The 229,429-nt window shown below is 39.4% G+C and carries 242 protein-coding genes, 1 tRNA gene, 1 pseudogene, 2 riboswitches and 1 other annotated feature (1 of these 247 cut by a window edge); of the genes and pseudogenes, 160 read left to right on the top strand and 84 right to left on the bottom strand.

Going from position 1 to position 229,429, the window contains the following annotated elements:
* Positions 1-676 carry the 5' portion of an MMPL family transporter gene (locus ACIQCO_RS11125; protein WP_400428471.1) on the bottom strand. It extends 1,499 nt beyond the left edge of the window, so only the first 676 of its 2,175 coding nucleotides appear in the window; its start codon is at positions 674-676; the stop codon falls past the left edge of the window.
* A 278-nt stretch (positions 677-954) separates the two neighbouring features.
* On the opposite strand from ACIQCO_RS11125, the gene ACIQCO_RS11120 reads away from it, so the two are divergent.
* The 5 genes from ACIQCO_RS11120 (at position 955) to proC (ending at position 4,370) form a co-directional block, all read left to right on the top strand.
* On the top strand, positions 955-1,905 hold the full coding sequence (locus ACIQCO_RS11120) for a DNA-binding transcriptional repressor DeoR (RefSeq protein WP_400428469.1): 951 nt from the start codon (positions 955-957) through the stop codon (positions 1,903-1,905).
* A gap of 128 nt (positions 1,906-2,033) precedes the next feature.
* Positions 2,034-2,708, top strand: a complete 675-nt coding sequence (gene deoC / locus ACIQCO_RS11115; RefSeq protein ID WP_400428467.1) for a deoxyribose-phosphate aldolase — start codon at positions 2,034-2,036, stop codon at positions 2,706-2,708.
* Between the two features lie 24 nt (positions 2,709-2,732).
* A complete protein-coding gene (locus ACIQCO_RS11110) occupies positions 2,733-2,903 on the top strand; it encodes a XapX domain-containing protein (RefSeq protein WP_400428465.1) in 171 nt (56 codons plus the stop codon).
* Positions 2,904-3,033: 130 nt separating this feature from the next.
* Positions 3,034-3,546, top strand: a complete 513-nt coding sequence (locus ACIQCO_RS11105; RefSeq protein WP_400428463.1) for a DUF3189 family protein — start codon at positions 3,034-3,036, stop codon at positions 3,544-3,546.
* 20 nt (positions 3,547-3,566) lie between these two features.
* Positions 3,567-4,370, top strand: a complete 804-nt coding sequence (gene proC, locus ACIQCO_RS11100) for a pyrroline-5-carboxylate reductase (protein ID WP_400428461.1) — start codon at positions 3,567-3,569, stop codon at positions 4,368-4,370.
* 65 nt (positions 4,371-4,435) lie between these two features.
* On the opposite strand, the gene ACIQCO_RS11095 is transcribed toward proC, so the two are convergent.
* Both ACIQCO_RS11095 and ACIQCO_RS11090 read right to left on the bottom strand, forming a co-directional pair.
* Positions 4,436-5,452, bottom strand: coding sequence for an inorganic phosphate transporter (locus ACIQCO_RS11095; RefSeq protein ID WP_400428459.1), 1,017 nt, complete (start codon positions 5,450-5,452; stop codon positions 4,436-4,438).
* An 11-nt stretch (positions 5,453-5,463) separates the two neighbouring features.
* Entirely contained in the window at positions 5,464-6,081 is a 618-nt protein-coding gene (locus ACIQCO_RS11090) for a DUF47 domain-containing protein (RefSeq protein ID WP_400428458.1), read from the bottom strand.
* Between the two features lie 363 nt (positions 6,082-6,444).
* Between ACIQCO_RS11090 and ACIQCO_RS11085 the strand changes: the two genes are divergently transcribed.
* Entirely contained in the window at positions 6,445-6,699 is a 255-nt protein-coding gene (locus tag ACIQCO_RS11085; RefSeq protein ID WP_066083990.1) for a GlsB/YeaQ/YmgE family stress response membrane protein, read from the top strand.
* An 86-nt stretch (positions 6,700-6,785) separates the two neighbouring features.
* On the opposite strand, the gene ACIQCO_RS11080 is transcribed toward ACIQCO_RS11085, so the two are convergent.
* Entirely contained in the window at positions 6,786-7,709 is a 924-nt protein-coding gene (locus tag ACIQCO_RS11080) for an RluA family pseudouridine synthase (protein WP_400428456.1), read from the bottom strand.
* Positions 7,710-7,821: 112 nt separating this feature from the next.
* Here ACIQCO_RS11080 and ACIQCO_RS11075 point away from each other — a divergent pair, with 112 nt between their 5' ends.
* Positions 7,822-8,208, top strand: coding sequence for a YhcU family protein (locus ACIQCO_RS11075; RefSeq protein ID WP_400428455.1), 387 nt, complete (start codon positions 7,822-7,824; stop codon positions 8,206-8,208).
* A 194-nt stretch (positions 8,209-8,402) separates the two neighbouring features.
* Positions 8,403-10,148, top strand: coding sequence for a phospho-sugar mutase (locus ACIQCO_RS11070; protein ID WP_400428453.1), 1,746 nt, complete (start codon positions 8,403-8,405; stop codon positions 10,146-10,148).
* Between the two features lie 141 nt (positions 10,149-10,289).
* On the opposite strand, the gene ACIQCO_RS11065 is transcribed toward ACIQCO_RS11070, so the two are convergent.
* Positions 10,290-10,544, bottom strand: a complete 255-nt coding sequence (locus ACIQCO_RS11065; protein WP_400428451.1) for a YhdB family protein — start codon at positions 10,542-10,544, stop codon at positions 10,290-10,292.
* A 140-nt stretch (positions 10,545-10,684) separates the two neighbouring features.
* On the opposite strand from ACIQCO_RS11065, the gene ACIQCO_RS11060 reads away from it, so the two are divergent.
* On the top strand, positions 10,685-11,665 hold the full coding sequence (locus tag ACIQCO_RS11060) for a M14 family zinc carboxypeptidase (protein WP_400428450.1): 981 nt from the start codon (positions 10,685-10,687) through the stop codon (positions 11,663-11,665).
* A gap of 98 nt (positions 11,666-11,763) precedes the next feature.
* Complete coding sequence (locus ACIQCO_RS11055; protein WP_400428449.1) at positions 11,764-13,179, top strand: SpoVR family protein; 1,416 nt, start codon at positions 11,764-11,766, stop codon at positions 13,177-13,179.
* A 57-nt stretch (positions 13,180-13,236) separates the two neighbouring features.
* Here ACIQCO_RS11055 and ald read toward each other — a convergent pair whose 3' ends face one another.
* Positions 13,237-14,370, bottom strand: coding sequence for an alanine dehydrogenase (gene ald, locus ACIQCO_RS11050; protein WP_400428448.1), 1,134 nt, complete (start codon positions 14,368-14,370; stop codon positions 13,237-13,239).
* 180 nt (positions 14,371-14,550) lie between these two features.
* Here ald and ACIQCO_RS11045 point away from each other — a divergent pair, with 180 nt between their 5' ends.
* The 3 genes from ACIQCO_RS11045 to ACIQCO_RS11035 all read left to right on the top strand — a co-directional run bounded on the left by ACIQCO_RS11045 (position 14,551) and on the right by ACIQCO_RS11035 (position 17,259).
* On the top strand, positions 14,551-15,369 hold the full coding sequence (locus ACIQCO_RS11045; protein ID WP_400428446.1) for a 5'-nucleotidase, lipoprotein e(P4) family: 819 nt from the start codon (positions 14,551-14,553) through the stop codon (positions 15,367-15,369).
* Between the two features lie 145 nt (positions 15,370-15,514).
* On the top strand, positions 15,515-16,399 hold the full coding sequence (locus ACIQCO_RS11040; RefSeq protein ID WP_400428444.1) for a permease: 885 nt from the start codon (positions 15,515-15,517) through the stop codon (positions 16,397-16,399).
* Positions 16,400-16,410: 11 nt separating this feature from the next.
* Positions 16,411-17,259 carry a TIGR03943 family putative permease subunit gene (locus tag ACIQCO_RS11035; protein WP_400428442.1) on the top strand — a complete coding sequence of 283 codons (849 nt, stop codon included), beginning with the start codon at positions 16,411-16,413 and terminating at the stop codon, positions 17,257-17,259.
* A gap of 55 nt (positions 17,260-17,314) precedes the next feature.
* Here the strand turns inward: ACIQCO_RS11035 and ACIQCO_RS11030 are convergent, their stop codons facing one another.
* The 5 genes from ACIQCO_RS11030 to atpB all read right to left on the bottom strand — a co-directional run bounded on the left by ACIQCO_RS11030 (position 17,315) and on the right by atpB (position 21,308).
* Positions 17,315-17,680 carry a cytochrome-c oxidase gene (locus tag ACIQCO_RS11030; protein WP_400428441.1) on the bottom strand — a complete coding sequence of 122 codons (366 nt, stop codon included), beginning with the start codon at positions 17,678-17,680 and terminating at the stop codon, positions 17,315-17,317.
* A gap of 161 nt (positions 17,681-17,841) precedes the next feature.
* Entirely contained in the window at positions 17,842-19,098 is a 1,257-nt protein-coding gene (locus ACIQCO_RS11025) for a DUF445 domain-containing protein (RefSeq protein ID WP_400428439.1), read from the bottom strand.
* Positions 19,099-19,205: 107 nt separating this feature from the next.
* A complete protein-coding gene (locus ACIQCO_RS11020; protein ID WP_400428437.1) occupies positions 19,206-20,171 on the bottom strand; it encodes an AtpZ/AtpI family protein in 966 nt (321 codons plus the stop codon).
* Positions 20,172-20,174: 3 nt separating this feature from the next.
* Positions 20,175-20,570: a F0F1 ATP synthase subunit B gene (locus tag ACIQCO_RS11015; protein WP_400428435.1), complete on the bottom strand. Its 396-nt coding sequence runs from the start codon at positions 20,568-20,570 to the stop codon at positions 20,175-20,177.
* Positions 20,571-20,597: 27 nt separating this feature from the next.
* A complete protein-coding gene (gene atpB / locus ACIQCO_RS11010) occupies positions 20,598-21,308 on the bottom strand; it encodes a F0F1 ATP synthase subunit A (RefSeq protein WP_400428434.1) in 711 nt (236 codons plus the stop codon).
* A 368-nt stretch (positions 21,309-21,676) separates the two neighbouring features.
* On the opposite strand from atpB, the gene ACIQCO_RS11005 reads away from it, so the two are divergent.
* Entirely contained in the window at positions 21,677-22,222 is a 546-nt protein-coding gene (locus ACIQCO_RS11005; protein WP_400428432.1) for a hypothetical protein, read from the top strand.
* A gap of 54 nt (positions 22,223-22,276) precedes the next feature.
* On the opposite strand, the gene ACIQCO_RS11000 is transcribed toward ACIQCO_RS11005, so the two are convergent.
* The gene (locus ACIQCO_RS11000; protein WP_400428430.1) at positions 22,277-22,510 is read right to left on the bottom strand and encodes a hypothetical protein; all 234 of its coding nucleotides are present in this window, start codon (positions 22,508-22,510) and stop codon (positions 22,277-22,279) included.
* Positions 22,511-22,883: 373 nt separating this feature from the next.
* Between ACIQCO_RS11000 and ACIQCO_RS10995 the strand changes: the two genes are divergently transcribed.
* Positions 22,884-23,180: a hypothetical protein gene (locus ACIQCO_RS10995; protein WP_400428428.1), complete on the top strand. Its 297-nt coding sequence runs from the start codon at positions 22,884-22,886 to the stop codon at positions 23,178-23,180.
* A gap of 72 nt (positions 23,181-23,252) precedes the next feature.
* Here ACIQCO_RS10995 and ACIQCO_RS10990 read toward each other — a convergent pair whose 3' ends face one another.
* The 5 genes from ACIQCO_RS10990 to ACIQCO_RS10970 all read right to left on the bottom strand — a co-directional run bounded on the left by ACIQCO_RS10990 (position 23,253) and on the right by ACIQCO_RS10970 (position 28,473).
* Complete coding sequence (locus ACIQCO_RS10990) at positions 23,253-23,438, bottom strand: hypothetical protein (protein ID WP_066084042.1); 186 nt, start codon at positions 23,436-23,438, stop codon at positions 23,253-23,255.
* A gap of 125 nt (positions 23,439-23,563) precedes the next feature.
* Positions 23,564-24,916 carry a hemolysin family protein gene (locus tag ACIQCO_RS10985; RefSeq protein WP_400428426.1) on the bottom strand — a complete coding sequence of 451 codons (1,353 nt, stop codon included), beginning with the start codon at positions 24,914-24,916 and terminating at the stop codon, positions 23,564-23,566.
* Between the two features lie 261 nt (positions 24,917-25,177).
* A complete protein-coding gene (locus ACIQCO_RS10980; RefSeq protein WP_400428424.1) occupies positions 25,178-26,485 on the bottom strand; it encodes a hemolysin family protein in 1,308 nt (435 codons plus the stop codon).
* 163 nt (positions 26,486-26,648) lie between these two features.
* The gene (locus ACIQCO_RS10975) at positions 26,649-27,209 is read right to left on the bottom strand and encodes a GNAT family N-acetyltransferase (RefSeq protein ID WP_400428422.1); all 561 of its coding nucleotides are present in this window, start codon (positions 27,207-27,209) and stop codon (positions 26,649-26,651) included.
* A gap of 121 nt (positions 27,210-27,330) precedes the next feature.
* Positions 27,331-28,473 carry a histidine kinase N-terminal domain-containing protein gene (locus tag ACIQCO_RS10970; protein ID WP_400428420.1) on the bottom strand — a complete coding sequence of 381 codons (1,143 nt, stop codon included), beginning with the start codon at positions 28,471-28,473 and terminating at the stop codon, positions 27,331-27,333.
* A gap of 206 nt (positions 28,474-28,679) precedes the next feature.
* Positions 28,680-28,787, top strand: a riboswitch (TPP riboswitch).
* 121 nt (positions 28,788-28,908) lie between these two features.
* Between ACIQCO_RS10970 and thiT the strand changes: the two genes are divergently transcribed.
* From thiT to ACIQCO_RS10940, 6 genes are all read left to right on the top strand, one after another.
* Positions 28,909-29,496 (top strand): energy-coupled thiamine transporter ThiT, encoded by a 588-nt coding sequence (thiT, locus tag ACIQCO_RS10965; RefSeq protein ID WP_400428418.1) that lies wholly within the window; start codon positions 28,909-28,911, stop codon positions 29,494-29,496.
* A gap of 161 nt (positions 29,497-29,657) precedes the next feature.
* Positions 29,658-29,882: a FeoA family protein gene (locus ACIQCO_RS10960; RefSeq protein ID WP_066084067.1), complete on the top strand. Its 225-nt coding sequence runs from the start codon at positions 29,658-29,660 to the stop codon at positions 29,880-29,882.
* A complete protein-coding gene (feoB, locus tag ACIQCO_RS10955) occupies positions 29,882-31,885 on the top strand; it encodes a ferrous iron transport protein B (RefSeq protein ID WP_400428416.1) in 2,004 nt (667 codons plus the stop codon). The genes ACIQCO_RS10960 and feoB overlap by 1 nt, the downstream gene beginning before the upstream one ends.
* 22 nt (positions 31,886-31,907) lie before the next feature.
* The gene (locus ACIQCO_RS10950) at positions 31,908-32,060 is read left to right on the top strand and encodes a FeoB-associated Cys-rich membrane protein (protein ID WP_400428527.1); all 153 of its coding nucleotides are present in this window, start codon (positions 31,908-31,910) and stop codon (positions 32,058-32,060) included.
* Between the two features lie 119 nt (positions 32,061-32,179).
* Entirely contained in the window at positions 32,180-32,635 is a 456-nt protein-coding gene (locus tag ACIQCO_RS10945; protein WP_400428525.1) for a helix-turn-helix transcriptional regulator, read from the top strand.
* Between the two features lie 129 nt (positions 32,636-32,764).
* On the top strand, positions 32,765-34,837 hold the full coding sequence (locus tag ACIQCO_RS10940) for a transglycosylase domain-containing protein (protein ID WP_400428414.1): 2,073 nt from the start codon (positions 32,765-32,767) through the stop codon (positions 34,835-34,837).
* Between the two features lie 573 nt (positions 34,838-35,410).
* On the opposite strand, the gene ACIQCO_RS10935 is transcribed toward ACIQCO_RS10940, so the two are convergent.
* Positions 35,411-36,316: a nuclease-related domain-containing protein gene (locus ACIQCO_RS10935; protein WP_400428413.1), complete on the bottom strand. Its 906-nt coding sequence runs from the start codon at positions 36,314-36,316 to the stop codon at positions 35,411-35,413.
* A 217-nt stretch (positions 36,317-36,533) separates the two neighbouring features.
* On the opposite strand from ACIQCO_RS10935, the gene sigY reads away from it, so the two are divergent.
* The 4 genes and pseudogenes from sigY to ACIQCO_RS10915 form a co-directional block, all read left to right on the top strand.
* On the top strand, positions 36,534-37,091 hold the full coding sequence (gene sigY, locus ACIQCO_RS10930; protein WP_400428411.1) for an RNA polymerase sigma factor SigY: 558 nt from the start codon (positions 36,534-36,536) through the stop codon (positions 37,089-37,091).
* Entirely contained in the window at positions 37,045-37,392 is a 348-nt protein-coding gene (locus tag ACIQCO_RS10925; RefSeq protein ID WP_400428409.1) for a YxlC family protein, read from the top strand. The genes sigY and ACIQCO_RS10925 overlap by 47 nt, the downstream gene beginning before the upstream one ends.
* Positions 37,389-37,616, top strand: a complete 228-nt coding sequence (locus ACIQCO_RS10920; RefSeq protein WP_400428407.1) for a sigma-Y antisigma factor component — start codon at positions 37,389-37,391, stop codon at positions 37,614-37,616. Before ACIQCO_RS10925 ends, ACIQCO_RS10920 begins: the two co-directional genes overlap by 4 nt.
* Positions 37,597-37,704, top strand: a pseudogene (locus ACIQCO_RS10915) (heavy metal-binding domain-containing protein); the annotation flags it as partial. The gene ACIQCO_RS10920 and the pseudogene ACIQCO_RS10915, both read left to right, overlap by 20 nt.
* Positions 37,705-37,749: 45 nt before the next feature.
* On the opposite strand, the gene ACIQCO_RS10910 reads toward ACIQCO_RS10915, so the two are convergent.
* Positions 37,750-38,370, bottom strand: coding sequence for an NAD(P)-dependent oxidoreductase (locus tag ACIQCO_RS10910; protein ID WP_400428406.1), 621 nt, complete (start codon positions 38,368-38,370; stop codon positions 37,750-37,752).
* Positions 38,371-38,658: 288 nt separating this feature from the next.
* Between ACIQCO_RS10910 and fumC the strand changes: the two genes are divergently transcribed.
* A complete protein-coding gene (gene fumC, locus ACIQCO_RS10905) occupies positions 38,659-40,038 on the top strand; it encodes a class II fumarate hydratase (RefSeq protein WP_400428404.1) in 1,380 nt (459 codons plus the stop codon).
* Positions 40,039-40,120: 82 nt separating this feature from the next.
* On the opposite strand, the gene ACIQCO_RS10900 is transcribed toward fumC, so the two are convergent.
* Positions 40,121-40,324: an alpha/beta-type small acid-soluble spore protein gene (locus ACIQCO_RS10900; protein ID WP_400428402.1), complete on the bottom strand. Its 204-nt coding sequence runs from the start codon at positions 40,322-40,324 to the stop codon at positions 40,121-40,123.
* Between the two features lie 299 nt (positions 40,325-40,623).
* Here ACIQCO_RS10900 and ACIQCO_RS10895 point away from each other — a divergent pair, with 299 nt between their 5' ends.
* A complete protein-coding gene (locus tag ACIQCO_RS10895; protein WP_400428400.1) occupies positions 40,624-40,866 on the top strand; it encodes a hypothetical protein in 243 nt (80 codons plus the stop codon).
* 230 nt (positions 40,867-41,096) lie between these two features.
* Here the strand turns inward: ACIQCO_RS10895 and ACIQCO_RS10890 are convergent, their stop codons facing one another.
* The 8 genes from ACIQCO_RS10890 to ACIQCO_RS10855 form a co-directional block, all read right to left on the bottom strand.
* Positions 41,097-42,197 (bottom strand): ABC transporter ATP-binding protein, encoded by a 1,101-nt coding sequence (locus tag ACIQCO_RS10890; RefSeq protein ID WP_400428398.1) that lies wholly within the window; start codon positions 42,195-42,197, stop codon positions 41,097-41,099.
* A 108-nt stretch (positions 42,198-42,305) separates the two neighbouring features.
* The gene (locus ACIQCO_RS10885; protein WP_400428396.1) at positions 42,306-43,214 is read right to left on the bottom strand and encodes a PucR family transcriptional regulator; all 909 of its coding nucleotides are present in this window, start codon (positions 43,212-43,214) and stop codon (positions 42,306-42,308) included.
* Positions 43,215-43,340: 126 nt separating this feature from the next.
* The gene (locus ACIQCO_RS10880; RefSeq protein WP_066084095.1) at positions 43,341-43,532 is read right to left on the bottom strand and encodes a hypothetical protein; all 192 of its coding nucleotides are present in this window, start codon (positions 43,530-43,532) and stop codon (positions 43,341-43,343) included.
* 179 nt (positions 43,533-43,711) lie between these two features.
* On the bottom strand, positions 43,712-43,921 hold the full coding sequence (locus tag ACIQCO_RS10875) for a YheE family protein (RefSeq protein ID WP_400428394.1): 210 nt from the start codon (positions 43,919-43,921) through the stop codon (positions 43,712-43,714).
* Between the two features lie 67 nt (positions 43,922-43,988).
* A complete protein-coding gene (locus tag ACIQCO_RS10870) occupies positions 43,989-45,035 on the bottom strand; it encodes a YheC/YheD family endospore coat-associated protein (protein ID WP_400428393.1) in 1,047 nt (348 codons plus the stop codon).
* Complete coding sequence (locus tag ACIQCO_RS10865; RefSeq protein ID WP_400428391.1) at positions 45,032-46,396, bottom strand: YheC/YheD family endospore coat-associated protein; 1,365 nt, start codon at positions 46,394-46,396, stop codon at positions 45,032-45,034. The genes ACIQCO_RS10870 and ACIQCO_RS10865 overlap by 4 nt, the downstream gene beginning before the upstream one ends.
* Positions 46,374-47,477: a YheC/YheD family endospore coat-associated protein gene (locus ACIQCO_RS10860; RefSeq protein ID WP_400428389.1), complete on the bottom strand. Its 1,104-nt coding sequence runs from the start codon at positions 47,475-47,477 to the stop codon at positions 46,374-46,376. Before ACIQCO_RS10860 ends, ACIQCO_RS10865 begins: the two co-directional genes overlap by 23 nt.
* A gap of 7 nt (positions 47,478-47,484) precedes the next feature.
* Positions 47,485-48,858 (bottom strand): YheC/YheD family endospore coat-associated protein, encoded by a 1,374-nt coding sequence (locus tag ACIQCO_RS10855; RefSeq protein ID WP_400428388.1) that lies wholly within the window; start codon positions 48,856-48,858, stop codon positions 47,485-47,487.
* 143 nt (positions 48,859-49,001) lie between these two features.
* Here ACIQCO_RS10855 and ACIQCO_RS10850 point away from each other — a divergent pair, with 143 nt between their 5' ends.
* From ACIQCO_RS10850 to ACIQCO_RS10830, 5 genes are all read left to right on the top strand, one after another.
* Entirely contained in the window at positions 49,002-49,349 is a 348-nt protein-coding gene (locus ACIQCO_RS10850) for a YlbF/YmcA family competence regulator (protein WP_400428386.1), read from the top strand.
* Positions 49,350-49,481: 132 nt separating this feature from the next.
* Positions 49,482-50,351: a Cof-type HAD-IIB family hydrolase gene (locus tag ACIQCO_RS10845; protein WP_400428384.1), complete on the top strand. Its 870-nt coding sequence runs from the start codon at positions 49,482-49,484 to the stop codon at positions 50,349-50,351.
* A gap of 123 nt (positions 50,352-50,474) precedes the next feature.
* The gene (locus ACIQCO_RS10840; protein WP_400428383.1) at positions 50,475-51,986 is read left to right on the top strand and encodes a coproporphyrinogen III oxidase; all 1,512 of its coding nucleotides are present in this window, start codon (positions 50,475-50,477) and stop codon (positions 51,984-51,986) included.
* Between the two features lie 135 nt (positions 51,987-52,121).
* Complete coding sequence (locus ACIQCO_RS10835) at positions 52,122-53,741, top strand: long-chain fatty acid--CoA ligase (protein ID WP_400428381.1); 1,620 nt, start codon at positions 52,122-52,124, stop codon at positions 53,739-53,741.
* 138 nt (positions 53,742-53,879) lie between these two features.
* Positions 53,880-54,671, top strand: a complete 792-nt coding sequence (locus tag ACIQCO_RS10830; protein WP_400428379.1) for an enoyl-CoA hydratase — start codon at positions 53,880-53,882, stop codon at positions 54,669-54,671.
* 31 nt (positions 54,672-54,702) lie between these two features.
* Here the strand turns inward: ACIQCO_RS10830 and ACIQCO_RS10825 are convergent, their stop codons facing one another.
* The gene (locus tag ACIQCO_RS10825; RefSeq protein ID WP_400428377.1) at positions 54,703-54,888 is read right to left on the bottom strand and encodes a YhzD family protein; all 186 of its coding nucleotides are present in this window, start codon (positions 54,886-54,888) and stop codon (positions 54,703-54,705) included.
* A gap of 121 nt (positions 54,889-55,009) precedes the next feature.
* Between ACIQCO_RS10825 and ACIQCO_RS10820 the strand changes: the two genes are divergently transcribed.
* The 6 genes from ACIQCO_RS10820 (at position 55,010) to ACIQCO_RS10795 (ending at position 62,791) form a co-directional block, all read left to right on the top strand.
* Positions 55,010-55,909, top strand: a complete 900-nt coding sequence (locus tag ACIQCO_RS10820; protein ID WP_400428375.1) for an ABC transporter ATP-binding protein — start codon at positions 55,010-55,012, stop codon at positions 55,907-55,909.
* A complete protein-coding gene (locus ACIQCO_RS10815; RefSeq protein ID WP_400428373.1) occupies positions 55,902-57,155 on the top strand; it encodes an ABC transporter permease in 1,254 nt (417 codons plus the stop codon). Before ACIQCO_RS10820 ends, ACIQCO_RS10815 begins: the two co-directional genes overlap by 8 nt.
* Positions 57,156-57,269: 114 nt before the next feature.
* Positions 57,270-58,490: a metallophosphoesterase family protein gene (locus ACIQCO_RS10810; protein WP_400428372.1), complete on the top strand. Its 1,221-nt coding sequence runs from the start codon at positions 57,270-57,272 to the stop codon at positions 58,488-58,490.
* 20 nt (positions 58,491-58,510) lie between these two features.
* The gene (locus tag ACIQCO_RS10805; protein ID WP_400428370.1) at positions 58,511-61,513 is read left to right on the top strand and encodes an AAA family ATPase; all 3,003 of its coding nucleotides are present in this window, start codon (positions 58,511-58,513) and stop codon (positions 61,511-61,513) included.
* Positions 61,514-61,564: 51 nt separating this feature from the next.
* Entirely contained in the window at positions 61,565-62,509 is a 945-nt protein-coding gene (gene yhaM, locus ACIQCO_RS10800) for a 3'-5' exoribonuclease YhaM (protein WP_400428369.1), read from the top strand.
* A gap of 102 nt (positions 62,510-62,611) precedes the next feature.
* Positions 62,612-62,791 carry a sporulation YhaL family protein gene (locus ACIQCO_RS10795; protein ID WP_066084139.1) on the top strand — a complete coding sequence of 60 codons (180 nt, stop codon included), beginning with the start codon at positions 62,612-62,614 and terminating at the stop codon, positions 62,789-62,791.
* Positions 62,792-62,830: 39 nt separating this feature from the next.
* Here ACIQCO_RS10795 and ACIQCO_RS10790 read toward each other — a convergent pair whose 3' ends face one another.
* Together ACIQCO_RS10790 and ACIQCO_RS10785 are read right to left on the bottom strand one after the other, a co-directional pair.
* A complete protein-coding gene (locus ACIQCO_RS10790; protein WP_400428366.1) occupies positions 62,831-63,691 on the bottom strand; it encodes a peptidylprolyl isomerase in 861 nt (286 codons plus the stop codon).
* A 232-nt stretch (positions 63,692-63,923) separates the two neighbouring features.
* A complete protein-coding gene (locus tag ACIQCO_RS10785) occupies positions 63,924-64,103 on the bottom strand; it encodes a hypothetical protein (protein WP_007084261.1) in 180 nt (59 codons plus the stop codon).
* A 201-nt stretch (positions 64,104-64,304) separates the two neighbouring features.
* Between ACIQCO_RS10785 and ACIQCO_RS10780 the strand changes: the two genes are divergently transcribed.
* Positions 64,305-64,643, top strand: a complete 339-nt coding sequence (locus ACIQCO_RS10780; protein WP_400428364.1) for a DUF1878 family protein — start codon at positions 64,305-64,307, stop codon at positions 64,641-64,643.
* 7 nt (positions 64,644-64,650) lie between these two features.
* Here ACIQCO_RS10780 and ACIQCO_RS10775 read toward each other — a convergent pair whose 3' ends face one another.
* On the bottom strand, positions 64,651-65,226 hold the full coding sequence (locus ACIQCO_RS10775) for an HTH-type transcriptional regulator Hpr (RefSeq protein ID WP_400428362.1): 576 nt from the start codon (positions 65,224-65,226) through the stop codon (positions 64,651-64,653).
* A 258-nt stretch (positions 65,227-65,484) separates the two neighbouring features.
* Here ACIQCO_RS10775 and yhzF point away from each other — a divergent pair, with 258 nt between their 5' ends.
* Positions 65,485-65,676 (top strand): membrane protein YhzF, encoded by a 192-nt coding sequence (yhzF, locus tag ACIQCO_RS10770; RefSeq protein WP_400428360.1) that lies wholly within the window; start codon positions 65,485-65,487, stop codon positions 65,674-65,676.
* A gap of 59 nt (positions 65,677-65,735) precedes the next feature.
* Here the strand turns inward: yhzF and ACIQCO_RS10765 are convergent, their stop codons facing one another.
* Complete coding sequence (locus ACIQCO_RS10765; RefSeq protein WP_400428358.1) at positions 65,736-66,263, bottom strand: tryptophan transporter; 528 nt, start codon at positions 66,261-66,263, stop codon at positions 65,736-65,738.
* A 147-nt stretch (positions 66,264-66,410) separates the two neighbouring features.
* Positions 66,411-66,830: an HIT family protein gene (locus ACIQCO_RS10760; RefSeq protein ID WP_400428357.1), complete on the bottom strand. Its 420-nt coding sequence runs from the start codon at positions 66,828-66,830 to the stop codon at positions 66,411-66,413.
* A gap of 585 nt (positions 66,831-67,415) precedes the next feature.
* Between ACIQCO_RS10760 and ACIQCO_RS10755 the strand changes: the two genes are divergently transcribed.
* The 3 genes from ACIQCO_RS10755 (at position 67,416) to ACIQCO_RS10745 (ending at position 70,184) form a co-directional block, all read left to right on the top strand.
* Positions 67,416-68,156, top strand: coding sequence for an ABC transporter ATP-binding protein (locus ACIQCO_RS10755; protein ID WP_400428354.1), 741 nt, complete (start codon positions 67,416-67,418; stop codon positions 68,154-68,156).
* Positions 68,149-69,360: an ABC transporter permease gene (locus tag ACIQCO_RS10750; RefSeq protein WP_400428351.1), complete on the top strand. Its 1,212-nt coding sequence runs from the start codon at positions 68,149-68,151 to the stop codon at positions 69,358-69,360. Before ACIQCO_RS10755 ends, ACIQCO_RS10750 begins: the two co-directional genes overlap by 8 nt.
* A 101-nt stretch (positions 69,361-69,461) precedes the next feature.
* The gene (locus ACIQCO_RS10745; RefSeq protein ID WP_400428348.1) at positions 69,462-70,184 is read left to right on the top strand and encodes an EcsC family protein; all 723 of its coding nucleotides are present in this window, start codon (positions 69,462-69,464) and stop codon (positions 70,182-70,184) included.
* An 18-nt stretch (positions 70,185-70,202) separates the two neighbouring features.
* Here the strand turns inward: ACIQCO_RS10745 and ACIQCO_RS10740 are convergent, their stop codons facing one another.
* The 3 genes from ACIQCO_RS10740 to ACIQCO_RS10730 all read right to left on the bottom strand — a co-directional run bounded on the left by ACIQCO_RS10740 (position 70,203) and on the right by ACIQCO_RS10730 (position 73,634).
* The gene (locus tag ACIQCO_RS10740; RefSeq protein WP_400428346.1) at positions 70,203-71,381 is read right to left on the bottom strand and encodes an amidohydrolase; all 1,179 of its coding nucleotides are present in this window, start codon (positions 71,379-71,381) and stop codon (positions 70,203-70,205) included.
* Positions 71,382-71,574: 193 nt separating this feature from the next.
* Complete coding sequence (locus tag ACIQCO_RS10735; RefSeq protein WP_400428344.1) at positions 71,575-72,972, bottom strand: hypothetical protein; 1,398 nt, start codon at positions 72,970-72,972, stop codon at positions 71,575-71,577.
* 164 nt (positions 72,973-73,136) lie between these two features.
* Positions 73,137-73,634 carry an antibiotic biosynthesis monooxygenase family protein gene (locus ACIQCO_RS10730; protein WP_400428341.1) on the bottom strand — a complete coding sequence of 166 codons (498 nt, stop codon included), beginning with the start codon at positions 73,632-73,634 and terminating at the stop codon, positions 73,137-73,139.
* A 221-nt stretch (positions 73,635-73,855) separates the two neighbouring features.
* Between ACIQCO_RS10730 and hemE the strand changes: the two genes are divergently transcribed.
* The 9 genes from hemE to ACIQCO_RS10685 all read left to right on the top strand — a co-directional run bounded on the left by hemE (position 73,856) and on the right by ACIQCO_RS10685 (position 85,853).
* Complete coding sequence (hemE, locus tag ACIQCO_RS10725; RefSeq protein WP_400428339.1) at positions 73,856-74,902, top strand: uroporphyrinogen decarboxylase; 1,047 nt, start codon at positions 73,856-73,858, stop codon at positions 74,900-74,902.
* A gap of 351 nt (positions 74,903-75,253) precedes the next feature.
* On the top strand, positions 75,254-76,189 hold the full coding sequence (hemH, locus tag ACIQCO_RS10720; RefSeq protein WP_400428337.1) for a ferrochelatase: 936 nt from the start codon (positions 75,254-75,256) through the stop codon (positions 76,187-76,189).
* A 36-nt stretch (positions 76,190-76,225) separates the two neighbouring features.
* Complete coding sequence (hemY, locus tag ACIQCO_RS10715) at positions 76,226-77,668, top strand: protoporphyrinogen oxidase (RefSeq protein ID WP_400428335.1); 1,443 nt, start codon at positions 76,226-76,228, stop codon at positions 77,666-77,668.
* A 212-nt stretch (positions 77,669-77,880) separates the two neighbouring features.
* Complete coding sequence (locus tag ACIQCO_RS10710; protein WP_400428333.1) at positions 77,881-80,034, top strand: YhgE/Pip family protein; 2,154 nt, start codon at positions 77,881-77,883, stop codon at positions 80,032-80,034.
* 115 nt (positions 80,035-80,149) lie between these two features.
* Positions 80,150-80,884 carry an MBL fold metallo-hydrolase gene (locus tag ACIQCO_RS10705; protein WP_400428331.1) on the top strand — a complete coding sequence of 245 codons (735 nt, stop codon included), beginning with the start codon at positions 80,150-80,152 and terminating at the stop codon, positions 80,882-80,884.
* 16 nt (positions 80,885-80,900) lie between these two features.
* A complete protein-coding gene (gene lplA / locus ACIQCO_RS10700) occupies positions 80,901-81,890 on the top strand; it encodes a lipoate--protein ligase (RefSeq protein WP_400428329.1) in 990 nt (329 codons plus the stop codon).
* Positions 81,891-82,035: 145 nt separating this feature from the next.
* Positions 82,036-83,598, top strand: a complete 1,563-nt coding sequence (locus ACIQCO_RS10695; protein ID WP_400428326.1) for a fatty acid--CoA ligase family protein — start codon at positions 82,036-82,038, stop codon at positions 83,596-83,598.
* A gap of 80 nt (positions 83,599-83,678) precedes the next feature.
* Positions 83,679-84,455 carry an enoyl-CoA hydratase-related protein gene (locus ACIQCO_RS10690; RefSeq protein WP_400428324.1) on the top strand — a complete coding sequence of 259 codons (777 nt, stop codon included), beginning with the start codon at positions 83,679-83,681 and terminating at the stop codon, positions 84,453-84,455.
* Positions 84,456-84,578: 123 nt separating this feature from the next.
* Entirely contained in the window at positions 84,579-85,853 is a 1,275-nt protein-coding gene (locus tag ACIQCO_RS10685) for a M48 family metallopeptidase (RefSeq protein ID WP_400428322.1), read from the top strand.
* 88 nt (positions 85,854-85,941) lie between these two features.
* Here ACIQCO_RS10685 and ACIQCO_RS10680 read toward each other — a convergent pair whose 3' ends face one another.
* A complete protein-coding gene (locus ACIQCO_RS10680) occupies positions 85,942-86,178 on the bottom strand; it encodes an IDEAL domain-containing protein (protein ID WP_400428320.1) in 237 nt (78 codons plus the stop codon).
* A 193-nt stretch (positions 86,179-86,371) separates the two neighbouring features.
* On the opposite strand from ACIQCO_RS10680, the gene ACIQCO_RS10675 reads away from it, so the two are divergent.
* Positions 86,372-86,947, top strand: coding sequence for a competence protein ComK (locus ACIQCO_RS10675; protein WP_400428317.1), 576 nt, complete (start codon positions 86,372-86,374; stop codon positions 86,945-86,947).
* Between the two features lie 20 nt (positions 86,948-86,967).
* Here the strand turns inward: ACIQCO_RS10675 and ACIQCO_RS10670 are convergent, their stop codons facing one another.
* Positions 86,968-87,333: a YhjD family protein gene (locus ACIQCO_RS10670; protein WP_400428315.1), complete on the bottom strand. Its 366-nt coding sequence runs from the start codon at positions 87,331-87,333 to the stop codon at positions 86,968-86,970.
* A 271-nt stretch (positions 87,334-87,604) separates the two neighbouring features.
* On the opposite strand from ACIQCO_RS10670, the gene ACIQCO_RS10665 reads away from it, so the two are divergent.
* From ACIQCO_RS10665 to addA, 5 genes are all read left to right on the top strand, one after another.
* A complete protein-coding gene (locus ACIQCO_RS10665; RefSeq protein ID WP_400428313.1) occupies positions 87,605-88,549 on the top strand; it encodes an LCP family protein in 945 nt (314 codons plus the stop codon).
* A gap of 41 nt (positions 88,550-88,590) precedes the next feature.
* Entirely contained in the window at positions 88,591-89,256 is a 666-nt protein-coding gene (locus ACIQCO_RS10660; protein ID WP_400428311.1) for a TVP38/TMEM64 family protein, read from the top strand.
* Positions 89,246-89,800 carry a signal peptidase I gene (gene lepB / locus ACIQCO_RS10655; protein WP_400428308.1) on the top strand — a complete coding sequence of 185 codons (555 nt, stop codon included), beginning with the start codon at positions 89,246-89,248 and terminating at the stop codon, positions 89,798-89,800. Before ACIQCO_RS10660 ends, lepB begins: the two co-directional genes overlap by 11 nt.
* A 161-nt stretch (positions 89,801-89,961) precedes the next feature.
* Positions 89,962-93,435 (top strand): helicase-exonuclease AddAB subunit AddB, encoded by a 3,474-nt coding sequence (addB, locus tag ACIQCO_RS10650; protein WP_400428306.1) that lies wholly within the window; start codon positions 89,962-89,964, stop codon positions 93,433-93,435.
* On the top strand, positions 93,428-97,210 hold the full coding sequence (gene addA / locus ACIQCO_RS10645) for a helicase-exonuclease AddAB subunit AddA (RefSeq protein ID WP_400428304.1): 3,783 nt from the start codon (positions 93,428-93,430) through the stop codon (positions 97,208-97,210). The genes addB and addA overlap by 8 nt, the downstream gene beginning before the upstream one ends.
* Before the next feature lie 42 nt (positions 97,211-97,252).
* Here addA and ACIQCO_RS10640 read toward each other — a convergent pair whose 3' ends face one another.
* From ACIQCO_RS10640 to ACIQCO_RS10615, 6 genes are all read right to left on the bottom strand, one after another.
* Positions 97,253-97,471 (bottom strand): spore germination protein, encoded by a 219-nt coding sequence (locus tag ACIQCO_RS10640; protein WP_400428303.1) that lies wholly within the window; start codon positions 97,469-97,471, stop codon positions 97,253-97,255.
* A gap of 59 nt (positions 97,472-97,530) precedes the next feature.
* Positions 97,531-97,920: a spore germination protein GerPE gene (locus ACIQCO_RS10635; RefSeq protein WP_400428301.1), complete on the bottom strand. Its 390-nt coding sequence runs from the start codon at positions 97,918-97,920 to the stop codon at positions 97,531-97,533.
* Positions 97,901-98,107, bottom strand: a complete 207-nt coding sequence (locus ACIQCO_RS10630; RefSeq protein WP_400428299.1) for a spore gernimation protein GerPD — start codon at positions 98,105-98,107, stop codon at positions 97,901-97,903. Before ACIQCO_RS10630 ends, ACIQCO_RS10635 begins: the two co-directional genes overlap by 20 nt.
* A complete protein-coding gene (gene gerPC / locus ACIQCO_RS10625; protein WP_400428297.1) occupies positions 98,104-98,721 on the bottom strand; it encodes a spore germination protein GerPC in 618 nt (205 codons plus the stop codon). Before gerPC ends, ACIQCO_RS10630 begins: the two co-directional genes overlap by 4 nt.
* A 158-nt stretch (positions 98,722-98,879) precedes the next feature.
* Complete coding sequence (locus ACIQCO_RS10620) at positions 98,880-99,119, bottom strand: spore germination protein GerPB (protein ID WP_400428295.1); 240 nt, start codon at positions 99,117-99,119, stop codon at positions 98,880-98,882.
* Positions 99,120-99,136: 17 nt separating this feature from the next.
* The gene (locus ACIQCO_RS10615; protein ID WP_066084246.1) at positions 99,137-99,358 is read right to left on the bottom strand and encodes a spore germination protein; all 222 of its coding nucleotides are present in this window, start codon (positions 99,356-99,358) and stop codon (positions 99,137-99,139) included.
* A 285-nt stretch (positions 99,359-99,643) separates the two neighbouring features.
* Positions 99,644-99,730, top strand: a riboswitch (cyclic di-GMP riboswitch).
* A gap of 134 nt (positions 99,731-99,864) precedes the next feature.
* Here ACIQCO_RS10615 and ACIQCO_RS10610 point away from each other — a divergent pair.
* The 14 genes from ACIQCO_RS10610 to ACIQCO_RS10545 all read left to right on the top strand — a co-directional run bounded on the left by ACIQCO_RS10610 (position 99,865) and on the right by ACIQCO_RS10545 (position 109,381).
* Positions 99,865-100,206 carry a DUF192 domain-containing protein gene (locus ACIQCO_RS10610; RefSeq protein WP_400428293.1) on the top strand — a complete coding sequence of 114 codons (342 nt, stop codon included), beginning with the start codon at positions 99,865-99,867 and terminating at the stop codon, positions 100,204-100,206.
* A 16-nt stretch (positions 100,207-100,222) separates the two neighbouring features.
* Positions 100,223-100,399 carry a Flp family type IVb pilin gene (locus ACIQCO_RS10605; RefSeq protein WP_400428290.1) on the top strand — a complete coding sequence of 59 codons (177 nt, stop codon included), beginning with the start codon at positions 100,223-100,225 and terminating at the stop codon, positions 100,397-100,399.
* 89 nt (positions 100,400-100,488) lie between these two features.
* Positions 100,489-100,986, top strand: a complete 498-nt coding sequence (locus tag ACIQCO_RS10600; protein WP_400428287.1) for an A24 family peptidase — start codon at positions 100,489-100,491, stop codon at positions 100,984-100,986.
* Positions 100,983-101,366: a TadE/TadG family type IV pilus assembly protein gene (locus ACIQCO_RS10595; RefSeq protein WP_400428285.1), complete on the top strand. Its 384-nt coding sequence runs from the start codon at positions 100,983-100,985 to the stop codon at positions 101,364-101,366. Before ACIQCO_RS10600 ends, ACIQCO_RS10595 begins: the two co-directional genes overlap by 4 nt.
* 12 nt (positions 101,367-101,378) lie before the next feature.
* Positions 101,379-102,296: a pilus assembly protein TadG-related protein gene (locus ACIQCO_RS10590; protein WP_400428283.1), complete on the top strand. Its 918-nt coding sequence runs from the start codon at positions 101,379-101,381 to the stop codon at positions 102,294-102,296.
* A 10-nt stretch (positions 102,297-102,306) separates the two neighbouring features.
* Positions 102,307-102,984 carry a Flp pilus assembly protein CpaB gene (gene cpaB / locus ACIQCO_RS10585; protein WP_400428281.1) on the top strand — a complete coding sequence of 226 codons (678 nt, stop codon included), beginning with the start codon at positions 102,307-102,309 and terminating at the stop codon, positions 102,982-102,984.
* Between the two features lie 41 nt (positions 102,985-103,025).
* On the top strand, positions 103,026-103,871 hold the full coding sequence (locus ACIQCO_RS10580) for a CpaE/TadZ family protein (protein WP_400428280.1): 846 nt from the start codon (positions 103,026-103,028) through the stop codon (positions 103,869-103,871).
* 14 nt (positions 103,872-103,885) lie between these two features.
* Positions 103,886-105,319, top strand: a complete 1,434-nt coding sequence (locus tag ACIQCO_RS10575) for a TadA family conjugal transfer-associated ATPase (RefSeq protein ID WP_400428278.1) — start codon at positions 103,886-103,888, stop codon at positions 105,317-105,319.
* Positions 105,319-106,281: a type II secretion system F family protein gene (locus ACIQCO_RS10570; protein ID WP_400428277.1), complete on the top strand. Its 963-nt coding sequence runs from the start codon at positions 105,319-105,321 to the stop codon at positions 106,279-106,281. The genes ACIQCO_RS10575 and ACIQCO_RS10570 overlap by 1 nt, the downstream gene beginning before the upstream one ends.
* Before the next feature lie 6 nt (positions 106,282-106,287).
* Complete coding sequence (locus ACIQCO_RS10565; RefSeq protein ID WP_400428276.1) at positions 106,288-107,205, top strand: type II secretion system F family protein; 918 nt, start codon at positions 106,288-106,290, stop codon at positions 107,203-107,205.
* Between the two features lie 107 nt (positions 107,206-107,312).
* Positions 107,313-108,239, top strand: coding sequence for a fumarylacetoacetate hydrolase family protein (locus tag ACIQCO_RS10560; protein ID WP_400428274.1), 927 nt, complete (start codon positions 107,313-107,315; stop codon positions 108,237-108,239).
* 105 nt (positions 108,240-108,344) lie between these two features.
* The gene (locus tag ACIQCO_RS10555; protein WP_400428272.1) at positions 108,345-108,695 is read left to right on the top strand and encodes a YisL family protein; all 351 of its coding nucleotides are present in this window, start codon (positions 108,345-108,347) and stop codon (positions 108,693-108,695) included.
* A gap of 139 nt (positions 108,696-108,834) precedes the next feature.
* Complete coding sequence (locus tag ACIQCO_RS10550; RefSeq protein ID WP_400428270.1) at positions 108,835-109,107, top strand: ubiquitin-like small modifier protein 1; 273 nt, start codon at positions 108,835-108,837, stop codon at positions 109,105-109,107.
* Between the two features lies 1 nt (position 109,108).
* Positions 109,109-109,381 carry a MoaD-like domain-containing protein gene (locus ACIQCO_RS10545; protein WP_400428269.1) on the top strand — a complete coding sequence of 91 codons (273 nt, stop codon included), beginning with the start codon at positions 109,109-109,111 and terminating at the stop codon, positions 109,379-109,381.
* A 37-nt stretch (positions 109,382-109,418) separates the two neighbouring features.
* On the opposite strand, the gene ACIQCO_RS10540 is transcribed toward ACIQCO_RS10545, so the two are convergent.
* On the bottom strand, positions 109,419-111,248 hold the full coding sequence (locus tag ACIQCO_RS10540) for an aldehyde ferredoxin oxidoreductase family protein (RefSeq protein WP_400428267.1): 1,830 nt from the start codon (positions 111,246-111,248) through the stop codon (positions 109,419-109,421).
* A 215-nt stretch (positions 111,249-111,463) separates the two neighbouring features.
* Here ACIQCO_RS10540 and ACIQCO_RS10535 point away from each other — a divergent pair, with 215 nt between their 5' ends.
* Positions 111,464-112,492, top strand: coding sequence for a ThiF family adenylyltransferase (locus ACIQCO_RS10535; RefSeq protein ID WP_400428266.1), 1,029 nt, complete (start codon positions 111,464-111,466; stop codon positions 112,490-112,492).
* A gap of 235 nt (positions 112,493-112,727) precedes the next feature.
* Here the strand turns inward: ACIQCO_RS10535 and ACIQCO_RS10530 are convergent, their stop codons facing one another.
* Positions 112,728-113,291, bottom strand: a complete 564-nt coding sequence (locus ACIQCO_RS10530) for a DUF2777 domain-containing protein (protein ID WP_400428263.1) — start codon at positions 113,289-113,291, stop codon at positions 112,728-112,730.
* Positions 113,292-113,518: 227 nt separating this feature from the next.
* On the opposite strand from ACIQCO_RS10530, the gene asnB reads away from it, so the two are divergent.
* Together asnB and ACIQCO_RS10520 are read left to right on the top strand one after the other, a co-directional pair.
* Positions 113,519-115,366 (top strand): asparagine synthase (glutamine-hydrolyzing), encoded by a 1,848-nt coding sequence (gene asnB, locus ACIQCO_RS10525; protein ID WP_400428261.1) that lies wholly within the window; start codon positions 113,519-113,521, stop codon positions 115,364-115,366.
* Positions 115,367-115,491: 125 nt separating this feature from the next.
* A complete protein-coding gene (locus ACIQCO_RS10520; protein ID WP_400428259.1) occupies positions 115,492-117,015 on the top strand; it encodes an alpha-amylase family glycosyl hydrolase in 1,524 nt (507 codons plus the stop codon).
* A gap of 37 nt (positions 117,016-117,052) precedes the next feature.
* Here ACIQCO_RS10520 and ACIQCO_RS10515 read toward each other — a convergent pair whose 3' ends face one another.
* The gene (locus ACIQCO_RS10515) at positions 117,053-117,925 is read right to left on the bottom strand and encodes an SDR family oxidoreductase (protein WP_400428257.1); all 873 of its coding nucleotides are present in this window, start codon (positions 117,923-117,925) and stop codon (positions 117,053-117,055) included.
* A gap of 104 nt (positions 117,926-118,029) precedes the next feature.
* Positions 118,030-118,521 (bottom strand): YajQ family cyclic di-GMP-binding protein, encoded by a 492-nt coding sequence (locus ACIQCO_RS10510; RefSeq protein ID WP_066084303.1) that lies wholly within the window; start codon positions 118,519-118,521, stop codon positions 118,030-118,032.
* A 136-nt stretch (positions 118,522-118,657) separates the two neighbouring features.
* On the opposite strand from ACIQCO_RS10510, the gene ACIQCO_RS10505 reads away from it, so the two are divergent.
* A complete protein-coding gene (locus tag ACIQCO_RS10505) occupies positions 118,658-119,521 on the top strand; it encodes a CvfB family protein (RefSeq protein ID WP_400428255.1) in 864 nt (287 codons plus the stop codon).
* 71 nt (positions 119,522-119,592) lie between these two features.
* Entirely contained in the window at positions 119,593-119,724 is a 132-nt protein-coding gene (locus tag ACIQCO_RS10500; RefSeq protein WP_400428253.1) for a DUF3941 domain-containing protein, read from the top strand.
* A 356-nt stretch (positions 119,725-120,080) separates the two neighbouring features.
* Here the strand turns inward: ACIQCO_RS10500 and ACIQCO_RS10495 are convergent, their stop codons facing one another.
* A complete protein-coding gene (locus ACIQCO_RS10495) occupies positions 120,081-120,944 on the bottom strand; it encodes a DegV family protein (protein WP_400428251.1) in 864 nt (287 codons plus the stop codon).
* 105 nt (positions 120,945-121,049) lie between these two features.
* On the opposite strand from ACIQCO_RS10495, the gene ACIQCO_RS10490 reads away from it, so the two are divergent.
* On the top strand, positions 121,050-121,892 hold the full coding sequence (locus tag ACIQCO_RS10490) for a YitT family protein (RefSeq protein WP_400428249.1): 843 nt from the start codon (positions 121,050-121,052) through the stop codon (positions 121,890-121,892).
* Positions 121,893-121,987: 95 nt separating this feature from the next.
* Here the strand turns inward: ACIQCO_RS10490 and ACIQCO_RS10485 are convergent, their stop codons facing one another.
* The 3 genes from ACIQCO_RS10485 to ACIQCO_RS10475 all read right to left on the bottom strand — a co-directional run bounded on the left by ACIQCO_RS10485 (position 121,988) and on the right by ACIQCO_RS10475 (position 123,253).
* Positions 121,988-122,173, bottom strand: coding sequence for a DUF3813 domain-containing protein (locus tag ACIQCO_RS10485; protein WP_400428247.1), 186 nt, complete (start codon positions 122,171-122,173; stop codon positions 121,988-121,990).
* Position 122,174: 1 nt separating this feature from the next.
* Positions 122,175-122,327, bottom strand: coding sequence for a hypothetical protein (locus ACIQCO_RS10480; protein ID WP_169802772.1), 153 nt, complete (start codon positions 122,325-122,327; stop codon positions 122,175-122,177).
* A 110-nt stretch (positions 122,328-122,437) separates the two neighbouring features.
* Positions 122,438-123,253, bottom strand: coding sequence for a Cof-type HAD-IIB family hydrolase (locus tag ACIQCO_RS10475; RefSeq protein ID WP_400428245.1), 816 nt, complete (start codon positions 123,251-123,253; stop codon positions 122,438-122,440).
* Positions 123,254-123,489: 236 nt separating this feature from the next.
* Here ACIQCO_RS10475 and ACIQCO_RS10470 point away from each other — a divergent pair, with 236 nt between their 5' ends.
* From ACIQCO_RS10470 to ACIQCO_RS10460, 3 genes are all read left to right on the top strand, one after another.
* A complete protein-coding gene (locus ACIQCO_RS10470; protein ID WP_066084314.1) occupies positions 123,490-123,798 on the top strand; it encodes a metal-sulfur cluster assembly factor in 309 nt (102 codons plus the stop codon).
* 16 nt (positions 123,799-123,814) lie between these two features.
* The gene (locus ACIQCO_RS10465; RefSeq protein ID WP_400428242.1) at positions 123,815-124,153 is read left to right on the top strand and encodes a DsrE family protein; all 339 of its coding nucleotides are present in this window, start codon (positions 123,815-123,817) and stop codon (positions 124,151-124,153) included.
* Positions 124,154-124,317: 164 nt separating this feature from the next.
* Positions 124,318-125,442 (top strand): TIGR04053 family radical SAM/SPASM domain-containing protein, encoded by a 1,125-nt coding sequence (locus ACIQCO_RS10460; protein ID WP_400428239.1) that lies wholly within the window; start codon positions 124,318-124,320, stop codon positions 125,440-125,442.
* 237 nt (positions 125,443-125,679) lie between these two features.
* On the opposite strand, the gene ACIQCO_RS10455 is transcribed toward ACIQCO_RS10460, so the two are convergent.
* Complete coding sequence (locus tag ACIQCO_RS10455) at positions 125,680-126,372, bottom strand: Crp/Fnr family transcriptional regulator (RefSeq protein ID WP_400428522.1); 693 nt, start codon at positions 126,370-126,372, stop codon at positions 125,680-125,682.
* A 367-nt stretch (positions 126,373-126,739) separates the two neighbouring features.
* Here ACIQCO_RS10455 and moaA point away from each other — a divergent pair, with 367 nt between their 5' ends.
* Positions 126,740-127,756, top strand: coding sequence for a GTP 3',8-cyclase MoaA (gene moaA, locus ACIQCO_RS10450; RefSeq protein ID WP_400428237.1), 1,017 nt, complete (start codon positions 126,740-126,742; stop codon positions 127,754-127,756).
* Positions 127,757-127,887: 131 nt separating this feature from the next.
* Here the strand turns inward: moaA and ric are convergent, their stop codons facing one another.
* Positions 127,888-128,586: an iron-sulfur cluster repair di-iron protein gene (gene ric / locus ACIQCO_RS10445; protein ID WP_400428235.1), complete on the bottom strand. Its 699-nt coding sequence runs from the start codon at positions 128,584-128,586 to the stop codon at positions 127,888-127,890.
* Between the two features lie 235 nt (positions 128,587-128,821).
* Here ric and ACIQCO_RS10440 point away from each other — a divergent pair, with 235 nt between their 5' ends.
* Both ACIQCO_RS10440 and mobB read left to right on the top strand, forming a co-directional pair.
* A complete protein-coding gene (locus ACIQCO_RS10440) occupies positions 128,822-130,087 on the top strand; it encodes a molybdopterin molybdotransferase MoeA (RefSeq protein ID WP_400428233.1) in 1,266 nt (421 codons plus the stop codon).
* A 17-nt stretch (positions 130,088-130,104) separates the two neighbouring features.
* Complete coding sequence (mobB, locus tag ACIQCO_RS10435; protein WP_400428231.1) at positions 130,105-130,614, top strand: molybdopterin-guanine dinucleotide biosynthesis protein B; 510 nt, start codon at positions 130,105-130,107, stop codon at positions 130,612-130,614.
* 29 nt (positions 130,615-130,643) lie between these two features.
* Here the strand turns inward: mobB and ACIQCO_RS10430 are convergent, their stop codons facing one another.
* The 4 genes from ACIQCO_RS10430 to ACIQCO_RS10415 are packed head-to-tail and all read right to left on the bottom strand — an operon-like array spanning position 130,644 to position 134,769.
* Positions 130,644-131,735, bottom strand: coding sequence for a GerAB/ArcD/ProY family transporter (locus tag ACIQCO_RS10430; RefSeq protein ID WP_400428228.1), 1,092 nt, complete (start codon positions 131,733-131,735; stop codon positions 130,644-130,646).
* Between the two features lie 24 nt (positions 131,736-131,759).
* Complete coding sequence (locus tag ACIQCO_RS10425) at positions 131,760-131,990, bottom strand: hypothetical protein (RefSeq protein WP_400428226.1); 231 nt, start codon at positions 131,988-131,990, stop codon at positions 131,760-131,762.
* Positions 131,990-133,192: a Ger(x)C family spore germination protein gene (locus ACIQCO_RS10420; protein ID WP_400428224.1), complete on the bottom strand. Its 1,203-nt coding sequence runs from the start codon at positions 133,190-133,192 to the stop codon at positions 131,990-131,992. Before ACIQCO_RS10420 ends, ACIQCO_RS10425 begins: the two co-directional genes overlap by 1 nt.
* Positions 133,193-133,194: 2 nt before the next feature.
* Positions 133,195-134,769 carry a spore germination protein gene (locus ACIQCO_RS10415; protein ID WP_400428222.1) on the bottom strand — a complete coding sequence of 525 codons (1,575 nt, stop codon included), beginning with the start codon at positions 134,767-134,769 and terminating at the stop codon, positions 133,195-133,197.
* 191 nt (positions 134,770-134,960) lie between these two features.
* Between ACIQCO_RS10415 and ACIQCO_RS10410 the strand changes: the two genes are divergently transcribed.
* A complete protein-coding gene (locus tag ACIQCO_RS10410) occupies positions 134,961-135,689 on the top strand; it encodes a YwiC-like family protein (RefSeq protein WP_400428219.1) in 729 nt (242 codons plus the stop codon).
* 35 nt (positions 135,690-135,724) lie between these two features.
* On the opposite strand, the gene ACIQCO_RS10405 is transcribed toward ACIQCO_RS10410, so the two are convergent.
* Positions 135,725-136,417, bottom strand: coding sequence for a Crp/Fnr family transcriptional regulator (locus ACIQCO_RS10405; protein WP_400428217.1), 693 nt, complete (start codon positions 136,415-136,417; stop codon positions 135,725-135,727).
* A 280-nt stretch (positions 136,418-136,697) separates the two neighbouring features.
* Here ACIQCO_RS10405 and ACIQCO_RS10400 point away from each other — a divergent pair, with 280 nt between their 5' ends.
* Both ACIQCO_RS10400 and clpB read left to right on the top strand, forming a co-directional pair.
* Positions 136,698-136,877 carry a YjzC family protein gene (locus ACIQCO_RS10400; protein ID WP_400428215.1) on the top strand — a complete coding sequence of 60 codons (180 nt, stop codon included), beginning with the start codon at positions 136,698-136,700 and terminating at the stop codon, positions 136,875-136,877.
* A 126-nt stretch (positions 136,878-137,003) separates the two neighbouring features.
* A complete protein-coding gene (gene clpB / locus ACIQCO_RS10395; RefSeq protein ID WP_400428212.1) occupies positions 137,004-139,598 on the top strand; it encodes an ATP-dependent chaperone ClpB in 2,595 nt (864 codons plus the stop codon).
* 54 nt (positions 139,599-139,652) lie between these two features.
* On the opposite strand, the gene ACIQCO_RS10390 is transcribed toward clpB, so the two are convergent.
* Positions 139,653-139,838, bottom strand: coding sequence for a DUF2929 family protein (locus ACIQCO_RS10390; RefSeq protein ID WP_024028452.1), 186 nt, complete (start codon positions 139,836-139,838; stop codon positions 139,653-139,655).
* 195 nt (positions 139,839-140,033) lie between these two features.
* Here ACIQCO_RS10390 and ACIQCO_RS10385 point away from each other — a divergent pair, with 195 nt between their 5' ends.
* The 3 genes from ACIQCO_RS10385 (at position 140,034) to ACIQCO_RS10375 (ending at position 142,822) form a co-directional block, all read left to right on the top strand.
* Complete coding sequence (locus ACIQCO_RS10385; protein ID WP_400428208.1) at positions 140,034-140,756, top strand: hydrolase; 723 nt, start codon at positions 140,034-140,036, stop codon at positions 140,754-140,756.
* Positions 140,757-140,840: 84 nt separating this feature from the next.
* A complete protein-coding gene (locus ACIQCO_RS10380) occupies positions 140,841-141,686 on the top strand; it encodes a hypothetical protein (protein ID WP_400428205.1) in 846 nt (281 codons plus the stop codon).
* Between the two features lie 188 nt (positions 141,687-141,874).
* The gene (locus ACIQCO_RS10375; RefSeq protein ID WP_400428202.1) at positions 141,875-142,822 is read left to right on the top strand and encodes a BMP family ABC transporter substrate-binding protein; all 948 of its coding nucleotides are present in this window, start codon (positions 141,875-141,877) and stop codon (positions 142,820-142,822) included.
* A gap of 51 nt (positions 142,823-142,873) precedes the next feature.
* Here the strand turns inward: ACIQCO_RS10375 and ACIQCO_RS10370 are convergent, their stop codons facing one another.
* Positions 142,874-143,185, bottom strand: a complete 312-nt coding sequence (locus ACIQCO_RS10370) for a hypothetical protein (RefSeq protein WP_400428199.1) — start codon at positions 143,183-143,185, stop codon at positions 142,874-142,876.
* Positions 143,186-143,562: 377 nt separating this feature from the next.
* On the opposite strand from ACIQCO_RS10370, the gene ACIQCO_RS10365 reads away from it, so the two are divergent.
* The 9 genes from ACIQCO_RS10365 to ACIQCO_RS10325 all read left to right on the top strand — a co-directional run bounded on the left by ACIQCO_RS10365 (position 143,563) and on the right by ACIQCO_RS10325 (position 153,801).
* Positions 143,563-144,495, top strand: a complete 933-nt coding sequence (locus ACIQCO_RS10365; RefSeq protein ID WP_400428196.1) for a beta-ketoacyl-ACP synthase III — start codon at positions 143,563-143,565, stop codon at positions 144,493-144,495.
* Positions 144,496-144,720: 225 nt separating this feature from the next.
* On the top strand, positions 144,721-145,959 hold the full coding sequence (gene fabF / locus ACIQCO_RS10360) for a beta-ketoacyl-ACP synthase II (RefSeq protein ID WP_400428193.1): 1,239 nt from the start codon (positions 144,721-144,723) through the stop codon (positions 145,957-145,959).
* A gap of 308 nt (positions 145,960-146,267) precedes the next feature.
* The gene (locus tag ACIQCO_RS10355; protein ID WP_400428190.1) at positions 146,268-146,858 is read left to right on the top strand and encodes a DUF2268 domain-containing putative Zn-dependent protease; all 591 of its coding nucleotides are present in this window, start codon (positions 146,268-146,270) and stop codon (positions 146,856-146,858) included.
* Between the two features lie 171 nt (positions 146,859-147,029).
* On the top strand, positions 147,030-148,052 hold the full coding sequence (locus ACIQCO_RS10350) for an ABC transporter ATP-binding protein (RefSeq protein WP_400428188.1): 1,023 nt from the start codon (positions 147,030-147,032) through the stop codon (positions 148,050-148,052).
* Positions 148,052-149,062, top strand: coding sequence for an ABC transporter ATP-binding protein (locus tag ACIQCO_RS10345; protein WP_400428187.1), 1,011 nt, complete (start codon positions 148,052-148,054; stop codon positions 149,060-149,062). Before ACIQCO_RS10350 ends, ACIQCO_RS10345 begins: the two co-directional genes overlap by 1 nt.
* A 37-nt stretch (positions 149,063-149,099) precedes the next feature.
* Complete coding sequence (opp4A, locus tag ACIQCO_RS10340; RefSeq protein WP_400428186.1) at positions 149,100-150,827, top strand: oligopeptide ABC transporter substrate-binding protein; 1,728 nt, start codon at positions 149,100-149,102, stop codon at positions 150,825-150,827.
* Between the two features lie 180 nt (positions 150,828-151,007).
* On the top strand, positions 151,008-151,973 hold the full coding sequence (gene opp4B, locus ACIQCO_RS10335) for an oligopeptide ABC transporter permease (protein WP_400428184.1): 966 nt from the start codon (positions 151,008-151,010) through the stop codon (positions 151,971-151,973).
* Between the two features lie 11 nt (positions 151,974-151,984).
* Positions 151,985-152,896 carry an oligopeptide ABC transporter permease gene (opp4C, locus tag ACIQCO_RS10330; protein WP_400428182.1) on the top strand — a complete coding sequence of 304 codons (912 nt, stop codon included), beginning with the start codon at positions 151,985-151,987 and terminating at the stop codon, positions 152,894-152,896.
* Positions 152,897-153,054: 158 nt separating this feature from the next.
* Complete coding sequence (locus tag ACIQCO_RS10325; protein WP_400428180.1) at positions 153,055-153,801, top strand: YjbA family protein; 747 nt, start codon at positions 153,055-153,057, stop codon at positions 153,799-153,801.
* 64 nt (positions 153,802-153,865) lie between these two features.
* Here the strand turns inward: ACIQCO_RS10325 and trpS are convergent, their stop codons facing one another.
* Positions 153,866-154,855, bottom strand: coding sequence for a tryptophan--tRNA ligase (gene trpS / locus ACIQCO_RS10320; protein ID WP_400428178.1), 990 nt, complete (start codon positions 154,853-154,855; stop codon positions 153,866-153,868).
* Between the two features lie 53 nt (positions 154,856-154,908).
* Positions 154,909-155,163, bottom strand: a binding site (T-box leader).
* A 55-nt stretch (positions 155,164-155,218) separates the two neighbouring features.
* The gene (locus tag ACIQCO_RS10315; protein WP_400428176.1) at positions 155,219-155,575 is read right to left on the bottom strand and encodes a DUF3899 domain-containing protein; all 357 of its coding nucleotides are present in this window, start codon (positions 155,573-155,575) and stop codon (positions 155,219-155,221) included.
* A 222-nt stretch (positions 155,576-155,797) separates the two neighbouring features.
* Between ACIQCO_RS10315 and ACIQCO_RS10310 the strand changes: the two genes are divergently transcribed.
* From ACIQCO_RS10310 to ACIQCO_RS10290, 5 genes are all read left to right on the top strand, one after another.
* Positions 155,798-157,513: a peptide ABC transporter substrate-binding protein gene (locus ACIQCO_RS10310; protein WP_400428175.1), complete on the top strand. Its 1,716-nt coding sequence runs from the start codon at positions 155,798-155,800 to the stop codon at positions 157,511-157,513.
* A gap of 113 nt (positions 157,514-157,626) precedes the next feature.
* Entirely contained in the window at positions 157,627-158,559 is a 933-nt protein-coding gene (gene opp3b, locus ACIQCO_RS10305; protein WP_024031031.1) for an oligopeptide ABC transporter permease, read from the top strand.
* Positions 158,556-159,584 carry an oligopeptide ABC transporter permease gene (gene opp3C / locus ACIQCO_RS10300; protein ID WP_400428173.1) on the top strand — a complete coding sequence of 343 codons (1,029 nt, stop codon included), beginning with the start codon at positions 158,556-158,558 and terminating at the stop codon, positions 159,582-159,584. The genes opp3b and opp3C overlap by 4 nt, the downstream gene beginning before the upstream one ends.
* Positions 159,585-159,601: 17 nt before the next feature.
* Positions 159,602-160,705, top strand: a complete 1,104-nt coding sequence (locus ACIQCO_RS10295) for an ABC transporter ATP-binding protein (RefSeq protein WP_400428172.1) — start codon at positions 159,602-159,604, stop codon at positions 160,703-160,705.
* Positions 160,706-161,647 (top strand): ABC transporter ATP-binding protein, encoded by a 942-nt coding sequence (locus tag ACIQCO_RS10290; protein ID WP_400428169.1) that lies wholly within the window; start codon positions 160,706-160,708, stop codon positions 161,645-161,647.
* Positions 161,648-161,685: 38 nt separating this feature from the next.
* Here the strand turns inward: ACIQCO_RS10290 and ACIQCO_RS10285 are convergent, their stop codons facing one another.
* On the bottom strand, positions 161,686-161,871 hold the full coding sequence (locus tag ACIQCO_RS10285) for a hypothetical protein (protein ID WP_400428166.1): 186 nt from the start codon (positions 161,869-161,871) through the stop codon (positions 161,686-161,688).
* Between the two features lie 577 nt (positions 161,872-162,448).
* Between ACIQCO_RS10285 and spxA the strand changes: the two genes are divergently transcribed.
* Both spxA and mecA read left to right on the top strand, forming a co-directional pair.
* Complete coding sequence (gene spxA / locus ACIQCO_RS10280; RefSeq protein ID WP_400428163.1) at positions 162,449-162,844, top strand: transcriptional regulator SpxA; 396 nt, start codon at positions 162,449-162,451, stop codon at positions 162,842-162,844.
* A gap of 257 nt (positions 162,845-163,101) precedes the next feature.
* Positions 163,102-163,773 carry an adaptor protein MecA gene (mecA, locus tag ACIQCO_RS10275; protein WP_400428160.1) on the top strand — a complete coding sequence of 224 codons (672 nt, stop codon included), beginning with the start codon at positions 163,102-163,104 and terminating at the stop codon, positions 163,771-163,773.
* Here mecA and ACIQCO_RS10270 read toward each other — a convergent pair.
* A complete protein-coding gene (locus ACIQCO_RS10270; RefSeq protein ID WP_400428529.1) occupies positions 163,766-163,963 on the bottom strand; it encodes a hypothetical protein in 198 nt (65 codons plus the stop codon). The two genes, mecA and ACIQCO_RS10270, sit on opposite strands and share 8 nt — an antisense overlap.
* On the opposite strand from ACIQCO_RS10270, the gene cls reads away from it, so the two are divergent.
* The 3 genes from cls to pepF all read left to right on the top strand — a co-directional run bounded on the left by cls (position 163,890) and on the right by pepF (position 168,585).
* On the top strand, positions 163,890-165,350 hold the full coding sequence (gene cls / locus ACIQCO_RS10265; RefSeq protein ID WP_400428520.1) for a cardiolipin synthase: 1,461 nt from the start codon (positions 163,890-163,892) through the stop codon (positions 165,348-165,350). The two genes, ACIQCO_RS10270 and cls, sit on opposite strands and share 74 nt — an antisense overlap.
* A 99-nt stretch (positions 165,351-165,449) precedes the next feature.
* A complete protein-coding gene (locus ACIQCO_RS10260; RefSeq protein WP_400428157.1) occupies positions 165,450-166,646 on the top strand; it encodes a competence protein CoiA in 1,197 nt (398 codons plus the stop codon).
* Between the two features lie 118 nt (positions 166,647-166,764).
* Positions 166,765-168,585 carry an oligoendopeptidase F gene (gene pepF, locus ACIQCO_RS10255; RefSeq protein WP_400428154.1) on the top strand — a complete coding sequence of 607 codons (1,821 nt, stop codon included), beginning with the start codon at positions 166,765-166,767 and terminating at the stop codon, positions 168,583-168,585.
* A 41-nt stretch (positions 168,586-168,626) separates the two neighbouring features.
* Here pepF and ACIQCO_RS10250 read toward each other — a convergent pair whose 3' ends face one another.
* The 4 genes from ACIQCO_RS10250 to ACIQCO_RS10235 form a co-directional block, all read right to left on the bottom strand.
* Complete coding sequence (locus tag ACIQCO_RS10250) at positions 168,627-168,800, bottom strand: hypothetical protein (protein ID WP_400428150.1); 174 nt, start codon at positions 168,798-168,800, stop codon at positions 168,627-168,629.
* Positions 168,801-169,136: 336 nt separating this feature from the next.
* Positions 169,137-170,021 carry a ClpXP adapter SpxH family protein gene (locus tag ACIQCO_RS10245; RefSeq protein WP_400428518.1) on the bottom strand — a complete coding sequence of 295 codons (885 nt, stop codon included), beginning with the start codon at positions 170,019-170,021 and terminating at the stop codon, positions 169,137-169,139.
* On the bottom strand, positions 169,993-170,403 hold the full coding sequence (locus ACIQCO_RS10240; protein WP_400428147.1) for a globin domain-containing protein: 411 nt from the start codon (positions 170,401-170,403) through the stop codon (positions 169,993-169,995). Before ACIQCO_RS10240 ends, ACIQCO_RS10245 begins: the two co-directional genes overlap by 29 nt.
* Before the next feature lie 186 nt (positions 170,404-170,589).
* A complete protein-coding gene (locus ACIQCO_RS10235) occupies positions 170,590-171,186 on the bottom strand; it encodes a CYTH domain-containing protein (RefSeq protein ID WP_400428144.1) in 597 nt (198 codons plus the stop codon).
* Between the two features lie 119 nt (positions 171,187-171,305).
* On the opposite strand from ACIQCO_RS10235, the gene ACIQCO_RS10230 reads away from it, so the two are divergent.
* Genes ACIQCO_RS10230 through ACIQCO_RS10215 form a run of 4 tightly spaced genes read left to right on the top strand, consistent with a single transcriptional unit; the run spans position 171,306 to position 174,090 of the window.
* Positions 171,306-171,665 carry a UPF0738 family protein gene (locus tag ACIQCO_RS10230; protein WP_400428141.1) on the top strand — a complete coding sequence of 120 codons (360 nt, stop codon included), beginning with the start codon at positions 171,306-171,308 and terminating at the stop codon, positions 171,663-171,665.
* A 19-nt stretch (positions 171,666-171,684) separates the two neighbouring features.
* A complete protein-coding gene (gene yjbM, locus ACIQCO_RS10225) occupies positions 171,685-172,323 on the top strand; it encodes a GTP diphosphokinase (protein ID WP_066084488.1) in 639 nt (212 codons plus the stop codon).
* A gap of 49 nt (positions 172,324-172,372) precedes the next feature.
* A complete protein-coding gene (locus tag ACIQCO_RS10220) occupies positions 172,373-173,167 on the top strand; it encodes an NAD kinase (RefSeq protein ID WP_066084493.1) in 795 nt (264 codons plus the stop codon).
* Positions 173,168-173,181: 14 nt separating this feature from the next.
* The gene (locus ACIQCO_RS10215) at positions 173,182-174,090 is read left to right on the top strand and encodes an RluA family pseudouridine synthase (protein WP_400428136.1); all 909 of its coding nucleotides are present in this window, start codon (positions 173,182-173,184) and stop codon (positions 174,088-174,090) included.
* Between the two features lie 21 nt (positions 174,091-174,111).
* On the opposite strand, the gene prpE is transcribed toward ACIQCO_RS10215, so the two are convergent.
* Positions 174,112-174,852, bottom strand: coding sequence for a bis(5'-nucleosyl)-tetraphosphatase PrpE (gene prpE, locus ACIQCO_RS10210; RefSeq protein WP_400428133.1), 741 nt, complete (start codon positions 174,850-174,852; stop codon positions 174,112-174,114).
* A gap of 86 nt (positions 174,853-174,938) precedes the next feature.
* Between prpE and ACIQCO_RS10205 the strand changes: the two genes are divergently transcribed.
* The 3 genes from ACIQCO_RS10205 to ACIQCO_RS10195 all read left to right on the top strand — a co-directional run bounded on the left by ACIQCO_RS10205 (position 174,939) and on the right by ACIQCO_RS10195 (position 178,277).
* On the top strand, positions 174,939-176,795 hold the full coding sequence (locus tag ACIQCO_RS10205) for a monovalent cation:proton antiporter family protein (RefSeq protein ID WP_400428131.1): 1,857 nt from the start codon (positions 174,939-174,941) through the stop codon (positions 176,793-176,795).
* A 103-nt stretch (positions 176,796-176,898) separates the two neighbouring features.
* Positions 176,899-177,669 carry an enoyl-ACP reductase FabI gene (gene fabI / locus ACIQCO_RS10200; RefSeq protein ID WP_400428128.1) on the top strand — a complete coding sequence of 257 codons (771 nt, stop codon included), beginning with the start codon at positions 176,899-176,901 and terminating at the stop codon, positions 177,667-177,669.
* A gap of 122 nt (positions 177,670-177,791) precedes the next feature.
* Positions 177,792-178,277 carry a CotO family spore coat protein gene (locus tag ACIQCO_RS10195; RefSeq protein ID WP_400428125.1) on the top strand — a complete coding sequence of 162 codons (486 nt, stop codon included), beginning with the start codon at positions 177,792-177,794 and terminating at the stop codon, positions 178,275-178,277.
* A 41-nt stretch (positions 178,278-178,318) separates the two neighbouring features.
* On the opposite strand, the gene ACIQCO_RS10190 is transcribed toward ACIQCO_RS10195, so the two are convergent.
* Positions 178,319-178,828, bottom strand: coding sequence for a CotY/CotZ family spore coat protein (locus tag ACIQCO_RS10190; protein WP_400428122.1), 510 nt, complete (start codon positions 178,826-178,828; stop codon positions 178,319-178,321).
* A 143-nt stretch (positions 178,829-178,971) separates the two neighbouring features.
* On the opposite strand from ACIQCO_RS10190, the gene ACIQCO_RS10185 reads away from it, so the two are divergent.
* From ACIQCO_RS10185 to spoVIF, 7 genes are all read left to right on the top strand, one after another.
* Positions 178,972-179,328, top strand: a complete 357-nt coding sequence (locus tag ACIQCO_RS10185; RefSeq protein WP_400428119.1) for a DUF1360 domain-containing protein — start codon at positions 178,972-178,974, stop codon at positions 179,326-179,328.
* 307 nt (positions 179,329-179,635) lie between these two features.
* Positions 179,636-180,103 (top strand): YhcN/YlaJ family sporulation lipoprotein, encoded by a 468-nt coding sequence (locus ACIQCO_RS10180; protein ID WP_400428116.1) that lies wholly within the window; start codon positions 179,636-179,638, stop codon positions 180,101-180,103.
* 16 nt (positions 180,104-180,119) lie between these two features.
* Entirely contained in the window at positions 180,120-180,602 is a 483-nt protein-coding gene (gene spoVAC, locus ACIQCO_RS10175) for a stage V sporulation protein AC (protein ID WP_400428113.1), read from the top strand.
* Positions 180,603-181,628 carry a stage V sporulation protein AD gene (gene spoVAD, locus ACIQCO_RS10170; RefSeq protein WP_400428110.1) on the top strand — a complete coding sequence of 342 codons (1,026 nt, stop codon included), beginning with the start codon at positions 180,603-180,605 and terminating at the stop codon, positions 181,626-181,628.
* 4 nt (positions 181,629-181,632) lie between these two features.
* Positions 181,633-181,989, top strand: coding sequence for a stage V sporulation protein AE (spoVAE, locus tag ACIQCO_RS10165; protein ID WP_400428107.1), 357 nt, complete (start codon positions 181,633-181,635; stop codon positions 181,987-181,989).
* A 107-nt stretch (positions 181,990-182,096) separates the two neighbouring features.
* The gene (locus ACIQCO_RS10160; protein WP_400428104.1) at positions 182,097-182,222 is read left to right on the top strand and encodes a YjcZ family sporulation protein; all 126 of its coding nucleotides are present in this window, start codon (positions 182,097-182,099) and stop codon (positions 182,220-182,222) included.
* 133 nt (positions 182,223-182,355) lie between these two features.
* A complete protein-coding gene (gene spoVIF, locus ACIQCO_RS10155) occupies positions 182,356-182,610 on the top strand; it encodes a sporulation-specific transcription regulator SpoVIF (RefSeq protein WP_066096256.1) in 255 nt (84 codons plus the stop codon).
* A 24-nt stretch (positions 182,611-182,634) separates the two neighbouring features.
* On the opposite strand, the gene ACIQCO_RS10150 is transcribed toward spoVIF, so the two are convergent.
* The 5 genes from ACIQCO_RS10150 to ACIQCO_RS10130 form a co-directional block, all read right to left on the bottom strand.
* Positions 182,635-184,935, bottom strand: coding sequence for a UvrD-helicase domain-containing protein (locus tag ACIQCO_RS10150; protein ID WP_400428101.1), 2,301 nt, complete (start codon positions 184,933-184,935; stop codon positions 182,635-182,637).
* A gap of 123 nt (positions 184,936-185,058) precedes the next feature.
* Positions 185,059-185,487 carry a GNAT family N-acetyltransferase gene (locus tag ACIQCO_RS10145; protein WP_400428098.1) on the bottom strand — a complete coding sequence of 143 codons (429 nt, stop codon included), beginning with the start codon at positions 185,485-185,487 and terminating at the stop codon, positions 185,059-185,061.
* A 6-nt stretch (positions 185,488-185,493) separates the two neighbouring features.
* Complete coding sequence (locus ACIQCO_RS10140; RefSeq protein ID WP_400428095.1) at positions 185,494-186,006, bottom strand: YjcG family protein; 513 nt, start codon at positions 186,004-186,006, stop codon at positions 185,494-185,496.
* 140 nt (positions 186,007-186,146) lie between these two features.
* On the bottom strand, positions 186,147-186,869 hold the full coding sequence (locus tag ACIQCO_RS10135; protein ID WP_400428091.1) for an alpha/beta hydrolase: 723 nt from the start codon (positions 186,867-186,869) through the stop codon (positions 186,147-186,149).
* A 109-nt stretch (positions 186,870-186,978) separates the two neighbouring features.
* Positions 186,979-187,203, bottom strand: coding sequence for a hypothetical protein (locus ACIQCO_RS10130; protein WP_400428089.1), 225 nt, complete (start codon positions 187,201-187,203; stop codon positions 186,979-186,981).
* Between the two features lie 189 nt (positions 187,204-187,392).
* On the opposite strand from ACIQCO_RS10130, the gene ACIQCO_RS10125 reads away from it, so the two are divergent.
* Together ACIQCO_RS10125 and ACIQCO_RS10120 are read left to right on the top strand one after the other, a co-directional pair.
* A tRNA-Val gene (locus tag ACIQCO_RS10125) sits at positions 187,393-187,464 on the top strand.
* Between the two features lie 161 nt (positions 187,465-187,625).
* Entirely contained in the window at positions 187,626-188,234 is a 609-nt protein-coding gene (locus tag ACIQCO_RS10120) for a flavin reductase family protein (protein WP_400428516.1), read from the top strand.
* A 104-nt stretch (positions 188,235-188,338) separates the two neighbouring features.
* On the opposite strand, the gene ACIQCO_RS10115 is transcribed toward ACIQCO_RS10120, so the two are convergent.
* Both ACIQCO_RS10115 and ACIQCO_RS10110 read right to left on the bottom strand, forming a co-directional pair.
* Complete coding sequence (locus ACIQCO_RS10115) at positions 188,339-188,980, bottom strand: endonuclease III domain-containing protein (protein WP_400428086.1); 642 nt, start codon at positions 188,978-188,980, stop codon at positions 188,339-188,341.
* Between the two features lie 485 nt (positions 188,981-189,465).
* Complete coding sequence (locus ACIQCO_RS10110) at positions 189,466-190,383, bottom strand: DNA-3-methyladenine glycosylase family protein (protein ID WP_400428514.1); 918 nt, start codon at positions 190,381-190,383, stop codon at positions 189,466-189,468.
* 153 nt (positions 190,384-190,536) lie between these two features.
* On the opposite strand from ACIQCO_RS10110, the gene ACIQCO_RS10105 reads away from it, so the two are divergent.
* From ACIQCO_RS10105 to ACIQCO_RS10085, 5 genes are all read left to right on the top strand, one after another.
* Positions 190,537-191,250, top strand: a complete 714-nt coding sequence (locus tag ACIQCO_RS10105; protein WP_400428083.1) for a 2OG-Fe(II) oxygenase — start codon at positions 190,537-190,539, stop codon at positions 191,248-191,250.
* Between the two features lie 87 nt (positions 191,251-191,337).
* Complete coding sequence (locus tag ACIQCO_RS10100) at positions 191,338-191,931, top strand: bifunctional transcriptional activator/DNA repair enzyme AdaA (protein ID WP_400428080.1); 594 nt, start codon at positions 191,338-191,340, stop codon at positions 191,929-191,931.
* Positions 191,928-192,449, top strand: coding sequence for a methylated-DNA--[protein]-cysteine S-methyltransferase (locus ACIQCO_RS10095; protein WP_400428078.1), 522 nt, complete (start codon positions 191,928-191,930; stop codon positions 192,447-192,449). The genes ACIQCO_RS10100 and ACIQCO_RS10095 overlap by 4 nt, the downstream gene beginning before the upstream one ends.
* A gap of 70 nt (positions 192,450-192,519) precedes the next feature.
* Positions 192,520-193,446, top strand: a complete 927-nt coding sequence (locus tag ACIQCO_RS10090; protein WP_400428076.1) for an aldo/keto reductase — start codon at positions 192,520-192,522, stop codon at positions 193,444-193,446.
* A 37-nt stretch (positions 193,447-193,483) separates the two neighbouring features.
* Positions 193,484-194,356 carry a GNAT family N-acetyltransferase gene (locus ACIQCO_RS10085; RefSeq protein WP_400428073.1) on the top strand — a complete coding sequence of 291 codons (873 nt, stop codon included), beginning with the start codon at positions 193,484-193,486 and terminating at the stop codon, positions 194,354-194,356.
* A 55-nt stretch (positions 194,357-194,411) separates the two neighbouring features.
* On the opposite strand, the gene ACIQCO_RS10080 is transcribed toward ACIQCO_RS10085, so the two are convergent.
* Positions 194,412-195,986 carry an MDR family MFS transporter gene (locus ACIQCO_RS10080; protein WP_400428070.1) on the bottom strand — a complete coding sequence of 525 codons (1,575 nt, stop codon included), beginning with the start codon at positions 195,984-195,986 and terminating at the stop codon, positions 194,412-194,414.
* Between the two features lie 248 nt (positions 195,987-196,234).
* On the opposite strand from ACIQCO_RS10080, the gene yknW reads away from it, so the two are divergent.
* The 6 genes from yknW (at position 196,235) to ACIQCO_RS10050 (ending at position 202,138) form a co-directional block, all read left to right on the top strand.
* A complete protein-coding gene (yknW, locus tag ACIQCO_RS10075; protein WP_400428067.1) occupies positions 196,235-196,906 on the top strand; it encodes a YknW family membrane protein in 672 nt (223 codons plus the stop codon).
* A complete protein-coding gene (locus ACIQCO_RS10070) occupies positions 196,906-198,033 on the top strand; it encodes an efflux RND transporter periplasmic adaptor subunit (RefSeq protein WP_400428064.1) in 1,128 nt (375 codons plus the stop codon). The genes yknW and ACIQCO_RS10070 overlap by 1 nt, the downstream gene beginning before the upstream one ends.
* On the top strand, positions 198,030-198,722 hold the full coding sequence (locus ACIQCO_RS10065) for an ABC transporter ATP-binding protein (protein WP_400428061.1): 693 nt from the start codon (positions 198,030-198,032) through the stop codon (positions 198,720-198,722). Before ACIQCO_RS10070 ends, ACIQCO_RS10065 begins: the two co-directional genes overlap by 4 nt.
* Positions 198,719-199,912: an ABC transporter permease gene (locus tag ACIQCO_RS10060; RefSeq protein ID WP_400428058.1), complete on the top strand. Its 1,194-nt coding sequence runs from the start codon at positions 198,719-198,721 to the stop codon at positions 199,910-199,912. The genes ACIQCO_RS10065 and ACIQCO_RS10060 overlap by 4 nt, the downstream gene beginning before the upstream one ends.
* A gap of 362 nt (positions 199,913-200,274) precedes the next feature.
* Positions 200,275-201,444 (top strand): tryptophan synthase subunit beta, encoded by a 1,170-nt coding sequence (trpB, locus tag ACIQCO_RS10055; RefSeq protein WP_400428055.1) that lies wholly within the window; start codon positions 200,275-200,277, stop codon positions 201,442-201,444.
* 73 nt (positions 201,445-201,517) lie between these two features.
* Positions 201,518-202,138 carry a YitT family protein gene (locus ACIQCO_RS10050; RefSeq protein WP_400428052.1) on the top strand — a complete coding sequence of 207 codons (621 nt, stop codon included), beginning with the start codon at positions 201,518-201,520 and terminating at the stop codon, positions 202,136-202,138.
* A 302-nt stretch (positions 202,139-202,440) separates the two neighbouring features.
* Here the strand turns inward: ACIQCO_RS10050 and ACIQCO_RS10045 are convergent, their stop codons facing one another.
* Positions 202,441-203,244: an alpha/beta fold hydrolase gene (locus ACIQCO_RS10045; protein ID WP_400428049.1), complete on the bottom strand. Its 804-nt coding sequence runs from the start codon at positions 203,242-203,244 to the stop codon at positions 202,441-202,443.
* Positions 203,245-203,581: 337 nt separating this feature from the next.
* Between ACIQCO_RS10045 and ACIQCO_RS10040 the strand changes: the two genes are divergently transcribed.
* Complete coding sequence (locus ACIQCO_RS10040; protein ID WP_400428046.1) at positions 203,582-204,199, top strand: hypothetical protein; 618 nt, start codon at positions 203,582-203,584, stop codon at positions 204,197-204,199.
* Positions 204,200-204,315: 116 nt separating this feature from the next.
* Here ACIQCO_RS10040 and ACIQCO_RS10035 read toward each other — a convergent pair whose 3' ends face one another.
* On the bottom strand, positions 204,316-205,095 hold the full coding sequence (locus tag ACIQCO_RS10035; RefSeq protein ID WP_400428043.1) for an alpha/beta fold hydrolase: 780 nt from the start codon (positions 205,093-205,095) through the stop codon (positions 204,316-204,318).
* 281 nt (positions 205,096-205,376) lie between these two features.
* Between ACIQCO_RS10035 and ACIQCO_RS10030 the strand changes: the two genes are divergently transcribed.
* Together ACIQCO_RS10030 and ACIQCO_RS10025 are read left to right on the top strand one after the other, a co-directional pair.
* Entirely contained in the window at positions 205,377-206,507 is a 1,131-nt protein-coding gene (locus ACIQCO_RS10030) for a sensor histidine kinase (RefSeq protein ID WP_400428040.1), read from the top strand.
* A 2-nt stretch (positions 206,508-206,509) separates the two neighbouring features.
* Positions 206,510-207,109 (top strand): response regulator, encoded by a 600-nt coding sequence (locus ACIQCO_RS10025; RefSeq protein WP_400428038.1) that lies wholly within the window; start codon positions 206,510-206,512, stop codon positions 207,107-207,109.
* A 125-nt stretch (positions 207,110-207,234) separates the two neighbouring features.
* Here the strand turns inward: ACIQCO_RS10025 and ACIQCO_RS10020 are convergent, their stop codons facing one another.
* Entirely contained in the window at positions 207,235-208,080 is an 846-nt protein-coding gene (locus tag ACIQCO_RS10020; protein WP_400428035.1) for an alpha/beta fold hydrolase, read from the bottom strand.
* A gap of 209 nt (positions 208,081-208,289) precedes the next feature.
* Between ACIQCO_RS10020 and ACIQCO_RS10015 the strand changes: the two genes are divergently transcribed.
* From ACIQCO_RS10015 to ACIQCO_RS09920, 20 genes are all read left to right on the top strand, one after another.
* Positions 208,290-208,484 (top strand): IDEAL domain-containing protein, encoded by a 195-nt coding sequence (locus ACIQCO_RS10015; protein WP_400428032.1) that lies wholly within the window; start codon positions 208,290-208,292, stop codon positions 208,482-208,484.
* 235 nt (positions 208,485-208,719) lie between these two features.
* A complete protein-coding gene (locus ACIQCO_RS10010; RefSeq protein ID WP_400428028.1) occupies positions 208,720-209,694 on the top strand; it encodes an ornithine cyclodeaminase family protein in 975 nt (324 codons plus the stop codon).
* Between the two features lie 13 nt (positions 209,695-209,707).
* Positions 209,708-210,871 (top strand): dipeptidase, encoded by a 1,164-nt coding sequence (locus ACIQCO_RS10005; RefSeq protein WP_400428025.1) that lies wholly within the window; start codon positions 209,708-209,710, stop codon positions 210,869-210,871.
* 28 nt (positions 210,872-210,899) lie between these two features.
* On the top strand, positions 210,900-213,029 hold the full coding sequence (locus tag ACIQCO_RS10000) for a CocE/NonD family hydrolase (RefSeq protein WP_400428023.1): 2,130 nt from the start codon (positions 210,900-210,902) through the stop codon (positions 213,027-213,029).
* A 29-nt stretch (positions 213,030-213,058) separates the two neighbouring features.
* Positions 213,059-213,913: a tryptophan 2,3-dioxygenase gene (kynA, locus tag ACIQCO_RS09995; RefSeq protein WP_400428020.1), complete on the top strand. Its 855-nt coding sequence runs from the start codon at positions 213,059-213,061 to the stop codon at positions 213,911-213,913.
* 198 nt (positions 213,914-214,111) lie between these two features.
* Positions 214,112-215,290, top strand: coding sequence for a TVP38/TMEM64 family protein (locus ACIQCO_RS09990; protein ID WP_400428018.1), 1,179 nt, complete (start codon positions 214,112-214,114; stop codon positions 215,288-215,290).
* Positions 215,290-215,442, top strand: a complete 153-nt coding sequence (locus tag ACIQCO_RS09985; protein WP_400428016.1) for a hypothetical protein — start codon at positions 215,290-215,292, stop codon at positions 215,440-215,442. The genes ACIQCO_RS09990 and ACIQCO_RS09985 overlap by 1 nt, the downstream gene beginning before the upstream one ends.
* The gene (locus ACIQCO_RS09980; protein ID WP_400428013.1) at positions 215,414-216,175 is read left to right on the top strand and encodes a glycine/sarcosine/betaine reductase selenoprotein B family protein; all 762 of its coding nucleotides are present in this window, start codon (positions 215,414-215,416) and stop codon (positions 216,173-216,175) included. The genes ACIQCO_RS09985 and ACIQCO_RS09980 overlap by 29 nt, the downstream gene beginning before the upstream one ends.
* On the top strand, positions 216,165-216,377 hold the full coding sequence (locus tag ACIQCO_RS09975; protein WP_400428010.1) for a hypothetical protein: 213 nt from the start codon (positions 216,165-216,167) through the stop codon (positions 216,375-216,377). Before ACIQCO_RS09980 ends, ACIQCO_RS09975 begins: the two co-directional genes overlap by 11 nt.
* Positions 216,378-216,389: 12 nt before the next feature.
* Positions 216,390-217,628 carry an ABC transporter substrate-binding protein gene (locus ACIQCO_RS09970; protein ID WP_400428007.1) on the top strand — a complete coding sequence of 413 codons (1,239 nt, stop codon included), beginning with the start codon at positions 216,390-216,392 and terminating at the stop codon, positions 217,626-217,628.
* On the top strand, positions 217,612-218,484 hold the full coding sequence (locus ACIQCO_RS09965) for an ABC transporter permease (RefSeq protein WP_400428005.1): 873 nt from the start codon (positions 217,612-217,614) through the stop codon (positions 218,482-218,484). The genes ACIQCO_RS09970 and ACIQCO_RS09965 overlap by 17 nt, the downstream gene beginning before the upstream one ends.
* The gene (locus ACIQCO_RS09960) at positions 218,478-219,335 is read left to right on the top strand and encodes an ABC transporter permease (protein WP_400428002.1); all 858 of its coding nucleotides are present in this window, start codon (positions 218,478-218,480) and stop codon (positions 219,333-219,335) included. Before ACIQCO_RS09965 ends, ACIQCO_RS09960 begins: the two co-directional genes overlap by 7 nt.
* On the top strand, positions 219,301-220,308 hold the full coding sequence (locus ACIQCO_RS09955) for an ABC transporter ATP-binding protein (protein ID WP_400427999.1): 1,008 nt from the start codon (positions 219,301-219,303) through the stop codon (positions 220,306-220,308). Before ACIQCO_RS09960 ends, ACIQCO_RS09955 begins: the two co-directional genes overlap by 35 nt.
* Before the next feature lie 20 nt (positions 220,309-220,328).
* Entirely contained in the window at positions 220,329-220,922 is a 594-nt protein-coding gene (locus ACIQCO_RS09950) for a CDP-alcohol phosphatidyltransferase family protein (protein ID WP_400427996.1), read from the top strand.
* Positions 220,923-221,165: 243 nt separating this feature from the next.
* Positions 221,166-222,047, top strand: a complete 882-nt coding sequence (locus ACIQCO_RS09945; protein WP_400428512.1) for a carbohydrate ABC transporter permease — start codon at positions 221,166-221,168, stop codon at positions 222,045-222,047.
* A gap of 18 nt (positions 222,048-222,065) precedes the next feature.
* A complete protein-coding gene (locus ACIQCO_RS09940) occupies positions 222,066-222,896 on the top strand; it encodes a carbohydrate ABC transporter permease (protein ID WP_400427993.1) in 831 nt (276 codons plus the stop codon).
* 16 nt (positions 222,897-222,912) lie between these two features.
* Positions 222,913-224,211, top strand: coding sequence for an ABC transporter substrate-binding protein (locus tag ACIQCO_RS09935; RefSeq protein WP_400427990.1), 1,299 nt, complete (start codon positions 222,913-222,915; stop codon positions 224,209-224,211).
* A gap of 234 nt (positions 224,212-224,445) precedes the next feature.
* Entirely contained in the window at positions 224,446-225,033 is a 588-nt protein-coding gene (locus ACIQCO_RS09930; protein ID WP_400427986.1) for a DeoR family transcriptional regulator, read from the top strand.
* 14 nt (positions 225,034-225,047) lie between these two features.
* Positions 225,048-226,697: a copper resistance CopC/CopD family protein gene (locus tag ACIQCO_RS09925; RefSeq protein WP_400427983.1), complete on the top strand. Its 1,650-nt coding sequence runs from the start codon at positions 225,048-225,050 to the stop codon at positions 226,695-226,697.
* Between the two features lie 32 nt (positions 226,698-226,729).
* Entirely contained in the window at positions 226,730-227,371 is a 642-nt protein-coding gene (locus ACIQCO_RS09920) for a YcnI family copper-binding membrane protein (protein ID WP_400428510.1), read from the top strand.
* A gap of 63 nt (positions 227,372-227,434) precedes the next feature.
* Here the strand turns inward: ACIQCO_RS09920 and ACIQCO_RS09915 are convergent, their stop codons facing one another.
* Positions 227,435-228,079 (bottom strand): YczE/YyaS/YitT family protein, encoded by a 645-nt coding sequence (locus tag ACIQCO_RS09915; protein ID WP_400428508.1) that lies wholly within the window; start codon positions 228,077-228,079, stop codon positions 227,435-227,437.
* Between the two features lie 227 nt (positions 228,080-228,306).
* On the opposite strand from ACIQCO_RS09915, the gene ACIQCO_RS09910 reads away from it, so the two are divergent.
* Entirely contained in the window at positions 228,307-228,759 is a 453-nt protein-coding gene (locus tag ACIQCO_RS09910; protein ID WP_400427980.1) for an SRPBCC family protein, read from the top strand.
* The last annotated feature ends 670 nt before the right edge of the window (positions 228,760-229,429 follow it).

Raw genomic sequence — 229,429 nt, 5'->3', positions numbered from 1 at the left:
TTAAGATGAAGATGGATAAATCAGCGCCATAACTAAAAAAGTATACAGTTCCCATGGTGATGAGGATTGAAATGATCCCGATGACTAACGGCAGAGAGGCTGCGACAAGACTTCCAAATGCAAGGACGAGGACCACTAGGGCAATTGGCAGTCCAATCATTTCCGCCTTTGCTAAATCTTCTTGGCTTGCAGCATTTAGGTCTTGAACAATAATTGGTTCCCCTGTCATGGTGACCTTTAAGCCCTGTTTGTTTTTTAGCAAATCCTTTAATTCGGCAATTTCCTTCCCTAGGCTCTCTGCGTTTTTGTTAAAAGTAAGAATTCCATAGGCATATTGATCTTTGATCATTCCGTCTCGGTCGTAAGGTGAAATAATCTTTTCTGCCCCATCAAAATCCGTTAATTTTTCAAAGGTGCCATCAATAAAATTCTTGAAGTTCTTGTCACTGACAGCTTTATCCTTTTCGAAAACAAGGATAATCGATGATTTGGCCTGTCCGAAGTCTCTTTCAAGTATTTTCCTTGTTTCATTATAATCGCCTTTATATTCAAAGCCATTACCGCTTAAAACTGATGGTAATTTTAAAGCTAAAAATCCAAACAAAAAAATGGCTAAAATCCAAAACATCAATACCCATTTTCGATTTCGGTATATGTATCCCGCTAATTTCTGCACGATCTCGTCTCCTTTTTATAAGGGAATGATTTCCTGATTATAGTATACAGAAGAAAACCAATATTTCGGATGACTATTTCGTGTCATTACTAATATGACTAAGGGAACCCCCTCGCTCGTTCTGTCAATTTTCCCCCGAATACAAGATGAAAATTCACCATTTGGTTAAACTAATGGAATAGACAAAAATGTTCAATGTTGATTTTACAAATGTAAAGAAATTATGGACTCACTCGGATTTTTTGTTACAATAAGGTAAATATTTTAGATGTAAGGTGATGTTTGTGGATCGAGAAAAGTTAACTAAGGTGATTGAAGCAGCTAAATTATATTATTTATTAGATTATAACCAAAACGATATTGCTAAGCTTCTGGGGGTTTCACGGCCAACTGTTTCCCGATTATTACAGCAGGCGAAAAGCGAGGGCATTGTCCAGATTAGTATTATGGACCCTACAGAGGACGTTGCAAATTTAGCCATGCAGTTAGAAAAAAAGTTCAATTTGAAAAAAGCAGTTGTAGCCTCCATCCCGCAATACGAAAACCATATTATCAAGAATTACCTTGGGGAAAAGGCGGCCGTGTATCTTGATGAAATTGTTAAGGATGATGACATTATCGGTGTGACATGGGGAACGACACTATATCATATCGCTATCGAACTAAAGCAGAAATATGTGAAAAACGTCCATGTTGTTCAATTAAAAGGCGGTGTAAGTCATGCGGAAACGAACACGTACGCATCTGAAATATTGTACCTTTTCGGTAAAGCCTATAATACAACACCGCACAATCTTCCTTTGCCTGCGATTGTTGACCATGCTGTCGTGAAGCAGGCAATGGAGGCAGACCGCCATATTCGAAAGATATTAGAGCTGGGTGTCCAGGCAAATATCGCTTTGTTTACGATTGGTTCCATTAAAACGGACTCTTTATTGTTTCAATTAGGCTATTTTACAGAAAGTGACTTGGACTCTCTTTACGGAAAGGCGGTCGGCGATATTTGCTCGCGTTTCTTTGACCGACAAGGGGAAATATGTAACGAAAGCTTAAACGAACGGACGCTTGGCGTTAATTTAGAAAACCTCCGGCAGAAGGAGTACTCCATCTTAGTTGCGGGCGGACCGAATAAAATTGAAGGAATTTACGGCGCATTAAAGGGCGAGTATGCAAATGTGCTGATTACAGACCAATTTACAGCACAATTTTTACTTGATAAAAAGGACTAAAATTAAAAATTTTACATTTGTTCATAAATGTATTTACAAATGTTCAACTTATTTGTTATAGTTACTTTGTTGATAAATATCTTAGATACTTTTATATAAATACTTTATTAATTGGGGAGGATATTCACATGACACAAAATGTTGTTAACATGATTGATCATACATTATTAAAAGCTGATGCAACTCGAGGAGAGATTATCAAATTAGTCGAGGAAGCAAAAGAGTATTCCTTTGCATCTGTTTGTGTAAACCCTACTTGGGTAAAGACTGCAGCAGAAATGCTTGCTAATACTCCTGAGGTGAAAGTGTGTACGGTAATTGGTTTTCCTCTTGGGGCCGCAACTCCTGAAACAAAAGCATTTGAAACCAAAAATGCAATTGAAAATGGCGCAAACGAAATCGATATGGTAATTAACATTGCGGCACTTAAGGATAAAGAGAACGATTTGGTTGAAAGAGATATCCGAGCCGTAGTGGAAGCTGCAAAAGGAAAAGCTCTAGTAAAGGTAATCATTGAAACATGCCTTTTAACGAATGAAGAGAAAGTAAGAGCATGTGAGCTTTCGGTAAAAGCGGGGGCAGACTTTGTGAAGACTTCTACAGGCTTTTCAACAGGCGGTGCAACAGTTGAAGATATTCGCCTAATGCGCCAAACAGTCGGTCCTGAAATTGGTGTGAAGGCATCTGGTGGTGTCCGAAGCGGTGAAGACGCGCTTGCAATGGTGGAAGCTGGAGCAACGCGTATTGGTGCAAGTTCAGGTGTTTCAATAGCTAAAGGTGAGCTTTCTAATAGTAATTATTAATTTTATAAATGTGAGGTTAACTAGATGAAAGAAGTAATATTGGCATTAATTGCTGGATTAGTTGTTGGGATGTTGTTTAAGTTTTTAAAACTGCCATTGCCTGCACCTCCAGTATTTTCAGCAGTAGTAGGTGTTTTCGGCGTTTATTTTGGCGGCGTTCTCCTTGATTGGATTTTGAAGTTAGTTCAGCATTAAATTTCCGTGAAGAAAAGAGAAGCTAATCAACATTGATTAGGCTTCTCTTTTTTTTCGCTATTTCTTCAGAAGAATCGAAGTCTATATAAAAGCGCATATTATGTGTAGATAATACAAAAGGGATGATACCATGATTTATATCTATAATGATTATGGCGGGACACATACCACTTCATTAGCAGCGGCTTATCATTTGAAACAATTACCACAATCAGAACGGAAACTTAGTGCTGAAGAAATTTTAAATGTAAAATATTTTAATCAATTAACGAAAGAAGATTTTGGAAAGCTAATTTTACATGGGGTTGACGAGGATGGCCATTCGGTGTATACGATTGGACGGAAAAGGAATAAATATGTAGTTCCAGCATTAAAAGAAATGAGTTTATTATTACAGGAAAAATTTAAATTTGATGAAAAGATTGTCTTTTCCAATACATCGCCGACTGTTCCCTTTATAATGTCAATGGGGGGATTTTTTTCAAGAGGTTTGAAAATTGATTTTATCGGGGTACCGTTATTAGTCAAAGGAGCTAAACAATGCTGTGATAATGTTTATCGCTTAGTTCAAAATACGAAAGAAGTGGGGAGAACTACCTTCTCAGAAAATGTTATAGTATTGGAAAATAAAATGTATAAGTAAGAAGATAAGGTGCTGTGGATATGAATAAAACAATTGGATTTGTCGGAGCAGGAAAAATGGCGCAGGCTATGATAGAAGGAATTGTCAAATCAAACATTATACCTAAAGAGAATATCATCGTAAGTGCGATGACAGAAAAAACGCTCGGAAAAATAAAACACAACTATAATATTGTCACCACACGACATAACAAAGAGGTTGCCAGTGCTGCAGACATCCTTATTCTTGCAGTGAAACCCGACCTACATGAATTAATTATTGAAGAAATTAAAAGCGATATAAAACAAGAGGTAATTATTGTCACAATAGCGGCAGGGATATCCTTATTGGATATTGAGCGGGCATTTGGCACAAAGGTAAGAGTTGTTCGGACCATGCCAAACACGCCTTCTTTAGTCGGAGAAGGAATGACTGCCCTTTGCGCAAATGACTATCTAAGTGAAGAAGAGTTTGCGGAAGTGGAGCACCTGTTTACCGCCTTTGGGCAAACAGAGCGTCTCGAAGAAAAACTGATGGATGCTGTGCCATCCATCAGCGGGTCTTCCCCAGCCTATGTTTATCTATTAATTGAAGCAATGGCAGATGGGGGAGTGCGGCAGGGAATACCAAGGGAAAAGGCTTACCGGCTTGCAGCGCAGGCCGTATTAGGAGCTGCGAAAATGGTGCTTGAGACTGGAATACATCCTGGCGAACTTAAAGATCAAGTATGTACCCCGGGCGGTGCAACAATTGAAGCGGTGGCAGCCCTTGAAAGAAATCAATTTCGCGGAGCCGTCATGACCGCAATGGAGAGCTGTACAAAAAAAGTAACAACTTTACTTTAATTTATAGAGAAATGAAAAGAGGAAGTAACAAAAGGGTCTGCGTTTTTGTTACTTCCTCTTTCATATTAAAAAATTAAATTCAGAATAAAATAACAGATCGCTGCCAACAGTGCAGAAATAGGAAGGGTAATAACCCACGTGATCAGCATCCGCTGTGCAGTATCCCATTTAACACCTTTAATGCGGTGTGCCGAGCCCACCCCAAGTATACCAGAAGAAATAACATGGGTTGTACTTACTGGCATATGAATCAAGCTGGCGCCAAAAATAATTCCGGCCCCCGTTATATCAGCTGCCACTCCGTTAATTGGGCGTATTTTCATAATTTTTCCGCCAACCGTTTTAATAATCTTCCAGCCACCAATTGAGGTTCCGAGTCCCATCGCCAGAGCACAGGAGAATTGAACCCAGAAAGGTACACCTGCATCTTTGGGAAGATACTCATTAGCGATTAGGGCCAAGGTAATAATCCCCATTGATTTCTGGGCATCGTTTGTTCCGTGTGAATAGGATTGTAAGGCTGCTGTTGCGATTTGAATAAAGCGAAAATTACGATTCGTTTTCGTTAAATTGAAATTTTTAAAAACAACTTTAAAAATACTGTAAATAATATAACCAACGACAAATGCTAAAATAGGAGAAAGAATAAGAGCTTCAAGAATTTTTATAAACCCTTGGTAGTTAAGTACATTTAATCCTTTTGCTGCAATAGCCGCTCCAGCTATCGAACCGATTAGAGCATGGGAGGAACTACTTGGAATTCCGAAATACCAGGTGATTAAGTTCCAAGCAACAGCCGCAAGTAATGCGGCAAGAATAACAATCGACCCTGTATTGGTACCGCTGCTAGAAAGCGAGAACGGATCGACGATATCCTTTGAGATCGTTTTTGCAACACCAGTAAATGTCATAGCCCCAATAAAATTCATGATTGATGCTAACAAAATTGCGTGGCGTGGTTTTAATGCTTTTGTTGAAACTGAAGTAGCGATTGCATTGGCTGTATCATGGAAACCATTAATAAAGTCAAATGCAAGGGCACAAATTACAACTAATATTGTAAGTATTAATATAAGGCTCATTTTTTTGCTCCTTAGGCATTTTTCATGATAATGGTTTCAAGGGTATTTGCGACTGATTGGCAGTAGTCAGCAATATCTTCAAGAGTTTCGTAAATTTCCTTATATTGAATAATACGAATTGGATCTTTTTCAATTAAAAATAAATGTTTAATCGATTGTCGTAGGACATTATCGCATTTTGATTCGTAATCTTTAATTTTAATCGCATGTTCACGTATTTTCAGTAATTTTTTGTTTGATAGTAATTCAACGGCCTTGTCAATTTCATGAACACTGCCATTGATTGCCTCGACAAACTTCAACATAAATTCGTCTGCTTGGGTAATCGAGTACATTTCGAAAAGGGCTGCACAAGCTTCTAAACCATCAAGAACATCGTCCATGCTCATCGCTAAATGTAGGATGTCTTCACGCTCAATCGGAGTAATGAAGGTATCATTTAATTCCTTTATTACTTCATGAACATAGCTGTCACCCTTTGTCTCAAGCTCTTTCATTTTCTCAGAAAAAATTTTTAAATCACTGATATTTTTTAATTTGTATTCTGTAAAGAAATTTGCACTTTCTTTTAAGTTAGTGGAAATATTACTAAGCAATACCGAGAATTTGTCATTCTTTTTGAATGCCATTTGTGGAACCTCCATTTGTATATAAAATATGTATGACCTAAAATATTTTATCTGAAGAATGTCGAAAAAAGATATATCTTAATAAAAAATTTACATAAACTTAACATTAGAGTTCTCAGAATACTTGTATTGCTTGCAATACTTTTGTTTACTTTTCGCCCTGAATCATTAATTTATGTATTTAGCTTAATCTTAATAAGGTGAGATGATTCAAAAAAACGATTAGAAAATTATGAGTATAAAAGAGAAAATAGGGTATTTTAAAGGTATAGGCAGCAAGAAAAAACCTTTCCACTACTGCCTAAGGTTTTTGGTATATTAATGAATAAGTGAATGATGAATACTAAAAAGGAGTGTTCTAATATGAGCTTCATTTGGGCATTAATTGTCGGTGGAATTATTGGATGGTTAGCAGGGCTTATCGTCGGACGAAATATTCCGGGTGGCATTATTGGTAATATCATTGCAGGTTTTGTTGGTGCATGGCTCGGGACAGCCGTTTTAGGAAACTGGGGGCCGCACTTGGCTGACTTTGCAATTATTCCGGCAATCATCGGTGCCGCAGTACTGGTTCTCCTGTTAAGCTTCATAATGCGTGCATTTAGAAAAGCGGATTAAATATAAAATAGGAACTGGATTCAGAAAAGCGGATTAAATATAAAATAGGAACTGGATTCAGAAAAGCCTCCCCTTGGAGGCTTTTTCTATATTGTATATACATCAATCGTGTTAAAAATCTCTGGTAAATCTGTAAATGGTGCAAAGCATTCAATTTTCTCATTGGTAAATGGATGTATAAACTCAAGTTTTGCAGCATGAAGCGCCTGTCTTTTCACAAGTGGCTGCCCGCCATATAAAGTATCGCCAACTAATGGATGTCCAAGATGGCTCAAATGCACTCTAATTTGGTGTGTTCTCCCCGTCTCAAGCCAGCATTTTACATAGGAGCGTTGTTTGTTTTGATCTTCTTTAATCAGTTGAAAGTGGGTAACCGCCTGAGATCCAGACGCTGAAACCCTTCTCCTCGTTCCATGATGACGATCACTGCCAATTGGGGCATTGATAGTTCCTTTTCGTCGCTTTAATAGACCTTGTACCGCTGCAATATAGGTCCTTTTTATTTCCCGTTTTTCGAGCATTTTGTCTAAAATGGCACCAGCTAATGGATGTTTGGCGAACAGAATTGCCCCTGAAGTATCCCGGTCTAATCGATGGATTTGGCGAATATTTCTTAATTCTCCGCTTGCTTGCAAATAAAATGCAGCAGCATTAACAAGAGTGTCAGTCTCTGTTTTTGGGTCATTTGGATGAGTGTTCATAAATGGTGGTTTATTAATTACTAACACATGGTCGTCCTCATACAGGATGTCAATTTCAAAGAAATTTGGAATGACTTGAAGTGTTTCTTCCTCGAATAGTTGGATTTTCAACTTTGAACTGGCAGCCAGCGGCGAATTCCAATTAGCACGAACCCCATCTACTAGAACCTTTTCCTCCATCCTGAATGTATGAGTTAATTTTTTGGGAGCTTCCCAAACATGACGAAATAGCTCGTCAACTGTTTTGCCTTCCCATTCTTTAGGGACGACAATTTCAAACCACTCGCCCTTTCGTTTCGTTGTAAGCATTCATCACACATCCCCTAGTTTCTATTAATTACCACCGTGTATCCACAGTTAGTTATGTTATTCTTATCTATATAATACGACAGAAAATAGGGATGGCAAAGGTGGGTTACAAGTGAAAATAGTTTTTGCCTCGACACCAAGTCAAGCAGAAGAAATTAATGGATTGGTGAGGTATATTTATTCCAATATTTTTCCGAACTTCTTTAGTGATGAGGAAATCCGTCAGTTTGAAGATTTAAAGATTTTGCATCCTTTTGAAGATTTTAACACATTGAAAGATGCTTTTCAGGTGATGACGAGTATGCAAACGTTAATATCCATTCTCGAATCTTCTCCCCTGGCTGACCAATATGAAGCTGTATTTAATAAAAATGTGGCAACATTAAAGGAATTCGGCTTGTTTTTTCCATTTGAATTTGAACAATTTATAGAAGCAAAGTGTATGAAAAATCCGATGCTCAGCATTTACACAAGGGCTGACAATGAGTTGATAATATAGAATAACTTTCGCCTGTGTTTTTTACAGGCTTTTTTTTATTTCTTCTCTTAAACAGGGTGATTTTGAGGTATGATAGAATGTGAGCTGTTTCACTTGCCTGCAAAAATTGTCGGTTTATTTCTAGTGGATTTTAAAGGAGTTACGAACTAAAACTTAGAACAATATACAGGATATACAAATAGGAGGGGACCCCTTTGGATTGGAAAGTTGTTGCAAATAGTTGGAATGAATTTGTTGGATTGGATTCGGAATTAAAAAGTCAATTAGAAGAGATGAAAACGGATGAAAAGCAGTTAGAAGAGGCTTTTTATAAGAATCTTGAATTCGGTACGGGCGGTATGCGTGGTGAAATCGGCGTGGGTACAAACAGAATGAATATTTATACTGTCCGCAAGGCTTCCGCCGGCCTGGCAGCTTACATAGAAGAAAGTGGAATCGAAGCAAAGCGACGCGGTGTTGTCATCGCCTATGATTCACGTCATAAATCACCGGAATTTGCGTTGGAGGCGGCTAAGACACTAGCAACAAAAGGGATTCAAACCTATGTGTTTGACGAATTAAGGCCTACACCGGAATTATCCTTTGCCTTAAGATACTTACATGCGTTTTCAGGAATTGTTATTACGGCTAGTCATAATCCGCCGGAATATAATGGCTATAAGGTTTATGGTTCCGATGGCGGGCAGCTGACGCCTAATGCAGCAGATATTGTGATTTCTAAGGTAAATGAAATCGAGAATGAATTAGTCATTGAGGTAGACAGTGAAGAAAAGTTAAGAGGCTTAGGTTTAATTAAAACAATTGGTTCAGACATTGATCAAGTCTATATTGAAAAATTAAAGACCATCTCTCTGAATCCGAATCTTGCTAGAGAAACGGATATTAATATTGTCTTTACCCCATTACATGGAACGGCAAATAAACTTGTTCGTGCTGGTCTTGCCGAATTAGGCTATAACAATGTCACGGTCGTCAAAGAACAAGAACTTCCAGACCCGGAATTTTCAACAGTAAAAAGTCCAAACCCAGAAGAACATGCTGCCTTTGAATTAGCTATTCGCGACGGCAAAAAAGTCGGAGCCGACCTGTTAATTGCGACGGATCCTGATGCAGACCGCCTGGGTATTGCGGTCCTTAACCATGAGGGAGAATATGTGGTCCTAACAGGGAATCAAACTGGTGCGTTATTACTCGATTATCTTCTGTCCGAGAAACAGCAAAAAGGCACATTGCCAGCAAATGCAGTTGTGTTAAAGACAATCGTTACCTCCGAGATAGGAAGAATAATTGCGTCGGCCTATCAATTAGAAACGGTTGATGTATTAACAGGCTTTAAATTTATTGCAGAAAAAATTAAGGAATATGAAGCTAATGGTGACCATACTTTCCTGTTTGGTTATGAAGAGTCTTACGGCTACTTAATCGGCGACTTTGCCCGCGATAAGGATGCGATACAGGCTTCACTTTTAGCAACAGAAGTTTGTGCTTATTATAAAAAACAAGGCATGTCTCTTTATGAAGGGCTGATGCAAGTTTTTAATAAATATGGTTATTATCAGGAAGGCCTCCGTTCTTTAACCTTAAAAGGGATAGAAGGAGCAGAAATGATTCAACTTCTGTTAGCTTCCTTCCGAGCGGAGCCTTTCACCAGCCTGGGATCTTTCAAAACCGATGTAACAGAAGATTATTTAACAGGCATTCGGGTTACCAAGGATAAAGAGGAAAAAATTGATTTACCAAAATCGAATGTCTTAAAATATATTTTTGAAGACGGTTCATGGGTATGTCTAAGACCATCAGGAACAGAACCAAAAGTGAAATTTTACTTTGGGGTAAACAGTAACAGCTTGGAAGAGAGTAAAACCAAACTGAACTCAATAGAAAAAGCGTTTATGGAGTTTGTGGAACAAAAAATTGAAATCGTTCAAGAAAATAAGTAACAGCGTATTATACGCCGATTGGTGTGGCGAATAATGGTTCATTAAAACGGCTTCCAACAAGGGAAGCCGTTTTTTTTTGGTGGAATTCTTTGGCCCGGTTGTAAAAAATTTTCTCCACAAATTCAGTATCCACTTGTTTTTTCAGGAAAGACTATACATCGGTACTCCATTTCCATCAGGTTCAACGGTTTCGTTAGCATGGTCGATGTAACGAAGAAGATTATAAAGTTTCGTTTCAATCACAGTGTAGTCATGTTCAAAATTGTAAGCATGCAGGAATTGTTCGATTCTTTTCGATAAAAATTGGTCTTTTGTCCGTACCATTAAAATCAGTAAATTATCCCATTCGGATCGGTGCGTATAGTATAACGCCCGGTCGTAATCCATTTTATTCATTTGTTTTCTCTCCTCCTTATTAGGAGTTGAGATTATTGTATGATATTCTGCAGATAACTTTCACAGAAAATGTTGGACACTCAATGTTAGCGCTGTTTTCAACATTTACCTGTATAATTTAAGTGAAAAACGGAGGTATTATGGCGAAATTTTTATGTATTTTTCTGATAGTCTTCCTCCCGTTTGAAACAGTTTCACAAGCAAAAATTGTTAAAGCAAATAAACCATATTCATTTGAACTGATGGAACGCGACGTGAAAAAAATTCAAAAGAAATATAAAAGAACAGTGGAAGTAAAGTCAATTGGAACAACCCACTTTGGCAGCACCATCTGGGCGATAAAGCTTGGAAAAGGGGAGAAAAATATCATCATTATTGGTACCCATCACGGACGCGAATGGCTGACAAGTGCGCTTTTGATGAAAATGCTTGAATCATATGCTGATGCCTATCAAGCCAATGGTAAATTGGGGTTCAAAAACAGCGATATTTTAGATGATGTCTCAATTTGGTTTGTACCAATGCTAAATCCGGATGGTGTCGCAATACAACAAAATAATCTGCAAATTTTCCCAGACGAATATCATAAGTGTTTACTGCGCATGAATGGCGGAGTGAACAATTTTGAAGGATGGAAAGCTAATGGGGTGGGAATTGATTTAAATCGGCAATATCCGGCTGGCTGGGACGCTCTTGACCCGGAGCCAGCAGCCCCCTCCAGTAAATTTTATAAAGGGAAGAAACCTCTTGAAGCATTGGAGGTCATTGCCTTAACAAAATTTATCAAAGAAATAAACCCTTCGATTGCAGTGGCTTATCATACGGCGGGCAGGGAGATTTTCTGGAACTATAAAAACGGTAAATACCTAAAACGTGATCAGGGAATTGCTAAGAAAGTTTCAAAATTGACACACTATAAATTGGGAAGGCCAGCAAAAGAAGCCGTGGGAGGCGGATTTACTGATTGGTTTATCACTAGTTATCACCGTCCGGCAATGACGATTGAAATTAGCTATCTGGTTGGTGAAACGAATCCCCCCTTATCAGTATTTAAAACGGAGTGGAAACGTAATCGCTATGTAGGTCTATTACTTGCAGCAGAGGCGAAGAAGATTCCCTGATAATGCTTACAACATGGCTTAAGGAAAAATAGTCATAGTTTACATCATTCCCCTTCTTACTTCATACATTGTGATAAGAAGAAAAGGGGGAGTGGCTAATGAATGTGGAAGGACGAAAATCACTTGAATATGCCATTAATGAAATCACTGAAATAGCAACCGGCTTTGGTTTAGACTTTTATCCAATGCGTTATGAAATCTGTCCCGCTGAAATCATTTATACGTTCGGGGCCTATGGGATGCCGACCCGTTTTTCACATTGGAGCTTTGGGAAGCAATTCCACAAAATGAAACTCCACTATGATTTAGGGCTTAGCAAAATTTATGAGCTAGTTATTAACTCGAATCCTTGTTATGCCTTCTTATTAGATTCGAATTCGCTGATTCAAAATAAACTCATTGTGGCCCACGTATTAGCTCATTGTGATTTCTTCAAAAATAACGTCCGCTTTCAAAATACGAAACGGGATATGGTCGAAAGCATGGCGGCTACTGCTGAGCGAATCCATCATTATGAAATTCAATACGGTAAAAAGGAAGTAGAAACCTTCCTTGATGCTGTATTAGCGATTGATGAGCATATCGATCCTTCTCTAATGAGGCCTAAATTATCTTGGTCGATTGGCGATGATGAGGAGGAAGAAAATCAAGATTACCAAGCTGCAACACCATATGATGACCTTTGGAAGCTAGATGAAAAAGAAAAACAGGAGACTAATCAACCGCGGAAGAAGAAATTTCCACCACGGCCTGAAAAGGACTTATTGTTATTTATTGAAACCTACAGCAGGGAACTAGATGATTGGCAGAGAGACATTTTGACGATGATGCGGGAGGAAATGCTCTACTTTTGGCCCCAGCTTGAAACGAAAATCATGAACGAAGGCTGGGCTTCGTATTGGCATCAACGGATATTAAGGGAATTGGATTTAACGAGCGGAGAGGCAATTGAATTCGCCAAATTAAACGCTGGAGTTGTCCAGCCGTCAAAAACAGGAATCAACCCTTATTATCTTGGCATCAAAATCTTTGAGGATATTGAAGAACGGTATGATAATCCAACCGAAGAAATGAAGCGTCGAGGTGTTGAGCCCGGCTCAGGCAGGGAAAAAATGTTCGAGGTTCGCGAGGTTGAATCAGATATTTCTTTTTTAAGGAACTATTTAAATAAGGACCTCGTTATGCGCGAAGATATGTACCTCTTCCAAAAACAAGGCCGGGAATATAAAATCGTCGACAAAAAATGGGAGCAAATCCGCGACCAGCTTGTGAACATGCGGGTAAACGGCGGATTTCCATACATCACCGTCAATGATGGCGACTACATGAAAAACGGCGAACTTTACCTAAAGCACTGGTATGAAGGCGTGGAACTGGATGTGAAATATCTTGAAAAAGTGCTGCCATATATCCATCAGCTTTGGGGCAGACCAGTCCATATCGAAACGATGATAGAAGAAAGAAGAATGCTGTTTACCTATGACAGCAAAAGCGTCAATCGGAAATATTTATAACAAAAAGAGGATGTCCCTACAGGGTGGGCCCCCTGCTGTGACATCCTCTATTCTAATTTAGATGGCAGCCAATTCTTTTTCTAGTGCTTTTTCTACTGGTACGTAATCATACCCTAGATCTTTCGCTACCGCTTCGTAGGTGATTTCTCCACCCGCTACGTTAACGCCAAGTAATAAAGCAGCGTTTTCAGTGATGGCTTTGAAAACCCCTTTATTTGCGATTTGCAATGCGTACGGAACTGTAACATTTGTAAGTGCAATGGTTGATGTTCTTGGCACGGCACCTGGCATATTGGCTACAGAATAGTGGACAACCCCGTGTTTGACAAAGGTAGGGTTATCATGAGTGGTAATGTGATCGCATGTTTCAACAATTCCGCCTTGGTCGATAGCTACATCGACAATAACAGATCCTGGTTTCATTGTCTTAACCATTGCTTCCTTTACAAGCTTCGGGGCTTTAGCACCAGGGATCAATACAGCACCGATTAGCAGATCAGCTTCTGCCGCCGCTTCTGCGATGTTCATTGGATTAGACATCAATGTTTTGATTTGATTTCCGAAAATATCATCAAGCTGACGCAGTCGGTCAGCGCTAAGGTCAATAATGGTAACATCGGCACCTAAACCGATAGCCATTTTAGCGGCGTTTGTACCAACAATCCCACCGCCGATAATCGTTACTTTACCACGGTTAACCCCTGGAACACCTGCAAGCAATATTCCTTGGCCGCCATTATTTTTTTGCAAGAATTGGGCACCGATTTGGGCAGCCATCCTGCCAGCTACTTCACTCATTGGAGTTAAAAGTGGTAGAGTTTTGTTTACGGCCACTGTTTCATACGCAACAGCGATAACACCTTTTTCTTTTAAAGCTTGTGCAAGTGCAGGCTCAGCAGCAAGGTGTAAGTATGTAAATAGAATTAAGCCCGGACGGAAATATTGATACTCACTTGAAAGCGGCTCTTTTACTTTCATAATCATATCTGCTTTCGCCCAAACAGTTGCAGCGCTATCAATAATCTCTGCACCGGCATTTACATAATCATCGTCGGTGAAACCGCTTCCAATCCCGGCGTCTTTTTCAACTATTACTTTGTGACCGGCTGTCAAGAATGAAACGACACCAGCAGGCGTAAGGGCCACGCGATTTTCATTATTTTTAATTTCTTTAGGTATTCCAATAAACATGCTCATTCCTCCCCAAACTTTAAAATAATTTTGCTATGGCTAAAGTATATCACATTCTTATAGCATTTAATGAAGGATTTTCGTATTTTTCATTCTTGGTTAAAGAAAGCTCAGCCAAAAAGCTTAGATTTCTCTTTATTCCATATACTAAAACGGTATAAGTCAAGGAGGGCTGAATAGATGAAGAAAATTACCACAATAATATTTGCTGTTGCCTTATCACTTTCACTAGCCGTTATTAGTGCCTGCGCACAAACGGTGACAAGTCCAACCGCAAGTTTGGCAGAACAAAACACGATGTCCGTTCTCTGGTATCAAACATCAGGGGAAGCTAAAGCTTTATATTATCAGGGCTACAATTTAGGAAAAATGAGACTAGATGAAATCTTAAGTAAACGGGATAAGAATAAAGGGCCAAAACCAGCAATTGTTCTTGATTTGGACGAAACGGTGATCGATAATAGCCCGCTTTTTGCCGGGAAAATAGTATCAAGGGAGAAGTATCCGTTAAATTGGAGTAAATGGGAGGACAGGGCAGCAGCAAAACCACTGCCGGGTGCATTAGAATTTCTAAACTATGCCGATTCAAAGGGTGTTGCTATTTTCTACATTACCAACCGAAAAGAAGCAAAAAAAGCAATCACCATTAAAAATTTGCAGGCTATCGGTGTACCACAGGCCGCTTCCGATCATGTGTTTTTAAAACAAAAAGGGGAAAGAGGGAAAGAAAACAGGCGGCTGCAAGTAGCTAAAACCCATGAAATAGTGCTATTGTTTGGCGATAATTTAGGGGATTTTAGTGGATTTGACGAGTTATCGGCTGCTGGAAGGATAGAAGCTGTAAATAAACACAAAGAAGAATTCGGTAGAAAACTAATTGTGTTTCCTAACCCAATGTATGGGGATTGGGAAGGGGCAATCTACAATCACGACTCGAGTATATCTATAAATGAAAGATTGAAGCTTAGAAAAGAAAGCTTACAGCCATTTCAACCATAAGGAAAACCATACTGCCGCCAAACATTTGGCAGGCAGTATTTTTTGTAAAAGAATATTTCTTCCTCAATACCATATTTTTCGTTGGACGGAATAAAAGAATCCGAGTATAGTAGTTAACATCAGTTTTGGGCTTAGGAGGACTACTATGTTTGGTATCTCATTACCGCAGTCATTTTTACAGATGAATACCATTTTTATCTCTATCCTTATTGAAGCATTACCATTTGTGACACTCGGGGTGTTAATCTCGGGAATCATTCAAATATTTGTGACCGAAGAAATGATTGCGAAGATTATGCCGAAAAATAAAGTACTTGCAGTAATTTTTGCGAGTTTCTTAGGAATATTATTTCCATCCTGTGAATGTGGGATTGTCCCGATTGTCAGCCGGCTTGTTGCAAAAGGAGTGCCGATTTCTGCAGGGATTGCCTTTATGCTAACAGCGCCAATCATCAATCCGGTGGTTTTATTTGCTACTTATATTGCCTTCGGCAGCGATTGGAAAATGCCAATCTTCCGCTCCATTGGGGCGCTTGTTGTGGCCTTTGCTGTAGGAATTTTGATTGCCTATCGCTATAAGGGAAATCCGTTTAAAGAATCACATCATAACCACCATCATGATGAAAAGACAACTGTCATGCGAAAAATTTGGCAGACACTTGAACATGCCGTTGAGGAGTTTTTCTCAATGGGGAAATATTTAGTGATTGGTTCACTAATTGCAGCTGCTGTCCAAACTTACGTAAAAACGACAACTCTTGTCGCTATCGGTCAGGGCCCTGTATCATCTTCCTTAGTTATGATGACTTTATCCTTTATTCTTTCTCTTTGTTCCGAAGCGGACGCTTTTATTGCTTCCTCCTTTAGAACTACGTTTTCAACCGGTTCATTATTAGCGTTTTTAGTATTTGGCCCAATGGTCGATATTAAGAATTTAATGATGATGCTGGCAACATTTAAAAAACGACTCGTATTTATGATTGTTTCTGCGGTGTTTGCCGTTGTCTTTGTTTACTCGTTGTTGTTTTAGGAGGGGTTAGCTTGATAAGGAGTTTAATTTTAATTGGCTTTACCTACTTAATCTTTCAATTGCACCTTAGTGGAGATATTTCAAAATATATTAATATGAAGTATTCCTACCTGTCAGCGACAGCCGGTTATGCGTTATTAGTCTTAACGATTGTCCAAATTTTGTTGATAAACAAGGATCATTCAAAAGATGCCGGCTGTGAACATGATCATTGCGGACACAATCATTCTAAAGAAGACAAGTGGTACAAAAAGCTTCTAGTTTATCCAATTTTTGCCTTTCCGATTATCTCTGGGTTATTTTTCCCGATTGCTACACTTGATTCAAATATTGTCAAGGCAAAAGGTTTCCATTTTCCCATTTATGATGAGGGCAAAGGGGATCCGTTTATGCAACAGCAATTCCTGCGTCCTGATACAAGTGTTTACTATGGAAAAGATGAATACGACGCCCGTATGAAAACCGAAAAGAAAAAATATATTGATCAAAAAACGATTATCTTAAACGATAAAAATTATTTAAATGGGATGGAAACGATATATAATTTTCCAGGGGATTTCTTAGGAAAAGATATCGAGTTTAAGGGCTTTGTTTTTAACGATGCTGAGACGATAGATAAAAATCAGCTCTTCGTATTCCGTTTTGGCATCATTCATTGTATTGCTGATTCCGGTGTCTTCGGAATGCTTGTAGACATGCCGGATGGAACGAAGCTGGGGAACGACGAGTGGATTACCGTAAAAGGGAAAATATCGACGATTTATTATCAACCCTTCAAAACAAACATACCGATATTAAAAGTAGAAAAGTGGACAAAAACAGCTGCTCCTAAGGATCAGTATGTGTATAAAGGTTATTAAAAAAGACGCCATGGATGGCGTCTTTTTTTGAATACTAACAAATATTTCCTGTGGATTACTGTTTAACATTTTTAATAATGTTGATTGCAAAAAGAATAATCCCTAAAACCATTAATGTACCGCCTGTAGCAACTGCAGGCTCTGCTTTTTCTGTCCCAGATACTAAGAATGCAAGTCCGATCATCATAATTGGCAGCGAAATATTATGCAGCCAGAAGTGAACCTTGGCTAATGTCGTTTTTGCTGCACTTGGAAACGCTACATAGATAAGACCAGCCATTCCCATTGACATCCATCCTAATAAATTAATATGAACGTGGACAGGAGTGAAGGTGAATTTTTGCGTCATTGACATATACATCCCAATGCAAACCCCGATGACAAAATAGACAACAGAGATTTTAATGAATTTGATCCCCATCTTCCATCCTCCTTTTTCATATAAAAATAATGACTACAGTAGTAAATATGTAGGATTATTTTGAAAAAGAACTTTGAATTACCGGGACAAGAATAGATTTTTGGGCTGGAAAGTAAAAAATGCACCTTAATTTTAGATTAAGGTGCTCTAAAAGCCTTTAGTTAAAATAAGGCCTTTATTCCTACTAATACAAGGCCAATTAAGAATCCACAAACGGCGCCGTTTACCCGAATCCATTGCAAGTCTTTTCCTACATTTGTTTCAATCATATGGATGAGAGTTTTAGTATCAAGCTTATCTAAATTTTCTCGGACAAGTCTGCCGATTTTTGAATGATTCCGATCAACAAAGCTGGATATTTGTTTTTTTATCCATGTTTCCAGTTGCATCATCTTATCTGAATTTTCTTTAAGCTCGTTTAGACTTTTCGTAATTAAGGGAAGTATATATTCATCGTAAAAGCTGGGCTCTTCCACAAAATCATGAGCCTTTTGCTGGAACTCAGTTAAAAGCTCGATTATTTTTTCTTCGGGTTTCCATTTTTCAATGATTTGCAGTTTAAACCGATTAAGCTCTTCATAAATTTTTTCATTACTTTTCATAGTTTGCAGCTTGGTATCAATGTGGATTAATAAGGTTTTTCTATTTTGATTCAAGGGATCACGATAATTATCAACACCTTTTAGAATCAAGCTTTGGATAATATTCCCTAATTTTTCCTCGTTAACAAGATTGCTAAAGGATCTTAACGCAAACTGCATGATACCGTCCGCCTTAATATTTTCAATCATTTCAACTGCCATCCCGCCAAGCTGATTCTTTGTACTTTCCTTTTTGGCCCAATCATCAATTTCTTTAAGGATGAAATCAAGTGTTTTTTCATCGTATTTCCGAATCGTAATTTGATCGACGAGTAATGGAAAGTAGTAATTAATATCTATATTCTCAACAAAGGCTTTTAGCTCTTTTTCGATTGTCGGAGCTATCATCTTGATCTCAATCTTTTTGATAAAATGCTGAATAAGAGTGATGATGTTTTTCTTTACCGGCTGAGCGTGTATTTCTTTATTTACTATGGTAAATAATTTTTCGCTGAACTGAAACGCAGCTATTTTTTCACGGATGCTCTCCTTTGTCAGCCAGTCCTGCTCTAACATCGAAATGATTTTTGCAATAATCTTTTCTCTGTTTTTTGGCAAAATGGCAGTGTGCGGGATTGGCAGGCCCATTGGGTGTCGGAATAAGGCCGTAACTGCAAACCAGTCGGCAAGTCCCCCAACAAGCCCTGCTTCAAATCCGCCTTGGAGGATGGTTCTCCACACTGATAGCGGTAATGGAATAGTAGCTAAAAATCCAGCTGCCATCACAATAAGAGAAATAGCCGCTAAATGCTGCGATTTACTTTTCTGTTTTAACATCTTTGTAACCCCTCGTTTTGGATAAATAATGTTGTCAATTGATATTATCTCAATATTACTGAAAAAAAAGCAAAAAAACCATCTTTTAAAATATAAAAAAACTCCTCTCAGCTTTGAGAGGAAGTCTTTTTCTGTGGTTTTATATGGGTAATTAATCCATCCAAATCGGTAATATAAAATTGTATTTCCGGTGCTGATTTAAGAAAATGATCCTGTAATAGCTGATAATAATTCACCCTGCGAAGCGGGTCAAATTGTAGCATTGGATATTCCTTACGCTCCTTGACATATTGGTCAACAGCCTTTTGAACGATATCCATTTCAATTGGAATTTGTTTTTCACTTTCTTCAAACAAATCATATGTTTCCTTTGACATATAGAATTTTTTAGAAGGAAGTCCGCCAAGCAATGGTGCAAGCTGCTGATAGTCGATACTATGATCGTCCTGAACAAGAATGGTCCGGTAAACGCCCTTTGGCAGATTATCGGAAAACGTCCTGACGGCTTTCCGAATATCCTCAATGGTTACATCGATAACCGGGTACTTTCTGATATCAACCTGCTCTAATTTAGCAGGTTGTTCCTTACTATTCTTTTTTTGAACAGAGGATTTAAAATACCGTTGCACCATCGAATATACTGTCACGCCGCCAATTCCAATCCCGGAAAAAGTACCAATCAGTGTTAAAGTGGGATAAATATCATACCGGGCATCTAGTAGTGCCCCCACCTTGTAACCAGCATAAACACATAGTGCAATGGTAATTCCGAATACCATATTTAAAGAAAGGGCTTTCATTAGGAAGGTTGTGAATTCATTCCAATGTGTATCGTTATGAGTCTTTTCATTCTTAAAAAATTTCCTAACCTCTTTTTTCATTTCTTCAGAGACATTATTTTCTTTTAAAAAAACCTCGAGATACTCTTGTTCGGATTTGTTCTCATTTTTTAATAGACACGCTGTCTTTTCAATCGATCCTATTGTGTAATGGACATAAATCCATTTTTCTTCAAAACCTAATTCAAGATTTTCAGTAACCCTGCCCAAGTATTTTGTAAACTTGTGCTTCATAAATTAAGCCCCCTTAAATTGGTCTTTTTGAGAAAAGGACCTAGAACGTGAAAGGAATGCTTCTTCTTTTGCTTCTTTAAGGATTTGTTTAGCTTTGTCTTTAGCCTCTTGAAGAATCAGTTTTGCCTCACTTTCACTATGCTTCCTAATTTCTCTCGAATCTGCCCGCGCTTGTTTAAGGATGATTTCACTTGTTTCAAGATTCTTTTCAGCATCGAGTTTATATTTTTCCGTTAATTGGAGCTGATTTTCAATATGCTGTTTTCTATTATCAAGTATATTTACCAACTTTTTAAAAACCAACTTCTTTAAAATAAAAACAAGAACCGTAAAAATAATAGCCTGATAAATCATCGTACCAAATGAAATTGGGATACCAAATAATGTAATATCACCCAAAACAATTCAACTCCATTCATTTCTATATTATGTTATACGGTGGGCAATGTAAACCATTGTAAGTGTTACAAAGATATAAGCCTGAATTGCACCAATGAACAGACAAAATGCCTGCCAGATCAACATAGGCACTGAAGCAAGGAGAGCGGTTCCAAAACCATGGCTTACAGCACTTGCCAAAAGGGCAAGCATTACTTCCCCTGCATAAATATTTCCAAACAGCCGAAGTCCCAATGTCAATGTTGTGGCAAGCTGCTCTATTGCATTGATAGGAAATAGGATTTTAAATGGTTTGAAAAAACTCAGAACAAAATGCTTGAAACCGTGCAGGCGAATATCTATGAAATGTGTATAGACGATAATCATGATGGCGAGCGTCATGGTTACATGTGCATCTGCAGTAGGCGATTTCCACCAAGCAACTGAATCCTCCTCAGCGGTAATAATCGAGAAGGGGATGCCCATAAGGTTTGCAATGAATAAATACATTAATAGAGAGACACCTGTTGACAAAATAAATAAATTGTTTGAAGCAACCATAGAATTGTTCATGATATCCTTCACAAATTCCACAATCCACTCCATAAAGTTTTGCCGCTTTTTTGGTGCACTTGTTGTCGGGTTTCTTGTAAATAGGTAGGCGATGAGGAAAACGATGATAGCAGCAATGGTCGATGTAATGATGACAGATAAATCAAACGTTAAATTAAACCAAACTACTTGAGGTCTTGAATGCACTATGATGTCCACCCCCTTTCTGTTTAAGGTATGGAACCAATAATTGGAGGATGAGATGAGAGATTAATTGGTCTTATTTTCATTATATACAAAAACTTTCATTATTGTAAGATAGTTCACGATTTATTGCTAATTTTCTGAATAATAATGTTAACATAGTTAGAACTATTGATAGCATTGTTTTGATAGTACCAACTATTATGTCAATAATAGCAATTTTATAAATATTTTTATTATATTATCCTATTAAAATTATTAGCAAAGATTCGAAAAAATTTTTTACTTTGAAACCTTTTATTACTTTTAACGTCTTATTAAATGTTGTAAAATAAACAAGGCATTAATTAAAGAAATAGGGGGAAACAAAAATGAAAAAGTTTTTACTATTTTTATCCGCTTTAACGATGGCAATTGGCTTGACTGCCTGCTCAAGTAATGATGATGCGAAAACGGATAAGAAAGATACACCAAAAGAAACAGCAAAAGAAACAGAAGCACCTAAAGTTGATGTTAAGAAAGAATTAGTTAAGTTCTATATGGAACTTGGAAATAAAATTAACGCAAAAGATGCTGATTTAAACGCTTATGAAAAGAAAGCATCGAAGGAAGATGCAAAGCCTGAGGATTTACCAACTGCTGAAGAAAAGGCAGCAGCCAGTGAATCGGCCGCTGCAGTCGCATCGGAACTTAATGCTGTTCAAATTCCAGCTGATTTAAAGGACCAGCAGGCAGATCTGGAAGCAGCTGTTAAAGAATATGCTGCTTCATATCAAACTAAAGCAGATGAGTTGAAAAAAGACACACCTAATTTCGAAGCAGCGGATACAACCTTTGCACAAGCTGAAGAAAAACTGGGAAAAGTTTTTGAAAGAGCAAAATTATTACCACCAAGCTTAGGTAAGCAAGTAAACTAATGATCATAAAAACAAGCCAGATGAATTCCATCTGGCTTGTTTTTTCATCGTATTTTAATGGATTTTAATGCCTGCCTCTTCTTTGTAAGTAACTTGTAGTTCATCCAAGAGGTCGTCGACAGATAAGTAAGTTTCCGTATCTTCAAAAAACCAAACATCGTTATCTTCAACAAAGAAGGTAATTCCATTTATCTCTTTTGTAATTTCTGCGTTTGCAGGGTACTCTGCCGAAAAAGCGAGGCTGTAGCCTTTATGTTTCTCACCAAAACCAGCATATTGAGGAAACATTCGAATGCTGTACGGTTTCTTAATTTCGAATTCTTTTGAAAACCATAAACCTGCCTTTTCATCGATAGATATAAATATATTTTACACCAACCTTTTCCTAGTTGATAATGATTCATAAGGATAGAAATGGATTTAGTAGTACACGATTTCCTTATAGTAAAAGCTTAATTCTTTTTTAGAATTTTGCCTGTGATAAAATTCACGGACTTCAACCATACAGTAGGGTTTATAAAAATGTTCATTTTTTTGTTTCGAATCGGTCACATCTTGCAAAACGACAATAAACAGAAAATCCATTGTTGCTGTTTTTGTAACATGTTTACAGTGTAAACCGTGATAAAATAAAAGAAATAAGAAAAGGGAGTTTTTGACTATGGAAAAGGAATTTGAAAAATTAACCGAAAATGTCATGGATATAAAAAGCTTAATCAATACATTTAATGCAACATTGGAGAATATTGAGAGGAGACTTTCAAGATTAGAAAAGATGGACAGCATCGAACATAGGGTAGAGGTAAACCAAATCGACCTATCTGATATTAAAGAATCCCTTCAGCGGATTGAAGATAAACAGAGCGGCGATATTCAGCATATCAACCGCCGACTTGATTCCCATTTAGTTAAAATAGCAAAAGCTGAAGAAGATCTAATCATTCTCAAATCAAAATAATATTAGGCAGAAAGCAAAAAAGATCAGATTAGTCACAATCTGATCTTTTTTGCTGAGAAAAATTGTAACCACTTACAATTTTGTAAATAGTGCTTTGATGCCTAGGTAAAGCAAGACAAAAGAGAAGACTAAAATTGCGAGAGCTCCGACAACGTGAAAAAATGATGTCATGCCAGCTAGAAATGAAATGACAGGCATATGAATAAGGGCAAACCCAGCTAAGATACAAACGAAAAATAAATTTGCTAAACGATCCATTTCTCATCCCTCCTTGCAAGCAGGATATGCGTTTAAAGGGCTTGTTGATTGGACGAATCTCCAAAAAAAGGAGCTTTTAAGCAAAAAAATAGACCGTTATCGATTAACACGGTCTTTAAAAATACTTATGATAGAACTTCTGATTTTGACAGGGCGATTTGCTGGATATCAGTTTCTCCGTTTGCAGTATTTTTGGTCACTTCAATATATTTTATATGGTGCTCTTCCATATCGAGGATTTTAAAGGAATACGTTTCATGATGAATGATGTCACCTTCTTTAGCTTCATAATTCTCAGTGAGAATCCAGCCGCCAATGGTATCAACGTCTTCGTCATTAATTTCAACTCCCAATAAATCATTGACCTCGCTTACTAAAACCTTCGAGTCAATAATATAATGGTGTTCTTTCATTTTACGAACCTCTGGAACTTCGTCCATATCAAATTCGTCACGTATCTCGCCAACAATTTCTTCAAGGATATCTTCTACGGTAACAAGCCCTGATGTACCACCATATTCATCCATTAATATGGCCATATGCATTCTTTCCTTTTGCATTTTTACAAGCAAATCATGGATGGGGATGGTTTCTATTACTCTAATAATCGGACGGGTATAGCTTTCCAAGTTTCTTGTTGAAAGGTTTTCCTTTCCAATTAAGTCAGTCATAATTTCCTTTATATTGATAAGCCCGATAATATGGTCCTTATCACCATCAATGATGGGATACCTTGTGAACTTTTCTTCACGTAAAACCTGAAGAAAGGTTTCTAATGAATCATCCTTGGATAATGAAACAATTTCCGTTCTTGGAACCATGATTTCTTTAGCAATACGGTTATCAAATTCAAAAATTTTATTTACATACTTAAACTCCGATTGGTTAATTTCACCACTTTTATAGCTTTCAGACAGGATAATGCGAAGCTCTTCCTCCGTATGTGCAATTTCATTTTCAGACACTGGCTTTAAACCAAAAATGCCGGAAACTACCCGCGCTGATCCATTCAGAACCCAAATAAATGGGTACATGAGCTTATAAAAAAAGATAAGCGGGCGAGACACAATCATGGTAATCCATTCTGCCTTTTGAATGGCTAGTGTTTTAGGTGCAAGCTCTCCGACCACGACGTGTAAAAACGTGATGGCAGCAAACGCAATTCCAACTGATAATAGGTGTGTTGCACTCTCAGGTATGTTGATTTTCACAAAAAGTGGTGCAAGCAAACCTTTAATTGTCTTTTCCCCAATCCACCCAAGGCCAAGAGCCGTTATCGTAATACCTAACTGACAGGCAGACAGGTATTCATCTAAATTTGAAATGACCTTTTTGACAGAAACAGCCTTCGAATTTCCTTCCTCAATTAACTGATCAATTCTTGAACTTCTAATTTTAACAATCGCAAATTCTGAAGCAACAAAAAATGCAGTTAAAGCTATTAAAATGGCTATTAAAACCAAGTTAAATATGTCCAAATAAGTTTCCTTATCCCGTTGTTACACGAGAAAGGAGTCACCTCCCAGTATTATACAAAACTTATTTTCTTCTAATCTTGTCTTTTGGAAAGTATACCTCCTCAACAATATATAAATTAACAATAATTATAAAGAATTTAACCTATACAGTCAAACGTCCTCGTTAAAGTAAGAGTTGATAACAACATTTTATGGAGAATTTTTGTAAATATGAACTGAAAAGTTGAAATATTACAAAAAATATTCAACAAAAAACGTCTCCTATATAGGAGACTTAGGTGACTTGAATACCTCGATATATAAAATATGATGTCCTTCAATTTCCTCAATTTTAAAAACGAATCCCTCTTTTTCGATGGACTCTCCTTTATGTACATCAAATTTTTGCGTTAAGAACCAGCCGCCAATCGTATCGACATCATCCTCTTCAAGAGTTGTCCCTAACAGGTCGTTTACTTCACTTATTAAGACCTTCCCATCCAAGACAAAGTGATCATCACCTATTTTTTGAATTAATGGACGCTCATCCAAGTCGAATTCATCACGAATTTCACCAACAATTTCTTCGAGAATATCTTCGACAGTCACGATTCCTGCCGTACCGCCATATTCATCCGATAAAACAGCCATGTGAGAACGGCTTTTTTGCAGCTTTACCAATAGTTGTTGAATAGGAATGGTCTCAATCACATGAATCACAGGCTTTAAATAATACAGAAGGGGTTCGTCGCCATTACACTTTTGCAGAATACAATCGGTTAAAATTTCCTTAATATTAACAATTCCTAAAATCGTATCCTTGTCACCGTCAATAACGGGATACCGTGTATACCCTTCTTCCTTCACCGTTTCGATGATTTCCTCAAGTTCAGCCTTCTTTGGCAGTGTAATGACCTCTGTTCGCGGAACCATAATTTCCTTCGCTATTCGATCGTCAAATTCAAAAATCTTATTCATATAGCTGTATTCTGAATGATTGATTTCTCCGCTTTCATAGCTTTGTGAGAGGATCATCCGCAGTTCTTCCTCTGAAAGTACAATATCTTGTTCAGAAACCGGTTTAATGCCGAACAAACCTGTGATAAAACGGGCCGACCGATTAAGCACCCAAATAAACGGATACATGAGCTTATAAAAGAAAATCATTGGAGGCGCGAATAGCAGGATTATTTCTTCAGCCTTTTGAATCGCAAACGTTTTCGGGGCTAATTCACCAATAACGACATTGAAAAAGGTGATGATCGCAAAGGCTAATATAAACGAGAAAACCTGATTTATTGATATCGGTAACTGAATCCAGTCCAAAAGTGGGTTTAAAAGCTCACGGACCGTGGACTCTCCACGCCATCCTAATAATAACGAAGTAATCGTAATACCTACCTGTGTGGCGGATAAGTATCCATCCATATTGGAAATGACTTTTTTTGCTGACTCGGCTTTTTTGTTTCCCTCGGACAGTAATTGGTCAATTCTCGTTGTCCGTATTCGTACAATCGCAAATTCCGATGCTACAAAAAAAGCAGTTAACGCAATTAGGAGCGCTATTATGACAATATTCATCCAAATCATCGGTTCCCTTACCCTAGTAAGGTATGCCACCTCACTTACAAAATAACTCTTTGTCTCATTATTACCTTACAATTCAATTTCTAATTGCGGGTTGGATAAATTTATTACTTCGATAAAATTGTCATATGAAAAATGCTGCCAATTGGCAGCATCAAGAAATTACTTATCTTTGATGGGGCGGCACTCCTTTCCATTCACGAGCCAGCATGCTGTAAACAATAAGATTGTGAAAGCGGCCGTTTAATTGTTCTCCATCTCTTAGGATTCCTTCCTTAACGAAACCAAGTCTATTCGGAATCGCCTGGCTTTTCTTGTTTTTTACCCCGCAGCGAATTTCGATACGGTTTATTCCTAATTGAAAAAAAGCGTAGTTTATCAAAGCATGAACAGCACGGGTGATTATACCGTGTCCTTCCGCTTTTTTAGCAAGGTAATAGCCAATACTTGCCGTGCTGTTATACCAATCCATTTGATGTAATCCAATCGACCCGACAAGTTCCCCTTTGTAAATAATTCCAACATTAAGGGCCGTATTCTCAGCAAATTGAGAAAGCCAAACCGGTATGATGGATTCGAAATGATAAGGGGCAGTCATACTGTCAACCCACGGCATCCACTCCCGTAAATGTTCGCGGTTTTCTTCAACAAGTTGATACAGTTTTAATGCGTGATGCCGTTCAAATAATTGAAGCTCAATTTCATGGTCAACTTTTAAGGTAAACATAGGCAAAGCTCCCGAAAAAAATTTTAGTACATCATATGCCAAAAAGGCTTTTTCGGAAGGTGAATATGGAAGAAAATAAAAAAAACCCCGCTCCGGATAAGCAGGGCATGTTTAGCTTAGTTTATTCATATATTTTGGAGTCTGCGGCAAGAGGGAGAGTAAGTGAAAAAGTGGTTTTCTCTGGTTTGGAATCACAAGACATCTCTCCTTTATGTTTTTCAATAATTTCTTTACATACAAACAAGCCAAGCCCTGTGCCAAGTTTTTTGGTCGTAAAAAATGGCTCAAAAATGGTTTCCTGCAATTCTGCCGGAATCATCGGTCCATTATTAGAAATATCGATTGTGATGTGCTGATTATCTTTTAAAAAGCTAACAATATTTATTGTTGGGTGCTCATGCTCATGATGATTAAAGACATCAATGGCATTAAAAATGATATTTATAAAGACCTGTCTAATTTCGTCAGCATAACCATTTAGTGTAATATCTTCACATAAATCCTTATTTATTTTAACTTTACCATCAAGAATACTTGGATAGAGAAAGTTTAGTACTTCATCAATAAGCTTATTCATATTGAAATCAGATTTTTCTTTGCCGATTAATTCTTTTTTCGATAAAAGCAGGAACTGGGAGATACGAAAATTTAGCTGATCCAGCTCGCTCGAAATAATTTCTAAATACTTCATATTTGGATAATCTGCTTTTAGTAATTGAATAAATCCCTGAACAGATGTAAGCGGGTTCCTAAATTCATGAATGAAACTTGATGTCATTTGTCCAAGGAGTGTTAACCGATCCTGATGGGTTGAATCAATGAACATAGTTTTTTCTTCAATGATTTTGTTTTTGGCCTCTGTATAAAAAGAAACGGCAAAATAAAGAAATTTATCGAAGCAGAAATTAATTTTATTCATTGATTCCTGCAGTTCCGGCCAAGGAATACCCGTTTTACTTAAATAGCTGTATAAAACCGTTCTGCCTAAATTGACATTATAAACAAAATCACCAATGTTAATATTAGCCATTACTCTTTCATGTGAAATTTTTTTTGCAAGATTTTCAAGCATCGTTAAGATTTCCTGTTCATTCATCTGATGCATTGTTAATACTACGTTAAGAAGGGCTTTAGCATTTTCCTGAATTTCACCTAAATAAGGGTCCCCTTTAGAAATAACAGTTGAATTACCCCATTCTATTAATAAATTCTCTTTATTTTTAGCAAAAAAGGCAATTAAATCGGTTTGTTCATCTATAAACATATTAACCCCCTCTGTCCAAACATGATTACAAAGATAATTCGCTTATTATTAGTAAAATCCTTTATTAATTGAAATAAAAAAAATTTCCCAATATTAGTTAGATAAATCTGATTTGATAAATAAAATCATAGGTTTTCAACATGGGTGGAATATTTTCCTTGTAAAGGCGCTAAATCAATAGTATATTCGATAGGGAATCAATTGAATATTTCCACAGGGGGGGCTGCTTTAGGCGGCTGAGAGTGAACGTTGAGAGTTCTGACCCTATGAACCTGTTAGTTAACACTAGCGTAGGGATGTGGTTTGCCGGATCGTAAAGCAATGCAGACAATTCCTTATGTCTCATTGCTTTTTTTTTCGTTTAAATTTAGGGGCACCATCTTGTTTAAGGAAGATATCAAACGAATCCAAAACGTTTAATAGGGGGAAACAGGAGTGAACAAAAAGAGAAGTAACACACTATTTATCGCCGAGGTGGCTGTTTTTTCAGCACTTGCCTTTTTATTGGATTTTGCCGCCGAGCTGCTTTCATTAAAAATTTGGCCGCAGGGCGGGTCTATTTCGATTGCTATGGTGCCGATTTTTCTCATGGCCTATCGCTGGGGAATACGTGGCGGATTATTAACGGGATTCTTACTTGGGCTTCTCCAAGTAGTCCTTGGATTCGGGAAAATTTATTTCATTGTTCAGGGGATTCTCGACTATTTTATTGCCTTTACAGTTGTGGGGTTAGCCGGTTTAGTGGCCGGAAAAATTAAGAAATCCTATGATGAAGGAAATAAGGGGAAGTGGATGACCTATGTAGTAATAGGGGCATTTGTAGGAAGTTTATTGCGTTATCTTTGTCATGTTATTGCCGGTGCTGTCTTTTTCGGGGAATATGCTCCAAAAGGACAACCGGTTATGATTTACTCTCTAGGTTATAATGGAACATATATGCTCCCAAGCTTTGTGATTAGTGCCATTATCGTGATTCTCGTCATCGGTGCAGTACCAAAGAGAGTAATCCTTGGAAAAAATTAAATATAAATAAAAAAAAAGGAAGAGAAATATTCTCGCTTCCTTTTTTTTTTGAAAACTTTTCGAACAATTGTCAAATTTACTATGCTTATTACCCTAAAAAAGTGTTAAAATACATTTAGAAAGATAATCATTCTCAATTAACATAGATAAGGGTGATATACATGTTTGGATCGTTAAAAGCAGGAGATAAGGGAAAGATTATTGACATTTCTCATGTTGGTCACCTGGTACAAAGACGTTTACTAGATTTAGGGATAACAGAAGGCTCAGAAGTGTGCGTGAAATGTGTCATGCCATTTGGCGGCCCGATTATGATTGAATCCTGCGGACAATGTGTCGGCATCCGCCGCCGGGAAGCAGTACAGATTGAAGTGGAGAGAATATAATGGAAATCGCGCTTATCGGAAACCCCAATACTGGGAAAACTTCCTTGTTTAATAATCTAACAGGTTCCTATGAGTATGTCGGTAACTGGAGCGGTGTAACCGTTGAAAAGAAAGTTGGCGTTTTCAAAAATAATATTGGCCATTTAATCGATTTACCAGGTGTATACACTCTTAATCCGTTATCAAAAGATGAAGGGGTGGTTACTTCCTTTTTCTTGAATGAATCTGTTGACCGCCTGTTAAATATATTGGATGCTTCACAATTAGAACGAAATTTACATTTAACCCTGCAATTACTTGAATTTGAAAAGCCAGCTCTTATTGGTCTAAATATGATCGATGTGGCTAATAAGCGTGGAATTCATATTGACGCTTCTAAGTTATCGGAAGTTCTTGGTGTACCGGTCGTCCCAGTCGTGGCAAGAAGTGGAAAGGGCTGTGATAAGCTCGTCGATGTCATCGCCACAAAATCGATTCAGCCAACGAAAAAGAACCTCGTTTATTATGGAAAAGAGGTTGAGGAAGCAATCACTTTGTTGACTGCTGAAATAAGCGGAAAAACTAATCATTCTGCGCGTTTTCTGGCGATTCAGTATTTTGAAGGAAATGACTATGTTAAAGACTATGTTAATAGTATTGCAGACGCCGAAAAGCTTGAGGCAATTACCGCACATTTAGAATTACAACTTCAGAAACTTTATGAGAGTAAATCAATAGCAAACTTCATCTATTTAAAAAGAAAAGAAGTCATTGAGATGATCGTTGCTGAAGTAGCTAAAAAAAGTAATTCGGATATCCCGCTCTCAGAAAAAATTGACAGCATCGTAACTAATCGCTATATTGGGATGCCAATCTTTTTGCTGCTGATGTATTTGATGTTCATGCTGACATTTGATTGGTTAGGAACACCATTATCCGATGGCTTGGATGCCCTTTTAACTGGTCCGGTTACGGTCGGATTCGAAAAGGTATTAACGGCGATAAATGCTTCTGAGTTTATTCATGCCTTAATAATTAATGGATTAGTAGCCGGGGTCGGCGGTGTTCTCGTGTTTGTGCCGCAAATCTTTATTCTATTCTTCTTTATTTCGTTATTGGAAGACTCCGGGTACATGGCCCGGGTTGCCCTAGTCATGGACCGAATTATGGAATCGGTAGGATTGAATGGGAAGGCCTTTATTCCGATGATGATTGGTTTTGGCTGTAATGTCCCTGGAATCATGGCGGCAAGAACGATTGAAACCCCAAGGGAAAGGCTATTAACCATCTTACTTACGCCGTTAATGTCCTGTTCAGCTCGTTTGCCTGTATATGCTTTATTTGTGGGCGCCTTTTTTGCCGGTAATAAGGCATTTGTTGTTCTAAGCCTGTATGTCCTTGGAATTGTTGTAGCGTTAATTTTGGCAAAAATCTTTTCTTCTACGATTTTAAAATCAGAAACTTCCTTGTTTGTGATTGAATTGCCGCCGTATCGTCTTCCTCAATTCCAATCATTATGGAGAAGTACTTGGGATAAAGGGAAAGGCTTCGTTAGAAAGGCAGGAACATTTATTTTTGCGGGTTCTGTCTTTATCTGGTTGTTATCATACGCTGGTCCTAATGGTTTAAATGTGGATATGGATCACAGTTATTTGGCTGCGATTGGAAATGCGATTGCGCCAATTTTCGCACCAATTGGCTTTTCTACATGGCAGGCATCCGCGTCATTAATTACAGGATTCCTAGCCAAAGAAGCGATTATATCAACAATGAATATAATCTATTTTGTACCAAACGATGCCAGTTTGCAGGGCCTATTAGCAGATTACTATACCCCGCTTGCGGCATATAGTTTCATGGTATTTATTTTGTTGTATATTCCGTGCCTAGCAACCGTAGCAACCATCTATAAAGAAACAACCTCGAAAAAGTGGACAGCTTTTTCGATGATCTATGCTTTCGCAATTGCCTATGTTTTATCCTTAATCATTTATCAAGGCGGCAGATTGTTGGGATTTGTATAATTCTAAAAAAGAGGTGGAGCAAATGATTGCCAGTGTTTTGATAGGTGCAGCTATCTTTGGATACGCGATTTGGCATTTTGTGAAATTCATAAATAAATCGAAAAAAGGAAAATGCGCCGCCTGTGAGTTGAAAAATTCTTGTTCAAGCCAGTGCGGCATTCCGCCAAAATTGTGATAAAAATCTCGGAAAAAACTGCTATCTTAAGACGATAGCAGTTTTTTATTCGTATGATTTGAATGATGAATGGGATTTGTGTAAAATTACACTAGATGCTATTGAAGGAAGGGCTAAATGTGACCAGGGAAGAAATTATCATGCAGGTTTCTGAAAAGCTTCGATTAATCCGAACTGAAGCAGGTTATACGCAGGATAAAATGGCAGATATTATTGGTGTCTCAAAGAAAACGCTTGTGCAAATTGAGAAGGGAAGAGTTCTAGCCAATTGGTCTACCGTTGTTGCTATTTGCGCACTATTTCGTGAAACAGAAACAGTTCAATTTTTATTTGGGAACGAGCCCTTGGAAGTATTGGAGACGGTTGCCAGAGAAGGTATTGATTATCGCAGGATGAAAACGATGGGCGGCCGCTTATGGTGGAAAGCGATATCAAAGAAAAACGGATTTATTCTTCAGCAAAATATTCTCAGCAAACATTTTAGAATATTGGATGCGGGAAATTATCGAATCTTCAGCAGTTTCGATGAAAAAATGACAAAGCAGCGCTTTAAAGAGTTAACCAAAAGTGAATAATGAAAAAGACGGGTTGTGTACCTGTCTTTTTTTGTTAATCGATTATTGTCCAGTAAACAGTCATAAAAATCAAGTTTTCATCGAAAAGTATACCTGTTATAGAGATTACAAACAAAGGATGTCATCAAATTGGTAGTTAAAGATAGGTTACGTGGCGTTTTCAACAATTGGAGAAAGTGGCATTTACTTCAGGTGATTGTGTTAACTGCCTTGATTATGATTCTAGGTTTCTTTGGGCTTCTTTTTTATTTTTCCAAAGATGCCGACATATCAGAACTGAAAAATGAACTTCCACAGCCAACGGTTTTTTATGATATTAATGGGAAAGTGGCAAGTAAGGTGTCTGCCAATAAAAATGAAGGAGTTCCGATCACGGAAGTCCCCGATTCCATGAAAAATGCTATTGTTGCCATTGAGGACCACCGTTTTTATCAACATAGCGGCGTTGATTTAATCGGTACGTCCAGGGCTCTCTTCCGCGATCTAAAGGCGGGCGCAATGGTCGAGGGCGGCAGTACCATTACACAGCAATTAACGAAAAATACGATTCTTACTTCTGAAAAAACAGTGAAAAGAAAGATGGAGGAAGTATTTTTAGCATTGGCTGTAGAACGAGAATATACAAAACAGGAAATCCTGCAGATGTATTTAAACCAGATATATTTTGGCAACGGCGCTTATGGAATTAAACAAGCCGCCAGTAAATATTTTGCAAAAGAGGTTAAGGACCTTTCGATTAGCGAATCCGCCTTATTAGCGGGACTAATTAATGCTCCCTCTGCCTTAAATCCATACGAAAATATGGAAAAAGCAACCGAAAGGCGAAATCTTGTGCTCGCAAAAATGCAAGAGCAAGGCTATATCACAACACAGCAGGCTGAAAAGGCAAAGCATGAAAAGGTTGTTCTCGATGACAAGGGCGGCGACCCGTTCCGTGGGAAATTTCCTTATTATGTTGACCAGGTTTTGGATGAGGCGATAAAACAGTACGGCTTCACTCAAGATGAATTGTTGACAGGCGGGTTTCAGATTTATACCGAGCTTGATCCTGCGATGCAAGCGGCGATGGAAAACACGTATCAAAATGACGCCTTATTTCCAAAAGGAAAGGACAGGCTTGTCCAAAGCGGAGGCGTCTTAGTAGACCCGAAATCAGGCGGGATCAGGGCTCTTGTCGGCGGCAGAGGAGATCATGCGTTTAGAGGCTATAACCGCGCCTCTCAGTTAAAAGCACAACCAGGTTCTTCCTTTAAGCCATTGGTAGTTTATACCCCTGCACTTGAAGAAGGCTGGAAAATCACGGACATGTTAAAGGACGAACAGATGAAGTTCGGCACTTATGAACCTAGTAATTATAATCATCAGTACGAAGGCGAAGTACCGATGTATGAGGCGGTAAAGGAATCAAAAAACGTCTCGGCTGTCTGGCTGTTAAATGAACTGGGAATCGAAAAGGGATTAGATGCGGTTAACCGCTTCGGCATTAGCTTGGATAAGGCTGACCGTAATTTATCAATCGCCCTCGGCGGCCTGCATCAAGGCGTATCGCCAATCGAGATGGCAGAAGCCTTTTCTGTTTTCCCTAATAACGGCGTGCGAGAGGAAGCACATGTGATCAATAAAATCATCGATGCAAAAGGTAATATGGTTGCTGAGTGGAAAGGGAAAAATGAGCGTGTAACAACAAAAGCTGTTACAGATAATATGACAACGATGCTCCTTGGTGTTATCGAACAAGGAACCGGAAAAGCAGCACAAATCCCCGGCCGGGAAACAGCGGGGAAAACCGGTTCCACCCAGGTTCCGATTCAAGGAATAAACGGGCTGAAAGATCAATGGTTTGTTGGGTATACGCCACAGCTAGTGGGTGCCATCTGGGTTGGTTATGATAAAACCGATGCTGACCACTATATCACCCCAACAAGCGGCACAGGTTCTGCTGTTATCTTCAGTGAAGTGATGAAGGAAGCACTAAAAGGCTATCCAAACGAAAGCTTTAATGTCCCGCACATTTCCACGTTGATTGAAAAACGAAAAAAGGAAGAAGAAGAAAAGAATCTTGATAATTTTCAAAAGAAATTCAATAATGAAGTGCAAAAATGGGAAGAAAAATGGAATAAACAAAAGGAAAAGTGGGATAAGAAGGAGAAGGACAAAGGTAAGGGCAAGGGCAAAGGAAAGGATAAAGGAAAAGGGCATTAATTTAGGAAGGTACGAAGAAATTCGTGCCTTTTCTTAATCAACGTTTTGTTGAAAAAAGACGGTTAAGGTTGAAGTAGAAAGGGTCTACTTCAACGTTTTGTTGAAAATGACGGTTAAGGTTGAAGTAGAAAGGGTCTACTTCAACGTTTTGTTGAAAAAAGACGATTAAAATTGATGTAGAGGGGGTCTACTTAAACGTTATGCTGAGAAAAGAGAGTTAAAGTTGAAGTAGAGAGGTTCTACTTAAACGTTATGCTGAAAAAAATGGTTAAAGTTGAAGTAGAGAGGTTCTACTTAAACGTTATGCTGAAAAAAGAGAGTTAAAGTTGAAGTAGAGAGGTTCTACTTAAACGTTATGCTGAAAAAAGAGAGTTAAAGTTGAAGTAGAGAGTGTCTACTTCAACATAAAAGTGAAAATAAAGGTAAAAAGTGGAGGTAGTGAGTTTCTATTTACACTTTTACCAAAGAAAAGACTACCGCTATTGAAGAGGAGATGTTCTCTGCAACAAGAACCGCAAATAAAGCCATCACCATAACGATATTGAATTATTCCATGTTAAGGAAAAGTGAAGATTACTCAAAGTGTAGCCATCGACCAGTTCCTGTAGTTTTATAATTTTGGTGCAAAATCCTTCTAATCACATTTACCGATACAATCCCCCCGCACCAATGCTGAACCAAACTCGTAGTAATCTTCCAATCCGGAAAAAGAAGCCTTAGTTCCTTCACACTGCGCAGCACTGCAGAATCAACATCCTCTTCGCATCCGCAATTATTACAAACCATTTTTCGCCCCGATACGAAAACCAAAAACGATAGGCACAGAGAACAAATCACCCCCTTCCGCAGCCCATTAAATTCATATTGGGGAACCCGAGAATAAGGTGATTCCACTTTATGCTGGGACACTAAAAGATCCGCCAATTTCATATGCTTACCATTCAGCTTTCCCGCCCATGTATTTAACTTTTTCATGAGTGTATTTAGCTGTGTAGGATAAATAATAGGTTGATTTTTGGGAGCTTGATAAAGTGTAAACTCGGGGTTAATAAACACTACCCACGCTTCAACGGGTAGGTAGTAAACGTGTTTTTGAAGCAATTGGCGGAATAAAGTTTCACATCGTTTTAGTTGATCCAGCGGATTTTTCAGTAGCTTGCCAGTCTTCATGAATTTAAAATCACCATTGTCATAAAAATGATCGCCTTCATGGTTTTTTACATCAAAAAGGTATAACTTGTCCTGAATAACTAAAGTATCAATTTGGAACAACGAATTATTTAACTCAAGCAGCAAATCATTTAGAATCAAACATTCGCTCTGAATCTTCTCCGTCAATGAATCAAACTTTACTTCTCCTTCATAGCCCTTTTTCAGCTTCAAATAATTCCATTTTTCATCTTCAGTCAGATTCCCACGGGTATCTAAACTTCTTAATATTATTATTTCTTCACGTTCTGCCCTAGGCTTGTAAGCCATATAGCACTTCCTCTCCGATAATTTTCACCTCTACGTTTATTTTACAAAAAGATGCCAATTAACCGATACAAATATATGGACAATTATTGACAAATGTCGGTGCATGGCAATGTAAAAGCAGGTAAAATAAAAATAAGATGAACCAAACGTTGGGTTGGCCGTCTAATTAATAAAGACAAAAATAGGGATGATGGGGGAAAGAGAGGATTATTGCCGAATGGATGCATTGATAAAAAATGCAAAAGAAGGGGACCATTTAGCATTCGCCATGTTGTTTAAAGAAAATTATCCATTTCTTGTGAAATATTTAATGAAAATTACAATGAATCCTGATACAGCTGAAGAATTGGCACAGGAAACGATGGCGAAATGTATACAAAAGATTCATCTTTATAATGGTCAAAGTAAATTTTCCACCTGGCTGGTTTCGATTGCAACAAATACATACATTGACCAATGTAGAAAGAAAAAGCGAGAGAAAAATTGGCAGGAACAAGAGGAAGTATACCGCAAATTGAAGTGGCGTTTCGAAAGTAGAAATGAAGAATGGAATGATGCGTTGGAGGCACTAGCGCGATTATCAGAGGATGTCAGGATTCCAATCATTTTGAAGCACTATTACGGATATTCCTACGAAGAAATTGGCGATTGGATGAAAATATCTTCGGGAACCGTTAAATCAAGGGTGCATAATGGAATAAAGTCTTTAAGAAGGGAGCTGAAAGTAAGTGAAGAAACAGAAAGTCATCATACTGGGCAACGAACTACTAGATAAACAGGACTCAGCTGCTATTCACGAACTGCAAGAGGGGTTACATCATATGGATCAATTCCCTGTCTATTCTCCGGACCTTTCATGGTTTGAACAAAGGGTGGCAGCAGAGAAGCAGCAAATACGAAAAAAGCTCATCAGGGATTTATCTTTATTTTTAATCATCGCCTTGATTATTTTAACAGGAATTATTGTATCACTATTTCAAATGCCAGTCTTGTTTATTTTTCTGCAATTAGTTACCACCATCTTTATTGTGTTATATACGAGTGTAAGTTTATTAAAGAAGGTGAGTAATGGATGAATGGCGATTATTCACTAACATTAATCATCGTTGTTGCGGCCATTTTATTCATACAGAGTATCTTTTTATTTTTGGATGCGCGGAAACGTAGTCATAACTATTGGTTTTGGGGGATTGCCGGACTTATCCAAGCACCAATGCCAACGCTAATTTACCTGATTTTTGTTAGGAAAATTTTTCATAAAAAAGCGGGGTATTTAAATGATGATAATCGTGACCACTGATTGCATTCCTGGTAAGGAAATTAAGGAATTTGTCGGCTTTGTTAAGGGGAGTACGGTCCAATCCAAACATATTGGTGAAATAATTATCGGACAAATGTGAAGGGACTGGCCATCATGGTCAGTCCCTATTTTTTCAATAAGTAAGGCCAACTCTTGAACGGATAAATTCATCTGAAAATAGCTGCCTGTAGGCGAAATCTCCGGTGTCAAAAATCGAGATGGAGGAAGGATTTTCTGGGAGAAAGTCCTTTTCATATCGATAGGTCCCATTTCTTTCACCCACTGGTAAATAGGTTGGACAGACAATTGTCCAATCAAGCCCGGAATCCTTTAATAATAAATAGGCTTTTAAATGTTCCTCGGCATCCTTGGTACTCTTTCGTCTAGACTCGGACGATTGGAAGCGATATAAATCGGGTGCGGAACGAGCCTGGAGGATCCCAGCTGTACCAATTGTAATAATCCGGTTAATCCCATACTTTTTCATATATTTGATAATGAAGGGCATGGAATCTGATAGAGTTGAGCTGCCGTCTGTATTTAAGGCACTGATGACCACATCAGCCCCCGTGATTGAATGGGCAATATCCTCTTCTAGTAAGACATTACCTTCTCTAACGGTAAGGCCTGCAGCCTTTTGGTACATTTTTTTCGCGTCTCGCACTAAGGCTTGGACAGAATGGTGATTGGTTAAAGCATTTTCCAAAATGACTGAACCAACTCTTCCTGTTGCCCCAAAAAGGCAAATGTTCACAAAAAGTTCACTCCTCGGTCACTAATGTGTAATTTCTATCACTTGTTAACCCTGCCCATTATGATACCTTAAAAATGTTTAAGTAAAAACAATTCAAAATGGGGTGGGATGGTTATGGGTGAGTATTCAATTGTACTATTAATCGGTAGTTTTTTAATCCTTTCTTATTATATCGGATATACAATTTATAAAGCATAGGCTGCAGACAAATGTCTGCAGTTTTTTTAATAATATGGTTAGAAATGGGTATATATATTGAAGTAGCATGAATTTGTGAGGTGAATGCACGTGGAGAATTTTAGAATCGAAAAGGATACGCTTGGTGAGGTGCGTGTGCCTGCAGATAAATATTGGGGGGCGCAAACACAGCGGAGCAAGGAAAATTTTAAAATTGGTACCGAAAAAATGCCTTTAGAACTTATTTATGGATTAACTTTAATTAAAAAATCAGCTGCAATTGTCAATCAACAATTAGGGAAGCTAAGTGAATTTAAAATGGAGGCTATAAAAAAAGTATCCGATGAAATATTAAACGGAGACTTCGATGAACATTTTCCGTTAGCTGTCTGGCAAACTGGCAGCGGTACCCAGTCCAATATGAACGTCAATGAGGTGATTGCTAACCGGGCAAACGAATGGTTGAAGGAACAAGGCAGTACAGAAAATATACATCCTAATGATGATGTCAATATGTCGCAAAGCTCCAACGACACCTTTCCAACAGCCATGCATATTGCGGCCTATATAAAAGTAACGGAATCGCTGCTCCCGGCTATACAAGAGTTAAAACAGACACTCCTTGAAAAAGAAAAGGCCTTTTCTTCTATCGTAAAAATAGGGAGAACACATTTACAGGATGCAACGCCATTAACTCTTGGTCAAGAAATAAGCGGCTGGCGGGCAATGCTCGAAAAGAATAAGAGAATGATTACGGAAGCTAGCAGCTATTTGCTGGATTTGGCAATAGGAGGGACGGCTGTTGGTACAGGAATCAATGCTGACCCTCAATTTGGAGAAAAGGTTTCGGCACAGCTTGCTACGCTGACAGGACATCCATTCCGGTCAGCAGAAAATAAATTTCATACCTTAACAAGTCATGATGAAATTGTCTACGTCCATGGTTCCATCAAAGCCTTAGCGGCAGATTTAATGAAAATTGCCAATGATGTCCGCTGGCTTGCAAGCGGGCCGCGCAGCGGGATTGGTGAGCTAAGCATTCCAGCCAATGAGCCCGGGAGCTCGATTATGCCTGGAAAAGTAAATCCAACACAAAGTGAAGCGTTAACGATGGTGGTGTGCCAAGTTTTTGGCAATGACATGACAATTGGTTTCGCGGCCAGCCAGGGGAATTTTGAATTAAATGTGTTTAAACCAGTAATTATTAATAACTTGATCCAATCAATAAGACTTCTTTCTGATGGAATGCGGTCATTTAATAAAAATTGTGCCGTGGGAATTGAAGCGAACGAAAAAATAATCAAGGAACATGTCGAACAGTCTTTGATGCTGGTAACAGCGTTAAATCCCCATATAGGCTATGAAAAAGCGGCACAAATTGCCAAATTAGCTTTTAAAGCAAACAGCACATTAAAAGAAGCGGCAATTAAAACCGGTTATGTCTCGGCAGAACAATTTGATCAATGGATTAAACCTGAAAATATGGTTTAAAAACGCCAATGAAAGCCCCCTCCGGTGATGGAGGGGGCTAAGCCATGTTATTTATTTGTTGTATAAATGGGATTACTAAAAATTAGTGTTTGAACCCGCCAAGTTGGGATTCAGCCATTTGTACAAGACGCTTTGTGATTTCTCCTCCAACTGAACCGTTGGCACGTGAAGTCGTATCTGCACCAAGACTTACACCAAACTCTGAAGCAATTTCATACTTCATTTGATCAAGTGCCTGCTGAACGCCTGGTACTAAAAGTTGATTAGAGTTGTTGTTACTTGCCATAGTTGAATAACACTCCTCTTAATAAATTTGGGGTCAGTATGGAATTGAACCATAATTCTGCCGCCTGGGCCTAACCCATATTATTATTGTTCTTTTTAGTAAATGGTTGGATGACCCGGAGTTGCACCGGTTATTACCCTGGTTGGTTTCATCCATCGGTGTAATTGTTGCTTTGTAATCTTTATTATGATTAATTCTTGAAGACTTATTCGAATTATTAATCGGTAATTTATTCCACTACATAGAGCGGGTAATCTAACACAAACTAAAGTTATCTTACAATCAAAAGGGTGAAGTGTATGACAGTATGCCCAGTCTGCAACGGTTTCCGCGACGTCTATTTAATGTGTACCAATTGTGGTGAACCTATGCTGGAAAACGGCCGGCTTATGGATTTTTATGATGATTATAGTCCATATATGGAAATTGATTTAATGAAAATGGAGGATGGCTATCATGACACAAATTCAGGACATAAATGTCCACATTTATATCGCTGCCCATCCTGCCATCATGATGAAATCATATTAATAAAAGAATAAGCCCCCGTTCCTAGACACAGACGGAGGCTTAAGAAATAATTATTTTTTGATTAAGAAAGCTAAATTTTGACTTTGAGAATTGTCCAGCTCCAGCGCCCTAGCGGCTAGTGTCCTTCGCACTCCGCCCTACGATAAGTCAACATCGAATCGAAGAGCGCTCTTCGTGTTTCCTTTATCTCAGTTGGAGTGCTCCAGGCCATACGCCGCTGAACAGGGCGCTTGCGCTTTTCTTATGGACGGATTCTTAATTCTGTATCAACATCAAAGAAATGAGCCTTGTTTAAGTCAAATGCTAAGTCTAATTTATCACCTGGTTTAACATCGGCACGTGAATCAAGTCGTGCTACGAAGTCCTGGTCGCCAATAGATGAGTAAACCATTAATTCGGCACCGGTTAATTCAGCAACATCGATATTAGCGGTAATTTTTGTTCCAGCAGATGACTCAATGAAAATTGGTTCATCATGGATATCTTCTGGGCGGGTCCCAAGGATGATTGACTTTCCAACATAGCCTTGCTCACGAAGGAATTTCATCTTGCCTTCCGGAACAGCGATAGCCGTTTTGCCGATAACAAATTTACCATCTTCAAGTTTTCCATTGAAGAAATTCATTGCTGGCGAACCAATAAAGCCGCCGACAAACACATTTTCCGGCTTTTCATAAACTTCCTTAGGCGAACCAACCTGTTGAATGACACCGTCTTTCATAACAACTAAACGGGTAGCCATTGTCATTGCCTCTGTTTGGTCGTGAGTAACATAGATGGTTGTCGTATCTAAGCGGCGGTGCAGCTTAGCAATCTCAGCACGCATTTGTACACGAAGCTTGGCATCAAGATTTGATAACGGTTCATCCATTAAAAATACCTTGGCATCACGGACAATGGCACGGCCCAATGCAACACGTTGGCGCTGACCCCCTGAAAGAGCTTTTGGTTTACGAGTTAAATATGCTTCTAAGCCAAGAATTTTGGCTGCTTCCTGTACGCGGCGGTCAATTTCGGGTTTTGGAAATTTACGCAGTTTCAATCCGAATGCCATGTTATCATAAACGGTCATATGCGGATAAAGGGCGTAGTTTTGGAAAACCATCGCGATATCGCGGTCTTTCGGAGCAACATCGTTTACCCTTTTGCCATCAATGTAAAAGTCACCTTTTGAAATATCTTCAAGTCCAGCAATCATTCGTAGTGTAGTTGACTTACCGCAGCCAGAAGGACCAACAAAGACAATAAACTCCTTATCCTCTATATGTAAATTGAAATCCTGAACAGCGGTAACTTTATTATCATATATTTTAAAAATATGATCTAATTTTAACTCTGCCATGTGAATTGCCTCCCTGTTTTATCTTGATAAACTCAGTTTACAGGTTCAGGGGAGAAAAATGTATGGACAGGTTGCACAAAAAATGAAAACGCTTTTTTGGGCACATTGTCAGCTGCGTTTCTGTTCAAACAGAAGGCAAGCTAAAAAGACGGTAAAGGCCCCGTGAAAATCTTTTAATCCAATTCCAGTTTTTTCACAAAATTTATCAATCCGATATTGGAGGGTGTTTCGGTGGATATACAATCGTTTCGCAGTTAAACTTGCATTTAAATTGTTTTCTAAAAAAATCTTGACGGTTGCAAACATTTCCGGGTCATCTTGGAATAGTTCGATTACTTCTTGGTTGACTTTTTGTTTTAATTCTTCTGGCAAATGATGTGCCAAAAAAGCAGGGAAAACCCGTTCAAATGTTAAAATATGCGGGTTGCCCAAATTGATAATTCCAAATGAAAAGTATTCCTGTTCCTGACGGAATTTTTCGCGAAGCTCCAAGGAAAAAGGATGGAGCTTCCCAATATAAAATGAAATTTTTACATAAAAATCGCTTTCTAATGTTTCCGACATCGAAATTAGTTCTTCTTCGGAAAGAGAAATTTGTGTTTTCTCTTCTATAACAATACCCCGGCTTCCGTTTTCCCAAATGATTAGTACGTCCTCAGTAAAAAAGCCTTTTAAGGCGGATTCCATTTCAATTTGATTCGCATCATCGCTGCTCATATGGAATTGAATCAACCGAATACTTGCTTCTTCAGATGGATAACTTGGAAGGGGACCGTTCAAAAGTAGAAATTGATTCCAGCCATTTGAAGTGGAATGATTGGCTGATGTTTCAACTTCAACTAGTTTGAAAATCGTTTTTAGAAGCTTTAGTTCTTTTTCGCTTACGTCTGTTTTAGGAATGCTAATCCACTCATTCTCTGCATCGTTAAATAAGGTGAAAAATTCGTCACTAGGGTTCTCAGGTTGATTGAGAAACAAAATCGAATTCTCATAAATGGACAATAATTTTTTAAACATCTGTTATTTTCCCCAATATCTAGATTTTTTAAGAAACTCTTCTCCCATTATACCAATTGAAGATGGACAATATAAAAGGCTGAGCCTAAAGAATTGCCGGCTAGCCTTAATTGATACCTTATTGTTTTAGTCACATTCATACGGTGGTTGTTCTTCAGTTAGGTCACGAGCTTCTTCAATATTTGTGGAATCGTGACGTGCGTGGACGGAACCGCCTGACATTCCTTCATTGATCATCCGGTCAATATCGAGATAGACTTTATCTCTTCCTTCATAAACAGAACCTTGTTCGGCTAGCTTATCTTTATCTTTTTCCATGACAATCAATCCTTTCCGCTTTTCCTCTTTGTCCAGCTGCAGCGCCTAGGGGCTCTAAGGTCTATAGCCAATCCGTCAAGAAGGCTAAAAAAACAGCCTTCTCGCCGGCTCGTCTAGACTCACGCCCCTGAACAAGGCGCTTCCGCTTTTCCTGTTAGTTTGTGGAAAGGTTTATTGAACTATTCATAAACGTGATAAAGCATTAATTCATGGATTTGGCTTGTTAATGCGTCAATATCTTTTTGTTCAGGCGTATTTGTGGTGAATTCAATTTTTCCTGTTGGGTGATAGATTCCTGTAAATCTTTGCTTTTTGTAATAAAAGGAAAAGTTCCAGCCAGGAATATTTTTATTTTCAAATAATGGTTTGAACTGAAAATGCATCAACATTTACCTCATCCCCTTTGCATTGTACTACTTCTAGCTTACCTTGTTTAGGGAAGAATTTAAACAAAATTTAAAGCTCGGTAACTGTTAACTGCAGGAATAAGCGGCAGAGCTGAGCTATTTTCCTTTCTTCAATCTCCGTCTCATCAAAGCTCATCGGTTTTGAATTGGCTTCATAAATATAATACTGACCAGTTTTACTTACGCCTGCGTCTATTGAAAATTCGCCGAAAAAGCCAAATTGTTCCGATAAAGCTTCACCGACAAAAGGAATAACAGTTTGAATGAACTGATCATGTTCAGGTGATTGTAAAAGCTCATATGGAAGTAGTTTCCCTCCAGTGGGAATATGGGTGGTAATCCCTTGTTCTTGGGCCTGCCTAATGCCGACCCCTGTAAGCTTATAACTATTATCTTCAGCATGAGCTAGAATGCGAAAATCAAAGCGATAACCCTCATATTCGGCTGAATTGATTTCTTCCTGGGCCAAATAGTTTTTCAAAAGCAGCTTTTCATGCCAATTTTCCCAAAAATGATCAAAGGATTTGTAGGATTCGCAGTTTTCAATCCCTTCAAGTTGAATTTCTGAAGGCTTCATCAGCTTGAGGCGGAAAATACCTTTTCCTTTTGCAGATTGCCTTGGTTTTAAATAAATATTTGAATGTTTTTTCACAAAAGAGAACAAGTCCTTTTTACGCTGGATAAGGAGGGTTTGTGGTAAAAAGTGTTGCAGTACAGTATGATTTTTCATTAACTCATAAAGCTCATATTTATCGATAAAACATGGATTAAAAAAAGGAATATGCTTCTCTTTTAACCTGGAAAACAAAGCTTGGAAGGATTCATTTTGTTCTGATTTCCGAAATGGAATCCGGTTATAAACAAGGTCTGGATAAGGGAAATTTTCCTTTATCCAGCGATTTTTATCAAGTGAAAACGTATAGCCAATAATAAAATTCTTTTTCGTTCCTTCAGGAGTAAAGACAAAGCTTACTCCATTTAATGAAATAAGCTTTTTTTGCAATTCGATAAAAAGCGGACCGTTGCCAGCAATAGCGCCATTTGCTTTCTGTGCTGTTAATATCCCAACCAGTGGACCTGTCGAATTGTTTTTCATTTGAATAGTTCCTCAGGATGTAATAATGCTTGCTCTGTTAGGAAAACAGCAAAGGCAATTGATAATTTACGCGTTAGGAAATCAACTTCCTTCAATTCCGGATGACTAAAAATTGACCTGCCCGGTTTTGAATTTGCTTCAAAAAGCCATACATCCCCGTTACGGTCGATGCCTAAATCAAAACCAATCTCGCCAATAATTCCTTCAATATTTCTGTCCAACGATTTACTAAGCTGAAGCGCAGCATTGGTTAGCTTTTGGGTATATAAATCAGCTTCTTCCTTTGGAAAAATTTCTGCAATTGTTTTGATATCACCACCGCTGCGTGCATGGGTGGTTACACTTCCGTGACCGGCAATCTTAGCGGCAATCGCTGATACTTGCCATTTCCCATAGTCATCCTTATTCGTATGGACACGAAAATCAATCGAGCGAGTCTCGTTTCTGAGCAAGGAAATTCCCTGCTGCACTAACATTTTTTCTAGGGATAGCTGCGCAAATACAGATTGAAACAATCGTTCTAAACTGGTAAACCTTCGTAAGCGATTAATATAAGCCTCATCTTGATAGCGACAATAAAAACTACCAGATTGTTTGTCAAAAATCACTTGATGAATACCTAACCCAAGACTGCCGTTTCTTGGCTTTATAAAAATATGGCCATATTTAGTCAGCATCTTTTCCATGGTTGAAAAGGAGGTAAACGGCTGGGTATCCGGAAGGTAAGCAGTAACCGAAGCATCCTTCAGCAGGCGATCATAAATATCAAGCTTATTGAAAAAACCAGGATTGTACCACGGAATAAGATATTCCTTTTGTAATCGGTCCCTTACTTTCATTAATTTTGGGTTGCTCTCACTTTTTCGATTGGGAAGACGGTCGTAAATCACATTTGGAAAAGGAACCTCAAAAGTTTCCCAAGCCTGATTATGAAAAAAGAAACCTTCTATCGTTCCTTGCTCCCAATCTATATGCTGCTCTCCGAATACAAATGCGAGAGCGCCTACTGTTTTATTAACAGATAGCAGTTTTGAAAAAAACAATGTACGTTCGCCGATTGGCTGCAAGGGAATGGACGTAAATCCTGCCGTGAAAATACCAACGAGCGGACCCATATAAAGAATTTGGTTTTCGATAAACGCATGGAGCGGGATAGTGAAATCGGGAAACTGGATGGCCTTCTGAATTTTCCTGCTGATCACAATTCGGTCATTTTCATCAGGGTGCGGGAAAAAGTCAACAGCAATTGATTTTGAGCCAAAAGCGATGTGCTTTATTTTTTTCCCCTGAAGAATATCCTTGGGACAGAACACAACCATTTGATCATTTTGAGCAACCTCAATGAGATAATGTTGTCTCATAATAGCTCTTCCTTTCATGCGGTGCCGTTTCGGAAAGGTATTTGCCATAAAGAAGCGGATTTAGGTGGATTGTTTCCTTTAAATCTGGTCGGGTTTGCAATAGAACCTTTCTTCCAGGTTTAGAATTGATATCAAGGATCCAGATTGATCCATTTTTGGCGATGCCAATATCTACACCAATCTCAAATAATGGCATAAATTCTTTTTCAAGAAGGGGAGGAAGGCTGGTCAGAATGTAGTTTAATTCCTGGCGAATATATTCCCCTTTTGCGGGTGGGAGTGAAGTCAGCCAATCTGTAAACGTGATGACGGATCCACCTGCACTTAAGTTTGAGAGGAGACCCCCTGTGCTTCCAATCCGAATCCCTCTGCCAAGTTCTCCCCAGGCTCCATGTGCGCTTTTTTGCAACAGAACACGAATGTCAAAGGGCTGTAGTTCATTGTTATAGAGTTCCAGATAGGGCTGGAGCATAAATTCATGCTGTTTAATTAATGGTTTTAACCATTGAAGGAGTTTTGCCTCATTTGGGAAAATCCGCGAAATGATTTTCTTCTGTTTTTCTGTTTTGACATGAAAGGATTTTTCGTTTTTCTTCAAGTAATAAATGCCGTAGCCTTGAGAACCATTAATTGGCTTTAAAATCATCTTTTTCTGCGCAGCTAATTCTTTTAGAATGATTCCAGTATCTGAAACGGATTGCGTATTAGGTAAATAGGACGCTAAACCAGATTTTCTTAACGTTTTATAGATCTCAAGTTTATTAGGCAATCCATAGCCTAAAAAGGTTATATCATTTCTGCTCTTCAACCATGAAACAATCGGCAGGCATTGCTTTGAATGTTCATCCTCTCCATAAAAACAGCGGTCGTAAATAATGGCTGGGATTGGCCGTTCATTCTCCAGCCAGCAATTTGCCATTGAATCAAACTTTTTCCCTTTTACCTGAAGTGTATGCGGATTGATATCGGAGGGCAGGAAACGGAATACCTCCATTTCGCATGATTCAGCAAGTCTGGCAATTTCATTTATATAAGCATGTTCACTTTCCATATTCAACGTCATAATACCAAATGTAATCACTTTAATGTCACTCCTTTAATGACTTGGTTTCAAAGCCAAGCTCGGTACAAAATTGGATGATCGCTTTTGCGGACGGTCTTATTTTTCCAACATCATCCTCGAAGTTTTTAGATGGTTTGGAATTCACCTCAATTATCCAAATCCTGCCATCATGGTCGACGCCGATATCGATGCCAAGTTCTCCCGTTATTCCTGCTGAGCGGCTGCTAATAACCGAGGCCGTTTCAAGCGCCAATTCCTTCATCATTTCGAGTATGGCTAAAGATTTCGTTCTGCCGAGACAGTTACTTAATGCCATCAACGGTCTTGTTATGGTTCCGCCTCTAGCAATATTAGAAACAAACTCTCCATCAGCAGCAATTCTTGCGACGGTTGATGTAATATTCCAATGGTTAGTGAGACTCTTATGACATAAAATCCTAAAATCCATGGCACAAGCCTGATGTGTAACTAAATCAAGGCCCTGCTGAATAATATAAATCTGATTATGAAGGATTGGTTTAACGAGCTGATAAATTTCGTCCAGGGTACCTCCTTCCTCAACGTTATCAATCTGATTTGTTATCGAGGATTGAAAAGTGTAGTGGTTTTCCCTTTCCTTTTTCACTTTAATAATGTTCCTGCCCTGACTGCCATGAATTGGTTTAAGAAAAACAGTTTCGTATTTTTGGATAAAATCATTCAGATGTTCCTTTGAGAAGAGTTTTGTTTCGGGAATATAAGCCGAGAGCTGTCTCTCATTGCTTAACTGCTCATACACTTCCCATTTTGAAAGAAAACGGTCATTAAAAATCGGAATCATAAGTTGTTCCAGCCGGGTGCGGAACTGTTTATAGGACTCCTTTTGTTCAAGCCTTCTGGAATGGATGCGATTGTAAATCACATCAGGCAGGGGAAGCTCAAATGGAATCCATTTCCCGTCCACAAGGTAATATGCTTCGTTTAAAAATTGGTCATAAGCAAAGACGTAAAAAAAACCACCCTGCTCCGTTAAACCGTGATGAAGCTCCTCACAAAAGGTATGGATAGAACGAAAGTGAGGCTCTTCATGTTTTTTTGAGGTGAAATTTGTAAGTAAACCGACCACTGGTCCAAGCTTCAGGGTATGGCCATCTGCCAGGTACATGGCCTGAAACTTATAGCATTGAAGCGGCAGACAAAAATCTATTATCATGTTCTCCGGCAAAATAATCTCGTTAGCAGCCAAATCGACCGTTTTTACGGTTGCAGTGATTGTTTTTTGCCCTAACGTAATGTTCAAATCCCGGATTTCTTTTATTTTTAAAAGGATAAACAATTGGTTGGACATTTGTACAAGGAAGTTATTACGATCTGTTGGTTTCCCGGGCACAATCTTAATTGGCGTTAAAGATAATGACATAATCACTCCTCATTTTTGTAAAAATAGGCATTCGCTGATAGTATCGTATGTGAAAATATTTTAGATGGTGATTTGAACATTCTCGCATTTAAACGAATAGTTTGTTATAGTTGTGAAGAATTACCAAAAAAGGAGTGAACCTAATGGCAGTTAATTTATATGATTCCGCCTATGCCTTAGAAACCGCAATCCGACAAAGTGATGAGTATACACATTTAAAGCAGGCGTACAGTGAAGTGAATGCAGATCCGGCTTCAAAGCAAATGTTTGACGGATTCCGACAAATTCAAATGAATCTGCAGCAAAAACAAATGATGGGTCAGGATATTTCTGAACAAGAAATACAACAGGCACAGTCAACAGTAGCCCTCGTGCAGCAGAATCCGAAAATTGCCCATCTCATGCAGGCTGAACAACGGATGAGCATGATTATTGGTGAATTAAATAAAGTCATTATGAAACCATTAGAGGACCTATATGGACAAATGTAAGACCTCATGCTAAAACCTCGGTGCAAACCGGGGTTTTTTTCGATAGTATGGTCATCTCCTCTGTTCTATAAATGAGTGAAAAATCATAAAAGTGATATAAGGGTAATTTCACCAAGAACAGGGGGCAACATAATGATTTATCGCTTGCTTGCGTTAAATATTGATGGCACGCTTCTTCAAACAAATGGAAAAATCCATAAGTCAGCAAAGGAAGCAATTGAATATGTACAGCAAAAAGGGATTTATGTAACGCTTGTAACATCGCGAAGCTTTCCTTCAGCAAAAAAAGTCGCTAAGGCATTAAAAATAAAGTCTCCGCTAGTCACTCATCAAGGAGCCTATATTGCTAGTACCGCGGAAAAGCCGATTTATGTAAAAAGGATTAATGAAGATATTACCTATGATACAGTTAGTTTTTTAGAGGCATTTCCGTGCCAAATCCGCTTAGTTCACGAACAATTTTCATTAGCGAATAAGTTAAAGCTAAACAATCATTTGTTAGCAAAAACGGTGTTTACTTCCGGAGACCCAGCTTTCTATTCCCAGCAATTTGTTTCTTCACTAAGTGAATATTTACATGACCAGCCGGTGACACCTCCCAAAATTGAGGTTTATTTTGAGGATAAGAATGACTTAAAGGATGCAAAAAGTGCTCTAGGTAAAATGTTTACTGAGATTGAAATCATCGAGCTTGATTCCTTACGTTTGGATATTGTCCCTGCTGGTGTTTCAAAGTTAACTGGATTGACTTACCTCGGGAAGCAGCTTGGAATTCGCAGGAGTGAAATGGTTTATATTGGTGATGGTCTCGATGATATTCCATTAATTGAAGCAGCAGGTCTTGGTGTTTCGATGTGGAACGCTGATTACGAGGTGAAAAGAGCCTCGGATTGGGTAACCAGGTCTGAAAATGAACATGGTGTCGCCTATATGGTAAAGGAACACTTCCGTAAACAACAGCCAATTGAGTTCTTAAGAAAGATGAATATCATTAAAAAATGAAATTTGAAGATATCAACGGCTGCAGCAGCCGTTGATATTTTAATGTAAAAATATACCATCTTATTGACCTTGTAATTGCAATTCGGTACACTTAAGGAAGTTTACTATTGAAAGGTGATATCATTGCGAATTTCGATAATAGGGTTAGAGGATGAAAGATTTAATCGCCCGCTCCAGCTGATTGCTAATTTGTTTTTTGAAGAATCAAAGATTTTAACCGGAAATCTGGAAGAAGCGGACATCCGGATAGAATTCCATTTACAAGTTCAGGAAAATATTTCTGTTTCAGCTGAATTAAAGGACAACTTCGGTAAAATATTTGCCGCTGAATATCAAAGGGAAATGCTCCCGACCGGTTCAGAAAAGGAAAGATTCAAACAAATAAAAAATGCTGTTGCCCATGTTTATTTAACCGTCCTGCAGGATTTGACAGGCATTTTGCAAAAGTGGGGCATTCTTACTGGGGTTAGACCGACGAAATTGCTTCACCGGAAAGTCCAAGAAGGTATTCCATTAGATGTTGCCCATCAGCAATTAAAGGCTGATTATTTAATCACTGATGAAAAGATTGAGTTGATGCAGCAAATTGTCGACCGCCAGCTCAGTGTTGTTCCTGACCTATATTCCCTGCAAAAAGAAGTCAGTATTTATATTGGGATACCGTTTTGTCCGACAAAATGTGCGTATTGTACTTTTCCTGCTTACGCAATTAACGGGCGCCAGGGCTCGGTGGATTCCTTCTTAGGAGGCCTTCATTATGAAATGAAGAAAATTGGTGCCTGGCTGAAGGAAAAAGGTGTCCGGATTACAACGGTCTATTATGGTGGAGGAACCCCGACCAGCATAACGGCAGAAGAGATGGATATGCTGTACGAAGAAATGTACTTGTCGTTTCCCGATGTTGAAAACATCCGTGAAATTACCGTTGAGGCAGGACGTCCGGATACGATTACCCCAGAGAAATTAGAGATTTTGAAAAAGTGGAATATCGACCGGATCAGTATTAATCCACAATCGTATACGCAAGAAACGTTAAAAGCGATTGGCAGGCACCATACGGTTACCGAAACGATTGAAAAGTATCACATGGCTCGAGCAAGCGGCATGAACAATATTAATATGGACTTAATTATTGGCTTGCCAGGTGAGGGTGTTCCTGAATTTACACATTCCTTAGTCGAAACGGAAAAGCTGATGCCTGAATCCTTGACCGTTCATACTTTATCATTCAAGCGCGCATCGGAAATGACTAAGAACAAGGAAAAATACAAAGTGGCGGACCGGGATGAAGTTGAAAAAATGATGGAGCTTGCAGAGGTGTGGACGGCGGACCATGGCTATGTACCATATTATCTTTATCGGCAAAAGAACATTCTCGGTAACCTAGAGAATGTCGGCTACTCGCTGCCGAATCAAGAAAGCATCTACAATATAATGATTATGGAAGAACAGCAGACAATTATCGGTCTCGGCTGCGGGGCAGCCAGCAAGTTTATTGATCCGGTTACCGGAAAAATTACCCACTTTGCCAATCCAAAGGACCCGAAAACCTATAATGACAGCTTTGAAGCTTATACTGAAGAAAAAATACAAATATTAAACGAGTTATTCTCAGAAAAAAGTTCTCCTGCCTGAATTATGGCAGGATTTTTTAATATAATTCGTTCTTAATAAAGGATTTCTCCGGAGGGGTATCGAATTATTACATGGATTGTCTCATACAATTCAATGGGGTAATAAATGCTTTCATTAATGGAGGGGAATATAGCTATGATGCAAACACCTTTAACGATGACTCAAATGATGGAAAGAGCTGAAAAGTATTTTCCAAAGAAACAGGTAATATCGAGAACGGCAAGCGGCATTCAGCGATTCACTTACAAACAAATTGCTGAGAGAACGAGAAGACTAGCCGACAGCCTAACAAAATTAGGGGTTGCAAAAGGCGATAGGGTAGGAACATTAGCGTGGAATCATCACCGTCACTTAGAAGCCTATTTTGCCATCCCTTGTATGGGTGCCGTACTGCACACAGTAAACATCCGATTATCACCCCAGCATATTTCCTACATTATTAATCATGCAGAGGACAAGGTACTCCTTGTTGACTCAGACATCCTGCCATTACTCGAAAGCTGTGCTGCTGAATTAAAGTCAGTAAAGGCATATATTATCATGACAGATGAAAAGGATCTCCCAGAAACAACACTCTCCCCAGTCTATCATTATGAAAAACTATTAGCTGATGCAAATCCGGACTATCACTACCCGGAAGATTTGGATGAAAACGATCCAGCGGGAATGTGCTATACATCGGCAACCACTGGAAATCCAAAGGGCGTTGTTTATTCCCACCGCGGGATTGTTCTCCACAGCATGGCACTTGGCCTTGCGGATAGTGCCGCATTAAGCGAAAAAGATATTGCGCTTCCAGTTGTGCCGATGTTCCATGCCAATGCATGGGGGATGCCATTTTCCGCCGTCTGGTTTGGAACTTCTCTAGTCCTGCCTGGGCCCTATTTTACACCAAAGTTACTTGCAGAGCTTATTGAGCAGGAAAGAGTTACCGTAACGGCTGGAGTTCCGACCATCTGGCTCGGCTTGTTAAAGGAACTTGATGAAGGCGCCTATGACCTGAGCAGCTTAAGAGGGGTATTATGCGGCGGCTCTGCAGCACCGAAAGGGATGATTAAGGCATTTGAACAACGTCATAACATTCCATTCATGCATGCGTATGGCATGACGGAGACCAGTCCGCTCGTGGTCATTTCCACTCTAAAAAGCTACCAAGAAGAATTGGATTACGAGGAAAGATTAGAATTGAGGGCAAAGCAAGGAACCCTTGTACCGGGATTAGAAATCAAAATCTTAGGAAAAGACGGTGAAGTTGTCTGGGATGGCAAAGAAATGGGCGAATTGTGTATTAAAGGGCCATGGATTGCCTCCGAATATTATAAAGACGAGAGAACCGAAGACGCCTTCCGTGATGGCTGGCTCCATACCGGCGATGTTGTCACGATTGACGAAGAAGGGTTTGTGAAAATAGTTGACCGGACAAAAGATTTAATTAAGAGCGGCGGCGAATGGATTTCTTCGGTTGACTTAGAAAATGCATTAATGGCACATGACGCCGTATTTGAAGCGGCAGTTGTTGCTGTTCCTCATGAACAATGGCAGGAGCGTCCTTTCGCCTGCGTCGTTTTAAAGGAATCCTATAAAGGAAAAACAACGAAAGAAGAGCTGTTAGAATTCTTAAAACCACAGTTTGCCAAATGGTGGATTCCAGATGATATCTTGTTCCTTGATGAAATTCCAAAGACTTCTGTAGGGAAATTTCTGAAGATGACATTAAGGGATCAAGTGCAAAAAGAAGCACTAAGAAAAGGTTAGGAAATGGGGGCAAAGGGCTTTAAGCCTTTGTCCCCATTTCAATGGGAGGTAAAATTCATTATATTGGGAAAAGTGTTTTTATTCCATTCAATCCCATTATATAATGGGATTGAATGAAGAAAATGGGGGGAGTTTGTCGTGTCAATCAATTTTGTTACGGATAAGGTGAATTTGAAAGTAGTTGGCCGTGTTGCAACGGTGGAGATGAACAGACCGGAAGCTTTAAACGCAATGGATACTGATATGATTAAGGGGCTTGTCTGTAAGCTAAAAGAAATTGGTGAATCTGACGATATTGATATTGTTGTGTTAAGCGGTAAAGGAAAAGCCTTTTCGGCAGGCGGGGATATTAAAACGATGCTTTCAAACATGGATGAGAGCGATTTCTTTCCAGTGATGGACTGTATTAGTGAATTGATTATTACACTTTACAGCATTCCGAAACTAACAATCAGCGCCATATCAGGTGCCGCGGCAGGATTGGGATTCAGTTTAGCATTAGCAACAGACTATATCATTGCTGAGAAAACAAGCAAACTGGCAATGAATTTTATCGGCATCGGTCTGATTCCTGATGGTGGAGCCCATTTCTTTTTGGAAAAAAGAGTTGGTGAAACAAAAGCAAAGCAAATTATCTGGGATGGAAAAATGATGGGTGCCGAAGAAGCACTAAAGCTGGGGCTTATTCAGGAATCAGCTGAAGATGGTATTCAAGAGACGTTAGATGCTAGAATAACGGAATGGTTAAGCCGCCCAGTACAAGCAATGATTAAAACGAAAAAAATAATGGCAGAAAAGAACCGCCCACAATTGCTAAAAATATTAGAGTTAGAAAAATACGGTCAGCAAAAAATGCGGGAAACCCTTGATCATCAAGAAGGCATCAAGGCATTCATCGAAAAAAGAAAACCAAAATTCATCGGAAAATAAAACAACGAAGCCAATCGGCTTCGTTGTTTTATTAAGAATGAAATAGCAGCAGTTTACCACTTGGTGAAGTGCAGCGGTGTGTCCGCTCTAATAAGTTTTTCTCTGATAATAGTTGTTCCCCTTGCTTCTTGGCAGAATCATCATTTTCAGCTTGAAAGGCTTCATCTAAAATCTTTTCACCATTTTCTTCAAAGGCAGTTAATTTATACGTTTTCATTTTAATATCCCCTTTTTAATAGAATACTATAATATTTTCACATAATTCGTTCAATTGCGCAAAAAGAAAATGAAACCTAAATATGTTATATTCGTATTAAAGTAAGAGAGGAGTGTGTGAAATGGTTCTTAAACTAGAACATGTCACGAAACGGTTTGGGAAATTTACCGCTGTAGATGATTTATCGTTAGAGATTCCTGAAAAAGAAATGTTTGGCTTTTTAGGGGCAAATGGTGCTGGGAAAACGACAACATTTCGGATGATATTAGGCTTGCTTGATACGAGCGGAGGACAGATTACCTGGGACGGAAAGCCAATCAATTATTCCACCAGCCATTTGGTCGGCTATCTTCCCGAGGAAAGAGGCTTGTACCCGAAGCTAAAAGTCCGTGATCAAATCGTCTATTTAGCGAGATTAAGAGGGATGCCGAAAAGCAAGGCACTGATTGAATTGAAATCTTGGCTTGAGCGCTTTAAAATCCCGGAGTATGAGAATAAAAAGGTGGAAGAGCTATCAAAGGGGAACCAACAGAAAATCCAATTCATTGCAGCGGTTGTACATAATCCAAAATTATTAATCCTTGATGAGCCATTTAGCGGACTTGACCCGGTAAATGTTGAAATGCTAAAGGAAGCTGTCTTAGCCTTGAAAGAAAATGGAGCGACCATCGTGTTTTCGAGTCACCAAATGCACCATGTGGAAGAAATGTGTGAACATCTTTGTATCATGCATAAAGGAAGTCCGGTTGTGCACGGCGGATTAAAGGAAATCAAGCGTTCATTTGGTAAAAAGAATCTAGTCATCCATGCAGATTTCCCATTAGAATCATTGGAGAATTATCCTGGTGTAGTCAAGGCGAAAACGACAATGGAAGGAATTCAACTTCAGATTGAAGGAGAAGATATTGCCGAAAAGATCCTGAAAGAGATTGTCGGTAAAGGATTTATCAGAAAGTTCTCCCTTGAAGAGCCTTCTTTAAATGATATTTTTATCGAGAAAGTAGGTAATTCTTATGAATAGTTTCTGGATTATCTTGTTTCATACTTATTTAAATAAACTGAAAAGTAAATCGTTTATTATCACAACCATTATTACGGTGGTAATTGTATTAGCTCTGACAAACATTAATAATATTATCGATATGTTTGATAAAAATGGCGGGAAAGACAAGGTGGCCGTACTCGATGAATCAGGCCAGCTTTATGAGCCTTTTAAGAAGCAGGTTAACACCATTAATAAAGATATTAATCTTACACTTTACCAAGGCAGTGAAAAAGAGGCGGAAAAAGCAGTAGAAAAAGGCGATTTTAAAGGAGTCATTCAATTACGGTATAATAACGAGAAATTACCGGAGGCAACCTTTAAAGCCATGAGTATCGCAGATTCCGCCCTGTTTACAGACCTGCAAACAGGGTTACAGCAATTGAAAACGATGCTGGCAGCTTCTCAAATCAATTTGGCGCCTGCACAGCTGCAAAAGCTTTATGAACCGGTTTTGTTTGAGAAATTTGCCCTTGAGAAAAATGCAAAGACGGAAGAAGAACTTAATCAAGCTAGAGGTCTTGTCTATGTTTTGCTGTTTATCATTTATTTTTCTGTCATTATGTACGCTACGATGATTGCAATGGAAGTGGCGACGGAAAAGTCTTCACGGGTAATGGAAATATTAATCTCGAGTGTCTCGCCGATTAAGCAAATGTTTGCCAAAATAATTGGGATCGGGCTTTTAAGTCTAACCCAATTAGCTGCGTTTCTAATCGTAGGTTACTTCTCGTTAACAAGGAATTTAGAGACATTAAAAGAAGGATTTTTTGGCGTATATGGATTCAGCGATATTCCGATTGGAACAATTGTCTATGCGGTGATTTTCTTTATTCTAGGCTATTTTCTTTATGCAACACTTGCGGCCTTTTTGGGCTCGCTTGTCAGTCGGATTGAAGATGTGCAGCAAATGATTACCCCGATGACGTTCCTTGTGGTTGGCGGATTTATGATTGCCATGTTTGGTCTTGGAAAACCAGATGCAGCATTTATTACCATCACCTCGTATATCCCTTTCTTCACACCAATGATAATGTTTTTGCGTGTGGGCATGCTGACACTCCCTGCTTGGGAGGCAATTTTAGGGATTGCCATCCTTATAGCAACCATTGTTGCTTTAGCAGTATTTGGCGCACGAGTTTACCGTGGCGGTGTCCTAATGTACGGGAAGTCCAACTCTTTTAAAGATATTAAAAAAGCATTGCAATTAACAAAGAACGAGTAAATACTTTATGGGCTTCACTATTTTTAGTGGGGCTCTTTATTATTTTGGAAAGAGAACGTGCATTCGTTTTTCGGAAGTGCTACAATGGAGAAAAGACGATGAAAGGAATTTTTTATGAAAAAAATTTCGTTTGTACATGCAGCGGACCTGCATTTGGACAGTCCGATGGTCGGATTAAGTCATTTGCCAACAAGCATCTTTACAAGAGTGAAAGAAAGCACCTTTACCGCATTAAGAAAACTTACGGAGACAGCAATCGACCAACAGGTTGACTTTGTTATTTTAGCAGGTGATTTATTCGATGGAGAGGACCGCAGCTTACGCGCACAATCACGCTTTCGGACGGAAATGCTGAAGCTGGCAGAAAAGGAAATCCCCGTTTATATCATCTTTGGTAATCACGATCATTTAAATGGTTCATGGGTCCATCTTGAAATGCCCCCGAATGTTCATGTTTTTCAAAGTGAGGTAGAAGCAAAGGTCCTGCAGACAAAGAGCGGCGAAATCGTTCATCTTTACGGCTTCAGCTATCCGACTCGGCATGTATTTGCTAGAAAAATAGATGATTATATGAAGAATTCAGGGGCTGACTTTCATATTGGCATCCTTCACGGCAATGAAAGTTCGGGGACGGAGCATGATAACTATGCCCCCTTTTCTGTTAGCGACCTACAGGAAAAAGACTATGATTATTGGGCCTTAGGCCATATCCATAAACGAGCAGTCTTGTCTGAAACCCCTCCAATTATTTATCCAGGCAATATTCAAGGTCGAAATAAGAAGGAAACTGGCAGTAAAGGGTTTTATCATGTCACGTTAACTGAACTTGAAGCAAAAAAAGACTTTGTAGAAACGTCAGATATCGTTTGGGAAAAAGTTGATGTTGATGCCGCTTCAGCTAGTAGTTTTCACGATGTTCTTCAATTATGTCAATCTACCATTGCACACTTTAGAAGGGACAAAACAGGAACACTATTAACACTTTTATTGAAAAATATACAATTGGAAGATGACCAAGAAAAAAGAAGCTTGAATAGTGAGCTTTTAGATCTCCTGTTAGAAGAGGAAAAAGAGGAAGAGTCATTTGTATGGGTAGTGGATTTAACCATCACGGAAAGTCAGCAAATTGACAAAGAGCAATTGAAAAAGGAGGCAAATTTTTATGCGGAGCTTTTTGAAACCATAGATCATTATGATGATATAGATAACTGCTTGGCTCCCCTGTATGAGCACCAACTTGGGAGAAAATATTTATCTCATTTACTTGTGACAGAGCAGGAAGAGCTAATTGAAAAAGCAGAGAAATTGCTAATTGAATTACTTTTTCAATCTTAATAGAATGGAGCAGAGGCTGATTGAAAATTCTTGAGATGCACATATACGGCTATGGCCAATTAGAGAATATTAAAATTACGAACCTTGCCGATTTTCAGGTTTTCTTTGGCGAAAACGAGGCTGGCAAGTCCACAATTATGGCCTTTATCCATGGCATATTATTCGGTTTTCCAACTAGACAGCAATCTGAGCTCCGCTATGAGCCAAAACATGGCAGCAAATATGGCGGCAAAATCAGAATTCATCATGAAGAGCGGGGTTACGCTGTTATCGAGCGTGTTAAAGGGAAAGCGGCAGGCGATGTTAAGGTAGTCATGGACAATGGAATTATTGGCGGCGAGGAACTGCTTAAGGAATTAGTAGCGAACTTTGATAAAAGCTTATTTCAGGCTATTTATTCCTTCAATTTAAATGGACTGCAAAACATCCATCAAATGAAAGGCGAAGATATTGGTAAATTCCTGTTTTCTGCGGGAACATTAGGAACAGAACGGTTGTCAAAAACCGAAACAGTCCTCCAGAAAGAGCTGGATTCCCGCTTCAAGCCCTCAGGAAAGAAACCACTATTGAATGAAAAATTACAAGCCCTTCATGAACTAAATGGAGAATTGAAAAGAGCAGCAGCAAAAAATAATGAATATGAAAACCTGATTGAAAAAGGAGAAAGCCTCCAGCAGGAAATGATAGCGATAAACAGACAGCTTGAAGTAATTGGGGAAAAGGTCGAAAAACTAAATGAATGGAAAAGAATAGAATCGATCGTAAAAGAAGAAAAATGGACAAGGAAAGAGCTTGACGAGCTGGGAGAATTCGAGTTCCCTGCGCGCGGTATTGAAAGACTCGAAAAAATAAATCAGCTTATCCATCCATATAACGCCGAGATCATCAGCATCACCACAAGGATAGAAAACTTGAAAAAAGAATTAGCTGCGCTTCAGCCTGAGGAAGATTTCCTTGAAAACGAGCCCGCTATCGTAACATTACTTGATCAAGTTCCACTTTATGAACAAATGAAGCTTGAGAAGCAGCAATGCGAAACAAAACTAGTAGAGTTTGAAGAAAAACTGTCCGTTACAAAAGAGAAGCTTCATCTTCCACTAAATGAAGAAGATATATTTGAAATTAATACAAATATTTATATGAAAAGTCAGGTAGAAATGGCTGTTAGGAAAAGACAAAAACTAGTTGAAGTAAAGGCAGAGTTAGAAGAGCGTTATCTTGAAGAAAAAAACCTGTTAGAAGAAATGGAAAAGGGGGTTCGGGCGGCAGAGAGCCGAATTCTTGCTAAGCAGGATCGGTTACTGCTTGAGGAAGAAATAAGTTACGGAAATGATAAGAAGGGTTTAGAAGGGGAATTAAAGGCCTTACAAGACAAAATTGAATTCTATCAACTGGCAAATGAACGGGATAAAGCCTCAAGGGCAAGCATTAAAAAGCAAAAGAGGGTTCAGTTTTTTCTCATCGGGTTGATATTAGTTGGGCTGACATTATACAGCATACTAACAAAGCAGTGGGATGTTTTATTTTTAGGAGCCTTGGGCTTTATTGTCATTGCCATTTTTATGACAAAAAGCTCGAAGCAGCCGAAAGAAGAGGAAATGAATCAAACGCTAGATGATTTAAGGGAAAAGGAAAAGCAGTTAATCGAAAAACTCCATGCAGCTGAATATAAGGATATCACAAAGATTGAGGAACAATTAAAGCTCGATAATTACCGGAGGGAAGAGCTGCAAATCTTAAAAATCAAGCTTAAACAGCAGCAATCCCAATATGAAAAGATCATTGCAAAATTTGAAGAATGGGAATTGGAGTCGGATCAAAATAAAGAAAAGCTGATATCCATAAGCAATGAATTAAAGATACCAGAATATTTTGCTACAACCTTTTTGCTAGAGGCTTTTGAACTGATTGAACAATATAAATCAGCCTGCAGAGAGAAAAAGCAATTACTTTCAAGACTGGCGCAAATTAACCAGCAACAAAACAAATTAGTAGAAGATCTTAATCACTATGAGAATCGCTTTTTACTAGAAAGAGGGTTAGATTTACAAAATTCCGCATATTTATTGCGAAACAAGCTTAAAGAAGAGCATGAAAAGCAAATAAAGTGTCAAGAGAGACGGACAAAGCTTACCGACCTTGAAGCAGATTTAAAACAAAAGTCACAGGAGCGAGACCATCTACAGTCAGAATATAACAAGCTAGTTAATGCTGCAAAGGTAGAAACTGAGCAGCAATTCTATGAACTTGGTGCAATAGCTGAAAAACGAATTAAGCTTCTCGAAAGACTTGAAAACATCGAAAGTCAGCTTGCGTATTCGATACTTTCCAAACAGGTTAGGGAAACATTTTTGTCCATTCATAATAGCGATCAATTAATAACTGAATGCCATCACGAAGCCCAATATTTACAATCAAAATTAAAAAAGCTCCAGGAGGAACAAGCATCAATTAAGTACGAAATTCAACTACTAGAAGATGGCGGTGTTTATTCAGATATCCTTCATCACTACAAGCAGAAAAAATTTGAATTAGAAGAAGCAGCGAAAGAGTGGTCGGTTTATTGCTTAGCTCAGGATATCTTATCGAGTACGATTGAAAAATATAAAAGTGTCCATTTACCAAGGATGCTTGCAAAAGCGGAAGAATACATGTCATTTCTTACTAATGGCAGCTATCAAAGAATTCACCTTCAAAAGACAGGCCCTGGTTTCTTGGTTGAACGCGAGGACCGTACCCTATTTGAAGCGAATGAGCTAAGCCAAGCAACGACGGAACAGTTATATGTATCAATCCGTCTGGCATTGGCGGCCACGCTTTATGAAAACTATCAGTTTCCAATTATTATCGATGATAGCTTTGTCAATTTTGATGCGAAAAGAACGCAAAAAGTGATTGAACTGCTTAAAAAGATGGAGCGGAATCAAATCTTATTTTTCACTTGTCATGCACACTTACTCAAGCTTTTCCGGAAGGAAAATATTTTTTCATTAGAAAAAGGTGCTGTTCAGATAATTTCATAGAGTGTTAGTTGGATATGTTATACTCTTACTATGGGAAGGAGCGTGAATAGGTTGGGCAAAGGAATTTTAACTTATGATATAGGAGCACAGGTTGAATTATTTCTTCTAATAAAAAGTTCAACAAAAGGGACTGCGAGTAACGGAAAGCCGTTTTTGACGTTAATTCTGCAAGATCAAAGTGGTGAAATTGAGGCGAAACTCTGGGATGCGGGTGAAGAAGACGAAAAGAATTATGCAGCCCAGAATATTGTCAAAATAGTTGGGGATGTGCAAAGTTACCGCGGGAAAAGTCAGTTGAAAATTCGCCAAATACGGAGAACTGGACCTGCCGATGGTGTGAAGCTCGACGATTTCCTTGAGACTGCGCCAATAAGCCAGGAAGAAATGGTCAGTAAGCTAACCCAGTATATTTTTGAAATGAAGAATCCTAACATCCAAAGGATTACCCGCCACTTAATCAAAAAGCATCAAAAGGCCTTTTTGGAATACCCGGCAGCAACTAAAAATCATCATGAATTTGTTTCTGGGCTTGCTTATCACGTTGTGAGCATGCTTGATTTGGCCAAGGCGATTGCTTCTTTATATCCTAGCCTTGATAAGGACTTGCTATATGCCGGAGTTATTTTACATGATATGGGTAAGGTAACGGAGTTATCGGGACCGATTTCAACGGTATATACGATTGAAGGGAATTTGCTTGGACATATTACCATTATGATTAATGAAATCGGCAAAGCGGCTGAAGACCTTGGCATTTCTGGGGAAGAGGTACTTATTCTCCAGCATCTTGTCCTTAGTCACCATGGAAAGGCCGAATGGGGAAGTCCGAAACCACCATTAATAAAGGAGGCAGAGATTCTTCATTACATTGATAACCTTGATGCAAAAATGAATATGCTTGACCGTGCATTAGAAAGAGTGAAACCTGGTGAGTTTTCCGAGCGAATTTTTGCCTTGGATAACCGGTCATTTTATAAGCCTGTTTTTCATAAATAACCCTAAATGGGTTATTTTTTTTATCGGAAAAGAATATTTTTGTGATAGCCGAATAAGTTGTAATAAAAAGTGGACAACCACTGTTGAAGGGAGCAGGAGAAATTGACTATACCAATTTGGATTTATGCAGTTGTGGTTGGAATTGCTGTAAGTGCACTAATGGCAATCAAAACAGGCAGAGAAGAGCGGCAGTTAGAGCTTGAAAACATTGAACAAGAAGGGGAAATCTATATTAAACGCTTGGAGCAAGAAAAGGAAATGCGCCGGGAAGGAGAAGAATAAAAAAAGGAGGGACTCATGCCCAGAGTCTCTCCTTTTACATTATTGTTGTGCTGATGGTTGTGGCTTAAGCGCGTCTTTTAAGTCTTTGTCGCTTACTTTTACGTTTGCGTCTTTAAGTTCACGCTGCATTGCTTTATTAATGTCTTCGTTTGTTAATTTCTTTGATTTAACTTCCTTTTCAAGCTCTTTCTTCATTTCTGCAAATGGCTTTTTCTCTTTCTTTTCTGTTACTTGGATAATATGATATCCATGTTCTGTCTTAACTGGTGCACTAATTTCATTAACCTTAAGAGCATATGCTGCCTTCTCAAATTCAGGAACCATTGCTTTAGGACCAAACCAGCCTAAGTCACCGCCATTTTGTGCGGAACCTGTATCTGTTGAATATTCCTTTGCTACTTCGTCAAATTTAGCGCCGCCATCTAGCTTTTTCTTTACTTCATTTGCTGTAGCTTCATCCTTAACAAGTATATGGCGAGCCTTTATATCAGGATATGTATCGTAATAATCCTTTAATTCTTTTTCAGTTACCTTAACGTCTTTGAGTGCCGCTTGTTCTTGCATCATGCCAAGCTTCATCGTTTTCTTTAAATCATCTTCGCTCTTATAGCCATATTGGGCAAGGGTAGCTTCAAAATTTGCTCCTAGGTCAGCTTTTAATTGATCAATTTTTTCATTTAGTTCTTTATCCGTTACTTTGTATTTCTTGGAAAGAACTTTTTCAAATACAAGCTGTTGAAGGGCTTGGTCTCCGTACTTCTCCTTCATCGTCTTGTAAAGCTCATCTTGTGTAACATTTCCTGCCTTGCTTTCTGCAACTGTAGTAGAACCGCTTTGACCACAAGCGCCTAATGTAAGAACGCCGCCAGCTAATGTGAGGGCTAATATCCATTTCTTCATGATGAATCTCTCCTAAATAGTAAATTTCTTGTGAGTTAATTTGTCCACAATGTTTACTATAACATAAATGGGAACCACTGCAAAAATATAAGCAGTGTTAGTTTATTAAATTTTCGCAACAGTTTGTAACACAAACGAAAAGCGATGAGGCATACCTCATCGCTTCGATTTTTTAGCGGATTGTTTGCTATAGGCATAAAACCAACTATTCAGTCTTACCTTAATAATTGGATTATGTATATAAAATTTCCAGGTAGGAAGAGATTAGTAAGATTGTGATAAGAACATTAATGGTGCGAAACACCTTATGTTGGTTTTCTTCCGGGATTTCCTTTTGAATACAAAGAGAATTGGTCATTTTATTTACATAAAACAAGATAAAAATGGCAAAGACAATAAATACGGAGATCATCTATGATTCCCTCCCTGTTGTTCGTATTATTCTTTATACAATATCAAATATTACGAAAAAAAGATAGTTATAAAGAATGGAAGAATATAGAGTTTATTTAAATGATTATTTTTTAGATATTCAAAAAAAGGTTTACCCAAGCCTTTAAAAGGTTAATAATGAACTTAGTGTATTGTATCGGTTTGAAAAGAGGGCTAGTGTATGAATGAACATGAAATGCTATTGGAAAGAATTAATCTTCTTGAATATCATCAGAAGCTGTTAATAAAGCTGCTAAAAAACCCTGAGCTTAAATTTTATCAATTAATGATTGAAAACGGGATAACTGAGCAGGAAGAAGAAAAGTTTTATTATTTATGTGACGAATTGAGCATGAAATTAGAAGAACAAAAAGCGGAGGGGTATGTCTACTTTCAACCGCTTTTCGATGAATTATCAGCATCTTTACCAGCAAAATTGTCTATGAAAGAAGTAATAAATACATGCCTCGCTCAAAATCTCTATAAGCCTTTGTTTCAGGAGTTAGGAAAATACTTATAAAGAATTCTTAAGCAAGTTCTTGTTCTGTTTTTACAGCCTTTTTTAGTTTACCGTTTTCTTCAACTAACTCATTTTCAATATTATGGAAAGATCGCTCGAAAATGCCCATAAAATCGTCACCATAAATGTTGCGGACAATCGCCATCATTTCAATAATATCCGGAAATTTACCATACAAATCTCGCAGCGGCAAAGCGCCCGAAAATGCTGCATTTCCATCCGGTTCATAGGTTTCCAATAGTTGAAGTAAAATCTCTTCCCCCTGATCAGTGAGCTTAATGTACGTATTTCGTTTGTCATTCTCTTTCTTCGAAAATTTCAACAAGCCTCTTTCTTCTAACTTTTTTGAAAAATTAAAAGCTGTTGAGACATGCATAACCCCGAACTTGGCAACATCAGATATGGAAGCGCCATTTAAATGGTAGGCAATCCAAAGGATATGATGCTCATTAATATTTAAGTCAAAGGGTTTAATCCATTGCTGCCAGTCTTTCTCAATTGATTTCCATAAGGCTTTACTTAATTGCGCAATTCTTTGACTAAAGAGAAGCGCTTCCTTCATTGAATATTGTTTCTCCGTCATCCCTATTTTCACCTACTTTTATATTTCTCTATTATCATTATGCCAATAAAATAAAAATTAATAAAGATATAAATTCACAAAATCTTTAGAAATTGAGAAAAATTATGTTGGAATTTAAATTTTCAGAAACTTTAGCTGTTAAATTGTCCACACCTCTATATTTTTGAGGAGATACCTTGTTCATAGGAATGGACGGTGAAACATATAAATAGTTACAACAGTTGTTAGAAATTTCTAATACAGGTAGGGGGATAAAAAATGAAGAGTATCGCTGTGATGTTTTTTATCTTAAGTATTGTTCTGTTTTTGGGAACATGTAAATATATTTTGGATTTAAAAAGACCTGGTGTTTATCCACCTAAACAAGTCTTAAAGAAACGAGCAGCAGCATTAGCGGGTGGCGGAGGAATCTTCTTGCTGGCTGCTTTTATGCTGTCCTATTTTTTATAGAGATTTGAATTTAAGAAAAGAACCCAAGAGGGTTCTTTTCTTAATAATGATCAGTTGCATTATTTTTGAATGACGGAAGCTGAAGTTAATTTCGTTCTCTTAAAGATGGATTGTGCGATTGGATACAAAATAACCATTATTACGGTATTGAGTGCAATGGCTGGTAACACACCGGCTGCAAATAGTACGGCAAAAGTTTTTGGCAAACCTACAATGAAATAGGCAGATGCTAAAAACACCGAGCCTGAAACTAATGTTCCTAAAGCTGACAATACACCAACACTAACAATTGAGTTACGGTATTTTTTTAAAGCCAAAAACAAACCGAAAAATAGTAACGCGGTAACAGGCTTATCAATGATATTAGGAATTTGTCCGCCAGGGAATCCGGTTGTTAATGCAGATAATATTCCGGTCACAATGGACAGAAGCAGGACACTTTTGATCTCTGGAACAAGAATAATCCCTAAAAACATCATCGCCAGCATCATGTCTGGCTTAATACCAAAAAAGTTTGGTGTTACAGTGTGCAAGACTACCCCAATCCCGGCTAAAAGTGCTAAAATTACAAGGTTTTTCGTATTCATTTCTCATCTCTCCTCTGCTCTTCTAAGCAATGTTTGTTCCTCCCGCAGTGCACTCATTGCCTGCGGCGAAAAACTTACCATCATTATAACATATTAATATTATATTAATAAAGATATAATTTTCAGATAATTGTCTTACCCCGAGAATTATAGTTGATTATTAATAGCAGCAGCCATTTCCTGTAAGATTTGTGCTGAATAATCACTTTGATTGTTTTTCCAAACTGCCCCGAAACCATCCCCTTTTCCATAGCGCGGTATCAAATGCATATGGTAATGAAAGACGGATTGCCCCGCATGTTCTCCGTTATTATTGATGGTGTTTAAGCCAATCGGTTCAAATTCTCTTTTTAATGCGTTAGCAATTGCAGGAACCACTTCAAATAGATTTCTCGCCATTTCAGGAGTTAATTCAAATAAATTCTCTTTATGTACCTTCGGAATGACGAGAGTATGTCCTTTTGTCACCTGACTAATATCTAAAAAAGCCATGACATGCTCATTTTCAAATACCTTTGCCGCTGGTATTTCCCCGTTAACAATTTTACAAAAAATACAATCGCTCATGAATAACACAGCCCCTTCAAATCGTTTGTATTATTTTACCACAGGAGATAAAAAAGAAAAAGGCAGGATCCGCATGGAATCCTGCCCTCTCGAAGGGGAATTGCTTCAAAGGAACGTTCAATTAGGAGTGTTCTTTGATAAACACCTCATTTTCGTAGAGTGTTTTTTTATAAAGAGACATCATTGTTCAAGCTGACCATCCCCTATTTGTTTTTATTGGTTTTCCTAACCTTTAAAAACGGGTCGCGATCTGCGGTAAACACCTCATTTGCCGTTTATTTTTTTACGATAAACAGTTTGGTGTTGAACTCAAAATGGTTTTGATGCACAGTGTACAAAACAACCATCCCCTTATTTGAAACGATTGGAAGCTCACTTGTTTGAAATGTTATTGTCTTTAACAGACACCTCATTTCAAGTTTTGATGAATTTCTTCATCTTAGTCAGTTGTTTCCCCTTCGAATATTATGATGTCCGACAGCAAAAGAAATATACAAAAATATAACGAAAAAGTGAATCCCTATTTTTATTAGTTGTATTTTGGTAAAATAAACAATAATCATGTTATACGGAAGGACGTTGCCAATGTCTTTATTATCAATCGAAAATCTTGTGGGTGGATATACAAGAAACCCTGTGTTAAAGGATGTTTCCTTTGAGGTTCAGGAGGGGGAGCTGGTCGGACTTATAGGCTTGAATGGGGCTGGGAAAAGTACAACTATCAAACATATTATCGGCTTAATGGAGCCGCACCAAGGGGCAATTAAAATAAAGGGAAAAACCTTTACTGAAGACAAAGAAGCTTATCGACGGATGTTCACCTTCGTTCCGGAAACACCAGTTTTATATGAAGAACTAACACTGGAAGAGCATTTGCGGCTTACCGCCATGGCTTACGGTTTAGATGAGCCCACTTATAAGGAACGCGTTCCTAAGCTGCTGTCAGAATTTCGTATGGAAAAACGATTAAAATGGTTTCCGGCTCATTTCTCCAAAGGGATGAAACAAAAGGTGATGATCATGTGTGCCTTCCTCGTCCAGCCATCACTTTATATTGTTGATGAACCATTTGTTGGCCTGGATCCGCTTGGTATTCAATCACTGCTTGATTTGATGAAAAAAATGAAAGAAAACCGTGCTGGTATCTTAATGTCGACGCATATTCTGGCAACAGCGGAAAAGTATTGTGACCGTTTTATCATCCTGCATGAAGGAAAGATTCGTGCCAAAGGGACTTTGGAAGAGCTAAGGGAGCAATTCACCATGCCTTCAGCATCTTTAGATGATTTGTATATTCAATTGACGAAGGAAGAAAATTATGTTTGATGATAAAAAGCTTTGGAAGGAGCGGGCTGGCGGCCGCGTTAAAGATTTAGGAAGATATTTACGATACATATTTAATGGCCATCTTGTGATTGTGTTGTTGTTCCTGGTTGGAACAGGTGCGTTTTATTATCAAAAATGGATTGTAACACTCCCAGCTGGATTCCCTGCCGAACTCATTATCGCAATTCTTATCGGATTATTGTTGACGTACAGTCCTGTTTATAATTTTCTCCTTGAAGCGGATCAGGTATTTTTAATCCCGCTGGAAAATAAATTAAAGGGATACTTCCTGCGTTCCGGGGTAATAAGTCTGGCATTTCAAGGGTATATTCTCTTAATGGTTCTAGCAGTACTTATGCCGATGTATGCCCATATTAACAGCACAGGCTTTCGTTTATTTGTCCCATTCCTGGCTGCTTTGTTAATTGTTAAAGCCTGGAATATGGCCGTTGATTGGAGAATCCACTATTTCGTCCAGCCTTCTGTAAATAGATGGGACATGGTTGTCCGTTATTTTTTAAATGCAGTTTTTACGTATTTGTTATTAAAACAAGCAAACCTGCTATTCCTGTTGCTGATGGTTGTGGTCATGGCGTTTTATTATCGTTCATTTTTTGTTCGAACAAGAAATATGGGGCTCAAATGGGATAAATTAATTGACGGAGAAGAGAAGCGAATGGCTTCCTTTTACCGCCTCGCCAATATGTTTACCGATGTGCCGCAGTTAAAAGCTACCGTTAAAAGGAGAAAATGGCTCGACATTTTTATTAATCGAATCGCTTTTGCAGAGGACAAGACCTTTCTTTATTTGTTTTCACGGGCATTTTTGCGCTCATCGGATTATTTGGGGCTTTTTATCCGCTTAACGGTCATTGGCGCACTTGGTATCTATTTTATTTCTTTTGGCTTGGGGCAACTGCTGCTTAGCGTTTTATTTTTATATTTAACCGGGTTTCAACTGCTGCCCCTTTGGAATCATCATCAAAACAAGCTTTGGGTTGACTTATATCCAGTTGCACCAAAAAGTAAACTTGCAGCTTTCCATAAGCTAATGATGGTCATTTTATTAGTTCAAACGGCAATTTTTGCTTTATTTATCCTAATTAAAGGTGAAATATTGATTGCACTGTTAGTATTATTGGCAGGTGCTGTGTTTCGTTTTTTATTCGTTTATCTATACAGTAAAAAACGGTTGAAAGTATAGTTGGAAATCTCCTTTCGCAATGAAGGGAGATTTTTTTTGAAACTTTTGTGCGGATGCCGTCGTAATGTAGGTTAAGTTAGCGGAGAAGGGTGCGGAATTACATGAACGAATATGAATTAAAGGTTTACGAAGAAGTAGAAGAATGGAAACGGAAATTAATGAGACGCTCAGGAATGATGAATCGATTATCGAAAAAAGCCCAAGGGAAAATAAATGGCTGGATTCCCGAGAAGGTTCATGAGGTAATGACGGAGAGCATAAAGGCAATGGTAAAAGCCACCTTATTTGGTTCGCAGGCAACAACAATCAAAGATCAGGCACGCGGGTTAACACTTGCTGAAAGAGATGAATTGGCACCCAGGAAAATTGCTGCCTACCAGAAGACAGCAGTGGTAGAGGGTGCGGGAACCGGCGCGGGAGGAATACTACTTGGTCTCGCGGACTTTCCCTTATTACTCACCATTAAGATGAAATTTCTGTTTGAAGCAGCTTCCGTTTATGGTTTTAATACAAAAGAATATGAAGAAAGGTTATTTATTCTCCAAGTATTTCAGCTTGCGTTTTCAAGTAATGAAATTCGCAGAACTACATTATCCGATATTGAAAATTGGGAAAGCCGCAAACATGACCTGGTTGAAATGGATTGGCGAAAGTTTCAGCAGGAATATCGAGATTATATTGACCTTGCGAAGTTATTCCAGCTTGTCCCGGGTATTGGTGCGATTGTCGGTGCCTATGCCAATAATAATCTTTTAAAGCAGTTAGGTGAAACTGCAATGAACGCCTATCGCCTGAGGCTGCTGCAAAAATCCCCTGAACTATGAGTGTCAGGGGATCAAATATTATTCATTTCCGTGAATTTTAATTGCTGCTGTTCCCAGTGTTTTTGCAGCAATTAACATCGCGTTTTCATCGATATCAAATTTGGGATGGTGATGTGGATATCCTCCGGCGTCCCCAAGCGGTTTGGCACCAGTGAAAAAGAATGTTCCAGGAACCTTTTCTAAATAATAGGCAAAATCCTCGCCGCCCATTTGCGGCTCAGTTTCCTCGATTGTTTTCACCTCAGCAACATCTTCTGCGCAGGCGATTAAAAACTCAGTTTCTTTTGGATGATTAACAACTGCTGGGTATCCTCTGACAAAATCATAGCTATAGCTACAGTTGGTCGCATAACATGTGCCATGGATGACACGTTCGATTTCCTCCTCAATGAATGTTCGAACCTCTTCATTAAAGGTCCTAACCGTCCCAACAAGCTTAGCTTTATCTGCAATGACATTGAAGGCATTTTCCGCCATAAAGGATGCGACCGTAACAACGGCAGATTCCACAGGATTGACTCTGCGGCTGACAATTTGCTGAATATTTACAACAAGCTGTGAGGCGGTTACAATCGCATCTTTCGTTTTATGAGGCTGGGCCCCATGTCCGCCTTGGCCTTGAATTTCAATTTCAAAGCGATCGGCCGCCGCCATAATTGGCCCTGTCCGATATTGGATTGTCCCAGTCGGTTCTCCGGCCCATAAATGAGTGCCGAAAATGACATCGACTCCATCTAAACAGCCGTCCTCAATCATTGGTTTCGCCCCGCCTGGTGCATATTCTTCCGCGTGTTGATGAATAAAAACGTATGTTCCTTCAAGCTCGTCTTTAAGTTCATTTAATGCTTTAGCGAGCAGCAGAAGTGTTGCAGTATGGCCGTCATGTCCACAGGCATGCATAACGCCGGGCACTAATGATTTGTAGGGAACATCCTTTTCATCTTGGATGGGCAATGCGTCAAAGTCAGCCCGCAATGCAACTGTTTTACCCGGCTTACTGCCATACACCCTTGCAACAACGCCATTGCCGCCTACATTGCCTTTTACCTCTATATTCAGCTTTTTGTAAAAGGCTTGAATATATTTTGCCGTTTCATCTTCCTTAAATGATAATTCCGGATGCTGGTGCAGATATCTGCGAATCGCGACCATATCTTCATAGGAATCTTCTAATTTAGAAAACAACTTGTCTAGCATTAATAATCCCTCCAATTGTTTTATAGTATTTTCAAACTATTTTAACACTTTTCTCCAATTAAGACATTAGAAAACTCGCCGATTGGCGAGCCGTTAGGCGGTTCATTTAGGCGTAGTTGCACTTATGCCTGATGCGAAAGTTATACTTTCCTATCTGCTAAAAAAAGGCCGACAAAGTCAGCCGCTTTAAAAATTATATTAAAAACATTGCCGCAATTGTGGTTACAATGAGGCCAATCATGACCGGCACAAGGTTTCGTCTAGCGAGTTCGAATGGGTCGACGTTACAGATGGCGGCTGCCGGAATTAACGCCCAAGGGATAAGTGTACCGCCGCCTACCCAAATAGCTGCTATTTGCCCAAGTGCTGTCAGAGTGGCAGCACCTTTGCCAATTGCGACAGCAAATAAACTGGCAATCGATCCGGCAAGGAATATTCCCGAGAAACCGGAACCATCTAGTCCGGTAATAGCGCCAACCGTTGTCAAAGTAACAGCTCCAACAGCTTTACTTAAAGGAACCACACCTGCAAGGGCAACACCTAAATCATTGACGATTCCTTGCGATGCTTTTGGTAAATAGTCACCAATAATTTTTCCGAATCCGGAATCACCTAAATAGAAAAAAGCAGCGATTGGAATGACGGGCCCAAATACTTTAAATCCGAAGGTGAATCCTTCAATTAAATATTGAGTTGTTTTTTCAAGTCCCTTGTTTTTGTGACTTGTCAATGTGATCAATAAAAGAATTAGGATCGAGGTTCCGCCGATTAATGCAGTTGCATCTCCGCCAGCTAAATCGAGGATCGACATGGCTGCCACGTCAGCTGCAAATAATAAAGGAACGAGGATAGCGAAGAATCGTTTTTGGACGGTGGATAAAAGGTCCGGCTGGTTGGAAACTTCTGTCGGTGACTTCGATTCAACTGCCGGTGTTGTTTTCAGAACGCCCCGCTTCATATCCCTTTTTAAAAAGTAAAAGGCAGTTACGGTTGTCACAATTCCCATAATAAATACTAAGGGGATACTGGCATTAATAACGTCTTGGATTGGAAGTCCGGCAGCATCAGCCGTCAGTTTTGGTGCTGCCTGAATCACAAAGTCTCCCGATAAGGCAATCCCATGTCCGAATAAGTTCATCGCCATCGCAACGCCAAGCGCTGGAAGTCCTGCTCTAATCGCCACTGGTAGTAGGACAGCTCCTAGTAAAGCTACAGCGGGTGATGGCCAGAAGAACCAGGAAATGACCATCATTAGAATACCTATCGTCCAATAGGCAAGTGTTGGGTTGCGGATTAATTTTCGAAAAGGGGAAATCATGACATCATTTATCCCGGTTGTTGTTAACGTGTTGCTCATGGCGACGATGATGGAAATCACGAGAATAGTAGACAATAACTCAGTAATGGCGTAGCTAAAACTATTGAAGATACTGCTAATGGCATGACTTAAACTCCCGGTGGCCGTTATGGCAATTAAGAATATCCCGGCAATACAAACAATTGTCGTATCGCGTCTCATGATCATAACCCCGATAATAAGTGCAATAAAGAACACATATATCCAATGAAGAGTAGTAAGCTCGACAATCATACATTTTCCTCCTCTCTACTATCCATGGAACATGGGCATTCGCCCTGTTTGGATGTAATACAGAATATGAAAATTACAACAAGTGGTGAGGAGGGAGAAGGAAATTTTTAAAAAAATATATTAAAAAAATGGAGTAATTTACTCCATTCCAGTGGTAACAAAGCCTATTTGGTTATCGTATATTTGCTTACGTATGAGCCGCTTTCGAAAATCTTTGGCTGCAGGTTATTCACTAAAGCTTTAGTTTGGTGGGCTCCAAAAAAGGACTCGGAACTTTGCCACTTTTGATAGGATAGTTCATTTTCCCACACAGTCATGATGATATATGTATGGGAAGATAACGGGCGGAGGACTCGGTATCCTATAAACCCTAACTGATTCTCCACTTTACCGGCACTATTTTTCATTTGATGTTCAAATACGGGGCGTCCTTCTTCTGTCACTGGGATATGGTTCATGACCGCAAAGCCCTCTTTTTTTAATTCACCACTTGCTTTGAGCACTTCATAGCGGCGCGGTTCTTTAAAGAAGGTATTCCCCTTTGTTTCATGAAGCAATAAGGCTCCATTCTGATTGATCATTGTCACCATTACTTCATCTGGATATTTGTTTTCCATCTTTTTTAAAAAATCGAACGTTCCTGCGGTCAAAAAGATGTTCATATGTAAATTCCTCCCTCTTTATTGATTTTTTTATATTATACTCCCCATTGAGTTAAAAGTTGAAACTCTTGAAAGTTTTTTGACAGTTATTATCGTTATCTATACACAAATAGGATAAACAGATATAGTGGAGAGAGTTTACATCTAGCGAAAGTTTTTAAATTTATGCTGAATATATTAAAATGGAAAGCAGACATGTCTTTGAAAGGTGGATTTTATTCATGACTATAACAATTAATGAAACATTTTTAAAAGCAGCAAGAGGAGAGAAAACAGACCATGTACCTGTCTGGTATATGCGCCAAGCAGGGCGGTCACAGCCGGAGTACCGGGAAATTAAAGAAAAGTACTCGCTATTTGAAATCACTCATCAGCCTGAGCTATGTGCTTATGTAACACGCTTACCTGTTGAGCAGTATAACGTGGATGCAGCAATTCTTTACAAAGATATTATGACGCCGCTTCCTGCGATGGGCATGAATGTGGAAATTAAGGGTGGAATTGGGCCAGTAATTGACAATCCAATCCAATCACTAGCCGATGTTGAAAAGTTAACAGAATTACATCCAGAAGAAGATGTTCCGTATGTATTAGACACAATCAAGTTATTGACCAAAGAGCAATTGAATGTGCCATTAATTGGTTTTTCAGGGGCGCCGTTTACCCTTGCAAGTTATATGATTGAAGGCGGCCCTTCAAAAAACTACAATAAGACAAAAGCCTTTATGTACACAGAGCCTAAAGCATGGTTTGCCTTAATGGATAAATTAGGCGATATGGTTATTACATACGTGAAGTCGCAAATAAAGGCTGGAGCAAAGGCAATCCAGATTTTTGATTCATGGGTTGGAGCCTTAAATGTGGAGGATTACCGTTATTTCATTAAGCCTATTATGAATCGAATCTTTGCGTCATTAAAAGAAGAAAATGTTCCTTTAATTATGTTCGGCGTTGGAGCAAGCCACTTGGCATTAGAATGGAATGACCTTCCTATTGATGTCGTCGGGTTAGACTGGCGCTTGCCAATTCAACAGGCAAGAGCACTCGGCATTCATAAAACAGTTCAGGGCAACCTTGATCCTGCTATACTCTTAGCTCCTTGGGAGATCATTGAGGAAAGAGCAAAAGCAATCTTAGATCAAGGAATGGCACAAGACGGTTATATCTTTAATTTAGGTCATGGGGTATTCCCATCTGTTAAACCAGAAACATTGAAAAGATTAGCTTCATTCATTCATGAATATTCAGCCTCCAAATTAAGCCGCTAGCTGCTCGTCTGCAAGTGTTAAAATTGGTAAGCGGTCCAGTTTTTTGGCACAATAGAATGAGCTGCTTTTGAAGGGTCATTAGCATTAATAAGGAAAATGGCCCTTTTTTACCTAAAGGCTGTGTTAAAGAATATTGTTGATATTGATCACAATGTTGATTGGAGTGGAAGGCGCGAGACTCCTGCGGGAGCAGCGGGACAGGTGAGACCCCGCAGGCGCTTTAGCGCCGAGGAGGCTCACCGCCCGCCCCGCGGAAAGCGAAGCGCCTGGAACGGAAATCAACATTCACTTTTAACACAGCCTACCTAAAAAAGCAAACGCGAAGAGACTTAAAAATGAGGTGCAAGATAGATGACAAAAAAGAAAATGGGCCTGCTGGTAATGGCTTACGGAACTCCATATAAATTAGAGGATTTAGAGAGATATTATACGCATATTCGTCATGGCCGGAAACCAACTCCTGAGATGATTGACGAGCTTCGCAGTCGTTACGAAGCAATCGGCGGGATTTCTCCTCTTGCAAAAATCACCCTTGACCAGGCTGAAAAGCTTGAAGAGCACTTAAATAAAATTCAAGATCAAATCGAATTTAAAATGTATTTAGGGTTAAAACACATCGAACCATTCATTGAAGATGCTGTTAAACAAATGCATGAAGACGGGATTGAAGAGGCCGTAAGTATCGTCCTTGCGCCGCATTTTTCAACCTTTAGTGTCAAATCATACAACGGAAGAGCTGTAGAGGAAGCAGATAAATTGGGCGGGAGCTTAAAAATAAGAACAATTGAAAGCTGGTATGAGGAACCAAAATTTATCGGCTATTGGGCAAAAAAAGTGAAACAAGTCTTCGAACAGATGCCTCAAGAAGAAAAAGATGAGGCGGTGTTAATTGTTTCAGCACACAGCCTGCCCGAAAAGATCTTACAATTCCAAGACCCTTATCCAAAACAGCTTCAGGAAACAGCAGATTTAATTGCGGAACAAGCGGGAATAAAGAATTACCAAATTGGCTGGCAAAGTGCAGGAAATACTCCTGAGCCCTGGATTGGACCAGATGTACAGGATTTAACAAGGGATTTATTTAAAGAGCATCATTATAAAGCTTTTGTATATGCACCTGTCGGATTCGTCTGTGATCACCTAGAAGTGCTATATGATAATGATTTTGAATGTAAAAATGTGACGAACGAAATTGGAGCCAGCTACTACCGTCCGGAAATGCCGAATGCTAAGGAAGAATTTATTGATTGTTTGGCAGCTGTCGTTCTTAAAAGGGCAGTGGAATAAACATTGTAGGAAAATAAATGGAAGAAGGTGACGTCCGTGACGGAAGAAAAACAAAAGGTTGTCATTATTGGAGGAGGAATAACAGGGCTCGCGTCGGCTTTCTATCTTCAAAAAACAATTCGGGAACATAATCTACCAATCGAAATTCAACTAATAGAAGCATCACACCGTCTCGGAGGAAAGATGCAGACCGTCGTTCGAGACGGATACACGATAGAAAGAGGCCCTGATTCATTTTTGGCACGGAAAACAAGTATCATAAGACTGGCTAAGGAAGTTGGGATGGATGACCAATTAATTCCTAATTCTACGGGTAAATCGTATGTTCTCGTTAATGAGAAACTGCATTCTATGCCAGGTGGTTCCATCATGGGAATTCCAACGGAAATAGGGCCATTTATCACAACAGGTCTTTTTTCCATTCCCGGTAAACTAAGAGCTGCGGCTGATTTTATTCTACCCAGGTCAGAAAGTGGAAAAGACCAATCATTAGGTGAGTTCTTTAGAAGAAGATTGGGCGATGAGGTGGTTGAAAATTTAATTGAACCGTTATTATCAGGGATTTATGCCGGTGATATTGACCGCTTGAGCCTAATGTCCACGTTCCCGCAATTTTACGAGGTAGAACAGAAATACCGAAGCCTGATCATGGGAATGAAAAGATCCACCCCAACACAACCGAAAAAGCCTGAGAGTAAAGAAAAAACAAAAGGTGCTTTCTTAACCTTCAAGCCCGGTCTTCAATCGTTCGCGGAAGCGATAGAAGCAAAGCTGGATGCTAAATCGATTTTAAAAGGGCACCGTGTTGACAAGATTACCAAGGTAGAGCAAAAATATGAAATTTACCTTAATAATGGGGAAACAGTAAAGGCGGATTGTATTATTGCCGCCACCCCTCACAAGGTAACGCAAATGATGTTCTCTGATTATAGCTTTTTTGATCCATTTAAATCCGTTCCATCAACATCCGTTGCTACAGTTGCTTTAGCCTTTCCGAAGGAAGCAATAAAGAAAGATATTGACGGAACAGGATTTGTTGTTTCAAGAAACAGCGATTATTCCATCACTGCCTGTACTTGGACACATAAAAAGTGGGTTCATTCTACTCCAGAAGGGAAAGTATTACTCCGCTGTTATGTGGGGAGAGCAGGTGATGAAACGATTGTCGACCTTTCAGATGATCAAATCATTAAAATTGTGCTCGATGACTTAAAGAAAACGATGGATATCACGATGAATCCTGACTTTTCGCTTGTTTCCCGCTGGAATAATTCAATGCCGCAATATACCGTTGGACATAAACAACGGCTGACAACCATTTTAGAGCAAGTAAAAGGAGAGTTACCAGGGGTTTTCTTAGCTGGTTCTTCTTATGGAGGCGTCGGCATTCCAGATTGTATTGATCAAGGAGAGGCAGCCGTCCAGAACGTACTCGATTACTTAAAAGTGAACAATATTTCAAAAAAAGCTGTTAATTGATGACAGCTTTTTTTTACTTGCAAACTAATAAATATCGATGTATACTCTTAAAGTATTAACTGACTGAAATGTCCATACGGTCATTTACGGATATTTTATGTCAAGCTAAATGCGTATGTTTTAAGGATTATCACTTAAGATAATCCATATTTTTAGCAGAGGAATGACCAAATGAACAAAATAGTCAATGATATAAGAGGAGGTATTTAGGGATGAAAAACATCTTGTTAAAGGAAGAGCTATTGACGATTTTCAAAAATAAAAAATTGCTTATTCCCATAATCGCTGTTATGTTTGTTCCCGTTATGTATGCCGGAATGTTTTTATGGGCGTTCTGGGATCCGTATGACAAACTTGACGAACTGCCAGTCGCGGTTGTGAATCAAGACGCGGGAGCAACACTTGATGGGAATCACCTTAAATTGGGGGATGACTTGGTTGCAAAGCTAAAGAAAAGCAAGGACTTTGGTTTTGAATTTGTTGATAAAGAAAAAGGGTATAAAAAGCTAAACGACCAAAAATATTATATGGTCATTGAAATTCCGAAGGATTTTTCCAAGAACGCCACCACCTTATTGGATGAAAAGCCGAAAAAACTAGAACTGATCTATACGCCAAACGAAAGCTATAACTTCCTTTCAGCACAAATCGGCGCTACAGCAGCAGAAAAGATTAAAACAGCTGTTGCTGAAAAGGTAACCGAGACATATGCTGAAACGATGTTTGATAAAATTACCGAGCTTGCTGACGGCGTTGTAAAAGCAAGCAATGGTGCAGGTCAATTAAGTGACGGCTCAGTTGATTTAAATAAAGGCTCCAAGGATTTAAATGAAGGTCTTACGACTCTGGCTAAGAAGTCGATTGAATTTAACAATGGGATGAAAACAGCGGATGCAGGTTCAACTAAACTTGCTGCAGGCTCTAAGGAACTGCAAAACGGGTTAGCAATAGCAGATGCTAATCTGCCAGTGCTGATTGCTGGTACGAAAGAGGCATACTCGGGTGCCGAACAATTAAAACGTGACCTTCCAGCTGGGATTGCCGCTGGAATTGAAAAAGAATTAACCGGAAGTGTTGGGGAACTAAACAGTGGGATTGATCAGTTTAAGTCACAAATATCCGGGATGTTAGCAGCACAAATTGCAGAACAAACGATAACACAAGAAACAGAAAAAATGCAGAAATTAGCTCAAACCCTAATTGATAACAAGGTTGACCCGGCACTAGTACAAGGAATAATGGCTAATGAGCAAAAAAATGCACCAACGAAAGAACAGTTGCGGCAACAAATTTTATCAGAATTAAGCCCTAAACTTGATGCAGGCTTTAATCAATTCAAAACAGGGATTGATGAAAAATTAGCCGAATCATCGAATGGCTTGAAAGATAAAATTACAGCACAAACAAACCCTTATTTTGATCAATTGATTGACGGTATTGGTAAAATCAATGGTGGTCAGAAGGATCTACAAAAAGGTATCCATGATCTATATATAGGGTCAACCAAATTAAATAACGGTGTGGGCGATCTTTCATCCGGGATGAACCAATTAACGGCAGGTGCCTCCGCCATTACTTCTGGAGCAGGGCAATTGGCTGATGGTTCGAATCAATTAAAAGACGGAACAACAAAACTTTCAGATGGTGCCAAAGAGTTAGCAGATAAACTATCAGATGGGGCCAAAGAAGCCTCAAAGGTTCATTCTGATGATAAAACCTATAATATGATGGCAGATCCTGTAAAACTTGCTAACGAAAAAATAAATCATGTGCCAAACTATGGTACCGGATTTGCACCATACTTCCTTTCACTTGGCTTGTTTGTTGGTGCACTGCTGTTATCGATTGTCTTTCCGCTCCGTGATGCGGCGGTGGTGCCTTCAAGTGGATTTAACTGGTTTATTAGCAAGTTTTCGATTATGGCCGGTGTTGGGATTATCCAAGCCATAGTTGCCGATATTATTCTTCTTGCAGGGCTAGGTCTTGAAGTTCAAAGTATATCAAAATTTATTTTGTTCTCAATCATTACAAGTTTATCTTTTGTCGCGTTAATTCAGCTTCTTGTGTCGGTATTTTCTGATGCTGGGCGTTTTCTAGCAATTGTTATTCTTATTTTCCAATTAACAACAAGTGCAGGAACATTCCCGCTTGAATTAATTCCAAACTTCTTACAGCATTTTAACGCATTCCTGCCAATGACCTATTCGGTTCAGGGCTTTAAGGCAGTAATTTCAAGCGGCGATTTTAGCTTCATGTGGCAAAATTTTATGATTCTATCGAGCTTCCTGGTTGCATTCGCCCTTGTTACCATCACGTATTTTACAATGAGACATAGACATCAAAATAACCATTTAGTAAGTGAATAAGTTTCTAAACCAGCCGTCATGATTCGGCTGGTTTTTACTGTTTTTTGATTAACCATGAAATGTAAACCATTTTTGAGTATATTAAGAGTGAGTATATTGAGATGGAGGAATTTACATGAAACTAACAGTTATTGGTTTTTGGGGCGGATACCCGAAACAGAATGCAGCAAGTTCTGGCTATTTACTTGAATACGAGGGCTTTCAATTATTAATTGATTGCGGCAGCGGAGTTCTCTCCAAATTGCAAAATTTCACTCAGCCTGAAGAACTGGATGCCGTCATCATTTCCCACTACCATCCTGATCATATGGCAGATATCGGTGTCCTGCAGCATGCTAGACTGATTCAAGGTTTTTTAGGTAAGGAATTCCCAACATTGCCACTATATGGCCATGAATTTGACCAACATGAATTTGCCAAATTAACGTATAAAGATATCACAAAAGGGGTTGCCTATGATCCCACTAGTACACTTGCGATAGGCCCATTCCAAGTATCATTTTTAAAAACTAATCATCCTGTCCCATGTTATGCGATGAGAATTGAAGCAGGCGGGAAAGCGATTGTGTACACGGCTGATAGTTCCTTTAAAGAAGAATTTATCGAATTCTGCCGCAATTCCGATGTTTTACTGTGTGAATGCAATTTCTACGGTTATCAAAATGGCAAGTCAGCTGGACATATGAACAGTGTGGAGGCAGGTCAATTGGCAGAAACAGCAGCAGTTAAACAGTTAATTCTCACCCATCTTCCCCATTACGGAAATTTGTCTGATTTAATTAGTGAGGCCTCGGGCGAATATACTGGTATAATTAAACTTGCAGACGAGTTTCTATCAATTTCACTATAAGAAGGGGCAGAATACAATGTTATTTATCGATAATAAAGGCATCACCGACCCACGTATTAATCTGGCGATTGAAGAATATGCGTTGAAAAATCTTGATATCAATGAAACGTATTTATTATTTTACATAAATGAACCATCGATCATCATTGGAAAAAATCAAAACACAATTGAAGAAATTAATACTGAGTATGTAGAGAGTAATGGGATTCACGTTGTTCGCAGGTTATCTGGCGGTGGAGCGGTATACCATGATCTTGGCAATTTGAATTTTAGTTTTATTACGAAGGATGATGGGGAAAGCTTTCATAATTTCCGTAAATTTACGGAGCCGGTGATTGCAGCACTGAATAAATTAGGCGTTAATGCAGAGCTCAGCGGCAGAAATGATATTGAGGTAGAGGGAAGAAAAATTTCTGGAAATGCGCAATTTTCAACAAAGGGAAGGATGTTCAGTCATGGCACCCTGATGCTCAATTCAGAAATAGAGAACGTTGTATCAGCGTTAAAAGTTAAAAAAGATAAGATAGAATCGAAAGGAATTAAATCAGTTCGCAGCCGAGTGGCTAACATTTCCGAGTTTCTAACAGAAAAAATCGAAATGGAAGAGTTCCGCACGCTGCTGCTAACATACATTTTCGGTGGTCAAGAGCAAATATCAGAATACGTGCTGTCGGAAGAGGATTGGGAACAGATTCACCAGCTCTCTAAAGAACGTTACCGAAACTGGGAATGGAATTATGGGAAATCACCCAATTTCAATCTCCAGCACTCCCATCGTTTTCCAGTTGGCTCCATCGATGTCCGTCTAGAAGTAAACAAAGGAATTTTAGAGAATTGTAAAATTTACGGCGACTTTTTTGGTGTCGGTGATGTCAGTGAAATTGAAAACCGCTTAAAGGACATTCGCTATGAAAAAAGCGAAATCGAAAAGGCACTGTCAGAAATTGATACAAGCCATTATTTTGGGAAAATTACAAAGGAAGAATTTATTAACTTAATTTACTAAATGGCAAAAAACACGGTGGAAACACCGTGTTTTTTCTGTAAAAACTGATGTTATACTTGAATACTTAAGATTCTAGCAATATAATATATTTAGAAAATTTTTACGAATTTATGAATGAGTATTCATTCACTAGGGGAGGGAGACCATGAATCTATCATCACAGCTTCATGAGACAGCTAAGAAATTTGCTGATAAACCGGCGTATTATTTTATGGGACAAGCGAGTACGTATGCAGAATTAGATGGGGCGATTACAAAATTCGCTTCAGGCCTTGAAAAACTAGGAGTCAAAAAAGGGGATCATATTGCCTTATTATTGGGGAACTCACCACATTTCGTAATCAGCTTATATGGGGCCCTAAGGCTAGGGGTAACCGTCATTCCTGTAAATCCCATTTATACACCAGATGAAATTGGCTATATTCTAAATAACGGCGATGTGAAAACAGTCGTAGCACTCGATTTAGCGATCCCATTGGCGGAAAAAATTCATTCGCTCCTGCCTAAAGTAGAGCATTATGTATTTTGTGAAACAAGGCCAAACAGTATTGTCCATTCAGAAATTGAAAATCTAACTATTTATCCAAAAATGAAATCGTTTTCAGAGGTTGTTACTGCGGGGGAATTGTCTTTCCAAGGTCCAGATCTAAAGGAAGATGATACCGCGATTATTCTTTATACCTCCGGAACAACCGGAAAACCAAAGGGTGCGATGTTAACTCACAAGAATTTATTTAGCAACGCCAAGGATGTCGGCGAATATTTAAAAATGAATAATGAGGATAGGGTTGTTACGGCGCTGCCGATGTTCCACGTCTTTTGCTTAACGGTATCCCTAAATGCACCGTTAATAAGCGGCGCAACGATGTTAATTGTGCCGAAATTTAGTCCTAAGGAAATTTTTTCGCTTATCAAAGACTATGAAGCTACAGTCTTTGCCGGCGTCCCGACGATGTATAATTTCCTTTATCAATATCCTGAAGGCAATCCTGATGACCTAAAATCTCTGCGTTTGTGCATTTCTGGAGGGGCTTCGATGCCTGTCGCTTTATTAAAGAATTTTGAACAGAAATTTAATGTATTGGTTTCTGAAGGGTATGGGCTATCCGAGGCATCGCCTGTCACAAGCTTTAACCCGCTTGACCGTCCGCGCAAGCCTGGCTCGATTGGCACATCGATTCTAAGAGTGGAGAATAAAGTGGTCGATGAATTAGGGGAAGAGGTCTCTGTCGGCGCAGTTGGTGAACTAATTGTCCGCGGTCCAAATGTGATGAAGGGTTATTATAAAATGCCGGAGGAAACAGCCGCAGCTATTCGCAATGGCTGGCTTCATACCGGTGATATGGCAAGAATGGATGAAGAAGGATATTTCTATATTGTCGACCGTAAAAAGGATTTAATCATCGTTGGCGGCTATAATGTTTATCCACGTGAAGTAGAAGAAGTCATCTACAATCATCCGGATGTAGTTGAAGTCGCTGTTGTTGGTGTTCCAGACCCTGACCAGGGGGAAGCAGTAAATGCCTATGTTGTCAGAAAAAGCCCGGAACTTAACAAGGAGCAAGTCCTCGAATATTGTAAGGAGCACCTTGCTAAGTATAAAGTTCCAACCACGATTGAGTTTTTAGCGGAACTTCCTAAGAACACGACAGGGAAAATATTAAGACGTGCCCTTAAGGCACAGGTTACCCAAGTTGTTGGAAAATAAAATTTATGAAAATTTTTCATATGAAAGGCAGGCATTTAGCCTGCCTTTTTAGAATTAAGTTACTGAAGGGGTGAAAAAAATTGGAGCACATTTTACTTGAGGTAGAAAATCATGCAGCGGTTGTTACTATTAATCGGGCTGAAGCACTAAATGCCTTTAATTATGAGACATTACTTGAATTACAAAGCAAAGTGGAACAAATTCGCATCAATCCAGAAATTCGCGTTGTTCTCTTTATTGGAGCAGGCGAGAAGGCCTTTAGCGTTGGTGCAGATTTAAAAGAACGGAAAAACCTTACAGATGAGCAAGTGAAGCGAAATTTGTTTAAAATCAATGAGGTTTTCAATGCGATTGATCAACTTCCACAGCCAACGATTGCAGCCATTAATGGCTTTGCCTTCGGAGGCGGAATGGAGCTTGCCTTGGCCTGCGATTTTCGCTTTGCTGCACAAGAAGCAATAATGGGTCTAACCGAAACGAGCCTTGCCATTATACCAGGTGCTGGGGGAACACAGCGGCTTCCAAGGCTAATCGGTCAGGCTAGGGCGCTAGAGCTCATCCTGACTGCACGACGGCTGACAGCGGATGAGGCTTTCAACTACGGGCTCCTTACGAGAGTTGTTGAGCGAATAAATTTAGTAAATGAGTGCCTATCCTTTTGCAGACAATTGCTTGCAAATGGTCCAATTGCGCTCCAGCAAGCAAAGTTTGCGATAAAGAATGGGATGAATGCCGACTTAAATACAGGGCTTCAGATTGAACGAAAGGCTTATGAGGTGACGCTTCCGACTGAAGACCGAGTCGAGGCCCTACATGCTTTTTCCGAAAAAAGAAAACCAGTTTTTAAAGGGAAGTAAAACATGGCGGAAGCCATGTTTTTTTAATCCAGCTCCAGCGCTTTTTGTAAATGGCTTGTTCTATTTTATCGCTTTTGTACTAAACTAAGTATAGAGAGGTTGTACACAAAGGGGGACAAAATCATGGTAAGAAAAATGGGGGTCTATGCGGTTTTGGCCTTTGTTCTATATGGATTATTTTTTTATTGGTACTTATTTTATTTTGCCGATACGAAACTGCCATTTGAATATGAGGGATCAAAAGCCGACCCATCAACTTTTCTTAATGGAAGAGAGCTAAGCTTGAGCGAGGATTATTCGAAAATCAGAAACCTCTTGTTTTTCTTATCTACTCCGTTCGAATGGCTTTTCTATTTTCTTATATTATTATTTGGATTCTCAAAGGCATTTAAGCGCTGGGCTGAAGACACTTCTAAGTATAGGCTGCTGCAAACAGCTGTCTATCTAATCTGGCTATCCTTTTTTGCCTTTGTAGCGACATTTCCTTTAAACTATATCAGTTATTCTTTATCGAAAACGTATCATATTTCAACACAATCTTTTGGCTCATGGATGAAGGACGAGTTGATTGACTTTTGGATTAACTATGGGACGTGGTTAATTATCGTCCCAGTTTTATACTGGCTGATGAAGAAAAGTCAAAAGCGCTGGTGGCTTTATGGCTGGCTTCTATCGATTCCGTTTACCTTATTTATGATGTTTCTGCAGCCGGTTGTCATCGACCCGTTACACAATGATTTTTATCCTTTAACAAATAAAGAGCTGGAAACGAAAATTCTAACACTTGCGGACAAGGCAGAGATTCCTGCGAAGCATGTTTTTGAAGTAAATATGGCCAATAAAACAAACGCTTTAAATGCCTATGTAACGGGGATTGGCTCTAACGCTCGAATTGTCCTTTGGGATACGACTTTAAATAGGCTGTCAGATAACCAAATTTTATTTATAATGGCCCATGAAATGTGTCATTATGTCGAGAAGCATATTTATTTCGGGATTGGCGGCTACCTGCTGCTTTCGCTGCTCGGGCTTTATTTGACCTATAGGTTAATGAATTGGGCAGCCCGGCGTTTTGGCAAGGAACTGAAAATCGCCGATATAAGGGATATACGGTCACTCCCATTATTTTTCATGATACTGTCCATGCTGTTATTTGCTGCAAGCCCTTTAACAAATTTGACCTCCCGTTATGAGGAAACACGGGCAGACAGGTATGCGATTGAAATGACCAAAAATCCAGAGGCAGCGATTACCTCGTTTCAGGAATTAACCCGCTCTGGATTGAGCCAGGTGAACCCGCCGCTATTAGTAAAAATTTTCCGTTATACACACCCTTCCATGCTTGACCGTATTTCCAAGCTGGAGGAATACGAGGTAGAACATCGAAATGAACAATAAAAACAAGGCTAAAGACAGTCACGATGTCTTTAGCCTTATTTTTTTCCCATATGAAAAACCGTCATATCGACGGTTCAGTTAGAGTGCGTTAAGTTCCAAATCGTTTATTAATTTCCTTCAGCTGCCCAGATAAACATAAAAATAATTTTTTGTCCCGACGGTCAATGGCCAAGTCAATTTTCCTCAATAATTTTTCTTTTTCAGCCGTTAGCTGGATCTCTGATAGGAGCATGTCGATGTATAAATCTAGGACGAAGTTCTCTTTCATTCGATTGCGTTTCATGGCGCCAAGCTTCATTAATTCGGTGTATGATTTTTCATTCATGAAAATCACCTCTGATGCTTTTTATAATTATATGGATTCTTTGGCTTAATATCAACAAATAATTATAATTTTCTGAAAAATATTTTCTTGACATAAAATTGTGACTAAATTCGCAACACTTCAAAATAAGGAGTGGAATCGGAAACCAGTAGTGGTAAGATATGGTGGATTACAATAAAAGGAGTTGAATGTGTTGCAGGAAAAGTTAATAGAAGATTATGAGATTAATCCTAGTACAATGTTTATTATCCCGGTGAAATACGGAAGTAAAACGTATTCCAAAATTTACGAAGTAGATGATGTGTTTTTGTCTCCGTTAAGCCCATTAGAGATTATCAAAAGGAGCTGCAATTATTTTGGAGTCGATTATGAAAGCAGGAGAAAGGGTTCCCGAAATATAATTGGTAATAAACGAAAGCTTCCGATTGTAGTTGAATTATTCAACCATCTCCTCTTTTTCCCTACACTATCACCGTGTAGCAAGGAGTGTATTTGGATTGCCTATAAACATGTGAAGGATTATCAGCGTATCGGGCCACAAGAGTCATTAATCATTTTCTATAATAAACAATCCCACCGCTTCCCAGTTCCGAACTCAACAATTGAGGCGCAAATGTTTAAAACCTCGTTATTAAAAACACAACTTATGCAGAGAATAGAAAATAATGAGAAAAGGCTAAGTTATATATCGAGCAGAACTAAACTGCCGCAGGCATTAGAAACCACTCGTCAATACTACAGTGAGTTTCATGTGAAGAAACCGAAATAAGTGCTCTTATTTTTCTTACGCTAACGGGATAGGTGTTTTTTTAATAAATAAGCCTCCATTAATTCTTGAACCTTGTTGCGAATTCTTGGGTTAAAGTAATTATGGTTTTCTTCATATCCTTTATAGATAAACAGGAACATCGTAAAGGCATCGTCCCGTTTAGTTTCAATGACTTGAAGTTTATTCTTTTTCAGATACTGTTTTACCTCAGAAAGTTCCTTCTGCACATCCTTCATCGCTTCTTCGATTAAATCCAAATATGGCTTCTTTAATTTAAAGGGCGCATTTTCCACCACAGACAAATCTCGGTTTAAGACGATTAGTACCATCGGTAAATAAATAGCCTTCTCCATAATGTCACGATCTTCCTCAGGAATTCTAGTCATTCTGCCACCCGCACCTTTCTATATTATCGAACTAATGTTCCTATATAATTTTACAAAAAAGAATCGTTAAAAGCAATAGAACTTTTCCTCTAGAAGCTCGTCGATAATTGACGAGCTTTCTTTGTTGCAAAATTTGGCCAATATATGAGAAAGTTTTTATTAATAGAAGGATATCTGATAGGGGAAAATGAATTATATGAAGAATCCACGAAAAGGAAAAAACAGTCATATAGAGGCGAAGTTCAAATCAAGAGCGAATGGGTGGTAAATAATGAGGGCAGACAAACATCAACGTAAAAAGAAAAAGAGAAGATGGACATCCATTTTGCTTGTATGCCTATTACTAATCGGTGCAGTTGCAGGGTATGCTTATTTTCAGTTTAAACAAGGTGTTAACCAATCATTAAAAAAAATTAATAATGATAATAAACAAGCAAATGAGGTCTACACTTTTGAAGGGAAGAAAGATCAGTATGGGGATACCAATATCCTTTTGCTTGGCAGTGACGCAAGGGGAAAAGAAAAGGCCCGAGCGGATACAATCATGATCGCTCATTATAACGAAGACAAAGGGACATTTAAGCTGACTTCTATTATGAGGGATAGTTACGTGGAAATTCCGGGACATGGCAAGCATAAAATCAATTCCGCCTTTGCCCGCGGCGGTCCGGAATTGATGAGGAAGACGATTAAACAGAATTTTGATATCGACCTGCAATATTATGCAATTGTCGATTTTGATGGCTTTGTCCAGCTGATTGACGAAGCTTTCCCGAATGGTGTCGAAATTAATGTGGAGAAAAAGATGGAGAAAAATATTTATATGACGTTAGAGCCAGGTCTGCAAAGATTGAATGGTACACAAATGCTTGGCTATGTTCGCTTCCGGCATGATGCCATCGGTGATTTTGGAAGGGTAGAACGTCAGCAAAAGGCAGTCAAGGCGATTAGAGAGCAATTAAGCGGATTTCAAACGATTACCAAACTCCCCAAATTAATAGGTGTCCTCAGTCCATACGTAAATACAAATATGGATCCTACGGATGCGCTATTTATGGGGAAGGACTTCCTTTCTAGTAGTAGAGGCACAATGGCAACACTAAGGATACCGGTCGAAAATAGCTTTACGGAACCGCGAATACAAGGGGAAGGAGCCGTTTTGGATATTGATGTTGAAAAAAACAAAGAGGCACTCCATCAATTTATTACCCAGTAATATCGTTCAAATCAACTAAAGAAGAATGTAAGGAGATTCGGATGGACTTTGAATCATTAAAAGCGTGGCTAACACTTGAAAATATTATGAGTCTCATACAGGAATATCGAGCCTTAGGTCCATTACCAGGTATCTTGCTTATCGTCATTGAAGCATTTTTGCCGTTTCTCCCATTATTTTTATTTGTAATGGCCAATGCAAATGCCTTTGGACTTTGGCTCGGATTTTTATATTCATGGCTTGGAGCGTGTTTCGGCGCATTCTTGGTTTTTATGCTAATTAGGAAATATGGGCAAAAAAGGATATTCACTTTTTTATCCAAGCACCCGAAGGTCCGAAAGCTGATGGACTGGGTGGAACGCAATGGATTTGGGCCGCTCTTTTTACTGCTATGTTTTCCATTTACACCATCAGCAATCGTAAACATTGTTGCTGGGCTCTCGAAAATTAGAACGGCCCAATATATGCTGGCCGTGTGCATCGGTAAAATGGTGATGATTTTTACGATGAGCTTTATTGGTTATGATATTCGTTCATTGATTACTCAGCCCTATCGGACCGTTTTGGTATTCATTATTATTCTCATTCTTTGGTTTGTTGGCAAAAGAATTGAAGGAAGAATGAATAAGGCCATGGAAAATGACCATAATGATGAAATAGATAGAAACAAAGATAAGGAGAAAAGGAGGAGCTCCAATGAAAATTGAATGGAAAAAGGAAGGCCTGGAATGGGTTAAGGCATTTGCAATCGGAATTATTATTTTTGCGTTTATTCGGACCTTTTTCTTTTCCAACTATGTAGTAGAAGGTGAGTCAATGATGCCGACCTTGCAGGATGGAAATAAGCTGGTGGTCAATAAGCTTGGTTACCAAGTTGGCGAGTTGAATCGCTTTGATGTCATTGTGTTTCACGCCAATGCGAAAGAAGATTTTGTCAAACGGATTATTGGACTTCCAGGGGATAAGATTGAATATCGCAATGATGAGTTATATATTAATGGGCATAAGTATGAGGAGCCATTCTTACGTGTTTATAAACAAAAAGCACCTGGAATGAAGATAACGGGTGATTTCAGCTTGAAGGAACTTACCGGAGAAAATAAGGTGCCTGATGGAAAATTATTTGTGCTTGGGGATAATCGATTAGGCAGTTGGGACAGCCGCCAATTCGGCTTCATCGCTACTGCCCAGGTTGTTGGAAAAGTGGACTTGCGTTACTGGCCGCTAAATGAAATGAATATTCATTTTTAACATTTCACTAAAGAAGCACGATTGTTTAAATCGTGTTTTTTGCTTGTTATTTTCCAATTTTGGAGTGAATCTCTATACCACGTTCCAAACGCCTGTGCTTATTTTATGGTAGAATGAGAGATACGTAGTTTATCAGGAAAGTGGGAAAGCGGGGGAAGTTGATGTCATTAAGAATGGTAATTGGGCGTTCAGGAAGCGGTAAAACAGCGATGTTTCTTGATGAAATAAAAAAAAGGTTAATCGAAGACCCAAAAGGAACACCGCTTATTTATCTCGTGCCTGAACAAATGACGTTTCTATCAGAATATCGCTTAGCAACAGACCCAAGCGTTGGCGGGATGATTCGAGCACAGGTGTTTAGTTTCTCCCGTTTAGCATGGAGAATTCTGCAGGAAACAGGCGGGATTAGCCGTTTACATTTAAGCAGTGTCGGGATGAGTATGTTAATTCGGAAAATAATTGACGAGAATATTGAACAGTTAAAGCTATTTCAGCGGGCGGCAGATAAAAATGGCTTTGTCCAGCAAATAGAACAAATGATCACCGAATTTAAACGGTATTGCATCACACCCGAAGAGCTGACAATGGGGTCAGTAAATTCTAAAGCGTTACAAGATAAATTAACTGATTTAGAAATTATTTATCAACGATTTGAAGATGAGATTTTTGGTAAATATATTGATTCAGAAGATTATTTTCGACTCTTAGCCGAGAAAATTACAGCTTCTGAGTACTTAAAAGAGGCAGAAATTTATATTGACGGTTTTTATCATTTTTCACCGCAGGAATATCGTGTGATGGTGGAATTAATGAAACATTGTAAAAGTGTGTCCATCGCCATGACGACAGATCGTCTTGCCTTCGAGTCGGCAGCGGACGAACTTGATTTGTTCCGTGCAGCAAGCGAAACGTGTTACATCATTTATGAATTGGCAAAATCCGCGGACATTGAAATCGCTAAACCGCTAATCTTACAAGAGCAAAAAAAGTGGAATCAGCCTTCTTTACGTTATTTAGAGGAAAGATTTGATGCGCGGCCAGTAGCTGCCTTTCATGGGGAGACAGCGATTCATATTGGTCAGGCTGTCAATCGAAGAGCTGAGATTGAAGGGATTGCCCGCGAAATTCGTGAAATAGTCCGGACAAAGGGTTACCGCTACAGAGATATCGCCTTATTAATTAGAAATGGCGGCGATTATCATGAAATCGTTGAGCCGGTTTTTGCCGATTATCAGATTCCCTATTTTATCGATCAAAAGCGAACGATGCTGAATCATCCTCTTATCGAATTGATTCGCTCAAGTCTTGAAGTAATTAATTCTTACTGGCGCTATGAACCTATATTTCGAGCAATCAAAACAGACCTGCTATATCCTTTGCAGGAAAATCCTAATAAAATGCGTGAGAAGATGGACAAGCTGGAAAACTTTTGTCTAGCTTACGGAATCAATGGGAGTAAATGGACAAAAAAGGACCGTTGGATTTATCGGCGCGTACGAGGGCTAGAATTAGAGGCGAATGTCCAAACAGATGCAGAAAAAGTGATTGAACAAGAATTAAATGAATTAAAGCTAATGATTACTGCACCGATTTTGCGGCTGTCGAGACGGTTGAAAAAGGCAGACTCCGGTCAAAAGCTATGCGAAGCTGTTTATTTATATTTAGAAGAATTAGATATTCCAGAGAAGCTTGAAAACTGGAAAGCAGCTGCCGAAGAAAAGGGCAATCTTGTTCGGATGCGTGAGCACGAACAAGTGTGGAATGCTGTCATTGATCTGCTTGACCAATATGTAGAAATACTTGGTGAAGAGCAAATTACGTTAAAATCGTTTGCCACTATCTTAGAGGCAGGATTTGAATCATTACATTTTTCCCTCATCCCTCCAGCACTTGACCAGGTCCTGATTGGCGATTTAGAAAAATCAAGGCTAAATGAAATGAAAATTGTTTTCGTCGCTGGGGTAAATGAAGGGATATTGCCTGCAAAGATTTCCGATGAAGGAATATTGGCAGATGAAGACAGAGAAATGCTTGTAGCTGCCGGGATTCATGTCGCACCAAGCAGCCGCACCCGCCTGCTTGATGAAAACTTTCTAGCTTACAAAGCCTTTACGGCACCATCTGATAGGCTTTATGTCAGTTATCCACTTGCAAATGACGAAGGAAAGTCGTTAATTCCTTCTTCGTATATTAAACGGTTAAAAGACATGTTCCCGGACGCAAGCGAACTTTTCTATGTGACAGATCCTGCTGAATTGCCTGAAAAAGGTCAGCTAAGCTTTATATCTAATTTTACCACCGCGTTGTCCTACCTCAATGCCCAGCTTCAATTAAAAAAGCGGAACTATCCAATTTCAAATTTATGGTGGGATGTATATAACTATTATCTTGAGGGTCCGTGGAAAAACAAGGCTCAAAAGGTATTTTCCAGCTTGTTTTATGCCAACAGGACCATCCCTCTTTCGGAAGAAATAGCGAATGACTTATATGGGGAGAGCATCCAGGCAAGTGTTTCTAGAATGGAATTATATAACTCCTGCGCCTTTTCGCATTTTGCCCAACATGGTCTGAGGCTTCGTGAACGGCAAATTTTCCGCTTAGAGGCACCTGATATTGGCGAGCTATTTCATGCAGCCTTAAAGCAGATTGCTGATACTGTAAATGAACAAAAGATGTCCTGGGCAGGATTAACAAGGAAACAATGTGAAGACCTTTCTAAAGAAGCGGTTAAGACATTAGCACCCAAGCTGCAGCACGAAATATTACTGAGCTCAGAACGCCATCATTATATTAAACGCAAATTAGAGCAAATCATTACCCGTGCCTCCTTCGTCTTGAGTGAGCATGCAAAGGTAAGTGGATTCTCGCCAATTGGTTTGGAACTTGGCTTTGGACCTAATGGAAAGCTGCCGCCGTTATCCTTCACATTGAAGAATGGCAAGAGAATGGAATTGGCCGGGAGGATTGACAGAGTCGATCAAGCAAAAGCTGAAGACGACAGTGTGTATTTACGGGTCATCGATTATAAATCAAGTGAAAAGGATGTCAATTTAAGTGAAGTGTATTATGGGCTTGCATTGCAAATGTTAACCTATCTTGATATTGTTGTCACCCACTCCAATGAATTAGTGGAAATGAAAGCAAGCCCGGCAGGAGTCCTTTATTTCCACGTCCATAATCCATTTATCAACGCGTCCAAAATGCTGACAAATGATGAAATTGAAAACGAAATGATGAAAAAGTTTAAAATGAATGGGCTGATGCTAAGCGATCAAAATGTCATTCAGCTCATGGATCAATCGCTGGAATCCGGAGATTCGCAAATTATTGCTGCCGGAATAAAGAAAGATGGAAATTTATCAAAAAAATCAAAAGTCGCAAGTATGGATGAATTTGCTGATCTAAGACACTATGTCCGTAATTTATATCAAAAAACAGGCAACGCGATTATCGAGGGTCAAGTTGGCATTACACCTTATAAGCTAAAGGACAAAACACCATGTAAGTTTTGTGCCTATAAATCGGTATGCCAATTCGATGAATCGCTTGAAAATAATCAATACAGGATTCTCACTCCGCAATCGAAGGAAGCTGTTTTGGAGCGAATTAGAAGCGAGGTAAGCAAAAATGAGTAATTTCGTCATTCCACCGATGCCGGAAGGTGCCAATTGGACGGACGACCAATGGAAAGCGATTATGGCAAGGGACAAAGATATTCTTGTTGCTGCGGCTGCAGGTTCGGGAAAAACGGCTGTCCTTGTAGAGCGGATTATCCAAAAGATTCTTTCTGTTGAAGCCCCGGTTGATGTTGATGAACTGTTAGTCGTAACATTTACGAACGCTTCAGCAGCAGAAATGCGTCACCGGATTGGTGAAGCATTAGAAAAGGCCATTGATCAAGATCCAGGATCCCGGCATTTAAGAAAACAGCTTAGTTTATTGAATAAAGCAGCGATTTCAACGCTTCACTCCTTTTGTATGGAGGTCATTCGTAAATATTATTACCTAATCGACGTTGATCCCGGATTCCGCATCGCCGATGAAACAGAAGCGCAGTTAATCAGAGATGAAGTAATCGATGAGTTATTTGAAGAGGAATATGGAAAAAAAGATAATGAGTCATTTTTCAACTTAGTAGATTCGTTTACCAGTGATCGAAGCGATGCTGCCGTGCAAGATATCGTACGTTCAATCTACGATTTTGCTCGTTCGAGTCCGCTGCCAGACCAGTATTTACATGAAGTCGTATCGATGTATGATGTGGGAGAAATGACAAATGTAGAGGATCTTCCCTTTATTCAGTCGCTTCTATTTGATGTTAAATTACAGCTTGAAGCAGCTAAGGAAATGATTACTAGAGGTTTAGAGGTAACGAAGCTTCCAAACGGACCGGCACCAAGAGCGGAAAATTTTTCGGATGACATAGAAGTGATTGATACATTAATAATGGCACAGCAGGACTCGTGGGCGACGCTGTATCAAGCGATGCAAACCTGGTCTTTTTCAAGGGCGAAACCGCTGAAGAAGGATCAGTATGATAAAGAATTATCAGAGAAAGCTCAAAAGCTCCGCGATAAAGCAAAGAAAAAAATCCAAGACATTAAGAATGAACTCTTTTCTCGAAAACCTGAAAGTTTTTTACGAGATTTGGCAGAGATGCGCCCATTAGTCGAAACACTTGTCCATCTTGTCAAAGAATTTTCCGTCCGTTTTGAAAAGGTAAAAAGAGAAAAAGGTCTTGTTGACTACTCCGATTTGGAGCATTACTGTTTGGACATATTGACAGAAGAAATTTCGGCTGAAGGAGAATTTCTTCCATCGGAAGCAGCACTTGCATATAAAAAGCACTTTAACGAGGTATATTGTGATGAGTATCAGGACGTAAATATGGTGCAGGAAACGATTTTACGGCTGGTAACAAAAGAAGAAGAGCAGAATGGCAACCTGTTCATGGTCGGAGATGTCAAGCAATCCATCTATCGTTTCCGTTTGGCTGAGCCCAATCTTTTTTTAGGAAAGTATAGCCGCTTTAGGGTGGATGGCGAGGCATCAGGACTCCGAATTGATTTAGCCCGTAATTTCAGAAGCCGCAAAGAAGTTCTCGATGGCACCAATTATTTATTCAAACAAATCATGGGCGTCAAGGTCGGCGAAATTGACTACGATGAGGCGGCCGAATTACGAAATGGTGCACCATATCCTGAGGATGAGCTGTTTCCAGTAGAGGTCATGCTGATTGATCAAAAGGCTGAAACAATTGAAACACTTTCAGATAGTGAAGCAGAGTCGGAAGCGGAGCTGCCTGCCGAGTTTGATGCGGCTGATCTTGAACAGTCTCAATTAGAAGCAAGAGTGATGGCGGCGAAAATTAAAGAGCTGGTCGCAAACGGAGCACCGGTTTATCATGCGAAAACGAAGTCCAGCAGGCCGATGATGTATCGGGATGTGGTGATTCTGCTTCGTTCGATGACGTGGGCGCCACAAATCATAGAGGAGTTTAAGCAACAAGGGATTCCGATATATGCGAACCTATCAACTGGTTATTTTGAAGCAACGGAAGTGGCAGTGATGATGGCGCTGCTTCGGGTTATTGATAATCCCTTCCAGGACATTCCGTTAGCGTCTGTACTACGGTCGCCTATCGTTGGTTTGAACGAGGAGGAACTGGCAAAAATTCGCATCCATCAAAAACGAGGCTCGTTTTGGGAGGCGGTTTCTTCCTTTTGCAGGAGTAAGGAGGCCGAAGCTACGGAGTTTTTTTATGAAAAGGTCCGCCAGTTTTATGACTTACTAAAAGAGTGGCGGGGCATTGCGCGTCAAGGGGCGCTGTCTGAACTTATTTGGCAGCTCTACCGAGATACACAGTTCTATGATTTTGCCGGCGGACTGCCTGGAGGAAAGCAGCGCCAGGCAAATTTGAGAGCCTTATATGACAGGGCGCGGCAATATGAACAAACCTCTTTCCGCGGACTGTTTCGATTTTTACGCTTTATCGAGCGGATGACAGAAAGAGGAGATGACCTCGGGGCAGCAAGGGCACTTGGCGAGCAGGAGGATGTAGTCCGGATTATGACCATTCATAGTAGTAAGGGACTTGAATTTCCCATTGTGTTTATCGCTGGAATGGCGAGGAACTTTAATATGTCTGATATTCGTAAACCATATATGCTCGATAAAGAATACGGATTTGCGGCAAAGTATGTAAATGCTGAAAAACGGATTTCCTATCCATCGCTGCCGCAGCTTGCATTTAAGCGTAAGAAGAAAATGGAAATGCTAGCCGAGGAAATGCGCGTTTTATATGTAGCCATGACGAGGGCTAAAGAAAAGCTCTACATGACAGCAACACTAAAAGATGCCATGAAAAAAATCGACCAATGGAATGACGTTTTATCTAATACAGAATGGCTGTTAAAGGATTATGAGCGAGCGTCGGCAATGAGTTATATCGATTGGGTTGGAAGAGCGCTTATCCGTCATCATGATTGCACCGATTTAAGGGTGACAGGAGAGACCAATATGTTTGTTCCGGAAGAAATCACTCGACATCCTTCCTCCTGGAAAATTTCTTTAATGAATGCAGAAGAAATCCAAAAACAAGAAATGGCGGTAAAAGAGGAAGACGATCAATTCTTGGAGCGAGTCAAAAATGGACAAACGGTCCCGGCAGCTTCAGTTTTCGCCGCTGAGGTAAAGGACCGGCTGACATGGGACTATGCCTTTTCAAGTGCTGCAGTCCACCGCTCCAAACAATCGGTTTCTGAAATGAAGCGCCAAAGGGAAATGGTGGACGAGCAAAGTGGTACCGAGCTAGTTCGCCGCTTTAAAAAGTCAATCAGCAAACGGCCTAAGTTCATGCAGGAGAAATCTTTAAGCCCTGCTGAGCGGGGGACAGCCATGCATATGGTGATGCAGCATGTCGATTTGACTCAGAAAGTTAGTGAAGAAACGATTAACGCACAGGTAATCTGGATGATCCAAAATGAATTGTTAACCCCTGAGCAGGCTGAAGTCATTGACAGCAAATTGATTGTTCAATTTTTCAACTCCCATTTAGGGCAAAGATATTTTCAAGCTAAAGCTATCCATCGGGAGATTCCGTTTACCCTTTCGTTACCTGCCCATGAAGTTTACCCAGGTTGGATAGGGGATGACGAATCGATTTTTGTCCAAGGGATAATTGACTGCATTCTTGAGGATGAAAAGGGTTTAGTATTGATTGATTATAAATCAGATGGAATAACTGGCCGTTACAAAGGCGGATTTGACCAAGCCAAACCAATCCTTGAAGACAGGTACAGGCTCCAAATTAATTTATATACAAAGGCCATCCAACAAATTTGGAACAGAAAAGTCACGGAAAGATATTTATTTTTCTTTGATGGGGCTCATATTTTAAAAGTCGAGTAAGAACAAAAAAATGACATAGACCGTGAAGGTTTATGTCATTTTTTAATTGTTACCTGCAATCGGCTGATCAATTAAATTCGTATCAAGTGTATTTGTACCACTAATCCCATTATTCGTGATAATGAAGCCGCCGGTATTAAATCCTCCAGAGCCGGCAAAGGTTTTCGTGCTGCTTTTTGGAGAGATATAAAGCGTATCTCCAAACTGAACAATACCTCCGCCTACATTAATGATTTGAACTGGACCAATAATCGCTGGCATAAAAAACATCCTTTTCCATATGAACTATCCAGGTTTTTGCTTTACAGTAACATATGCGGTTATCTTATGTCCTGTTCATGACCTTCTAGCAGAAGCTGGCGGATATGCTTTACTCTAACCTCCATCGATACTGTTTGACTGTTGCCAACATGTAAAATCGATGAAGAAGAAACGGCAATGACATTAATCTTATTAACTTTTATAATCGGATTTAGATTATGTCGTACGATAGAAATTTTTTCAGTGATTGGCGGCAATGGCAGTGGCCTTTTAAATACTGGATAGGAAGGAAAGTTTCCTTCGTCTCCGAAGAATATTTCTGCTTCCCTTTGCACTGCAAGTGCTCTCGAGAATCCATTAAGGATACATGAATCTCCTAACTGAATAACGGAGCAGAATGCTACCTGCTTTACTTGCAGGCTGTCGACACTAGAGGTTCGGGTCAGCATAGCCAGGGGTCACATCCCGTTCTAACGGGACAAATGGCCCAATTATTAATGACTCTGGCGGTGTGTCAAACGCAGATGTCAGTTGAATGGTTTCCGTATCTCCAATCATAAATACTGAGGAGCTCGCCACAGCTGTGATTTTAATATGATCGACATGGAGGACGCGGTTATAAACTTCAAAGTTCATTCCATCTTCATTCCTTTCACATTCTCAGGTAAATTATTTAAAAAGGCTAGGACACCATTTTGAATTTCCTGTTTTATTGCTTCAATGACTCTTTTCTCAATGGGTATGGTCTGATTAGCGGAATGTGCATTGGCTGTATTCGCTGTTAGATGATAGTTAATCCTGTTTGGAAGTTGTTTGATGATATCTTCCTTAATAAAGGATAAGTAGGATTCATTTGGCGGAATGGCCAAGTTCCTTTGCGTATCAGCAATGATTAGTGGTAAGTCAGTTTCTAAATATTCATGAATGCTCTCTTCAATTTCCATTGATAATCGCATTTGATCTTTAGGGGAAAATGGGGTTTTTAATGATTGATTTTGTACGGAAAAGTCCTCTATTCCGGACATGTCGTTAGGATTTAAGCCAATATTTAGAGTACCTTCAAGGGTCTCGACCTTCAATTGATCAAATTTATATTCAATTGTATCTACATGAATGGTTGGCTTTTCCCTTACTTGTTTCAACTCACCCTGAAACTTTTGAATGGTCTGTTCTAAAACCGCAATCCTCTTTTCTTGTGCTTGAATACACATCTGCAGCCATTGAAGGTATTGGTAAACATCCTGATACACGTAAATCACCTCGTCTGCGAATCGCCTTTTCTGCTTGTGTTCTAACTATATGCAGCAACTCATTTGGATTTGCTGATTTTCCACAAGTTCATAAGGCGGACAAGGTTTTCTAATTGTCTAGGAGAAGGGGCTGACCAAGGCACTTACGCTTTTTGTTCTTATCTGACTGGGGCTTGCAAAGGGACTGCAGGTGCTAATAATTGCTCCTGAATTTCACCCACGATTTGTCCTCCTGGTTTTATTCCTGCTGGCGCCGGTTTTGTGAAGCCCCCCGTATTGTATAGATGGGCACTAGGCTTTATGATTCCAGCACTCCCGATTTGCAGGACAGAGGAATTGGTAATCCCGCCAATTTTTATGAAATGTATCTGAATGGACTGCTGGATATAAAAATTCATGAAAGACCACCCGTTCATTACATATTAAGGAAATTATTTTGATCAATAACATCCGGATCTGAAGTATTCGTTGAACTTAATCTATTGTTAACATCTACTTGATCACCAGTGTTAAAGGAACCAGCTCCTGAGAATGTTTTAGCCGTAGCAAATGGCATTATTTTATAGACATCGCCAATGTGAAAAACAGAACTATTCCCAAGTGTAATGACCTGTGCAACTCCAACAATCGCTGGCATGAACAACACCCTTTATGATTATTTCTCTTTATATCCTATGTATGGGCGATTGTAATGTGATTCGTTCGCCTAATTTAGGTGGAAATCCCCAGAAGAAAATTACCATTACCATCTGAAAAAATAACTATATTCGCACCAATCGCGTAATTTGTTAGGGTATTAATATAAAAATAGGTATAATTACCTATTATATTCGATATAAAATGAGAATTTAGTAGGATATTCGATAAGGTTAAAACGTACTATTATGTGAGTAAGAGATCAGTTGGAAAAATAAACACTGAATCTCGATAAAGGCAAAGCTGATGAAAATCAGTGACGCAAAGCTACAGGGGCTAAGGTGCGAAAGCACTACGCCAGCCAGTTACCGAAAGATCAGGGTGTTTCATATTAGATATTCTATTGTCTGCATGGGTGTATGCCTATGTGTTCATTGATGTTCTATGTTTATTAACCCCCCTTTCGGTAAAGGCGGGGTTATTTCAATTTTCCGGAGGTGAAAATCAGTGAAAGTCGTGAATCTGTCAAACGGAGCGGAACTGGCCAGCCAGGTTACAGCAGCGGACACCTTTTTTAAACGATTAAAAGGGCTGATGTTTTCGAAAAGCTTGCCAGCAGGACACGGCTTGTTAATCCAACCCTGCCAATCCATTCATACCTACTTCATGAACTATTCCATCGATGTTATTTACTTAAGCAAAGAGTTTGAAATTGTCGGCTTGGACGAAACGGTAAAGCCTGCAAAAGTTGGGAAGTTTCACAGAAAAGCACAGTCCGTATTAGAACTGCCTGCAGGAACGATACGCGAAACAGGAACGAAAATCGGAAATTATCTAACTACTAAATGAAAAGGGGTTTTTACAAATGATGAAAAAAATGAAAGCTTTATTAACGGAAGAACAAGGACAAGGGATGACTGAGTATGGGTTGGTGTTAGGACTTATTGCGGTTGGGGTTGTAGCGGTACTTATTACAATGCGCACAGAAATCGAATCTTTGTTTAATAGAGCAGTCACTGCAATTTCAGGAGCTGGCAGCTAATCCATTTAGAAATAAGTTGGAAATAAAGTACTATACAGCCTTGCGTTCAAACCAAACGTGAGGCTCTTTTCTTGAAAGGAGAAGGCATTGTGTGGAGTTCTAGTTTATTAATCGTTCTGCTAATCATATGTGTCATTACTGACCTGAAGGAACGAAAAATCTACAATGCTGTGTTATTTCCGTTTTTATTAGCAGCATTAATTCTTCATGCCTTTATCGGGGGAATACAAGGTGTTACAGACGTTCTTCTGGGTACCGCAGTTGGTTTAGGCATTTTATTAATCCCTTATCTTCTTGGCGGCATGGGTGCAGGTGATGTAAAGCTTCTTGCCGTTATTGGCGGAATAAAAGGGATTGGCTTCGTGTTGATGGCCTCTATTTATATGGCTTTAGCAGGTGGGATCATCGCTATTTTTGTCCTCCTATTTCGCAAAGGCTTCTTGACTCGAATCCTGTACTTTTTCCAAGGTCTCAGGCATGGAGTCCGGCTTTCTCTTTTTGAAGATAAAACAACCTTTCCATACGGAGTTGCGATTGCCGCAGGTGCCGTATTCCAAATTTTTTTCCCTGGGGTGCTCTCAGTATGAAACGGGATGAGCGCGGCCAATCGATGGTAGAAACAGCTCTTTTACTTCCGATATTTTTATTAATTTTAGTTGGAATTCTAGATTTTGGACGTTTAACGTACTCCTATGCCCATTTGCATATGGCTGCTCAGGAAACCGTTCGCCTTGGCGGTTTAGGTAAAAAAGACACAGCCATCTCTTCCTTCGCCCATAACTATGTACATTTAGGCGATACGACCAAATTGCAGGTGGATATAGCGCCCAAAGATACGGTCAGGAAATCGGGGGATTATGTCAAAGTAACGCTACGCTATCCTTTTCAATTTTATACACCGTTTGTTTCAAAGCTTTTCCCTTCAAAATTTTTGATTGAAACGGATTCCACGATTCGCGTTGAATAGGGGGTGAATGTAGTGCTTCAGGTAATAAAAAGAATCGTAAAGGAAGAACAAGGAAATACCCTTTTCTTTGGCGCAATCTCCTTAATGGTTATCTTGTTCATAGCGGGCTTAGCATTAGATGGAAGTTTACTCTATATGAAAAAAAGCCAATTGCAAAAAGAAGCCAATGCTGCTGTTCTTTCAGGAGCGCAGGAGCTTACAACCACTGAGCAAAAGGTGACCGGTACGGTTCAAACAATCTTAAATGCACATAAGGACACAACCGCTATGTCGAAGCTAGATATTAAGATGGGGGAAAAGGTGGCGTTAACGTTAACGAAACCAGTGAATCTTACATTTGCCCGCCTGTTTGGAATAGAGAAAGTGAATGTAAAGGCACGTGCGGCTTCCGGATTGAATGCGATTGGAAAGTCAATCGGGGCAGCACCGTTAGGAATCGATGAAAGTATTTCACTACAATATTATAAAGAATATAAATTAAAGGTTGATTCATCAGACTCGATATCAGGGAATTTTGGGGTCTTAGCTCTTGGCGGGCCAGGGGCAAAGACATATGAACAAAACTTACGTGATGGCTATCAATCTGAGATAAGGATCAACGATATTATTAATACAGAAACGGGAAATATTGCCGGAAAAACGAGAGATGTGATTAATCAGCGGGTCAATGGCTGCTCTCAGCCCCCTGGTGATTACAGTCTCCGTCAATGTTCAAGGATTATACTTGTCCTTGTCTATAAACCTTATAATTATACCAGTGGTCAAATGAAACAAATACAGGTGACAGGTTTTGCCTATTTTTATATCACAACGCCCATGAGTACAAACGATACCTCTATTACAGGAGTCTTTATCAAAAGAGCAGGGGAAGGCACATATGTTGAGGGTGCTAAGGACCGAGGAGCATACAGCATACGACTAACGGAGTAGGTGAGGCAATATGAAATCAAAAATGGTCTTAATGCTATCACTTATTATGGGGATCATTACAACCTTTTTGTTTTTCCAATATACAAAGCAAATGAAGACTGAAAAGACCACTGCTATTCAAACGGTAGCTGTAGTGGTAGCAAAAGAAAGAATCGAAAAGAATGAAAAGATTTCATCAGCTAAGCTTGAAATTGTGCAAATGCCGGAAAATAGTGCCCTCCCCGAAGGAGTCAAAACAATTCCGGAAGCAGAAGGAAAGCTTGCCAACTCGATGATTGAAAAAGGCGAACCGGTGCTTTCACATCGGCTTGGCACTGAGAAGGAAGAAGGAGTCTATGTTTCAAGAAAGGTGAAGGAGGGCTACCGGGCGATTTCAATCGGAGTTGATATTAATCAATCGGTTACAAACCTAATTGAGCCTGAGGACGAAGTAGATGTAATTTTTACGAAAATAACGATGGATCCAGCTAAGCAACCTGTATCGCAATCGATGATTTTGCTGAAGCAGGTAAGGGTCTTAGCGGTAGGAAGAAAAATGCTGACGCCGGAAGATACAAAGGAGCCTTATACAGAATATAGTTCAATAACCATAGAGTTAAAGCCGGAAGATGCCATGAAGCTTGTTAATGCAAAAGAAGAGGGGAAAATTCATTTCATTCTGAATAAACGACCATTAGTTAGAGAATAAAAAGCTCAAAAAACAGTAAAGCTTTTGGAAGGTGACGATTCATGACAAGCCCAGTTGAAATGCAAACCGAACAAATGAATAGTAACCCACAGGGTGGAAAAATAATAGCTGTTTGCAGCCCAAAAGGCGGGATTGGTCGTACTACCTTAACCGTTAATTTAGCCGTAGCGTTAATGAAAAATAACTTTACTGTTAGTGTTTTGGATGGTGATTTTCAGTTCGGTGACGTTAACCTTGCCATGGATTTGAAATTCTCCTTAACTGTTAAAGAAGTGTTGGAAGTTCTACAGTCACTTGATGGCCCTAGTCTCAATAATTATTTAGCTGTACATGAAAGCGGAGTAAGAGTCCTTTCAGCACCTGAGCGCCCGGAATTTGCCGACTTAATTACGAATGAAGCAGTTAATAAAATTTTGGATGTGATGATCTCCCAACATGATTACGTGGTTGTTGACACGCCTGTTGGTTTACATGAGCAATCACTAAGAATTCTTGAAAGAGCCGACCAAGTCCTTGTGATAACGAATTTGGAGATGGCTTCCTTAAAAAATACGAAGCTCTACCTTGAAACTCTCGACCTGCTGGGGCTAAGGTCAAGGGTTAAGATCATAGTTAACCGAGCAAATATGGACAGTGTGATTAAAGCGGAGGATGCAGCCAAAATTTTAGCTGTACCCAATCCTATTTATATCCCAAATGATTTTCAAATTTGTTCGCAGTCGATTAATTTAGGTGTTCCATTTGTAATGAAGTACGCAAAATCAGAAGTGGCCAAGGGTGTCTTTAAAATGGCTGAATTAATTTCGGGCGGTCCTAGTCCGAGTTCCAAGAAAGCAAAAAAAGGTCATTCACCATTATCAAAGCTTTTTTCCAAGAAACGTTCGTAAGGTGGGTTGGATGAATGAGTCTCTTAAATAGACTTCAAGAAAAAAAGATACTTTCGGGCGGGGAATCGCAAAAAGAAGCTTCATTTGATGAATATCGGGTATCCTCGCCTACACCCGACATTCGTAAGGTATTTCGTGAACAGACTGTAAAAGAAAAAAAGAAGGAAACGAGAAGTACAGAAAAAACAAACAAACATCAAGAATTAAAGAACGTAATGCAGAAAAAGATTATTCAAGAGCTAAAAGAGCAAGAGATTGAGCAAATCGTCGGCAAGCTTGACGAAATGGCGATAGAAATCATAAAAGAAGATGAGGAATTTCGTGGGCAAATCGACAGAAAAAAAGTAGTCGATGAATTGATCAATGATTTAACAGGCTTTGGTCCAATAAATCCGCTCCTATTGGATGAAGATGTTTCCGAAGTGATGGTAAACGGACCGAACCAAGTTTATTGTGAACGAAAAGGTAAATTAGTGCTAACAGAAGTTTCATTTCGTGATAACGAGCATGTCATGAATGTAATTGAAAAAATTGTTGCACCGCTCGGAAGGCGAATTGACGAAAGCTCACCAATGGTTGATGCCAGGCTGCCAGATGGATCACGGGTAAATGCTATTATTCCTCCGCTCGCATTAAATGGACCAACGATTACGATTCGAAAATTTTCCAAGGATCCCTATCAAATTGAGGACTTAATTAACTTCGGAACGGTGACGGAAGAAATGGCAATATTTCTAGATGCCTGCGTAAAGGCACGCTTAAATATGTTTGTAAGCGGCGGAACGGGCTCAGGTAAAACAACTACACTGAATGTTTTATCTAATTTTATTCCGGATGATGAGAGGATTGTTACGATAGAGGATGCTGCGGAAATTCAGCTTGGTCAGGAACATGTTGTTACCTTAGAGTCGAGACCGCCTAATATTGAAGGTAAAGGAGCCATCTCGATTCGCGATCTAGTCCGGAATTCCTTAAGGATGAGACCGGATCGGATTGTTATTGGTGAGGTGCGCGGCGGGGAAGCGCTTGATATGCTCCAAGCGATGAATACAGGGCATGACGGATCGCTTGCGACAGGCCATGCCAACAGTCCGAGGGATATGATTTCCCGCCTGGAAACAATGGTGTTGTTAGCAGGAGTAGATCTGCCGATTAAAGCGATTCGTGAACAAATTTCCGGAGCGATTGATATCATTATCCAGCAATCCCGACTTAAAGATGGGGCAAGAAAAATTATTAATATTACCGAAGTGCAAGGGATGGAAGGTGATATTATCGTCCTGCAAGATATTTTTACCTTTAAACAAGATGGGCTGGGTGAGGACGGGAAAATCATTGGCCGGCTTGCCCCAACTGGTGTCCGTCCCAGATTTTATGAGCGGCTTGAGTCTTCAGGCATTCATATACCGCCATCTGTATTTTTTGAAAAAGAGGAGTGGGGACACTGATGTTTGCACTCTTGTTCTCTTTTTTGTTATTTGTCATATTTTTATGCTATTTGATCTTAGGAAAACTATTTCCTAAGGAAAAAAAATTTGATAATCGAGTTCAGCATTATTTAGCTATCGAGGTTAAAAAAGAAACTCAAGGTGAAATTAGAGTCAAACGGAAAACATTCATAAAAGTATTAAAACAAAGAATCCAGAAACAAGTGTTAACAAAGGAAAAAAACACGAAACTTGAAACGAAAATAGCCCGGGCAGGACTACCGTTAAAGCCGGAAGAATTCATCCTCTTTCAATGGATTTTAACGGCATTAGCGGGTGGTTTATTCTATTTATTCACAGAAAATTGGTTGTTCATCTTAATTGGCGGGATACTAGGCTTCTGTTTTCCAAAATGGTATTTGCGAAAAAAACAGCACGATCGGGTAGCAAGGTTTAATGAAGGTCTTGCTGATATGATAACCACCATTGTTGGCTCACTTAGAGCCGGCTTCAGTTTTCCACAGGCATTAAAATCCGTTACTGAGGAAGCGGCTTCACCGATTAAGGAGGAAATGGAGTTCGTATTGAAAGAAATGCAGTACGGAAAAAGCATTGAAGATGCGTTGAACGATTTAAAGGAACGTATGCCAAGTGAAGACTTGGATTTAATGATCCAAGCGATCTTAATTCAACGTCAAGTTGGCGGTAATCTTGCGACTGTTCTGGATAAGATTGTGGAAACCATACGCGGCCGGACCAAAATACAGAGGCAAATTACCACCTTAACGGCACAGGGGCGGTTATCCGGATATGTCATTGCCCTGCTTCCGGTCATTCTTGGATTAGTTCTTTACATGATTCAGCCTGAATATATTGGAACGCTGTTTCATCATCCAATTGGCCTTGCAATGGTGGCGGCAGGTCTCATTTCAGGAATTATCGGTTTTATTTTAATCAAAAAAATTACTACAATCGAGGTGTAGCGGGTGGTGTATCTATGTTTATTTATAACCGTCACACTTGGGGTTTATGGGATTCTATTAATTAAACCCGAAAAAAATAATCGTATGAAAGCCCGCGTAGACTTCTTTTTATTAGATGCACAAGCTGGCAAGGAAGAAATGGTTTCAGAGGAACAGGAGTCGTTTTCCAAGAGAATGATTACTCCAGTTTTACTAGATTTTAAAAAGAGCTTTAGGAAGAGGATCCCAGGGGAGAAAGAAGTAAAAATTGACTTAAAGCTGCAGAAGGCGGGAAATCCCTTTGGGATGACAGCGGTTGATTTTCGGTTGGTCCAAGCTGTTTCCATTTGCCTCATTCCGATGATTTTCGCCGGTTATGGTGCAATCCTGCATGCCGGTAATGGAGTCACCATTATCTTTGTAATTGTAGGAATTCTTGTTGGTTTTTTTGCGCCCCATCTCTATTTGAAACAGAAAACAAAGGCAAGGTGCCGCATTGCCTTAAGGGAATTTCCAGATGTTTTAGATTTGTTAACTGTTAGTCTTGAAGCGGGGCTTGGCTTTGATGCGGCGGTGGCAAAGGTAGTTTCCAAAAAAGAAGGTGTTCTAGCAGCTGAATTTCAACGTTGTATGGAGGAAATCCGCCTTGGTAAAACGAGAAGGGAGGCACTTTCCGGTATTCGGGACAGGATGGATGTCGATAGTATCAAAGCCTTCATTAGTAGTGTCCTCCAGGCAGAAAAACTGGGAATTGGCATGGTGAGGGTGTTAAGAGTCCAATCAAATGAAGTTAGAGAACGGAGAAAGCAACGCGCAGAAGAAGAGGCGATGAAAGCACCCATCAAAATGCTGTTTCCGTTAGTCCTTTTCATATTTCCGAGTTTATTTATTGTTTTGTTAGGGCCGGCGGTGATTCAATTTATTGAGACTTTTAAAAATGGTTAAACCCTTTGCATTATGTGTAAAGGGCTTTATCGTGTTAAAATAATTATTAGATTGTTCTGTTTATTTTTTCAATAAGTCGCAGTCAATAAAAACAGGGGTGAGTAACAATGAGATTTGTAACAGTCCAGCATAATAATGAACCGTTTGTAGGTGTAGTCGATTCGAATGAATCAAAAATACTTTTACTTAATCCTGCGGAAGAAGCAAGAACAGGACAAAAAAGCTTCCCAGCTTCTTTGTTGGAATGTATCGCCATGGAGGAGCATTTTATCAATCAAGTCAATAGTCTGTTAGAGTGGGTGGAAAGTAGGGGGAAGTCTGATTCGTTTTTCATTCCGCTAGAAGCGGCGACCTTACTTGCTCCGATTCCAAGGCCGAGCAAGAATATCTTTTGTGTGGGGAAAAATTATGTGGAGCATGCGATTGAAATGGGGAGTGCCGAAGATATCCCTAAGCATGTTATGGTTTTTACCAAGGCGCCAACTACAGTTATTGGTCCTAATGGGACGATTTTACCCCATCATGATGTAACGAGCCAGCTGGATTATGAAGGAGAACTTGCCGTTATTATTGGAAAAAAGGGCATGGCGATAAAGAAAGAAGAGGCACTTGATTATGTGTTCGGGTATACCATTATAAATGATGTAACGGCGCGTGATTTACAATCAAGGCACAAGCAATTTTTCATCGGAAAAAGCTTGGATACAACATGCCCAATGGGGCCATGGATTGTCCATAAAAGCGCGGTCGAAAATCCTAATGATTTAACTATCGAAACGAAGGTAAATGGAGAAGTAAGGCAGAGCTCTAATACCAAGAATTTTATTTTTCCGATTGAAGAGGTCCTAGCCGTATTATCTGCAGGCATGACGCTTGAACCGGGTGATATTATTGCAACGGGCACTCCTGCTGGTGTCGGAAAAGGTTTCAAACCGCCAAGATTTTTGCAGTCTGGCGACCAAATAGATATTTCAATTGAAAGAATTGGTACTTTGGTAAACAAGGTTGGGGGTAACAAAGCCTACGACTTATAAAACAACATACTCCGTTTATCACTATATCTGGGTTCATTTCTTCGTATTTTAAAATTGCCTATGGTATGATATAGTCGAAAAAGTTTACATAAGGAGGCAATTTAAATGATTCACGGTCATGTAACAGCTTGGGCTTTAGCTCTAATATTATTTTTTGTAGCGATTTTTTTGAACAAGGGCGGTAAGGCAAAAGGGTTTAAAATTGTCCAAATGATTTTAAGAGTACTATATTTGCTGATTATTGGAACTGGGATTGGGATGCTTATTAAGACAGGTTTGGACACTCAACATATTTTAAAAGCTGCGGCAGGACTCTGGATTGTCGGGTTATTTGAAATGATTCTCGGTCGAGTTGCAAATAACAGAAGGACGTCTGTTTTTTGGATCCAGTTTGTAGTCGCATGGGTACTTGTTCTTTATTTAGGTTTTCATGTTTTACATATTTATGATATTTAATATCTATAATGATATTAAACTAAGGCTGCTGAGAATTTAATCCTCGTCAGCCTTTTTATTTTGTGGAAGACGATAATCAAGGGTGACAACATTGGTCTTTGGTTTTAAAATTGGTAGTAGTAGAGAGGAGAGGATCCATATGCTCGTAAAGGTGTTTGCAAATCTCCGGCAAATTTGCGGCGGGGTTACGGTAGAGGTGCAGCCTGATGGGGACCGGGTTATCGATGTGCTTGATAAAATGGTTGTGATGTACCCTGATTTAAAGGATGAAATTTTTACAGCAGAAAAAGAGCTGCTTCCATTTGTCCATGTGTACGTTAATGGGAGGAATATTATCCATCTTGACAATCTTCAGACTAAGGTCGAGGAAACGGATCAGTTTGCGCTTTTCCCTCCGGTTGCAGGCGGCTGATGTGATAATAAGAGATTTAGAGTTTCGCGGCATTAACCGAGAACACCTCGGGATGTATTTTGAAGAACTCGGTGCAGTGCCAATGTCGGACAGCTACCCGTATGTCTTTGCCGGGGATGGCTGGAACGGAAAAATTTTATCCGAAAAGGAAATAGCATTTACTACAAGTTTTAAAGTTAATGCAGTACAAGTCCGTTTTGAAGCAGAGAATGAAGCTGCAATGTTAGAACTCATCAAACAATATCGGTACAAAACAACCAGAATAGGCGGTTAAAAGGCTCCTGCGAAATTAATAACGCAGGAGCCTTTTTTTATGCTAATTGATTTTCAGAGTCAATTATTCCTAATTCACGAAGCTTTTCTTCCGGTACTAGGCCGTCTTTCCAGCCGCGGACCTGGTAGTATTCTTCCAGCATGATATCCATTCGGCTGACAGCCCCGGCACTGTTTCCAGAAGCAGGTTCTTCAGTGAACCGTTTAGGCAGGAAGTCATCGTCACGTTGATTAAAGCCTGCGAGGTTATTATAATAACGCTCAAGATTATAAATTCTTTCCCCAGCCTTCATCACGTCATCAGCTGTCAATTGGACGCCAGTCATCGCACTATATTGCTCGGCATAATGCTCAGCGTTTTCAGAGAAGGAAGAGAACTTACAAATATTCATAGAATCAGAGAACGCAAGCATATCTTGGAATACCTTTAATAATTCCCCTTTTCCTTCAGGCTGCAGGCGGTCAGTTGGTTCCGGAATACCAGCAATTTCACTGGCTACGGTATAGCCGCGCAGGTGGCAGGCACCGCGATTACTTGTTGCATAACCAAGGCCAATACCTTGAATTCCGCGAGGGTCGTAAGCTGGAATGGATTGACCTTTAACGGACATCGATAATTCAGGAGCACCCCATAGTGCAGTTGCTCGGGCAGGTCCTTCAGCAAGAACGCCGCCAAAGCCTTCGCGGAAAGCAATTTTTCTAGTTAATTCAATCATAGAGTCGGCGTCACCCCAGACCAGCTCTTCTGAAATGATCCCTTTTTCATAAGCCTCCATCGTTACAGAAAAGGCGTGCCCCAGCTCAATCGTATCAAGACCATATTCATTGCAGCGGTCAATCATATAAGAAATTGCTTCCGCATCGCTTAATAGACAGTTGGAACCGAGCGACCAGGCAGACTCAAACTCAATACTTTCGACACGTGTCTTATATTTACCATCTTTTACTTCAACCTCAATTTTACAGCCAACCGGGCAGGCATGGCAGGTGTTGTTAGCTACTCGTAAATGGGTGTTAACATATTCACCGCTGTGCTTTTCTGCCTCATCCCAGTGAGTAAGCTGTGAGTTTTTCGTTGGCAGTGCTCCGACTTCATTAATTAGGTTGGTTAACACGTTTGTACCGTAAACAGATAGTCCGCCTTTATTCGGCGCCGTTAAGCCGCCGTCAAGAATCGCTTTAACCGCCTTTTTGTTGGCTTCCTTATATTCACCATCTAGCTTAGGCACCGGCATATTCCCTTTTTGGGTTGCCTTGATCACAATGGCCTTCAATTTTTTATAGCCGGCAACAGCAGCTGTACCGCCTCGGCCTGCTGCCCGGTCATGCTCATTAATAAAGGAGGCGAAACGAACGGTATTTTCACCCGCTTGACCAATGGTCATGACACTAAGGTCTGACTCACCGTATTGGTCTTTCATTGCCTTAATAAATGCTCTGGTACTAGTACCCCAATAGTCTGAAGCATCACGGATTTCTGCTTTCCCATCTTCAATATAAAGGTAAACAGGCTTGTCGCTTTTTCCAGTGAAAATAATATTATCGACACCAGCCCATTTCAAACGTGCAGCTGTCCAGCCGCCGATATGGGAATCAGTAACAGTACCGGTTAGCGGCGATTTTGTAACCACACAAAGGCGTCCGCTCATCGATGAACGGGAACCGGTTACAGGACCTGTCATGATACATAGAGCGTTCTCTGCCGACAATGGTTCGACTTCAGGACCGTTATCTAATACATATTTAACCCCAAGTCCCCGGCCGCCGATATACTTTTTTGCATCTTCTTCGTTGATGGACCTGTATTCAACGGTCCCTTCCGTTAAATCAACTAACACTTCTTTGTTTTTAAACCCGCCTAGATTCAAAGTTTTTCCCTCACTTTCAAATAATATTAATCTCTTATCAAAAAGCTAAGAGATTTCGCCAAAACTTATCTATAAACCCAATATTTATTATACACTTTTTAGAATATTATTAAAATTAAAATTTATGTAAAGAAAGATAATTTGATATGATAATAGTATTAAGCATGTTTGGATGTAGGAGTTATTTAAAGTCTTTTGGAAAAGAGGAATAATTGATGGGTGATTTAGAACGTTATTCAAGACAAATCCTTTTTCGGGCGATTGGGGAAGAGGGACAGCGTAAATTGCTGACAAGCAGAGTAGCTATTGTTGGAGCAGGAGCACTTGGCACCGTGATTGCAAACCATCTTGTCCGTTCCGGTGTTGGTCATTTAAGGTTGATTGATCGCGATTTAGTGGAGATTTCCAATTTACAGCGGCAAACGCTTTTTGATGAAGAAGATGCCAGATTAAATCTCCCTAAGGCTATTGCCGCCCAAAAAAGACTAAATAAAATTAATTCCTCCATAACTGTAGAGGCAGTGATTGCAGACCTAAACCTCGATAATGCAGAAGATTTATTAAGCGGTTTTGAAGCTATTGTCGATGGCACGGATAATTTTATGACCCGGTTCTTAATTAATGATGTCGCTATTAAAACCGGAACCCCGTGGGTACATGGTGCTGCGGTAAGTTCTAGAGGAATGTTTGCCGTGATTAAACCAGGGATTACTCCATGCTATCGCTGTCTGTTTCCACATGTACCGGCGGGAACGGGAGAAACATGTGATACGGTTGGTGTCCTATCGCCGTTAACGGATATTATCGGCTCCTATCAGGCAATGGAAACAATAAAATTATTGGTCGAGGCGGATACTACCCCTAACCTAGAACAAATTGATATCTGGGATGTTACTACGATGCAAATGGATATTTCTAAGGGGAGGAATCCAAATTGTCCAGCATGCGTTCATGGACAATTTGATTTTCTCGACCGGTCTTCTAATCTTCAGGTTGCCTATACAACGCTATGCGGCCGCAATACAGTTCAAATCAATCCAAGGAATAAACGCGAGCTTGATTTGAAAAAATTGGCTGAGTATCTGAAGATTAGCGGAAAAGTGGCGGGGAATGAATTTTTATTGCGCTTTTACCCTGAAGCAGATATTTCAATTGTCGTATTTAAGGACGCCCGCGTCCTCATCCATGGAACAAATGATATCGTTAAAGCAAAAATGCTCTATGCGAAATATATAGGGAACTAAACTAGTCCTTGTAAAAAAAGAAGAGGCATGGATTTTCCATGCCTTTTCTTATAGTATCAGAATTTATATCATTGTACTTTGAGAATTGTCCAGCTCCAGCGCCCTAGCGGCTAATGTCCTTCGCTCTCCGCCCTACGATAAGTCAACATCGGGCAGCGAAGCTCTCCGTGTTTCCTTTATCTCAGTTGGAGCGCTCCAGGCCATACGCCGCTGACCAGGGCGCTTGCGCTTTTCTTTATGAAATCATTTTTTCGATTATTAGTCTCTTTCCTGTGTTTAAGGTGAATTCGAACCGGTCATTAATCTTTTCAAAGTAGCAAAAATGATGCTGAACGTTACAAATTTGCTCTTGGTTATCGAACACCATAAAGTTCACACCATCTTTCCGCTGTTCGTCTGATAAAAACGATAAATGGTTGTAACAATAAATGCAATCGAATATGGAGAAGTTTAATGAGTTTAACGTGGTTATGAACTGGAAAAATGCATCATCATTTATCCCGTCTAACAATCTTTCGAGCGAATAGATTAAATGTTTCTTAATCCGCACTAAATCATGGTCACGGAGCATGATTGCTTCATTCCCAATACGGATTTTACCTGATTCAAACAATATACCCTTTTTCCAGCGATTCATCCGAAAGATTTCAATCTCCTGCTGCAGATAATCTTCTAACATGGCAGCCTCTTCAGACTCCTCATCAAAAAATATCCATTGATCGTTAATTTGTTCAACAGTTCCTTCGGTATAGGCTCGCTTTTGAATATCGTATAGATAGATTCGTTGTTGTCGATTCATTGTTAACCTCCGTGCCAGATGCTTACATATTCCTTTTTAGACATCTTCCTGAAATTTTATAACCTGATTATTTTAAAAGAGTAAGGATAAAATTCCCTAATCTTAAAAACACTTGTTAAAAGTGATTTTGAATATTCGCTTTATGGACAATTAACCAAATAGTATGGGCTGAATACAATAGACCATGTATTAAATGTCTAGAAGCGGTTTAGAAAGGAGATTAGTACATGTGTGGAATATCCGGATGGATTGATTTTAAGAAAATAATTAGCAAGGAAACAGATTCCCTTACGAAAATGGCCGAAACGCTGGCAAGGAGAGGCCCCGATGAAACGAACATCTGGACAGATACACATGTAGGTTTTGGACATAAAAGATTAATTGTTGTCGACCCAGCAGGGGGAAGGCAGCCAATGTCCAATCAAATAATGGGTTATCATTACACAATTTGCTACAACGGGGAATTATATAACACGGAAGATATCCGCAAAATTCTCCTTACTAAAGGATATTCTTTTAAAGGTCATTCTGATACTGAAGTATTGTTATCAGCCTATATAGAATGGGCGGAAGAATGTGTAAATTATTTAAATGGCATCTATGCATTTGCGATTTGGGATAGTAAGAGAGAACAACTCTTTATTGGACGAGACCGTCTCGGGGTAAAACCGTTATTTTTCACAGAACACAAAAAAGGACTTATCTTTGCATCGGAACTCAAGGCAATCCTTGCCCATCCTGAAATTAAAATCGAGATCAATCATGAGGGGCTTTCCGAAATTTTTGGAGCAGGACCATCCCGCCCGCCTGGTTCGGGGGTCTTTAAAGGAATAAAAGAACTTAGACCTGCCCATGCGCTTACTTTTTCAAGAAACGGTCTAAAGATTTGGCGCTATTGGAATGTAAAAAGTGAGCAACACAAAGATTCTGTCGAGGAAACGGCAGAAAAGGTCCGTTTTTTAGTTAGTGATGCAATAACAAGGCAACTTGTTTCAGATGTGCCATTATGCACCTTCTTATCAGGCGGGCTTGATTCAAGTATCATCACAGCCATTGCTGCTAAAGGCTTCTCAAAGCAAAATAAAGGGCAGCTCCATACGTATTCGATTGATTATGAAGGAAATGACCACTATTTTACCTCTAATGAATTCCAGCCGGATGCAGACGGGAAATTCATTCAAATGGTAACGGATAAATTTGGTACTAAGCACTTTAACAAAACCATTTCACAGCAACAATTAGTAAACGATTTGTTAGAAGCCACTCATGTTAGAGATCTTCCTGGAATGGCAGACGTGGATTCCTCGCTTCTCTGGTTTTGCCGGGAGATAAAAAAGGATTTTGTTGTCAGCCTGTCAGGAGAATGTGCCGATGAAATTTTCGGAGGGTACCCATGGTTTCATCGCAAGCCCGACTTGGAGCGGCTTGGCTTTCCCTGGATGCGCTCTGTTACAGAACGGCAAAATTTGTTGAAGCCGCATTGGCAGGAAAGATTGATGTTGAATGAATATTGCCTGGAACAGTATCGCCAGGCAGTGGCTGAAACTCCTAGATTAGAAGGGGAAAGTGCAGAAGAATCAAAACGCAGAGAATTATTCTACATTAATATGATTTGGTTTATGACGACTCTGCTTGATCGAAAGGATCGAATGAGTATGGGGGCCAGCCTTGAGGTCAGAGTACCTTTTGCGGATCATCGTCTTGTCGAGTATGTTTGGAATATCCCTTGGGAGATGAAAATGTATCAAGGGAGGGAAAAAGGAATCCTTCGTAAAGCCTTTGAGGGTATCCTTCCGGAGGAAGTTCTTTACCGGAAGAAGAGTCCTTATCCCAAAACACATAACCCGGAGTATGTTATGTTAATCCAAAAATGGATGGTGGAGATTTTGCAAGATAAGTCTTCTGCCTTACATGAATTCTTTGATAGGCAGCAACTAGAAAGAATTGTCGAGTCCGGAGGGAATTCCTTTCAAGAGCCTTGGTTTGGACAGCTGATGACTGGGCCGCAATTATTGGCCTACCTTGTGCAGTTACACACATGGTTCAAGGATTACAATATTAACATAGTGAATTAATTGGTCATACTTCTAGAAAAAAGCGCCTGAAATGGTGGATTAAATTTGGAATAAAATCTTTATTAGCTTAAAATGAGTGTAGGGAAGAGGGGCCGCCTTCTTCCTTTTTTAGAGGAGGAAATTAAATGAAAAAAATGACACTCTTTTTGGCCGCTTTATTACTATTCTCATCGACTCCTGCACATGCGGCTGTAAAAAAAGAAGGCAGGCTGTGGCAGGATGAATCTGTTTATTCTATCATGATTGACCGTTTCAACAATGGAGATATAAAAAATGACACCGATGTTAATGCACAGGATCCGCTAAGCTTTAACGGTGGTGATTTTCAAGGAATTATTGAAAGATTAGATTACATACATGATATGGGATTCACTTCGATTCGCCTGACACCTATCTTCGACAATGCTAAGAATGGCTATCATGGCTATTGGGTGGAGGACTTTTACAAAACGGACGAGCATTTTGGTACGATTAAGACCTTCCAAGAGCTTGTAAAAGAAGCACATAAACGGAAAATGAAGGTTATAATCGATTTTGTCACAAACAACGTAGCAGCCAGTCATCCGTGGGTAAGTGATGCCAGCAAGCAGGACTGGTTTAATGATAAACAGGAAATCAATGATTGGAATAATCAACAGGAGCTGGAAAATGGCTGGGTCGATGGGTTGCCTGACCTTAATCAGGACAACCCCGAGGTTAAGAAATACTTAATTGAGGCAGCGAAATGGTGGATTAAGAAAACGGATGTCGATGGGTATAGTCTACCAGAGGTAAACAATGTACCGCTTAGCTTTTGGGATGATTTCTCAAAGGAAGTGAAGAAAGGGAAGAAGGATTTTTTCCTGTTAGGCATAATCTCAAAAAATACTTCCACTGGCCTGAAACAATATGAAACAGCCGGAATTGACAGCCTATTTGATTACACTTACAATGCTCAATTGAGAAAAACGCTGGCAACAACAGATCAATCCTTCAGTAACCTTTATCCAAATGTTGTTGACAGTCAGCCCTCCTTTTTGAGACCAAATTTTATGGATGATGAATATTCTGTAAGATTTACAAATGATATTGTGGAAAAAAGGCAATTCCCGGGCTCACGCTGGAAAACGGCATTGACCTATCTTTATACCACCCCAGGAATTCCGATGGTTTATTATGGGACTGAAATCGCCTTAAGTGGGGGAGAAATTCCCGATAATCGCCAGCAGATGAATTTCCGGACGGAGAAAGAACTGATTGATTATATTACCAAGATTGGCGGACTAAGAAATCAGCTCCCCTCCTTGACAAGAGGAACGATGGAAATCCTTTATGACAAGCAAGGAATGGTGGTTTATAAACGAGTCTTTCAAGGCGAAACATCGGTTATTGCGATAAATAATACGAACAAATCGCAGAAGGTCATTTTAACAGCTGAGCAGTTAGCGGAAGGCAAAGAGCTCCGCGGCTTACTTGCCGGGGACTTTGTCCGCAGCCATGGGAATCAATATATTCTCATTCTCGATCGTGATAATTCAGAAATATATGTCCAAACAGATAAAAGCGGAATTAATATCACACTCATTGCATCGTTAATTTTTGTATATATATTAGTCTTTATCTTCTTGTTCTTTATCATCAAAAGAAGAAAAAATAAGACAATAGAATAAGACCAACGGCGGGATGTTTCCCGCCGTTGCGCTTTTCTTATCCATTTACGATTGTCCCGCCGTTGACGTGAATCATTTGGCCGCTGACATAGGAGGAGTCATCTGACGCCAGGAAAACATAGCTTGGTGCGAGCTCGGATGGCTGTCCGGCTCTTCCCATCGGAGTGGTTGAACCAAATGTCGCTACTTTGTCAGCTGTAAATGTCGATGGGATCAGCGGGGTCCATATCGGTCCGGGAGCAACACCATTTACTCTGATTCCTTGTGGTGCCAATGATTTTGAAAGCGAGCGGGTAAAGGTGACAATTGCTCCTTTTGTCGCAGAGTAATCCAATAATTGTTCATTTCCTTCATAGGCAGTGATGGACGCAGTGTTTATGATTGATGCACCTTCCTTTAAATAGGGAAGGGCCATTTTTGTCATATAAAAATAGGAAAAAATATTTGTCCGGAATGTTTTTTCGAGCTGGGCAGATGTAATATTGAGCAGGCTTGGCTGTGGATGCTGTTCAGCAGCATTGTTTACTAGGATGTCAAGCTTGCCAAATTTAGCAATCGTATTATTTACAATTTCCTTACAAAATTCTTCATTTCCTATATCGCCAGCATAGAGCAGGCATTTTCGGCCCTCCGCTTCAATGAGCTGCTTGGTCTCTTCCGCATCCTGATATTCTTCTAAGTAGACAATTACGATATCTGCGCCTTCTTTAGCAAAATAAATTGCGACAGATTTTCCAATACCACTGTCAGCTCCTGTGATAATGGCCGTTTTGCCTGCTAATTTTCCGCCAGCTTGATAATTGGCATCAACAGAGGTCGGCCGAGGTTCCATTTCACTTTCTAGCCCAGGCTGCCTGTTCTGATGCTGGGGTGGAAAGGTCGGCTTTTGATTATTTTGATTACTGCTCATTTACGAAAACCTCCACATATATATTCAATAGTTAGTGTTCGATAAATGAGTAAAAATATGAAGACAAAAAAACGGAAGGAATAATAACCCCTTCCGCCATTTGTTTAGCGATAATTAATAAACTGCACATCCACCGTTAAATCAGCTTCACGCACCAAAGAAATGATTTTTTGCAAATCGTCGCGGTTTTTACCGGTGACACGTACTTGATCGTCCTGCACCTGACTTTTCACCTTTACACCACTGTTTTTGATAATGGTATTAATCTTTTTGGCATTTTCTTTATCGATACCTTGGACAAGTTTGGCTCTTTGGCGAACGGTGCCGCCGGATGCCTTTTCGATTTTTCCGTAATCTAGGTTTCTAACTGGGATACCTCGTTTAATCATTTTGCTAAATAATACATCTTTTAGCTGGTCCATTTTATATTCATCATCTGAAATCAGGACTAGCTCTTCTTTATCAAGTGAGACTTCACTTTTGCTGCCTTTAAAATCGTAACGCGTACCAATTTCTTTCATTGTTTGTGTAATTGCATTTGTGACCTCAGAAAAGTCTACTTTGGATACAATATCAAATGAGCTGTCTTTAGACATAACCAAACCTCCATTTTTTCAACCATAGGTAGAAACATTACCTGCAAAAGTTTCCCTTTATGGCTACATTATAGTAAAATATAGCAGTTATAACAAGATTCAGGAAAAGCTCCATGAAAAGAAAAGGGGAGTAATGATGTCATTACAAGAACTTATTGGTCAATCCACTACTTTAACAGTTGCCCGTAAAGCAGCTTTCGGCTATTTTTTAACGGATGGAAATGAAGATGTTTTGCTCCATATCAATCAGGCTGATCAAGAATTTCAAGAGGAGGATCAGGTTGAGGTTTTTCTATATGTTGATTCGGAAGGACGAATTTCCGCTTCAACTACCATCCCGGAAATTGCCGTCGGACGCTATGGATGGGTCAAGGTAACAGATACAAATCCGAAAATTGGTGTTTTCTTAAATATTGGGCTTCCAAAGGATATTTTGTTAGGGATAGACGATTTGCCGACACATAAGTCAGTCTGGCCGAAGGCAGGGGATTTAGTCTATATAACATTAAAGCTGAGCCGCAATTATCTACTTTATGCCAAGCTTGCCAGCGACCCAATTATAGAATCCATTTCTGTAAAAGCAACAAGAGAAAATTTCAACAAAAATGTTCAGGGGCATATTTACCGAACTGCAAAGGTAGGAAGCTGGATTTATACGATAGAAGGATTTAAAGGGTTCATACATGAATCCCAGAGGCAGCAAGAGCCCCGTTTAGGACAAAAGGTCGAAGGTCGGATTATCGATATTAAGGAAGATGGAACGATTAACGTTTCCTTGCTTGCTAGGAAAGAGGAATCCCAAGATCAAGATGCAGATACCATTTACGAATATTTACTGAGCAGAGATGGTGCTATGCCATTCAGCGATAAGAGTATGCCTGAAGAAATACAAGAACGTTTTGGCTTAAGTAAGGGGGCGTTTAAGCGTGCCCTCGGGAAATTGATGAAAGAAGGCAAGGTTTATCAAGAAGGAAGCTGGACATATGTCAAGAAAGATTAAGTAGTTAAATACATACTCTTTTTTAGATTGCTTACACTAATAAGCGTAAGCAATTTGAAAGGGGTAAGTTTATGCCGCATACTTCCGATAATGACAAAAAAGCAAAAGACAATAATGCGCTTCACCATGAAAAAAATATGATGCGTGAAAAAAATCGTCAGGCAGGGAAAAATCAATACTCTAAACAGACAGACCATAAATAAAAAATGAGTGAGGGCGTTCCGAGGGCACTGAAAAAGTCCCTTAAATTTAGGGTTTTGTGTCTAGAGTGGGCTGTTGATTTCCGCTCCAGGCGGCTTCGCTTTCCGCGGGGTGGGCGGTGAGCCTCCTCGGCGTAAACGCCTGCGGGGTCTCACCTGTCCCACTGCTCCCGCAGGAGTCTTCGCCGCCTTCCGCTCCAATCAACAGTGTTCTTTTAAAAAGATAGATACCCTCATGAACAAAAAGACGCCTCAAAATTCACTTTTAGAATTTTTAGAGTCGTCTTTTTTATACTGCTATTCAGCACTATTGAAAAATCCAAAGATTTTCAGTGACCTCGAAATATTTCACTCATTTTTTATTGGTTAGGCATTTGGTTTAAAAAGAATATCGAAATGGTTCCTGCGCCTGTATGGGAACCTACAGCGGAGCCAATCGAAGAAATATAGACTTCTTTCGGATGAAATGCTTCCTCAATCAGTGCTTTCATTTCTATTGCCCCTGCTTCATTATCGGCATGGCTAATGCCAATTACTTGTTCCTTCATACTATTTCCGCGCTCGGACATGATTTCGATAATCCGGCGAAACACCTTCTTCTTCCCGCGGATTTTTTCGATTGGAACAAGTTTGCCGTCTTCCACGTTTAATATCGGCTTGATGTTCAATAATCCGCCCAAAAAGGCTGACGCTTTCGAGACACGGCCGCCCTTTGCCAAATAATCTAAATCCTCTACCGTAAATAGATGCTCCATATGCCCGCTTCTAAATCGCACATCTTTTAAAATTTCTTCTTTAGCCACGTTATTTGCGGCTAGCCTTGCTGCTTCCATAACGACAAGACCAAAACCAAGTGATGCACATTTCGTATCAACAATCGTTAAATTAAAGTTTGGATATTTTTCCTTCACTTGGTCAAGAATCATAACAGCGGTTGAATAAGTACCAGATAATGCAGAAGAGAATGCTATGTATATACCGTCTTCATTTTTTTTCGCCATTTCGGTAAAGATTTCCTCAAACGCAAGTGGAGAAGCTTGAGATGTTTTCGGCACAATTCCATTTCGGATTGCATCATAGACGGTTTTGGGATCAATCGTTTTTACATCTTCAAATTCTTCATCATTAATATGGACCTTCAAGGGGATTAAAGTGACATTATTTTCTTCATAAAAACTTTTTGGTAAATCGCATGCGCTGTCAGCGAGGATTTTTACCTCCATGAAGCTCACCTGCTTTCACATCATATATAGTTTCAGTGTATCGGTTTCACCATAAAAATACAATTATCAAATTGCAGATTATAAATTATAAAGGGGGACATACCATTGCTTTGGCTCCAAACGAAAAAGACGGTCATTGTGATATTCGGTGCATTATTAAACGCGATCGCGATGAATTTATTTCTGATTCCTGCAAATGTTTATTCAAGCGGCTTTACTGGAATCGCCCAATTACTTTCTAAGGTGTTAAGTGATTATACACCAATCCATATTTCGATGGGTTTTTTATTACTTTTGTTAAATATTCCTGTCGCCATTTTAGGCTGGATAAAGGTAGGAAAATCTTTTACAGTTTATAGTTTTTTAAGTGTCGTCCTTTCCTCCTTATTTCTGACGATGATTCCAATTAAACAATTATCGCATGATATTTTATTAAATGCCGTATTTGGCGGTGTTATTTTAGCCATAGGAGTCGGGATCACCTTGAAATGGGGGGCTTCTACAGGTGGTGTTGATATTATTGCGATGGTGTTATCAAGAATGAAGGACAAACCAATTGGACCGTATATGTTTGTATTAAATGGCATCATTATTATGACAGCAGGCCTTCTCTATGGTCCAGAGAAAGCTCTTTACACGCTTGTCGCTTTATACACCTCAACAAGGGTGATTGATGCCATCCATACAAGGCATGCCAAACTTACGGCGATGATTATTACGAAAAAGACAGATGAATTAAAAAAGGCGATTCATGCTTCACTTGTTAGAGGAATCACGATGATTCCGGCAAAAGGGGCATTCTCAAATGAAACAAGAGACATGCTGATGATTGTGATTACCCGCTACGAGCTCTATGATTTAGAAAGAATTATTCAAGAAGTGGACCCCAATGCTTTTACAAATATCATTCAGACAACAGGGGTTTATGGCTTTTTTCGCAGAGATTAAGAAAAGCGCAAGCTTCATTTACGCTGCGTATCGACAGGTGTTTTACAAGGTAAATAGGAAAAGCGGAAGTGCCTCTATGGACACCTCCGCTTTTTCTAGGTAATCTGATCAAGCTCTTGCTGCATTTGTTGGAGCTGTGCTTGCTCTGCTACAGTCGAATTGGCATAAGCAGAACTAAGTGCATTCTTTGCCTTACCGACAGCAGAATCAAGGTCAGCTGGGTTAGCGGATTTCGCCATCTCAACAAATCTCCGTGCTTCCTGGAACAATTGGTTTCCCATGTTAAATTCCTCCAAGCGAGGATTCGTGCACATTGGCCATTTTCTGAGCTTCCGCTTCAGCGTAGGTCATGTGATAAGGAATACGTTCGGCATGCTTGTTAACGGTATCCTTTCCTTGCTGGACAAAGCGTTTTGATTTGTTTGATTTACCCATTCGAATCCCTCCAATATGCTAAGAAGCTCGTATTGAAACAGCAGGGCTGCCTCACAAAATAGTATGCTCCAAAGCGGCTGGGTTCATTTAGGTAAACGTGCACTTTCGCTTTATAATTTTATATTTAACAATTCCGTCAAATATTGACCAACACCATCTTCTTCATTCGTTAATGTGACATCATTGGCAATATTTTTCACCTGATCGATTGCATTTCCCATGGCAATCCCATGACCGGCATATTCAAGCATTTCTAGGTCATTATCTTCATCACCAAACGCGACAATTCTTTCAGCTGGAATACCAAAATATTCAGAAGCCTTTTTCAGACCCACTGCCTTGTTTAAACCTACCTTAATAATTTCAATTACATGCCATGGAGCTGCCCAGCTGCGATGGTCAATTACTTCGGCATGCACTGCGGATAAATGGTCACGAATCGTTTTTAACTGATCTTCCTCGGTATGGATTAGCATACTTGTTGGAGCATCCTGCAGAAAATTAGCTAAATCCCCTGTAGTAATTTTGGGGTTGCCATAGCTAAAAATATCTAAAAGTTTTTCATCATGATAGTGGAAATAAACATCATCAATCACTTCGGCAATAATATTATGGAATTGAAAGCTTCGGCAGGCTTCGACGATATCTTTCGCTACCTTTACATCAAGAGGCTCGTGAAAATAGCCCCAATTAGGATTTCGTGGATGGTGCATAAATGCCCCGTTAAAATTGACAATTGGCGTGTCCAAATCCAGTTCGCGATAATACATTTCACTGGAACGATAAGGCCTTCCCGTGGCAATCATAACGATATGTCCATTTTCTCTTGCTTTTTTAAGGATTTCCTTTGTTTTTGTTGAAATTGTTTTATCATCTTTTAATAATGTCCCATCAAGGTCTAATGCAATTAAATGTCTCTCTGTCATAAAGGGGTCCCCTTCTTACTATTAATTTTTATCAATCAATGCGTCGCTTTAGGAAAATGTTTGTCTCCATGATACACTAACATTATGGGGAATTATTTTCTCTATACTTACCATGTTAACAATTTTATAGCTAACCTGTAAAAAAATTCACATCAAAAGCTATAGAAAACAGATATACTAATTTTATTTCAGGTTAATTTATACTAGATAATATCAATAAATAGGAGTGAATGGAAATGAATGAAGAATTAAAAGAAAATATAATGGGTGCAATGGAGTTAGTTATTGACCCTGAGCTTGGCGTAGATATTGTTAATTTAGGTTTGGTCTATGATGTTGAAATGGATGATGAAGGGCAGGTAACGGTTACGATGACATTAACCTCAATGGGCTGCCCGCTCGCCGGAACGATTGTGGATCAAGTTAAAAGAGCTTTGGCAGATATCCCTGAGGTCAAAGACACAGAAGTAAATATCGTTTGGAATCCACCATGGAACAAAGAGATGATGTCGCGATATGCGAAAATAGCCTTAGGAATTCGTTAAGGGGCAGTGAACCAATATGAAAAATAAAATCTTATTAGTAAGCTCGAATCAGCTCGGCAGGGGAGACCAAGTACTTGGTGAAAATATCCTTGAAACATTTTTTACGATTTTGAAGCAAAAGGATGAGCTTCCTGTCGCTGTTTTTTGTATGAACAGCGGCGTGCTGACGATGACCGAGGATTCGTTTGTTTCCGTACATTTGAAAGAATTAGAAGACATGGGCACAGAAATTTTTGCCTGTAAAACTTGTGCAGACCACTATGGAGTAAGTGAAAAATTGACAGTTGGCAAAATCAGCGGAATGGCAGATTTTATTGAACTAGCGGCTAAATATGAAGTATTAACCATTTCTTAAAAACAGCAGAAAAAATCTCTGCTGTTTTTTTTGCCTTCACAAAACAGACAAAATATAAGGTGTAGGTTGTGAGATAGTTCACTTTTTTATAACTTTAACACCTTTATAATACAGGTATTAAGGCTGTTTGAGTTTGAAATAGCCGGTTTTGGGAGGCGTTTCATATGGCTTTTAGCCGAGATTTTAATAAAGATCCATTTATCGTAATTTGGGAACTCACCAGGGCGTGTCAATTAAAATGCCTGCACTGCCGAGCGGATGCCCAGTATAAAAGGGATCCTCGTGAGCTATCGTTTGAAGAAGGTAAACATTTAATTGATCAAATATATAACATGAACAATCCAATGCTTGTATTTACGGGCGGAGATCCACTTATGAGGGAAGATGTATTTGAAATTGCGAAATATGCAGTTAAAAAAGGCGTACGTGTATCGATGACACCAAGTGCGACACCAAATGTTACCAAAGAAGCAATTGAAAAGGCAAAAGAAGTGGGACTTGCACGTTGGGCCTTTAGTATTGATGGACCTACAGCAGAGGTTCATGACCATTTCCGCGGCACGGCTGGTTCATTTGATCTCACCATGGAAAAAATTAAATATTTGCATGAAGTTGGATTACCGATTCAGATTAATACGGTTATTTCCAGATACAATATTGAATATCTTGAAGAAATGGCAAAAATGGTTGAAGATTTGAACTGTGTCTTATGGAGTGTCTTTTTCCTAGTTCCGACTGGAAGAGGCCAGGCATCTGATATGATTTCCCCAGTTGAACACGAAAAAGTTTTCAGATGGCTTTATGAACTAAGCAAGCTTGTGTCCTTTGATATTAAAACAACAGAAGCTATGCATTACCGCCGTGTTGTGATTCAGCAAAAAATGCGTGAAGCGAAGGAAACGGCAGATGAAATTGATTATTTAAGTGCCCTAACGGAAAAAGGGCTAACAGGCTCAATCGACGGTCTTGGACGTGCACCGAAAGGCGTTAATGATGGAAATGGTTTTGTATTTATTTCGCATATTGGGGATGTGTACCCAAGTGGACTTTTACCTGTCAAGGCAGGTAATATTCGTGAAACTCCTTTAGCAGAAATATACCGGGAGTCGCCAATATTCCAATCGTTAAGAAATCCAGATCTTTATAAAGGAAAATGCGGCGTTTGCGAATTTCGCTATGTATGCGGCGGCTCAAGGTCACGGGCCTATGCGATGACAGGTGATTACCTTGAAAGCGAACCATTCTGTGTCTATATTCCAAAATCATTAAGAGAGAAACAAGTGCAATAAAAAAACGAGGCTGCCTCACTAATTTGAGACAGCCTCGTAAAAAACAATAATCTTAAAAGATAAGAAAGTAATTTTTGACTTTGAGAATTGTCCAGCTCCAGCGCCCTAGCGGCTAGTGTCCTTCGCACTCCGCCCTACGATAAGTCAAGCACGAATGCGCTCCGCTCTTCGTGTTTCCTTTATCTCAGTTGGAGTGCTCCAGGCCATACGCCGCTGACCAGGGCGCTTGCGCTTTTCTTATTCTATATTACAGTAAACCGCTGAACAATTTTCACAGCCAATTTCGTCCTTTAAGTATTGTAAATTCAATATCGATATTTTTCCTTTTTTAACAGCAATGATTTTATCACGCTTTAAATCACTAAGAATGCGGTTGGTACTTTCCCGGGAGGTGCCGCAGAAGTTTGCGAGTTCTTGATTGGTTAACGGAAGGTCGATTAAAATTTCGTTGCCTTTTGGAATGCCGTAACTATTAGACATCCGAATAAGTGTTGAGAATAGGGCGCCGCGTTTTCCATTTAAGACTAAATCACGAAATTTCGTCTGTGTTTTACGAAAATGGTCACTCATCCATTTCATAAATTCAAACGCAAGCTTACTATTTTGAAAAATTTCACTTTCAATCACTTCTTTTTTAATCGCGACAATTTCTCCTTCCTCTAGAACCTTGGCACTTAATAAATACCTTGGGTTGTCAGTAAAAAGGGTTAATTCGCCGCAAATATCGTTTACCCCACAAATTCTTAAGGAAAGTTCACGGCCGTCTGAAGTGATTTTGCTAATTTGAATTTTGCCGGAAACGATAATGTAGAGCTCTTCCGCGAGCATTCCCTCTTGAAATAGGAAGGTTCCTCTTTCACTTCTAAATTTCCGATCAGCAAATTTAAGCAATTCTTTTATTTCAATTGAATGGGTTGGTTTCATTGTCATCATCGTCATTAGATTCACCTCTAAATTCTTTTTTTAGATAATCTATATTTTTATTAATATTTAGGATTCGTTAGTATTAGTTTAGCTCAAGACTGGTCAATAAAAAGAAGTAAACAATGACAATATAGTGAAAACTCATCAGATTTTTAAAATTTAATTGTGATTATACTGATTTGGAGTGTAAGTCGAAACAATTTAGGGTAAAAAACGTTGAATCCAAAAACAATCATTTTATCATTTGTGTACATCTGTTAAGATTAACATAAGATTAAAAAGTATTATGATAGTGAATAAAGTAACAGCCATTTTTCAAATACACTGGTACACTATTAAAAAATAGCTTCTTAAAATAATGGAGTTGATATAAATGGAAAAAACCATTATTAAAGATAAATTAAATAGACCATTACGTGACTTAAGAATCTCGGTGATTGATCGCTGTAATTTTCGTTGTCAGTACTGTATGCCAGCCGATCAATTTGGCCCTGATTTTGAATTCCTGCCGCGAAGTGCATTACTGACGTATGAAGAAATTGAACGGCTGGCCAAAATCTTTGTCAGCTTAGGTGTGGAAAAAATCCGCTTAACCGGAGGCGAACCTCTATTACGAAAAGATATGCCCATTCTTGTTAAGAAGCTGTCTGCGATTGAAGGTTTAAGTGACATTGGCTTAACAACGAATGGTGTGCTGCTCCCAAAATTGGCAAAGGATTTAAAAGGGGCAGGCCTAAAAAGAGTAAATGTCAGCCTTGATACCTTAAATGATGAATTATTTGGGGAAATTAACGGGCGCGGGGTTGGAACTGGACCTGTACTTGAAGGTATTGATGCAGCGAAACAAGCAGGACTCGGGGTCAAAATCAATATGGTGGTAAAAAAGGGCCTAAATGATTCAGAAATAATTCCGATGGCAGAATACTGCAAAAATCACGGTCTCGAGCTTCGCTATATTGAATTCATGGATGTCGGCTCGACAAACGGCTGGAAAATGGATGATGTCATTACGAAAAAGCAGATTTATCATTTATTAAAAGAACAATTTGAATTGGAGCCAGTTGACCCGGCTTACTATGGTGAGGTGGCAAAGCTTTACCGCTATAAGGATGCAGACGTGAATGTAGGCTTTATTACTTCGGTCTCAGAATCGTTCTGCACCAGCTGTACTCGTTCCCGGCTTTCCGCAAATGGACAGATTTTTACTTGTTTATTTAATGGGAATGGCCACGATATTCGTAATTTCATGAGAAATGGCGCCACTGATGAAGAAATTGTGGCGCGCATTACATCCATTTGGAATGGTCGTGATGACCGATATTCCGACGAAAGAACGGCTGAGACAAATAAGAACCGTAAGAAAATTGAAATGTCCTATATTGGAGGATAAAGAAAACTAAGCTGACTGGCGAGCCCGTAGGGCGGTTCATGAGGCGTAGTTGCACTTGACTGATAGGAAAGTTATACTTTCCTATCGACTAAAAAAAACAGCCCGCTAAAGCATTAGCGGGCTGTTAATTATTATGCAAGGTACCTTGGGAATAAAATATTATTTTCTAGATGTACATGCATGAAGGTTAATCCTTCTAGTGCTTCTAAACGGGCATAGACTAAACGATATGTTCCGCAAGCGTCAAATGGAAGTTCATAATCAGATGTTACGGCACGGATTTGGCGTAAAATTTCACCCGCATGATCATGCTCTTTTTCAAGTTCAACAATCATGGCGATTGCTTCTTCACGGTTTTCGACTGTTCCGTCCGCAAGCTGCTTAATTAATGGGAAGACGACTGCTTCTTCTTTCGCCATATGCTCCATTAATTCCTTTTTGAATTCATAAAAGAGTTCATACACTTTCTTTAGCTCTGGATGATTGTCTCCATGTACACGTGAAACTTTCGTAACGTATGGGCTAAGCGCGGCTAATTCTTCCTCAGATACGCGATGGTAATTTGTAACCACATGATCAATAATTGTATTTGAGTCGGAATCAGTCCAAACTTCTACATCTTTCTCAGCGTTTTGATATTTTTCAAAAACAACATTTAATTCACCAATCAAAGTGTCCATATTAAGTCCGTTTTGAGCAACCGCTTCTGATAATGGGATATTGCCGCCGCAGCAAAAGTCTATACGGTTCTTTTTGAATACGTCACTTGTTTTAGGTAACTCGTTTACAATATCTTTAACTAATGAATTCGAAGTAATTGGGAAAGTCATGATTATATCCTCCTTGAATTTTAAAAGGTAGTTTATTTCTGACTTAAGCATAATTGAAAACGAATCTTAATTAGGTGACCTGCATCACACATTCGCTATGATTTTTAATTTTTTCGATCATTTTTGTGACATTTGATATGTCAGCAAGTTTTCGGTAGGCTTATAATGTAGATTAGTCATTTAAATTTAGTACATATATAGGGAATTTACCCGTTTTGGGCAGGAGCTGATTAGTTTGTTAGAAAGAAGAAAACCCCTTCAAATTGGGGAAGCAGTCAAAAGGATTATGGAACACCAATTACTTGGAGTATCCGAACTTGTCTCGATAAATGAAAGCTTTGGTCGGTTTCTATCGGAAGATTTAATTGCAACCAGTAATGTGCCACACTTTGACAGGGCGCCATATGATGGTTTTGCAGTTAGGTCAGCTGACACTAGTGATGCCTCTCAGTCCAATCCAATCGAATTTGAAGTGGTTGACCATATAGGTGCTGGAATGGTTTCAAAGAAAGTTGTCGGTCAAAATCAGGCCGTGAGAATTATGACGGGTGCGATGATGCCAGAGGGTACAGACGCAGTCGTTATGTTTGAAGTTGCACAAGACTACGAAAAAGATGGAACGCCATTTATGTCGATTAAACGCAGCTTTAAAAAGGGTGATAATGTTTCCTTCACTGGTGAAGATGCCAAGCAAGGAGAAATCTTAGTGAAAAAAGGAACATTGATTAATCCTGGCATTCAAGCAATGCTCGCCACGTTCGGCTATAAAAGTGTACCTGTAGCTAAAAAGCCGTTGGTTGGGTTGTTTGCGACCGGTACAGAGCTGTTGGAAGTGGAGGAAGAATTAGTTCCAGGAAAAATCCGCAACAGTAATTCTCATATGATTGCTGCCCAGATTGAAAGAGCCGGGGGAGTAGTTCATTATTTTGGAAAGCTGCCGGATGAATTCAATACATGCTTTGAAGCAGTCAAAAACGCTTTAAATGAGGTAGATGTGTTAATTACCACTGGAGGTGTGTCGGTAGGTGACTTTGATTACCTTCCTGCTATTTATGAAAAACTAGGTGCAGAGGTCTTCTTTAATAAAGTTGCGATGCGTCCCGGAAGTGTGACGACAGTAGCACAGTATAAAGGAAAAATTCTGTTTGGGCTTTCAGGCAATCCTTCCGCATGTTATGTCGGTTTTGAATTATTTGCCCGGCCGATTATTCGCAGGATGTTATTTTCAAAAAAACCACACTTGCGAAGAGAAAAAGCGATTCTTGAGGTCGACTTTCTTAAGGCAAACCCATTTACGAGATTTGTTCGCAGCTCTGTATTTATCGAGGATGGCAGGTTAAGAGTTGCCCCAAGCGGACTGGATAAGTCCAATATCATTATGAGCCTTTCAGGTGCTAATTCTTTGACGATTCTTCCAGGCGGCACGAGGGGATTTACTGCCGGCAGTGAGGTAGCAGTGTTATTACTGGAGGACCAGACCGGCAGTGCGTGGCCTTGGTAAAGCCAGTAATTTTCCAGGTGGCAGGTTATCAAAATAGCGGCAAGACCACCGTAACATTGAGGCTTATTCAAGCTTTAAAAGGTCTGGGATTAACAACAGTTACCATTAAACATCACGGTCATGGCGGCAAGCCGGAAGTAATAGAGGAAAAGGATTCAACAAGGCATCTTTCTGCAGGTGCCATCGCCTCTGTCGTTGAGGGTGACGGAAGATTGATTTTGCAAGCAGAAAACATCAATAGCAGTCTAGAAAATCAAATAAGACTCATGGAATATTTTCAATCGGATGTGCTTCTGATTGAAGGTTATAAGTATGAAAATTATCCGAAATTATTGCTGGTAAGGAATCATAAAGACCTTTCGCTGTTAGCCAAGGTGGACAATATTAAGGTAATAATGTATTGGGAAGAAACACTGAGAGAACCCCTTAAGGAGCAAACAAAAATCCCTTGCTTTCCTATTCATGATCAAACAGCTATTCTTTGGATCGCTCAGACAATCAAAAAGCTTTTTCTTGCAAATCCGTAAAAAAGAAGGCTTTCGCCTTCTTTTTGTTCTTATGCCTGGCTTAGTTTTTTTCTGATGACTGCGACACACAGAAGTAGCATAGGAATGAGCAGCTGAATGGTGATAAAATAAAAAGGTGTGGTTGTCCCCATGCTACGAATCATTTCTTGAAATGAGGATGCTGACCAAACAGAAAAAAGAATAATTAAAAATCCAAATGGTAAGATAATTGGCTTATAACTAGGAAGTTTGAGCCATTGTGAAGTGCCGAGCACTAGCATATAAAAAAATGCCGATAGTTGTACAAAACCACCAAGAACCCAAACGGCTATGACAATTGACTCGACATGTTCAAAAATTGATCCAATACTAATATATCTTGCCGCTTGAAACACCGGAAATTGAGTACTGGTAATAATTCCTCCAAATAAAAATATATTCCCAAGATTGATATATACCATTGTCATGACACTCAAAGTTACAGACAATATACTCCATTTCATCCCTTTCGTTTCGTCCGATAAAAAAGGAAGCAGGAATGACAATAATGAAAATTGACTTAACCAAGCATGTGGTGCAAGGGAACCTTTAATAGATGGTATCCAGCCATACTCCATGATTGGAAAAATATTTTTTACGTTTAGGTCGGGAATTAGGAATAAATAGATTATTAAGTAAAGAACCAAGACAATGGGCAAGAAAATAATTGCACACCTTCCTAATACTTCAATGCCCCCGTGGACAGCAAAAGCACAAGTTAGTGCAATGCCTCCTGTAACAACAACTAATGGAGTTTTATGCAAAAAGGCACTTTCGACGAATTCCCCATACTCCCTAAAAGCTATGGCCGTATCATATAATAGGAAGAACAAGAAGATGAATCCGATGATTTTCCCAAAGGTACGACCAAGAATGAGTTCACTATATTCGACAAGGGTCTTCTTCGGGTAAAGTCTATAAAGTTTAGTAATAATCAAAACAATCAAAAAACCGCTTAAAGCAGCCCAAATGGGAGAAAGCCATAGATCACGTTTTGCCTGTTGTGCAGTAATAAATGGAATATAAAGAATGGCCGTGGCAACAACGACCGCGTACATAATTAGTGCCATTTGGAAGGGGGAAATTTTCCCTTTTTCAATCATTTTGCTTCAGTCCTTTATAAGATACTAACTAATTTCCCAATATCTTCCGATTGGTTTGAAGATAAAGTCAATTAATTGGCTTGGTCCAGGCATGTTAGGGAATAAAACGAGTAAAATAGCAAGCATCCATCCAATCGTGATTAATGTAATAAACACTACCTGCACTTTCCGTATATTTTTCTTCAGTTTCGGCCATTCATATAAAAAGATTAGCATCAATAGAGCCGTTATTCCCAATATACCTCCCCACTTCATTATTCTCTCCCACCTTTTTTTGCTTTTTCATTGGATAAACCCGTTCTTCTAATATTTACCTTTGTTTCGAATGTAACGTCTACTTTTTGGAATATTTCGCTCCATTCGTTTTTCTTCCTTTTCCATGTACCTGGATAATCCCGTTGGAACGCTTCTGCAAAGCCAAATATATCAGCATTCATTTTTTTCTGTGCTTTTGATAAAGCCAATCTCTCTCTTTTCTCAATTACTTGTACAACCATACGTTTTACTTTTTTTGTTGACTTTAGATTTAACAAATTAAGATTTGTCGTATTTTGAATAACTTCTAGATCTGTATTTGTCTTAACCTTGATACTCCAATTTCCGTTTGAAATCTTCGGAATCAACTTGTTATGGCTTCTTAACAAATTTAATGACACAAAGCCCTCGTCGTCTTTTAAAGAAATCGTAATAATACCTGATTTCGCCTCATTTCTCGGCCAAAGAATCCCTCTAGTTTCTTTATCGCTCAATCTCCCGACCATCTTATCTCCTCTCAATACGGCTGCCCCTTGAATGAATGGAATGTTCTTCCCCTTATTAACTCCCAAATTGGACGGTGACATTTTTGCAACCCAAGGAATAACGGCTGCACCTGCATCCCCGGATAACATTTCCGACAAATCTTTTACAGTTACTTTTACACCTATTTGTGTGTCGACCAATTTGCGCAGCTGTTTAGCAGAGTCCCGCTCCAACTCAGGCATCGACTCCAAAACTTCCTTTGCAGAGTCCATAGAAACAAAAACATCAGCACGTTCGCGAGGCTCCGTATGCCCCATCCAAAAATCAATTTGATCCCCAATTCCTTTTTTAGCTAATTTCTCACCAATAATTAGTACCTCGTTTTGTCCCCAGAAAATCCGCCTTGTAAGCTTCTCTTGGAGCCTAGACATCGCATCAGCGATGGTTACTCCTTGGGCTGATCTGACTAAGGTTTGACTACTATTATTTCCGCTTGACACCCCTTCTTGTTGTCCGCCCTCTACCGGTTTTGGGATAAATACTTGGACGGATAGTTCAATCTCCTCCTTTTTACTTACATCAACACCAGTTGCCAAAATGATTGCTAAGTCATTTACCTCTGCACGATCCCAGCATCCGGCAAGCACAGGTATTATCAGGCAAAGAAGAAGGACTAGGGAAATATAGTTATTCTTCCTCCGTCTGAAAGGGTCCATCATTAATCACCACCTTTACTTGGACTGGGTTTCTGACCATGAGGCTGCCGATGCAGGTTTCCTAATTCAGTAGTCACGGATTCGGGACGTGTGTTCATTGCCCACCAAGGGGCGCGAATGAGTACATCCTTTAAATTGTGAATCTTAAGTGGGGCAATTGAATCTAAATACGGAACACCGAAAGAACGGATGGTGCAAAGATGTACGACAATAGCGATAATCCCAAGCATAACCCCTAATAAACCTAATATTCCGGATAATATCATGATCGGAAAGCGCAGCATCCGAATCGAAATTCCTGCAGCATATCTTGGTAGTAAAAACGAGGCGACACCCGTAATCGCCACCACCATTACCATCGCCGATGAAACAAGACCAGCCGTGGTTGCGGCTTGTCCGATGACAAGTGCACCAACGATACTAACTGCAGCACCTACTTGTTTCGGCAGTCTTATACCCGCTTCGCGCAATGCCTCAAATGTGATTTCCATAATGAATGCTTCAATCAATGCCGGGAATGGAATTTGCTCACGGCTTTGGGCAATGGTTAAGAGGAGAGATGCTGGGACCATTTCTTGGTGGTACGTAAGAATTGCAACATAAGCTGATGGAGCGAGCAATGCAATAAAAAAGAATAAATAACGCAGCCAACGGATGAATGTACTTATTAAAAATCGGTTGTAGTAATCTTCTGGTGCTTGTAACAAACTTGCGAACGTACATGGAGCAATAAGGGTGAAGGGAGTTCCATCAATCAATATGACAACCCGTCCTTCTAAAAGGCTGGAGGCCGCAATATCCGGCCGTTCTGTTGATAATACTTGCGGAAAAGGAGAAAAAGGGTCATCCTCAATCATTTCCTCTATATACCCGCTTTCCAAAATACCATCGATTTCAATTCGTTCTAACCGATTTGTTACTTCTTTGATTAAGGTGTTGCTTGCGATCCCTTCAATATAAGCAATGATTACTTGCGTTTCTGTGAACTTACCGATTGTAATTTGTTTCATTTTTAAGGCGGGATGGCGAATTTTTCTACGTAAAAGGGAAGTATTTACTCTTATTGTTTCAACAAAACCTTCCCTCGGACCGCGAATAACGGATTCGGCCACCGGATCCTCGATTCCCCGTTTCTCCCACTTTGGTAAACCTATAGAAATTCCTTTTATTTTATTGTTAATAAGAATCACAGGGTTTCCAATTGAAATTTGTTTAATAACATCAGTAATGGTGTTGATTACCTTTACATCAGAAACAGCTAGTTTCTTACTTACATTTTCAATCGTTGTTTCTGGATCAAAGCTTTCCAACTGTACGAGCGGCATGAGCACCTGTTGATCAATTTCCTGAGTATTTGAAAGTCCATCGATATAAATGAGAGCAGCTTTTGTCCGAGAACCGATGGTAAATTCACGAAATACGACATCGGAGCAATCGGTATAAGCTGATTTTAGTATTTCGATATTTTGATTCAAATCCAGATTTAGCAGAATGAGGGGTAATTTAGATAGTGTTTCTGTTATTTGCTGGCTTGGAAAACGGTATCCTTTATTTTTTTTATGTTTTAAAAAATTCATCAGCAGGATCCCCTTATTAATAATCAAGGTTATTCTTTCCAAAAAAGGCGGGATTATGAGTTTTTGCAGATGACTATAAAAAAGAGATGAAATTTCTTCACAATTGTAGGTGTCATTATGTGATATGTTTCACTTTTTTTTCTGCTTCGCTACCTTATATTAAAGGCAGATAAGAAAAAGGAGTGAAAGAGATGAAGTTATTTTTACCTAAACAACATGGTGCTTGGGCAATGCTGATCATCCCTTTTTGGCTTGGGGTCATCAATGGGGGCTATTTATGGCAGCATATTCCGTTTTTTATAGGCTGGCTCTTATTGTACTTAGCAACTTATCCTATGCTCCTCTTATTTAAGAAGAAAAGAATCCCGTTTTATACAAAGTGGACGCTTATTTATATCGTACCGGCATTATTGCTTTTAGGCATCCCATTAGCAGCAAGACCAAGCCTTTTTTATTTTGGACTTTTGATGATGCCGTTTTTTATGATAAATGCGTATTATACCTCCAAAAATCAAGACCGTGCCTTTATGAATGATATTAGCGCTATCTTCGCTTTTTCGATTGCCGGTTTGGCAAGCAATTATTTAACGCAAGGCAGTATGACCGCAACAGCGATTATTTTTACCTTTACTACTTCAGTATTATTTTTTATTGGCTGTACCTTTTATGTGAAATCAATGATTAGGGAAAAGAAAAATGCAAAGTTCAAATGGATTTCATGGTCATACCATTTTGTGCTCATTCTTGCTTGGTTCATAGGCGGGTTTTGGATTGCAGCTCTCGCCTTTATCCCGAGCTTGCTTAGAGCGATTCTTTTTTACGGAAAGAAGTTATCACCAAAACAAATTGGCATTTACGAAATCATAAACTCAGGTTTGTTCTTCATCATCATTGCTATCCAAATATTTTTACAAAAATAAAAAAAGCCGATACCGGCTTTTTTTCGTAGAAATTGTTAATCAACCTTACATATTTCGGTTGGACAATCCTCGCAATCGATGTCCCTTTTTAAATACCCTAAATCATGAATTGTAATTGTGCCCTTATCTATTGAGATCGTGCCAGTTTTTCTAAGGTCGCTCAGCAGGCGGTTTACTACTTCACGGGAGGTGCCGCAGAAGTTAGCCAATTCTTGATTGGTTAACGGTAAACCAATCAATATCCCTTTATTGGTTTTAATACCATAGCTATTGCTGATTCGAATCAGTGTGGAATACAAGGCGCCTTTTTTGCCATGAAGAACCAAGTCACGAAATTTGGTTTGCGTTTTCCGATACTGCAGACTCATCCATTTTATAAATTCAAAGGAAAGTGAAAGATTTTGCGAAAGTTTTTCTTCCAGAGTATCCTTCATAATGACGGCTACTTCACCACTTTCAACAACCCGTGCGCTTAATAAATACCTGGAAGCAGGGGAGAATAAATTTAATTCACCGACAAAATCACCACTAGAGCACATTCTTAATGTAAGCTCTCTTCCGTCAGGAATAATTTTGCTAATTTGAAGTATCCCGCTTTGGACTATATACAATTCATCGGCAAAAGAACCTTCCTGAAAAAGAAAAGTGCCTTTTTTAATTTTTCTGACATGGTGCACCGTATCAAATAAATGGGAAAATGTTACCGGTAATTCTTTAACTGACTGCATGCTCATAACCACCTTTAAAGGTGCGAAATTAATCGCAAATTTGATTTTTAAAAAAATGACAGTCATGATCGGGTTTGTAAGATATTACTATAATTATATTGTTAACCAGGAATATTTAGCAATAAATGTGGAATAAGTTCATATAATCGTCAAAAGTCAAACACATTTTTAATATTTCTCAGGAAATAACGTCGATGTTTGTAGAAATTTGAAAGAAATTCCTATAATGACAACACTCGAAAAGGAGATAATAGAGAGTAGATGAAAAGGAGGGAAAAAAATGGGCCAAAACCGCCAGTTTAAATCCGGGAAAAAAGCACCAAATAACGGCATTTATATTGAAGAGGGGGAAACGGGGAGCAATGTACTCAATCCCAAACAAATAAAGCTAAAAGCAGGGGATCCATTTCCTGAGACATCGAATGATAACCGGGTTTGGACATATCAGCGCAAGCCATAAATAAAAGGTAAAAGAAAAAGTCATCCAAGCGGGTGGCTTTTTCTGTTGCAAAATTTTACTCCAGCAATGGATTGTTTTATAATAATGACAATAGGTCAGAAAAGGTCAAATGAGGAGTGTGACAATATGGACTTAAACCGAATGACTGAACGATTACAACAAGGCTTAATGGATGCGCAGTCAATAGCAGTTAAGAAAAGTCATCAAGAGGTTGATGAACCTCACTTACTTTTGGCGTTAATGGAGCAGGAGGACAGCCTTATTGCTGCCATTCTTGAAAGGGCCGGTTTGCCTGCCGAAAAAATTAAAAGCAGCCTTCTGGAATCATTGACTAAGAAACCTCAAGTTACAGGAGGCGGAGCCCAGCAAGGGAAACTTTATATCACGGCGAAGCTGCAAAAACTACTGGTAAGTGCTGAGGAATTTGCATCAAAGTTTTCCGATGAGTTTATCTCTGTTGAGCATATCCTCTTGGCTGCTTCATTTGCAAACGATACCGAGATGTGGAAGATTGTAAATGCCTTTGGGAAAACAGCGGAAGAAATATTAAAAGCGATAAAGGAAATAAGGGGGAATCAACGAGTGACATCACAAAATCCGGAAGCTGGTTATGATGCTTTAAAGAAATACGGCAGGGACCTCGTTGCCGAGGTAAAGGCCGGAAAAATGGATCCGGTCATTGGAAGGGACACAGAAATCCGCAATGTTATTCGAATTTTATCGAGGAAGACAAAGAACAATCCTGTCCTAATTGGTGAACCTGGAGTAGGGAAAACAGCGATTGTAGAAGGTCTTGCTGAGCGGATTGTCAGAAAGGATGTTCCTGAAGGTTTGAAGGATAAAACGATTTTTTCACTTGATATGAGCGCGCTTATTGCCGGAGCGAAATTCAGGGGCGAGTTTGAAGAAAGACTGAAAGCAGTCCTAAATGAAATCAAAAAAAGTGAAGGGCAAATATTGCTGTTCATTGATGAAATTCATACGATTGTAGGGGCAGGTAAGACCGAAGGAGCCATGGATGCCGGCAATATGTTAAAACCAATGCTTGCCCGCGGAGAGCTTCATTGTATTGGGGCGACCACACTTGATGAGCATCGAAAATATATTGAAAAGGACCCCGCACTTGAGCGAAGATTTCAGCAGGTACTTGTCCAAGAACCGAATGTTGAAGACACCATTTCCATTTTACGAGGATTAAAGGAACGGTATGAGGTACACCATGGGGTGAAAATTCATGATCATGCCTTGGTTGCTGCAGCAACTCTTTCGGACCGTTATATTACGGACCGATTTTTACCGGATAAAGCTATTGACCTTGTTGATGAAGCCTGTGCAATGATTCGTACCGAAATTGACTCAATGCCAACCGAATTAGATGAAGTGACACGCAGGGTCATGCAGCTTGAAATCGAAGAGGCAGCCTTAAGAAAAGAAAGTGATGAAGGAAGTAAACTAAGGCTTGAAGTTCTGTTAAAGGAACTAGCTGATTTAAAAGAGCAAATGGATTTAATGAAGGCGAAATGGCTGCAGGAGAAACAAAGCATTCAGAAATTACAGGACAAACGGGAAAAACTTGAAAAATTACGCAGAGAGCTTCAGTTGGCTGAGGATAAATATGATTTAAATAGGGCAGCAGAACTTCGCCATGGACAAATTCCATTAGCGGAAAAGGAACTTAAGGAATTGGAAGCGGAGGCAAGAAAGGGGGAGCGGTTACTTCGCGAAGAGGTGACCGGGAAAGAAATCTCGAATATTGTATCTAGATGGACAGGAATTCCCCTTTCTAAGCTAGTTGAAGGGGAACGAGAAAAGCTGCTCAAATTAGATTCAATTCTGCACGAGCGGGTAATCGGCCAAAATGAAGCCGTCCGTTTGGTAACTGATGCCGTCCTCCGGGCACGGGCAGGCATCAAGGATCCTAACCGTCCGATTGGTTCATTTTTATTTCTTGGGCCGACAGGCGTGGGGAAAACGGAGCTAGCGAAAGCATTGGCAGAGTCGCTATTTGACAGTGAAGAACAGATTATTCGTATTGATATGTCCGAATATATGGAGAAGCATGCCGTCTCTCGCTTAATTGGCGCACCTCCGGGTTATGTTGGCTATGAAGAAGGCGGACAACTGACTGAAGCGGTAAGAAGAAGGCCTTATTCGGTTATTTTAATGGACGAAATCGAGAAGGCCCATCCGGAAGTGTTCAATATTCTCCTCCAAGCACTTGATGATGGGCGAATAACGGATTCACAAGGCCGGGTTGTCGACTTTAAGAATACCGTAATTATCATGACCTCCAATATTGGCTCGCATTTTTTATTAGACCGAAGTGAAAACGAGATTGAAATATCTGAAGCGACACGAGATAAGGTGATGAGTCAGCTTAGGACCCATTTCCGACCCGAATTTTTAAATAGAATTGATGAGACCATTCTCTTTAAGCCGCTGTCACTAAACGAGATTAAAAATATTGTTGTAAAGATGATGAGGGAGCTCGAAAATAGGTTAAAACAACAGCAAATTGATATTTCCATTCGTGAGGATGCAAAAGAATTTATCGCTGTAAATGGCTTTGACCCAATCTATGGCGCAAGACCTTTGAAACGGTATATTCAAAGAAATATTGAAACAAAACTGGCTCGAGAAATCATTGCCGGGAGAGTAACTGACCAGTCAAAAGTTGAAATCACAATCGAAAATGGAGAAGTGGCATTAACGGTGTTTTAGAGCAAAATCATTAAATGAAAAAAGGTCATCCATAACTATGGAAGACCTTTTTCTTCAATGATTTTCAACTGGCTCTTTAGGAATGACAGCGGTAGCAATGAATATCAAAATGGTTACCGCAACAGATACATAAGCACCAGGGAGAAAATCAAATTTCGCACCTGGGGTCATTGAACTTACCACATAGGAAAGCATTTGTACTAAAAGAAAAGTCCAGAAAAATGTCCAAAAGAATCGCACTATTTTTCACCTCTAACCTATTTTACATCTTTACTCATATTATCATATGTTTTTGAAATAATAAACGGTTTATCGACAATTCTAAAAAAACGTCGGGATCATTTCAAATATACACAGGTAATAGGCAAACTCCCATTCAACTTCTGTGAAATGGCATACAATATTTTGAGGAACTATGTAAAAGGAGATTTATCTATGGAAAATCGCAATTTTCAAATGGATACCCAATGGAATATTATTCATTACCCAGAAAAGCCTGCCGGATTTGGGGTCTTAATCATAGGAGATGAAAGGCATTTTGTCGATGAGAATAAATGCTTTTGGACACAAAATGAAGGAAAGCTGGCCTTTATCGACCAATTAAAAGAAAAAGGGTACACCATTTTTTCCTCAAATCTATATGGGCGGAACTGGGGGAGCGAAAAAGCTGTCGAGCTTGCGCAAAGGTTATACCAGTATGTCATTCGAAGCGAAATCCTTAATAATCAAATTCATATATTGGCTGAAGGAATGGGAGCTCTCGTTGCCGTAAAATTAATGGAAAAGATGGAGGGCTGTATTAGGTCAGTGATCCTTCTAAATCCAATTCTTTCCCTAAAGCATCATATTGAACAGGAAAAGGAGCATAAATTTTTTTATAAAAAATTAATGAGGGAACTGTCAGCTGCACATAAAATGGACCAAAGGGCACTAGAAGGCAAAATATCCAGCATGGAGGATACCATTGATCTTGAGTTCGACTTTCCCGTTAAGATTATTCATGTCCTGTCTGGTGGAAAATCGTATGCACAATCAAAACTGTATCAAGAAATCATTCGTACTCCAGAAATCCATCCTACTTATATTCTTCCTGAAAAAAAACCACAGCTCGGAAAAATATTTATTAAGTTTTTTAATAGTCATGAAACAGTCCTGTAAGACACCTTCCTCTCCATTAAGAAATATTTCCTTCATGAACCGCATAGGATTCTATAAGGGCTATATTTGGGGAGGAAGATTTTAATGGACAAGGCCGTTATTTTTGGTGTTTACGAATTTATCAGTTTTCATGCTTGCAAAACGCTTCTTAATAAGGGTGTTGAGGTTGTAGGCATTCACATAGATGAGATAGAAAATAATCTATTTCTTGAGGAAAAAAGACTAGAGATAGGCCGGAATTCAAACTTTAGCGAACACACAATAGAAGAGATTAACAATTGCTGTGAGGAAGCTGCCGTTAAAACGGCTTTTATTCTTTCGGTATACGATTTATATATCCTTAACAAGGAAGCAATTTTACGAAAAGAAAAGATAATAGAATCGATATTTCACTATTTGGAACGTAATCAAAAAAATATTGAATTAATATTTCTTCTGCCAATTCAAATGCTTGGCGCTAAAAGGGACATAGAATTAACAAATTTCTTAAATAAAACGAAGGGCCAGGTGGAAAATAGCCAATTATTTTATTTACCTGCCATCTACGGACCCTGGCAGCCTGAAGCATTTTTATTTCAACAGGCGATTATTGCAAAATTTCAGAAGCAGGAACTCAAGCTTGCAGACAGGGAATGGACTAGGGATGTTCTATTTGCAGATGATGCTGTGGCATCCATTTTCGAAATTCTGGAAACAAGAAAATACGGGGACCCTCCAAGAAGTTATCTGCTAAAAAGTGGGGAGAAGAGTTATTGGACCAGGTGTGCCGCATATCTTCATATAGAAGAAGGTTTGGCAAAATCCAATCCTCTTGAACCATTGAAAGTTAATAATGAATTGATCAAAGTTTCCGTAAAGGTAACTTCCATGGCAGATTCTATCACAAAACAAATAGAACATGTAAATCGGTTATTCCCAAGCGGTTTGTAAAGTCACCTGGATTTTGCTAAGCTTAAGACCTGCTAAAAATCCCTAAAACTTAGTGTGTCGGAAATTTATCTTTCCATTTGATTACGCTAAGGTTAGAATATAAGAAAAAAAGGGTTTCTTTCTATAGATTCGATGGAAAGGAACAGACGTGTAATGAAATGCCTGCCGTTTTAAAGGAGTTGCATGGAATGCTGTACCGTTTTGGAATTATTCTTTTTTGTCTTTTTTTACTTGGAGCCTGTGGGGAAACAAAGTCTTCAGGTAAATTACAGAAAGCGGGCTTGTTAGTTCCTGAAACTGTCAATGACCAGGTATGGGGTACAAAAGGCTTTAAAGGAATGTTGAAGGTACAATCAAAATTTAATATAGATGTCTTTTATAAAGAAGGAATGAATTCAGAAACCGTCGTCGAACGAGCGGTAGAAGAATTCAATCAAAAAGGAGTAAATCTTATTTTCGGCCACGGTTCTGAGTACGCTGAATATTTCAATAAGATTTCCAAAAATTATCCCAATATCCATTTTGTCAGCTTTAACGGTGATGCAAAAAACTCAAATACTACCAGTTTAAACTTTAAAGCACATGCAATGGGTTTTTTTGGCGGAATGGTTGCAGCCCATATGTCCTCACATCAAAAGGTGGGTGTGATAGCCGCCTATGAATGGCAGCCAGAGATTGAAGGCTTTTATCAAGGAGCGAAGGCTGAAAATAAACAAATCAATGTCAGTATCGAATACGTTGGCAATTGGGACGATGGAAAAAAGGCGGTTCAACTAGTTGATTCAATGTTGGAAGATGGTGTCGATGTGGTCTATCCAGCTGGTGACGGATTTAATGTTCCGGTTATTGAACGGCTTAAGGAACGCGGATTATTTGCTATTGGCTATGTTTCAGATCAGTCTGACCTCGGGGAATCGACCGTTTTAACAAGCACCATTCAGCAGGTTGATGTATTATATGAAAAAGTCGCTGACCAATACAACAATGGGAAGCTAAAATCGGGTAACCTTTCCTTTGATTTTCAAGATGATGTTATCTCCCTTGGTAAATATAGTCCATTAGTTGATATAAAATTTATTCAGAATATGAATGAGCAAATAATAAACTATAAGAAAACAGGAAAATTGCCGAAATAAGGTGATTGTAAAATACCATAATAAAAATAAGCTGCCGCCATAATAAGCAGCTTATTTCTTTTTCCAAATTTGTTCAATAAATGGATACACCTGTTGAAATAATGGTTTTAACCCTTGAAAGGATACCACTAGGGTATCAATATGCCGCATGAGTTCCTCATAATTAATAGTGGATTGATTGTAAGCTTGCTCTTGATATTGTTCACGGTGAGGATGTCCTCGTCTACGGCCAAACATGAAAGCCGTGAACGGATCTTGTTCCACTTTTTCTTCTGATTTATGTTCTTCCAAGTCATCAATTTCAAGTTTATCTATTTCAAGTTCATCATCTCTTTCTAGACTTTCCCCTTCCTGTTCTTCCATTTTCCATACTTCTCCTTTCCGCATATATCTTTTTATTAGAATATGATCAAACGAATAAAAGGAATGTACATTAGCGGAGTACAAAAGGAAGAAATAGTTGCCTAACATAGGGTTCATTTGCTAAAATTAGTACCAAGTCTTAATAATTGATATAAGAAAAGCGCAAGCGCCCTGGTCAGCGGCGTATGGCCTGGAGCGCTCCAACCGAGATAAAGGAAACACGAAGAGTGGAGCGATTCGATGTTGACTTATCGTAGGGCGGAGAGCGAAGGACATTAGCCGCTAGGGCGCTGGAGCTGGACAATTCTCAAAGTCAAAAATTTATACTTTTTTATCTTTTAATAAAGATGAGCCAAATAAAGAAGGAGCTGGAACTTGTGAGAGCTGGCATTGTTGGAATTGGCAGGTATTTACCAGAAAAAATTGTCACTAATCATGACTTAGAAAAAATGATGGATACATCGGATGAATGGATTCGTACTAGAACAGGAATCGAGCAAAGACGAATTGCAGCGGATGATGTTGATACATCGGATATGGCATTTGCTGCCGCTCAAAAGGCAATTGAAGATGCAGGAATTACCGCAGACGAGATTGATTTGATTTTGGTTGCTACGGTTACCCCTGATACGCCGTTTCCCTCTGTTGCCTGCAGGATTCAAGAAAGATTAGGGGCAGTAAAAGCGGCAGCAATGGATGTTAGCGCGGCATGTGCAGGGTTTATGTATGGAATCGTCACAGCCAAACAATTTATTGAGTCAGAGGTATATAAAAATGTACTTGTCGTGGGTGTTGAAAAGCTTTCTAAAATCACGGACTGGAATGACCGCAATACCGCTGTTTTATTTGGGGACGGAGCTGGAGCCGCTATTATCGGTCCTGTTTCAGGAAATCGAGGGATTTTATCCTTTGAGCTCGGTGCCGATGGAACAGGCGCTAAACACCTTTACCAAGACGAGTATATCATTATGAATGGCCGGGAAGTATTCAAGTTTGCTGTACGTCAAATGGGTGAGAGCTGTGTCCATGTGTTAGAAAAGGCGGGTTTAACAAAAGAGGATGTTGATTTCCTCATCCCGCATCAAGCCAATATACGAATTATGGAGGCATCTCGACAAAGATTAGAACTGCCTGCCGAGAAAATGTCGAAAACGGTGCAGAAATATGGCAATACCTCATCGGCGTCGATACCGATTTCGATTGTCGAAGAAGTAGAAGCTGGGAAAATTAAAGATGATGACGTTATCGTCATGGTTGGCTTTGGCGGCGGTCTAACCTGGGGCGCTATTGCGATAAGATGGGGAAAATAAAATAGAAAAGCGGAAGGGCCCGTTTAGCGACGTATGGATTGGACTGCTCCGACTGAGATAAAGGAAACACGAAGAGCGATAGCGATTCGATGTTGACTTATCGTAGGGAGGAGAGGGCCAATACACTAGTCGCTGGGCGCTGGAGCTAGACAGTTATCAAAGTTCAAGAAATAATTTCTGTGATATTAAAAATAGGGTAAGTTATAGAGAAAAGGAGATGTACAAATGGAAAAGCGAAGGGTTGTTGTAACCGGCATCGGGGCGGTAACACCGCTGGGGCTTGATGCTGATACAACTTGGAAAGGTATACTAGAAGGAAAATCAGGTGTGGGGCCGCTGACAAGGGTCAATGCAGATGAGTATCCAGCAAAAGTAGCAGCGGAAGTAACAGACTTTGATCCGGAAACGTTTATGGATAGAAAAGATGCCAGAAAAATGGACCGTTTTACCCAGTTTGCGGTAGCATCCGCCTTAATGGCAGTTAAAGATGCCGATTTAACGATTAATGAAGAAAACTCTCATCGTGTCGGTGTCTGGATTGGTTCTGGAATCGGCGGGATGGAAACCTTTGAACAACAATATGAAATTTTCCAAAAAAGAGGGTACAAACGTGTCAGCCCATTCTTTGTCCCAATGTTAATTCCGGATATGGCCACAGGTCAAGTTTCAATTACACTAGGGGCTAGGGGCTTCAATTCTTGTACCGTAACAGCCTGTGCAACGGGAACGAATTCGATTGGCGATGCCTTTAAAGTAATTCAGCGCGGGGATGCCGATGTTATGGTATCGGGTGGTGCTGAAGCACCTATTACAAAGATGTCTGTTGCCGGTTTTTGTGCCAATACAGCCCTTTCTACAAATCCAGACCCGCAAACAGCAAGCAGACCATTTGATAAAAACAGGGATGGTTTTGTTATAGGCGAAGGTGCTGGAATTGTTATTTTGGAAGAATTAGAGCATGCCTTAGCACGTGGCGCAAAAATATATGCCGAAATCGTTGGCTACGGTGCAACAGGTGATGCTTACCATATCACCGCACCGGCGCCTGGCGGTGAAGGCGGTGCCAGGGCAATGAAAATGGCGATTAATGATGGCGGGTTGAAGCCTGAGGATATTGATTATGTTAACGCCCATGGTACAAGCACCGAATATAACGATAAATTCGAAACGCTTGCTGTGAAAGAAGTATTTGGCGACCATGCCTACAAACTGGCGATGAGTTCAACAAAATCAATGACCGGTCATCTTCTCGGGGCAGCTGGCGGGATTGAAGCCATCTTTACCGTGCTGGCAATGAGAGACAGTATGCTCCCGCCAACCATTAATTATGAAACACCAGACCCGGATTGTGACTTGGATTACGTCGTAAATACAGCACGTCCAAAAGAAATTAAGGCAGCTATGAGCAATTCACTAGGCTTTGGCGGCCATAATGCAACGATCGTGTTTAAAAAATACGAGTAAAAATGAGGCTGGGCCAGAAAAATTTCTGGCCGGGCTTTTTATATTACCCATTCCTAGTAACCCATGAACCTCTTTAGATAACATTCATAAAATGTTCAAGAGGGAGAACTTGCGGTAAATGGGGTGAAGTAATGGGAATCATTCGAACGGATCAATGGCTGCAGGAGGAATTTGACCTTCCTGTGAAAGTATGCAAAAAGCTGCAGCCATATTTTAATGACCAAACAGCGAACGTAATATATGACCAATTAGTGAGTTTTGGGATGTACCGGCCATCACGGTCCGCGTTTAACAATTTTAATTGGATGGTGAAACATAAAGCATGGGATAGGGTGGGGCAGCTTTTTCAAAAATATAAAAAAAAATGGAATGGTCCAGACATACCGGTATTTTTGTTTCCGTTAGCGCAGAATCGAGGGTTATTTATAAGAGAAGAAAAAAGTAAAGCAGGAGTATCATTCCCAGATAAAATGTTTCTCTTTCTTTCGCAGTATGATGACCCAAAAGAAATTGAAGCCCTTTTGGTTCACGAATACCACCATGTCTGCAGGCTTAGGATGCTCAATAAAAAAATGGAAGACTACACCCTGCTCGATTCTATCGTCATTGAAGGGCTTGCCGAATATGCCGTATTAAAAAACTGCGGGCAGGAATATTTAGCTAGCTGGTGCAATATGTATACCGAAAAAGAGATTTCAAGATTTTGGGAGCAATATTTAAAAAAACAGTTAGGCAAGAAAAAGAATGAAAGAGCTCATGACGAACTTTTATATGGAGGCGGGAGGGTACCTAAATTACTTGGCTATGCTGTGGGGTATAATATAATTGGGAAATTTTATGAAAAGCATAATTATTCTACAAAACTATCTTTTAAAATTCCAGCGGATAAATACCTATAATCGAAATGAGTTCAACCATGAAAAGCCTATTATTTCGGGCTTTTTTTATTTCCAATAGTACGAAAGTTAACAATACTATAAAAAAGTCTTGCAATTGTAACAATTCTGTAATAGAATTCTATTTAAATATAACAAATAAACAGAATAATTCAAAAAGTAAGAAGGTGTATTATGAGCACGAAAAAAATGCTGCGTAATGAGGCACCATTGCTCGAAGTGAAAAATTTAGAGACTGCCTTTGATATTGAAGGAACTGATTATAATGCAGTAGATAATGTTTCGTTTCAAGTTAGGCCGCGGCAAATTGTCGGGATCGTTGGTGAGTCTGGCTGCGGTAAATCTGTTATGAGTTTATCGATTATGAAGCTGCTGCCAAAGGGGATTGGAAAAGTAAAATCAGGTGAAATCATTTTTGATGGCATAAATCTTGAGAAAATGTCTGAATCGCAAATCAATAAAATCCGCGGGAAAGATGTTTCGATGATATTCCAAGAGCCAATGACCTCTTTAAATCCTGTATTCACCATTGGTTATCAGCTACAGGAAGTTCTTTTTAATCATATGAAGATTTCAAAACAGGAGGCGCGTCAAAAAGCAATTGCGCTATTAAAAAGTGTTGGAATCTCACGTCCTGAAAAACTTGTCGATGAATATCCGCATCAATTATCTGGCGGAATGAGACAGCGGGTCATGATTGCGATTGCGATTGCCTGTCAGCCAAAATTATTAATCGCTGACGAGCCGACAACGGCTCTTGATGTAACGGTTCAAGCACAAATTCTCGAACTTTTAAAAGAGATTCAAGCTGTAAATGATATGTCCGTCATTCTAATTACCCATGATTTAGGGGTAGTAGCGGAAATGTGTGACGAAGTCATCGTAATGTATGCCGGGAGGATTGCCGAACGTGCCGACGTCGATACACTATTCCATAACCCTAAACATCCATATACTACGTTACTCTTGGGAGCAATCCCGAAAATGGACGAACAGGAAGAACGATTAAGCTCGATAAAGGGGATAGTTCCGTCTCTTACGAATATGCCGAAAGTTGGGTGTCGATTTGCCCATCGTTGTCCAAAAGCAATGCCAGAATGCTTTACAATGACCCCTGTACTAGGAGATGTCGAACAGGACCATGAGGTTGCCTGTTTGCTCTATGAAACTAGTAAACCTAGAGAAGGGGTGAAATAATGAGTACATCTTCTGTACATAAAGGGAAAGAAAAAACCTCCACTGAATCTGAAAACTTATTAGAGATTAAAAATCTTAAAACCTATTATCCTGTTAAAGGCGGTTTTTTCAAACGCACGGTAGGCAATGTAAAAGCAGTCGATAACGTTTCTTTTGAGATAAAGAAAGGTGAAACGCTTGGACTAGTAGGTGAATCAGGCTGCGGAAAATCAACTGCAGGCCGGACGATTTTACGGTTATTAAGGCCAACTGATGGAAAGATTATTTTTGATGGTAAAGATATTACCAAAGTTTCTGGTAAATCACTGCGAGAGATTCGTAAAGATATGCAAATGGTTTTCCAGGATCCATATGCTTCCTTGAACCCGATGCAAATGGTAGGAGATATTATTGCCGAGCCGATTTACAACTTTTCAAAGAAAAGCAAGGCTGAACTAAAGAGTGAAGTCATGGATTTATTAGATAAAGTAGGATTGCCGCCAGATGCTTATTATAAATATGCACATGAATTTTCCGGCGGTCAGCGGCAAAGAATCGGGATTGCCAGGTCCCTGGCATTACGTCCGAAATTAATTATTGCCGACGAACCTGTTTCTGCACTCGATGTATCCGTTCAATCACAAGTATTAAACCTATTAAAAGATTTACAAAAAGAATTTGATTTAACATTTTTATTTATCGCACATGACTTAAGCGTTGTTAAACATATGAGTGATCGTATAGGTGTTATGTACTTAGGTAATATGGTTGAGGTTGCGGATAAAGACCTTCTTTATGCAGAACCTCTCCACCCATATACACAGGCATTAATTTCGGCGATTCCATCTCCGGACCCAAGGATTAAGAAGGAAAGAATCATTTTAAAAGGTGATGTGCCGAGCCCGATTAATCCGCCATCTGGATGCCCATTCCATCCGCGCTGCCCAATGGCAATGGAGGAGTGTTCCAAGACAAAACCTGTATTAAAGGAGGTGAAGCCATCTCATCGAGTAGCTTGCCACCTTTACTAATTCAAAGGAAAAACAAAATTTTATAGGGGGGAAACAAATGAAGAAGAGAAGTATGTTAATGCTTGCTGCATTAATGCTTGTCCTGTCAGCATTTTTGGCGGCATGCAGCGGCGGCGGCGAAAAAGCAGGTACGAAGGACAAAGAAAAAGAGAAAGATAAACCAGCTAGTGGTGAAACAGCTGATAAACCTCAAGATGGCGGTACATTAGTGTATGCTTTGGACTCTGCTCCAGAAGGTAAATTTAACTTTTCATTTTATGGGACAGCTGCTGATTCAGAAGTAATGGACTTCTTTGATGAAAACTTAATTAAATTTGATGACAAATTACAAGCACAGCCTCATATTGCATCATGGAAAACTGAAGACAATAAGGTATATGATTTCGAAATTAAAAAAGGTGTAAAATGGCACAATGGCGATGAGTTATCAGTTAAAGACTGGGAATTCGCATTAAAAGTTGTTGCTGACAAGGACTATGAAGGCCCACGTTTTGAAAACGTTGTAAATATTGTCGGTGCTCAAGATTATCATGATGGAAAAGCACAAGAAATCTCTGGTATTAAAATAGTGGATGATTACAACATCCAAATTACATTTGATAAAGCACGTGTAAACAACTTGGAAAATCTTTGGACATATCCAATGAACCGTTCTGAATTTAAAGGTTTGGCTGTTAAAGACATGATGTCTTCTGAACAAGTTCGTACAAAGCCTGTAGGATTAGGACCATTTAAAGTGACAAAAATTGTTCCTGGGGAATCTGTTGAAATGGAACGTTTCGATGAGTATTTCGGCGGAAAGCCACATATGGATAAAGTTGTCTTAAAAGTGATCGATCCTTCATTATCTGTTGGTGAACTTAAAAACGGTACACTTGATATGACTTCTTTCCACCCAAGTATTATTGAAGAGGTAAAAAAGCTTGATAATGTAGAAGCAGTAACATACCCTGGTCTAAGCTACTACTACGTTGGCTTCAGACTTGGTACATGGGATGGCAGCAAAAACGTAATGAATGAACAAAAATATCAAAACATTAAATTACGTGAAGCAATGTATTATGCCATTAACCGTGAAGAGTGGGTAAAAGCGTTCTTCTTTGGTGTAGGTAAACCAGTTAACCGTCCAGTTCCAACAAATCACTGGATTGCTGCTGACAATAAAGACCTAGAGCAATTCGAGTACAATCCTGAAAAAGCGAAACAATTGTTAGACGAAGCTGGTTATAAAGATGTTGACGGCGATGGCTTCCGTGAAGATCCGAACGGTAAGAAGTTTGTTGTAAACTTCTCCCATTATGCAACTCAAAACCCAACATTTGAATCTCGTGCAAAAGCGTTGACGCAATATTGGGAAGAAGTTGGTTTAAAAACAAAGCTTACTATGACTGATGCAAACCTTTACTATGACATGCTTGAAAAAGCAGATAAGTCAATGGAAGTATTTTTTGGCGGCTGGTCAACAGGTACTGATCCAGATCCAACTCCACTTTGGAGCTCTAAAGCACTTTGGAACTATCCTCGCTGGGTAAATGCTGACAGTGACAAATTGCTTGATCAAGCAATTGATATGAGCGTTGTTGGAACAGATGTAGATAAACGTAAACAATTTTATGTTGATTGGCAAAAACTATTCATGAAAGAACTTCCTGCTCTACCGATTGCTGAGCTTGAAGAAACAATGGCTGTCAGCAACCGTGTTCAAGATGTTAAATTCTCAGTAGCTGGTATGAACCGTCCAAATGAATGGTGGATTAAAAAATAACCGAAGCAGACTAATATGTAATAGACTTGTGTTAAATGCTTAATATGATTTTATTCAAAACTCATGGAAGTTCAATTGGGTGAGTTTGAAGGAGGAATTCTTTCACTGCTTCTCCCAATTGGACAGCTTGGGTTACATACACCGCTGTGAAACATAAGTTTATAGACAAGGAGAATGCACATGCTGAAGTATGCATTTCGAAGAATTTTGGGCATGATTCCGATGTTATTTCTAATCTCCATTGTAGTCTTTACCTTGGCCAAGCTAATGCCAGGGGATTCTTTTTCAGGAGAAATCGACCCAACAAAAACAAACCCACAATATATCGCTGAAATGCGTGAAAAATTAGGCTATAACGACCCATTACCACAACAGTATTTCCGCTGGATTGGCAAATTCGTTGAAGGAGATTTTGGCAAGTCTGCACGTTATAAAATAAAAGTATCAGAGGTAATTAGTGAAAAACTGCCAAATACATTATTACTAGGCTTTTCTTCTTTATTAATTACCTATATCCTTGCCTTCTTTATGGGATTGTATTCTGGCCGAAAACCGTATACAGTTGCGGATAACCTAATCGGAGGGTTAAACTATTTAGGTTTATCGATTCCATCATTTATTGCCGGGGTATTTGCCATCTTCCTTTTTTCTTTTACGCTCGGATGGTTTCCGTCCAATGGTTCAATTGATATCGGCATGACAGAAGGCACACTTGAATATTGGGTAAGCCGTATTCACCATGTATTTTTACCCGCCGTCGTCTTAGGATTACTAAGTACGGCAAGTTACACGCAATTTTTACGCAATGATATTATTGAAAATAGCCGGAAAGATTTTGTCCGCACAGCCCGTGCAAAAGGGACAGCAGAGAAAAAAATCTACAATGTTCATATTTTAAGGAATTCAATCATTCCGCTTATTACCTTTTTAGGGTTTGATCTAGTTGCCATTATCAGTGGTGCCATTATCACTGAAACGATATTTACTTATCCAGGTTTAGGACAACTATTCTTACAATCTGTCGGAACAAGGGATTACCCAGTTTTAATGACGTTGACAATGTTATTCTCTTTCTTAACACTAATCGGCAACCTTGTTGCTGATATTTTATACGGTGTTGTAGATCCGAGAATTAGGCTAGATTAGGGGGAAAAGAGATGGAAATTCTGACACAGAAGGATACAAATATTAGTGCATCACCCCCGAAAAAAAGTTTATCACAATGGGCGATTGCCCGTAAAAAATTCTTAAAGAATAAACTGGCTTTAACCAGTCTCATTTTTTTATTATTTGTTGCAATTATTTCATTCTTGGCACCATATATTACCACGGCAGACATTACAAGAATTAATATTGGCGAAATGTCACTGGAGCCATCAAGTAAGCATTGGCTTGGAACAGATAAAGCAGGACGTGATGTCTTTACAAGATTATTGTATGGCGGCCGAATTTCATTATTAGTAGGAATGAGCTGTACGCTGTTTGTTATTTTTCTTGGGACATTAATTGGCTCTGTTGCTGGGTATTTTGGTGGTACTGTAGATAGTTTATTAATGAGGTTTACTGACTTTATCTTAAACTTTCCATTTCTAGTGTTTGTAATTGTCTTAAATGCAATTCTTTTTGGTAAAGTGAATGGACTATGGGTTTTAATTGGTGTCATCAGCTTGCTTAGCTGGGGTGGAATCGCAAGGATTGTCCGCAGTAAAATTCTTGCCGAGAAAGAAAATGAATATATTATCGCTGCCATTTCGATTGGCTGTTCACCGGCCAAAATAATTGTCAAACACCTATTACCGAATGTCTTATCGACAATTATTGTCCAAGCTACAATTACATTTGCATCCATGATTGTAATTGAATCAGCATTAAGCTTTCTTGGCTTTGGTGTACCACAAGAGATTCCAAGCTGGGGGAATATGCTTGATTCGGCGATTGAACCAGACGTATTGCAATTTAAACTATGGATTTGGATGCCGCCAGCTATTCTTATCACCATCACCATTTTATCAATTAACTTCATCGGTGAAGGTTTAAAGGATGCCTTTAATCCTAAATCAAGAAGATAAAAATCTACCATCACAAAATGGTGGATTTTTTTTTGCCCAAAGACATCAGTATAAAATCATCATTAACTACTGGAGCAAAATATATATTAAGGAATAATTTTACTTACCTCTGCCCATACTGATTGACAAACAGTTTCTTGAAGTGAGGGGTTGTACTTGTGTTGTATCTTCATGATGTTTGGGTAAATTGGTTTGAAGGTGAAGAAAACGGTTATAATGTCTGCCACTTTCATGAATGGCGGAAGGATGATGGGGTGGAGCTATTAGATCAAGTACCGCTGTTAAAAATCGAGCCGCTTTTATTTAACTATATTGAGAATGATTTGTTAGAGTTACCGGAGCAGCTTCTGGCTGATATTTATCAGAAAGCTTATTTAAGAAAAAACCATGAAAGAGTCCAGCTTGACTATTGCTTTGTTGTGACAGATGGAATTGGTATTTTAGCAATTGATACGATTGGCTACACCATTCCGATTCGAAAAAGCAGGCTTATCCCAAGACAAGAACAGCTTGTTTACGAAATGATTAGTCAGCATGAAGCTAAACAGTACCTTTATTACGACCAGCCAAAAATGAAAAATTTTCATATTCTTTCGCCTGAGCCGGAACTGATGAGAGGATTAACGAGGAAGGAACGGCAATTAAAACAGCTGTTATTTATGGCCCTTGATCAATTGCTCTCATCAAATAATCAAGCAGAAGTGCGGTATTGGTATACCGAATGGTGTCCAGAGCAATATTCATCAATCCAAGAAATGGATTTCGAAGATGCAAGGGAACAGCTGTTTGAAGAAATCAAATATGGCTGGTCGCACCGCCATGAGTCATTCTGTGAGAATCTAATTAAAGGGCAGCCATTTTTTGAAAAGCTCTGGGAAATGGAGCATGGTCCTAAAGTAAACTAAAAGCCTGACCCAAAAGGTATGAACTACATACCTTTTGCGGACAGGCTTTTTATTTGCAATAAAATTATCTTCTTTTCCGACCTAGCCCCATTGCATTTTCCATTTTCTTAAGGGTTTTATTTGCAGCCTGATTTGCTTTTTCAGCCCCGCGGTCCAAAATATCGTCAAGTTCACTCGTTTCCATTAAACTATAGTATTTATCCTGAATCGGCTTAAAGAAATTAACAACCACTTCAGCTAAATCGCCTTTAAAATCTCCGTACCCTTTACCGGCATACATTTGCTCTAAATCGGTAATCGATTTTTCAGCCAATATCGAGTAAATTGACAGCAGATTAGAAACACCTGGTTTATTTTCTTTATCAAATTTAACAATTCCCTCTGAATCAGTAACTGCGGACTTAATTTTTTTGACGATTTGATTAGGTTCATCCAACAGCGTAATAAAGCCCTTTTTATTCGGGTCGGATTTACTCATTTTTTTCGTCGGTTCCTGAAGTGACATAATCCGTGCTCCAACCTTAGGGATACTGATTTCAGGAACGGTAAGAATGTCATTATACTTCTTATTAAATCTCTCAGCTAAGTCCCTTGTCAATTCCATATGTTGTTTCTGATCTTCACCGACAGGTACTAGGTTAGTGTTATACAATAGAATATCTGCAGCCATTAGCGGCGGATACGTTAAAAGACTAGCCTGAACCGCATCTTTTCCTGTAGATTTATCTTTAAACTGGGTCATTCTTTCTAATTCCCCGATATAGGAAACGCATTGCATCAACCATCCGGCCTGAGCATGTGCTGGAACTTCTGATTGAATAAAAAGAGTAGCCTTTTCTGGATCTAAACCAACTGCAAGATACAATGCAGCTAAACTTCTAATGTTTTTTCGAAGCGTCGCAGGGTCTTGCGGAACAGTAATCGCATGCTGGTCTACTATACAAAAAAAGCAATTATATTCGTTTTGCAGATCGACAAACTGCTTTAAGGCCCCAATATAGTTGCCAAGCGTAATCGTACCACTCGGCTGAATACCTGAAAAAATCGTTTTCATAGCAAATTTCCTCCTAAATATAAATAAAAAAAACCATTCGTCCCCATAAAATGGCTAGGGACGAATGGTTCGCGGTACCACCCTAAATTACTCGATATTGAGTCACTCAGCTCCATGATTGTCTGTTTAGACATTCTGGAATCCTTTTAACGCAAGGAAACGTCTACTCCTACTATTTCAATCCTTTTGATAAAAGGTTCAGAAAGAAGCTCAAAAGTCCATTCCGTATTTTTTCGCGTTTGTTTTCACCAGCCACAAACTCTCTGAATCGAATAAGAATACGTACTACTCTTTATCATTGCTTTATAACTTTATTTGGATTATTCACATTATATATGAATTGCATATTTAATTTCAAGTGAGTTAGAAATAATAAGCAAGGAGGGCAACCATCATGAGTAATCCATTGACTAAACCATAAAACAACAGTGGCCTTTGATTTACCGTTATAAGTTGAGATAATCCTGGAACTTCATCGAAACTCCTTTTATCTTTCCCTCTTGAAAAGGCGAAATTTAAGGACCGAGAGAATACATCATAGAACCCACTTTGAATGGTATAAATTAATAATGCTAATAATAGAAAAACTGCAGTAAAGTAAAAAGATATATTGATATAGCTAACTAGCGAAATTTTACGATAAAAGATAAAAGATATGATTATAATAGCAACTTGTGTAAGCGTTGCCACGATTAATCTTTTCTTGAGCGCATTTTTCACGAAAAAACCTCCAAAACATTGATGTATTAAGGATTACCATATATATATTATACCCAAAAATCTGTATAAGTCTAAATTATATCACAGGGAAATGTAATGATAACGTAAGAATTGTATCTTTTCTGTAAATTAAATTTGAAAAAGTAATGTACAATTTCTAAAAAATATGTATAATAGGAAATGTAGTAATTTTTCAGAATAATAGAAAAGGGAGGTCTACAAGTGAAGAAATCTAAACTTTCACTACTTTTAGTATTATCACTAGTTCTTAGCATGTTCCTAGCAGCATGTTCAGGCGGAGATAAGAACCAAGGCACAGACACTAGTAAAAATGATGGCAAAGATAAGCCTGTTACAGAAGAAAGCAAATTAGCTGATAAACAAGAACTTAATGTTTTTGAATCTGCTGAAATTCCTACAATGGACAGCGTTTTAGGAACTGACGTTATGAGTTTCACAACGTTGAACGCTGTAAACGAAGGTATGTATCGTTTAGACCAAGATCAAAAGGTAGTACCTGCTGGCGCTGAAGCAATGCCAGAATACAATGCTGACAAAACCGAATTAACTGTTAAATTAAGAAAAGATGCAAAATGGTCTAATGGCGACCCTGTAACTGCACATGACTATGTATATGCATGGCAGCGTGCTATCGATCCAAAAACAGCATCAGAATACGGTCCATACTTCATGGAAGGTAAAGTTAAAAACGCTGATGCAATTATCGCAAAGAAAGATAAAGCAACAGCTGAAGATATCCAGTCTCTAGGAATTAAAGCTGAAGATGATTATACTTTAAAAATCACTTTAGAAAGACCAATTCCATATATTGAATCTTTCATTACATTCCAATTGTTCTATCCACAAAACCAAAAATATGTTGAAGCACAAGGTAAAGACTATGCCAAAGATGCTGCCCATATTCTTTATAATGGTCCATTCAAAATGACTAAATGGGATGGTCCTACAGCAACTGAATGGGTTTTAGAGAAAAACGAATCGTATCATAGTGCTAAAGATGTAACGTTAACAAAAATCAACTTTAACGTATCTAAAGATCCACAAGCTTCTGCGAACGCATTTACTGCAGGCGAAGTTGATATTACACCAAAGCTTGGACAAGCTGCGATTATTCAACAATTTGAAGGATCAAAAGACCTAATCCGTTATCAAGAACCATCTCTTTTCTGGATTAAAATGAACGAGAAGAATAAAGCATTGAAAAACATTAATATCCGTAAAGCAATTGCTTTATCTATCGATAAACAAGCCTTAGTTGATGATGTATTAGCTAACGGTTCTATTGCTGCTAATTTCTTAGTACCAAAAGAATTTGCTTTCCTTGATGGTAAAGATTTCCGTGAAGGTACAAAACCATACCTAGAGATGAATAAAGATGAAGCTAAAAAACTTTGGGAAAAAGGCTTATCTGAGCTAGGTGTTAAAGAATTAGCGCTTAATTATGTAGGTGGCGATACTGAAACGTCTAAAGTTTCTGATTCATTCATCAAAAATCAGTTAGAAACGAACCTTCCTGGCTTAAAGCTTACAATTCAACCTGTACCATTTAAAATCCGTATCGACCGTGAACAAAAAATGGATTATGATTTATTATTCACTGGTTGGGGTCCAGACTATGCTGACCCAATGACATTTATGGATTTAATGCTTACTGGCGGAGATCACAACAAAATGGATTACAGCAGTGCTGAATATGATAAGCTAGTTAGAGCTGCTCAAACAGATTTAGCTGCGAAAGACCAAGAACGCTGGAAAGCTCTTCAAGACGCTGAAAAAATCTTAATTGAAGATGACGCAGCAATCGTTCCAGTGTATCAACGTACAGTTAACCTTTTAATTAATCAAAAGGTTCAAGGCTTTGCTCACCATGCATTTGGTCCTGATTATAGTTACCAATGGATTAAAATCCTTAAATAGTAGCTATACTAATCAAATAGGAAGAGAGTATATTAAAAAAAATATACTCTCTTTTTACCTGTGATGGAATTGTCGAAAAATGTCAAAAATTAAACCAATTAGGAGGTGTAGGCATGGCGAAATACTTATTGCAACGATTTCTCTATATGATTCTTACGCTGTTCATTGTTGCATCGATTACTTTTTTCCTCATGAAGCTAATTCCAGGAAGTCCATTTAATACTTTCCAAAAACTCTCAGTAGCCCAACAGAACATTCTGCTGGAAAAGTATGGATTAAAGGACCCATTGCCTGTTCAATATTTTAATTATATGAAGAATTTGGTAAAGGGTGATTTGGGAGTCTCCTTTCAATTCAATAATACCCCTGTAACGGAACTGCTTGGAAATCGAATTGGACCATCGGCGATTTTAGGTTTGCAGGCTATGGTTTTGGGCGCAATAGCTGGGATCTTTTTAGGTACCATTTCTGCGCTTAAGCAAAATACTTGGATAGATTATGGTTCTACTTTTATTGCTGTAATTGGTAAATCAATCCCTTCATTTATTTTTGCGGGATTGCTGCAGTATTACATTGCTGTTAAATTAGGCTGGCTACCTGTTATGTTGTGGAAAGGGCCTGAATACACGATCCTGCCTACAATTGCCTTAGCGATGTTCCCAATATCAATTGCGGCCCGTTTTATGCGAACAGAAATGATTGACGTGTTAGGGTCTGATTATATTACTTTGGCAAAAGCAAAGGGTGCAAGCTTTTGGCAAATTAGCTTTAAGCACGCAATAAGAAACGCATTAATACCTGTAGTTACGGTTATGGGTCCCTTAGCCATTAGCTTAATGACAGGTTCACTAGTAATTGAAAAGATTTTTGGAATTCCTGGACTGGGAGAGCAGTTTGTTAAATCAATCGGTACCAATGATTATCCAGTCATTATGGGAACCAACCTTTTATTTGCTACTTTATTCGTAGTCATTATTTTAGTTGTTGATATTCTTTATGGAATTATCGACCCACGTATTCGTATTTCGGGGGGGAAAGCAAAATGATCAATAAAGAAGATACCATTTCTAAGGATATGTTTGCACCCGCCCATGTTGATCCATCTAAAAGTGAAAAAATTGCTAAGCCAAGTTTGAACTTCTGGCAGGATTCTTGGTTCCGGGTAAGGAAAAATAAGGCTGCAATCGTAAGTATGGTAATACTCGTTATTCTCATAATTATGGCGTTTGTGGGTCCATTATTAACACCGTATGCTTACGATACCCAAAATACGAAACACAATAACCTGCCGCCAAGAATTCAAGGCTTAGAGAATGTACATTGGCTTCCTTTTGACGGTACACTAACCAGAAGAGACGGGAATGTATATAACGCTTATGAAGTGCGCAAAATTGATGCTTATTATTGGTTTGGAACTGATAACTTAGGTCGTGACCTTTTCGCAAGGACTTGGGAAGGTACACAGGTTTCATTATTTATTGCTTTCATGGCGGCATTGATTGATATGCTGGTTGGGGTATCATATGGAGCCATATCTGGTTACTTAGGTGGTAGAACAGATAGTTTCATGCAGCGGATTATCGAGGTAATTGTCGGTATACCGAACTTGATTGTTGTTGTATTAATGATCTTAGTATTAAAGCCGGGGATAATGCCGATTATCGTAGCCCTGTCCATTACCGGTTGGACAAGTATGGCACGTGTTGTGCGCGGGCAGGTATTAAAATATAAAGGTCAGGAATTTGTTTTGGCGGCAAAAACATTAGGGGCATCGGATACATCGATTATTTTCAAGCATATGATTCCAAACATGTTTGGGGTTATTATCATAAATACGATGTTTTCAATTCCGAGTGCCATTTTCTTCGAAGCATTTTTAAGTTTTATTGGATTAGGTCTTCAAGACCCACACGCATCTTTAGGAACATTGGTTAATGATGGGTTTGTATCGATGATTGCTTTTCCATATCAAATGATTATTCCTTCCGTTATGATAGGGCTAATAATGATATGCTTTAACTTAGTAGCTGACGGATTACGAGATGCATTAGATCCAAAAATGCGAGATTAAAAGGCAGGTGAATGGTAGTGGAGAAAGTTTTACAAGTAAAAGATTTAAATATTTCGTTCCATACGTTTTCCGGTGAAGTAAAAGCCATCCGCGGTGTTAACTTTGATTTGTATAAAGGGGAAACGTTAGCGATTGTTGGTGAATCGGGCTCCGGTAAATCGGTAACCACTAAATCAATTATGCGCTTACTACCCGAGCACAATTCGGAAATAAAAAGCGGAGAAATTCTTTTTAACGGGAAAGATTTAACGAAATTAAAAGATAGAGAAATTCAAAAAATTAGGGGTCATGATATTTCGATGATCTTTCAAGATCCGATGACATCGCTTAATCCAACCATGAAAATTGGCACCCAGATTACCGAACCATTAATTAAGCATCAAAATATGAGTAGACATGATGCAAAGGAAAGAGCACTTGACTTATTAAAGCTTGTGGGAATTCCAAAACCGGAAATTCGGATCAACCAATATCCGCACCAGTTTTCTGGGGGGATGAGACAAAGGGTTGTTATTGCCATTGCCTTGGCATGTAATCCGAAAATTCTAATCGCTGATGAGCCGACAACGGCACTTGACGTGACGATTCAAGCGCAAATCCTTGAATTAATGAAGGATCTGCAAAAGAAAATTGACACATCAATTATTTTCATTACTCATGACCTTGGGGTTGTTGCCAATGTAGCAGATCGTGTCGCCGTGATGTATGGCGGAAAGATTGTTGAAATTGGAACGGCTGATGAAATTTTTTATAATCCAAAGCATCCATACACATGGGGATTAATTAGCTCTATGCCGGATATGGATACAGAAGAAGAGGAATTATTCTCGATTCCAGGAACACCACCCGATTTATTGGACCCTCCAAAGGGCGATGCGTTTGCACCTCGTAATCCATTTGTCATGAAAATCGATTTAGAGCAAGAACCACCGTTCTTTAAAGTATCTGAAACGCATTATGCAGCTACATGGTTATTACATCCGGATGCGCCGCCAGTTGATCCGCCTGATGCCGTTAAGAGACGTCAAAGTCAATACTTAGAGATGACAGGTGTAAACTCTGGGGCTGTTGGATTAGATAAAGGAAATAGTCAATTCCCTGGAAAAAAGGAGGGGAAATAAATGGCTGAAAGAAAGAAGTTACTAGAAATAAAAAATTTAAAGCAATATTTTAATGAAGGAAGACCTAACGAAGTTAAAGCAGTCGATGACGTTTCCTTCGATATTTATCAAGGTGAAGTCATGGGGCTCGTGGGTGAGTCAGGCTGTGGGAAGTCGACAACAGGTCGGACAATCATCCGTTTGTATGATGCTACTGGCGGCGAGGTTCTGTATGACGGAATCAATGTCCATGGCAATAAATCAAAAAAGCAATTAAAAGCTTTTAACCGGAAAATGCAAATGATTTTCCAAGATCCATACGCGTCTCTTAATCCAAGATTAAAAATTGCCGATGTTATTGCCGAGGGAATTGACATACACGGCTTAGCAAAATCAAAGCAAGAACGGATGGAAAGAGTTTATGAGCTTTTGGAGACCGTTGGATTGAACAAAGAACACGCTAACCGCTACCCGCATGAATTTAGCGGCGGTCAGCGTCAGCGGATTGGAATTGCTCGTGCATTAGCTGTTGAACCAGAATTTATTATTGCTGACGAACCGATTTCTGCCTTGGATGTTTCCATTCAAGCTCAGGTTGTTAACCTAATGAAAAAGCTGCAAAAAGATAAAGGGTTAACGTATCTTTTCATTGCGCACGACCTTTCAATGGTTAAATATATTAGTGATCGGATTGGTGTAATGTATTTCGGCAGGATGGTTGAGCTGGCATCTGCGGATGATCTTTATCGAAATCCACTTCACCCATATACGCAGTCACTCTTATCGGCTATACCGGCTCCTGATCCAATCAGTGAACGGACACGCAAACGTAAATCCTATGATCCTGCGAGTCATAACTACGGGGACAATGAATCCGTTGAATTTCGAGAAGTTACTCCAGGTCATTTCGTACTTTGTTCTGAAAAGGAATTTAAACAATACCAAGCGCAATCCAAAAAGTAATAAAAAAACGATCTCAATAATTTGAGATCGTTTTTAATTTATTTTTTATTACCGCCAACAGTTTTCCAGCCAGTCTGATATTTAGCGCTCTCATCAACAAATTCACTTCGATGTTTGCCACCGAATACTTTTTCACCAAAACTGTTTGTTATAACTCCCATTAAGGCTGTAATTCCAACGATTAATAAAGCAACAATGGTTAAATCTGTTATGTAAGCACCCATGATAAAAACCCTCCATTATAAGCTTATCAGAATATTCATCATGCCATATTAAATATCCCCTACATTATATTTTATAAGAACTTGCCTGTTATTGAAAGAGGAAAGTAAATAAACAATTATTTAATTTAAATTACCGAATGAATGCGTTTTCATTATTAAATGTTAATTGAGAATAAAACTTAATAAAATTGTTAGGCTGGCCTTTTATTATTTGATGAGAGGTGCTTTAATATCAGCATTTCTAAACGACCCTCAAAAAATGCAGGAGAGGAGGCGAACATTTTAATAAGTTTTGAAATTTTTCAAATTGATTCTTGATTATTTTGAAACTTTTGCGTGAATTATTCGTCTAATATAATGTATCAGGCGATTTAGGTTTAATTTTGTCCGTTTAATTATTTTTGAAAAAAGGATACCTTTATTAGGAACAGTGGTGTATAATTAATGATATAAATTACTTATTTATAATCATTTTAATTACGGATTCGTAATATTTACACATTAAAGAGTTTTAATTTCACTATAGAGGGTATTATTTAAAAATGAATCGTAAATAAAAGAGGAGTGTGAAATAAAGATGGTTACACTATACACTTCACCAAGTTGTACATCATGCAGAAAAGCGAAATCATGGTTGGAAGAGCATGAAATCCCATACACCGAAAGAAATATTTTCTCTGAACCATTATCAATGGAAGAGATTAAAGAAATTCTTCGCATGACCGAGGATGGCACGGATGAAATAATTTCTACGAGATCGAAAACATTTCAAAAATTAGATGTGAATTTAGATGCTATGCCGCTTCAGGCATTATTTGGATTGATTAAAGAGAACCCTGGCCTGCTGCGCCGACCAATTATTATCGATGAGAAACGTTTGCAGGTTGGTTATAATGAAGATGAGATCAGAAGGTTCTTGCCAAGACGAGTTAGAACGTTCCAATTGCGTGAAGCACAACGGATGGTAAACTAATAAAAAGGCCTTCTTACCCGAAGGCCTTTTTTTTATATGGCGGACCCCAATATTTGAGGTTTTGAATACATTTTGCTACAATAAATGAAATAACAAATAGGCGTTATAATGGATTTTTTGATTTTCAGTTTTTTTATTTCCCTTATTAGTACTTTTGTCATAAAATGAAAGTACAGGTGTATTTACTCTTTTTGATGGCATGATCTGCTGGGGGTATTTAGTCCCTTCAATATGGAAAATGGAAGGGAGAGGTTATGATGGAGATCGAACGCATTAATGAAAATACAGTAAAATTCTATATTTCTTATGGTGATATAGAAGAAAGAGGATTTGATCGCGAAGAAATTTGGTACAATCGCGAACGAAGTGAAGAACTTTTCTGGGAAATGATGGATGAAGTTCACGGTGATGAAGAATTCGTCGTTGAAGGCCCTCTTTGGATTCAAGTCCAAGCTCTTGATAAAGGGTTAGAGGTCTTGGTGACGAAAGCCCAGCTTTCAAAGGATGGACAAAAGTTTGAGCTCCCTATTCCAAATGATAAAATAAAAGACATACCTGTTGATGAAAAAATAGAAGAGCTCTTGGATCAGCATTTTAATCCAAATCATTCTGATGAAGATGATATTTTGCTTGAGGAAGAAACATTAGAATTTGTTCTTGCCTTTAAGGATTTTGAAGATGTCATCAGCTTATCACATCGCACAGGTTTAGATGATTTAGTGACAATGCTCTATCACTTTGAAGGAAAGTACTATTTATATACTGAATTTCCCGAGGATTTATTTGAGGAAGACGAAATTGATGATATCTTAAGTGTCTTACTTGAATACGGCTATGAAACACAGCTGACGATTCATCGGATCCAAGAATATGGAAAAGAAATAATTTCTCAAAATGTTTTTGCGGAGTTACGAAAACATTTTAGTTGATAACAGTACCGATTTCAAATTGAAATCGGTATTTTTTGCAAATGACGTTCTGGCAGGTGAGTTTTCTGAAAAACACAGTAAGGGTTGTCATATTTTTAGCGGTATTATCCGTACTATTGTTTTTCTTTAAGGATCGATTGGAAAGTGGAATATTTGGATTCTTAAGTGTATTAATTTCGTTGTCAGTCATTTTTATTGGATTTGTCATTTTCCTTGAAAACCGCCATCCAACCCAAACCATTACTTGGTTAGTGGTGTTAGGGAGTTTTCCGCTTGTTGGTTTTATTTTTTATCTTCTATTTGGACGAAATTATCGGAAAGAGAAGATGTTTAGAAAGAAATATTTTCTTGATAAACAGGCATTTCTAACGGTTGAAGGCGAAGACGATCCAAGGAATGAGGAAAAGCTTAGCTTAATGGGGGAACACCAGGGGAAATTATTTAACCTGGCGCAAAAACTAGGCAACAGTCCAATTTCTTTTGATACAGCTACCAAGGTATTATCTAATGGAGATGAAACATTTCAGCATATTATTGAACAATTAAAAAGGGCCAGGCACCATATTCACCTTGAATATTATATTGTCCGGCATGATCATATTGGCCGAGAAATCAAAGATATTCTCATTGAAAAAGCAAATCAGGGGGTTAAAGTCCGCTTTTTATTTGATGCCGTCGGTTCATGGCAGCTTTCAAAGGCATATATTCGTGAATTGAAAAATGCTGGAATAGAAACAGTTCCATTCGGCCCTGTAAAATTGCCTTTTTTAAATAATAAATTTAATTTCCGGAATCATCGTAAGATCATTGTTATTGATGGAACGATTGGTTTTGTGGGCGGTTTAAACATTGGTGATGAATATTTAGGAAGAGACAAGGCGATAGGCTTTTGGCGTGATACCCATTTAATGCTTAAAGGGGAAGCAGTTCGGACACTGCAGCTTATTTTTTTGCAAGATTGGTATTATATGACAAATCATAGTTTTTTAACAGCGGAATATTTATCACCGCAAATTGATCATGAAAGTCACGGTGGTGTGCAGCTGATTGCCGGTGGACCTGATACTGAATGGAGTGTCATTAAAAACATTTTTTTCTCGATGATTGGTTCTGCGAAAAAATCTGTATGGATTGCATCTCCTTATTTTATACCCGATGAAGATATTTTTTCGGCGATTAAAGTGGCAGCCTTAAGCGGCATTGATGTCAGGCTGCTCGTACCGAACCGTCCTGATAAACGAATTGTTTTTCATGCATCGAGATCGTATTTTCCTGAACTTTTAGAAGCTGGCGTTAAGGTGTATGAATATGAGCGAGGCTTTATGCATAGCAAGATTGTCATTGTTGATGAAGAACTTGCCTCGATTGGAACTTCGAATATGGATATGAGGAGCTTTCATTTAAATTTCGAAGTAAATGCGTTCTTGTTCCGGACGAAAAGCACAGAGAAGCTCGTAGCCGAATATTTAAATGACCTTAAATTTACCAAACAACTGGAAGCTTCCACTTTTCAAAAAAGGCATTTGGGACTTAGACTCCTTGAATCAACAGCGCGGTTACTTTCGCCGCTTTTATAAAAAGAGGAAATTCGTCGAATGGGCGAGTTTTCTTTTTTTTTATAAAGGATTACAAAGAAATTTGTCGAATGATTAAACATGAAAGGTGGAGAGAATGAAATGCTAAGCGCACAAACCAAATCTGGAAAAAGGATCTGCCTTGGGTATGATTACAAAAAGGAAACTCTTTTGTATCTGAGAAACAAAGAAGAATTTATTTGCCCGATTTGTGGTGAAGATGTATTGCTTAAATTGGGCGACCAGCGGATTTTTCACTTTGCCCATAAGCAGGGAGGTACTTGCCGCGATTTTTATGAAAATGAAACGCCGTATCACATGGAAGGGAAAAAACAACTGTATCAATGGCTGATCAGGCAAAAAATCCCATCAGTTCTAGAGTATTATGATAAGGAAATTGGGCAGCGTCCCGACATCATGTTCGAGCATAAGGGGAAGAAATATGCCTTAGAGTATCAATGCTCCACGTTACCGGAAAAAGTATTTATTAAAAGGACGCAAAGGTATCTTGAGAAAGAGTATATTCCGTTATGGATTATCTCAAGCAGCCATATTCATGCGAAAAAGAGAAATATCACTGCATTGTCTAACTTTCATTATTACTTTTTGCGAAGTACTTCTACCGGTTATCTTTATATTCCTTCATACTGCCCCGAAAAACATCTATTTCAATTGGTAGAACCGATTACTTCCTACTCAATAAAAAACGTATTCGCACACTTTTCCTTATATCTTCCAAATAATTTGAAGCTGGATGGTTTATTGGAGCCAAGTAGAAAACATCAGCTTAATCTATCAAGCTGGAAAAGTGAAATAGAAAAATTTAATTTGCATTTGACCTTGCATCCAGGGAAAGCACTACAACCGTTTCTTCACGAAATATATAACAAAAATCTTAACCTGTTTCTATTGCCGCCTGAAATTGGTCTTCCCGTTCCTCACTCGATATCCATCCATACTGCTCCGATGATTTGGCAAACGTATGTATTTCTTGATGTTTTAGCCAGCAAAAATCCCAACGATTTGATCACACTTCAGGAAATTAAGACTCACTTTAAAAAAAGACTGAATAGGAACGATATTATCCTGCGAAACTTACCCCAGCTAGAAGCAATCAATCCCCTATGCGCCGTAATTGAATATTTGCAACACCTAGTACGATTGGGTATTTTAAGCCGGAAAGGGGAAAATCTCTTTCAATTGAAGAAGAAAATTATCATTCCAAGGTCCAATCGAGAGAAGGAAGAGGCGAAAATCCTTTTTTACCAAAAAAACAACCGAATCCTCTCAGAAATATAAATGAAAACTGGGCATAATATTGCAGAACGGCACACATTTTAAAAGGAAATTAGAACATTTAGGAGAATATACTTATATAGGGGAATACCCGCAATTCGATTTGAATGGAGGATGGATGATGACAAATGAAACAGCAGTAAAGTCATTGCCAGCAAGAAGTGAGATTTCTGTGGATGACACGTGGAAATTAGAAGATATCTTTGCCAATGATGAGGAATGGGAAAAAGAGTTCCAAGAGGTAAAAAAGCAAATTCCCGGTATTAAGGAGTTTGAAGGGAAGTTAGCAGAAAGTGCAGAGACACTTTATAACGCTCTTCAGTTCCAGGACCAACTGTTGGAGCGAATTGGAAAGCTTTATACATATTCGCATATGCGCTATGATCAGGATACAACGAACTCTTTTTATCAAGGTTTAGATGACCGGATGAAGAATTTGTATTCGCAGGCAGCCAGTCAATTGGCCTTTATCGTTCCGGAAATCCTTTCGATTGATGAAATCTTGGTCACGAGCTTTTTAAATGAAAAGCAAGAATTAAAGCTATACGAGCACGCCATCGAAGAAATTAATCTGCAAAGGCCGCATGTGCTGACAGCTGAACAGGAAGCTTTATTAGCAGAAGCAAGCGAAGTAATGGATGCTTCTAGCAATACATTTGGAATGCTAAATAATGCAGATTTGGAGTTCCCCGCCATCAAAGATGAAAACGGGGAAGAGGTTGAAATTACTCATGGCCGCTATAGTCGTTTCTTGGAAAGCGGAGACCAGCGGGTAAGAAGGGATGCCTTTAAAGCAGTCTATAAAACATATGGCGCTTTTAAGAATACATTCTCAAGCACATTAAGCGGCAACGTGAAAAAGGATAATTTTATTGCAAGAGTAAGAAAGTATGACTCAGCAAGGCATGCAGCCCTTTCAGCCAACAATATTCCCGAGAGTGTGTACGATAACCTTGTTAATACGGTTACGGAAAATCTTCCTTTATTACATCGCTACGTGAAGCTCCGGAAAAAGGTGCTGGGTCTTGATGAACTTCATATGTATGATTTGTACACACCACTAGTAAAAGACGTGAAAATGGAAATTAAATATGAGGAAGCAAAGGATTTAGTCATCAAAGGACTGGCCCCGTTGGGTGAAGAATATGCGAATATCCTAAAAGAGGGCTTTGATAATCGCTGGGTCGATGTTCATGAGAATAAAGGAAAGCGAAGCGGCGCTTACTCTTCTGGAGCGTATGGAACACATCCGTATATTCTAATGAACTGGCAGGATAATGTGAATAATTTATTTACCTTGGCCCACGAATTCGGCCACTCCGTGCATAGCTACTATACACGGAAAACACAGCCATATCCGTATGGAAACTACTCGATTTTTGTTGCTGAAGTTGCCTCCACCTGCAATGAAGCATTGCTAAATGATTATTTATTAAAAACGATTGATGATGAACAGAAACGTATCTACCTCCTTAATCACTATTTAGAAGGGTTTAGAGGAACTGTGTTCAGGCAGACGATGTTTGCAGAGTTTGAGCATGTAATTCATCAAAAGGCACAAAATAATGAGGCGTTAACTGCTGATGCTTTAACAGAGGCCTATTATGAATTGAATAAGAAGTATTTTGGTGAAGAGGATATTGTGATTGATGAGGAAATCGGCTTAGAGTGGGCGAGAATTCCGCATTTTTATTACAATTATTATGTGTACCAGTACGCTACCGGCTTCAGTGCTGCAACTGCTTTAAGCAAGCAGATTTTAGAAGAAGGTGAGCCAGCGGTAAAACGTTATATTGAAGAGTTCTTAAGTGCAGGAAGCTCTGACTATCCAATTGAAGTGCTAAAGAAAGCAGGCGTCGACATGACGAGTGCAGACCCTGTAAAGGATGCTTGTAAGGTATTTGAAGAAAAACTTAATGAATTAGAACAATTATTATCATAAGTGCAGCAAAAAGGATGGTTTCTTTCATGAAGCCATCCTTTTTAAAAGCCTTTAAATCGTTTTCGATTATTTAGATAAAAGATGAAGATTAATAAAGAAATAAACAGAATTGGTGTACTTAGTAATAATGGGAATATCTTCATTAATGCAAGGATATGAAGAAAAAAAGCAATCAGAATGAAGAGAATCATGCAGATAAGAGGTAATTTGCCCATAGTAATATCCCACCTTTTCAGGGTTATTTACTACTATATTTATTGTCCCATTCATGAAATTATGACTTTATGACAATTATGTGAAAATAAGCACAAACTTATTGCCAGTGGCTTTAAAGGCATGCTATATTATATATGTGAAGTTGATCACAACAAACATATACCCCTTTGTTTGACCGTGAAAAATTTCTCCCATCCCCTTTGTTCGTATAAATAGAAAAATGCCTTGCACCCCTAAAAGCTGCAAGGCATTTTCGTTTTTCCAGAATAAAGGTCGGGAGTTCGCATAGCAAAAAAATAGACAAATGGCCGGATTGTTTTAGTCCAGACATTTGCCTATTCATCGATATACCTCCAAAATGTTCCGTACTTCGCAGGTATCTGTTCCACAACCTGTTTTAAAAGCAGTTTTTTCATTTCACGTTCAATTTGCGCAATGGGCATATTATAAACAACGGCAATTTCCTTTGAGGCGACAAATTTAAAAAACTTCATAAATGCCTCTAATGGAGGCGGCGGCGATTTCACCGGTTTCTCTGGAAGCATTTCCTCTAAAATTTGTACATAGACTTCATAGGGATAGGACCCTGTAATTTTGATACCTTCATCCTCGGCATTTTCATTAAAAAATACTAGTGTAGGAATTTCGATAACTTCCATTTCAGCCGTTATTTTCAAATCACATTGGAAGGCCTTTGCAGCACTCTCAGAATGAATATCAATCATAAATTCTTCAATATCCAATCCGGAACGGCCGGCACAATCCTTTAGCACTTCTAGATTAGAAATGTTTTGCTTTTCTAAAAACAACATCTCTTGAATTCTCCGAAGGAAACGCAGTCCTGCCCGTCTCCCTTGTAATTCAGCTGCTTTAAGCGCAATTGAAACGGTGGATGGGGTATCCACCGGATTCTCCAACCAAAGACTCCCATCACATGACATTCCTGATTTGCTAGCTGTTTTCTCCCAGGCTTGAGCGATATTCTCATAGTTTTTCTTTTTACTCAAATTTAAATTGGCCAGCCGTCCGCTTAAAACATTTTTAATGGAAAAATACTGTCCATATTCAATTTTTAGTTTTTTTAGAATCGGTTCAAGTGCCCAACATTCAGGACATAAAGGATCAATAAACATGTAAATTTCAATGGGTTTTTTATCAATGCCGCTGCACTTAGAGCCACGTAATTTAAAATTATTCACGATTTTCACCTGACAACCCATTTCCATCTGGGGTATTAATCATATGTTGCGCCGTAAGGTACAGTCGTGAGAAAAATTCCTCTCGCATCGGGCCTTCCAGTTCAACCTTGTCCATTGCTTGTTTCATGCAAGATAACCAGGCGTTTGAACGTGTTGGTGTAACAGGGAAGGGCAAATGGCGTGCACGCATCATTGGGTGACCATGCTCTTCTGTATAAATGGGCGGCCCTCCTAAATATTGTGTCAAAAATTGCTTTTGTTTTCGGGCAATTTCTGTGAATTGATTTGGAAATATTGGAGCAAGATCAGGATGTTGTGCAACAAGGCCATAAAAGGTGTCCACAAGCCGGTTTAATTTATCTTCACCAATGGCCTCGAATGGTGTAAGCTTTTTCTCAATCATGTTGACAACTCCTTAAATGTCTTTCGTTGTTCTTATTTTAACAATGACCCTTTCATATCTCAAATTAATTGCCTTGAGTAAGCGGTGTAATCATTTGAGTACAGTATTAATGTATACGAAGGTGTCGATTTTTAGTAAAAATAAGAATAATTTGGTAAATTAGGGAAATTGGTGTTAAGGAAATTTTCAAAGATCCATTCGGTTCTGCTGTTTAAATTTTTGACGATAAAAGCGGCGGATTTTGTTGTCTGTTTTCCGCTCTGGAATCTGAAATTGATTAAGTAGTTCCAGGAATACACGTTTTCCTTCCTGATAGTTTTCCACCTCATATTCTAATTCAAAATCTTCCATATTCAGATAAAAACTATGATCAAGAACTAGTAATCCATTCTTGTGTGCCATTTCCACCCTGTTTGTTGATAGAGAGCCGAAATACTCGATAGTTAAAAAATCGACATTTTCTTTTTTTAATAGGTTTTGGATTATACCACCAGGGAGCTTCCCAGAATGGATTGCTTGTACTGCCTCTTCATAGCTTAACGTCTGATTCGTTTCGAGAATTCCAACCGCTGCCGGCTGCTTTAGAGTCATCTCATATGACCGCTGTTTTTTGCGGATTCTAAGTGCAGATCCTAGTTCTTTTAAGGTGAAATCAGGTGTATCAAAGTAGTGGTTTTCTTGACTGAAAATTTCCCTTTTATCTATATTGAATTCGAAAAGAAACCTTTCATATTCCTCTTTTGTAAGCATATTCTTGAATTCAATCTCAATACTTTGCGACATTGTCCGCCTTCCTTTCAGAAAATGATTGTTTTATTATCACATCTTCAACTCATACTTCAATCCTTGGGAGAAATGGGTGAAATATGCTAAAATAAAAAGGTGAAGATGGAGGTATGAAAATGAAGAAAAGAATAACAATTCTAAAGGCAAGCTTAACAGAAAATAGACTATTATTAGAAACAAATGAACCTATAAGCAGATTAGTTCCAGCAGAACAAATTCTTGTCGACACTAAACACTACTCATTTATTTACTTAATGGAGGATAAAGAAGATTATACATATATCGAGTTACCTGAACAAATCTGGCCTTTTCTAAAGTCCGCTCATGCGCAAAAGTTTCCTGTTTGGATTAGCTTTAAGGAGCAAAAATTGGAACTTTTAAATTTCCATGAGGAATTAGAATATGTCATTAGCAATATTGGCGGCAATAGTAACTATGGGAATGAAATGGTCACAAAAGTAGAGGGTATTTTTTAGAGATAAAGAGGTGGAATCAATGAAGCATTGGGACTTATTCTTAGCACCTTATAAACAGGCTGTGGCAGAGCTGAAAATAAAATTAAAAGGTATGAGGGGGCAATTTGATCTTGATTCAACCCATTCTCCTATAGAGTTTGTTACCGGCCGAGTAAAACCTATTGCCAGCATTCTCGACAAGGCCAATCAAAAAGGAATTCCACTCGAGAATTTGGAAGAGGAAATGCAGGATATTGCGGGAATGCGGATTATGTGTCAATTTGTCGACGATATACATACCGTTGTTGAGTTATTAAGAAATCGTAATGACTTTGAAATTGTTGAGGATAGAGATTATATTTCTCATAAAAAGACAAGCGGATATCGGTCATACCATATAGTCATTTGTTACCCGGTTCAAACAATCCATGGGGAAAAGAAGATTCTTGCCGAGATTCAAATCAGGACGTTGTCGATGAACTTTTGGGCGACGATTGAGCATTCGCTAAACTATAAGTACAAAGGAATCTTTCCAAATGATATAAAAATGAGGCTGCAAAGGGCCGCTGAAGCTTCCTTTCGGCTTGACGAGGAAATGTCATTAATTCGCGGTGAAATCCAGGAAGCACAGGCTTTTTTTACAAGGAAAAAGGAGTTTAAGCAGGAAGAGAAGAACTAATGACCGGACGCCCTTTAATAAGTATTAAAGTACAAGGAGTATAAAACTTATGAAATTTGCAATTACATCAAAAGGAGATCAAAAATCAAATATTTTGATGCACAAAATGAGGACCTATTTATTGGATTTTGATCTTAAATACGATGAGGACCAGCCGGATATCGTTGTATCCATTGGCGGTGATGGGACACTTCTATACGCCTTTCACCGCTACAGCAGCCGTTTAAGTAAGACCGCCTTCGTTGGAATTCACACTGGGCATCTTGGTTTTTATGCTGATTGGACCCCTGATGAAATTGAGAAGCTTGTAATTGCGATTGCCAAAACTCCGTTTCAGGTAGTGGAATACCCGCTGCTTGAGGTGATCATCCGTTACTCGCATGCCGGAAAGGAATCGAGATATTTAGCCTTAAACGAATCCACGGTAAAAAGTGTTGAGGGAACGCTCGTCATGGATGTAGAAATCCGCGGTCAGCATTTCGAACGATTTCGTGGCGATGGTCTTTGTGTTTCTACTCCTTCAGGAAGTACAGCTTATAACAAAGCACTTGGCGGCGCGATTATCCATCCATCCATTTCTGCGATTCAAGTCGCGGAAATGGCATCAATCAATAACAAAGTTTTTCGAACAGTGGGTTCGCCGCTCATCCTTCCGGCACATCATACGTGTATGTTAAAACCTGTGAACCGGACCGATTTTCAGATTACAGTTGATCACCTGACACTGCTGCACAAGGATGTAAAATCGATTCAATTCAGAGTACCGGAAGAAAAAATTCGTTTTGCCCGGTTCCGGCCGTTTCCTTTTTGGAAAAGAGTCCATGATTCGTTTATTTCGGATTGAGAGAGGGGACCTTTATGACGGCTTCTCGTTTTCAAATAAATTGGGTTATTTCACAGGATGATGCCGGAAAACTGATAAAGGAATTTTTAAAAAATGAAGAAATCTCGCGAACGGCCTTAACTGATATTAAGTTTAAGGGCGGCAGTATCCAAGTAAATGGTGAAGAGGTAAATGTTCGTTATAAGTTGGCAGCCGGCGATGTATTGAGAGTTGTTTTTCCTGATGAGATTCCAAGCGAGGGGGTTAGCGGAGAAGATATTCCGTTAAAGGTTCTGTTTGAGGACGAATACCTGCTCGTTGTCAACAAGCCTGCTGGTATGAATACGATACCCTCACGCGAACATCCCACCGGCAGTCTAGCTAATGCGCTTGTCGGCTATTATCAGCGTATCGGCCTTCAGGCTGCGCCGCATATCGTTACCCGGCTTGACAGGGATACTTCAGGTATTTTGTTGATTGCTAAGCATCGTCATGTCCACCATTTGTTTAGTATGATGCAGCGTGAGGGGCAGGTTAAGCGTACCTATGAGGCTTTAGCCGGAGGAGTGATTTCGCAGGACTTCGGTACTGTTCGTGAGCCGATTGGACGTAAACAGGAAAGCATAATTGAGAGGGAAGTTCGGGATGATGGTCAGTATGCCTGCACCCATTTTCAGGTGATTGAAAGGCATCGTCTATTTACTTATACTGAGCTTCAGCTCGAAACGGGGCGAACCCATCAAATAAGGGTACATATGTCTTTCCTAGGGCACCCGCTGCTTGGTGATGATTTGTATGGCGGTGATGTATCGTTAATTGATAGACAGGCTCTCCATTGTAAAAAAATTCAATTTACACACCCGTTTTCGGGAGAGGAAATGATCTTAAGGGCAACACTCCCTACGGATATGCGTGAAATATTAGAGGCTGATCCACTTTTATAGGGAGCAGCCTCTTTCTTTTTTTCAGTTAAATTGTGTAAATTTTTCTTCGATAAATGGCATAGTAGAAACAACGGAAACCAGGTCCATCTCCGGGTATCTTAATGCGGTCAGCTTGCCGCCGAAAACAGCACCGGTATCTATGTTATAGGTATTGTTGATGATCCGTGGCTCTTTCACGGGAGTATGTCCATAAACAATACAGGCAGATCCGTGATACTCCTTGGCCCAATCTCGTCTGACCGGCGAACCGTCTGGATGCTTTTCACCCGTAATATCACCGTAAAGAACAAACTTCTTGACCTTACCATCGGTTTGCCCGATAAATTCCTGTTTAATTCCTGCGTGGGCAATAACAAGCTTTTGTTTGTCTAATACTAAATAAAGAGGTGCTTTTTCATAAAGCTCGATAAATTTTTTACGAATGGATTGCTGCTCTTTTTTATATAATGATTCATATTCTGCAACCGTTGTTTCAAGCCCATGAGCAATTTGTACCTTGTTGCCCAGGAAGAAACGGTATAACTTATTACAGTGATTACCTGGCGTGTAGAAAGCAGTTTTATCATGGAAAACTAGCTGCCAAACCAACTCAATGACCTTAATCGATTCAGGCCCGCGGTCAGTTAAATCGCCAACAAAACACAGCATTCTGCCACCTGGATGGATTGGAACACCATGAGTCCAACTATAGCCCAGTTCTAACGTGAGCTCCTTTAATTCGCTGAAACATCCGTGGACATCGCCGATAATATCAATCTTCATAGGATGAAGTCCCCCTTTTCTTTTATTTTTAGTGAAATAGTCGGATTTTATAAAAAGAATCCCTAGTTTTGAGAGGTGGAACAATAATGGAACAGCATTTATCAGTTATCTCTTTACTAATTGTTGTCACAATGGCATTTTTAACGCCGATTATCCTTCATCGGTTAAAATTAAATTTTATACCGGTTGTCGTTGCCGAAATTATTATCGGACTTATTATTGGAAAAAGCGGCTTTAATGTTGTTCATCAAGACATGTGGCTCTCAACACTCTCGACCCTTGGCTTTATCTTCCTTATGTTCTTAAGCGGTCTTGAGATTGATTTCACTGCCTTTACTGGCAGAAAAAAGCGACAGCAACTTCTAAATGGGAAAATGGAGCCAAATTCATTTGCCGTTGCAACAATCATCTTTGCCGGAATTTTTGTTGTTTCATTAGGATTATCCTACCTGTTTGTCATCGCTGGATTTATTGATAATGCCTTCTTAATGACACTGATTATCTCGACTATTTCACTCGGGGTAGTAGTGCCCACCCTGAAAGAAGCGCAGCTAATGAAAACAGTTATTGGACAAATCATTTTACTAGTTGCGGTCATCGCTGACTTAGTGACGATGATCTTACTTGCAGTCTTTGTCTCGCTAAATGAACCGAAGCATGGGAATACATGGCTGCTATTAATTTTGTTTGCTGCCGGTATTGTGCTTTATTTTGTCGGAAAAAGATTTAAAAATAGGACTTTTATTGAGACGTTGTCAACGGGTACAGTACAAATCGGAACTCGAGCAGTGTTTACACTGATCATTGTCCTCGTTGGATTGTCAGAAACCCTCGGTGCGGAAAATATTCTCGGTGCCTTTCTGGCCGGTGTGCTCGTATCGTTATTATCGCCTAATCAGGAGCTAGTCCATAAGCTTGACTCCTTCGGCTATGGGTTTTTAATTCCAATATTTTTTGTGATGGTGGGTGTGAATCTCGATGTCTGGTCACTTTTTAATGAAAAAAAGCTACTGTTACTAATCCCGCTCTTACTAATCGGGCTCCTCTTATCAAAGCTTGTGCCTGTGTATCTCTTAAAAATTTGGTACGATAAAAAAACAGTTTTTGCATCGGGATTCCTGTTAACTTCAACGCTTTCACTTGTGATTGCCGCTGCAACAATTGGTGAGAGAATCGGGGTTATATCAGAACAGATGAAGGGGACATTAATATTGGTTGCCGTAATCACTTCTATTTTTACACCGATTTTATTTAAAAAGTTGATTCCGAAAGAAGTGGCTGTGAATAAAAAGCTGCCAGTGGCTTTCCTAGGAGCCAATCAAGTTACCCTTTCATTGTCCCGGGAATTAAAATCGGGTTTATATGATCCGGTGCTTTATCATCTGCAAATGGATAAATCAGAGAAGCAGATTGCAGACTCGCTTTTTGAAATCGTTGAAATTCCTGATTATACAATTGATACGATTGCTCAAACCAAGGTTTTTCAATCAGAAATTGTGGTCATTTCAACAGGAAATGAGGAGCAGAATGCGGCACTGGCGATTAGAGCAAAAGAGAACGGGGTTCCAAGGGTAATTGCCCGAATAGAAAGTCCAGATATCGAGCAAAGCTTACGAGACCATCAAATCGAAGTGTTTTCTTCCTTTATGTCAACAAAGATGCTGCTCCGTGCATTAATTGAATCGCCTGCCGTCATAAACATCCTTTCGAATCAAGAGACAGGGCTTTATGAAATTGTCATGATGAACAGTCAATTTGATGGTATGACGTTACGTAAATTTCCCTTTACTGGCGATATTATTTTTGTCCGGATATTTAGAGACAAGGATTCAATCGTCCCACATGGAGATACGGAGCTTCAGCTGCATGACCGCCTGATTGTAACGGGTACAAAGGAGTATGTGGATGAACTTAAACGAGAGCTGGAATTCTGTGAAGGCTGATAAATGATTAATTAAATGTGCCACTCTTTTCATTTTTTTAAAAGTAGTGTAAAATTAGTACCAAGTACTAATAACTTGTATTTGTTGTGGGAGGAATTTTTCAATGAGTCTATCATTAGCTGGAAAAACATATGTTGTAATGGGTGTTGCCAATAAACGCAGTATTGCATGGGGGATTGCTCGGTCACTGCATAATGCGGGCGCAAGATTAATTTTTACGTATGCTGGGGAAAGAATAGAGAACAGTGTTCGTGATTTAGCCAATTCTTTAGAAGCGGAAGGAACGCTTGTCCTTCCATGTGATGTAACAAGTGATGAAGCAATTGCAACTTGTTTTGCAGAAATAAAAGCGGCAGTTGGAACGATTCATGGGCTAGCGCATTGCATAGCATTTGCAAAAACAGAGGAATTAAAAGGAGAATTTGTCAACACATCCAGGGACGGTTTCCTTCTTGCCCAAAATATCAGCTCTTTTTCTCTAACGGCTGTTGCAAAAGAAGCGCGCAGCTTGATGATTGAAGGTGGCAGTATTGTGACATTAACCTATTTAGGCGGCGAGCGTGCCATTCCAAACTATAATGTCATGGGTGTAGCGAAAGCATCTCTAGATGCAAGCGTCCGTTATTTAGCAGCTGATCTCGGAAAAGACGGTATTCGGGTTAACTCGATTTCCGCTGGCCCAATCCGTACCTTATCAGCTAAAGCCATTGGTGAGTTTAATTCTATCTTAAACGAGATTGAAGAAAGAGCACCTTTGCGTAGAACTACCACTCCGGAAGAAGTCGGGGATACCGCTCTATTCCTATTCAGTGAACTTTCCCGAGGAATTACTGGCGAAAACATTCATGTTGATTCAGGATATCATATTTTGTAATTTCTTAGAGCCCGCAGCCATGCGGGTTTTTTCTATGCAGAAATTGAGAATTTACTGTTAACGGAGATAGGCATTTCGCATACATATAAAGTGTAGGATTACGTAATTAGGAGGTGCTTTGCATGTCTAATAAAAAGATTCAACGCCCGCTGATATATATTGATCAGTCAATTTCTAGTACCCCTTCAAACAGCAACATGCAGGAAGTATATACAAATAAGCGGGAACAAAAGCAAGGAGATGACATCAGAAGAAAAATTTCTCTTGCTAAAAAGGAGTTCATCGAACCGATACCAATCGAAGCCAATACTTCAGAGGATTCGCAGCCTGCATCATCTTCCCAGCATCAAGAAAAACACAAAACTTCATTTACACGGGTAAAACCGTTCAAAGATATGGACCTAACTGAGCGCTTAGACTATTTAATCAACTTTCCAAGAGTCCTTCCTCCAGTCCCGTGTGTCTTTTATACCGCTGAAAAAAATTATCAGGGTTACTTAAAAGAGTACAATGGCCGGCAAGTAACTATCCAATTCCATGATCAAACGTCAAAAACCTTCCCTCTTGATGAATTAACAAATGTCATCATGATAGGGATAAAAAAGTAAATAAAAAAAGCCAGCCGATTTATACCGACTGGCTCATTTTTTTAATTGCACAATCCCAAGTTAACATCGGCAATACATTGAACGGCACAGAAGCACTTTAAGTCAACTGTAATGCAGTCGTTGCTTGCGCGGAATCGCTCAACCTGGCACACTTTTGAAAGGTCAATACAACATTTGTCTCCACTGGAAACAAGGTTTACTGGAACAAAGTGCCCGCCTTCCCGGCGTCCTGGCACTAACACACGAAGCGTAGCACAACAGTTGTCAAATACATCTTCTACGCGGAAGTAGATGGATACACAAGCATTGTGTTCGTTGCTGAAAAACGCATGAAATGGAGAACCGTCTTCCGTACTTAAAACAAACACACGAGTATCAACAGGCTCTCTTCTAGCCGGTGATACCAATGTTCCTAGCGGCTCTGTAAAACAACTGGAACATTCTGTACATTCTTCTTCAACAGCGTTGTCTTGAATATCTTTAATGGCACGAACTACTTCGCAGACGCAATTACCACTGCGAAAATCGTCATTATTATTTCCACAACCCATTTATTTTTCCTCCTTAATCCGTGATATATATCTTACATTACTAACATATTTCACAGAGCCCTTTTGGGTTACGGACAATTGCCTTATTTGGCAAAATTAGGCGGGTAAAAATCCAAAAATTAATAAGAGGAGATTAATAGGTGATGAAAATAACCTTTTTAAACTTGTTTATTTTATCGCTGGCGAGCTTCAGACTGACAAGGTTATTTGTTTATGACAAAATAACCGAATTTATCCGTGCCCCTTTTTTCGATGAGCTAAAGGAGGAAAATGAAGATGGTGAAATGGAAGTTTATTACCTCCCGAAGAAATCAGGGGTAAGAAGATTTTTTGGTGAACTTTTAAGCTGCTATTGGTGTACAGGTATTTGGACTGCCGCTATAATTGTAGGGCTGTTTTATCTGTTCCCTGGCTTTTCAACACCGGTTATCCTCATATTAGCGGTTGCAGGAATAGGCGCAATGCTTGAATTAATCGTGCAGCATTTTCTGGGAATTTAATGGATTCGCTGAGACAAGACTTGCTTCTGGCTCATATTCTAACTAGTAGGAATAATTTAATACTGAAGGAGAGAATAGGGTGAATAAGAAAAAGAAGAGCAAGGAAACAACGCAAACTTATCAAATAACAAAATCGGTAAAGAAAAAAGGCTGCGGCTGCGGCAAAAAAAAGACATCAAGGTAACAGATGAAACTGCTGGTTAACTGGCAGTTTTTTTATTATTAATCCTGTCATAATTTTTGTCAATATCGAAAAAACTACATGGTAATGGTAACTACAAAAAATGAAACAAGGAAAGGGAATCGAATGATTAAAAGTTATCGATGGATATTATTCACTTGTTTGTTTTTATTGGCCGCCTGTAATCAAAATCAACCGGCCAAGGATAGTCGATTAGCCCTGTTTAAAACGACAAATCCTCCCCCTGTTGTGACAGATAAAAGCAAAAGTCGTGATCGTGTTAAAGAAATTAAAAAGGATGTAAGCTCTTTTCCGCAAATTTATGATGTTGCTGTCGTGAAGGGGAAAAAAGATACTCTCGTTGCCTATAAGGTCAAGCATTTGCACCGCTTTAGCATGAAGAAAATTGAAAAGAACGTAAACAAAATGCTTGAAGAAAAATATCCGAAGGAAAAATTTACCGTTTCGAGTGATTATAAAATTTTCCTGGAAACAGTTAGGCTGGATGAGCGAATGAAAACCGCTAATTTTCCTCATCAGAAAGCTGAAAACCGCTTTAAGGAAATTGTCAAAATGACGGAAGATATGAAGTAAGAAAGGGCGATTGAGGATGGAGAGTAAGCAACAGAAGCAAAACAAGACGCTCCAGCAGCGGAACTATCAACAACTGCAGCAAAAACATGAAATAAAAAGACCAGTACTGAAGAATTGTATCAAGGCATTTTTTGTTGGAGGCTTCATTTGTCTTATTGGCCAAGCCGTCAGTTATTTCTACATATATTTTTTTAATTTTACAGAACAAAGTGTCGGAAATCCGACAGTGGCGACAATGGTCTTCTTCTCCATGCTATTAACCGGATTCGGAGTCTACGATCGGATTGGACAATTTGCAGGAGCAGGAAGTGCTGTGCCTGTCACCGGTTTTGGTAACGCTGTAATCTCCGCTGCAATCGAACACAGGACCGAAGGGTTTGTTCTAGGTGTTGGCGGAAATATGTTCAAGCTTGCTGGGGCGGTAATTCTTTTCGGTGTGTTCTCAGCATTTGTAGTCGCGCTGGTTAAAACGCTACTCGTGATTTGGGGGGTTTTGTAATTGTTAAAAGGGCATCAATCATGGGTATTCGCCAACCGGCCGATGATTTCAGCAACGGGGGTAACGGGCGGGCCATTTGAAGCAAATGGAAAATTGGCAAATGATTTTGATCTGTTATATGAAGATTTATGGATGGGCAAGGAGTCTTACGAGAAGGCCCATCGTTTTTTGCTCGAAGAGGCGATTAAAATGGCCTTGAAAAAAGGATCCGTCCAAAAAGAACAGGTACAATTTTTATTTGCCGGAGATCTAATTAATCAGATTACGCCTACAAGTTTTGCTGCTAGAACCATGCAAGTTCCTTATTTCGGGCTGTTCGGGGCCTGCTCTACTTCTATGGAAGGCTTAGCACTCTCTTCTTTTGTTGTTAATTACCAAGGAGCGAAATACGTGCTTACAGGTGCCTCAAGCCATAATGCAGCGGTAGAAAAGCAGTTTCGCTACCCAACAGAATATGGCGGTCAAAAACCGCCAACAGCACAATGGACCATTACAGGTGCGGGGGTTGCCCTTGTGCAGCCTAATGAGCCTGGGGAGATGCACCCTGTAACAACCTCAGCAACGATTGGAAAAGTCATTGATATGGGGTTAACAGATCCCTTTAATATGGGTGGAGCCATGGCACCGGCAGCAGCGGATACTATTATGGCCCATTTTCGTGACCTGCAACTAGACTCATCACACTATGATTTAATTGTTACGGGTGATTTGGGAAGAGTCGGTCACGATACGGCCTTCGAATTGCTCAATAAAAGTGGTCTTAAATTGGAACGAAAACAGTTTCAGGATTGTGGTTTATTAATGTATAAGGATAATCAGCCAGTTCAATCCGGGGGAAGCGGTGCGGGGTGCTCAGCGACTGTCCTTTATGGACATCTACTGAACCAACTGAAGAAGGGGACATATCAACGGATGCTGGTAGTTGCGACCGGGGCATTGTTATCGCCGCTCAGTTTTCAGCAAAGCGAATCAATTCCATGTATTGCACATGCTGTTGCCATTGAGATGAATGGAGAAAAGGGGTGAACCAATGCTAGCGATGTTTTTCTGGGCCTTTGTGATTGGCGGTTTGTTTTGTGTCATCGGACAATTATTATTTGATGTGGCCAAACTGACACCAGGGCACACCTTAAGTTTGCTCGTCGTAGCAGGTGCGGTGCTAGATGGGTTTGGATTGTATGAGCCACTGGTTGATTTTGCTGGTGCGGGAGCGACAATACCGATTACCAGTTTTGGCAATTCCTTAGTTCATGGAGCCCTACAGGATGCCAAGGCACATGGAATCATTGGTGTGCTAACGGGTATGTTTCAAGTAACAAGTTCTGGAATCTCAGCCGCGATTGTTTTCGGGTTTATTGGCGCCCTTATTTTTAAACCTAAAGGGTAAAATGCACATTTTTCACGCCGGCTTTTGAATAGGAGGTCATGCCTACACACAATAATAAGTAATTTCATATGTTATTAATGAGATTACTTAAGTGAGGTGACTATTCTATGTGCTTTGGTGGATATGGCGGCTACGGCTACGGCGGTGGATATGGCTACGGCGGAGGTTCAACATTTGTATTAATCGTCGTATTGTTCATCCTTCTAATCATTGTTGGTGCAAGCTTCTTTTAATAAATAATAAGCTTGTTTCAGCTGGAAGGGGGTGGCTCAAAAAAGTGGCCAGCCCCTTTCTTGTTCCTGCAATCACCTTTTTATCCTTCCTTCATACAATAAAGTAGTTTATGAAGGAGTGTGATTTTTGAAAATGGATAATGGATTCTTTAAAAACATAGAAAAGAAAACTGGCGTTAATATGAAAGATATCTTTGATTTAGCAAATTCGTTGCAAAATGCTAATTTTAAAGATGAAAAAACGGTCCGTAATGTGATTAGAAGAGTTTCCCAAATTGCTAATAAACCGGTAAGTAAAGAAATGGAAGAGCAAATTGTTAAATCGATCATTAATGACGGCAAGCAGCTTGACTTCAATACAATTGCCAAAATGATGAATAAAAAGTAAAAGAAGAAGACCAACTCCTTTGTATTAGGAATCGGTCTTCTTCTTTTTATTTAGCGGAGCTAAAAACCGTGACTGATTTGCTTTTTTTCCTCGCCTTTGTTGAGGTACTGAGATAAAAAGCTGGTCCCGCGCGCGTGTCATCGCAACGTAAAATAATCTCCGCTCCTCTTCAAGAGCAGTAAAATCACCGTTTCGATGCGCTTCTAAGGCAAAGTCATGTGGCAGGCTGCCATCGACAGTCCCGATTATATAAACGGTTTTATATTCAAGCCCTTTAGCCCGATGAATGGTGCTTAGGCTGATTGCATCTGTAAAATGCTTGCTTAGATTCTTTATTTCTTTGTTCATTGCTGACATATGCTCGGAATGTGCCAGCAATGACTCGATGGTTTCAAAGCTTTTTGCGGCCACTTTTAGGTCCTTAAGGTCATCCGATCCTTTTTCGAGCTTGCTTGTTTCGTTACCTCGCTTCTTGAGAAAATCTAGAAAACCAATGTCTTTTTCAATCTTCTCTATCGCTATTAGCGGAGACAAATGCTTTAATCCCCTAATAAGCGTCACAGCCTTTTTTAATTTTTTTTCTTGAAAAGCATGTGCCGTTTTTAAGTGTGATAGGGCTTCAAGAAAACTACAGTCATTCAGGATACTCTGTGCTTTTATTTCTTTCAGTACCGCTTGCTTTAAAAATAAGAATGGCAGGATATCGGATAATGCCTGCGGGTCATCTTCATTCAAGCTTACCTTTAGAAATGATAAGGCACTTCTAACAATATAACGCTGATAAAAGCTTTCAGCATCTTGATCGATTTTAAAAGGAAGATTGGAACTGGCTAAGCGCTCAAAAATGGCACGTGAGCCGGCGTTAGTCCGATAAAGAATCGCGAAGTCTGAGGGATTCTCCCCGTTAGAAATTCGTTCCTGGATATCTGTGACAATCATCGTTGCTTCTTCCTCTTCATCATAGGGGAAGAATAAGAGCGGAAGGGAGGCTGATGAAAATTGTGCCTTCATTCGCTTCATTCTTCTTACTTTATTGGCAGCAATCATTTGATTAGATGCGGCAACAATTTCATGGGAAGAACGGTAATTATGTTCAAGAATGACCAATTTGGCAGCTGGAAAGTCTTTTTCAAATTCCAGCAAATAGCTTGGGTCACTGCCCCGGAACGAATAAATCGCTTGATCATCATCGCCGACTGCACAAACATTTTTATGCTTTCCTGATAGAAGTTTGATGAGCTCATATTGTACCTTGTTTACGTCCTGAAACTCATCGATTAAAAAATATTGAAAGCGGTCCTGATATTGTGCAAGCAGGGCAGGTGAAGAGTTCAACAGCTGATAACAGCCAAGCAGCATGTCATCAAAGTCAAAAAGACCTTCTCGTTGCTTATATACCTCATATTTTTTATATAAAAATACTGCTTTTTCTTCCCACTCAGATGCGGGTCTTACTTCGTTTGGCATGAGGAGGGAATTTTTCCAAAACCCAATTTGCTGTAGCGCTAGGTCAAAGGCAAATTCCTTTTCAGATAAGTCAAGCTCTTTACCAGCTTCTTTAAGGATTTTATCCCGCTGCCATTCTTTTTTTAATAATTTGTTAGCAGACCAATTGGCTCCATCATGAAACATAAGTATCCGATAAAAAATACTGTGAAACGTACCCGTAACAAGTTGATTGATTTTTTCTCGTTTCATTTGTGGATAGGAGAGCAAACGATCCTTCATTTCAGCGGCCGCTTTTGATGTGAAGGTAACGAGCATAATCGAACGGGGATCAATCTGATTAACATTAATCATAACGGCTGTTCGTACGGTTAACACTCGTGTTTTACCGCTCCCCGCACCGGCAAGGACTAATACCGAGCCATCTGTATCCAGGACAGCAGCTGATTGGCTTCCATCCAGGACAACTCCGCTTTCTGCTAGTTCTATGAGATAGGGCGGTCGTTTTTGCTGACTTCTTTCTGTTACCTGTTCAAATGGAATCGTGTATTCAATCGTTTTTGATGGTCTGAATAGTTCTACACTTTTGGTGGTCTCAGTAATCGTTCTGCCTTTTGGCAGTTTAAATCCATTCTGCTCGTTAAACCCCGCTGACTCCTCGGGAACTATGATTACAGCAGGCACTGGGCAATGTTTTTCAGGTGCATGAGTATGAAAAAAATAAGGCCGCTCGTGAATTCCCAGAAACAATCGAACCTTTTGGGTGCACACGGGGCAGTGGAGTTCACCATTTTTTCCAGCAAGAAAGATTTTTTGATATTGTTCTCTTGCCAAGTTGTCAAGAACAATATTTTGCTGATGGTAGATAGCTGTTTTCATATATTTAAACCTCTATTTCACTAAATAAGACATGTTCAATCATAACAAAACCAGCCGGTATCTGAAAGTGTTTTTATCCAGGCAGATAAAAAGCACTTGCCATGTAAAGGGCAAGTGCTTCATTTAAGTTATGATTTCTTTAATCATTGTTTTATGGGGAATTCCTGCATCCAAAAACTCCTCTGAGGCGACCACATATCCAAGACCTGCATAGAAGGGAATAGCTTGGGTCTGGGCATTTAGCTTTAATTTCTGTAACGCAAGTGACTGTGCGTGGTTCTCGATTGCATTCATTATCGACTTCCCGGCTCCCGTCTTTCTTGCTTCTCTTAATACACAGATGCGTTCAACTTTACCGTACCCATCCACTACACGGAATCTGCCAGCACCGATAGGAGCATCTTCTAGATACAGGACAAAATGATCGGCATTATCTTCGTATTGATCGATTTCCTCTTCAAGGGGGACGTTTTGCTCCTCCACGAAAACAATTTTTCTTATTGAAAAAGCATCTTCAAGCTCTTTTTGATTTTCTACAACCTTTACTTTCACGTAATCCTATTCCTTTCCAAGACGAAATGTTTCATAAACGGTCCAAGAACCATTTTCTAATTGATATAGAAGGTGGAAGCGGTCAATTGTTTCTTCATGATCAAGTTTGGTCATACTTAGTGAACCAAAGACATCTGAGTGCTCGTCATTGGAAAGCTTTTGACCAATCGTAATATGCGGAACAAAGGCATAATCTGGGTTTTGTTCGCTAAATTCTTGATTAACTTCGGAATGTAGAGCTACAAGTTCTTCCGTTTTGTCTACTTTGAAATAGATAACATTATTTACAGGCTGAAACGAGCTGATTTTGGAAGTCTTTAATGAGAATGGATTCGTATTTCTAGCGATTTGCCGTAATTTGTCTGCTAAATCCTTCGCATCCTCTTCTGTTGCTTCAAAGGCATTCTTTAAAGTGAGGTGTGGAGGAATTAGGGCATAATGCGGATCATAGCGTTTACGATAAGAATTCACCAAGTCTTGAAGCTTTTTTGACGGGAAAATAACAACTCCAAATTTCATAGGTTTACCTCCGTTTATATAAAATTATTTTCTTGGAAAACCAATACTCATAAAAAGCCTTCCTGTTATTATAGCAAATTTTCAAAATATATTAAATAACTTAAATCACTCTTATGTAACTTGTGACTATAGTTGTAAGCCTAAAATAACATTTTAAGCGCCCTTCTTATATCTGGCTGCCAGTATGTCCAGGTATGATTTCCGTTAAATTCTTCATAAAAATAGGTAAAAGGTTTTTCTGAAATCACTTTTGAAAGTTCGCGGTTTGGGCTAAGGAAATCACTCACTTTTCCGTTAGTCATATGTACTTCCGTTTCTTGATTGCCAATGACATGATAAATTTCTAAAAGCTGCGCTTCAGAAAAGCATTTTACTAACTCCATTACTTGGTCGTCGACATAAGGCGATTGCAGCAGCACTTTTCCAAATGTGTGCGGGTATTGAATCGCCGTCATTAATGAGACGGTTGCGGCAAGCGAATCGCCAATAAGTGCCCTAGTCGAACCCATATGATAAGTAGGATACTCTCTATCAAGAAAAGGAACTAATTCATGGGCAAGGAAACGAATGTATTTTGGGTTCTGTACTCCTTCAGGATGGTATTTCCTGCGCCGGTCCTCCACATCCTTATAGGGTACCCCAACAATGATTAAATTTTCAATTTCCCTTTCAGAAAGAAACTCATCTGCTACACGGCCAATTCGGCCAAGCTGGAAATAATCGCGGCCATCCTGGGCGATTAACAGCGAGTATTTATATAACGGCGAGAAGTTTGCAGGCAGATAAACAAGGAGCTGCATTTCTTCACCAAGCTCAACGCTTTGAAAGGTAAGTTCTTTAATCGTGCCTTTTGGAAACTCCATACGACAAAACCCCCAATATTTCGATTAATACAACTGCATTTTATCATATCTTAATTAGAAAAGCTTTTACCAATTGGAAGGGAGGTTGGGGGAATCAGAAAATAGGGGTTTAGTGAAGGTATCGCCTTTTTGAAAGGGTTTCGGGCATTATGGATAAAATGTTTGCCCGCTTAAAGGTGCGGACTTGTTTTCGAAGCAGACAATAGGCACGAATATATTCCTCATTCACTTCCATCACAATCAATTTCCGCTGTGATATCTCATGGTTTTTGGCAAGATAAATCATTTCTAATGGCATTTTTTCTTCGATCGAACGGATAAAAAGCCCATCCATGCTAATTCCTCCTTTCTTTTTTATAATATTATTATATCCGAACATTCGTTCTTTATTCGAGTGAAATTGAAATGTATGTTCTGGTTATTTTTCTTGCTTTAAACTTTCACACTTCAACTATGCAAGATAATAAAACTATTGACATTCTCGGGAATTTAAATATAATTAGAAATGTAATTAATTTAATATGACTTGTTAGCTCAGTGGGAGAGCACTTCCTTGACAGGGAAGGGGTCGTGGGTTCGAATCCCTCACAGGTCATCGAAAATCCTGATATCTAAATGATGTTAGGATTTTTTTAATTCTAGTATTCATGGCGACAGGCACTGTTCGATTGATTTATATTCTAAAAACCATATAGGGAATTGTATAATGAATCATAAAGAAGAGGGAGTTGAAGAACCATGAGGAAAAGTGAATCAATGCTTTCGATTGACCCATCAAAGAATACTGCGATTGAAAATTATAAATTGATGATTGGGAGTGTTATTCCCAGGCCAATTGCATTTGTGACCTCGTTAGCAAGTGATGGTACCTTAAATGCTGCTCCGTTTAGCTACTTCAATATTGCCTCATCAAAACCGCCGATGATTTCGATAGCGGTATTAAGAAAGGAAACGGGTCAAAAGGATACCGCACGCAACATTGTGGGTCTTAAGGAATTTGTCGTTCATATTGTCGATGAAGGGATTATTGCACAAGTGAATGAAACAGCGGCAAGCCTCCCGCCTGACCAAAGTGAAATGGAACTAACAAATTTCACAGAAGTTGAGAGTACAAAGATTTCGGTACCAGGAATAAAAGAGGCAAAGATTCGGATGGAGTGTGTATTAGAGCATCACGTAATTTTAGGCGATGAAGATGCGCCCAGCAGTGACCTAATCATAGGAAGAGTGATTCAATTTCATTTTGATAAGGAAATTTATGAAAATGGAAAAATCAATCAAATTGGTTTAGCTGCCGTCAGCCGGCTTGCAGGACATAATTATGCAAAAATTGGTGAGGTTTTTGAAATTATTAGGCCGAAATAAGTGCCCGCACGGTAAATGAAAGAACTTTTCATTGCCCGAAATAAGAAAAACAGCTTCCCCACGGTCAATGAAAAGTTCTTAGAGATAAAATGGAGAAATATATCCTAGTCCAGTCTTCGATCACATATACCAAATAACGGGCAGCTATCACATATAGGCGTAGCTTTACAAAACTCCTTCGCATGTTTCACAATAAGGGCGTGGAATTCATTATATAGCGCCAAGTCCCTTGGTAGTTCTTTTTCAACTTGTTTTCTAAAGGTGTCATATGATGCTGGCATATTAAAGCCTAGACGATGGAAAATTCGCCTCGAATATGCGTCAACTACAAAGATTGGCGTGTCAAAGGCATAAAGCAAGATGACGTCAGCTGTTTCAGGACCGATACCCTTGATGCTTAATAACTCAATGCGCAGTTGATGTTTGTCTACTTTTTTTATCAAATCGATGTCATATTCATAGGATTTAAACCATTCCATATAGTACTTGATCCGACTAGCCTTTATATTGAAAAAGCCGCTTGGCCTGATGAGTTGGGCAAGCTCATCAATCGATAACTTGTCTATTGCTTCAGGTTTCAAAAACGGCTTTAGATTATCTAGGGCCTTGTCGACATTGCGCCAGCTTGTATTTTGAACAAGTATGGAGCCCATCATCATTTCAAACGGTGTCTCCGCTGGCCACCAGCCTTGAGGGCCGTAGTGTTCGTATAATTTGTTGTAAATTAATTGATATTCGTGCTTCATTTTTCACCGATTCACTTTCTATTTCGTTTTCTGTACCAAGAGCGACCAAAAGATTCTAGAATTATTCTACTTGGATGTTTCCGTGGATTTTGGCCCCATGCGTTGATGTAGAAAGGTTCTAATGGACAAAACCTCATGAATCCGGATAGAAATGTCCAATAGAGGAGTTCTAATGGACAAAACCTCATGAATCCGGATAGAAATGTCCAATAGAGGAGTTCTAATGGACAAAACTCCACGAATCCGGATGAAAACGTCCAATAGAAGCCTTTTACTTAGTGTTTTTTGGATATTAATTGGAAATCATCCGAATTTGAATGATTTTATACGCAATTTCCTCTACTTAAGACATAACTTCGTTCACTTACTACCTATTTTTCAAAACTTACGACATTTACTGGATAACTATTGGTAATTCGTCTGACTTAAGAGACTTTATGGGAAAATTCCTCCTTATCCGTCTGAAATTTTTAATTTTCCTATTTTTAGTAAAGAACCCGCCATAAATAAAACGTGGCATATGCTTGCCAGCCCTCCCATCTTACTGAAAGCTTTAAAAGCTCTTCCTTTGCAGGCTTTTTCTCTGAACGGGTCAGATGTTTGATGGCGTTATGCAGCCCGACATCATCAATCGGATAAGCTGAGGTATATCGCAAACAGCGCATTAACACATAATTCGCTGTCCAAGGACCAATCCCGCGAATCTTGATTAAACTCTTTTCAGCTTCTTTAAGGCTACCCATCCTCAATAATTTTTCCTTCGATAATTCTCCGCTGGCCATCAGTTGGGCAATGCCAATAATATATTCACTTTTTTTCAAAGTCATTTTAATTTCTGCTAGATCTGCAGGTGTTAATTGAGCGATTTCATCGAAGGAAGGAAACATCCAATACTTCTTGCCATTCCACTCGATTGAATCGCCAAATTTTTCAACAAATTGTCTTTTTAACGTGTAGGCGAACGGTAAGTTTATCTGCTGCCCTAAGACTCCCCAGCAGAGGGCCTCAAATAAATCGGGCACACCGATCACACGTAATCCGAAAAATTCCTCGACTGGCCCCTTAAGGAGCGGGTCTGCTTTTGCCATTTTATAAAACGGCGTTAAATCACGGTCAAGATCAAACCAGTCACGAATGTACTGGGCAACCTCAGCGCGCTCCGACTGATTATTCGGTCTAGAGTCTTTTAAAAATTGCACGATCATCTGATTAAATTTATTTACGTGTATTTTTACTAAGGTTCGGGTTTCTCCAACGGCAATCACGCTTGTGATCATTTCGTTTTCGACTTCAAACATACATTCATTTTTGTTCCGTTCTAAATAGCCAAGGTTTGCTTTTATATTAAAATCGACTGGCAGCTCAATGATGATATTCCCATTGATTTCCTGCCAATATTCCATTGTGTTTTGTTGATTAGCCACATTCAAACCTCCGCATCTAATAATCATTATCACAAAAAATTATTTCATTATCTTGCTTTTCTATTCGAAAAAAACCTATTTTCAGAAGAAAAAGGGCTATATTGATAATAACAAAAAATGGAGGAGATAACGATGGTTCATGATATTCAATCCCGTGTACAAAGCTTAGACTGGGAGGTCATTCAACAAGAATTAGATGAACAAGGTTTTGCAAAGCTGCCCCCGATTTTAACTAAGGCAGAATGTGAATCGTTCATGGAGTTATATAGTGATGAACAGTTGTACAGAACAACGATTAATATGACGAGATACCGTTTTGGGAGCGGAGAGTACAAATATTTTTCCTACCCATTGCCTGAACTGATTCAAGGGTTACGAGAATCGTTTTATGCAGAGCTGACCAAAACCGCAAATCGCTGGTTGGGTTATTTGAAAAAACCGGAACAGTATCCGAATACGCTGGAAGATTTTTTAAAGACTTGTGAAGAAAAGGAGCAAACGAGACCAACACCATTAATCTTAAAATATGAAAAAGGCGGCTTCAACTGTATGCATCAGGACCTTTACGGAGACGTATTTTTTCCATTTCAAGTTGTCATTATCCTGAATCAACGCAATCAAGACTATACAGGGGGGGAATTCCTCCTTGTAGAGCAAATTCCTAGGGTCCAAAGCAGGGGACATGTCCTTACAGTTGAACAAGGTGGTGCGATTATTTTTCCAACAAACTATCGACCTGCCAAAGGAAAAAAGGATTATTACAAAAATACACTTCGCCACGGTGTCAGCACGATTACATCTGGAGAGCGATATGGTTTAGGGATTATCTTCCATGATTCTAAGTAACCCTAAATTTCAATATCTTGCTTTTTTATTCCCGAGAACTTACCTATCGTTTGTGACGGAGCTATAATAATAGAAGAGGTGGTCTAAATGAGAATAGAGCTTCAAGAGGATTCTAGTAATGATATCATGACAGATGAAAAATGGCAGGCCATTATCGGGAACGATGCAGCGTACAATAATCAATTTTTCTATGCTGTTAAGACAACGGGAATCTTCTGTAAGCCATCATGCAAATCTCGCGTTCCCAAAAAAGAAAATGTACGGATTTTTCAAAACGCAGAAGAAGCCATGTCTGCTGATTTCCGACCTTGTAAACGATGCAAACCCACGAATGAGCGATTACCTGATAATGAATGGATTGCGCTCGTTACGGAATACATTGATAAGAACTATCCTGCAAAGCTAACACTTGAAACTCTGGCTGAAATAAGCCATGGAAGTCCGTATCATTTGCATCGAACATTTAAAAAGATTACCGGTATCACGCCTGTTGAATATATACAACAAGTTAGAATAAATACGGCCAAAAAATATTTACTTCAGTCTGATCGAGCGGTTGGCGACATAGCAAAAATGGTTGGTATCGCTAATACACCCTATTTTATTACCATATTTAAAAAGATGACGGGCGTTACACCCGCCCATTTCCGTCAATTACATGAATCGGAGGGAACAAAATGAAGTCACAAAAGAATAGTACACCCATTTATTGGTCACTGCTGAATTTTAAAGATTGGAATCTATATATTGCTGCGACAGAGAAGGGACTTTGTTACGTCGGGTCACAGAACAAGCCTTTTGAGGAATTTTCGATATGGGCAAAAAAACGGTTTCCAGGAAGCCCTCTAGTGGAGGACAGGGAGAAACTGAACCCTTATGCAGCCGAACTAATAGAATATTTTAATGGGAAAAGGAAGAGTTTTACTATCCTGTTTGATTACCATGGGACGGAGTTCCAACTTGCTGTATGGAACGCACTTTGTGAGATTCCGTTTGGAGAGACAAAATCCTATTCTGACATTGCAAACTTTATCAATAAACCTGCCGCTGTTCGGGCAGTTGGGGCGGCTATTGGTGCTAATCCGGTGTTAATATCAGTGCCTTGCCACCGTGTTGTCGGAAAAAATGGCTCGCTGACTGGCTATCGCGGCGGATTAGAGATGAAGACACAACTCCTTGATTTGGAACGCAAGGTTTAGAAACTTGGGCGAATCTCTTAGATTAAAGTATAATGAAGTTGATGAAATTTAAAAAAGGGAGGTAAAAAAAATGAAGTATATTAACATTGCAAACACTGATTTACAGGTTTCTAACATGATTATGGGTAATATGCGTTTAACAGAGTTGTCTTTGCCTGAAGCGGAAAATTTAATCCGGACGGCCATGGATGAGGGCATTAATTTCTTTGATCATGCGGATATCTATGGAAAAGGGAAGTGTGAGGAGATTTTTTCAGAAGCAATTCAAATGAATCCAAGCATCCGTGAAAAAATGATCTTGCAAAGTAAATGCGGTATTATCTCCCCGGAAGGCTATTTTGATTTTTCTAAGGAGCATATCATTGAGTCAGTTAATGGGATTTTAAAGCGATTAAATACCGAATATCTTGATATTTTGCTGCTTCATCGTCCCGATCCATTAATGGAACCTTCTGAAGTGGCAGAGGCCTTTGAAGAATTACATAACAGTGGTAAGGTAAAACATTTTGGTGTATCGAACCATAATCCGGCCCAGATTGAACTGCTACAGAAATACATACCACATAAATTGGTGGTAAACCAATTGCAATTTAGCATTGCACACACACCAATGATTGACTCAGGAATTACTTTGAATATGAAGGTTGATCAAGCCATTAATCGAGATAGCAGTATTTTGGAATATTGCCGTCTGCATGATATCACGATGCAAGCCTGGTCACCTTACCAGCACGGTTTCTTTGAAGGGTCATTTTTAGGAGATTTGGAGCGTTTTCCAAAGTTGAACGAGGTAGTAGACAATATTGCTGAAAAATATGGCGTTACGAATACTGGTATAGCTACAGCGTGGATTACACGCCATCCTGCTAACATTCAGGTGGTGCTTGGAACTACTAAGACCGAGCGGATGAAAGAGGCATGTAAAGGTGCCGAAATCACATTAACAAGAGAAGAATGGTATCAAATTTATAAGGCTGCCGGGAATATGGTTCCTTAATTGTAACCTTTTAGGAAACATTGGGAGTTGAATTATTTTGCAGGAATTATCTTTTGTGAAAAATTATAAAGAAAACTTTTCTTTAAGGACCAGCTTTAACCAGCTGGCTGCCAGTACCTTTGGCATTCAGTTTGAAACTTGGTATCAGCATGGCTTCTGGACTGAAAAGTATCAGCCGTATTCTTTTGTCGATAATGGCAAGGTGGTTGCGAATGTATCGGTTAATCTTTTAACCTTGGTGATTAACAATGAGGAAAAACAAGCTGTGCAAATTGGGACGGTTATGACACATCCCGATTATCGAAATCAAGGGCTCGCGAGAAAGCTGATGGATAGAGTCTTAGAGAATTTCAGTCAAGTTGATCTTATCTATTTGTTTGCCAACGAAACAGTATTAGACTTTTATCCGAAATTTGGGTTTACCCCTGTGTCAGAAGTACAGTTTTCAATGGACTATAGTCACATTCCATCTGAGCAATCAAAGGTGAGAAAATTAGATGGGAGTAAGCCGGATGATTTAGCTTTTGTCTATTCTTTAGCAGCTGAACGGATTTCAGGTTCAAAGTATTTTGGAACAAAGGGCAGTGAGGAATTACTGATGTTTTATTGTCTTATGGTTTTCAATCAGGATCTCTACTTCCTTGAAGAGGAAAAGTGTTTGGTCATCTTCCAGCGTGAAAATACTGTTTTACATCTTTATGATTTGATTAGTAAGGAGAAAGTTGGGTTGAACACTATTTTACATAAGATCGCTGACGAAAGTATTACTAAAATTGTCTTTCACTATCATCCGGATGATAATGAGGTTAAGCTTGACAAACAGCCATACCAATCTAATTTATTTGTAAAAAATATGACAGGTGTTACACTGCCAAGGGAGTTTAAACACCCGAATACATCGCAGGCTTAACATGTAAATAATTAAAACACCCCGCAATTTTTGAATCATGCGGGGGTGTTTTTGGTTAGGATTCAGTTGCACCTGAACCAGCAGGCTGACTGTCGCGTTTAATCCGTCCCTTGCCTACAGATAAAGCAACAAGGATACCAATTGAAATAAAAATAAGACCGGTTAAAAAGACGGTTGAAAAGGATTCAGTCCAAGCAGTTTGAATGCCATGAATGACGATTTTTTGAATTTCTTCCGGCAGTTTTAAGAGACTTGGATCAAGAAGAAGTCTAAATAGTGAATCAGTTTTTTCAGAAAGAATCTTTAGTGCTTCATGTGCGATTGGATTTTCAGTCTCTTTCGCCGATTGAATCATTTTTGTTCCAAGCGAATGGTTCATGACAGAATTTAAAACAGTAATCCCAATGGTACCTCCGATTGAACGGAAAAAGGTTGATGCAGCGGTAACAGTTCCGAGTTGTGACTTTGGATATTCATTTTGAATGGCAATCATTAATGTCGGCATTACTAATCCCATTCCCAGCCCTAAAACCACCATATAGGCATAAGCGTTTAACACACTTGATTCCAATCCCATTGTACTCATTAGGTAAAAGCCAAGTGATGCGAGGACCATTCCTGTTGTTAAAACAGTACGGAACTTGAACCGAAGCAGCAGCTGTCCACCTACAACACTAGCGACAATCATGGCAATCATCATCGGTGTCATGGTAGATCCTGCTTTGGTTGGTGAAACACCGAGAATCCCCTGCATAAACATTGGTACGAACATAATCGCTCCAAACATACCAAGGCCCAATAAGAATCCTAATCCATTCATCGTCGCAAAAATGCGATTTTTAAATAAGGATAGATCCAAAATAGGCTCAGCAGCTTTCTTTTCAATAAATCCAAATACAATGAATAGCAGCAAGGACCCGCCGAAAATTAAGAAAGATGTGATCGATGTCCATGCAAATTTATCGCCGCCAAAGGTAAGTCCAAGTAATAGTAAAACGATCGAGGGAATTAAGGTAATTATGCCTAAATAATCGATATTCACTTTGTCCTTTTTCGCAACTGTTTCATGCTTCAATCCGGTAAAGATTAACAGAGCGGATAGCAGTCCAAATGGTACATTAATCAGGAAAACCCAGTGCCAGCTAATATGGTCTACAATTAGACCGCCCAAAAAAGGTCCGATAACAGAACTTAATCCAAATAGAGCACCAAAAATCCCCTGCCACTTAGCTCGTTGTTCAGCCGTAAAGATGTCCCCAATGATTGTTTGCGATAGCGGCATAATCATTCCGCCGCCGATTCCTTGAATGCCCCTGTAAATGACCAACTGTTCCATTGAAGATGCAGTCGCACACAAACCTGAAGCAATAATAAAGATAATCGTTCCTAATAGGTAAAGAAACCGTCTGCCGTAGAGGTCTGATAATTTCCCAACAATCGGTACAACCGTGGTTGAGGTAATCATGTAAGCAGTTGTAACCCAGGCAAAAATAGTGAAGCCGTTTAATTCCGAAATAATTGTCGGCATCGCTGTCCCCACGATGGTTTGTTCTAGCGCGCTAAAGAACATCCCGATAATAAGACCGGTTAAGACTAGTTTTGTATTTATTCTTTGTTCTTGTATTCCCATATTTAAAATCTCCTCTCTAGGTTTTAATCATTTTCACAAGACTCCTATTAAATGTGCAGGGGAGAGATGAGGATTATTTTGCCCTAATTCCTGCTGAATCATTTTATAATTGAGTGACCAGTCAGTCAATCATTTTTTTAGAAAAGATGATGGTGTTAGGCACAGCTGAAAAAAATGAAACTTTCTGCAATCTTTATCGTATTATTAATAGGAATCTTTTACATAAATGGATAGGGGTGTGTTTTTTGATGGAAATGGAGAAAGATATGAACACGGTGAAAGAGAGTCCGAAGTTATTGGGCATGTTTACAAGTCCGGGTTTACAGTTTGAGAGGATTAAGCAAAATCCAAGAATCTGGGTGCCGCTCATTATTATTAGTATCCTATATTTTGCAGGATCGTTATTAATGGCAAATTCCATTGATGAATCCATTTTTAATGGTCAAGAACTCCCGAAAGATCAAGTTGAAATAATTTTAACATTTACAAAGGTTGTGGCAGTGGTAATGGGTGCTTTATCACCTGGCATTACTATTCTCATCAGCAGTGCTATTCTTTTGATCATTGCAAAAATGGCCAATTCAGCTGTTTCCTTTAAACAGTTATTTTCCATGAATACCTATATTGCAATTATTGCCGCGGTGGGGCTGATTATCAATATGGCGGTTAGGTTTATCATCGGCGGGAAACCAGAAATATATATTACTAGCTTAGCAGGTTTTCTGAATCTGGATAAAGCTGGTGTTTTAAGTTCCGTTGAGGTGTTTGGAATATGGGGAGTTATCCTGACAGCACTTGGGCTTCATAAAACAGCGCAATTTTCTAAAGGGCTGGCCTGGACGATTGCGATTGCCTTCTTCTTAATTGGGATGGGCTTTGGCTTGGTTGGGACTCTATTTCAAGGAGCGCCGAAATTATAATGAAAAAGAAAACATGGATTGCGCTTGGTGTTGTCAGCTTAGTTATCATCATGATTTCTGTCAGTGTATACCGGCAGGTTTTGGCCAAAGGGCCTACGGTTAAAACAACAGAAATCCAGCAGGAAGAAATATCATCACTGTTGATGGTACCTGGTACAGTAAAACTTCAAGACGAACAAATCGTTTATGCCGCACCGGATAAAGGGGAGCTGAAGGAACTGCTAGTCGATGAGGGGCAGACAGTTAAGAAAGGAGCCGTGTTGGCTAAACTGCAAAATCCTCAGCTGGAATTAGAAATAGAGCAAAATAAAATTGCGATTGAATCAGCAAATTTGAAAATTAACCAAATCGATAAAAAAATAAAGCAACTTAAGGACAAAGAAAAGTCGCTCTCTGACCAGGTTGGAAAAGAGGAAGCGAAGAAACAGCTTGCACCGGAACTCGAACAGCTGGAAATGGAAAAGAAACTAGCCAATTTGGATTTGAAGCAAACCGGGCTCCAAAAGGATTTGATAGCCAAGCGCCAAGCTGAATTAGAGATTAAGAGTACGATAGACGGTGTCGTTTTGGCTGCAAAAAAGCCAGTTTCAGTTTCTAGTACTGGTGCAATGGCTGACCCGATTTTACATATTGGTAAGCTTGAAGGGATGACAGCATCGGGACTGTTATCTGAATACGACACATTAAAGGCGAATAGCGGGCAGAAGGTTATTTTAAAATCAGACGCAGTACCGGGGCAGGAATGGCAGGGCGAAATTATAAAGATTGCGGTTCTCCCGGAGCAGAGCCAAGCGGGCATGCAAAACGGCAGCCAGGCGGTACAGTACCCTGTTACCGTGAAAATATCTGGAAGCGCGTTGACCTTAAAACCAGGTTTCCAGGTGATTATGGAAATTGAAACAGATAAAAAGTCTGCCATGGTGCTCCCAATCGATGCAGTTCATGATGATGGTGACAAGCCTTATGTGTTTATCGTAAAGGATGGAAAAGCCCAAAAGCAAAACGTGAAAACGGGTATTACATCCGGAGAGAAGATTGAAATCCTGGAAGGGGTCTCAAAAGGAGACAAAGTGATTGTGAATGGGCCCGACAACCTTAAGAATGGGCTGGAAGTGACAGTTAAATGATTAAGCTAGATTCGATTACTAAATCATTTTTACTTGGAAAAGAAAGTGTGCATGTGTTAAACGGAATAAGCCTTGAAATCGAGCAAGGTGAATTTGTTGCCATTATGGGTCCTTCAGGCTCCGGGAAATCGACCTTGATGAATATTATTGGCTGTTTGGACAAACCAACTGAGGGAGAGTACTACCTGGGCGGCGAAAATGTATCACATTATTCCGAAAAGGAATTGGCGCGGGTTCGAAATCAATCTATTGGCTTTGTTTTTCAACAATTTCATTTATTGCCGCGGCTTACAGCGTTAAAAAATGTTGAACTGCCGATGATTTATGCGGGTATATCCAAAAAAGAGCGGCGGGCCCGGGCAGAAGAGGCATTATTGAAAGTAGGGCTGGGAGACCGGATGGATCACCTTCCCAATGCCCTATCTGGCGGACAGAAGCAGCGGGTGGCCATCGCCCGGTCGATTGTAAATAAGCCGAAACTTATTTTAGCAGATGAACCGACAGGGGCACTTGATTCGAAAACAAGTAAGGATATCATGGAACAATTTCTCGGGCTTAATGGAGAAGGCGTTACGGTTATCGTCGTTACTCATGAGTCTGAAGTGGCGGCATATGCAAATCGGACGATTATGGTAAGGGATGGATTGCTCCAGTTCCCTGCTGCGATGGATAGGGGGCAGCAGCGATGAGTTTTATCGAAAACCTTGGGATGGCATTAAGTTCCCTTAAAGCCCATAAGATGCGCAGTATTTTGACAATGCTGGGAATCATTATTGGTGTCGGCGCCGTTATTATCGTTGTGGCAATCGGACAGGGCGGTGAAGCCATGCTAAAGGCACAAATTACCGGTCCCGGCAATACGATTGAAATGTTTTATCAGCCGTCAGACGAAGAAATGCGGGCAAATCCTAATGTCTTCCAGCAGGCCCCGTTTAAGCAAGAGGATATCCGTGCCCTTGAACAAATACCTGGAATTAAGCGGGTTGTCGCCTCAAGTACGAAATTTTCGTCTGCTCGATTTCAAACGGATTCAACCGATGTGTCGACAACGGGAATTAATCAGGCCTACCTGCAATTGAATGAGTTGAAAGTAGAAAAGGGAAGAGGCTTCTCTTCTGCTGATTTTCTCGGCGGCCGTCGTGCGGGGATTATTAGCAATAAATTGCAAGAGAAGTTATTTAAAGAGGAGAATCCTGTTGGAAAAATCATCATGGTTTCCAATCAGCCGATTGAAATTATCGGTGTCTTAGAAAAGCCTACTGGTCTGCTGGCGTTTGGCTCCATGGAGGTTTATCTTCCTTTCCAAACATGGAGAAATATTTTTGGAAGCAGTGACTTTACCCAGGTAACTCTTCAAGCAGCTTCCGCTGAGCAGCTCCAAGTGGCGGGTAAAAAGGCGGCTAAACTTTTAAATAATTTGCATAATACGGAAAAGTCCTATCAAGTTATTAATATGGAAGAAATCGCTCAAGGAGTCGGTCAGGTTACTAAAATAATGACGCTGATTATTGGAAGTATTGCTGGTATCTCCTTATTTGTTGGCGGAATTGGTGTCATGAATATTATGCTTGTTTCCGTAACAGAACGGACAAGGGAAATAGGGATTCGTATGGCACTTGGGGCAAATCGCGGACAGGTGTTAACACAATTTTTAATTGAATCAATGACCTTAACCTTAATCGGCGGTATCCTTGGAATTTTTCTCGGCTGGGTAACGTCCACGATTGTCAGCTACTTTGCCGGCTGGCCATCCTTGGTATCATGGCAGGTTGTAGTAGGCGGAGTGTTGTTTTCGATGATTATTGGAGTCTTGTTTGGACTCCTTCCAGCCAATAAGGCAGCCAAACTAGACCCGATTGATTCACTAAGATACGAATAACGAAAACAAAATCTAGCAGGAAGGAGTGTGGCATATGCTTTTTATGCCACACTTTTAATTTTTTGTGGAAAAGGGGCGGAGCGCCGCATAAACGAATCGGTATAACCAGTCGAAGTGAAAATATACATTTCGTACTTTGAATAGGTGAAGCCAAGCTCTGCTCACACCGCCTTTATTATGTTGGTCTACCACTCAAATAAAATACATTTCCATGCATGGGTTGGGATTTGAAACTAATGATAGTTTTTTATTTAAAAAGTTTGCAGAAATAGAATAAGGTGATAAAATTAATTCTAATATTCAGTCAACTATATTGGGTTTGACTGAATCAATTTAATAGCTTAGAAGGAGTCGAGATGAGAATGGAAAGAGTGAGCGTAGAGAGTAAAGGGTATTTTGGAGAGTTTGGCGGCAGTTTTATTCCTCCAGACCTGCAGCAGGTAATGAACGAGTTGGAGAGACAGTTTTTAAAGTATAAAGACGACCCGGAGTTCATTGAAGAATTTAACTATTATTTAAAAGAATATATTGGTAGGGAAAACCCGTTAACGTTTGCTGAAAATTTAACAAAACAGATGGGCGGGGCAAAAATTTATTTGAAACGGGAAGATTTAAACCATACAGGTGCGCATAAAATTAATAATGCCATTGGACAAATATTATTAGCGAAAAGGATGGGAGTGAAGCGGATTATTGCAGAAACCGGTGCCGGTCAGCATGGTGTAGCAACGGCAACTGCCTGTGCGATGTTTGGGATGGAATGTATTATTTATATGGGCCAACTGGATACCGAACGCCAAGCGCTGAATGTCTTTCGAATGGAGTTATTAGGGGCCAAGGTTGTTCCTGTCACAAAGGGGCAGGGCCGCTTAAAGGATGCTGTCGATGAAGCATTAGGTGATCTGGTTCAAAACTATAAAAATACCTTTTACCTGCTGGGATCGGCGGTTGGTCCGCATCCATATCCAACGATGGTTAAGCATTTTCAAGCAATCATTAGTAAAGAATCCAAACGCCAAGTGCTTGAAAAAGAAGGAAAGCTACCCACTGCGGTAATTGCTTGTACAGGCGGCGGCAGTAATGCTATCGGTGCGTTTGCCCACTATATTGATGAAAAAAATGTCCGCTTAATTGGGGTGGAACCGGCGGAAGCACCCACATTGACAGAAGGTGTTCCTGCAGTTATCCATGGGTTCAAATGTTTAACATTGTTGGATGATGCTGGTGAACCTAAACCAACTTATTCGATTGCTGCCGGGTTGGATTATCCCGGTGTAGGACCGGAGCACAGCTACCTGAAAACAAGCGGAAGAGGGGAGTATGTGACAATTACCGGACAAGAAGCATTGGAGGCGTTTCAACTATTAAGCAAAACAGAGGGCATTATCCCTGCACTGGAGAGCTCCCACGCAGTAGCCTACGCTATGAGACTAGCAAAAGAACTAGCAGCTGATGATGTGCTAATCGTAAACCTATCAGGCCGCGGTGATAAAGACGTCGAGCAAGTCTTTCATATGTTAAAGGGGAAGTAACTTTGATGTTTTAAACAATGGGTGTCAGGCACCAAAACCCATAAAATGTAAAGTGGTGCTAAAGGGGACAGGAATGTATAGAAGAAGAGTTAAATACTATATTGATTATAGTAGAACAAGTGATATGTCTTTTTATAAGCGAGGTTGTTTTGTTTTTTTCGGCTCCTCGCTTGTCGCTTTGTCCCTGCAGCTATTTTTGGTTAAAAACCTTGTGATTGATGGGGGAATTATCGGGATTAGCATTATTCTATCACATGTTACAAGTCAGGAAGTGAGCCTGTTTCTATTGCTATTGAATACTCCGTTTTTCTTAATCGCTTATTCTTTCTTAGGAAAAAGGTTCCTAATACTAAGCGTTTTCGCCATTGTTGTCTTATCGCTGGAAACGTATATATTAGAACCCTTTCCTGTTTTAACAAATAATCCAATATTAGTGATAATCCTCGGCGGCATTGCTTTAGGCTTAGGGGTAGGAATAACGATTCGATTTGGCGGCTGCTTAGATGGGACAGAGGTATTAGCAATCCTGTTTAGTAAACGTTCCCCTTTTTCCATTGGACAATATGTCCTATTATTTAATATCTTTATTTTCGGAAGCTCGATTTTCATAATTGGTTTAAATGAGGCCGTCTATTCATTGGCAACCTTTTTGGTAGCCTATAAAACGATTGATTTCTCTATTCAGGCTCACTAATGCTTGTCTTTAAAGAACCTTGGATAACACGGCTAGCCAAGGTTCCTTTGGAAAAAGTTAATAAGAAATGCCCGGTCAACTATTTAAGACCGGGCATTTTTTATTAACTTGGCTGTATTAAAAGTGAATGTTGATTTCCGTTCCAGGCGCTTCGCTTTCCGCGGGGCGGGCGGTGAGCCTCCTCGGCGCTAAAGCGCCTGCGGGGTCTCACCTGTCCCGCTGCTCCCGCAGGAGTCTCGCGCCTTCCACTCCAATAAACATTGTGCTCAAAATAAACAATGTGCTTTAACACAGCTATTAACTTATAAATTGTGTAAAAAATCCAGCACTCTTTTATTCACTAAATCATTTGCTTCCGTTACATAGATGTGCCCTGCGCCTTGGATGGCCATAAATTCGGCATTCGGAATTTTCTCTGCTAAGGTCACCCCATTTTCGTAAGGTACAAGTTTATCTTCGTCACCGTGAATGACAAGGGTCGAAGCCTTAATCTGTTCAATCTCATTATAGGTATCATGGGCCAAGCATGCTTGAAGCTGGAGCATGTATGCATATGGAAGAACAGGCAGCTCTATTCGTTTTTGAATATCCTCAGCAACTAATTCGCGTTGATTTTCTATAAAAGCTTGGCTGTAAAGGATTGGTGCTGTCGCCCAGGCCATTTCTTCCGGTGTTGCGATTGAAGAGGCCCTTGAGAGCATGAGCATTGAGACATCAGCACTAGGTTGTACATGATTCTCACCACCGGAGGTTGTACATCCTAGGATCAGGGAACGGATCCTTTCAGGGTATTTAAGTGCCAGCCTCTGGGCAATCATGCCGCCCATGGAAATACCATATACATGAGCTGATTCAACACCAGCTGCATCCAGGACGGACCGAGCATCTTCCGCCATAAGCTCAATGGAATATGGGGTATTGGGTTTACCGCTTAACCCTACTCCCCGATTATCAAAAATAATTACTTTGTAGTGTTCACTAAGAGCAGGCAGAGTTCTGAACCATGACTTTGAATTGAGCGACAATCCCATAATTAATAATAGCGGTTCTCCTTCACCGTGAACCTCATAATAGAGATCAATACCATTTGCATTGGTAGATGGCATGTAGGACACTCCTTTTCATCTGATAATAGTAGATTATATGATGGTGTGCATGCGCAAAGAACAAAGAAGGGAAGAGATATTGCCAAACCACCAGCATACTACTATATGCCTTCTCAAAAAGAATAAAACCGATGCGGTATATCTCCAGTGTCCACCTCACGCGGACAAATGTCTTTTTGTGGTGCCTGACACCCCTTCATAATTGGCATTTTTGAAACTTTTCTGACTTTCGCTGTAATTGTCTTGATGGCTTCCAGTTATTGTGTTTAGATGAACATACCAACCAGTCAGTTAAGAGGAGTTTTATGAAGAATCTAAAGACGGAGGAGAATTTACAATGACTGAAAAAAAGGTAGCAGAAGTTGATACGCTGGAATCCGCGGTAAATGAAGAAAAACAGCTTTCAAGTCTTGACCTTATTTGGAAGCTGGGATTTGATGAATTAGATGCATGGGCAGAGCGTTATAACAAGCGGGATGAACTTTTCCTAGAAGCAGCCAAGAGCTATGTGGATAGAATTAAACAAAATCAAGAAAGTATCCTGACGATTGCTGGGCAATTTACGATGGAACTAAAGGATTGGGAGCAAGCTGCCCGGGAGGAATTATTGGCGACTACAACAACTTTACAGCATTTCTTCCCTATTAAGTCGTATGAGGAAATCAATCAAGTAGTAGAAGATTTCCAAAATAAAACCGCTTCCCTGTTAGTAACTCCTATTAGTAAGGTAACCATTGGTCAAATAGAAGCATTGGATAAATATTTGGCCGCAATCGATCAATATATTTCTTTACGAAAAAAGGGCAGAGAGAAATATGTAAACAGTATCAAGAAAACGACTAATGTATTATACGAAAATCAAAAATTGTTTTTAAATTTATTTTCAAAGCAAGTAAAAACAGCGATGCTGCCATTTCAAAAATTCATGAAAAATGTAACAGAAGTTACGAAATGATAATGAGGTGAAGGCAGATATCGGATAAAGAAAATAATTGAGTAAAAAAAAGCTGCAAGTTTCTCTGTTTATAATGGCTTGGAAATGGTGAAGAGGAAGGAACCGCCCCTTCCTCTCTAACTTGACTTCTTGTGTTGATTTAAAAAGTTACGAAGGACTTTATTAAAGGGGTCTTTTGCCTCGAGCTTGGCAATGTGGCCAGTATTCCTAAAGATAACAAACTCGGAGTGGGGAATTTGTTTATGCATCATGAATTGAACCCATACCGGTATCACTGAATCATATTGCCCGCCAATAATTAAGGTCGGTATATTAATTTTAGGGAGCAACCGTAAATTATTGACGTTAAGGCATGCTTCCATTGATTTGCCATAATATTTACGGTTTGGCTGGTAAAACCGTGAGAAGCTTTCAAAATTTTCCTTTGACCAAGAATAAAGGCAAACCTTCGCTGCTGTTTCTCTCAAAATATCTGAAGATTTGTTTTCCGTTCGGTATTGATGGTGTTTTAAAAATAATTTTCCCAGCCGTTTTGGAGCATAATGAAAAGTGCTTACGAGCATTAGCGAGCGGCACATTTCAGGAGCCTGGCGGTAAATTTCCTGCGCGACGATACCACCCATAGACAAACCGCAGATGTGGGCACTTTCAAATCCAAGGCATTTCAATAGACTTATGACATCCATGGCAAAGTTTGTAATCGAAATCTCTCCCGGTGATTGATACTCACCATGTCCGCGTAAATCAGGGATAATCAATTCATATTGGTCGGCAAATTCAAACTGATTTGCCCAGCCCTCTTTTATTTCCTCAAGGCCGTGAATAAAAACCAAAGGCTCACCAGCACCAAGACGTAAATAAGGAATTCCGGAGCAATTATGGAATACTTCACTCATGATTCATTCCTCCAAGCTGATTTTTATAAACGTTGTTCCCATTATTTGTATGGTATAATCATGTGCTAGATTCTATTTAATTGTATTTTCCTCGCTGACAAAACATTACATATAAAGGTAAATTACATGTAATGAGGAAATTGAAATGTATTGTTTAAAAAGTTTGACGTGGTATAAGGAGAGATCTTTTTATTTAAAATGAATTGTGCAAAGGAGAAAAACAATGGTACTTTAAGGTATGATAGAAGAGTAAAGGATTTTGTGAAAAAGAGGTTTCGTTAATGATAAAAAGGTATATGACTTTCCAAAAAAACAATGGAATTGCTCCTTATATTTGGACAGTTCTTTGCATCTTGCCGTTTTACTTTATTTTTCAATCCCCTTCAACGATACAAATTATTGTCGGGATTTTACTTACGCTAGTGTTCTTTATCCTTTACCGGATTGCCTTTATATCAAAAGGCTGGCCGGTCTATCTTTGGACGCTAATCCTAATAGGGATATCCATCACAGCGACAAGCCTTTTCAGCTATGTTTATTTTGCCTTTTTCCTAGCTTATTTTATTGGCAATATTAAAGATCGGATCGCCTTTCTTACTTTGTATTTTATTCATTTAATTAGTACATCCGCTTCGATTAACTATAACATTGTCATGCATGAGAAATTATTTCTTCAGCAATTACCATTTGTTATCATCATTTGGATTAGTGTCATCCTCCTTCCGTTTAGTATTCACAATCGGAAGGAAAGGGGCCAGCTGGAAGAAAAACTTGAGGATGCAAATAAGCGTATTTCTGAGCTCGTCAAAGCAGAGGAGCGACAGCGGATTGCCCGAGACCTTCATGATACCCTTGGACAAAAGCTTTCCCTAATTGGCTTGAAGTCGGATTTGGCACGAAAACTCATTTCGAAAGATCCTGAGCAGGCACGAAGTGAATTGAAGGATGTTCAGCAAACGGCAAGGACAGCGTTAAGCGAAGTACGAAAAATGGTGTCCTCGATGCGCGGAATTCGCTTGAAGGATGAGATTCTTCGCGTTAATCAAATTATTGATGCTGCCCAAATAAAGTTTGTAAGTGAAGGCGAATTCACGCTGACAAATGTTTCGCTGTTAACCGAGAATATTTTAAGCATGTGTTTGAAAGAGGCCGTAAACAATGTGGTTAAACATAGCGGGGCAACTTCCTGTTTTATTTCTATTGAGCAATCATGGAAGGAAACTGTGCTGACGATACGCGATGACGGTTTGTTCAAAGGTGAGAAAGAAATCTTGGCTGAAGGACACGGCCTGATTGGTATGAAAGAACGGCTGGAATTTATTAATGGCAGTCTTGAGTTATTGACAAATGAAGGAACTACTTTAATTATTAGAGTACCGAATGACGCTAAGCTGAGTTTGGAGGAGGATTGAAAATGATAAAAATCGTTATAGCTGAAGATCAGCAAATGCTTTTAGGAGCCTTTGGCTCGCTGCTTAATTTGGAAGAGGATATGGAGGTAGTCGGCAAGGCATCAAACGGGGAAGAGGCGGTAACACTTGTCAAAAAGTTTAAACCGGATGTTTGTATCATGGATATTGAAATGCCTGGAAAGAGCGGTCTTGAAGCAGCAGAAGAGCTTAAAGGTCTTGGCTGTAAAGTGATTATTTTAACGACTTTCGCCCGAACTGGCTATTTTCAACGTGCGCTAAAGGCTGGTGTATGCGGCTATTTGTTAAAGGATAGTCCAAGTGAAGAACTGGCGGGGTCCATCCGTAGTGTGATGGCAGGCAGACGAATTTTTGCTCCCGAACTGATGGACGATGTCTACGGAGAAGAAAATCCATTGACCGACAGGGAAAAAGAAGTGTTAGAACTTGTCGCAGATGGAAAGAACACGAAGGAAATCGCTGAAGAGCTCAGTATCAAAACTGGAACCGTCCGGAACTACATTTCCATTATCCTAGACAAACTTGAAGTAAAAAACCGCATCGAAGCCATAACCCAGTCGAAAGAAAAGGGATGGTTTAAATAATTCAAGTAGTTTACGAAAGTAATCGGGCATTCCGTACGGTCTTCCTGTTTTTGTTTAAGCGACTAAGCTTGCTGTTCTGAATGACAAGCTTAGTGGCTCTTTTATTTAACCGAGATGAGCGAATACTAATCGGCCGCCAATTGAAAATTCCCTGAAAAGTTTTTTATATATTCGTACACCTCGTTAGGTCGTTCTTCAGGGAGGGCATGGCCCGTCTCTTTTAAGACAATCAGCTTAGAGTTAACCAAGTCCTTGTTAAGCTTTTCGCCGACTTTAAGCGGCATCGAATTATCATGGTCACCCCATAATAAAAGACAGGGAGTTTTGATTTGGTGAAGGACTTCGGCCGGAAGATCACCCTCGCGGTGTCGAATCATTCTAGTCAGGGCCACGAAAATTTCATCCTCCAAAAAGGGCTGCAGGTAGCCGTTAATCATTTCATCATTAATAATCGAGTGATTATAGAGGGCGTCCTGGAGATTTTTTTTCACGCCTGTTCGAGCAAACCAGTATTTCACAAAAAGGTGGAAATACGGAATATAACTGGTTAGAATTAACGGCAATTTTGACCGCTTTAGGTAAGCCGAGCTGCAAAGTAGAATTGCTTTGTCAGCGAGCTCAGGCATCATATGAAGAATATTTAAAACGATTTGTCCGCCCATAGAGTGACCGATAAAAGTCATTTTCTTTAAGCCGAAAGATTCAGTTAGTTTGATGACGGTTTGGGCAAGGTTTTTATAAGAGTAGACATATTGATTGCATTTGGCACTTTTCCCGAAAGGGGGAAGATCAATAGATAACACTTGGTACTCCTTTTTCAAAAGTGAGATTAAATGGCGAAATGTAAAGGTGGAAGACAGAAACCCATGCAATAAAACAAACGTCTTATCCGATGCTTGATTAGGATAAAATTCATAAAAAACATTAATGTTATTTACCGGCAGATAACCAATTGATTCAGTTTGTTCCATCAGTTTTTTCCTCCTGCCCCTATCTAAAATAGTTGAATATAATATTCCCCATTTTCAGGTCCTTACACTTAAAAAGTTGGTATTGTAAAAGCAAAAATAAAAAAAATGATGTTCCTATTACCAAATTTTTTTTGAATTTCCAAAATAAAATATTTGAATTTTTAGAAAACTCCTTGTATAATGAAAAAAAGCTTAAGGAGTTGATTTCCATGGAAAAGAAATTATTAAATTCACCACAACATTCCGATGAGAACGCAGATTCTGTAGTAGCAGAAATGTTCCTTAAAAATGCCCTCCTTGAATTCAAACGGGAGAAAATCCGCAAGGAAATCGACCAAACATTACAAGACGGAAATAAGGAGCTATTCCTTAAACTAACAGAGGAATTAAAGAATATTTCCTAAATTAGTTACTGACACACTTACTACTAAATAATTGGGCCTGATTAAAAAAATCATTAACCCGAAAAATGGACACGATGAAAGTCATGTCTATTTTTCGGGTTTTTCAATGTCTTCAAAGATTTATTATTATTGAAATAAAATTTAATTTTTCGAAAACTGAGTATATAATGAATTCAAATGAAAAAAAGTTAGGGCTAATAAATATAATAAAGGATGAATGCTAGGAGTGAGTTTTTTGTTAGCAATAGGTAAGGATGAGGTACAAGAGTTATTGACCATTAAATCCTGTATGAAAGTGTTAGAAGCAGTATTGGCAGATTTAACAAGGAACGAAGCGATACAGGAATTACGGTCTGTTTTCCCGATTGAACAGGGAAATGTTTTAGGACAAATGCCGGGATATTGGAAGAGAGAAAAAGTAGTGGGCACAAAAATTATTACGGTTTATGCCGAAAATAATAAGAATGGGCTGCCTTCACATCAGGGAGCCGTATTAGTTTTTGACTCAATTACCGGTAGGTTAAAGGCGATTGTAGATGGTGAGAAAATAACCGCGATAAGAACGGCAGCGGTTAGTGCCATTGCCACTAATCATTTAGCGAGAGAAAATTCAGAAATAGTAAGTATTTTAGGAACAGGTGAGCAGGCTAGGAGTCATCTCGAAGCAATGTTGTTAGTTCGGCCGATCAAACAAGTAAAAGTTTGGGGCCATACGAAAGAAAAAGCGCTATTGTTTCAAGAAGAAATGGTTCAAAAATTCAAGGTCCCAATTCAAGTTTGTGATTCAGTAAAAGAGGCAGTTTATGATGCAGATATCATCTGTACTGTAACTGCTTCGAAAGTACCGATACTAAAGGGTGATTGGGTTAAAGCTGGTTCACATGTGAATGCAGTTGGAGCTTGTCAGCCAAATGATAGAGAACTAGATACTGATTTAGTTAAAAAATCAAAGTTCTATGTTGATCGGCTAGAATCAGCAATCAATGAATCGGGAGATTTTCTTATCCCATTAAAAGAGGGAGTGATTGCTCAAACTCATATTATTGGAGAAATTGGAGAGCTGTTAACCAAACAAATTGAGGGGAGAAAATCGGAGATCAGTATTACCATTTTTGAATCACTGGGGCTGGCAATTGAAGACTTAGCAGCAGCTAATTTCATTTATCAAGAGGCAGTAAGGTTAAATAAAGGCACGGAAATTTCGATATAAGGCGGTATGAATGATGATTAATTGTAAACAAGGATTGTTCAAATTTGACTTAACAAATGAGGAAGAAGAACGTGCATTACTGCTGCATGAAAATTCGATTATTATCGATATGCTATTTCAAGGTCCGTTATCACCAAGTGCAATTCCAGAAGAAATTTCAAACAACCTAAAGGATCGCTGCGAACCCTTTAAAGACGACATGATGACATATAGTGGAATGTCAAGTAAGTTGATTTCAAGAATGTCAGTGAATGATGAGATTCCCGAATTTAAAGATGAATGGTACCAGTCAGGAATTACCGCTGGAAATAGACAATTAAATCTATCAAGTCCTGAAAGCATCATTATGAGTATGGCCGAAGTACAACAACAGTTTGATTCAATTGCTTGGTTACGCAAAGCGGTAACCGCTGCTGAGATTATAGCAGCTAAACAGCAAAACCTAAAAGCAGGTATTATTACCGCTCAAGAAACACATGGGTTAGGAACAAATTTAGAATTACTAGAGGCACTCTATGACTTTGGATTGAGGGTCCTCCAATTAACTTATAATACACAAAATTACATAGGGGCCGGTTGTGCTGAAAAATCAAATGCCGGGATTACCAATTTCGGAATTACCTTTATCGAACGGCTTAACGAACTCGGAATCATGGTAGATACGGGACATTGTGGAAAACAAACGACTCTTGACGCTTGCCGGTATTCTAAGAAACCTGTGATTGCTTCGCATACCGGGGTTGAAAATATTTTCAATCATATGCGCTGTAAAAGCGATGAGGAGATTAAGGCGATTGCAAATACTGGTGGTGTGATTGGCGTCTTTGCGATGCCGTGGTTTGTACACGATGATCCTAATCAAACGACAATTAACCATGTTTTAGATCATATTGATTACATCATTAACTTGGCAGGTGTTGATCATGTAGGGATAGGCACTGATTGGCCGATGAGTGATGTGACATGGTCATTGATTTACTTCAAGGAAAATATTGCTCCTAAATTAGGATTTGCAAAGGGGAATGGCCCCTCAACCGAAAGTATTATTGGCTTCGAAAAATACAGCTATTTTATCAATTTTACTAGAGGATTAATAGCTAGAGGCTATTCAGATAAAGAAATCCAAAAAATTATCGGCGGCAATTGGTTAAGAGTATTTGAAGAAGTTTGTGGATAAAACAAGGAAAATAGGAGGGATTGGGAGAATGAGTAGTTATATAAATACAACGATTTTTAATTATTATTGTTCAGGAGTGTATGAGGGGAAAATTCACTTTACTGAAAAAAATATCATGCATGCGAAAGTGGACCGGCGTCAAAGAACACAAATGCAGGAAGATGTTATTGCAGCAAACCTTAAAGCAAATCTTCCTTTTCAGAAAATCTATGAAAATATTAATCATTATATAAAGGCGCAGTGGACAGAAGAGATAGTTGTCCTAGAAAATGGCGATTTATATAAAAAGCATCTTACATATCAAGCCGCTATCGGAGGGCAACAGCTTACATCACAGGTTTGGGCATTTAGAAATGGTACAGCATTAGATATCGTCACGGTGGAAGGAGAAATCATTGCCTTTGTCTGTCCAAATCGAAATGGGATGGAAGTCATTGTAAAAGAAGGATTTGAAAAACTGACACCGCTAGTTGTCTACGATGACCCGTTGTTATCAAAAGCTGATTTTGGAATTAATGATTGTGGAACGTATTTAATTCCAATGAGAGATGGGATTAAATTAGCGACAGATGTCTATCTTCCCGAGGGGATTGAAAAGGGTCAAAAGGTACCAACCATCCTTATAAGATCGTGTTATGACAGGAATGGAAAAAAGGAATTTTTAATGAGATGGGTTAACAAAGGTTATGCCGTAGTGAACCAGGATGTAAGGGGCCGTGCTGATTCGGAAGGGGTATTGGTGCCATTTTATCATGAACGAGATGATGGCAGTGACACAATCGATTGGATCATCAAACAAGAGTGGTCGGACGGAAATGTTGGGATGTGGGGAGCTTCTTATTTGGGCTATGTTGTTGTGTCGGCGGCAACAAGCGGACATCCAAATTTAAAGGCGGTGGTTGATGAAGTAAATGTTGGTTCCCCCTTCATTGATACAGTAAGAAGAGGCGGAACCGTTTGTTCCTGGCCATTGTTAAGTTGGACATTAGCGCAATCAGTTGGCACGAGAACGGATTTTGAAATATTTGCGGGGCAAACAGTGAGTGTTGAGGAAGCAGTGGATGCTAGGCCGATTAAGGAAATTCCGCAAAAAATCATTGGGAAGAATTCCGGTCCATGGGATATTTGGAGTGAACACCCTGAGTATGATGAGTTTTGGGAGAATTGTACGTTTTCCAAACGAGGTGACCAAGTAAAAGTTCCCATGTTTGTTATCTCGGGTTGGTATGATGGCGATAGTCCTGGTGTTTCTGAAACGTGGAGAATGTTAACCGAACACAATGTTGCTAATCGAAAAATTTGGCTGGGGCCTTGGGAACACAATCCAAACAGGGCTAGGGATTATCAAGGTGCTAGTTTTAGCAATGATGCCGTTGTTTATGATTATGATGTCATGGTGCTTAGATGGTTTGACCGCTTTTTAAAAGGGATTGAAAATGGAATTGATCACGAACCAAGAGCAACCTACTACCTTGTTGGCGATAATGAATGGAGGACGTCCAACAATTGGACACCTGAAGAGGCGACGGTAACCAAATTTTATTTAGCTAGTAATGGGCAGGCAAATTCCAGCAATGGCGATGGTGTGTTACGTACTTCACCGCCAGATGTGTCTCCGGAAGATTCATTTATTTATAATCCCAATCATCCGTTTGAATTTAGCGGTGAAAGAGAGCCGGAAATTCTCAATAAATTTGAAATTAGAAATGATATTCTCGTTTATACAAGTGAGGTTCTAAAGGGAGACGTGGCGATTGCCGGGGAACTATCTGCTGAAATCTATGCTTCCAGTACGGGGCTCGATACCGATTGGGTTGTGACCTTGAGCGAGGTTGATGAAACCGGAAATTCGATTCGGCTCTCCGACTACATTGTCAGGGCAAAATATCGTAATGGCTACGATGCTCCTGAACTGCTCACTCCAGGGGAGATTGAAAAATACACTATTTTTCTACAAAACATAGCTCATACATTTAAAAAAGGTGGTAGAATTCGATTTTCAATTACCTCTTCTAATAAGTTTGTTGCTTTTCCGAATACCAATACAGGAAAAAATCCATATGAAGATTCTGAAACCATGATTGTTAAGCAATCTATATTCCATAATGAACAATACCAAAGTCATATAAACTTACCTGTATTATATGGCGTGTTATAAGCGCAATATCATTTAAGGGGTGAAAAGACTTGGATGAAAAGAAGGGTAATGAGAAATCCGCAGCTGACTCAGAAAAAAATATTCATACGGATTTTTTAAACACGATGACCTACGGTGAATATTTATCCTTAGATAAAATTTTGTCTAGTCAGGTAAGATTATCGGATCATCATGATGAACTGCTTTTTATTATTATTCACCAGGTAAGTGAACTCTGGATGAAGCTGATTCTCCATGAGGTACATTCAGCAATCGAGTGTATTCAACGGGATGAATTATCAACTGCTTTTAAGCGATTAGCGCGAGTATCCAAAATTCAATCCCAAATCATATCTGCCTGGGATGTCCTTTCCACGCTGACACCAGCGGAATATATGGAATTTAGGGATTCCTTGGGTCAGGCTTCTGGTTTTCAATCCTATCAATATCGAATGATTGAATTTGCCCTTGGCTATAAAACAAGCCATATTTTAAAGATATATAAAAAGGATCCTGGTCTTCACAGTCAATTAGAAAAAGCCTTTCATGCGCCAAGTATCTATGATGTATCCATTAAAGCGCTTGCGAAGGCAGGATTCGATATTAATCCAGAGGTCCTTAATCGAGACTATTCGATTCCCTACAAAAACGATGCATCTGTAAAAAAAGCGTGGCTGGAAGTATACAAAAATGTTGATCAATATTGGGATTTGTATCAGTTGGCTGAAAAGCTTGTGGACATTGAAGACTGGTTACAGCAATGGCGTTTTCGCCATATGAAGACGGTTGAGCGCATCATCGGATTCAAGCCGGGAACTGGCGGATCTTCAGGAGTAAATTATTTGAAAAAGGTACTTGAACATCGGTTCTTTTCGGAATTATGGGATATCCGGACTGAATTATAAATACTCTCGCCTCATAAAGAAGTCCATCATAAATGATGGGCTCCTTTCCCGTTTATTAAGAATGTTGAACTTCATTTCATTCGAAAAATCGATTAATCTACATTGATATAATAGATAAATTGAATTTATAATCACCGAACATTTCTATATAATTTAAACCGCAAAGGGATTTATATTAATAGTAATAAGGGGAAGAAGGTGACAAACATTATTCGCGCCTTCATTCAATTGGTTGCAGCGGTATTTTTATACTTTTTAATTGGATTAGCAGTTGCTATCCTGTTGCTTCAAAATTCTTGGCTCGATATGCGTTTTGACAGTGAATACATGGTAACAATTTCGATGCTTACTGGCTTATGGTTTTATTTTTTAACAACGTTTTTGAATGCGAAAAAATTTGCTATTTGGGAGTCGGCCCGTTTCTCAGCCGTGATTGGTATTTTAAGTATAGCTGTTACTGCTGTTATCACGATTACCGGGGGGAGCTTTTCCATCCTCCCTTCTTATGTAGTAAGGAAATCACTGTTTTTAGAAGAAATGTTCACACTTGATGTGATGAACAGCCTTCTCATCTTCCTAATTCCAACCGGAATTGCCTTTTTGGTATTTGCTGTATGGTCCAGTAAAAAAATGAAAACAAAAACCGCTTCTAATAAAGGATGGAATCAATTATCACGGTTTCAAAAGTTTGGTATTATGTTTTTATTTGGCTTAATTGCTCTCTTCTTGTTAGTATATTTAGGACAAGGTGAAATCCGCGATTTATTTAATCAAGCCTCTGGATATTTGAAAGATGCGGATGTAGAGGGATTTCGAGATTATCTTCTTTCATTTGGACCGCTTGCCGCCGTCGTGTCAGGATTATTAATGGTGTTTCAAGCGATTATTGCACCGCTTCCGGCATTTGTCATTACATTTACGAACGGGTTATTATTCGGCTGGGTATGGGGAGCAGTCCTCTCCTGGAGCAGTGCTATGGCAGGGGCAGTCCTTTGTTTTTATTTGGCAAAAATTTTAGGCCGGCCTGTTGTTGAAAAATTGGTATCGAAGAAAGCCTTAAATTGGTGGGACCAATTTTTTGAAAAGTATGGAAAACACGCAGTCTTTATTGCCAGACTTGTTCCGATTGTATCATTTGACCTTGTCAGCTATGCTGCTGGTGTGACCTCGATATCTTTTTGGCAATTTTTCTGGGCAACGGGAATAGGACAGTTACCAGCGACAATTCTCTATTCCTATCTTGGTCAAAATGCCACGAGCACAGTGAAGATATTGTTTTTCATCTTTACCATTGTCATTGCCCTTGCCGTCATCGGTATGATTCTTCGTCCAAAATTACAGGCCAGAGGTAAAGGCAAACAAGGAGCAAATGGGTAATGGCTGCTAAATTGGATAAAAAAGGGTTAATCATTAGAATTAAGCAAGACGCCTCATTATTAAAATTGGGGCGTTTCTATTATATTGGCTTATTTTTTGGATGGCAGAAATGGGGGGGGAAAGGTGAAATTATCCGGAAATCGGTTGATTGAATCAATTGTCAGTAAAAAGGCCAAACATATGGTTCAGCCTATTAAAGGGGATATCCCGATTACGAGGTTTACCAAACCAGCCAATGAGGCCGTGTTTGCCCTAATCACGACGGCAGGTGTCCATTTGAAGACACAGCCTGTTTTTGATGTCGAGGCCGGTGATCCTACCGTCCGGTTCATACCTCAGGCAGCAGCAGAAGAAGATTTGATGATCAGCCATACCCATTTTGACCGAACGGATGCCGACCGGGATGTGAATTGTGTCTTTCCGTTATTCCGTTTAAAAGAATTGGCTTTGAATGGAATCATTGGCGGTGCTGCCCGAACACACTACGGCTTAATGGGCTATATCCCCAATACAACACCACTAGTAGAAGAAACGATTCCGGTCATTCTTAAACAGTTGAGAGAAGATAAGGTAGATGCTGTTATCTTGAATCCCGGCTGATATATCTGCCATCAATCCGTGGGATTGATTCAATTTGCTCTTGAAAAGGCGGGGATACCAACCATCTCGATTACACATTTAGCGGAATTAACCGAGAAAGTAAGGGTTCCGAGGTCATTGCATTTACGGTTTCCATTAGGGAGGAGCTTTGGCAGAGCGGGTGAACAGCACATGCAAACGCAAATCCTTCTTGATGCAATCCATTTTTTAAACGAGATTGATATTCCGGAAACAATGATTAAGCTGCCTTATAAATGGAAAGGAAAAGCAAGGAATGAAAATTAAAACGGCAAAAACAGTTCAAAGACTTCTCTGGCATTTACGCTGGCTGTTGTTAGCTGGTCTAATGGTCTACAATCTTTATTGTTTGATTGTTTCCTTTAACCTCTCATCATTTCTTCCTGTTAATGGCTTTATTTTTGCCTTATTCTTATTCGTTGGAATGTGGGAAGACTATTTTGACTGTAAATCAAAATGTATGCTGTAGAAAGGAATAGATATGAAAAAATTAAGCATTTGTTTTGTGATTATGTTGTTAATTTTATCAGGATGCAGCTCGGGAACGGAGAATAACTCCCAATTTGCGGGGGAAAATAGCTTAAAAAGTGATTGGAAGGAAATTACCACTAAGGCAAAAGGATCTAAGGTAAATTTCTTTATGTGGGGCGGGGATGAAGGAATCAATCGATATATTGATGAATGGGTTGCTCCGCGTTTAATGGAACAATTTAATATTGAATTGAAACGCTATCCAATGGATGCAGTAGAATTTATCAATAAATTGAAAACGGAAAAACGGGCAACGAAAAAATCCGGAGTAATGGATGTTATCTGGGTTAACGGAGAAAATTTCAAAACTGCCAAGCAGGAGAAGTTATTATTAGGGCCATTTACTTCGAAGCTGCCAAACTTTCAGCAATTTGTTGATACTGAAAGTGATGATATAAAATATGACTTTGGATTTCCAACAGAAGGGTATGAAGCCCCTTGGGGGAAAGTTCAGTTTGTGTTTGCTTATGATTCAAACAAAATCACTAATCCGCCAAAATCAATTGATGAATTAAAATCTTGGGTAAAGCAAAACCCGGGGAAATTTACATACCCTGCGCCGCCGGATTTCACCGGGAGTGCCTTTATTCGTCATGTCCTCCATGAAAAGAGCAAGGATTACAATGCCTATTTATCCAAGTATGATGAAGCATTGGTAAAAGGGGAAGCGGACCAGGTATGGAACGTATTAAACGAAATGAAACCATACTTATGGCGAGAAGGGAAATCTTATCCACAATCGCTTTCCCAGTTAGAGCAATTATATAAAAATGGTGAAGTATGGATGACATTGGGGTATGATGAAGCGAATGCTTCTAACTTAATAAAAACGGGTGAATTCCCTGCCTCTACAAAAACGTTTGTCCTTGATAAGGGGACGTTATCCAATACGCACTTCCTTGCTATTCCTTATAATGCGCCGAACCCGGATGGTGCCCTGACACTGATTAACTTCTTGCTGTCACCAAGTGCACAAATGAAAAAAATGGAGCTTGAGTATTGGGGGGAAAATATGTCCCTTTCCGTGGAACGTTTTCCTGATAAGGATCGAGACATCGTGGAATCAATCGACAGGGGCTCCGCAACCTTATCACAGGAAGAGTTGTCCAGTCATCAGGTCCCTGAGATAGGCGCTGAATATGTCCAATGGTTAGAACGAGGATGGATGAAAAATGTGGCGAATAAATAACTATAAGGGGCTGTTGGGAATCCTGCCAGCCCTTTTGTTTATGCTTATCTTTTTTCTTGGAGGATTATTCCATTCCTTGACACTTAGCCTAGAAAAACAGCCACTGGTTGCACAAGAAAATCGCTTTTGGGCCTATAAGGAATTAATGAACCAATCCTTTTTTCATTCCATTATGGTAACGGTTGGAATAGCGGTCGCAGTTGCTATTTTATCAGGTGTTTTGGGGCTCTTTGCTGCATTATTTTTGGCAGAACTCTCTCGTAAATGGAAGTGGCTCCAGATTATTTTGCAATTACCAATTGGTATCCCTCATTTATTTTCAGCTTATCTGTTCATGCAGGTATTCATGCAAAGCGGCTGGTATTCGCGGCTTGCTTATCACTTTGGATTGGTAGATTCAATGGAGGCATTCCCCATCCTCATCCATGATGACTGGGGCATTGGGGTTATATTAGCTTATATGTGGAAGGAAGTCCCTTTCATAGTTTTATTGATTTATCCTTTTATTGTAAAACTTATCGCGGATTGGAAGGAAACAGCAGAGGTGCTCGGAGGTTCATTTTCCCAGACAGTACGCTTGGTCATTATTCCGATTTTACTGCCAATGTGGGTTGGCGGTATGTGGGTGGTCTTTGCCTTTACATTAGGTGCGTATGAAATTCCTGCCTTGCTGGCAAAGACTTCTTTTGGCTCCATCCCAGTATTGGCTTTTCAAGAGTATTCACAATTCGGATTAGAACGCCAGCCGATTGCGATTGCAATGAATCTCGTCTTAGCTGTTATCTCGTTCCTCATAGGTTGTTTATTAATTTATTTTCAAATGGATTGGTTTAAAAAAGGGAGAAGAATATGGTGAAGAGGATTAAAACTCCGGGAATGCTGACTGTTTTTTTTGTCATGTTGTTTAGTCTTTTTCTTCTTCTGCCCTTCATTCCTTTAATCATTTGGAGTTTTACCAAGTATTGGCCGTGGCCATTAATCCTGCCTGAAACATGGAGTATGGATTCTTGGCAATACCTTTTTTCAGGCTCTGGAAGGGCGGGAGAAGGATTACTTAATAGTTTGAATGTTGCAGTACTAACTCTTGTTGGGAATATAGTATTAGGGATTCCGGCAGCGCGGGTATTAGCTCTAAATGAATTTAGAGGGAAAATGATCGTGTTTTCTATTCTGCTTGCCCCTCTATTTATTCCCTATACAGTTTCTATCATGGGTATGTACGATGTTGCTATTCAATTGGATTTTATTAATGACTATATAAGTGTAGCTTTTGCCCATTTAATCATCACCCTGCCTTATTTTGTCGCGACGATATGGTTTCAGTTTCGCTTAATTGGTGCGAAATACCAGGAAGCTGCCGCCAGTTTAGGGGCGAGCGTTTGGAAAATCTTTTTCTGGATTGAATGGCCTTTGCTGCTTCCAGCGGTGTTTTTAGGGAGCTTTTTGGTGATGGTAATTTCTTTCAGCCAATATTTACCTACTTGGATTATGAGCGGTGGGACATTGCTTACGATTCCTTTAGTTATTTTTCCGTTTGCCAGCAGTGGAAACTCTTCAATTGTCTCAGCCTATAGTCTGTTATTCTTTGTCCCCATTCTGGTTCTTATGTTGGTGTATTTTCTCCTTATGAGAATAAATTCAAGGAAACAGTTTATCAATCGAGGTGAAGATATTGCAGTTAGAACAAATAAACATTCAAATCAATAATGAAAGCATTATTAATTCAATAGATTTAAAAATAAATTCAGGCGAGATTTTTGTATTAATGGGTCCGTCCGGCAGCGGAAAAACAACATTGTTAAAGGGGATTGCCGGGCTGCTGCCTTTTGCCTCGGGAAAGCAGACATGGGAAAAAGGGACAGGAACAACCGGACTTGTATTTCAAGAGCCTAGACTTTTCCCTCACTTGACTGTTTTGGAGAATATTTCATTTGGATTGAAAGTGAGGGGAATACCAGCCAAAGAGAGAAAGAAAGCGGCGCGTGACTTTTTAAAAAATCTGCAGCTTGATGGTTTGGAAAGACGGTATCCTCATCAGCTTTCAGGTGGTCAACAGCAGCGAGTTTCGTTGGGACGGGCACTTATTCTTAACCCGGATTTGCTATTGTTAGATGAACCGTTTGCATCCTTAGATACCTCGCTAAGACAGGATTTGATTGAGTGGCTATACGAGCTCCAAAGAAAGCTTGGTTTTTCAATTTTATGGGTAACCCATTATCTAGATGAAGCCCTCTCTGTTGCCGATCGAATCGGGATTATATTGGATGGGGGATTAGAGCAGATTGGCACACCCTCCGAGCTTTTTCAAAAACCTGGTTCAGAAAAAATTGCTCAGTTCTTATCTTTGCCAAATCGTTTTTCCAGGGGACAATGGAGCAATTGGTTTCAAGGTGAATTAGATGTGCAGCCAGCACTGAATAGAGGATGGATTGATCCCAATCATTTGCAGGTATTTGATGGGGAATACAATCAAGACGAAGACACTCGAGAAGAGTTTACCTGTATTATTCCCGCTATCGTCACAAAGGTAAGACCCAGTAGAGAGGGGTACTCGATTTCAGTATTAGCAGGTAACCAATCACTGGATGTAATTACGACGGGGTGGAAAAGAGTCCCTATCGTCAATGAAAAGATAAGAATCAGGGTACCGTTCGCGCAAATACATTGGTATTCTGAGTAATATGAGAGGGAGATAGCACTGTGCTTGATACTCACGGACGTGCTGCAGTGCAGCCAATCATTTCAAAAACAGCAGATTATTTATTAAAGCTTGGCTTAAGTGCCAATCAGGTAACCTATATTGCTTTCTTTATCGGTATTATTGCAAGTGTCCTTGTATATTTTGGACAGCCCATTGCTGGAGTCGCTGTGCTATGGCTTTCGGGCTTTTTGGATGCAGTGGATGGAAGTATGGCAAGGAAAAGTAAATCATCTTCATCTTGGGGAACGGTTTTGGATGTTACCTTTGATCGAGTGGTTGAAGCAGGCATCATCGTTGCTTTGGCGCTTCGCCATCCCGAACCAAAAATATTGCTGCTATTTCTCCTATTAGCGGTATCGATTATATTTACAATGACCATTTTCCTAACAGTAGGGGCATTATCTGAAAAAGAGAGCTATAAATCCTTTTATTATCAGCCCGGACTAGCCGAAAGAACAGAAGGCTTCATTTTATTTACTTTGCTGGTCTTATTTCAAAACCATTTAGTCCTCTGGACAACCATTTTTATCGGCGTTGAAATAACAACCGGAATACAACGGCTTTTGGAAGCAGGAAGAATCTTAAAATCATAAAACAATAAGTTAAAACCGCTTGGGTGCCCAGGCGGTTTTTTATTTTTTTCCATTTGACAAGCAAGACAGAAAATTTGACAATTTTTTTAAATTTTTTGTTTACATAAAAGGGAACCGCTGTTAAGATGAAAATACATTCAATAAATGAATATATATAACTACTTAATATTCATAAATTGAAAGGAGGGGTCAAAATTGGGTGTTCCTGCTGCAAAAATAAAGCCAAGTAAGCAGTTATTAGCGATAAAGAGACCAAAAAGAAAATTATCCCTCACACCATTACTCTTTATTCTGCCAGCAATCGTTCCGCTCATCATATTCTGGATTTATCCAATGGTTAAATCGCTGTACATAAGCTTTACTGATTGGGACTACGTCAGCCCGGAATATGAATTTGTTGGTTTCAGTAATTATACTGACTTGCTAACTGACCCGGGGTTTTATTCGGTGCTAGTAAATACCGTGGTTTTTTCAATGGGAGTGGTTATTCCTTGTGTAGCAGGCGGCCTTTTGCTCGCTTTATTAGTCAGCGGAAATGGAAAGGGAATGGGGATATACCGGACATTAATCTTTTCACCTTGGGTTACCCCGACTGTAGCCGTTTCGATTGTTTGGTCGTGGATATATGAGCCGAATGTGGGCTTGGCGAATTGGATCCTGACCATGCTAAAGCTTCCGGCACTTGGATGGACATCCAGCTCGACCTGGGCAATGCCAGCGGTCATTATCGTGAGTATCTGGAAAGGTGTCGGCTGGGCAATGATTTTTTATTTGAATGCCTTGAAAAGGGTCCCAGTCAGCCTTTATGAAGCAGCTTCATTGGATGGGGCAAGCAAATGGCGCCGATTTTTACATATTACGATCCCATTTATTTCACCAACGACGCTGTTTTTAATTGTGATTACGTCGATTGATGCGCTTCAGGCCTATGACCAGATTCAGGTGTTGACACAGGGAGGTCCAGCAGGAAGTACAAGAACATTGCTTTACTTCTACTATCAAACGGCATTTGAGGAATTTAATATGGGTAAAGCCACTGCGACTGCCATCTTGTTAGTAGTGATTACAGCAGCATTTTCATTTTTACAGTTTATATTTTCAAAACGATGGGTTCACTACCAATAGCAAAAAGGGGGCTAGAAATTGAAAAAGGCGCCTATTTTATGGGTCAAGCACATAGTGTTAATTTTCTTCAGCTTGTCGATGGTCTTTCCTTTTTTGTGGATGGTGATCAGTGCCCTGAAAACGAAGGATGAAATTTGGCAATTTCCGCCTACGTTATGGCCGAATAAACCAATGTGGCATCATTTTGCCGATGCGTGGGCAATGGCACCATTTGATCAGTATATTTTTAATAGCATTTTTACGGCAAGTGCAATTGTATTGATCCAAGTGGTAAATTCGGCCTTAATTGCTTACGCTTTCACGCAATTAAGGTTTAAAGGGAGAAACCTGCTCTTTTCGATTATTTTGATTACCTATATGCTGCCAGTTGCGGCAACATACGTACCAAGTTATGTCATTTTAGCAGATTTTAATTTACTAGATACGTATTCAGGCTTGATTTTATCTAATGCCGCCAGCGTATTCGGAATCTTCCTGTTTAGGCAGGCGTTCCTGCAAGTTCCGAAAGAGTTAATCGAGGCAGCACGGGTTGACGGTGCAAGGCACTGGACCATCATTTGGAAAATTATTTTTCCAACCACAAAAGCAACATTTATTACTTTTTCGTTAATTAGCTTTGTGCAAAACTATAATAATTACCTTTGGCCAACATTGATTACCAGGAGTGAAAGTAAGTATTTGATTACCACTGGGCTGAGACAGTTTTTCATTCAAGAGGGTGCCTATGGAATGCAATGGCCGCTTATCATGGCCGCAAGCGCTTTTACAGTGCTGCCGCTGTTAATTTTGTTTGTATTTGTTCAAAAATGGATTATCTCTGGCATTAGTGACCAGGGACTAAAAGGATAATAGGGGGAAAAATGACATGTTAACAAAAAAGCTTTTCTCATTTACTGCGATTATTATTTTACTAGTGTCTATGATTTCCGGCTGTTCCTCCGCGAAATCGTCCGCGGATGGACCCGTTGAAATTGAGTTTTGGTTTGGCCTCGGCGGGAAGCTTGGCGAAAGTGTTGAAAAAAGAATTCAAGAATTTAACAAAAGCCAGAATGAAGTGAAAGTAATCGGAGTCGTGCAAGGGTCATATGATGAAACACTGCAGAAGCTGCAAGCGGCCATTGCTGCGAAAAAAGTCCCGGCAGCCGTCCTGATTAAAAACGACCCGATGAATGCCTTTGCGAAAAAAGGAACGTTAGCGTCTATGACAAAATACATTAAAGACGATGCCGATTTCAAACCAGATGATTTTATTGAAGCTTTTTATCAGCAGGGAACAATTAATGGTGAACAGTACGCATTGCCACTTTACGGAACCACACAAGTCCTTTATTACCGAAAGGATATGTTTGAACAAGCAGGCATTTCCCAGGATAAGCTGAAAACTTGGGAATCGCTTGCTGAAGTAGCAAAGCAGTTGACAAAGAATAATGGGGGCAAGATAGAAGTTTATGGATGGGAGCCAATGTGGGGACCAGACAATCTGATTGATGCCGCGCTAAGTAATGGGGCGAAATATTTAAGCGAAGATGGTAAGAAAGTGTTAATTGATTCTCCAGAATGGATTGATTCATGGGAATTCTTCAGAAAAGGAATTCATGATGATAAAACAATGGCGATTCACCACGATGGCCAGGGCTGGGAATATTGGTACAAAACGATTGATGATGTCATCCAAGGACGCGCTGCCGGTTATACTGGCTCAAGTGGCGACCAGGGAGATTTAGACTTTTCCATCCTTGCTGCAACACCACAGCCAGGCTGGGAAGGGAAACAGGCTGCACCGCACGCAGCGGCACATTTGGGAGCGATTCCAGCACTAGCTTCAGAAAAAGAAAAGAAAGCAGCATTTAAATGGTTGAAGTTTTTTACTAATGCCGAAAACATGGCCGACTGGTCTATTAATTCCGGCTATATTCCAGTGAGAAAGTCTGCAGAGGAAGTTCCAGCGTATAAAGAATTTGCTGAAAAGAATCCGCAAATTAAAGTACCGCTCCAGCAGGCACAGATTGCAACTCCACCGTTTGTTGATCCTACAGGCGGAAAAATATACGATGCCCTCGTAAAGGCTGCTGATAAAGTAGAAATCGAAGGGATTTCCGCTGAAAAGGCATTAAAAGAGGCACAAAAAGAGGCTCAGCGTGCTTTAGATAAAGTCAAAAAGTAAACAGCCATTTCTTCTATAAATGCAGACGGTGTCTTCTAGGCACCGTCTTTTTCTCTTTAATAGTTTAAAAAACTTCCAAATGGTAAAAGATAATTGAAAAATGTTATTTAATGTTTGAAAATTTGATTGTTCATCAAAAATTCACAAATTACTCACGTTGACATATTGAGTATGTTAATAATGTTGATTAAACTAAAAATAAGGGGGAGCAATTTAGAAGGAAAGGGGATAAAAATGTTACCGATTGAGCGGAGGCAGCAAATTATTAAATGGTTGGAAAAAGAAGGTTCATTAGCAATTTCGGAAATTAGCACCCGGCTGCATGTATCTGAAATGACGGTATATCGAGATATAAAGCCAATATTAGAAGAAAATGTGATTAGCAAAACTTCCGGCGGAATTTCTTTAGCACCTATCGTGAATCTTCCTTCGAATGTCTGCAGTTATTGTTTGAAGGAATTACATAACCGTCACCCGATTCAAATTATTACCAATGATTCAAGAGTCGAGCAGCTATGCTGCCCTCATTGCGGGTTACTAAGATACAAGAATATTGAAAAGGAAGTTTCGCAAATTATTTGTCGAGATTTCCTTCAGAATTCAACGATTAGTGCAAAAATGGCCTATTACTTAATGGATACTGATTTTAACTTGAATTGTTGCCAGCCACAAGTATTAACATTTGGATCTCTTAAACAAACGGAACAATTTCAAAGGGGATTTGGCGGCATTATTTTACGATTTGATGAGGCAATAGTAGAAATTGAAAAGCGTATGAACGGCAGCAAGGGCTGTTCCTGTAATCATGAACGCCTAAATTAAAGGGGACTGATAGTTTGAATTTAAAAATAAAATTCAGTACTTTCATTGTGATCATTTCTCTTTTTCTATTTTTATTCCCGACTATTTTTTCTGCACACGCTTATATTAAAAAATCGACACCATTAGAAGATGAGATTCTTGAAAAAGCACCTAGCGAAGTAATGATTCAATTTAATGAAACGATTCAGCCAGCTTTTAATTCAATCAAGGTGTTTGACTCTGAAGGAAATCGAGTAGATAAAGAAAATGGCGGGGTTGATCCCAGTCAACCTACAATTCTAAAGAGCGGTTTAAAGCCGAATCTTCCAGATGGAACCTATCGAATCAAGTGGAAGGCTGTTTCAAGTGACGGCCATCCTGTTGAAGGCGTGATTGGCTTTCAAGTTGGTACTGAAGGTAGAGATTCTAATGCAGGACTGAATGAAACGAAAGGCTATACACCCAAGGCAGACCTTATCCTTATTCGTTGGCTGCAATACATAAGTAACGCTTGCTATCTCGGACTCTTGTTTTTTTACATGTTAATTGTGCCAAAAGCGATCCATGATAACAGATTAGTTAATAAAACATTCCTTGTGGGCATCATTACGAGCTTCGTCGCACTTTTTCTCAGTATTTTGTTAAGCCTTCCATTAGAAGCAACAATAGAATCTGGTTTACCTTGGAATGAAGTGCTTAGCTTTCAATTCTTAGAAAATATCATTGTTAACACGACCTATGGTCAAACTTGGATTTTTCAAGGAGCAATCATTCTAACACTTGGTTTAATTACGTCATTTATCTGGATGGCAGAAGCTACTAAACGAATTATTTTGTGGGTCTGCTTTTGTTTAGGGGCAGGGTTACTGTTAACAAAGGCGTTAACGAGTCATGCTGCCACACAAACCAATCCGCTGCTAGCGATATCGATGGACTTTTTCCATTTACTAGCTGCATCCGTTTGGGTAGGAAGTTTAATCGCTTTTGTTGCCTTACTGCCATTGCGAAAGAACCCGGAAACAAAAGAAAATTTTTTCCTAATGATAAAAAGATTCTCTAAATGGGGAATCATCCTAGTACTTCTGTTAACCTTGACGGGGGTTTTTGGCAGCCTGCTCCATGTTCCAAACGCTTCAACCCTTATTCAAACGGACTATGGAAAGGTTTTATCTAGTAAAGTTATTTTGTTTCTATTGATGCTTATCCTTGCAGCAGTGAATTTTATAAAAGGAAAAAGGGCTAAGAATAAAGGACTGAAAGTATCATTATGGGGTGAACTTTCTATTGGTTTGGTTATCCTTGTTCTTTCCGTCGTTTTAACCAATTTACCAACAGCGATGCAATCCCCCGGGCCATTTAAAGAAACAATTACACTGAATAATGGTAATCAAGTGACATTAAGGGCAACCCCTAATATTGTGGGCGAAAATTTATTTGAAGTTTCCTTAAAAGACCGTCATGGGCGGGCAATCAAGGACGTTGAGCAAATTCACTTAACCTTTACGATGCTTGATATGGACATGGGGGAAGAAACAGTTGATTTAAAAAAAGTTGCTGAAGGCAAATACGAAGTACAAGGTTTGCATTTCAGCATGGCTGGTGATTGGAACATTCATGTTCACGTTCTAACAAAGTCATTGGAAAGCATTGATACCGATTTCCGCTGTTTGGTTGGAAGTCAATAAAAAAACATTCGAGGAGAATAGAAATGAAAAAAATGATGGTTCGCGTTTCAAAAGTAGTTATTCCAGCAGTAGTTAGTTTATTTTTCTTTGCAAGCATTGCCAGCGCTCATGTGACCGTGGTTCCGAAAACTTCGGCAACCGGTGCCTGGGAAACCTACACGTTAAAGGTTCCCGTTGAAAAAGATATCGCTACAACGAAAGTAACGGTAAAGGCTCCAGAGGGAGTAGAGGTTATGTCTTACCAACCGATTCCTGGCTGGACTTATACTTCTGAAAAGGATGCCGCCGGTAAAGTAAAAACCTTCACATTTGAAGCAACAGGAGAGGGGATTCTACCTGGGCAATTCCAACAATTTGTGTTTGTGGCAAAAAATCCTGATAAGGCTGCAAAAGCTGCCTGGGATGCATTTCAATATTACAAAGATGGCAGTATCGTAGAGTGGACAGGCGAAGAAGGTTCGGATTCTCCACATTCAGTTACGGAGATTGTGACTTCGACATCAAGCGACCATCATGATACGGCGACAACAGAACATGCTGAAAAAACAGATAAGGCACAAACCACTGAGGCCGAGAAAGAGGATGATTCGTCCGATTCTCTTCCGCTGATATTATCAGGCGCAGCAGCATTACTCTCGCTAGTGGCCCTTGTTCTTGCCTTCCGTAAAAAATGATTTAAGCTTGAACTGATAACAGAAGATTGCCACCTGTGCATCTTCTGTTTTTTTAGAATTAACCTATAAGATTAAACTTTCTTGAGATTGGTTTTTCTTTTTTTTGACCCTTTCCGACAATGCTTTAAAGCGCTTTAATGAATGATGAAAAACAGGACTTTGAATGAATGTGTAAAGAAAAGTCGCAATAAACACGGGACCGCCTAATAAAAATCCGATAACTAAAACAAGGCTCTCAACGATAATCCGTGCTTGACTTACCGTCAACCGTGTTTTATCAGAAATGGAAAGCATAAAGCCATCACGCGGGCCGGCCCCAATCCCAGCCGCAACATACATTCCGCCGCCGATTCCTGTGGTTACAATGCCAGATAGCAGAATCAAGTAATCGATCCATGTATGGGTTGCTTTAGGGAGAAAATCTAACCAGAGAAAAAAGTCCATGATTGGTCCAATACACAAGGCGTTTAAGATTGTGCCAATGCTAATATAGCTGCGGGCGACAAATAAAGAAATGATAATTAGGACCAAGCCGCAGACTACACCCCATGTACCAATGGTAAAACCAAAATGCTGATAAAGGGTAACATTTAATACTTCCCAAGGGTGAAGTCCGAGAAATTTTACTTTGACGGCAATGGCATTCCCCAGACCAAAAAAGGTTAAACCTAAAAAGAACAAAAAATACTGAAAAAACCTCACCTTCAGTTACCCTCCCTAGTGGTCTGATTGTTCAGAAAACTAAAATCTACCCTAATATCTTAAGATAGGAATTGATGATTATCAATGATTTATTTCAATTTATTGATGGATAAAGGTAGACCCGTGAAGAAATCAAGGTAAATTCTTCTATAATTACATTATTTATCATATATCTTATAAAAAGACCTTCAGCTATGAAGGTCTTTTATTTCGAAAATGAAAGAGGGATAGAAATGCCAAGTGATTTACAACAAGTAGAATTAAATATCCCAATTGAGGTGATTTGGGACTTTATTAGGGATGAAGATAATTGGGCACCACTTGTACCTGGCTATATTCATCATGAAAAACTAAATGAGCGCCAAATCACTTGGGAGTTTAAGAGCAGCCTCGGCATTATGAAAAAAAAGGTTAGATTATTGATCGATATAAAAGAATGGAATGAACCAGCAAGGGTAAGCTTTGATTTGAAAAGGTCGAATGAAAAGTACATTGGCGAGGGGTATTTTGAAGCAAAAGCAATTAACAAAAATAAAACACTGGTAACAGGGTTCATTGACATCAATGCCAGCGGGGCAATGGGGACATTAGCCAATTCACTTCTTAAAAACTCGATTCCTAAATCAGCAGAAGAAGTAGCTGTTGCCATCTATTCTAAGCTAGAAGAATTTAAAGGTAGAACATGAAGAAACAAAAAAAACCTGCTGGATGCGTAATGGATTCCGTTTTCCATCACAAAGATTAAAAATGTAAGTTAAAATGAGTGCCAATTTGTATATGAAATTGACACTCATTTTTTATTGGGCTAAAGCCATTTGTGACGAAATTACATAAAAATTTGTATAGGAAAATGCACCCAAAATTGTAGGGATACAATGGCTCTGTACCCATGCAATTTTACCCTCAATTTGGTATACAATTTGTCTTATAAAACACATATTAATTGGATATATTTGTCTAGATGAAGTCTTATCCTTAATTGAGTAATCAGAGAAATTAAAAATAAGCGGAGATTTTCCGGTTAGTCCGTTGAATAGAGCTCAATTAGGGGTAAATAAGCGGAGGTTTGAGACTGTCGATTAACTCATAAAAACCTCCTTTTTCACAAACTTTTTCTAAATTCTTTCTTTTACTCATCACTTCACTCCATATGTACGGTAAAATTAAGATATATTTTATGTATGGAGTGATTGTGATGGCGCACATTCAATATAAAACATTTGGTCAGTTAACCTTTTCAGATTATGAAGTCTTCTCTTCAGTTCCTGCCCATCCTTTCTGGAGCCGAGTGGATCAAGTGGTTGACTTTTCCTTTGCAGATAAGCTCTGTGCTCCTTTGTATTCTCCCAATGGACA

The sequence above is a fragment of the Neobacillus sp. NPDC093127 genome (assembly GCF_044754175.1).
In the GTDB taxonomy this organism is placed as follows: Bacteria; Bacillota; Bacilli; order Bacillales; family Cytobacillaceae; genus Neobacillus.
This window is presented reverse-complemented; position numbering and strand designations above follow the sequence as displayed.

What these genes read in the sequence shown, in the direction of transcription:
- ACIQCO_RS10995 (WP_400428428.1), top strand. Translation starts at nt 22,884, where the DNA reads ATGGAAAAGGAATTTGAAAAATTAACCGAAAATGTCATGGATATAAAA.
- ACIQCO_RS09975 (WP_400428010.1), top strand. Translation starts at nt 216,165, where the DNA reads ATGAAAATTAAAACGGCAAAAACAGTTCAAAGACTTCTCTGGCATTTA.
- ACIQCO_RS10150 (WP_400428101.1), bottom strand. Translation starts at nt 184,935, where the DNA reads ATGAAAACAGCTATCTACCATCAGCAAAATATTGTTCTTGACAACTTG.
- ACIQCO_RS10350 (WP_400428188.1), top strand. Translation starts at nt 147,030, where the DNA reads ATGAGCACGAAAAAAATGCTGCGTAATGAGGCACCATTGCTCGAAGTG.
- prpE (WP_400428133.1), bottom strand. Translation starts at nt 174,852, where the DNA reads ATGAAGATTGATATTATCGGCGATGTCCACGGATGTTTCAGCGAATTA.
- addA (WP_400428304.1), top strand. Translation starts at nt 93,428, where the DNA reads ATGAGTAATTTCGTCATTCCACCGATGCCGGAAGGTGCCAATTGGACG.
- ACIQCO_RS10345 (WP_400428187.1), top strand. Translation starts at nt 148,052, where the DNA reads ATGAGTACATCTTCTGTACATAAAGGGAAAGAAAAAACCTCCACTGAA.
- ACIQCO_RS10765 (WP_400428358.1), bottom strand. Translation starts at nt 66,263, where the DNA reads ATGAATACGAAAAACCTTGTAATTTTAGCACTTTTAGCCGGGATTGGG.
- trpS (WP_400428178.1), bottom strand. Translation starts at nt 154,855, where the DNA reads ATGAAAACGATTTTTTCAGGTATTCAGCCGAGTGGTACGATTACGCTT.
- ACIQCO_RS10745 (WP_400428348.1), top strand. Translation starts at nt 69,462, where the DNA reads ATGAACGAATATGAATTAAAGGTTTACGAAGAAGTAGAAGAATGGAAA.
- ACIQCO_RS11065 (WP_400428451.1), bottom strand. Translation starts at nt 10,544, where the DNA reads ATGAATAAAATGGATTACGACCGGGCGTTATACTATACGCACCGATCC.
- ACIQCO_RS10115 (WP_400428086.1), bottom strand. Translation starts at nt 188,980, where the DNA reads ATGAAGCACGAATATCAATTAATTTACAACAAATTATACGAACACTAC.
- ACIQCO_RS09930 (WP_400427986.1), top strand. Translation starts at nt 224,446, where the DNA reads ATGTTACCGATTGAGCGGAGGCAGCAAATTATTAAATGGTTGGAAAAA.
- ACIQCO_RS11030 (WP_400428441.1), bottom strand. Translation starts at nt 17,680, where the DNA reads ATGGGGATCAAATTCATTAAAATCTCTGTTGTCTATTTTGTCATCGGG.
- ACIQCO_RS10270 (WP_400428529.1), bottom strand. Translation starts at nt 163,963, where the DNA reads ATGACTGACAACGAAATTAATACACTTAAGAATCCAAATATTCCACTT.
- ACIQCO_RS10400 (WP_400428215.1), top strand. Translation starts at nt 136,698, where the DNA reads ATGGGCCAAAACCGCCAGTTTAAATCCGGGAAAAAAGCACCAAATAAC.
- trpB (WP_400428055.1), top strand. Translation starts at nt 200,275, where the DNA reads ATGGAAAGAGTGAGCGTAGAGAGTAAAGGGTATTTTGGAGAGTTTGGC.
- ACIQCO_RS10375 (WP_400428202.1), top strand. Translation starts at nt 141,875, where the DNA reads ATGCTGTACCGTTTTGGAATTATTCTTTTTTGTCTTTTTTTACTTGGA.
- ACIQCO_RS10015 (WP_400428032.1), top strand. Translation starts at nt 208,290, where the DNA reads ATGGAAAAGAAATTATTAAATTCACCACAACATTCCGATGAGAACGCA.
- ACIQCO_RS10065 (WP_400428061.1), top strand. Translation starts at nt 198,030, where the DNA reads ATGATTAAGCTAGATTCGATTACTAAATCATTTTTACTTGGAAAAGAA.
- ACIQCO_RS10080 (WP_400428070.1), bottom strand. Translation starts at nt 195,986, where the DNA reads ATGGGAATACAAGAACAAAGAATAAATACAAAACTAGTCTTAACCGGT.
- ACIQCO_RS10090 (WP_400428076.1), top strand. Translation starts at nt 192,520, where the DNA reads ATGAAGTATATTAACATTGCAAACACTGATTTACAGGTTTCTAACATG.
- ACIQCO_RS10730 (WP_400428341.1), bottom strand. Translation starts at nt 73,634, where the DNA reads ATGAACATCTTTTTGACCGCAGGAACGTTCGATTTTTTAAAAAAGATG.
- ACIQCO_RS10160 (WP_400428104.1), top strand. Translation starts at nt 182,097, where the DNA reads ATGTGCTTTGGTGGATATGGCGGCTACGGCTACGGCGGTGGATATGGC.
- ACIQCO_RS09965 (WP_400428005.1), top strand. Translation starts at nt 217,612, where the DNA reads ATGTGGCGAATAAATAACTATAAGGGGCTGTTGGGAATCCTGCCAGCC.
- ACIQCO_RS10250 (WP_400428150.1), bottom strand. Translation starts at nt 168,800, where the DNA reads ATGGGCAAATTACCTCTTATCTGCATGATTCTCTTCATTCTGATTGCT.
- ACIQCO_RS10025 (WP_400428038.1), top strand. Translation starts at nt 206,510, where the DNA reads ATGATAAAAATCGTTATAGCTGAAGATCAGCAAATGCTTTTAGGAGCC.
- moaA (WP_400428237.1), top strand. Translation starts at nt 126,740, where the DNA reads ATGGAAAAAACCATTATTAAAGATAAATTAAATAGACCATTACGTGAC.
- ACIQCO_RS10185 (WP_400428119.1), top strand. Translation starts at nt 178,972, where the DNA reads ATGAAAATAACCTTTTTAAACTTGTTTATTTTATCGCTGGCGAGCTTC.
- ACIQCO_RS10630 (WP_400428299.1), bottom strand. Translation starts at nt 98,107, where the DNA reads ATGAACTTTGAAGTTTATAACCGCGTCCTCCATGTCGATCATATTAAA.
- opp4A (WP_400428186.1), top strand. Translation starts at nt 149,100, where the DNA reads ATGAAGAAGAGAAGTATGTTAATGCTTGCTGCATTAATGCTTGTCCTG.
- proC (WP_400428461.1), top strand. Translation starts at nt 3,567, where the DNA reads ATGAATAAAACAATTGGATTTGTCGGAGCAGGAAAAATGGCGCAGGCT.
- ACIQCO_RS11110 (WP_400428465.1), top strand. Translation starts at nt 2,733, where the DNA reads ATGAAAGAAGTAATATTGGCATTAATTGCTGGATTAGTTGTTGGGATG.
- ACIQCO_RS10385 (WP_400428208.1), top strand. Translation starts at nt 140,034, where the DNA reads ATGGAAAATCGCAATTTTCAAATGGATACCCAATGGAATATTATTCAT.
- ACIQCO_RS10475 (WP_400428245.1), bottom strand. Translation starts at nt 123,253, where the DNA reads ATGACAGAGAGACATTTAATTGCATTAGACCTTGATGGGACATTATTA.
- ACIQCO_RS10195 (WP_400428125.1), top strand. Translation starts at nt 177,792, where the DNA reads ATGTCTAATAAAAAGATTCAACGCCCGCTGATATATATTGATCAGTCA.
- ACIQCO_RS10790 (WP_400428366.1), bottom strand. Translation starts at nt 63,691, where the DNA reads ATGAAGAAATGGATATTAGCCCTCACATTAGCTGGCGGCGTTCTTACA.
- ACIQCO_RS10140 (WP_400428095.1), bottom strand. Translation starts at nt 186,006, where the DNA reads ATGAAATTTGGAGTTGTTATTTTCCCGTCAAAAAAGCTTCAAGACTTG.
- ACIQCO_RS10950 (WP_400428527.1), top strand. Translation starts at nt 31,908, where the DNA reads ATGATTGCCAGTGTTTTGATAGGTGCAGCTATCTTTGGATACGCGATT.
- ACIQCO_RS10405 (WP_400428217.1), bottom strand. Translation starts at nt 136,417, where the DNA reads ATGCAGTCAGTTAAAGAATTACCGGTAACATTTTCCCATTTATTTGAT.
- ACIQCO_RS10510 (WP_066084303.1), bottom strand. Translation starts at nt 118,521, where the DNA reads ATGTCTAAAGACAGCTCATTTGATATTGTATCCAAAGTAGACTTTTCT.
- ACIQCO_RS10035 (WP_400428043.1), bottom strand. Translation starts at nt 205,095, where the DNA reads ATGAGTGAAGTATTCCATAATTGCTCCGGAATTCCTTATTTACGTCTT.
- ACIQCO_RS10640 (WP_400428303.1), bottom strand. Translation starts at nt 97,471, where the DNA reads ATGCCAGCGATTATTGGTCCAGTTCAAATCATTAATGTAGGCGGAGGT.
- ACIQCO_RS10420 (WP_400428224.1), bottom strand. Translation starts at nt 133,192, where the DNA reads ATGGACCCTTTCAGACGGAGGAAGAATAACTATATTTCCCTAGTCCTT.
- ACIQCO_RS10580 (WP_400428280.1), top strand. Translation starts at nt 103,026, where the DNA reads ATGACAAGCCCAGTTGAAATGCAAACCGAACAAATGAATAGTAACCCA.
- ACIQCO_RS10865 (WP_400428391.1), bottom strand. Translation starts at nt 46,396, where the DNA reads ATGAGACAACATTATCTCATTGAGGTTGCTCAAAATGATCAAATGGTT.
- spoVIF (WP_066096256.1), top strand. Translation starts at nt 182,356, where the DNA reads ATGGATAATGGATTCTTTAAAAACATAGAAAAGAAAACTGGCGTTAAT.
- ACIQCO_RS10810 (WP_400428372.1), top strand. Translation starts at nt 57,270, where the DNA reads ATGAAAAAAATTTCGTTTGTACATGCAGCGGACCTGCATTTGGACAGT.
- ACIQCO_RS10465 (WP_400428242.1), top strand. Translation starts at nt 123,815, where the DNA reads ATGAAAAATAAAATCTTATTAGTAAGCTCGAATCAGCTCGGCAGGGGA.
- ACIQCO_RS10895 (WP_400428400.1), top strand. Translation starts at nt 40,624, where the DNA reads ATGACAGTATGCCCAGTCTGCAACGGTTTCCGCGACGTCTATTTAATG.
- ACIQCO_RS10430 (WP_400428228.1), bottom strand. Translation starts at nt 131,735, where the DNA reads ATGATTGAAAAAGGGAAAATTTCCCCCTTCCAAATGGCACTAATTATG.
- ACIQCO_RS10825 (WP_400428377.1), bottom strand. Translation starts at nt 54,888, where the DNA reads ATGAAAACGTATAAATTAACTGCCTTTGAAGAAAATGGTGAAAAGATT.
- spxA (WP_400428163.1), top strand. Translation starts at nt 162,449, where the DNA reads ATGGTTACACTATACACTTCACCAAGTTGTACATCATGCAGAAAAGCG.
- ACIQCO_RS11060 (WP_400428450.1), top strand. Translation starts at nt 10,685, where the DNA reads ATGGCGAAATTTTTATGTATTTTTCTGATAGTCTTCCTCCCGTTTGAA.
- lplA (WP_400428329.1), top strand. Translation starts at nt 80,901, where the DNA reads ATGTTATTTATCGATAATAAAGGCATCACCGACCCACGTATTAATCTG.
- ACIQCO_RS10570 (WP_400428277.1), top strand. Translation starts at nt 105,319, where the DNA reads ATGTTTGCACTCTTGTTCTCTTTTTTGTTATTTGTCATATTTTTATGC.
- ACIQCO_RS10370 (WP_400428199.1), bottom strand. Translation starts at nt 143,185, where the DNA reads ATGGAAGAACAGGAAGGGGAAAGTCTAGAAAGAGATGATGAACTTGAA.
- ACIQCO_RS10575 (WP_400428278.1), top strand. Translation starts at nt 103,886, where the DNA reads ATGAGTCTCTTAAATAGACTTCAAGAAAAAAAGATACTTTCGGGCGGG.
- ACIQCO_RS10500 (WP_400428253.1), top strand. Translation starts at nt 119,593, where the DNA reads ATGCCGCATACTTCCGATAATGACAAAAAAGCAAAAGACAATAATGCG.
- ACIQCO_RS11080 (WP_400428456.1), bottom strand. Translation starts at nt 7,709, where the DNA reads ATGCTTACAACGAAACGAAAGGGCGAGTGGTTTGAAATTGTCGTCCCT.
- mecA (WP_400428160.1), top strand. Translation starts at nt 163,102, where the DNA reads ATGGAGATCGAACGCATTAATGAAAATACAGTAAAATTCTATATTTCT.
- ACIQCO_RS11055 (WP_400428449.1), top strand. Translation starts at nt 11,764, where the DNA reads ATGAATGTGGAAGGACGAAAATCACTTGAATATGCCATTAATGAAATC.
- ACIQCO_RS10135 (WP_400428091.1), bottom strand. Translation starts at nt 186,869, where the DNA reads ATGGAGTTTCCAAAAGGCACGATTAAAGAACTTACCTTTCAAAGCGTT.
- ACIQCO_RS10480 (WP_169802772.1), bottom strand. Translation starts at nt 122,327, where the DNA reads ATGGGTAAATCAAACAAATCAAAACGCTTTGTCCAGCAAGGAAAGGAT.
- ACIQCO_RS10000 (WP_400428023.1), top strand. Translation starts at nt 210,900, where the DNA reads ATGAGTAGTTATATAAATACAACGATTTTTAATTATTATTGTTCAGGA.
- ACIQCO_RS10710 (WP_400428333.1), top strand. Translation starts at nt 77,881, where the DNA reads ATGAAAAACATCTTGTTAAAGGAAGAGCTATTGACGATTTTCAAAAAT.
- ACIQCO_RS10660 (WP_400428311.1), top strand. Translation starts at nt 88,591, where the DNA reads ATGGACTTTGAATCATTAAAAGCGTGGCTAACACTTGAAAATATTATG.
- ACIQCO_RS10635 (WP_400428301.1), bottom strand. Translation starts at nt 97,920, where the DNA reads ATGCTGACCCGAACCTCTAGTGTCGACAGCCTGCAAGTAAAGCAGGTA.
- ACIQCO_RS10885 (WP_400428396.1), bottom strand. Translation starts at nt 43,214, where the DNA reads ATGTTTAAAAAATTATTGTCCATTTATGAGAATTCGATTTTGTTTCTC.
- ACIQCO_RS10220 (WP_066084493.1), top strand. Translation starts at nt 172,373, where the DNA reads ATGAAATTTGCAATTACATCAAAAGGAGATCAAAAATCAAATATTTTG.
- ACIQCO_RS10535 (WP_400428266.1), top strand. Translation starts at nt 111,464, where the DNA reads ATGGGTGATTTAGAACGTTATTCAAGACAAATCCTTTTTCGGGCGATT.
- ACIQCO_RS10235 (WP_400428144.1), bottom strand. Translation starts at nt 171,186, where the DNA reads ATGTCGCAAAGTATTGAGATTGAATTCAAGAATATGCTTACAAAAGAG.
- opp4C (WP_400428182.1), top strand. Translation starts at nt 151,985, where the DNA reads ATGGAAATTCTGACACAGAAGGATACAAATATTAGTGCATCACCCCCG.
- ACIQCO_RS10875 (WP_400428394.1), bottom strand. Translation starts at nt 43,921, where the DNA reads ATGTTGATGCATTTTCAGTTCAAACCATTATTTGAAAATAAAAATATT.
- ACIQCO_RS10820 (WP_400428375.1), top strand. Translation starts at nt 55,010, where the DNA reads ATGGTTCTTAAACTAGAACATGTCACGAAACGGTTTGGGAAATTTACC.
- ACIQCO_RS10030 (WP_400428040.1), top strand. Translation starts at nt 205,377, where the DNA reads ATGATAAAAAGGTATATGACTTTCCAAAAAAACAATGGAATTGCTCCT.
- ACIQCO_RS10695 (WP_400428326.1), top strand. Translation starts at nt 82,036, where the DNA reads ATGAATCTATCATCACAGCTTCATGAGACAGCTAAGAAATTTGCTGAT.
- ACIQCO_RS10215 (WP_400428136.1), top strand. Translation starts at nt 173,182, where the DNA reads ATGACGGCTTCTCGTTTTCAAATAAATTGGGTTATTTCACAGGATGAT.
- yhzF (WP_400428360.1), top strand. Translation starts at nt 65,485, where the DNA reads ATGAAGAGTATCGCTGTGATGTTTTTTATCTTAAGTATTGTTCTGTTT.
- ACIQCO_RS10240 (WP_400428147.1), bottom strand. Translation starts at nt 170,403, where the DNA reads ATGATTGAGAAAAAGCTTACACCATTCGAGGCCATTGGTGAAGATAAA.
- ACIQCO_RS10615 (WP_066084246.1), bottom strand. Translation starts at nt 99,358, where the DNA reads ATGCCAGCGATTGTTGGAGTTGCACAGGTCATTACACTTGGGAATAGT.
- ACIQCO_RS10775 (WP_400428362.1), bottom strand. Translation starts at nt 65,226, where the DNA reads ATGACGGAGAAACAATATTCAATGAAGGAAGCGCTTCTCTTTAGTCAA.
- ACIQCO_RS10380 (WP_400428205.1), top strand. Translation starts at nt 140,841, where the DNA reads ATGGACAAGGCCGTTATTTTTGGTGTTTACGAATTTATCAGTTTTCAT.
- ACIQCO_RS10880 (WP_066084095.1), bottom strand. Translation starts at nt 43,532, where the DNA reads ATGGAAAAAGATAAAGATAAGCTAGCCGAACAAGGTTCTGTTTATGAA.
- ACIQCO_RS10460 (WP_400428239.1), top strand. Translation starts at nt 124,318, where the DNA reads ATGGCTTTTAGCCGAGATTTTAATAAAGATCCATTTATCGTAATTTGG.
- ald (WP_400428448.1), bottom strand. Translation starts at nt 14,370, where the DNA reads ATGTTTATTGGAATACCTAAAGAAATTAAAAATAATGAAAATCGCGTG.
- ACIQCO_RS10780 (WP_400428364.1), top strand. Translation starts at nt 64,305, where the DNA reads ATGAATGAACATGAAATGCTATTGGAAAGAATTAATCTTCTTGAATAT.
- ACIQCO_RS10050 (WP_400428052.1), top strand. Translation starts at nt 201,518, where the DNA reads ATGTATAGAAGAAGAGTTAAATACTATATTGATTATAGTAGAACAAGT.
- ACIQCO_RS10870 (WP_400428393.1), bottom strand. Translation starts at nt 45,035, where the DNA reads ATGAAAAACAATTCGACAGGTCCACTGGTTGGGATATTAACAGCACAG.
- ACIQCO_RS10100 (WP_400428080.1), top strand. Translation starts at nt 191,338, where the DNA reads ATGAGAATAGAGCTTCAAGAGGATTCTAGTAATGATATCATGACAGAT.
- ACIQCO_RS10020 (WP_400428035.1), bottom strand. Translation starts at nt 208,080, where the DNA reads ATGGAACAAACTGAATCAATTGGTTATCTGCCGGTAAATAACATTAAT.
- ACIQCO_RS11095 (WP_400428459.1), bottom strand. Translation starts at nt 5,452, where the DNA reads ATGAGCCTTATATTAATACTTACAATATTAGTTGTAATTTGTGCCCTT.
- ACIQCO_RS09910 (WP_400427980.1), top strand. Translation starts at nt 228,307, where the DNA reads ATGCCAAGTGATTTACAACAAGTAGAATTAAATATCCCAATTGAGGTG.
- ACIQCO_RS10685 (WP_400428322.1), top strand. Translation starts at nt 84,579, where the DNA reads ATGGTAAGAAAAATGGGGGTCTATGCGGTTTTGGCCTTTGTTCTATAT.
- ACIQCO_RS11045 (WP_400428446.1), top strand. Translation starts at nt 14,551, where the DNA reads ATGAAGAAAATTACCACAATAATATTTGCTGTTGCCTTATCACTTTCA.
- ACIQCO_RS10665 (WP_400428313.1), top strand. Translation starts at nt 87,605, where the DNA reads ATGAGGGCAGACAAACATCAACGTAAAAAGAAAAAGAGAAGATGGACA.
- ACIQCO_RS10680 (WP_400428320.1), bottom strand. Translation starts at nt 86,178, where the DNA reads ATGAATGAAAAATCATACACCGAATTAATGAAGCTTGGCGCCATGAAA.
- sigY (WP_400428411.1), top strand. Translation starts at nt 36,534, where the DNA reads ATGGATGCATTGATAAAAAATGCAAAAGAAGGGGACCATTTAGCATTC.
- ACIQCO_RS10260 (WP_400428157.1), top strand. Translation starts at nt 165,450, where the DNA reads ATGCTAAGCGCACAAACCAAATCTGGAAAAAGGATCTGCCTTGGGTAT.
- cpaB (WP_400428281.1), top strand. Translation starts at nt 102,307, where the DNA reads ATGAAATCAAAAATGGTCTTAATGCTATCACTTATTATGGGGATCATT.
- ACIQCO_RS10045 (WP_400428049.1), bottom strand. Translation starts at nt 203,244, where the DNA reads ATGCCATCTACCAATGCAAATGGTATTGATCTCTATTATGAGGTTCAC.
- spoVAC (WP_400428113.1), top strand. Translation starts at nt 180,120, where the DNA reads ATGGAGAGTAAGCAACAGAAGCAAAACAAGACGCTCCAGCAGCGGAAC.
- ACIQCO_RS10785 (WP_007084261.1), bottom strand. Translation starts at nt 64,103, where the DNA reads ATGATCTCCGTATTTATTGTCTTTGCCATTTTTATCTTGTTTTATGTA.
- ACIQCO_RS10455 (WP_400428522.1), bottom strand. Translation starts at nt 126,372, where the DNA reads ATGACAATGAAACCAACCCATTCAATTGAAATAAAAGAATTGCTTAAA.
- yknW (WP_400428067.1), top strand. Translation starts at nt 196,235, where the DNA reads ATGGAAATGGAGAAAGATATGAACACGGTGAAAGAGAGTCCGAAGTTA.
- fabI (WP_400428128.1), top strand. Translation starts at nt 176,899, where the DNA reads ATGAGTCTATCATTAGCTGGAAAAACATATGTTGTAATGGGTGTTGCC.
- fabF (WP_400428193.1), top strand. Translation starts at nt 144,721, where the DNA reads ATGGAAAAGCGAAGGGTTGTTGTAACCGGCATCGGGGCGGTAACACCG.
- ACIQCO_RS10425 (WP_400428226.1), bottom strand. Translation starts at nt 131,990, where the DNA reads ATGAAGTGGGGAGGTATATTGGGAATAACGGCTCTATTGATGCTAATC.
- ACIQCO_RS09970 (WP_400428007.1), top strand. Translation starts at nt 216,390, where the DNA reads ATGAAAAAATTAAGCATTTGTTTTGTGATTATGTTGTTAATTTTATCA.
- ACIQCO_RS10520 (WP_400428259.1), top strand. Translation starts at nt 115,492, where the DNA reads ATGAAAAAAATGACACTCTTTTTGGCCGCTTTATTACTATTCTCATCG.
- ACIQCO_RS10285 (WP_400428166.1), bottom strand. Translation starts at nt 161,871, where the DNA reads ATGGGTGCTTACATAACAGATTTAACCATTGTTGCTTTATTAATCGTT.
- ACIQCO_RS10760 (WP_400428357.1), bottom strand. Translation starts at nt 66,830, where the DNA reads ATGAGCGATTGTATTTTTTGTAAAATTGTTAACGGGGAAATACCAGCG.
- ACIQCO_RS10740 (WP_400428346.1), bottom strand. Translation starts at nt 71,381, where the DNA reads ATGCTAGACAAGTTGTTTTCTAAATTAGAAGATTCCTATGAAGATATG.
- ACIQCO_RS10845 (WP_400428384.1), top strand. Translation starts at nt 49,482, where the DNA reads ATGATTTATCGCTTGCTTGCGTTAAATATTGATGGCACGCTTCTTCAA.
- ACIQCO_RS11005 (WP_400428432.1), top strand. Translation starts at nt 21,677, where the DNA reads ATGAAAAAGTTTTTACTATTTTTATCCGCTTTAACGATGGCAATTGGC.
- ACIQCO_RS10900 (WP_400428402.1), bottom strand. Translation starts at nt 40,324, where the DNA reads ATGGCAAGTAACAACAACTCTAATCAACTTTTAGTACCAGGCGTTCAG.
- ric (WP_400428235.1), bottom strand. Translation starts at nt 128,586, where the DNA reads ATGACTTTCCCAATTACTTCGAATTCATTAGTTAAAGATATTGTAAAC.
- ACIQCO_RS10890 (WP_400428398.1), bottom strand. Translation starts at nt 42,197, where the DNA reads ATGGCAGAGTTAAAATTAGATCATATTTTTAAAATATATGATAATAAA.
- ACIQCO_RS10485 (WP_400428247.1), bottom strand. Translation starts at nt 122,173, where the DNA reads ATGGGAAACCAATTGTTCCAGGAAGCACGGAGATTTGTTGAGATGGCG.
- opp4B (WP_400428184.1), top strand. Translation starts at nt 151,008, where the DNA reads ATGCTGAAGTATGCATTTCGAAGAATTTTGGGCATGATTCCGATGTTA.
- ACIQCO_RS10750 (WP_400428351.1), top strand. Translation starts at nt 68,149, where the DNA reads ATGTTTGATGATAAAAAGCTTTGGAAGGAGCGGGCTGGCGGCCGCGTT.
- ACIQCO_RS10105 (WP_400428083.1), top strand. Translation starts at nt 190,537, where the DNA reads ATGGTTCATGATATTCAATCCCGTGTACAAAGCTTAGACTGGGAGGTC.
- ACIQCO_RS10705 (WP_400428331.1), top strand. Translation starts at nt 80,150, where the DNA reads ATGAAACTAACAGTTATTGGTTTTTGGGGCGGATACCCGAAACAGAAT.
- ACIQCO_RS10755 (WP_400428354.1), top strand. Translation starts at nt 67,416, where the DNA reads ATGTCTTTATTATCAATCGAAAATCTTGTGGGTGGATATACAAGAAAC.
- ACIQCO_RS10735 (WP_400428344.1), bottom strand. Translation starts at nt 72,972, where the DNA reads ATGATTGTCGAGCTTACTACTCTTCATTGGATATATGTGTTCTTTATT.
- ACIQCO_RS10110 (WP_400428514.1), bottom strand. Translation starts at nt 190,383, where the DNA reads ATGGAATATTGGCAGGAAATCAATGGGAATATCATCATTGAGCTGCCA.
- ACIQCO_RS09920 (WP_400428510.1), top strand. Translation starts at nt 226,730, where the DNA reads ATGATGGTTCGCGTTTCAAAAGTAGTTATTCCAGCAGTAGTTAGTTTA.
- ACIQCO_RS09960 (WP_400428002.1), top strand. Translation starts at nt 218,478, where the DNA reads ATGGTGAAGAGGATTAAAACTCCGGGAATGCTGACTGTTTTTTTTGTC.
- ACIQCO_RS10505 (WP_400428255.1), top strand. Translation starts at nt 118,658, where the DNA reads ATGTCATTACAAGAACTTATTGGTCAATCCACTACTTTAACAGTTGCC.
- ACIQCO_RS10410 (WP_400428219.1), top strand. Translation starts at nt 134,961, where the DNA reads ATGAAGTTATTTTTACCTAAACAACATGGTGCTTGGGCAATGCTGATC.
- ACIQCO_RS10495 (WP_400428251.1), bottom strand. Translation starts at nt 120,944, where the DNA reads ATGGAGGTAAAAATCCTCGCTGACAGCGCATGCGATTTACCAAAAAGT.
- opp3b (WP_024031031.1), top strand. Translation starts at nt 157,627, where the DNA reads ATGGCGAAATACTTATTGCAACGATTTCTCTATATGATTCTTACGCTG.
- ACIQCO_RS10855 (WP_400428388.1), bottom strand. Translation starts at nt 48,858, where the DNA reads ATGTCATTATCTTTAACGCCAATTAAGATTGTGCCCGGGAAACCAACA.
- ACIQCO_RS10970 (WP_400428420.1), bottom strand. Translation starts at nt 28,473, where the DNA reads ATGTTTATAGATGAACAAACCGATTTAATTGCCTTTTTTGCTAAAAAT.
- ACIQCO_RS10595 (WP_400428285.1), top strand. Translation starts at nt 100,983, where the DNA reads ATGAAACGGGATGAGCGCGGCCAATCGATGGTAGAAACAGCTCTTTTA.
- ACIQCO_RS10205 (WP_400428131.1), top strand. Translation starts at nt 174,939, where the DNA reads ATGGAACAGCATTTATCAGTTATCTCTTTACTAATTGTTGTCACAATG.
- ACIQCO_RS10120 (WP_400428516.1), top strand. Translation starts at nt 187,626, where the DNA reads ATGCTTTCGATTGACCCATCAAAGAATACTGCGATTGAAAATTATAAA.
- feoB (WP_400428416.1), top strand. Translation starts at nt 29,882, where the DNA reads ATGGAAATCGCGCTTATCGGAAACCCCAATACTGGGAAAACTTCCTTG.
- ACIQCO_RS09985 (WP_400428016.1), top strand. Translation starts at nt 215,290, where the DNA reads ATGGCTGCTAAATTGGATAAAAAAGGGTTAATCATTAGAATTAAGCAA.
- hemH (WP_400428337.1), top strand. Translation starts at nt 75,254, where the DNA reads ATGACAAAAAAGAAAATGGGCCTGCTGGTAATGGCTTACGGAACTCCA.
- ACIQCO_RS10670 (WP_400428315.1), bottom strand. Translation starts at nt 87,333, where the DNA reads ATGACTAGAATTCCTGAGGAAGATCGTGACATTATGGAGAAGGCTATT.
- ACIQCO_RS10415 (WP_400428222.1), bottom strand. Translation starts at nt 134,769, where the DNA reads ATGAATTTTTTAAAACATAAAAAAAATAAAGGATACCGTTTTCCAAGC.
- ACIQCO_RS10130 (WP_400428089.1), bottom strand. Translation starts at nt 187,203, where the DNA reads ATGGATGGGCTTTTTATCCGTTCGATCGAAGAAAAAATGCCATTAGAA.
- ACIQCO_RS10975 (WP_400428422.1), bottom strand. Translation starts at nt 27,209, where the DNA reads ATGTTTACCTTAAAAGTTGACCATGAAATTGAGCTTCAATTATTTGAA.
- ACIQCO_RS10530 (WP_400428263.1), bottom strand. Translation starts at nt 113,291, where the DNA reads ATGAATCGACAACAACGAATCTATCTATACGATATTCAAAAGCGAGCC.
- ACIQCO_RS10960 (WP_066084067.1), top strand. Translation starts at nt 29,658, where the DNA reads ATGTTTGGATCGTTAAAAGCAGGAGATAAGGGAAAGATTATTGACATT.
- ACIQCO_RS10230 (WP_400428141.1), top strand. Translation starts at nt 171,306, where the DNA reads ATGAAGAAAAGAATAACAATTCTAAAGGCAAGCTTAACAGAAAATAGA.
- ACIQCO_RS10555 (WP_400428272.1), top strand. Translation starts at nt 108,345, where the DNA reads ATGATTCACGGTCATGTAACAGCTTGGGCTTTAGCTCTAATATTATTT.
- ACIQCO_RS11020 (WP_400428437.1), bottom strand. Translation starts at nt 20,171, where the DNA reads ATGAAGCACAAGTTTACAAAATACTTGGGCAGGGTTACTGAAAATCTT.
- ACIQCO_RS11000 (WP_400428430.1), bottom strand. Translation starts at nt 22,510, where the DNA reads ATGTTTCCTCAATATGCTGGTTTTGGTGAGAAACATAAAGGCTACAGC.
- opp3C (WP_400428173.1), top strand. Translation starts at nt 158,556, where the DNA reads ATGATCAATAAAGAAGATACCATTTCTAAGGATATGTTTGCACCCGCC.
- addB (WP_400428306.1), top strand. Translation starts at nt 89,962, where the DNA reads ATGTCATTAAGAATGGTAATTGGGCGTTCAGGAAGCGGTAAAACAGCG.
- ACIQCO_RS10935 (WP_400428413.1), bottom strand. Translation starts at nt 36,316, where the DNA reads ATGGCTTACAAGCCTAGGGCAGAACGTGAAGAAATAATAATATTAAGA.
- ACIQCO_RS10515 (WP_400428257.1), bottom strand. Translation starts at nt 117,925, where the DNA reads ATGAGCAGTAATCAAAATAATCAAAAGCCGACCTTTCCACCCCAGCAT.
- ACIQCO_RS10095 (WP_400428078.1), top strand. Translation starts at nt 191,928, where the DNA reads ATGAAGTCACAAAAGAATAGTACACCCATTTATTGGTCACTGCTGAAT.
- ACIQCO_RS10290 (WP_400428169.1), top strand. Translation starts at nt 160,706, where the DNA reads ATGGCTGAAAGAAAGAAGTTACTAGAAATAAAAAATTTAAAGCAATAT.
- ACIQCO_RS10180 (WP_400428116.1), top strand. Translation starts at nt 179,636, where the DNA reads ATGATTAAAAGTTATCGATGGATATTATTCACTTGTTTGTTTTTATTG.
- ACIQCO_RS10835 (WP_400428381.1), top strand. Translation starts at nt 52,122, where the DNA reads ATGATGCAAACACCTTTAACGATGACTCAAATGATGGAAAGAGCTGAA.
- pepF (WP_400428154.1), top strand. Translation starts at nt 166,765, where the DNA reads ATGACAAATGAAACAGCAGTAAAGTCATTGCCAGCAAGAAGTGAGATT.
- ACIQCO_RS10550 (WP_400428270.1), top strand. Translation starts at nt 108,835, where the DNA reads ATGCTCGTAAAGGTGTTTGCAAATCTCCGGCAAATTTGCGGCGGGGTT.
- ACIQCO_RS10850 (WP_400428386.1), top strand. Translation starts at nt 49,002, where the DNA reads ATGGCAGTTAATTTATATGATTCCGCCTATGCCTTAGAAACCGCAATC.
- ACIQCO_RS10470 (WP_066084314.1), top strand. Translation starts at nt 123,490, where the DNA reads ATGAATGAAGAATTAAAAGAAAATATAATGGGTGCAATGGAGTTAGTT.
- ACIQCO_RS11085 (WP_066083990.1), top strand. Translation starts at nt 6,445, where the DNA reads ATGAGCTTCATTTGGGCATTAATTGTCGGTGGAATTATTGGATGGTTA.
- ACIQCO_RS10605 (WP_400428290.1), top strand. Translation starts at nt 100,223, where the DNA reads ATGATGAAAAAAATGAAAGCTTTATTAACGGAAGAACAAGGACAAGGG.
- deoC (WP_400428467.1), top strand. Translation starts at nt 2,034, where the DNA reads ATGACACAAAATGTTGTTAACATGATTGATCATACATTATTAAAAGCT.
- spoVAE (WP_400428107.1), top strand. Translation starts at nt 181,633, where the DNA reads ATGCTAGCGATGTTTTTCTGGGCCTTTGTGATTGGCGGTTTGTTTTGT.
- ACIQCO_RS10190 (WP_400428122.1), bottom strand. Translation starts at nt 178,828, where the DNA reads ATGGGTTGTGGAAATAATAATGACGATTTTCGCAGTGGTAATTGCGTC.
- hemE (WP_400428339.1), top strand. Translation starts at nt 73,856, where the DNA reads ATGACTATAACAATTAATGAAACATTTTTAAAAGCAGCAAGAGGAGAG.
- ACIQCO_RS10920 (WP_400428407.1), top strand. Translation starts at nt 37,389, where the DNA reads ATGAATGGCGATTATTCACTAACATTAATCATCGTTGTTGCGGCCATT.
- ACIQCO_RS10815 (WP_400428373.1), top strand. Translation starts at nt 55,902, where the DNA reads ATGAATAGTTTCTGGATTATCTTGTTTCATACTTATTTAAATAAACTG.
- lepB (WP_400428308.1), top strand. Translation starts at nt 89,246, where the DNA reads ATGAAAATTGAATGGAAAAAGGAAGGCCTGGAATGGGTTAAGGCATTT.
- ACIQCO_RS10245 (WP_400428518.1), bottom strand. Translation starts at nt 170,021, where the DNA reads ATGGGTTGTCAGGTGAAAATCGTGAATAATTTTAAATTACGTGGCTCT.
- ACIQCO_RS11040 (WP_400428444.1), top strand. Translation starts at nt 15,515, where the DNA reads ATGTTTGGTATCTCATTACCGCAGTCATTTTTACAGATGAATACCATT.
- ACIQCO_RS10990 (WP_066084042.1), bottom strand. Translation starts at nt 23,438, where the DNA reads ATGGATCGTTTAGCAAATTTATTTTTCGTTTGTATCTTAGCTGGGTTT.
- ACIQCO_RS10980 (WP_400428424.1), bottom strand. Translation starts at nt 26,485, where the DNA reads ATGATTTGGATGAATATTGTCATAATAGCGCTCCTAATTGCGTTAACT.
- ACIQCO_RS10070 (WP_400428064.1), top strand. Translation starts at nt 196,906, where the DNA reads ATGAAAAAGAAAACATGGATTGCGCTTGGTGTTGTCAGCTTAGTTATC.
- ACIQCO_RS11105 (WP_400428463.1), top strand. Translation starts at nt 3,034, where the DNA reads ATGATTTATATCTATAATGATTATGGCGGGACACATACCACTTCATTA.
- ACIQCO_RS10060 (WP_400428058.1), top strand. Translation starts at nt 198,719, where the DNA reads ATGAGTTTTATCGAAAACCTTGGGATGGCATTAAGTTCCCTTAAAGCC.
- yjbM (WP_066084488.1), top strand. Translation starts at nt 171,685, where the DNA reads ATGAAGCATTGGGACTTATTCTTAGCACCTTATAAACAGGCTGTGGCA.
- ACIQCO_RS10040 (WP_400428046.1), top strand. Translation starts at nt 203,582, where the DNA reads ATGACTGAAAAAAAGGTAGCAGAAGTTGATACGCTGGAATCCGCGGTA.
- ACIQCO_RS09935 (WP_400427990.1), top strand. Translation starts at nt 222,913, where the DNA reads ATGTTAACAAAAAAGCTTTTCTCATTTACTGCGATTATTATTTTACTA.
- ACIQCO_RS10005 (WP_400428025.1), top strand. Translation starts at nt 209,708, where the DNA reads ATGATTAATTGTAAACAAGGATTGTTCAAATTTGACTTAACAAATGAG.
- ACIQCO_RS11025 (WP_400428439.1), bottom strand. Translation starts at nt 19,098, where the DNA reads ATGTTAAAACAGAAAAGTAAATCGCAGCATTTAGCGGCTATTTCTCTT.
- ACIQCO_RS10560 (WP_400428274.1), top strand. Translation starts at nt 107,313, where the DNA reads ATGAGATTTGTAACAGTCCAGCATAATAATGAACCGTTTGTAGGTGTA.
- ACIQCO_RS10620 (WP_400428295.1), bottom strand. Translation starts at nt 99,119, where the DNA reads ATGAATTTTTATATCCAGCAGTCCATTCAGATACATTTCATAAAAATT.
- ACIQCO_RS11120 (WP_400428469.1), top strand. Translation starts at nt 955, where the DNA reads ATGTTTGTGGATCGAGAAAAGTTAACTAAGGTGATTGAAGCAGCTAAA.
- clpB (WP_400428212.1), top strand. Translation starts at nt 137,004, where the DNA reads ATGGACTTAAACCGAATGACTGAACGATTACAACAAGGCTTAATGGAT.
- asnB (WP_400428261.1), top strand. Translation starts at nt 113,519, where the DNA reads ATGTGTGGAATATCCGGATGGATTGATTTTAAGAAAATAATTAGCAAG.
- ACIQCO_RS11090 (WP_400428458.1), bottom strand. Translation starts at nt 6,081, where the DNA reads ATGGCATTCAAAAAGAATGACAAATTCTCGGTATTGCTTAGTAATATT.